The sequence below is a fragment of the Psychrobacter sp. P2G3 genome, from assembly GCF_001593285.1.
Classification (GTDB): domain Bacteria; phylum Pseudomonadota; class Gammaproteobacteria; order Pseudomonadales; family Moraxellaceae; genus Psychrobacter.
Genome location: NZ_CP012529.1, coordinates 1,612,973 through 1,843,658 on the forward strand (window position 1 = coordinate 1,612,973; position 230,686 = coordinate 1,843,658).

Consider the following 230,686-nt stretch of genomic DNA (forward strand, 5'->3'; position numbering starts at 1 on the left):
TGCCTTAATCAAATATTGGGTGACAGAAAAACAATGTATCGTGATGGATGAGTGCGTCCAGTTATTTGGTGGTTATGGCTATATGATGGAATATCCGATTGCACGTTTATACGCTGATGCGCGCGTACAGAAAATCTATGGCGGTACCAACGAGATTATGAAAGAGCTGGCGTCACGCTTTATGTAAGCGTCTCGTTTATAAATAATCAAAAATTTCACTAAGACCATTTCATTAAGACTATTTTATCAAGACTATAAGGATATAGCATGATTCAGACGGCTTACATTTACGACGCCATTCGTACCCCTCGCGGTAAAGGCAAAGCAGGCGGCAGCTTAAATCAAGCGACCCCCATTTGGCTGGTACGCACTTTACTTAATGCCATGCAACAGCGTAATGATTTAGACACTAGCTTGGTCGACGATGTCGTGCTCGGCTGTGTGACCCCAATCGGTGAACAGGGCGCAGATATTGCCCGCATTGCGGTGCTTGATGCGGGCTGGCATGAAACTGTCGCTGGCGTGACATTGTCGCGTTTTTGCGCCTCTGGCCTTGAATCAATTAACTTGGCAGCGAGTAAAATCATGTCAGGTATGGAGGATATGGTCGTTGCAGGCGGTGTGGAATCAATGAGCCGTGTAAAAATGGGCGCAGATGGTGGCGCTTGGTTTATGGATCCGCGGGTAAATTCTGTGACTGGCTTTGCCCCGCAAGGCGTTGGTGCCGATACCATTGCAACACTTGAAGGTTTTAGTCGTACAGATGTTGATGCCTTTGCTACCGAGTCGCATAACCGTGCTGCTAACGCATGGGCTGCTGGTTACTATGACAATGCGGTGATACCTGTGCATGATTTAAATGGTCGTTTGCTTTTAGATAAAGATGAGACCATTCGTCCTAATACTACCGTTGATACTTTAGCAGGGCTCAAGCCTTCGTTTGCATCGCTTGGTGCTATGGGCTTTGATAGCGTCTTGCTGGACAAATATACCAATATCGAGCGTATCAATCATGTGCATCATGCTGGTAATTCCTCTGGTATCGTTGATGGCTCTGCGCTTTGCCTTTTGGGGAGTGAGGCTGCGGGTAAAAAAGCAGGGTTGCGTCCGCGTGCGAAAGTCATTATGGCGTCGGTTATTGGCTCTGAGCCCTCTATTATGCTGACCGGTCCGACACCTGCTTGCCAAAAGGCGCTCAAAAAAGCCGGTATGACGGCAGCTGATATTGATTTATGGGAAATCAACGAAGCGTTCGCCGCGATACCGATGAAGACAGCGAAAGATTTGGGTGTCTCATTGGATAAAGTCAACGTCAATGGTGGCGCTATTGCGATGGGACATCCATTAGGAGCTACTGGAGCCATGCTGCTCACCACTGTGCTTGAGGAGTTAGAGCGTCGTGACCTAAAAACGGCCATGATTACGCTTTGTATCGGTGGCGGTATGGGCATCGCGACTATCATTGAGCGTGTATAAGCTATCTGTAAGACGATGGTTAAATAATAAGTTTGAATTTAAAAAAAGGAATAATAATGAGCATGGATTGCACCCAAACGATTAATGAGTTGGCAGATTTTTCTGCTGAGCGTGACGATGGCAATATCGTAATAGTCACTATTAACCAAACCGCGCGTAAGATGAATGTGATTGATGATACTTTTAATCACTCATTTGCGGTATTGGTCGATGCTTTCACAAACGATGAGACGGCTAAAGGGCTTATCTTAACGTCAGGTAAAGAGTCTTTTATCGTTGGCGCTGATATTGACCAGCTTGCGAGTATTCAAACCCACGAGCAAGCGTTTAAATTGGTTGAGTCGCTCAAGGCAAGCCTACGTAAACTTGAAAAATCTGGCAAACCTGTCGTTGCAGCGATGACAGGTTCGGCGCTTGGTGGCGGGCTAGAAGTTGCGTTGGGCTGTCATTATCGACTCGCCATCGATTCAGCTAGAACTAAAATTGGATTGCCCGAGGTGAAGTTAGGCTTGCTACCCGGTGGCGGTGGTACTCAGCGTCTCATGCGCCTACTCGGTATGCAAAAGTCGCTTGAGATGATGACCCAAGGTAAAATTGTCAGTGCTATCGCTGCTAAAGAGATTGGGTTTATTGATGCGATAGCTAGTGACAAAGACGATATGTTAAACAAAGCTAAAGCGTGGATTAAGGCCAATCCTGATGCACAGCAACCGTGGGACAAAAAAGGCTTTAGCATTCCTGGTGGCAATGCGAATCATCCAAAGAATGCGCAAATGCTATCTGTTGCGCCAGCTATGGCGTATCAGAAATCTCACGGCAATTATCCTGCTATTATCCATATCATGTCTTGCGTATTTGAAGGTAGCTTACTTGATATCGATGCTGCGCTTGAGGTCGAATCGAGCTACTTTGCTGCTTGTGTACTCTCGCCTGAATCCAACAATTTAATCACTTCTATGTGGACGCAATTAAACCAGATTAAAAAAGGACAATCGCGTCCTAACGGCTTTGATCGACAAAAAGTAAATAAGGTTGCGGTACTTGGCGCAGGCATGATGGGTGCTGGGATTGCATATGTTGCCGCCAAAGCGGGCATCAATGTGGTGCTATTAGACACCAGTATTGAAAATGCCAATAGAGGTAAACAATATTCAGAAAAGCTACTTGATAAAGCCATTAATCGCGGACGCTCAAACGATACCAAAAAAGAAGCGTTATTAAGTAAAATTCAAACCACCACTTCCTATGATGATATTGCAAGTTGTGATTTGGTCATCGAAGCGGTATTTGAAAATCGCGATATCAAAGCCAAGTGTACCGAACAAGCAGAAGCCGTCATTGCTGAAACGGTCGTTTATGCTTCTAATACGTCGACCATTCCTATTACGAGCTTAGCCACTGCAAGTAAACGTCCTTCTCAATTCATCGGGCTGCACTTTTTCTCACCAGTCGATAAGATGCCTTTGGTTGAGATTATCATGGGCGCGCAGACTGATGATGAAACCTTAGCAAAAGCCTTTGATTTCGTTTTACAAATTGGCAAAACGCCTATCGTCGTCAACGACAGTCGCGGCTTTTATACCTCGCGCGTATTTGGTACGTATGTCTCAGAAGGTATTGCGATGTTAGGTGAGGGCGTGCATCCACGTCGAATTGAAGTGGCAGGTCTCAAAGCTGGTATGCCAATGCCGCCGCTCGCGCTGCAAGATGAAGTGTCGCTTGATTTATCTATGCATATCATGGAGCAATCCAAAAAAGATACGCTCAGCGAGGGCAAAGAATGGGTCAGTCATCCATCTGCTGCAGTGCTTAATGTGATTGCAAAAGACCACGAACGCTTAGGTAAAAAGGTCGACAAAGGCTTTTATGATTATTCGCAAAATGATGAAGGTAAAGGCGATAAGAGATTATGGCCAAAACTTACTGAACTGTTTCCACCCATTGATGAGCAGCCAGACATGCAAGAGCTGATAGATCGACTGCTCTATATCCAAGCCAACGAATCGGCTCGTTGTTACGAAGAAAATGTCTTGCGGGCTGTTGCTGAAGGTAATGTAGGGTCAATCTTTGGTTGGGGTTTCGCCCCACATCAAGGGGGTACGCTCCAGTTTATCAATGCGACAGGTGTAGAAAAGTTTGTTAAGCGTAGTCATGAGCTGGCAGCTAAGTTTGGCACGCGTTTTGAGCCTGCACAGATTCTGATTGAGATGGCAAAAAAAGGCGAGGTATTTTCAGATGACTGATGATTCAAGACCGAACAGTTCGATATCAAATATTGCGAAAGACATGATGGCTGACTGTCTAAACGGGCTCAAGGTTGTCGATCTCACGCGTAATCTCCCTGGTCCATTCGCGACGCGCTTACTCGCCGATCTTGGTGCAGAAATTATCAAGATTGAACCAGAGAATGGCGACCCAGGACGTGCGTTTGGTGAGTTGTTTAAGGCTTTAAACCATGGCAAATATTGTGAAAAGGTGGGTTTTCGTAGTGAAGCAGGCATCGAAGCAATAAAAGCACACATCAAAGATGCGGACGTGATGCTTGATAGCTTTCGCCCTGAGGTCCTTGTTGGAATGGGTTTAGATGCCGCTACTTTACATGCTATCAATCCAAAACTGGTGATGGTTTCTATCACAGGCTATGGTATTCCAGAGGCGCTTGATGCATCAGCTAAAGCTTGGGCAGCAAAGGCTGGTCATGATATCAACTTTATGGCAATGAGCGGCACCCTTGATCAACTCAAAACAGCCTCAGGTGACCAAGCCATGCCCAATATGCAATTTGCAGATTTGGCTGGCGGTAGTGATACCGCAGTGATTGCCTTACTGGCAGCGGTATTTGCTGCTAAGAATACAGGGCGAGGTCGACACATTGCCGTGAGTATGACGCACAGCTTGTATCATCATCTGGTCATGCCAAAAGCAACGGCTGATATGATGGAAAACATAAATGGACAACGCCCAGAGCCACATCAGGACTTTTTAGGTGGCATGTTGCCATGCTATCGCTTGTATAAAACGCAAGACGGTCGCCATATGGCAGTCGGTTCATTAGAGTTTAAGTTCTGGCGATTATTATGCGAGACCTTAGACTTATCTGAATACGTTGATGCTCATTGGCAGCGTGGATCAATGCCTAATACAGTTGAAAGTAAAAAAGCTGAGCAGGCAATGACAGAGAAATTTGCCAGTCAATCAATTGCGCATTGGCAAAAAGTATTCGCAGAGGTTGATGCTTGCGTAACCCCTGTACTTAATCTAGCAGAAGCTCAAAGCCATCCTCTGTTTGCGCATCAAGATAAGCATCAAGCAATAGCAGCATGGCAGGTTATTGCTAGTGTATAGACTCAATTAAACGTCATTTACATCCTGTAGCAAAGAGTTAACCATAAAAAGGCCCCGATAAGGGGCTTTTTCGCATCTTTAATAAACTTTTATGTCATCTCTTTAATTTCTAGTAAGCACAATTAGCTCTTGATAGTCCAAATATAAATAGTGTTATTTAAACTTTCAGAATATCTCTGTTTTTTTCCGTATAGTCTTATATTTATAACAATATATCTATGGGTATTAGCTGTACTTATACATAGTATTATTTTATATCGTTTGACTGCAATTATGTAGCGCCATATATTGAATGACTGCCGGAGATGACTGGTCTAAGAATAGATAGTTGATATTTTTTCAACTGTCTATTTATTTATCATTAGTATTTTTAATATAAAAACACCTATTAGCTGGTATTAATGGGCCGATAACTATTATTTATATAGAAATTATTTATAACAAGGGACTGTTTAGAATGAAAATATATAGCCATGAAAACCAAATGCTCCATCATCCAAAAACATATTTTTCTCGTGGACAAATGCGTGAACCACAAGAAAAGCCTGAGCGTTTAACGGAGTTACTAAAAGCGCCAGAAGCGATGGGATTAGAAGTTATCACTGCCAAAGATATAGGTATTGATCCAATATTGGCTGTACATGCCTTTGATTACGTCGAGTTTTTGAAGCATGGACATGATGAATGGATGGCGGTAGATGAGGAGATGGGAGAGGAGGTTCAAACGACCGTTTATATCCCAAATAATCCTGGTCTTGGAATCTTAGCTAAAGCAGCTAAATATCAAGCTGATGGCAGCGCACCTATTGGTAAGCATTCATGGACATCAATCTACTGGTCTGCCCAAACGGCGCTTAATGCTGCAGATTCATTATTGGACGATGCGACAAGTCAAAACGCTATCCAAGTCTGTATCACTAGACCTGCAGGTCATCATGCGCGCAAAAGTGCCGCTGGTGGCTTTTGCTATCTAAACAATGCGGCAATTATCGCTGAGCACCTCCGTCAAAAATACCAAAAAATAGCCATCATAGATACTGACATGCATCATGGTCAGGGTATTCAAGAAATATTTTATAACCGTAAAGATGTGCTCTATACCTCAGTACACGGCAGTCCTATTAATTTCTATCCAGTAGTTGCAGGTCATGAGCATGAAAGAGGTGAAGGAGAGGGATATGGGTATAACATTAATTTTCCCATGCCTCATGGTACGGATGAAGATGGGTTTTTTGATCAAGTCGATAAATCAATAGCATCTTTAAAATTGTTCAATCCTGACGTGATCGTCCATGTCTTAGGATTCGATGTTTATAAAGATGACCCTCAAGCTAAATGTGAAGTCAGTACGCAGGGTTTTAAAACTTTGGCGCAAAAGCTCAAAGCATTAAGCAAACCAGTCATTGTCTTAGTAGAAGGCGGTTACTGTATAGAAAAGCTTAATGAGAACCTACAGGCATTTTTATCTGGATTCACTGAATAAGAAAGTAGCGATTAATAAGTAAATAAGAAACCTCTGTTGAAAGGACTTCAACAAGCAAGATGTATGAAAATACAGGGAGAGTTAACTATGTATGATTCGCAGGAACGTTTAATTTTAGGCTTTTTAATTGTTATATATTTCTTTTTCTTATTTGGTGTATCACTTTATATCAATAAAAAGAGCATTAAAACCTACGATGATTTTAACGTTGCAGGAAGGTCGGTATCCCTATTCCCACTTATACTAACCTTCGTAGGTACTGCGGTTGGTGGTGCTACTCTTTTAGGATTTATGGAAAATGGTTTTTTATTTGGAATGGGTCAGCAGTGGTTAAATTTTTCGATTTTCCTTGCCGGTGTGGTAATGCTTGGGTTCTTCTTAAAGAGAATTCGTGCGCTTGGTGAAAAGTATGAAATGGTCACTATTGCGGATTTTACGGTCTTAAGATTTGGCGAAGGTGCTAGAATTCCTACGGTAGCCAGTACCATGGTTGCTTATAGCGCAATAACAGGATTACAGTTCGTAGCTATTGCTACTATCATCAATTTAACTATGGGTCTTGATATAACCACGGGTATTTTAATCAGTTGGGTGATGCTGACATTGAAGACCTATTTTGGTGGTATGAAATCAGTCATTTGGCAAGATGCATTTCATGGCACGATACAGACAATCGGCATCTTTATTCTATTTGTCATCGTTATTATAGCTTCTGGTGGTTTAGAGGCAGTGCAACTTAATGTAGCAGCGTCTGATCAACCTGATTTTTTGAATATCATGGGTATTCCACCTTCTGAGGTGTTCGTTTATCTGTTGACTATTGGTGCTTACCAAATGGTTAGACAGGATTTATGGCAAAGGTTCTGGGCTGCTGGAAGCGCTAAAACAGCTAGAACTGGGTATTGGATTGCTATTATCTTAGGTGCTGTAACCGCTTTTATGATTATTGCCATTGGCGTTATGGCTCGCTTTGGACTCAATTTGGGAGAAATTGATTCAAACTTGACTTACTACGCAGTAATTAGTGATGTATTTAGTTTCCCAATGGTTGTAGTAATGATTATTGCCCTGCTCGCAACGGTTATTTCAACAGCAGATTCGTTCTTTATGGCAGGCGCTTCTTCAATTGCAAACGATATTATTAGACCAAGGCTAAAAGAGACACCTGATCTTGATAAGCGGTTATTAAAATACAGTCGTGTATCTGTCATAGCAGTTTCTGTCCTCTCACTTCTACTTGCCCTTTATATCCCTCAATTGGTTAGTTTATTTGTGACAGGTGCTGCTATGTTAGTGTCAAGCTTATTAGCACCAGTTGTTGCTGGTTTATTCTGGAAAAAAGCCACTCGATTGGGCGGTACAACCGCAATGTGGGTCGGTTTAATTGTAGCTGTCATTTGGCAAGTGCTTGGTCATCCATTTGGTTTACATCCTGTATTTGTAGGTCTGCCAGTTTCGATGCTACTAGTTGTTTTTGTGTCATTAGCAACAAGCGATTCAAGTAGTGAGATTTAGATCTTTTAATTGAGTGGAGTTGGCTAAGTTTTGTTCAATTAAAAACAACAAGGATGTTTGGTATGAGGATTTCGATTCTAAAAGTGCTCGTGCTCGCTTATGGCGACATTTATTCCAAAGTAATGAGTGCGACTAATAGTCAGATTAAATTTTCTATTATTAATGTGAGGTTTCTATGTCTAAACAATTAACTTCTATTCTAAATAATAGCGATGTGCAGAAAAATTTTAGCTGGCGTACGCTTGGTCCTGGTATTTTATTGGCATCGGCAGCTATTGGCGGCTCGCATTTAATATCCTCTACTCAAGCTGGAGCAACTTATGGTTGGCAGCTTGCAGGTCTCATAATCATAACTAACCTATTAAAATATCCATTTTTTCGCTTTGGTACCGATTATGTCTATGGTACCGGTGAGTCTTTAATTGCTGGTTACTATAAAAAATCAAAAGTTTACTTGGGTGTTTATCTATTTTTATCTATGTTTGCATCAGTAGTAGGCACGGGTGCTGTTGCCTTGCTTTGTGCTGCTATTTTAGGATTTATGTTGCCTGACAGCCTTGGGCTATCGACTATTACGCTATCTGTCATTGTCATGGGCATCTCTTGGGTATTTCTGGTCGCAGGACATTACAAGCTGCTAGATAGCGTCAATAAGTGGATTATCATTGCGCTAACGTTTGGATCTTTAATAGCCGTTATTGTCGCTGCTGGAAAACCTACCGTGATGACAGCAGATTTTGTAGCAACGTCACCTTGGGATTTAGCGACTTTAGGATTTCTTGTTGCACTGATGGGTTGGATGCCTGCGCCAATGGAGTTTTCTGCTATTAACTCGATGTGGATATCGGCAAAAATTAAAGCCGAAAATACGACGCATCGCCAAGGGCTTATTGATTTCAACGTAGGTTATAGCGTCTCTACTATTCTAGCACTGGTATTTTTGGCATTGGGTGTATTTGTTCAATACGGCTCTGGTCAAGAGATTCAAACGGCAGGTAGTGATTACATTGGTCAATTAATCAATATGTACACAGCTACTATCGGTGAATGGTCAAGATTCCTCGTCGCTTTCGTGGCATTCATGTGTATGTTCGGTACTACACTCACCAGCGCAGATGGAACAGCGCGCGCAAATTCTGAATGTTTACGACTTTTTAAAGGTAATAAAGAGATTACCAATAAACAGATATTTTTTTGGACAACCTACGCTATTGTTGGAGGATTGATCATCATCATCTTCTTTACTGGTCAACTGGGCTCAATGCTTAAATTTGCAATGATAGCTGCCTTTATTGCAGCACCCATTGTCGGCGGATTGAACTATGTATTGATTAAAGATCATAAAAAATTATCCACGCTAATGAACGTATGGGCAATCTTGGGATTAATATTCTTAACAGGAATTGCTTTGCTATTTATCGCTAATTTATTAGGACTTTTTACTATTTGATATTTGAGCAAATAAATAGTGTTCTTACCTGATTCTCAAAGAAAATAATATTAAGGAGATTAAAATGAGTAACATCATTCATGGTGGTCAAGCAATCGTAGATAGCCTGCAATTGCACGGAGTCAGTCGAACGTATGTTGTTCCAGGTGAGAGTTACCTTTCAGTATTAGATGGATTATATGATGCTGATATCCAGACGGTCGTCTGTCGTCACGAAGCTGCCTGTACCTATATGGCAGATGCTCATGGCAAGTTTACCGGTCAGCCAGGTATTGCTATGGTGACACGTGGGCCGGGTGCGGCGCAAGCCTATACCGGTATTCATACTGCATGGCAGGATGGCGTTCCTCTTATATTATTCGTTGGTCTCATCCCTGTAGCTGATAGGGGTCGGGAGTCTTTCCAAGAATTTGACCCTAATCAGTGGTTCTCCAGTCAATGCAAGCGTGTCTTTATATTAGACGAAGTATCAAGGGCGTCTGAAATTGTGGCTAAGGCTTTTCATGCAGCATTAGAAGGACGGCCTGGTCCTGTTGTCGTGGGATTACCTGAAGATATTATCCAGCAGGAGTTCCATGGTCAGATGCATCCGGTGATACCGGTAGCTGAGGGCTGTATCGCTGCTGACAAGCTTGATATTATTAGAGATGCTTTGTCAAAGGCTTCGCAGCCATTGATTTTTGCTGGAGGTCAGAATTGGTCTTCTGATGCATCCAAGCAACTAACCAAGTTTGCAGAAGATAATCATCTGCCTGTTATTCATGATTGGCGCGCCTCAGACCGAGTTGCTTTTGACTCTCCAGCACATGCAGGCTACCTAGGTTATGGACGTTCCGATGACTGTGCAGCATTAATTGAAAATGCTGATATATTGCTCACGATAGGTACAGTGTTGGGCGATGTTGCAAGTGATGGGTATCGTCTACGACAGTCTTTTGATAAGCCTAATTATATTGTCAATCTAGATACCAGTTTACGCGGTCATAGTGGGTCAGTTACTGAACATATTGTCGCTAGTCCCATTAGCTTCGTTGAAGCTATTAGTAAGTTGGAGATAGGAGGATCAGATTCTCGTAAAGACTGGTTTAATTATTGCCATGAGCAGCAAAGAAAAGATTGTGCATTTCCAGAGGTAAAAGCTGAGCAAGATGATACTTCTCAGTCTTATGCCAATATGACAGAAGTTATCCGAGAGCTTACTAAGCTCTTACCGAAGGATGCTGTGTATAGTTTTGGGGCAGGCAATCATTGTTTATGGGCTCAGCGTTATTTACCCACTCATACCTTTCCAAGTCAGCTTAGTACTAGAAACGGTGCGATGGGTTATAGCTTGCCAGCAGGTATTGTCGCGGCGTTAGAGTCACCAGATCGTCTGTCAGTCGTAGTAACTGGAGATGGTGAATTCATGATGAATGAAGCAGAGTTATCAACCTCCATACGCTATAACGCACCTGTTTTAATTATCCTCATGGACAATCAGCAGTTTGGCACTATTCGCCAGCATCAAGAAGCACATTACCCTGATAGAGTATCGGGTACGCAGCTACAAAACCCTGACTTTGCTGCATTAGCAAATGCCTTTGGTGCACATGGTATACGAATTGATAATAATAGAAATATTAAGTCCAGTGTAGATGAAGCAATGCGAGTAGTCCTAAAGGATAAAAAAACAGTGTTACTGCATGTGCTTACTGATCCTGAGGAGCTTATGCCCTAAGTTTAATGTAGGGTGTTTCTAGTAAAAAAACGGGAGTTTTTTAGAACATACTGGGATTATCCTCACTATCTATTAGCTTATATTGTATTATGATTTAGACGTCATAATTAAAAGCTGGCTATCTAGATATAGATAGCCAGCTTTTAAATCATTCGATTACTCATATAGGCTTCAAAAGGTCATGATGCAGAAAAAATTAGCAGATAGTCTAAATTGGGCGCTACTTCACGTGTTGATTATCATATATGAAGAGGGAAGTATTAGTGCTGCTGCTGATCGATTAAACATTACCCAGTCAGCTGTTAGTCAAAATCTCAAAAAACTTGAAGAACAGCTTGAAAGCCAGCTTGTTATTCGCAATACAAAGCCTCTAGAGTTGACACCTATTGGTCGTTACTGCCTCCAAATTGCTCAGACGATGTTTACAGAGATTACCTCTATTGAGGCAATGAGAGGCAGTAACTCCCATCTTTTAGAAGGTGTGGTCAAACTATTGGTAGTCAGTCGCATACACAATCCAAAATATAATCAGTTTTTAGTGTATTTCAAAAAAAAGTATCCCAATATTACGTTAGATTTAACTGTCAAATCTAGTATGGATATATTGAATAACTTAAACCAGAAAACTCCTGCTATTGGTATTTGTTTGGCTAGACGTATTCCTGAGAACCTCAATAAAGAACTACTATTCAATCAACGCTATTATTTATACTGTGGCTACCATCATCCTTTTTTTTTAGAAAAAGAATTGAGCTTTGATAGTTTATTAAAAGAAGATTTTATTGCTTTTAATAGTGAAGATATCGGTGATGTTCTCTCACCAATCACTGTGTTTAAAGAGAGTCATGATCTAACAGGACGTATTAGTGCCTATACTAATAATCTAGATGAGGCAGTGCGTCTGATTTATACAGGATATGGTATTGGCGCTTTGCCTGATCAATTTATTGCGGCTACTCATCTGGAGTCTAAACTTAGACGTTTGCCACCTAAGGAAGGTATTGCCGATGTTCCTGTATATATTTTCTGGCATGAACATCGTCCTTTATCCCTTCTTGAAGCAAAATTTATTGAAGAAATCGTAGCGTTTGATATCTCTCTTTAGACGTAGCTTTAAGCTAATTGCTATTCTTAAATACATCAATCATGTTTAAAAAAATGGTCGAGGTTTTGATAAGACGTTGAAAGTAAGAAGATTTATACTTCATACTAATGATATTCCAGCGTATTTTCAGTGAGAGTTGTTTTCTAAATCAGGATGATATTATGAAAGATTTTCATTACCAAGCTTTACCGCTCGACGTTCATTTTGGGAACGGTAAATCAGCTGAAGCCAAAGATATTTTGATACAGCATGGTTATCATAAAGTTTTGGTAATTACGACACCTGGTCAAAAAGAAGCGGGTCAGAAGTTATCGCAGCAATTACAAGAGATTTCAGTAGGCGTGTATCCGCACGCTGTGATGCATGTTCTGGTAGAAGTCGCGGACAAGGCGGTAGCATTCGTCCAATCAAACGATATTGATTGTTGTCTGGCTTTGGGCGGTGGCTCTACGATTGGGCTTGCCAAAGCCATTGCTCTAAAGACGCATTTGCCGATAGTCGCCATACCAACTACCTATGCAGGTAGCGAGATGACGACTATTTATGGCATCACTGAAAACAATCTAAAGACCACTGGTAAGGACATTCACATCCTACCCAAAGTAGTGATTTATGATCCAGAGCTAAATCTAACCTTGCCTGCGCAAATCTCAGCTTGTTCAGGTATGAACGCCATGGCACATGCGGTAGAAGCGCTATATGCTGACGATAAAAACCCAATCGTCAGTCTCATGGCGATTGAATCTATCAAAGCATTAAAGTCTGCTTTGCCTGTAATTGTAAAGGACTTGACGAATATTTCAGCACGTCAGAGGGCAACCTATGGCGCTTGGTTGGCAGGGGTTTGTCTAGGTTCGGTTGGTATGGCCATTCATCATAAGATTTGCCATACCTTGGGTGGCACATACAATCTTCCACATGCTGAAGCCCATGCTATTACGCTTGCGTATTCGGTGCATTACAACCGTAATGCTGATATTGAAGCCATGGATCGATTGGCAGAGGCTTTAAGTGTTAGTAGCCGTGAAGAGGTCGGTTTAGAAATCTATCGTTTAAATCAATCTTTAGGGATTCCGTTGGCATTAAAAGACATTGGCTTACCCGAAGAGGGGCCAGCTGAAGTAGCGCAAATTATTTGTGATAGTCCTTACTATAATCCTCGTGATTATGACTATGAGGAATTAAAAGATTTGTTAAATAAAGCGTATCAAGGACTGTCTCCTGCTTAGGAGTTGCGTAAGAGTTGTCATTTAAAAGCGCTGTTCTAATGCTGTCAATATCCATGCAAAAGCATTGAATGATTTCTCAAAATTATATTGACTTAACTGGCTGTTGCATTTTATGGAGATAGTCCGTTAGGTTAGTCCTGCTAGCCTAGAGCCTTTTGTATATCATTAAGGTTCGATAGTTTTGCTATGATTAATGTGGTAAATTGCTTGAGCTGCTAAAATAATGAAAGTAGTTGATTTATGACAGTAAATAACAATAGGTTAAGAAATTAAAATTGTGATTTTTAACGACGATAAACTGTTATGACAGAAAACTGCAGAAAGATTACCCTCAAAGCAGTGTGACTATTTTGCCAATTAATTCTATGAGAAGGTTAAGGATGATGATAGATAACAACGTATTACGTGAGCGCATGAGCTTATTGGGCTCATTCTTAGGGGCTGCGATTTCTCGCCAATCTGGTGAACAGACGGTACATACCATTGAAACACTGCGTAAAGGTTTTATCCAACAACGCCGCGAGCCTAATGAAGCACAAAAGCAGGAGCTTATTGACTTCATTGCCTCTTTAGATAATCAAACCTTAAAAAACGTCATACGTGGCTTTTCTATCTATTTTTTCTTAGCAAATCTAAGTGAAGAAAATTACTTACGTGAGCAACGTCATACCCTGCGTGTCCAGTCTGAACAAAGCTGGGAAGGGTCGTTTCGTCGTACCCTGCTTGAGTGTCGTGAACGCAATATTGAACCTGCTCAGATGCAAGAGCTGATTGATCAACTCAAATTTATTCCTGTATTTACCGCACACCCTACTGAAGCTCGCCGCCGTACGACGATGAATATCTTGCAAAGTCTATTTACTCATAGCGATGCTTTAAATAATCTTAATGAAGACAGTTTCGCCTACGAGCAAGCGAAAGAACAAACGGCGCAAACGATTGATTTGTTATGGTCATCTGATGAAGTACGTACACGTAAGCCTTTGGTTTATGACGAGATAAATAATGGACTGCATTATTTTAACGCCAGTTTATTTAATGCCATTCCAAAGGTTTATCGTAATATTAAAAGAGCCATTATCGATATCTATCCAGAGCTAGCAGACTACCCATTACCAGCATTTATGAGCTTTGGCTCTTGGATCGGTGGTGACAGAGATGGCAATCCATTCGTGACTTTTGAGACCACAGAGCTTGCCGTACTAATGCATGCTGATACCGTGTTGCGTCACTATCAAGTACTACTCAAAAAACTGCGCCGCCAGCTCATTCATAGCGATACCACTGTAACAGTCTCAGCTGAGGTCTATACCAAAATCAAAAGTTACGATGAGCTCGACAGACGAGTCTTTGATTATAATCTCGATGATTATGGCAATGAGCCTTATCGTAGATTGCTTTCTTTAATCCTTACTAAAGTCAACGCTACTAATCGCCTTATTCAAAGTAAAGGTAGTGATAGTGACGCTAAAAAAGATGCCTACGCCGACCCAGAAGAGCTGTTAGAAGACCTGCGTATCATTCGTCAGAGTGTGAATGGCCATGATACTGCTCATGCAGAAGGATTATTGCTCGATATGATTCGTCTGGTAAAAACCTGTGGCTTTCATTTAGCCGCGCTCGATATCCGTCAAGAGTCTTCTTATCATAGTGAAGTGATTGCCGATATTTTTGCCAGTGCCTCTAATTTGCCAGACTATCAAACCCTGAGTGAAAGCGAGCGCCAAGAGTGGCTAACCCGCTTGCTTGCAAAGCCTGGTACACCGCTCATCTATACCGATAACTTGACTGATAAAACACGTGAACAATTGGCATTGATGAACTCAGTGGCGACATTACGTAAGCTGGTAGGGCAAGAGACTTTTGGCAGTTATGTTATTTCAATGACTAATAACGCTAGTCAATTATTAGAAGTACTACTATTAATGCGGTTTGCAGGCTTGTGCAGGGTTGATGATGCAGGTCAACTGTCTGCTGACTTACCAGTTGCGCCGTTGTTTGAGACGATCGAAGACCTTAAAAATATTGACAAGATATTACCTGCCGTGTTGGATAATCCACTCTATCGAGGACTGCTCCAACACTCAGATAACACCCAAGAAATCATGCTAGGCTATTCAGATTCATCAAAAGATGGCGGCATCATTACCTCTGCATGGCAGCTTTATAGTGCGCAGCAAACCATCAACCGTATCGCTGAGGAATACGGTATCAAAACGCGCTTGTTCCATGGGCGTGGTGGGTCAGTGAGTCGTGGTGGCGGATCAACACATAACGCGATCGCAGCGCAACCAGCAGGTACACTACATGGTCAGATTAAAGTAACTGAACAAGGCGAAGTACTCTATGCCAAATACGCCAATACCGATACCGCTGTATTCGAGCTGACCATGGGTATTACGGGTACCCTGAAAGCCTGCTCTACCAGATTCGTTGTGCAGCCCGCTGAGCTGCCAGATTATGAAGCGCTCTTTGCACGTTTGGCAGATGCAGGTGAGCAGCGTTATCGTGAACTGACTGATAATACTGAAGGGTTCTATCAGTTCTACTCACAGGTGACCCCTGTGCAAGAAATCTCTTTATTAAATATTGGCTCACGTCCAGCGCATCGCAAAAAAGGCTTGCCAAGCAAAACGACTTTACGGGCCATTCCTTGGGTATTTGGTTGGTCATTGGCGCGTTTTACCTTACCTGCTTGGTATGGCGTTGGCAGTGCTCTACACAGCGTCAAAGAAGACGAAGAATTAATGAGGGAGATGAATAAGCATTGGCCATTTTTTAGCGTATTTATCAGCAATATCGAGATGGCTTTTACCAAGTCTGAGATGAATATCGCTCATGCCTATAGTCAGTTATGTGAAGATGAGGCTTTGCGTGAACAGATTATGAAAGCGGTCATCGATGAGCACGATTTGACCTATTCAGGTCTAAATTCTTTGCTTAATCAAACGTCTTTGTTATCTAATCAGCAAAACCTTGCCGCCTCACTACAGTGGCGAAACGCTTATTTAGATCCGATTAACTATATACAAATCGAGCTGTTAAAACGTGCCAGACAAAAAGACGTTACAGGCGTCGTCGATCATGATGAGCTTGACGTTGAAGATCCATTAATCCGTAGTATCAATGCCTTGGCCGCAGGTCTACGCAACACGGGTTAATGGCTAGAGCAGCATATTCGTTGATTAAACATAGTAAAGCGATACAGGAATAATCAAAAAACCCTTCAAGCTATAATATATTAAGGCTTGAAGGGCTTTTTTATGTTTTAAAATTTTGTTCAATAAATTCGTAAGCGGTTTTTCTGAATTTTTAAGATTGTTTGAGCTAATTAGAAAACGCTTTAGCTTATATAAATGTTGCCCTCGATATTATTCTTCATATGCAGCAACCGAGGAGCGATGTCTTCTTCTAATTTAGTACGGCTAAGAACAAAACTTGGCGCGCCACAATTAAAAGTCAGTAAGCCCTCAGTAGGGTGCATCATTGCAGTGGCGACGGCATTGACGTCTTTTTGCCATTCGCTAATCGAAAAACAATATCCATAATCCTCATAATCTTTAAAGGCTTTATCCAGTCCTCGCCTAATCTTTAACCAATCATCTTTGTACTTACTACGAATGGCATCAAGGATGAATTCTTGCTCAGCAGGTGGCATACTGGCTAAGCAAGCTCGTCCCATGGAACTTAAATGAATGGGTAGGTATGAGCCTACATTGCGTCGCATGGTAGTCGTTCCAGACCCTTGCACTACATTTAGATACACCATCATCAGACGATCACGGGTTGCCATAGCAACTGCACTATTAGCATAATCCGCTAACTCCTCCATGTACGGTGTGACTAAATTGTTGATAGAGATATTCGCCATCATAGTATAACCAAACCCTAACACACCTGCAGAAAGCTGATATTTACTACTGTTGGTCGATTGCTTTAAATATCCTAATTTGACTAAGGTATAAGTAAGACGCGTAATCGTCCCTTTAGGGAGCCCCGTCAATTGACTTAGGTCTTGATTGCCGAGATAAGGACGTTGCGGGGTAAAACAACGCAGCAGCTCTAATCCTCGGGCCAAAGCCGTGACAAACTGCCTGTCGTTTTTATCTCTCATGTCACTAATCGGCTCTAATAGCTCAATATGTGTTGATTCATTAGAGTTTTCGTCAGCAAGGGTATTAGTAGTCATACAAGGTTTATTAGTCTCGATTAAGTTAATGTGAACATTATAAAGAATACACTACTTAGGGTGTTTTATAAAAAAACAAAGAAAAGGTTGTACGCTAATAGTAGTCTGCACCTTTAATAAGACTATCTTAAAGGTACAGTTAAAAGTGTAGTTAAATTCTTAATACAGCTATTATAAGCTATTTCGCTGTGCGGTATATATATTGAATAATATTACGCCTTTTGTGGGTCATACTGTTGCTCTTTGATGAACAAAGTTGGAATAAGGCCACATAAGAAGTACGCGCCTGCCATAAGTAATAAACCCGCCCCGATAGAGTTTTGCATGGCCATATAACCAATAGCGACAGGTGCAATAACTGAACCAAGGCGTCCGATATTGAATGCGCCGCCAATAGCAGTACCTCGAATAGCGGTAGGGAAGCTTTCGGTTAAATAGGTGGCATTGATTGCATAAGGGATACCATATAAGAAACCAAAGGTTATCATTAACCAACCGATGTTTTCTGGAGTATGCATATAGACCAATATTGGAATAAACAGTGCGGTGCCCATCGTACCGAAGGCAAATACTATTTTACGACCAATTCTATCAGCCACTAGACCTGCCACTACTTTAGCAAACATCATGGTCAAATAGGTACCCGCCATATATAGAGCCATCTCTTTAAACTTAATACCCAGTTCAGTTTCTAGATAAGAAGGTAGCCAGTTGCTTACCCCGAAATAACCAAACAGTAAAAGTCCTGAACTCATTGACCATAAAATGAACATGATGCGATGTTTTGGATTTTCAAATATTGCTTTATAAGGATTTTCAGGTTTTTGCAGCGAGTTTTTCGCGCCACTGAGTTTCAGTGCACGTGCCTCTTTCCAAGAATTTGGTTCAGGTATAAGAAAGTACATTGCTATCGATAGAATAATAGGTAAAAACGTCAACAGGTATAGTGTGCGCCAACCATAACTAGGAATAATCCAAGCAGAAACGCTAGTGATCACTAAAGACCCTAAAGTAAAACCTGTCATCAACATCGCAAGCACAGTCGTTCTATGTTTGGTAGGTACCATTTCAGACATTAAAGTATTAGTGGCAATATATAAACTACCAAGACCCAAACAAGCGGTAAACCGTAATGCTATAAACTGCTCATAGCTCTGCACAAATCCACTAAAACCAGATAGCACGGAGAAGAGCGCTGTCGCAATCACGATAACACGTACTCGTCCAAAACGATCACAGGCCCAACCGCCGAAAAATCCACCGATTGCCATGCCAAACAATGACCAACTGCCTAAAGCACCAGCTTGTACATTGGTCAACCCAAACTCTAGCTTTAGACTTGAGAGTGTAAAGGCGAGAATACCAATATCAGCTCCATCACATAATAGAACTAAAAAACAAAAAAAGAAGGCCAATTTCCAAGGTTGCTTCTGGACAGAGCTTAAGCTTGAATCTGAAGTTATAGCGGCACTTTTCACAATTTATATCCTTATTGTTGTGAGAATGAAAGACTATAGTCATGGTGACGTGACTCAGGCATCTGCGTCCTAGCAAATACCTCAATACGCTTTGAGAATGTAAATATTCTTTAGTAATCAAATAACCAGTAAGCGAATAAACGACAACTACTCGCTAACTTCTTTGATCATATTGCGGGCGATAATAATTTGCTGGATTTGAGTAGTGCCTTCATACAAACGATATAAGCGCACATCACGATAAAAACGTTCAATGCCATAATCCGCAATATAGCCCGCACCGCCATGAATTTGCACGGCTCTATCAGCAACTCGGCCGCACATTTCGGTCGCAAACATCTTGGCACATGATGATTCAGTAACGACATTTTTACCTTCATCGCGCAGACGTGAGGCATCTAGCACCATAGATTTAGCCGCATAAATCTCTGCTTTTGAATCAGCGAGCATGGCTTGAATAAGTTGAAAATTGGCTATCGGTTGACCAAACTGCTTACGCTCAACGGCATAGTGTAAGGCATCATCTAACATTCGACTTGCTGCGCCTGTACTCGCTGCAGCAATATGTAGACGTCCTTTATCTAGTACTTTCATAGCGGTTTTAAAACCTACACCTTCTACACCACCAATCAACGCATCAGCAGGCACTACGCAATTATCAAAGATAACATCACAGGTATGCGCGCCTTTTTGGCCCATTTTTTTATCAATTTTACCCAAAGTAATACCAGGGGTATCGCTCTCAACGATGAAGGCTGAAATACCACCCGATCTTTTATTTTGTGGATCAGTACGTGCCATCACAGTAAATATGCCGGCTTCAGGGGCATTGGTAATATAGCGTTTAGTACCGTTGATAACATAAGTATCGCCATCTTTAATAGCAGTGGTTCTTAATGAGGCAGCATCTGAACCTGATTCTGGTTCGGTCAAACAAAATGAGCCGATAATTTCACCACTGGCGAGCCTTGGTAGGTATTTTTGTTTTTGCTCTTCGGTACCATCAATGACTAGACCAGATGAGCCAATACCATTATTTGTCCCGATTAGTGAGCGAAACGCAGGAGATGTGCGCCCTAATTCAAATGCCAGTGTGACCTCTTCTTCCATAGTAACGCCAAGCCCGCCGTAAGCTTCAGGAATAGTAAGTCCAAACAGCCCTAACTCACGCATCTGGCTAATAATGTCTTCTGGAAGACGATCGTTTTCTGCTACCCAATGTTCCATTGGTATTAATTGGTTGCTAACAAATTGGCGGATAGTTTCGGTGATTTGGTTAAGAGTTTCCCTATCTCTGATCATGTGATTCTTCCTTGTTTGATTAATACTTAGATTGATAGCGGCTTCATAATTGCCTTGAACAAATAGCATAATTGATAGTTTATTAAATTACAACACTTTTGGTTTAAATAACCGCAATGCGGTATTTATTAAGAAATCATAGTTCAATAAGTTCGTTTATTTTTAAATTTAACTGAATTTCACCCTTCACAAAGGAAAATAAACAGTATATATTGGTCTTAAATATCGCTATGCGGTATTAATTATTAATATATTTTAAAGATTGCGCTATTTTATCTAACGACATTATTTAAAGGACAGCATCATGGAAGATCAAATCATTATTTGTGAAACATTAGAAAATGGCGTTAGTGTAATAAGACTGAATCGTCCCAAAGTTCGCAATGCTTTAAACACTGAACTACGCGAAAAAATGGCAGAGATTTTCATTAAATTAAACGATGACCCAAAGACCAAGGCTATTGTGTTGACTGGTGGCGATAAGGTGTTTGCGGCTGGTGCTGATATCAATGATTTCTTAACCGCAAAAACGGTTGATATCTATCTACGCAATAGCGAACGTTATTGGGATGCCATCACCAATTGTCGCAAGCCGATTATTGCAGCGGTCAATGGCTATGCGCTTGGCGGCGGCTGTGAGCTCGCTATGCATGCCGACATCATCGTCGCTGGCAAGTCTGCTAAGTTTGGACAACCAGAAATCAAAATCGGACTGATGCCAGGAGCAGGGGGCACGCAGCGGCTGTTTCGTGTGATTGGTAAACATAAAGCCATGAAGCTGATATTGACGGGCGACATGATAAGTGCAGAGGCAGCGGATCAAATGGGGCTGGTCTCTGAAGTGGTCGAAGATGAGGCGACTATTAAGCGTGCTATTGAAATCGCTGAACAACTAGCAGGTTACTCGCCTATTGCTTTAACCCAAATAAAAGAAGTCGCTAATCTCGGGGTAGATATGCCATTGCAAGGCGCATTGGCTTTGGAGCGTAAAGCCTTTCAGATTTTGTTTGATACCGAAGATCAAAAAGAAGGCGCGAAAGCCTTTTTGGAAAAACGTGACGCAAATTATAAAGGTCAGTAGCTTGTCAAAGCATAGACTTCTCAAAGCATAGAGAGAAAAAGCAACTATAGTTTGAAAACGAGACTATTCAACAAAAGCATATAAATTAACAAGACCATATAAAGGATTATTATGACTGTTAACTCATTGGCCATTATTGGCACCGGTATTATGGGCATGGGTATTGCCCAAATCGCTGCTCAAGCGGGCATTCAAGTGCTGTTATTTGATGCCAAAGCAGGAGCTGCTGAGCAGGGTCGTCAATCCCTTCAAGCGACACTCGAAAAACTATCGGCTAAAGGCAAATTTACCGATGAGCAGCTACAGTCTACTTTATCGAATCTAACCGTGATTGAAGATATAGCCAAAATTGCCAATGTAGATGTCGTTGTTGAAGCCATTATTGAGAATTTAGAAATAAAACAACAGCTCTTTAAACAGTTAGAAAGCATCGTGACAGCCGAGACAATTTTAGCAACTAACACTTCATCGCTAGCGGTGACCGCGATTGCCTCCGATTGTGAGCACCCAGAGCGCGTGGCAGGATTTCATTTTTTTAACCCCGTGCCATTAATGAAAATCGTTGAAGTGATTCCGGGTATCTCTACTAAATCTTCAGTGGTTGAGACGCTTACGGATTTAGCCAAACGCATGGGGCATTTAGGGGTCGTTGCAAAAGATACCCCAGGGTTTATTGTCAATCATGGTGGCAGAGCTTATGGCACAGAAGCCTTAAAAATACTAGGCGAGGGGATCGCTAGTTTTGAGGATATCGATCGTATTTTACGGGAAGGGGCTGGCTTTCGGATGGGACCATTTGAGCTGCTTGATCTCACTGGCATCGATGTGTCGCATCCAGTTATGGAATCGATTTATAACCAATATTACTTTGAGCCTCGCTATCGTCCCCATCCTTTAACCCGTCAAATGCTAACGGGTAAAAAGCTTGGTCGTAAAGTGGGTGAAGGATTTTATCACTATAAAGACGGTCAAAAATCAACAGTGGGTACGTCGCAACAATCATCGCCTGAAGCATCAGGTTCTAAAGCTAAATTTTCTAAAACAGGGTCTGATACCTCAAACCTAACAGTTTGGATTGGGGCAGATTTGGCAGAAGATAAACAACAGCTGGTTGAGTATCTAAACGCTAACGACATTACTATCGACGATAACGATAAGCCAAACTCTGACAGCTTAATATTGCTGGCAATCTATGGTGACGATACAACCAATGCGGCTATTCGCTATCAGGTTAATCCTAAACAAGCGGTTGCCATCGATATGCTGACTGACTTATCCAAGCATCGTACGTTGATGCCAAGTATCGTCACCCAAGATAACTTTGTAGCGCAAGCTTATGCCATATTTGGTAGAAATAATAAGTTCGGTAAAAGCTCGGATGAGGGTTCAAATGTTGCTGTCGATGCCACGCTAATTGCCGAAAGCACTGGTTTCGTGGCGCAGCGAGTCGTTGCGATGGTCATTAATTTAGGTTGCGATATTGCGATGCAAGGTATTGCCACACCAAAGGATATCGACAATGCCGTCAAGCTTGGATTGGGTTATCCGTATGGTCCTATCTCATGGGGGGACGAGCTTGGTGCCGAGCGTATTTTACTTATCTTAGAGCGTATTTATGGATTAACAGGTGACCCACGCTATCGTCCGAGCCCATGGTTACAGCGCCGTGCCAAGTTAGGCATCTCATTATTTACTCAACAGAGCAATTTTCAACGCTAAGAGCTAGACCAATTTAATAAACTCTATATTTCAATAATGCAAATTCTCAAACACAACAAGGAACAGTTATGTTAGACGCCTATATTTATGATGGATTAAGAAGCCCTTTTGGTCGCCATGGTGGAGCATTAGCAACCGTGCGTCCTGATGACTTAATCGCCACAGTGATGAAAACTCTGGTCGAAAAGCACCAATTACCTAACGATATCTTTGATGAAGTACTGATCGGTAACACCAATCAGGCCGGTGAGGACTCACGCAATATTGCTCGTAATGCTGCATTGCTAGCGGGACTAGATGTCACAACGCCCGGTCAAACCGTCAACCGTCTATGTGCCTCGGGATTATCTACAATTATTGATGCTGCTCGTAGCATTACTTGTAATGAGGGTGACGTGATTTTAGCGGGTGGCGTTGAGTCAATGACCCGTGCACCCTTTGTCTTTGCTAAGACCGAGCAGCCTTTTAGTCGTGAATTTAAAGTATTTGATACCACTATTGGCAGCCGGTTTCCCAATCCTCTTTTGACTAAAGAGTTTGGCAGCGATAGCATGCCGCAGACGGGCGATAATGTCGCTCGCAAATACGGTATCACTCGTGAAGAGGCGGATAAATTCGCAGCAGCCTCGCAAGCTAAATATCAAACCGCCAAGCAAGCTGGGTTCTTCGATGATGAAATAACGCCAATTATGGTATCGCAAGGTAAAAAATTACCTGAAAAAGCGATAACAGAAGATGAGCATCCTCGCGCCACATCTACTGTGGAAGCACTGCAAAAACTGAAACCTTTAAATGAGAATGGCGTAGTTACAGCAGGGAACGCATCGGGCATTAACGATGGGGCGGCTGCGCTGATTATTGGCTCAAAGCAAGCAGAAGAAAAGTTAGGCTTTAAACCTATCGCCAAAATTCTATCTTCAGGTGCCATGGGTGTTGAGCCCAGTATTATGGGCGTAGGCCCTGTTGAAGCCATTAAACTGGCATTGAAACGTGCCAATTTGACTCTTGATGATATGTCCATCATTGAGATTAATGAAGCATTTGCCTCGCAAGTTCTGGGTTGCCTTAAGGGTTTGGATATAGATTTTGATGACAAGCGCGTCAACCCCAATGGCGGGGCGATTGCCGTCGGGCATCCGCTGGGTGCATCAGGCGCAAGACTTGCGTTGAGTACAGCGCGCGAGCTACAGCGCACGGGCGAAAAATACGCGGTAGTTAGTTTGTGCATTGGTATCGGGCAAGGGCTTGCCATGGTGATTGAACGAGTCTAACTCTATTAATACTCTCGCCATAATATTTTATTATCAAGGACGACAATAATGACTACCATACTCAACCAACATGAAGATTACCAACAAGCCGAAGAAGCGTACGGTTTTCCTTTGATTATCAAACAGCTGCTAAACCGTGCAAAAGTTGCCTCTACTCAGCAAACCATTAGTTATGCCGATAAGGTCACTTATACGTATGCTGAATTTTTTAAGCGTGTTAACCGCTTGGCAAACGTACTTAAAAACATGGGTTTGCAAGCAGGTGATGTGGTTGCGGTTATGGACTGGGACAGTCATCGTTACCTTGAAGCGTATTTTGCCGTGCCTATGTCTGGCATGATTTTGCAAACCGTCAATGTACGCTTGGCTGAAGATAAAGTGCTGTATACCATCAATCATGCTAAGCCTAAAGCCTTGTTATTAAATGCTGAATTTGAGCCAATGGCGAAAAATTACCGTCATGAAGCCCCTTCTATTGAGAAAATTATCTGGCTTGATGATGCTGGTTTCGAAGGTACTGGTTTTGATGATGCTGAGTATAGTGAAGACAATATAAAAGCTAAGCAAGTTAGCATGCCAGATTATGTCGAAGGTGAATATGAAGCCATGCTAGCTGCGGCCAGTGATGAGTTTGATTTTCCAGATTTCGATGAAAATACCATCGCTACCACATTTTATACCAGTGGCACGACGGGAGACCCAAAAGGCGTCTTTTTTACCCATCGACAGATCGTATTACAGACGCTATCGAGTACCCTTGCATCTGCACTCAGTGCCGAAGGTCAAGGTGCTCGCTACAATGATGTCTACATGCCGATGACGCCATTATTCCATGTGCATGCATGGTGTTGGCCGTATGGGGCAACCATGATAGGGCTAAAACAAGTGTATCCAGGCCGATATGTATCCGAAGTATTGGTTGATTTAATTGAACGCCATAAAGTCACGCTGTCACATGGTGTCCCAACCATTTTACAAATGTTAATTAAAGAGATGGCCACCCGAGGTCGCAAGTTTAAAGGCCTTAAGTTATCAGTAGGGGGTTCCAAATTAAACGAAGGCCTAGCTGAAGCCGCTCTTGAAAGTGGAATAGAGTTTATCTCGGGGTTTGGGATGTCAGAGTCATGTCCTGTACTCGCCAGAATGGCATTCGGTGATCAGACAAATGCGATGACAACGACAGAAGAGATCAATTATCGTTGTCTTTCTGGCTCACCAATTATGCTGGTATCGATGGAGATTTGGGATGCAAACGGCAAAGCTTTACCAATGGATGGTGAGTCGACAGGGGAGCTGGTTGTGCGAGCGCCTTGGCTGACCCAAAGCTATTTTAAGAATTTAGATGCTGGCAATGAGTTATGGCGCGGTGGTTGGATGCATACCCAAGACATTGCCTGTATTGCCCCTGATGGCACGCTAAAGATTACCGATAGACTCAAAGACGTCATCAAGTCAGGTGGCGAATGGGTATCCTCACTTGAAGTCGAAAATATTTTATCCTTTCATCCGAGCGTTGCTGAAGTGGCCGTCATTGGAGTAGCGGATGAAAAATGGGGCGAGCGTCCTTTAGCATTGGTAGTCTTGAAACCTGAGCATGTCGATATCAAAGCGGACGCTATTTTAGCGTTAGGTCATCAAGCGGTTGAAAAAGGCTATTTACCAAAGTATGGCGTGCCAAGTGAGATAAAGTTCTTAATAGAAATGCCAAAAACCAGTGTGGGTAAGCTCGATAAGAAAAAGATGCGCATGATGTACGCAGAAAAATTAATTTAATCCAAAAAATTCTATTGATGATTGCAAAAAACAATTATTTGAGCTTACTGATGATTTTAACGTTTATTAATAATACCTGTGTTAATTGGCATTACTAGAGGAGAAAACTATGAAGGCTTTAGCTATATTACCGGAAATGCAAGAGACGCTGAATAAAGACAAACACCATCCCATGCATGGTTTTGCGGTTATCTATTCTCAACAAGTAGAATGGGGCGATATGGATTCTTTTGGTCATGTCAATAATGTGGTCTATTACACTTATGCCCAAAACGCTCGTATTTACTATAACAGTCAATTAAATCTATTCAATGAAAAGACTTTTTCAGTCATGGCAGCGTCATCCTGTCAATATTTCAAACCAGTGACTTATCCCGATACCTTATGGATTGGGGTTCGAGTTAAGAAAATTGGTAATGCCAGCGTGATTCATGAATATACCTATTATAGTACGGCTATGAATACTATCGTCGCTAGCGGTGAATCAGTACTGGTATATCTTGATAAAGCCAGTGGACAAAAGAAAAATATCGATGAAACAAAAAAAGCCGCGATTACTGCTTTTGAAAGTTTCAACTAAATTAGGAGGCAAGTTTCTTTATATAAGGAGATGGTGCTGGTATTTATAAGATTAAAAAATACGGTAGCAATAGAAATTCAAAGGGATTTAAATGGATTTTAAATTAACACAAGGAATGTATAGATCATGCTTTATATAAAAAAGTTGTCTTTTGGTTTGGCGGTTCTGGGGGCATGTGTACAGGCACAAGCAATAGATCTTGTCACCAATGGAGATACTACTTTAAGTATCGGTGGGTATGTTAAAGCGGAGGGTATCTTTTATTCTCCAGATGAAGGGGAGTCTGAGTTCAAAGGAAGTGGACGACAATCTCGGATTAATCTTAAAACCACGAAGAACGTAAATGATAAAAAATTAACGGGTTTTATTGAAGGGGATTTTTATGGCAATGCCGCGAATGGCGGTTCAGACTTGCGGCTTCGTCATGCTTATGCTCAAGTCGATGATTTGACCGTAGGTAAGACATGGAATGGTCAGTTCTTAGCGGTCTATCCACTTTTGACTGATCAGCTTGACTTTCGGGGCACGGGTTTGGGCACCATCTCTGGTGGTGGCGCTTATATTCGTCCAGATTTGACTGTGCATTACGTTCATAAAGGGCTTCGTTTTACGGCTCAAGAACCTGTTGATGAAGAAGCTAATTTGCCGGATATGGTTGTTAGCTACAAGGATAATATATCTGATCTTAGCTATAACTTGGCTGTTACTGCTCGTGAGGCTAAAAATGGAGAAGATTCGGATATAGGCGTCGGTGTCTCTTTGGCTGGTAAACTAAAGCTGGGTAATGATTCGCTACATGCGAGCGTATATAACGGTAAAGGGATGGGCGTTTATTCCACAGTATGTGTTGGAAGAGTCCTTGGTGCGACTAGCGATTTAGATTGTGATGCCGAAGACGGTAAGCTTGTGTCGCAAACTGGCTTCACTGTAGGGTATAGGCATAAGTTTACAGAGAAACTGATGAGTAACATGCGTTATGGTGAGATTAACGTAGATGATGAGGTAGATACCTCTGTGAACGTAAAAAGCATCAACCTTGTCTATGAGTATTTACCAGATCTGGATATTGGTATTGAGTGGAGAGATCGAAGCGATAAGACCACTTTAGAAGTGAGAAAAGGTCAGCAAGTTGAAATAATGGCCAAATACGAATTCTAAGCTGAATAGTTAAGTTTAGAATTGACAGTATAATTTATGAAGCTATTCTAGATAGGTAAAATAATCTAGGATAGCTCTTAACTGATTCTATTTGGTTGGTAAGTTGTGAAAGTAAATTAAAGGCTTTTATTGAATTACGGCTCATATAGTTCAGTACTGGTAAATTGCAATTAAATAGACTTACATTTATCAATGCGCTTTAGTACTAGCCCGCTGTTTAAACACTAATAAACAGACAATGATAAAGCCTAATAGTGCTGCGGAAGCGCCAAAGCGACTCAATGCAAGACCACCATGATCAATAGGCTTATCTAAGAAGTCACCTAATACCGCTCCTAAAGGGCGAGTCAAAACGAAGGCACTCCAAAATAAAAGCGTTTTTGATATTCTAGTGCCAAAATGCATCAAAGCAATAAGCACCAATAAAGAGCCAAAGATGATAGCACTCGTTGTGTAGCCCATGCCTTTGGTATCTGCGACCCAGTCGCCTAATGCGGTACCAAGCGTCTGCGAAAACATAATAGTCGTCCAGTAAAACACCTCCGCTTTGGGTTTACTAATACTGTCGACGGCAATGCTCCCCATCGTTTTTTGCCATATAACTAAACACATCACAAGTAGAGCGACTAGTAACGCTGAGCCGCCAGCGTAGCCAATTCCTAATGATCTCGTCACATAATCTGCTATCGTTGTTCCTAAAGTCGTTGTCGCGATAATCGTCGTCCAATATAACCATTTATTAAACGAGTTCGCTTTAATTTGGGTGGCAACCGCTATGCCAAATAGGACAGCGAATATACCAGTACTGACGATGTAGCCTAGGTTGAGCGACATTGATAAGGCGTCGCCTGCTGTCTCACCAAGTGTCGTAGCAGCAACTTTGATTATCCAAAAAAGTAAGGTAACCTCTGGAACTTTGGATAAAGCATTTAATACTGGATCGTTATCTGAAACGCTGGATGAGTATTGAGCTTTTAAGGTTGTATTCATGGATGGATTCACTCTATCGATAAGCAAATTTAGTGTCCTGTTGTAGACATTACTAAACTATCAATAGAGGTGTTAAGAAAGTGTCAAGATACAGCTATTTAGATCTAGAAAGCTTCCATGAAAAGTTCAATTTATTGATTTAGAAAACCAGCGTCATACAAAGCCCTCGATTACTATTCTGACTTGAAGTTGCCGAAGTGGAGTCGTTCATAAAGACATCTATACCTGCCTGCTCGCAAATTGACTTGACGATAGAGAGGCCTAGTCCAGTGCCTGTTATTTCTTGTGATTTCTTGCTGGCACTATCTGATCTTGATGCGCTTATATTATCGCTGAATTGATCAGCTGTACTTGGTACTTGATTAAGCCTTACAAAGGGCTCAAAAACATTCTCATAATCACTAGGATGAATACCTGCGCCTGAATCTATTATCTGCAACACCAATCTGCCACTTAAGGTTTTGGATAAATTATTTAATTTTCCAGAGTGAATCACATGTGAGCCAAAATTGTACTGAGCATTTAAAGCCGATTTATCCAAACTGCCTGAGTTTTGCTTAAGTTGATAGAGTTTAACCATGACTTGACCATTATCTGGTGTATAAATAATGGCGTTTTGAATCAGGTTTTTGATGAGCATTAATAACGAAGTCTCATCTATATCTACTTTGCTATTAGGTTGCAAGTCAACGGTCAGCTCGATGCTTTTATTATCAGCAATGGGAATGAGTAAGCCAATGACTTGTTCGATAATGAAGTTAACGCTGGTTGGTGTTTCTTCAGGATCGAGCGCTGTATTGATATTGCCAGCTCTAGCGAGCGTTAATAACTGCTCAACCAAACTTTGATTGCGTTTCAAGCGAATAGCCAGTTTATCAAGACCTTCTGACATAACGGTGTCATTACTAATACGCTGTAGTCGTTGTAGCTGTAATGAGATAGCAGTGAGCGGCGAGCGCAGTTCATGGGCAGCATCAGCGATAAAGCGTTGCTGACGTTCAATACTAATTTTTACTAAAGCCAATAGTCTATTTAAAGATGCTGCTAGTGGCAGCAATTCAGAGGGCAGTCTACCAATCGATAAAGGACTTAGGTCATTCTCATTACGTGCGCTTATCTCATAGTGTAATTGGCGCACAGGTTTCATCATTCGCCACATGATAAAAGGGAGTAAAAGCAGTAATAATGCTATACCGATAATAAGGGGTAAAAAAGACTGTAAGGCACTGGCTTTGGCTAAATCGTCTTGTAGATCCGTTTGTTGGCGTAAGATTAGGGCTACTTTTTCATTAGTATTCAAAGGCTCAATCTTGACATTACTTCTATAAGTTCGCCAAGTATGGTCATCAATGTCTTGATCACTTATTCCTATTGGAATATTAGTTAATAATGCCATCGGTATAGGTTCTGAGTAATCATGCTCGTCATCACTTTGATCGTTCTGATAATCTTCTACCCCGTTACCGTTACCGTTATCGAGTGAGGCAGAGAGTATGACTATATCAACGGTGATAGCACCATCATCGTCATCGGTATCAAAGTGAATGTTGCTGCGGGCATGCTCGTCACTGTATGAATAAGCAGCATTATTATTTAAACCACTAATATTAAGCGACTGCTCTAACAATGCCGCAGTATTTTTTAAGTTATCATCTTGAAAGTCATTTATCTCGTTATAGCTGTACCAAAATCCATAACCACCAGCGACTATTGCCAATAGCAATAATGACAAAACAGACCAAAAGATAAGTTGGAACTGTAGTGAGTTAAAGAGTTTACGGAATTTAGGCATAGCATTTAACTTTTATAGGTGATAGCTAGGGTTTTTGAGTTATTCATTTAAAGTTAGGCATTGCTGATGTACCACCCAAGCCCACGAACATTCTTGATTCTATCTTGCCCGACCTTTTTGCGTAAGCTATGAATCAAAAACTCAATGGCGTTACTCTCAACTTCACCGCCCCAACCATATAACGAATCCTCAAGTTCACTTTTGGACATGACTTTTTCAGGTGACAACATAAAGGTAATGATGAGCATATACTCTTTTGCGGTTAAATCGATAGGATTGCCATCCATCATGACTCGTTTGTGCGCGGTATCTAGACTGAGATTACCAACCGTCACTTGATTGTCAGCCTTGCCTTGAGCTCGGCGAATAAGCACTCTCATGCGTGCAAAGACTTCTCCTAACTCAAAAGGCTTGACGACATAATCATCAGCCCCTGAGTCTAATCCTGCAATTCTGTCTTTTAATTGATCACGCGCGGTGAGTATCAACACTGGTGTTTCAATCTTGGCATCGCGAATAGCAGTCAACACGCCCATGCCATCAACCTCTGGTAAGCCTAAATCTAATAAGATGATGTCATAAGGTTGCACCCTTAATGTCAGTATGGCTTGACGACCGTCTTTGACCCAATCAACCGTATAAGCCTCATCTTGCAAGGCTTCACTCAGACTCTCGCCAATCATCAAGTCATCTTCGACTACCAATACTCGCATGGGATATCCTTATAGATGTGGTTCAATGCCGCTATTTTAGTCATCGTCGTCTAACTGACTACTGATAACTTGACCTGTCATGCTATCTATAATTAAACCATAGTTCTGTGTGCCCTTGGCAATTTCAATTTCGCAAAAACGGTTGTCAGCCGTTTCGATATGAGTCCATCATACAAAATAAGATATAGGAGAAGCTTAGCGCAGATTAAGCATTTGATTAGAAGTTCAAATTCACTGGCAAAAAAAGACCCTATAATTTATAGGGCAGAAGCATTAGGTAGGTTAGTGCTAATAGCTATTTAACTGAGTCTACTGTACTGTTTAAAATAAGATTACGTTCTTTGATAATAGCTGCGCTTTTAAAAAATACGCTGGCAAGCGCACAAGCTATCGTTAGTGAGAGTAACATCGATACTAGTGTATGACTAAAGAAATGATCCCCAAACAGCATCTTGTACATTCCCATTGTCCATCCTAAGGCAGTAACTATTGCAAGTGTTTTATAGCGATACTTATGCAAAGTGGGTAAAAATGCTAATCCATATAAGGAAAAACCTGCGCTAGCATGTGCCGCTGGGAAGCATTTGGCTGGCGTTTGGGCAACTATATTTTGCCAGAGATTAAGATAAGGAAGATCACCATTAAATAATGTTAAGTGATTGGGGCAACTAACATGGGTGACACCTTTTAATAGTGCAATAGAGCTTGGCACTGCAATCAAAATAATAAGTAAGTAACCTATTTCACGAACTGATAAAGGAATAATAAATCTATCGAGCTTACTACGGTTAATGGTAGAAGCAGTATTCGAAGGTTGTCTGTATTTGATAATTAACACGATTATCAAATACATTGCCACTAGGATCAAAAGTGCTTTAGGTCCATCATAAAAGATAAAAGCGTAAGGCTGAGCGCCTTTTTCTAGAAACCATTGCCCATTGGTATAAAAAAGCTCACTAATACCAACATCAAACTGACTATGCTCAAAAGTTAGACTCGCAATGACAGTTAAGCACAAAAGCTTAAGCCACGTCCAATTAGCTGAGTTATTTTCTAAAGTCATCAAGACACCCTACTCAATTTATTAGGTTGTAAAAGCTTAAGTGTTGTTCAATGTAAAAGGCTTAATAACGCCATTATCCATAAAACAAATAACAGTAATAACGCCAAAAACTGCGCAGCAGAGCCGACATCTTTCGCTATTTTAGCTAATGGATGTTGCTCCATCGAAGTATGATCGACACTCGCTTCAATACCAGTATTAATGAGCTCAACGATAAGGGATAAGAAGGAAGCGATCACAAGCATCATTTTGATACTGATGCCAAAAGGCATAAATATAATGACCATGAACAATATTAGATTGAGCCAAAAAATCTGCCTGAATGCCGCCTCGAACTGATAAGCCGCTTTAAAACCATCTATAGAATACCCCGTAGCTTTTAAAATACGAGCCAGACCTTTTTTACCCTTAACATTATTTGCAAAGTTATCCGCTACCATTAAAGTATCAGGTGTTTTTTGGTTGTCAGAATGGGAGTTTGTGTGGTCGTTGTCGAGAGTAATGGGTTCGATATGATTCATATTGATTGCTTAATAGTCATTAATATTCGGGTATGTAGCAGGTTTTAAGAAGCGTGTTAAATACTTAGTAAAATCAGCAGACTTTGAGTATATGACAGAGAAGATTAAGAAAGCGTTAAGGTAAAACTAATATCTGTTTTTATACATAGCAAAAAGCAGTAGCTGACACCTTGTTCTATTATAGTATCAGCTACTGCTACCTACTAACGTTGAAGTTAAAATATAATGTAAGTGCAATCATCGATCTAATTATTTTTTTAATGATCCCAGCTAGGAGAAGGTCACTGGTTAGCACTTAAATCTTAGTATGGGCTTGGCGCTGTTAAGAAAACGTTAAGATAGGATAATAGCTAAATTTAAAACTCATTCTTTTGGCTCGTTCTTTAGTCATCATCCTCCACGTCAACTTGACTACTTAACACCTTACCAGTATTGGCATCTATGCTCACATCATATATCTGATTGCCTTTGACGACTTCAATGTCGTAAACAGATTGACCTTTTTCTAGCTCGAACTCAGCACTAATTATTTTACCATTCACACTTTGTGCTGCTTTTTGCATGGCCCTAGTTAGCGTAACTTTGGCCTGCTTCATAGCACTGTATTCAGCCATGTCCTCTTTATCTAGTTTTTCTTGCTCAGTCTTGAGAACTTTACCCGTATTGGTATCAATCTTGACTTCATAAGCCGTACCGTTTGATACAAACTCAACTTCATATTCGCCCGTTACGGCACCCTTGCCATTATCATCATCGTCGTCATAATCGAATTCTGCGCTGACCAGATCACCTTTAGCATTCTGTTTAGCTATCTCAATTGCCTGCGTTAAGCTGATTTTACTTTGCATGGCGCTAACGGCTTCACTTGAACCAGTTACCGCTTTGATATTGGCGGCAGGGGCTGCTATAGCGGTTGCACCTACACCTGCAATAGTAAGGGCGACAATCATTGATTTGGTTAACACTGATAAGTTTTTCATAAGATTCATCCTTTTTATTAAGTCAATTTCTGACACACCGTTAACGGTTTTGTCAGCTACCTTGTGGGTATGAATCTATATTACGAAATAAGACATAGGAGAAACTTAGCGGGAATTAAGGGTTTAATTAGCGAGTGAATATAATAAACATTGCTTACTTATCGGAGTTAAATCACTATCTAAATAGTATTAGCTACACTCGAAAGGGCATCTATCTGTTAACTTAATCGTTGTTGTAGCGTATTTTGGAATAAAGAAGTCATTGAATATCAAATATCAAATATCAAATATCAAATATTTAACCACTCTCATTTTTGGCTTGAATAGCAACCTTGTTAAGCTTTTGATCAAAGGTGTTTCTATAGGGGGAAGTGATGTCAGAAAAATTCTTACAAAACACGACACTCATCGCGTATTCATCCTCACGAGTATCAAAACTACCTTGTGATGACATTACCAAGTTGAACTTTGAGACACAGGGTGACGAGGTTTTTTGGCTCAATACATATGGGCTGAGCGAATTAGACGAGATGAGACAAATTGTCATCCAAAATCAATTTGATGACTTCTTAATTAAATTACTCCAAGATGATGACCATGCCAACAAGGTTATCGAACTGGATAACGTATTGTTCATCGCTTTAAAAGTATTGAAAACTGATGATAAAAATTTAGACAGTGAACAACTGATTTTTGTTGTATCGGCAAATATGTTATGGAGTTTGCAAGAGAATATTGGCGACCATTTTCAGTGGATTCGTGATCGCTTGATTCAAGGTAAAGGGCAAGTACGAAGCAAAAGAGTCGATTACTTAATCTTTCTTTTGATTGAATCACTGATAGCAAACTATGAGGAGACGTTTGAAAAATTATTGAATGCTGACAGTGACTCTATAAAGGTGACGAATATTAATCCAACTCCTTATTTTACTGAAAAGGTTGAGGAGCAAAAACGTCGCATGTTAAATTTTAAGAAAGCGACGCTAAGCTTGCGTAATACGATTGTAAAACTAGAGACAATTAACATTATCGCTATGGAAAGCAAATATTTCATAGAGCTCAAAGAGCAAGCAAACAATTTAATTGATGAAATTGATTTTGAGTTGTTTGAGCTTGACAGTAAAATCAACCTAATATTCTCAATTCAGGGACATCGTTTGAATGAAATCATGCGTACCTTGACTTTGGTGTCAGTGGTATTTATACCATTAACATTTTTGGTAGGCGTTTACGGCATGAATTTTGAGTACATACCTGAGCTAAAGTGGCACTATGGTTATTTTATTTTACTTAGTTTGATGGTAACGATAACAGTGAGCATTATTATGTATTTTAAGAATAAAAAATGGTTTTGAAACATTCCTATTGATGATGTAAGTTAATACCACTCAGTATAGTTGTATAATCTGAATCCTCATTGATAAGGTATGATTAAAATTATGGCACTATCATCAGATACGTTTCTTAGTCATTGGCGTTTGCTAGGTAGTCTGTTGATGGGGCTTATCGTTGGGATATCAGCAACCAGTATTTGGTCGTTGTCTTTTAGTACCAGCTTTATTATAGGATGGGACTGCGCCATTCTTGTTTTTCTGAGCACTATCATAATCATGCTACGAAAAGATACGATGCACGAGCACTTAAATAGTGCTAAGCAAAGCAAGTTTTCGATTTTAAGCTTGATTATAGTTTCAAGTTTCATTTGCGTTTATGCCATCGCTAAACAAACTCAAATTGGTAAGAACTATCAAGACCTTATGTTTGCTCTAAGTATTAGTCTGACTATTGGGACGATATTCATTACTTGGCTGATGATTCAAATTATTTTTGCCATGCAGTATGCCTATTTATATTTTTCTGAGGCGCAAAAAGGTCATATTTTACCCTTAGCTTTCCCTGAAACAATGATGGAGACTAACGCTGATCGGAGGACACCAATTGACGTCAGTTTTGAAGATTTTTTTTATTGTGCAGTTGCTATCGGTACTTCAGGTCAGACCGCTGATATTGTCTTTACCTCTAAAATAGGTCGGAATCTGGCTACTCTTCACAGTATCATCGCCTTTGTCTTTAATTTAGTCATTATTGCCTTACTGATTAACATCATTGCCACTTACTTGTAATACATTAGGACTTTTAAAGGCAGTCTCTTAGTAGAAGTTATGTATAATAAATACTAAAGGTACTGCCGCCTGAATCATTGGCTTGATGGGTAAGTTGCCAGCCCATATGCGCCATGATGCGCTGCACGATGCTAAGACCCAATCCTGTGCCTTCAACCTTATAACTAGAATATCCTGTTGACAATACCTCTGTATCCAACTGCGTATCATTATGCGGTTGCTCTAGACGTTCAAATCTCTCATAAAGCAGGGGCATCAAAGCTTCAGGAATGCCCAGACCTGTATCAGTAACGGTGATTTTTTTATCATCAATAGTAATAACTACTTCACCCTCATCCGTGTATTGAAAGGCATTTTTTATTAGATTCCCCAGTGCCATTTTTAGCAGTTCAGGTCGTACATAGGCGAAATACTCTTGTTCAGCCACGACTGTGCAAGTCACCGTCTTATAGCGCAGCAAGTACTTTAAGCGCTCTACTTCATTTGAAGCAATATTGTTGATAGAGGTTTGCGGCGTGTCTAGTTTTTCAGGCGCACGAGAGAGCAATAATAAAGCGCTGATAATCTCAGAGGTTTCTTTGGCAGTATTGCTAATGCGATTGGTAAATTCGTTCAAATGGCTGTCGCTTACTAATTGTGAGGCCAACACTTCTGACGCACCCATGATGATAGTTAATGGCGTGCGCAGCTCATGGCTAACATCACCGGTAAACAACTGCTCGCGCTTTAGATACTGCTCAAGCTTATGGTTTTTCTCATCAATGGCTCGCGCTAATACGCCAACCTCCGATGGCAAATGAGTCAATTCGGTTAAATTTTGATGATCGGTTTCTACTGCTTTTTTTAAGTCTAATAAAGGTTTAGTAATTTGCCTAGAGGACAACTGAGAGAATATTGCGGCAATTAATAAACTTAGAATAACGGCGACTCTTAAGGCATTGGCAAATATATCTTCTAAGTGTTCAAATATCGCCAAAACAGGGTAGTTACCCATCACCATCTCGGTGCCTTCTAAGTAAGTCAAAATATATTTCTGTTTATCTTGTTGATGGATAAAGAAATGAAGGTTACTTGCATGTGAACCCGATTCCGTATTTATCGTGATAGAAGTTTCCTGCACCGTTTCGGTCGCTATAGCTTTCAAACTTTCAGGCGCACTGCCATAGCGATAAATTTTTATGCCTGGATCTGCGACATAGACAGTTTGCTCACCCTCTTTTTCTCGACTAAGCTCTAACTGTTGTAGCAAGCGAGCTTTGACCAAATCTTGCTCTATTCTGACTTCAGCATACATAAAAATACTGACGAAAGTTGCGCAAAGCAATATTGCGAATAAGAAATATGATATTCGAAACTTGTTAACGATAGAGTCAAGACTAAACATGGCATTTACTTCGTAGGGAAAGACAGTAAGAAGAGTGATAATAATTACGAAAAATACTACTTATAATAAGAATAAGCAGCTAAAGCCTATTATCGGATTTTATACCTTGTCTGGGTCAATAATCTGATAACCAACACCGGGTACGGTGATTAGCATGGTTTTAGCAAACGGTTTATCGACTTGTGCACGCACACTATGCATATGGGTACGCAATGCATCGCTACTTGGAATATCCTCACCCCATACCTTTTCCTCTAATTCATTCTTGCTGACGACTCTAGGTGCAGCGCACATCAATGTATTTAATATTTTAAACCCTGTTGGTGTGAGCTTTAATGATTGGCCTTCTCGGCTAATCGTATGCTCCTCAGTATTCAAAGACAGTTTGCCAATCTCTATACTGTGCCCAAAGTGGTCATCTTGATGTCGACGTATGAGGGCTTTGATACGTGATTCTAATTCAACGAGTGAGAAGGGCTTAACTAGATAATCATCGGCACCACTATCGAAGCCTGCAACTTTATCCAAAATCGTATCGCGAGCTGTCAGCATCAATACTGGGGTTTTATTATGCAGTTCTTCTCTCAGCTTTTTACACAGTTTTGTACCATCCATACCAGGTAGCATCACATCTAGTAGAATAACGTCATAATAATTATTTGAGGCCAGCGTTAAGCCACTAATCCCGTTATGAGCGTTATCCAGCTCAAAGCCCTTTGGCTCAAAAAAAGCATAAATATTGGCCACGATATCGGGATTGTCTTCAATAATAAGTATCTTATACATAGGTGTCTCGTGCATAAATGCTAGCATTGCTTGGGTTAAAAAGATTAATTAACAGTTTTAAAAAAGGTTGGTGCTGCTTTTACTTCATCGGTAGTAATACCGAAGAAGCCTAGTAAAGTAGGGGTAATAAAGTCGTGTGATACGGGCTGGTCAATCATGCTGGCGAGACTGCTTTTATCCATACTGTTGCCATCAATACCATTGCCAGTAGGCGACCAGACAATCACAGGCACCTGTTTTTGGGCGTCTGGCGCAATACTATATGGTAGACCATGCAGGTAGATATTATTTTCGCCCAAACTTTCTCCATGATCGCTGATGTATACCATCACCACATCATAATCCTGCTCATAAGCTTTTAGCGTATTGATAACGTTATTCAAGAAGTAATCAGTATAGCGAATGGCATTATCGTAGCCGTTGATGACGGACTGATCGTCGCACTTAGATAGCTCATTGGTCATACATACCGGCTGATACTCTTCAAACTCTTTAGGGTAACGTTGGTAGTAAGCAGGGCCATGATTGCCCATTTGATGCAATAAAATAAGCGTATCTTTAGCAGGTACGTCTGATTTTACCAGTTTATCAAAGCCATTGAGCATGCCGATATCACGACATTCGCCGTCACAACTAGGATTAACATCTGACGTTTTATAATCCTCAAAAGTGACTCTATCCGCAACCCCTTTAGAGCTTGAGTTGTTGTCTCGCCAAACGACGTTGACGCCTTGTTTATGAAGAGTATCAAGCACGTTTTCATTATAGTCCGCACTACTGGCATCATAATCCTTTCTATCAGCATAGCTGAACATGCAAGGAACGGAATAAGCGGTAGAGGTGCCGCAAGAGGTTGCATTATTGAAGCTATAAATATCTGGCTGGCTGGCCAGTAGTGGCATAGTCTCGCGCTGATAACCGTTTAAACTAATATGGTCAGCGCGAACCGTTTCACCGACGACAAATACCATCAATTTGGGTTTTACTTTACTAGTGCTAGTGACGGGTGTTATACGTTTGGCATCTGTCGCATGAAGTATTAGGGTATCAGGACGGCGCAATTCATCGACGTAATCGGTACCCAGTTTGATGACAGAGTAGATAGGAGTAATGGGGTTGGTATAACTACGAACCACTTTATGCTGGCGAAAAAAAGTGGCGTATTGATCACCAAAGGGTAATAGACAAACTGCTATTAAGGCAATAGAAAGAATTAAAGTAACTGCTCGTTGCCATAATGCTCGACGTAAAGGAAGTCGCTTTATACGAATTTTAGCAATAATAATAGCAGGTATAACGCCTAATAAAACGACACGAATAAAAAAACTTGGCGCCATTAGTCCCATCGCTTCTGCTTGGTCGGTTTGCAAGCTATTGATCAGCATACTACTATCGAATATTGTCCCATACCCATCGGTAAAATAACTACACACGGCAGCTATCATTACCATAGCAATTAGGACTGGTTTGGCGATTGGTCGATAACACAATAACTGAAAGAGTAGCCACATCAAGCCGAACAGTAAGCCTGTGATAGAAACTATAAAGCCAATATTTGTGCTAAAAGGATAAATACTTAGCACTTGCGCAAAAAAACCAATATTCGCGGTGGCTACTAAATAGAGGGTAACAATGATAATCAGATAATTAAGATTAATCTCGTAATTAAAGATTTTACTTATATGGCCTTTTTTAGTATTAGCTTTAGTATCATCAGTGTTAAGTGCTTGAGATATCGACATAACTAGGCTTCTCAAAAGAATTATAAGGAACGTAATTCTTTACGATAGCAATTAGCCTGTTAAGAAGACGTTAAGGTAGCTAAGCTAACAATATGACGAGTATTAGATTAAAACTATCTCGTGCTGTGCTGATAGTTAGCAAAAAGCCTTTGTATCGCTTGGCATACAAGGGCTTTTTTATATGTGAGGGGATCTGAACTTACGTTGATCTGACTTCGTATTGTCATATTTTTTTCATCGAAATGTCATAACTGACAGATACACTGCTGACCTATCCAAGATGGATAATTAGATTGTTAATTATAAGCGATTAGGGAAGTTGATATGTTAGAGCTAAGACAGGTTACGAAGAGATATGATGACAAGGTTATATTTGAGGATCTTTCACTTAAAATTAACAAAGGTGAGATAGTTTCAATCTTAGGGCCATCCGGCTGTGGCAAGACTACTTTACTGCATATGATTTTGGGCTTAACTGACATTAGCGGCGGCCGCATCGCCTATAACGGCGAAGATATTACCCGCGTCTCTATGAGACAAAGAGGGTTTAATATTGTCTTTCAGGATTATGCGTTATTCCCCAATCTTAATGTCAAACAAAACATCGAATACGGTCTGCGTAACAATCCTAGTGTCAGTACACAACAAGAAGTCGATGAATTGATCGATTTACTCGATATTAAGGCGCACCTAAGTAAGCGTATTCATCAGCTATCAGGCGGTCAAAAGCAACGTGTCGCGCTGGCACGTACGCTGGTCATGAAACCCAAAATACTACTGTTAGATGAGCCTTTGTCGGCATTAGATGGGGTGATTAAGGAAACCGTCAAAGAGCGCATTCGTGAAATCGCCGTGCGCTATCAGCTGACTACTCTAATTGTCACCCATGACCCAGAAGAGGCGATGACGTTATCGGATCGCATCCTACTGCTATCGGATGGCAAAGTGGCGCAATTCGCTGAACCCGCTGAAATCATACACAATCCTGCAAATGATTTTGTCACCAACTTCATTCTAAATCAGCTCAATATTAAGCGTCGCAATATCTTAAGCTTATTTGCCGATGGTATATCTGAAGCTGATCCACTAAGTAAATACACTCAAACCCAAAACTATGGACAGTATGAGGCTGATATTAGCCCCCGTCTTACTGATTCTAAAGCTATCGCTGTCCATGATAAGCAAAAGTCAAAAGATACGGTAAAAGGCTAATTTTGTAGAAGCTGACAGTGACTGAATCGGCAACTGACATACTGACTATAGATGTCATAAATTAAAAACCTGACCATTTGATTGTTTTGGATGTTTATGAAGCTTAGTAATCCACCCCAAGTAAAAGCCATTTGGCTCTTCGTGACGATTTTATTCATCGCTTTTCTGTTTGTACCCTTAGGTAAAATGCTGGCGTTATCATTAAATGTCGGCGATGGCATGGGCTTAGATAACTATAAAAGTATCGCAAGTAGTGATAGCTTTAAGCAAGTCATGCTCAATAGTTTTTTTGTGGCGACGGTGAGTGCGCTGAGCGCCACGCTACTTGCCTTTATCTTAGCTTATACCGTGCACTGGACCAATTTACCGAAGGGCTTTAAAAAGGTCATTAAAGTTGCTGCCTTATTGCCCATGTTATTGCCAACGGTGACCTATGGCTTTGCCATTATTTATACCTTTGGCAAGCAAGGTTTATTGACCCAAATACTCGGCTTTCAGCTGTTTGAAAATATATACGGCTTTCAAGGAATGTGGCTTGGCTATACCATTTATACCTTACCCATCGCCTTTTTATTACTCAATAATACCTTTCAGTATTTAGACAAAAAATTCGTTATCGTCTCAGAATTAATGGGCGACTCGTCTCTGCGCCAGTTTGACATGACGGTCATTCGCCCGTTGATTGGTACTTTTGCGGCGGCAATGATTCAATGTTTCTTTTTAGCCTTTACGGATTTTGGTATCCCAGCTTCTATTGGTGGGCAATATAAAGTCATCGCTATTGAGCTTTATACACAAATATTAGGGGCATCTCCTTCGTTTGAAAAAGGGGCGGTGGTCGCACTGTTTATGCTCATTCCATCGATATTGAGTATTGCCATACTCTGGTATGTCGCGCGCTTTAATATCCGCTACGATTCGGTTGAAAATATCGACTTGCCTTCTTCGAAAATCAAAGACCGAGTATTAGCCGTATTATCGAGCGTTATCTTGTTCTGCTTACTGATGGTCTTTGCGGTGATATTTATCATTCCGTGGATAAAGACATGGCCTTATCAAATGCAATTCAGCACGGAAACCGTCAGCAAGGTTTTAGAATCTGCCAATCTCATGCGGGTCTATAAAAACTCACTCATCGTAGCGGTATTGACGGCTGTCTTCGGTACCTTAATCACTTACTTTTCAGCACTGTTGTGCGAGCGCTCAGGTTTATTCAGAATTGGTAAATTCAGTATCCAGAGTTCAGCTTTGGTCACCAACACGGTACCAGGAATGGTCGTGGGTATTGCCTATCTTATGATTTTTTCAGGCTCAGCAATTGCCAATACTATTTTTATTATCGTGATAAGCAACATCATTCACTACTTCGCCACCCCTTATCTGATGAGTAAAAACGCACTGGCTAAAATGAACTTAGGCTGGGAGACGACGGCGAGTTTATTGGGCGATTCATGGTTTACGACACTGCGGCGCATTGTGATTCCCAATTCATTCTTTACCTTAATTGAAGTCGCGTCCTTCTACTTTATCAGTGCCATGGTAACGATTAGCGCGGTTATCTTTATCTCTGGTGCCAAAACCATGGTGCTCACCACCAAAATCGTAGAGTTACAGCACTTTGCGCGCTTTGATGAGATTTTTATCTTATCGCTGATGATATTGCTGACCAATATCTGCGCCTTGATACTGTTTGCCATCATGCGTCATATACATAGCAGACGGCTCTACAGGACACCGAAAGCAACGGACGAAACGCTTATTGCACCAACGACGACTTAAGTATGGTTATCGAATATACAAATCAAGCTTTAACAATTAAAACTCAACAAAATCTATAGGATAAAAAATGTTTTCATTTAAAACGTTAATGATAGGTCTCACGTGCGGAATTATTTTGACAGGCTGTAGCTCAGCTTCTTCAGAGGGAAATAGCGCAGAGGAGGTCATCATCTATAGCAATGCCGACGAAGAAGCGGTAGAAGTCATCCAAGAAGTGTTAAATGAAGCAGGGTATGAAGGGCAATATATATTTCAGTCTTTTGGTACGGGTGAGCTTGGCGGGCGTTTATTGGCCGAAGGTAAAAATATAGAAGCAGATTTAGTCACCATGAGCTCATTTTATTTAGAGAGCGCGCAGGCAAAACATTCGATGTTTAAGGATGTCAGCTTTGAGGTTAATCCCCAAGTAGCGGTTCCTAGTTACTATGCACCCATTCTAAGCTTTACTGGGGCGATTATTTTAAATACCAAAGAGATGGCTGCGCAAAATTTGCCTAGACCAACCAGTGCCAAAGATTTGGCAAAACCCATCTATAAAAACAAAATTGCGATGGTTGATCCCAATGGCTCATCGACCGGTTGGTTGTTTGTGCAGAATATTACTGCTACGTATGGCATGGATGCCGAGGGGCAAACCATCATGAATCGTATTCGTGAAAACGCCGGACCAAATTTAGAATTATCAGGTTCAGGTCCATTAAAGAAAGTAATGGCAGGTGAAGTGCCTATTGGCTTTGGCATGCGTCATCAAGCAGTTGTTAATAAAGCAGAAGGATTGCCTATTGATTACATCGATCCTAGCGAAGGTAACTATACGCTGAGTGAGTCGGTGGCTGTCATCGATAAAAGAGATAAAACCAATCCGAATGCAATGAAAATGGCCGAAATCATCGTCAAAAATGCGCGACCACAGCTGTTAGAAATATACCCAAATATCATCTATGACGGTGAAACTGTTGCATCTGAGAACCAAATCAAAAATGTAAAAACCTATGCTGAGCCGCTTACCGCTGAGTTATTAGATAAGCACAGGGCATTTTTCCACGGTCAAAAGCTATAAGCGTTACAACCAGCGCGAGCTAAATTTGAGATATAAGTTCTAATTTTATATTCAAAGAATAAGGAACATCAAAGTGCAGTTAACAAGCAAATTGTCTGAAAAAAAATACGATGTAGTGATAGTTGGTGGTGGCATTGTCGGTCTTGCCAGCGCTTATGCTGCGGTTAAAAAAGGTCTGAGTGTGGCGTTGGTCGAGCGTGAGTCACAAAATAAAGATGCGTCAGTACGTAATTTTGGTTTTGTCACCGTGAGTGGGCAGCAAAGTGGCGCGCATTGGCAGCGAGCCATGCATACGCGTAATATCTGGGCAGATATTGCTCCCAAAGCAGGTATCGAGGTGGAGCATAGCGGTCTGCATATGCTCATTCAACGCCCGGAAGCGATGGATATCGCTGAAGCATTTTTACAAACAGAGATGGGCGCGTCTTGTCGATTGCTGACGCAAGCTGAAATAGCAGAAAATACGCCTTATCTTAAAGACGGTTTGGGGGTGTTATATAGTCCTCATGAGCTCAGAGTCGAATCAAAAACCGCCATTGGCAAACTGGCGAATTGGCTAAGTCGAGCGCATGGCGTAGATTTTTATAATAAAACCACTGTGCATTCCATCGAGCTACCTATCGTTCATACCAGTCGTGGTACGCTGCAAGCAGAGCATTGTGTGGTCTGTCCCGGTACAGACTTGCATAGCCTATATCCAGAGACTTTAGCGCAGGCTAAGGCCAAACTTTGCACCCTGAACATGATGCGTGTCATGCCAAAAAAAGCATTTAAGCTAAATGCAGCGGTGATGTCGGATTTAAGCTTTGCGCGCTATGATGGGTTTGCCCAATTACCTGAAGCCCAAAAGTTAATCTCATTGCTGGATAATATTCAGTCAGCTGAGCGCAAAGCAGGCGTCCATCTGATTGTAGTGCAATCTGCTGACGGTTCTCTCATCATTGGTGATAGCCATGATTATAACGATAGAGAGCTGCCATTTAGAGATGTGCGAGTTGATGATTTAATCATTAACGAGTTTCATCAAGTGATGGATATTGGCGAGATTGATATCGTGCAGCATTGGTTAGGTGTTTATCCCAGCGGTGATAACGTAGTTTTTAAAGCCTCACCAGAAAAAGGCGTGGTTGTCGGCTCTGTCACTAGCGGCACTGGCGCATCGACAGGCTTTGCATTTGGTGAAGAGTTAATTCATTTAGTATTGGAGTCAAAATAATGAGTACAGATATTAATAGTATTAAAGAACAATTCAATCATATCAAACTATGTGTTTTTGATATGGCAGGCACGACTGTCAATGAAGACAATCTCGTTTATAAAACGGTACGTGATGCGATCAATCAAGCGCTTAGCGATGACGATAAAGTGGATAAAGAAGTTGATTTAGATATCTGCTTAGAATTTGGCGCTGGCAAGGAAAAACGCCAAGCTATCAGCGATATACTAAATGAATTGGATATCGCTGAGGATGAGGTTGAACCACTTACCGATACAGCATTTACGATTTTTAAAACCAGTTTAGCGAAGGCTTATACAGCAGATACCTTGACTACCTTTGATGGCATGCTGGAGCTGTTTAATAAGCTAAAAGCCAGTGGTAGAACAGTGGTTTTAAATACGGGCTATGACGCAAAGACTACCAATAAGATATTAACTATTTTAGGGTGGTCAGTGGGTCGCGAGATTGATGCACTAATTACAGCTGATGATGTGGTGAATGGTCGCCCTGCGCCAGATATGATTACGCTTGCCATGGACAAATTTGGTATTGAAAATGCACAGCAGGTGTTAAAAGCGGGGGATAGTGGCATCGATATTGAAGAAGGGAAAAATGCCAATTGTGGCTTATGTATAGGCGTGTTGACCGGCGCGCAAACCAAAGCACAGCTTGAAAAGTCTTCTCCAGATATAGTATTGGATAAATTAACTGATATGGCTCAGTTGATTTAAAAATCAATCTATAAGGCAAGTCTATAAAGTAATACTCTGCTGAAAGCCTTCTATGTTATGTAAAAATAGCGAAGAGGGCTTTTTATGGTTTTGACGAATGAATAATTAATAGGGTATCAGCCCTTGATTGATAGCTATAAAGAAAGGCTCTTATGCCTGTTGGTCTAAGGTAATAACCGCCTGCTTTAACCACGTGCCAGCCTTACCTAACGGCTTTTCTTTATGCCAAATCAGCTCAACCGCAACGGGCCAACTGTGCTTATCAAAATCCAGCTTTGGTGATACCAAAGAGCCATCCTTTAACGCATCAACGATAATATGCTCAGGCACCAACGCCCAACCAAGGTTACGTTGCACCAGCTCAATAATCACCCACTGACTCTCAACCCACCATACATCGGCGGCAACCCGTAGGCGTGATTTTTCTTTACTCTCGTTGCGCGTTGCAACAATGAGCTGACGGTATCTTTTTAAGTCCTCCCAGCTGACCACTCGGTTCGCTATTTCATGCTCAGGCGCACAAACCATTTTAAGTGGAATCCAGCCTAAGGTATGAAAACTAATAGCCGATGGCAAATCCTCTTGGCTCCACATAATGCCTAGATCCGCGCGCTTTTCTAAAATCAAACGACTAACATCTTCCATGATGGGCAGCAGCAATTCTAACTCCACCGTAGGAAACAAGTTATCAAACTCATCGAGCAATCGCGCCAGCCACTCTGATGGATAGAGATCATCGACTGCCAGCACCAAACGGCTTTCGACACCTTCACTTAAGCTTTTGGCCACCCCGAAGAAATGCTCGCAGCGCTCCAGTATTAAATACGCTTCAGCTAGTAGCCGTTTACCTTCCTCCGTCAATTCAGGATAGCGACTATTTCGAGTAAATAACACGTTGTCCAAGTCGATTTCTAAATTTGCCACCGCCGCACTAACCGATGACTGTGCTTTGCCAAGCCGCCGTCCTGCTGCTGAAAACGAGCCCGTCTCTACCGTTGCCACAAATGCTTGTAGTTGCTCTAAAGAAAAGTTCATGTATCGGTTTTTCCTATAGACAGTAACTTTGATCTATTAGTTTAACAGATACAATAGAGTCAACTAAGTAATATGAATGTATATTCTATAAGGATTAATCATGCGAACTCATAGAGATCGTATACGTCACGCTGTTGGATTTGAAATAATTGCATTAATACTATCCATTCCCATTATGAGCTTCTTTTTTGATTTTGATATCAAAGATATCGGTGTTATTGCCATTGTAGGTTCTATCATAGCAACTATATGGAACTACGGTTTCAATATTGTCTTTGATAAAAGCATGGTAAAGTTTAAACGCAGCACATTTAAGACCCCAGCGATTCGAGTGCTTCATGTACTGCTATTTGAGGGTGGTCTGCTGCTTCTATATCTGCCCATGGTCTCATGGTATCTTGGTATTAGTTTATGGCAAGCATTTATTATGGACGCGTCATTGGTTGGATTTTATCTGGCTTATACATTCTCTTATAACTGGGCTTATGACAAGATTTTCCCGATACAATATTTTAAATATATAAAAAATAGAGCGGTTTCTATATAAGTCGAGCTAACAATACTTTAAGTTATATCTGATGTTGATGGGTGCTAGAATAGACTCTAAATTTAAATTTTTCACCTAGATAAAATCGGTGATTAAGCCTTTTAGACTATAAAATATATAGTTTAAAAGGCTTTACTGTATTTTAAAGCCGATGAAACACTTCTGTATTTAGAATTAATTTTGAGATTCTTAGAAACTTATTAAGGAAAGGTTATGCATATCACTGCCAATTTCGATGCAGGTAATATTGACGTTATTAATTTAGACGATAAAAAGGATATCCAGTTGGCTATTCGTCCAGACGTTGGTGGCGAGTTTTTCCAATGGTTTAACTTTCGTTTATCAGGTCAGGTTGGTGAGCAATATGTCCTCAATATTGTCAATGCAGGGGAGGCGTCCTACGTTAAAGGGTGGCAGGATTACCAAGCCGTTGCTTCGTACGATCGGGAATATTGGTTCCGTCTGCCAACCACTTATAAAGATGGTAAGTTAACCATCGTGGCAGATTTAGAATGTGACACCATTCAAATTGCTTATTTTGCCCCTTACAGTTATGAGCGTCATCAAGATTTATTAGCCGCCGTACAAACGCATCCGTTAGTGACGTTAGAGCATTTGGGTGAAACCATTGATAAGCGTGACTTAACTTTAGTGAAAATCGGTAATGGCGATAGCAATAGTGAGGTGAATAAACGCAACATTTGGATTACTGCGCGTCAGCACCCCGGTGAGACGATGGCTGAATGGTTGGTTGAGGGTCTGATGCATAGCTTGTTAGATAGTGATAATGCCACCGCTAGGTTGTTGTTAGAGAAAGCGAACTTCTATATTGTGCCGAATATGAACCCCGACGGTGGTGTGCGCGGACATCTGCGTACCAATGCTGTCGGTACTAACTTGAACCGTGAATGGTCAAATCCAAGCTTAGAAAAAAGCCCTGAAGTGTTCCATGTGATTAACAAAATGGAGGCGACAGGCGTTGACCTGTTTTATGATGTGCACGGCGATGAAGCGCTGCCTTATGTGTTTCTTGCTGGCTCTCAAGGGACGCCAAGTTATAACGATCGCCTCGCACGTCTGCGTGATAAATTTTCAGACGTGTTGAAATTAGCCAGCGCTGATTTTCAGTCACAATTTGGTTATGACGTTGATGCGCCAGGTACAGCAAACATGACTGTCGCAACTAACTGGGTGGCAGAACGTTTTGATTGCCTTGCCAATACCTTAGAGATGCCTTTTAAAGATAACGATAATCTACCTGATGCAGACATGGGCTGGTCACCAGAGCGTTCTATCAAACTAGGAGAGGCATCGTTGATTGCGATGTTGGCGGTGGTGGATGATTTGCGTTAGTGAATGATTCAGACCAACGTGTAAAGCTAATAACCAGTTTATGTTGGTTTTATGGTGAATATGTAGCACTTTCCTGCTTACACATTCGCAAAATAAATACTTTCTTTCAATGTTCTTATCGATAGTAATCGGCAAGCACAATTTTTTCGTTCTAATCTAATGAGCACTATAACCATAGGAATGAGATTTAAATATCTAAAACCACAAAGTTTTATTATCCTCAAAGGAGGAGCTGCTATCAATAATTGACGTTAATGCTTACGATGTCGGAGTAGTTATCAGGTTTAAAATCGGCACTGGGGACAGTAACATAGACAGTCTTTAGTTGAGAGGTTCCATCGCCAGTACCTACTACGCCGTTCCCTACGTTATTCGAGGTAGCGGTGTTTCCCCATATATTTCCACTTGCACCATCAGTTGAATGCAGTTGATAAGGTATCTTATCGGTATTGCTGCCAGTACCGCTCATGACACCAGCACCATCTATACTGTTATTGGAGGGCATCAAGCCAATATTATAGGGTGCACCATTTGTACAGGTCACGCCAATCGCGCTAGAATTATTGCCCATGATATTGTTTCTATTTGCAGAATGAGAACCTAAATTGACATCAGTGGTAGAGGTAACTGAGCAGCTTGGAATTACGGTCGCTTGAACGGTAAATGGGAATCGAATACTATTCTGACTTTCCGTCGCGCAATTGGATGAGTTTAAGTCTTCATCGGCTTTATATGTCAATGCGGTATGGTTGCTATTAAAGTTATTGGTATAAGTGCCTGGTGTAGCAAGAGCGTTATTTGCGAGTAAAGATACATCGATAAAAACACTTCCTCTGATAGTAGATTCGGTACCTGCGAGGCCTGGTCTTCTTGGCATGATAAGCGGTCCCGTATTGTATTCTGAACCATCATTCCGTGCGCCCCAAGGCTTATTATCTATTGTCATGGCGAATGCTAAGGAGGAGTTAGTGTCAGACTTATTCCTCATGTACCGAGGGTTAGTGATAATGGGAATATAATCGCCATCACCAACTGCAAGGCAAACTGACACATAGCCGTCCCTGAAACCTCCGTTGGTACAGGTATAGTCCAATCTAGTAGTAATCGTGGCATTATTAATATTAGCGAGAGTAATCTTATCACCAATGTTTACAAGGCTTGGAGTCATACTTGCTGTGCACTCAGTACGAAGTAAAGATCCGGCCCATACATGATCCATAGGTAACCACCATGCACCTACTATCAAAAATAGGCTATATTTCCATCTTAACAATTTCATTATTCTTCTACCTTTTGACAGATGAGAGGACCGATTAGTGGAATATCGTCGCCCTGTTTATAATAAACAAAACTGACCGTACAACTATCCTTAGAGGGCATGATTACTTTTAGTACATTGTGCTCATCTAAGGTATCCAAATAGACTTCGCCATCAAATCCAATAACTGCTGAAGGTGCATTTTTGTTCGTAAGTAACTGTACTTGACTGCCTAACGGTAGTGGCTGGTTATCGCTGTCTGTGAGGATAACAGAGGCAGAGCGCACCGGTGTGATGCCAAAGCTTACTAATACTCCTGCGCGGTCAGTCGGTGTGGCTTCAATATTCACCTTGTCAATACGCAGGTCAGCAGGCAAATCCATGGGGTCAATCGCAATCTTATTGTCTTGGTAAGCGTTCAATGGCGTCACCAATAACAGCCCCCGCTTATTTGTTGTACCAATGGGACTGTTTTGCAGCAGTACTGGTACATCAGCGATACCATCAGTGGAGACCACGGCAAAACCATTATTGATTTGGCGGGCGGCAAATAAGCCTCCGCCCATCATTACCAGCGCGCCTGTACCACTGGCATAAGTAGAGTAGCTATCGTTGTTACTACTGATACCAGCCTGTAATCGACCGTATGGACCAAGATAATTCAATTCGGCTAGGCCATCGGTACTGCTGTTATTAACCGTACTGTTATTACCTGTACTGTGCCTTGCTTGTGCGCGCCAGCCTATGCCGCCCACACCTGGTGTTGATTGCGACACATCTGTTACCAAGTCATGACGATCGTTGGTGCTCTGCAGACTACTGTTCAGCGAGATATTACGGTCTAAGGATAGCGAGGCGCCAAAAGAGACACTATTATTATCAGAGTTATGGATATCATGATTGTAATTGGCGTTCAGGCTCAGGCGTCGCCCAAAGGATTTTCGCCAAGAGGCGCTGGCAAACTGTGAGGTCTCTTGCTGCGCAAAAGCGATCTGGTTATAACTGAGACCAAAACTGCCTAGAGATTGGGTGTTATAACCTGTTGAGAGTTGTTCACTTCGGCGGTTGGGAGCATCCCCGTAGCGTGTGGCGACGTCACGGTAGTCACCTTGAGTACCGGTAGCATTGAGACCAATATGGAAGCGACTGTTATTCCAAGAGTAATTTGCACTGTATTGCGAGCCACTTTCACCTTGGCTGTCGCTACCCGCTAGTGAGGCAAATAAGACGCCGCCTTTACTGCCCAATAACCAAGTGCCACCGACACCCGCATTACTAAGACCGTCAGTCACTTCAGCATGGGTTTCGGCGGTAAAGCGATCACTGACCCCATAGCGCCAAGTGCCAAAGCCAGCAATATCGCTGCCGTAATCAAAAGATTTGAGCCCATAGTTTTGGCGTACGGCACCAAGCTCTACTGACCAATCAGACAGCCCTGGCTGTAGTAAACGATGGGCATCATAAAGTGAGAAATTAAGCGTGGTGTTTTGTCCTAACGCATCAGTCAAGACGAGCTGGGCATTGCCCGCACCGCTAAAGCTGGGCGCTGTATGCAGCTCAAAAGGACCGGCGGGTACGTCACCGCTGTATTGCTTGAGACCATTAATATACAGCTCGACCGCTGAGGGCAGGGTGGCAGAACCAAAAAACGACGGCAAAGGCGTGGTGGTCATATAGGGCTGCAGGTCAAAATTAGTGCCAAATTGCAGTCCGCCTAAGCGCGTCGACCTGGTCCATGACAGTGCCCCTGTGAGGATGTCGCCAGCGCTGACGGTGAGCAGCTTATCAGGGAATGATTTGCTCCAACTGCTATCCAAACGCACCGTGCGGCTGTCCCAATCATTGCGATTAGTATCGCTACCGGCAAAGCGATTGCCAGTCGTCAGGGCAGTAGAGCTTAATACACCGAGGTCATTAAACGCGCGCAGTTCTGTATAAGCACTTAGGCTGGTCGCGTTGTTTTCGGTTTGGGTACCATAGAGGTTGTAATTTAACAGAAAACCAGGCGAGGCGGTCGGTTGTGGACGCCTGCTATTGCGGGTATTAACGACGGTGGTGGCAAGGTTGAGCATGTTTAGCGGTGCAATGAGGTTGAGCGTTTGCTGACGTGCATCATAATCAATCTTGATATCGGGTAGGGTGTTTAGCGGTATTGGTTCGAAGTTGTCAGGCGGCACTATAAAGCCGAGTTGCTGCAATACGTTGGTACTGGCCCATAATTGCTCATTATAGTATTCGAAGGACGCTAAGCCCTTATCAGCGCCGTTAAGCTTAACCTCCAAATAGAGATCAAGCTTGTCTGTATGGTCATTTTCGTCACGATTATCACGGTCTAAATCAAGCTGTGCGAGACTGTCGTTGGGAAGGTCTGTAGAGGTAGCTATGATATCGTTTGGTTCGATAGCATGGCTGATAGGTATCATTAAGGTTTGCAATAAGGCTATTTTAGCGATCGGAAGTGTCCAGCGTAACGTCTTGTATCGTCTCAGTTCCATTGATCATTGCCTTGAATTTACCACCTGTCGTTAGTGCTGAGGGCGGTGTTTTCAGTGTCCAGTACATGGTAGCGCCTGGTAAAACATAACCCAGCAAACCTTTATGGACATCAATGCTAGTACCAGTCGTATCTACAAAGCTTAGGCTTGCCAGTTGGGCATGACCATTACCGCTATTGTGGACCCGTAACTTTATCTGCTTACCCTCTGGCTGCACGTGCGTGCTCCATTGCAGTTTTGGGGCGGTCTTGACAACACCAACAGGCTGTACAAATACGGGTAGGGAATAGCTCAATGCAAACTGTAAGCCACTTTTTTGGTCAGGGGATTTAATCGGTAACTCATTAACCAAAACTCGGTAGCTATCTTCTACAGCGCCACTGCCGTGCGGCGGTGCTTTGGCACGGATAATTCGAATTAATTGCTTGTCGTTAGGGTTGAGCTCAATCATTGGCGGACTGGCCAATAATCCTCGTGATAGTGTGAGCTGATCGCCTGTTTCATCCTGCGACCAGTGGTACACACGCACTTGCGCATGCACCACATTGTCACCGGTATTACTTAGGGTCAGACCACTGGCATTTTCTCGAGCTTGTATGCTTAAGGAGATGGGAGAGACCTGTAGGCCACTCGCCATCGCCCAATTGCTACACAGTAGAAAGCTTGAGATCACACTATATTTTGCAACACGGTGTAACCAGAGATTTAACATGGATATTAGTAAGCTACAGAAACGGTAATGGTTTCTGTATAAGTGTCTGGTTTAACAACGTTGAGGTTGGTGGCTGTGACGTTTGCATATACTTCATGTGGTATGTTAGTTCCCATACCTGTTCCTGTTCCACCCTGACTACCATCAGTCCAAGGAATAATGCCTGCTGAGTCAGAAGTCATTTGATACTCGATAGTATCTACGTTATCTGACGTACCCTTCATTGTGCCAAGACCAGCAGAGTTTACAGCGCTTGGTAACATCGAAATAGTATAAGGCGTACCTGTGGAGCAGGCTACATTAAGGGTACTAGTTCCAATTGCTGGAGTTACGCCTGCATCAACAGTTCCTAGGCTAATATCATTGCCTGCTACTACTTTACAGTTAGATTCAACTGTCATAGTTACATCAAATGTGTCACTAGTCGGACTAGCAGCATTAGCACTAGACATAGCAACGAAACCACCAAGAGTAACTAATGTAGCGGTCATTAAGGATTTTTTAAATTGCATGGTAAATCTCCAGAGGTTTAGATCTTTTAGGGTTTCAGTAATGGAATGCACCGTAATCAGTTGAATACGATGTGCTTGCCGAGCTAGATAGCAGAAATCACGTCTTTTTGGCAATCTAGAACCCACTGGCATAAGATAGTTACCTGAGGCGAACTGACTCTTTTGGTTACGGTAACTACGACTATCGTCAATATTTGTTACTAAAGCATGACAGGGTTGCTATAGAAGTTTGTGACTAACATGTATCCACGCTAATATCCAATTTTCCACATATATTGTTGACCGATTAGTCACTGCAAAAAATCTAATTTAACATGCCAAAATCCTATCGGATAAAGCTTCACAAATTAATATACCTAGCACCATCTGAACGGGTAGCTATGTCCGCAATAGACTCACCTTTATATGTAACAAAACTTAGTGGTGTTAGATGCAATTCAACAAGCATCGGTTGAATGTAATAAGTTCAAAAATGAGAGTCATTGTAGTGATAAAGGAGTTCAATGCTTGTCTATTCACTACGCGGAGAGAATGACAGAATCGGAGGTTAAAGGTTCTTTAGTTTAATAAGATCCTTTTAAATAGTGCGGTTGGTTATGTTTAATGTTTTGAATATGAAAGACGAAATGGTCATAATTTAAAAATATCAGTTTTGGCTGGCTGACTCAAGCAAGTCAACCTCCGATAAAACGGGGCAGTTCAAACAGAGTTATGAGTATATAACACACCCTAATACCTCCTAATTTTTTTAAAGATTTTAAAGCACTCATCGCATAAAAAAATTGAATAACCTAGAGAAAATTTTGGTAGTTTATACTCAAGTATCTGTTTTTATTTTAGATTTATAGTGTTTTGACAGGTGTTGAAAAATAGTGCTCAATATCCGACTCAGTTAGATCTTCTAGTTCGCTCGGAGCCCATTTTGGAGAACCGTCTTTATCAACTAAAACGGCACGAATACCTTCATAAAAGTCAGCTGTATCCATGAAGTGAATGGCCATGTCCTTTTCCATCTCAAGGCATTCGTTAAGCGATTTATATTTTCCATTTATTAATTGCTGAAATGTAACTTTTAATGAGGTAGGCGACTTTGAAAGAATGTTATTTAATTCTTGTGTGACCCACTCATCACCATTAATTGACTCACTTCGTAAAGACGCTACTATTTCTTCTACTGTATCATATTGAAAATGTTGGTTTATTAATTCTTGATGTACCTTCAGTTCTGAAATATCTAATGCACTTGTACCGGTTGCGGTAAGTAATTCCCCTAGATCTTTAAGAACTGATGCAGATGACCAATCTTTAGTTAGTAATTTTTCTTGTATAGTTTCCCACTCACTGCTTTCCATATAGTAATCAGCTGTACCAATATAGATAGCATCATTTGCTTTTATAACCTTTGCGGTCAATGCAAGATAACGACCTATATATCCCGGTAGTTGATTGAGAAAAAAGCTTGCTCCAACATCTGGAAAAAATCCAATGTTCATTTCAGGCATCGCCCATTTTGTTTTTTCTGTTACGATTCGGTGAGATGCTCCGACGGAAAGTCCGACTCCACCTCCCATAACAATGCCATTCATATAGGCCAAAATAGGTTTTGAATAGTTATGTATAAGTGCATCTAGGCGGTATTCTGTTGAAAAGAACTTCTCTGCATAAGGTATGACATCTTCAGCTTCCAAATCATAGAATTTTCGCATGTCTCCTCCTGCACAAAATCCTTTTTGACCCTCACCGTACAAACAAACAAACACTACGTTAGAGTCTTTTTCCCATTTTTCTAAAGCATTCGTTAACAGTTCAACTACTTCAGTATTAATAGCGTTTAGGACTTCAGGTCGATTTATTTTTAGCCAGCCAATACCGTTTTTTACTTCTGACGTAACAACCATTGATACGAACTCCTAAATTTTGTAATTTAAAATTATATAAGTTTATGGGTTTTTTATAAAAATATGAGTGATTGCGGTTAACTATCATAAATAACAGCTTGATAGTAAGTTCCAAAAAATAAATTTAATAAAATTATCAGAGGATAGTATAAGCATGAATATAGTCGTTTAATAAAAAATATGACTATATTCATGCTGTTCTCATGTATTATGCTATGAAAGTTAATCTTTAAAAGTAGGTTTGCGTTTTTCCATAAAAGCATTAACGCCTTCGATCATGTTTTCTGTCTTAAATAATTGAGCCCATTGTTCTGATTCTATTTCTAAACCTTTTTCTAAGGTTGTTGCCATACCTTCATTAACAGCTGTAATAGTTGCTTTGATAGATTCTGAGCTTTTATTGAGAGCAATTGATTCAGCCAGTTTTTTCGTTTCATCCATTAATTCTGAAAGTGGCACTGATTTATTAACGAGACCTATTTTTTCTGCCTCTTCTCCACTTAAAAATTGTCCAGTTAGTATGAGTTCTAATGCTTTTGCTTTATTTGTTATACGCGGAAGTCTTTGAGTCCCGCCGAACCCAGGTATCAAACCTAAATTTAACTCTGGTTGACCCAATTTAGCTTCATTGGCTGCAATCCGTAAATGACAGCTCATGGCAAGCTCTAACCCTCCACCTAAACAAGCGCCATTAATTGATGCAATAACGAGTTTTTTAGAAGACTCAATTGTATTCATAACGGCTTGTGCATCTTGGGATAACTTCTTTCCTTTTTCTTCATCATGAAAAGCGTCAGTAAACTCTTTTATATCTGCCCCAGCAACGAACATTTTCCCTTTACCGGTTATAACAATTACCTTGATACTTTGATCTGCTTCCACATAGTTAAAACACTCAGATAATCCGTTGATTGTTGTAGTACTTAATGTATTAGCAGGCGGGCTATCAATAGTTATGTAGCCAATTCCGTTTTCTGTACTTAAATTTATGTTAGAAAATTCTTTAGTTTCCATTGCTCTTTCTACTCCGTTCAGATTATTTTTAATAGCGTGTCTATTGACAAGTATCAATTATGAATATAACTCAAATTATCGTATCTTAATAAAATTAAAGCTTTAGCTAAATTAGATATTCTAATTACTGTAATTAAAATATTTGTTTACAGTATGAGTGTAATGTCTTTAGTTCTCAGCGTCAATAAAAATCTGACCGGATAGAATAATTTTTTCGTTTGTCATGATATACGAGTTGCAGAAATGATGTTTTTCATCATGTGGTAGCTGATTTAGCTAAGATGTATGGTGTAAGATACGATGATATTGATAATTCAACGAAATAGCTGAAATACCTATGGAAGTTACTGATATTTTTATACTTTTAAGAAAGGAGTAGATACTTTCCATATAGTATTAGTCGGTTTCCATCCAATCTTTCATTACTAATTAACGTGTTTTAATGCTATGATTTTAAGAAGGATTGAATGGTTTCGATAGCATAGTGACCGTTCAAAGAGGACCTTTTTAGCATTTTACTTAACTATCTTGCTTTCAGTGAGAAATAGTAAGCAGCTATTAAGCAATATTTTGGAGTGGAACAACTGGTAGGTGGATTTAGTGACTAAGAGAGCAGAAGAAAGAAGAAAACAGGTGTTACGTGCAACACTTAGAGCAATCAATGATAAAGGGTTTAGCGAAGTTACGCTTCAAGATATTGCAGATTACACTGACTTTAGTAAAGGTGTTATCAGCTATTATTTCAAAAACAAGGAAGATGTCTTCTATCATTTACTTGAATGGATGACCGATCGCATTTTCCAAAATGAGTATGTCGCTATCCAAAAAGAAACGACGGCTATCGATATGATGCGCGCGTATGTTGATACTGTGTTTAAGAGTCCTAAAGATAACAAAATATTTTATAGTGTTTATCTCGAATTTTTGGCTCAAACGAAAAAAAATGAGAGCTTTCGTGAAGTGAACAATAACTTCTATAAGAATTGTTGGTTCTTAGGTAGTGAAATTATTGAAAAAGGAAAATCAGAAGGGATTTTTAAAAATGTAGATACGGTAGCTGGAAGCCATATGATTCGTGCTTTGATTGATGGTTGTCTTTTACAGTGGTTGATGCGCGATGACGAAACGCTGCACGCTTATTACCGTGAAACTTGTTATGAGACGATTATTACTTATCTAAACCATAAAGCTCCCTAGAAGATATAATTTCTCCTTTTTAACAATTTTTTCTACTCAATGTAAATTTCAATCGTAAAGAATCCACTAAGATTTTGTGAACTAATCGCTCTCCTATATGTTTATCCAAATGGTTCGATAGGGGTCAGTTGTTATGCGACCTAGACGTAAAAGATAACAGTTATTACCTGTTATCTTTTACATATAAAACTACCTATTATTATATTTTGGTCGTTAGATACTTATTTCCCTTTTAAAAAAGCGCTTAATCCTTCTTCACGAATGATTCGTCCTGCCTCTGCAAACTCTTGTTCCTGACTTAAGAAAAACATAGAAATCGCCGTTTCAATATTATAGTCAAGTGACTGTTTCAAGTTCATCATCTCGTACGTTTTATTGATTGTCATCTTTGTTATTTTAAGTGCTGAAGCAGGCACACTGACCATTTTTTCAGCCATCTTTATCGCTTCTTCCATCAATTGCTCTTGTGGCACCACTTTATTAAAAATACCTAGACGATAAGCTTCTTCTGCATCAACAGAATCACCGGTATAAAGCAGTTCTTTCGCTTTTCTCAAACCTACAATCCACGGCATCATCAAGGTGGCTGGAGCAGCACCAAAGCGGATCTCTGGTTCCCCAATACTTGCTTTATCAGATGCGATAGCAAGATCGGCAGAAAACACCCAATCTGCTGCTACGCCATAAGCGTAACCATCCACTGCTGCAATTACGGGTTTTTTTAGATCCCATAATTTTAATCCTACCCGTAAAAAGGTTTCTAATTGTGCACGGTATACTTCTGATGGCTCATCGCCAATGGGGGAAGGCAGATCCATAGACTCTTTTAAATCTGCACCTGCAGAGAAATTCCCCCCAGATCCTGTAAGTATCACTACTCTTACATTTGAGTCCTTTTCAGCTTGATCCAATGCTTCCCATATATCTGCGGTCATTTGTTCTGTTACTGCATTTAATTTTTTGGGACGATTGAGAGAAATCGTAGCAATATTATTAGTAACTTCATATATAACTGTCTGATATTCTTGCATATTTTCCATCCTTTCAAAACTTGAGTGTAGTATTAATTGCTATAGCTCATATACTTCTTCTTTAATCTCAACAGCTGTTTTTTGCTTTTCTTTGTGCAAACTCATACTAGCTAAGTCAATAGGCCCTTCTTGCCATTGAGGATCGAGATGTGCTTCTGTTTTTAACATCTTCATTAATGAGATGACCAGTAATAGGATTACGAATATAAAAGGTATCGCTGTCAATATTGAAGCTGTTTGTAAAGTCTTCAAATCCCCACCTAAGACCATTAAAGTGCCAGGCAAGATAAATAAGGTTAATGCCCAAAATAGTCTATTCCATTTAGCAGGCTCTTCATTAATACCAATATTTGGTGTTGTTGCTGAAGCCATCATGTAAGCTGCTGAGTCAAAGGTAGTGGCTAAGAATATTAAGGCGATGAAACTAAATACAGCGACTACTAAGGTCCCAAAGGGAAGGGTGCCAATGACTTGAATAATGGTTGCAGGGGCACCGACTTCTTCTAGTAATCCAGTAACTGACAATACATTAGTTAATTCCAAATGCATTGCATAATTTCCTAATATTGAAAAATAAGCGGTGCAACCTAACGTACCCCAAGCTACTCCTCCTAAAATTACTTGCCTAATAGTTCTTCCTCTAGAGATTTTAGCAATGAATAAGCCCATGAATGGCGTATAAACAATCCACCATGCCCAGTAGAAGACAGTCCAACTTTCTACAAATCCTGAACCACTTACTGGGTCTGTATATGTATTCCAGCGCACGAAATTACTGAATAACATGCCAATACTATTGGTGCCCATTTTTAAAATAAACTCGCTTGGCCCGACCAATAAAATGTAGCTCAAAAGTATAATAGAGCAGATAATTGCTAAATCGCTTAACAATTTTAGACCGCGTTTTAGGCCCGAGTAGGCACTCCATGTAAATAAAGCGGTACATAGTACGAGTACAAATATGGTCATTGACATTGAAGCTTCTATTCCTGTTAGGCTGCTTAGTCCCGCTGCTACTAGCGGTGTACCAAGTCCCAAGGAAGTACCTGCAGCTCCCAAGATCCCAAACATAAATATAACATCAATCGCTTTTCCTAGTGCTCCGTCTGCATGTTTTCCTATCACAATACGGCAAATCTCACTTAATCTCAAAATAGGTACTTTTAAAATATAATAGGAGTAAGCAATAGGTATAGCGGGTAAGACAAAGAATCCCCAAGCTGAGGGACCCCAGTGAAAAATACCATATGCGGCCGCTATTTCAGCAGCTGCTATCGATTTTGGTTCAATTCCGTAAGGTGGCGCCATATAATAATAAGCCCACTCAATTGTTCCCCAGTAAACCAATCCTGAAGCCACACCCGCACAAAAAACCATGGCACCCCAACTGAAGTTTGAAAACTCAGGCTTTTCATCTTTGGTGCCGAATTTAATTTTTCCATGTTTACTAAAAAATAGATAGATTAAAAAGGCGAATCCTCCGGTCCCAGCCCACAAAAACATCATTCCAAAGTTTGAAGTCACAAATCCATTTGCTTGACTGACAATCTCACTACCTCTTTCTGGATATAGAACCAAAGGAAGACAGATAGCCACAATCAAAACAAATGTGGATACGAATATGAACCAATCAATTTTATTCTCTTTCAATTTAATACTCCTTCCTTAGAGTTAAATATCCTATGTGTCTTTTACCTTTTATCAGTGAAACGAACTAATTAGCAGGCTATAGACGGTGTACAAATAGTTAGTTCACTAGCTCAGCATATTTTTTAACAGATGGATTCTCAACATTGATATTTTTTGCTGATGCAAGTACATCTAGGGCAACAACACCTTCAACGCGTACAGATAAAGGGTTTATCTCGAACTCGACAATTTCCTCATAGTTTTCCATCGCAGTCTTACCCATCTGTACAATAGAACCAGTGAGTGCTTCTAAATCTAGTGGTGTACTACCTCTAAAACCTTGTACACTTTTCCAAAGCATAGGTATACTTCGAACCATTTGCTCAGCTTTCTTATGGGAGATAGGTGGTACTGCTAAAACAACTTCATTGAACAGTTCGGTATAAATACCTCCTAAGCCAAATATAACTACTGGACCATAGTTTACGTCTGTTCTGTAAGCAAGAATGGTTTCAAAACCATCTGTGACCATCTCTTGAATCAGATAAAACGGAGAGTTAAGGTGCTCCATTTTTGCCCAAGCTTTCTTCAATTTCGCGTCATTTTTAATATTTAATGCAACGCCTCCCACATCGGTTTTATGAGCCAATCCTTGTGCTTTTAGAACGATTGGATACCCAATCTCATTTGCATATTCAATCCCTTCTTGAAGAGACATCACTACTTTCTCTCTTGGAGATAAGAATCCATTTTTTTCTAATAATTCTCGCCCTTCATCATCATGAAGAAGATATAGCTCTTGAAGGGCTGAAGACTCTTCTACCGGATATATTGGTGTATGATTCGTTTTTTCTAAAAAATCTTTGTACTGAAACATTGCTCGACAAGCAACCAGTGCGTTGCGACTACCTTGTATGACAGGAATGCCAGCATCTTCTAAGATAGACAGAACTCTAGGATCAAACTCTGTTTGAATATGGCTAAAATATAAAAATGGTTTGTTAGAGTTTTCTCTTAATGCAGCAAGATCCTTAGCAGGTGTACTGGTGAAATCGAATTCATGGTTACCTTGGCCAATTGGTGCATCTATTGCTACGGTTACAATCCCAATATTAGTATCGTTTACTAAAGTGGATAGACAAACATTTGATACTTCAGAAAAATCTTTACTACTCTTATCCCAAATATCTAAAGGATTAGATATTTCACCTAATTCAGTAAACTCACTCTTTAGCTTTTGATTGGTAGCATCTGAAAAATCAGGAAAATCAACACTATAGTCTTCAGCTAAATCGAGCAATATTCCTGCTTGTCCTCCTGATACCGTTACTGCAGATACTGTGTTTTGAGTGGGTAGGTATGGATATGATAATAATTGCGCTACTGCTACTGCTTGATCAATATCTTCCACAAAAAGCACACCATGTTCTTCGAGAACAAGTTTCTCAATCACATAGTCTCCAGCTAATGCTCCTGAGTGTGCATTAGCAGCCGCTGCTGATTTTACGGTTCTGCCAACTTTAATCGCAACAACAGGCTTTTTGTTGACGCCACATAAGTCCAATGCTTCTAAAAAACCTTTGTAATTGCGTATCGCTTCTATATATAAAATAATGACAGAGGTGTCAGTATCTTCCGCTAGTAAACTCAAATAATCATGCATTTGAACATCTGCTTCATTACCTGTTGAATAAATCTTGCTGATTCCAAGTTTAGAGGCAATAAAGGCGTCGTTGACTGAACCGCTTTGAGAGATAATAGAAACAGGTCCTTTTTTTATGGGACGCAGCGGTCTATGTAAAGTACCAATGTATGGGGTGAACTGATTATGCATGTTAAAATAACCCATACAATTGGGTCCAACTATTCGCATGCCTGAACTTGAAGCATGTTCAAGAATAGCTTTCTGTATTTTTTGCCCCTCTAAGCCGCTTTCCCCATAGCCACCTCCAGGAATTACCAGAGCTTTAGCATTTATTTGGCTAGCGTTACTAGCGACTTGAATCATTAGTTTCGGATTGACAAGTCCGATCACCACATCAATCGACTCTCCAATATCTAAAAGAGTTGGGTAGCATTTTGTCCCATCAATATCTTCATATCTTGGATTTACCAGATAAACGCTTCCTTTGAATCCCATCTGGCTTAAGTTTTCTAAAAGTACACGTGTTGCAAAGCGATGATTAGCGCCAACTATAGCTACAGTGTGAGCTTCATTAGTTAATATCTGCAGATTGTCCTTTTTCATGCATATACCTCTCTCAATAATTACTTAAAAACAGCTTATTTTTTACTAAAATTATCAGTATCAGAATAGCCTATATTTTCATCGTATACTTAATTATCTGACCAGTCAATATAAAAAAATATTAGCAAGGATTTGTATTCCTACATTATCATTAAACTATCTATAACGTCATAAAATAACAAATATATCAATAGTTTAGGTGATAGGTCTTTTAAATAGTGATCACATCTAAAACTGTTAGCCAAACCTATAAGCAATATCTTAAATAATTACTTGCTCTATATAATAAAGAAGATATTGCTTACATAGGATTAACAATTAATCTTATTTAAATTTGATTGTTAGGTGGGCATAGAAAACTGCTTTTCTTCTCGTAGCACTGCACTAGGCCAACGTTGAGTAATCGTTTTACGTCGAGTAAAAAATCTTACGCCATCTGGTCCATACATAGCTAAGTCACCGAATAATGAACGTTTCCAACCTCCAAAGCTTTGAGATGCTACGGGTACTGGTAACGGAATATTTACGCCAACCATGCCTACTTGGATATTATCAATAAAATGACGAGCAGCTTCACCATCTCGGGTATAAATGCAGGTGCCATTACCATATTCATGATCATTTATAAGCTGTACGGCCTCGCTCATGGTTTGCACACGCATAACTTGTAAGACAGGACCAAAGATTTCTGCTTCATAACTGTGCATCTCTTTAGTGACGCGATCAATCAAAGTAGGACCAACGAAAAACCCTTTTTCATGGCCTTCTGGTGCAGCATTAGAGCCATCAATGACTAAGTCTGCACCTTGATCAGCCGCACTCTTAATATAATCTAAAATCTTAGATTTATGAGCTTGAGTAATGACAGGGCCAAAGTCGTTACTCTTATCTGAGTGAACGCCAAGTTTTAGCTCTCGTATTGCAGGCTGCAATGCAGCAATCATTTTGTCAGCAGTATCATCACCGACTGCAACTGCAACAGATAAAGCCATACAGCGTTCACCCGATGAGCCAAAAGCTGCGCCTAATAATGAAGTGACTACATTGTCTAAGTCAGCATCTGGCATTACAATCGCATGATTTTTTGCACCACCTAAAGCTTGGCAACGCTTACCTTGTGCTGCGGCTGTCGTATAGATATATTCAGCAATAGGGGTGGAGCCTACGAAGCTAACAGCTTTGACATCTGGATGATGTAAAATTGCGTCGACTGCCTCTTTACCACCGTTCACCACATTGATGACACCATCAGGTAATCCTGCTTCTTGCAAAAGCTTTGCAATAAAAAGTGTGGCACTGGGGTCACGTTCAGAGGGTTTTAAGATGAAAGTATTACCACAAACGATGGCCATAGGAAACATCCATAATGGCACCATGACAGGAAAGTTAAATGGGGTGATACCAGCGACTACTCCTAATGGATGAAACTCACTCCAAGAATCTATATCGGTACCAACATTGCGACTATGTTCACCTTTTAGCAGCTCTGGTGCTCCGCAAGCATATTCGACATTTTCAATGCCACGTTGTAACTCGCCAGCTGCATCATGGATAATTTTTCCATGCTCCTCGCCGACCAGTCTGCATATTTCATCAGCATTTTGCTCTAACAACTCTTTGAATTTGAACATGACTCGAGCGCGTTTTAATGGTGGCGTTTTGCTCCACGCTGGAAAAGCAGCTTTAGCAGCAGCCACTGCCTCACCGATAGTTTTTTCACCACCCAAAGCTACCTGCTTGCTAACCTCACCAGTAGAGGGATTGTAAATAGGTTGAGTTTGGTTCTCATCATTAACCATATTGCCATTAATAAAATGTCCGATAGTTTGCATGATATTGTTTCCTTTAAACGTTTGAATTATAAGTAGGTTAAAATTAAATGACGACTGTCTCAGTTGGGTGAACCGTCAGCTGCGTTATTGTCATTCCATAGCAAGGTATAAAGCTGAATCATTTCTTCTAGGCTGGGTATTCGAGGATTGTTATTAGGCGAACCTGATGCGAATGCTTGTTCACACATAGTGTTTATTAGCTCATCAAAATCAGCTTTTTGAACACCAAATTGTGCCAATGTAGGGACTTGAAGCTCATTATTTAGGCTTTTTAGGTAGTCAACCAAACTGACATTAGCTTGATCATCCGTTTCACTATGCTTAGCAATGCCTAATGCACGGGCGCAATCTGCATAACGATCGGGCGCGCTCGATATGCCAAACTCTGTAATAGTTGGTAGCAACATCGCATTTGATAAACCATGAGGTACATGAAAAAAAGCACCAATCGGTCGGCTCATACCATGCACCAAGGCTACTGAGGAGTTGCAAAATGCAATACCTGCTAAGGTAGAACCTAGCATCATTGCCTCACGTGCCGTCTCATCTTTGCCATTATGATAAGCTTTTTGTATGTTTGGCCCGATTAAGCGTAAGGCTGCTAATGCTTGCTGATCGCTATAGGCATTACGTTTAGGACTGATATACGCTTCAATAGCATGAGTCATGGCATCGATACCTGTGTCCGCTGTCGTACGAGGCGGTACGCTTATAGTCAGACTGTAATCAATAATTGCCGCTACGGGCATAAACCCCATACCAACACATAACAGCTTTTCGTTATTAGCTTCATCGGTAATGATTGTAAAGCGTGTGACCTCTGACCCTGTGCCTGCCGTAGTAGGTATGGCAACAATAGGTAAGCCTGCTTCATTCACTTGACGAGGAAACTTATAATCGCGAATCACCCCACCAAATTTTCCTAGAATCGAAATTGCTTTTGCACTATCGATAGGGCTACCGCCGCCTAAGGCAATCAGTCCATCATAGTCTTTCGCTTTTACCTGAGAAACACCTGCCTCGATAGAGCTTTCAGTAGGTTCTGGCACGGTATCTGAGAATACATCAGCAGTAATATTCACATCTTTTAAAATTGCTTGCACATTATCTACATAGCCTAGTTTGACCATCATATCGTCAGTAATGATAAGTGGATTTTTTATACCTAAGCTATCTAATATTGCTGGTAGATTTTGACAAGCATCACGGCCAATTTCCATTGTTCTTGGTAGAAGAATACTGTGTGACATATTTACTCATCCTTGTATTAATAACTATAAATAGAAGCTAAATAGGTAATAAATTTATAGTACGCACTACTTACGCTATATTAACTATGTCTGATTGGTATTTTGCATAACGATAAAAATCTTATCGATATGTAAATGTATCAGAATGTTTTTATAATAACAAGACGCAATGACATAAATATTATCGTTATAATGAATGAATTTATTCGCAGCTACATAGCTAGAGATATAAGGTAAGAGATGAGTAATACGAAAAAAAAGGGTTCAAGCGTTGAGCGCGTTTTACAGATAGTAGAAGTTTTAGCAAGCTCACAAAGACCGATGAGTGTTAGCGATCTAGCAGAAACGCTAGAGGTGCCTATACCAAGTATGTACCGATTATTAGATCAATTGCAGAGCCTTGGGTTTGTTCAATTAGATTTACCAGGGAAAGTAATGTGTGGGAAACGGACGTATAAGCTGGCCATGGACTTATGGCAGAACAGTCATTTTAAGACAGAAAGGTTGGCAATATTGCAGCAGCTTTCGGCGCAAATAGGGGAGACCGTAGGTATTGCAATCTTGCAAGATCTAGACGTGGTTTATGTGGATCGAGTATTGTCCGACTGGCCACTTCAAATATATTTACCAGTGGGAACTCATGTACCAGCTTGGGCAAGTGCCAGTGGCAAATTACTCCTTACGCAGCTATCGGACGAAAAATGTGAACGTATTATTGAGAAAATGTCTATACACGCACTCACTACCAATACTCAAACGAATAAAAAGCAGCTTATGCAAACGATTGCAAAAACACGTGATACTCAAGTTGGAATAGATAATGAAGAATTCATTCCAGGTATGGTAGCGTGCGCTGTAATGGTTCCAAACAATGAACAGCAAGCATTTGCTACCGTGTTTACTCATGGTCCGACAGTTAGAAAAACTTTAGAAGAATTATTAAGCTACGTGCCTCTTATGCGGGAAGCTGCTAATGAGCTATCAGTTATTTTCAATCAAGACTATAGATAAAGTTGTTGACGATAGAATAGGTTGATAGGGTAAGAAAAATTATAATTTACTCTTTATTAACTAAGATGAAATACGTTTCATGTGGTTTTAGCTAACGGGTAGTCTTTTTTTTCATTATGGCTTGGACTTGAAGGCGTGAAGAGGTTTTAACAAGAAAGTGCGATTTTCTTGAACATTTAACAGCCGTGTAGTGCTGCTACTAGATAGCAAAAAACCCTTGTAGCGCGTGGCATACAAAGGTTTTTGGTATATGTGATGGTGCGCCCACCACGCAACGACTATTTATCTGTATTCCTTTATTTACATAGGTCTTTTAAATTTACTTAATTATTTTAACAACATATTTAACAACTTTGTTAGACCTGTCCATTTACCATCCTATCAATATTGGCTTTTACATCATGCATAACTTGGTTTGATAATTCTTTCTCAATATCGTAGTTGTTAATAATCTTCAGAAAACCTTTGGCCACAGCTGTTACCTGCTCAATAATAGCAGTTGCTTTATTCTGCTTAATATCAGCAAGTTTGGCAAGTTTAAGTAGGTGCAGTGCAGTAGGATGCCGAGCTTCACCTGCTACATCCATTTGATGATAACCGTTCATACCTGAATTATAGGCGATATCATAAACGGGCGATAACGACCACCTGCCAGTCTCGTCCATCATAAAAGAAAAGTTCTTACTATGATCGTCTTTATTGTTAAAAATGACATTAAATGCGGCATGCCTAAAACCCTCTTCTACAGCAGCTTGTGACTGGGTTAGCATACGCACACAGCGTAAATACTGCAAATAATCCAATGATGGAATCCGAAAGTCGATATCTAATAAGCCAGCAAGTGTATGAATATGGACGCGCTGATTGCCCATGCGGTCAAAACGCTCAACCCCGAATGCAGCATATTTTTCATCAATATCACAATAATGATGCGCTGGCATGTTAAGGCCTGCTTTTTTTGCCATATCAGCGTAAAGCGCTTCTAGTAAACATACGCTTTTATGCTCCGACTGAGCAGGGAACTTAATAAGCCACGGCGTTGCGGATGGATGTTCGCTTGTTAAGTCAGTAGTAATAAACTCAGTTGCTTCATCATATAAGATAAGTGCTTTTGGTCTTGCGCCTTGGGGGGAGCCGCCAATAACGATAAGCTCGGCTAATATGTCACTGTCTTGACCTGATAAAATGGTTTGATTGGCAGCGGCTAGTTTGGCTAAAGTGAAATCAGTAATGTCGATATCGGCGCCTGATAGGTCTTGTTGTGGCTCAAAATTCAGCGCTCCCATGGCTGAATTACCAATATACGCGAGGCGATCCAAGACATTAATGGGCGTAGCATGAGACATTTTTTTTCGAAAGAACCTATCCATTAGCAACATTCCCCAACCATCAGGTAAGCTGTCTGACAATAATCCACATAGGTAATGGCTCGACGCATGAGTACCATAATAAGGTGCTGCTCGTAATGGCATCTCAATTGGTGACAGCTCCATTCCATCAGCCAGCCATGCTGCATCATAGCCAAAGGCAGGGCGTCGTCCGTCCATCGTTAATTTGCCGATAAGACGTTTGGCTCCAAATCCTTGATAGTAAATGTTAACAATTGATATCGGTTGATACATTAAAATGGCTACCTTATGTCAGCTTTTATTTGAGGCACGCAAGCGTGGATTTTGCTTAGCGATAACATCTTCTATGTTGGTAGGTGCCATATTGAACAATTCAGCAAAACTATTGACCATACCAAGGGCTAAAGCGAGCCTGATTATATTATCTAGTGTACCGCCTTGCCCTGATTCAATACGAGCTACGGTGCTGACACCGATTCCAGACCTCTCAGCTAAAGTTGCTTGAGTTAAGTTTAATGACAACCGCTGCGCTTTTAAGCGTTCACCTAAGATCTTGGCAATCTCACTTGGAGTATAAAAATCGAACCTTACATTCATAATTTAATCAATCATATAAGAGTGTTAAATCACTATTTTAACATTTAATAATTCAAATATGAATGCTTATTTTTTTAAAATAAATGATTATCAGAAAAATACTTGATTTCTTCAAGAGCGGCCATAGCGTTAGGACAATATGGTTTCTTCAGCATAGCCCAGTATTGTAGCTACGCGTATCACGTCATCAAGCAACATCATTTTAACGGCTCAATGAGCGGCAAAAACAACTGCTTTGACAATGCGCCAATAGAGAATTTCTGGGGCAGGTTGAAGAATGAGCTTATGTATCACCAAGACTATAAAAAAAGGTTTACAGCGATCAACGAGATTACACAATATATCGAGCTTGAGTACAATGAGGGGCGATTAGCAAAGCACTGCTTTGCAGCGACGCAAGACAAGAGCTATGCTCGCAGTGGGACTAGGATTCAAAAGGGTTTGGACTATAGACCGCCAAGACAGGTGTCGTCTGACTTTTACCGTCAGGCTGCGTAACTAAAATCTCCCAAGTTTGACTGTACGGATTTGACGGCAGGGGTCATTTTCAAACTACAATACAAATCTGTAAATTTACCCTGCGTAAGTAAAATATTTATTCGCTTATTTGTATCAGTACCAGTAAAATGCGAGACTGTTTTCTACACTAGTTTATGAGTAACCAATGATACGTTTAACTGAAATTAAATTGCCATTAAATCATGCACATGGAGATCTAACTACTGCTATAATGACAAAACTTAAAATTTCTGCTGAGCAAATGGCTTCATTTGTGATGTTTAAACGTGGTTATGATGCTCGTAATAAAAGAAATATCCAATTAATTTATACGCTAGACATCACACTTACCGACTCGGATTTAACCAATGATTTACTGGTTCAATTTGAGTCAGACAACCATGTTAAAGCAACACCAGACACAAGTTATAACTATGTTGGCCAAGCGCCAGAGGATTTAACTGAGCGTCCTGTTGTTATTGGTTTTGGTCCTTGTGGTTTATTGGCAGGACTCACCCTTGCCCAAATGGGTTTTAAACCTATTATCATTGAACGCGGTAATGAAGTAAGACAACGCACCAAAGACACCTTTGGCTTTTGGCGTCAGCGTAAATTAAACACAGAATCAAACGTACAATTCGGTGAAGGTGGAGCAGGTACCTTTTCCGACGGTAAATTATATAGCCAAGTGAAAGATCCAAATCATTATGGCCGTAAAGTAATGACAGAATTTGTTAAAGCCGGCGCACCAGAGGAAATTTTATTTGTTAGTAAACCGCACATAGGTACTTATAAGTTAGTCAGCATGGTAGAAAAAATGCGTGCCGAGATCATAGAACTCGGTGGTGAAGTCCGTTTTGCTACTCGCGTAGATGACTTGCATATAACTGACTCAAAAGTAACTGGTGTGACACTTAATAGTGGCGAAACCTTAAAAACTAACCATGTTGTTCTTGCTGTTGGCCATAGCGCCCGAGATACTTTTGAAATGATCCATGAAAAAGGCGTGTATGTTGAAGCAAAACCTTTCTCAATTGGCTTTAGGATTGAACATAAACAGTCAACCATAGACCAAGCACGCTTTGGTGACAATGCTGGAAACGAAATACTAGGTGCTGCGGATTACAAACTTGTTCATCACTGTAAAAATGGTCGTTCTGTTTATAGCTTTTGTATGTGTCCAGGCGGCACAGTAGTGGCAGCAACATCAGAAGAAGGCCGTGTTGTCACTAACGGCATGAGCCAATATTCAAGAAACGAACGTAACGCCAATAGTGCTATTGTTGTAGGCATCGACCCAGAGCGAGATTACCCAAACCACCCTCTTGCTGGTATCGACTTACAAAGGAAACTAGAAACCTTAGCGTTTGAATTAGGCGGCAAAGACTACAATGCACCAGCACAAACCATTGGCGACTTCTTAAAAGGTAAACCAAATTCAGAATTAGGTGATGTTAACCCGTCTTACACACCGGGCATTACCTTAACCGACTTAAGCAAAGCACTACCCGATTTTGCCGTAGATGCCATACGTGAAGCCATTCCAGCGTTTAATAAAAAAATCCAAGGATTTTCATCTGACGACGGTTTACTAACTGGCGTAGAAACCAGAACATCGTCACCAATAAGTATTAAACGCAATAAAGAATTCCAAAGCATTAATACCAAAGGCTTATTCCCTGCAGGCGAAGGCGCTGGCTACGCAGGTGGAATATTATCAGCAGGGATTGATGGCATTAAAGTGGCCGAAGCTGTGGCGAAATCGATGTTGAAGATAGATTAAGAGCGGCTTTAGGCAAACCACAATATTAAACCTCTTACCTAGATAAAAATATGCGATCGAAAAAGCCTTTCAAGCTATGAAGTATAAAGCTTGAAAGGCTTTTTTGTGTTTTTAGGGTGGTGGACTACTCTTGTTGACCTATGCTGTCAAACCTGTAGACATTCACTTGGTAGATTTTAGTTATGCAGCCTGATGCTGAAAGCTAAACCACATCTTTCTTGGCAATAGATAACCTAAACCCTTTTGAATTCTAGTCTCACTGCGAGCACAGCTCTTGCCTTGCGTCGCTGCAAAGCAGTGCTTTGCTAATCGCTCCTCATATAGTACAGCTCAAACCCCGATTTTCACAAAGACACCTGACAAATCTTATTATTAGCAATTTGTGGTGTAAGACTTATATAAATAGGCTTAGATAAATTATCAATATAGTGTGTTCATATCTTGGTTAGTGATTAGGGACACGCCCTAGTAATTCTTTTTATGTAGCTGTAACCCGTATTAGTGCCAACCAATGATATGAAAGTAAAGATATTAAATAGTTCTGACCGAATTACTAACTTATTAATACAAGAAGCTTTATATCCTTATCTACTACAGCCCCTATTTTAAAGTGCGGCCTGTCAGAATTCAAAATATGACCTTAAGTCGTCAATAAATAAAGGTTTTATTGATTTGATCAATGAAAATGCTGCAAGTAGAAAAATTCATGAATTGTATTTCACCTTTTGAAACCTTTGCAAAAACTCTGTAAATGTAACTATTTCCTAAAATAATACAATGAGCGATAAATTAGATAACAACATCTGGTTCTGAGTCTTTAAGGTGGTTGATGACTATAACCACGAGGTGTTAGGTATTAATATTAGTATGAATATACTGTTGTTAAGAGTGATTCGTTACCTTAATCAATTAGCCGAGTGGCGTTGCTATCCACAACAAATTCGCTTAGATAATGTCAGTGCTTTTATGTTACATATCTTTAGTAACTGGACAGCTAAGATAGCTAAAGGACATAAGGAATAAGTAGTTATGCTAAATTCTTACATAAGTAACAGTACATAGGGTATATTGGACATATAAGATAGATTAATCTCTGATTTAGTGGGGAGTTAATAATGTCTGATATAAGTTCAAACATATCGTTGCCAAAAGGTGGAGGCGCTATAGCTGGCTTGGGGGAGACCTTCTCACCAGATCTTTTTACCGGAACGGGTAACTTTTCAGTACCCATCGACATTCCTCCAGGTCGGAATGGCTTTCAACCTCAACTAAGCCTTGTTTACAGCACTGGTAATGGTATCAGTCCCTTTGGCTTAGGGTGGCAGCTCACTATTCCAGGTGTTAGCATAAAAACGAGCAAAGGTATTCCTCGTTATTTGGGTGAAGATACTTTCATTCTCTCAGGTGCTGAAGACCTTGTTCCCATTCAAAAAGATAAGGGCGTTACTCAATATAGACCTCGTACTGAAGGGCTATTCGCCAAAATATTTAGACATTTGGATGCTAATAATGATTACTGGCAAGTACGAAGTAAAGAAGGGTTAACCAGTTATTACGGAAATGAAAAATCTAGAAAATCTGATACTGCAACTATTGCAGACCCACAAAATAATGATAATGTTTTTGTATGGAAGTTAACCAAAACTGAAGACACATTTGGTAATCAAATACGCTATAAGTATTTTGATGACTCTGATGAAGACTATACTCAAAGCTACTTGCATGAGATTCTTTACCTAAATTATGGGGAAGACCTTAATGATAACAATCCAGCATTTCTCATAACCATTCGTTTCAGTTATGAAGATTTGCCAGAACAAAAAAGTATTTATCCCTCATCAGATCATCGGGCAGGCTTTGAGGTTCGCACCGCTAAACGCTGCTCTTCGATAGAAATTTACAGCAATCCCGATGCACTACCTCAAGATAAGCTCACAACAAGCCAACTCACCCGAAGTTACCATCTCAAGTACATAGATCAATTAAGTCTAGATAAACAACAAGCCCAAAAAGTAAAACCTCCGCAAAACGGTCTTTCTTATTTGTATCAAATCGAAGTCATAGGACATGACAACGATCAAACAGAAATCTTGCCTGCCCCTCAATTTAGTTACAGCACTTTTGAGCCAGAACAGCGCAAGTTTACAGCGTTAGATAACCAAAACCTGCCTACACAGTCTCTGACTGATGCTGATTTAGAGCTGGTCGATTTATTTGGTAATGGATTACCCGACTTATTAGAGACAAAAGGCGTAATCCGCTACTGGCGTAACCTCGGTAATGGTAAGTTTGATATACCACGCATAATGAAAAAAGAAGCGCCAACAGGCCTTGAGCTTTCCTCTGCTGGTGTACAATTGCTAGATGCCAATGGTGATGGCAGGCCTGATTTAATGGTCAGTAATGCGCAAATGAATGGCTATTTCTCTAGTGAAGCGGGCGCATTGTGGGATCGTCATTCGTTTCAACCCTATCGCTCAGCACCTTCTTTTAGCTTACAAGATTTGCAAGTAAAATTCATTGACCTTAATGGTAATGGTGTTACCGATGCCCTTCGAAGCGGCAGTCGTTTTGAGCTGTTCTATAACGATTCTGATAAAGGCTGGTCAAGCACTCAGCAAGTTTCGCGCAAAGCGCTAAAATATTTCCCGAATGTCAGTTTCACAGACCCACGCGTTAAGTGGGCTGATATGTCTGGTGATGGATTAACCGATATTGTGATGGTTCATGATGGCAATATCGAATACTGGCCATACCAAGGTTATGGAAAATGGGGGAGGCGTGTGCATATGCATAACAGCCCTCGGTTGCCCTATGGTTACGACTTGCAACGACTCTATCTTGACGACATCGACGGTAGTGGCAATGCAGATATGATTTATGTAGACGATTACAAAGTAACACTTTGGCTTAATCAGGCAGGAAAAGGTTGGAGTGATCCAATAATTATTAATGGAACGCCACCTGTCACTAGTCCTACAGCAATTAGATTGGTTGATTTATATGGGAGCGGTGTGAGTGGCTTATTGTGGACAGATAATAAGAATGGAACAGGTCACCATTATTATTTTCTTGATTTTACGGGTGGCGTAAAGCCTTATTTACTCAATGAGATGGATAATCAGCTTGGTGCATTAACTCGTGTGTACTATGAGTCCTCTATTCGTTTTTATCTTGAGGATGAAAAGCGGGTCGATACCCGTTGGCAGAGCACCTTACCATTCCCTGTTCAGGTGGTGAGCCGGGTAGAATCAATTGATCTTATCTCCCAAAGCAAACTGACCACTGAATACAGCTATCACCACGGCTATTGGGATGGCAAAGAGAGAGAGTTCCGTGGTTTTGGCCGCGTTGACCAATGGGATACGGAAAGTTTTGACAATTACCACCAATATACTACCGACAGCCAACTATCCTTTCTTGATATTGATTATACCTACTTTTCAGCGCCCACAGAAACGCGTAACTGGTTTCATCAAGGCCCTGTGCGTAAAAAAGAGGGACACTGGAGTAGCTCTGATTTTAGACACGAATATTGGGCAGGGGATCCTGGGCAACTAGACGGACTATACGATCAAGAAAGCTTTCTAAAAACGTTACAACCACAAGACAGACGTGATGCTATACGTACCCTGAGAGGGACTTTACTGCGCTCAGAGACTTATGCGCTGGATGGCAGCGTAAGAGAAGGCATTCCCTACACCGTTTCAGAATCTGCCTTTGAGCTTAAAGAAATAGCGGTTCCTACCCAAGTTAAGTCCAATAGACAACGCATATACTTTCCTTTCTCTGTAGCCAGTCGAATCACACAGTGGGAGCGCGGTGATGAGCCGATGACCCAATTTAGCTTCACTAGCCATTACGATGACTATGGTCAACCGCAAAGAAGCTGGCAAGTTGCCTGTCCAAAAGGCTGGATAGATAAGTTCAGTCAGACAGAAAATTACCTTGCTACCTTTGTTCAAAGCTCTTTTGCACAACGTGATGACGAGCAAATTTATATCGTAGACCGACTCGCTGAATCTAAGCGTTATGAGTTATTAATACCAACGCCGCAGACCCTTCTCCAAATTAAACAGGCCGTTGAGAACAAACAGATTAATAAACAGCTAATCGGTCATTCTCTTAACTTTTATGATGGTAATAAATATACTGGCTTGGCATTGGGGAAAATTGGTGAACATGGCGTCCTTTCACGTAGTGAATCCTTGGTATTAACGCAAGAGACTCTTAATCATATTTATGATAATCAGATACCCGATGTTTTTGCTAAAAATGGACAGCCTAATTGGTCTAGTGAATATCCGCAACAATTTGTCGATAGCCTGCCTGTGAATAGCTCTCATGATGCGACACGTCCAGACCTAGCTATTACACCGCTTGCATATGGCTTTGCCGATGGATTAACGCCACCCTATACCCATGGTTACTACGCAGCTGGGCAGCGTCAGGAAATAAACGCCCGTGGCATGGTGACCACTAGTGTCAATCCTTTCGGGAGTGAATCGCATATTGAATATGATCAATATGACTTTTTTCCTATCAAGGCAACTAACCCTAGAGGGCTTACTATTCAGGCAGAGTATGATTACCGTACTTTGCAAATTGCCTTAATGATTGATGCCAATGGTAATCAAAGCCAAGCAAGCTATTCACCGTTGGGAATGTTACAAAGCATACAAGTTAACGCTAAAGCAGGGGAAAATATCGGCGACCGAGTAGAACAACCTAGCATACGGTATCGATATGATTTTAATGCTTTTGTTGATAGTCAAAAACAGGGGCAAAACCCACAACCAGTGTATGTGCACACCCTGCAGCGGACTGAACATGCATGGCAGTTAATTGATGAAGAGAACGACAAAAGAGCGGCAGCAAATCTAGCAGAAATGACAGAATCAGAAATCACTGATTTTTTCGATAACGAAGAAGATAAATACCCCGAACGCTTTATACAAATGCGTGAGTATAGTGATGGTTTTGGTAGACAGATACAAACACGTGTACAAGCGGCCGAAACTCGTTTTGGCGATAATAATTTCGGTCATAGCGGATTACCTGCCAATCAATCCGATGAACAAATAACAAAGCAGATAGTAACGGGCACAGTAAATAGAGCCAAATCACAACCTAATGTCATTGTTAGTGGCTGGCAAACCTTTAATAATAAAGGCAGTGTAGTAGAGCAATACGAACCTTTTTATCATGTAGGTTGGGATTATTTAAATAGAAACGAGCATCAAGCTCAAAATGACAAACACGGCAAAGCCGCCAAAATGTTCTATGACCCTAGAGGTCAAGTGATTCGCACCCTTAATCCAGATGGCTCAGAACAGAGAGTGATTTACGGTATTCCTAAACGATTAGACAGTCCGGAAGACTTCATTCCCAGCCCTTGGCAAGCTTATACTTATGATGCCAATGATAATGCAGGGCGAACCCATTTTAACGAAAGTCAGAACTATCAAAACCACTGGGATACGCCAGCACATATTGAACTAGATGCCTTAGGCAGAACCATCAAAGTAGTAGAACGATTAAAAAGTAGTAATGACCCAGTTGATTGGATAGTTACAAAATCGCGTTACGATATTCTGGGCAATCTACTGGAAGTGACCGATGCATTGGGTCGTATTGCATTCAAATACAGCTATTCACTTATACCAGAATCGTCGCCGCTGCGTATCGACAGTATCGATGCTGGAATACGTCAAATAATAACCGACGCTGTAGGGCAAGAAGTTGAACGTAGAGATAGCAAAGGCGCACTGGTCTTACAAAGTTACGATTCGCTGCTGCGTCCGAAATACTTCTGGGCGCGTAATACCGAGCAAGGAGATATTACCCTGCGCCAGCGTAATCACTATGGGGATGATAACGTAGCTGATTTTGATGTCGCTAAGATAAGTAACACTTTAGGGCAATTAACCAAACACTATGATGAAGCCGGTAGCGTGAGTACGTCAGGTTTTGACTTTAAAGGTAATCCGCTAGATAGCACCCGACAAGTCATTGCTGAACAGCATCTTCTAAGCCCTTATGATAGCGCTGCCAATAATAACTGGGACATAAAGCCCTTCCAGGTAAATTGGCAAGCACCAGCTGGCACTAGTGAACAAGACTACGCAACCAGTCTATTAAACCCCTTTCAATACACCAGTAGCTCACGTTTTGATGCGCTCAACCGTGCAACAGAGATTGTCTATCCAGAAGATGTGACAGGCAAACGCGCCAAACTAATCCCATATTACAATCGCTCAGGCGCCCTAGAAAGTGTGGCGCTGGATAATGAGACTTATGTAGAACGCATTGTCTATAATGCCAAAGGGCAGAGAATTTTGATTACCTATGGTAATGGCGCTCTAACCCGTTATAGCTATGATGATAATACTTTTCGCTTGAATCGTTTACGCACAGAGCACTTCGATGTAAATATTCATGCATCAAATTCCTCGGCCTATAAATCAACAGGTAAAGTGCTACAAGACTTTGCTTACCAATATGACCTCAATGGCAATATTCTAAAAATAGCAGATCGCTCACCTGAATGTGGCGTGCATAATCCAGCCCTAAACATCGACAAGCTCGATAGACTCTTTCAATATGATCCCTTATCAAGACTAACCTCTGCAACGGGTAGAGAAAGTGATAGGTCATTATCTACCCCAGACGGCCCTGAATTACCCCACCATAATGACGTTACAAAAACGCGTGCTTATATCCAAACCTACCAGTATGACAAAATGGGCAATATGCAATTATTGAAGCATACCCATGTCACTAATAGAGGAAATGTAGTTAGTAACAGAGACTTTACTGTTGAAGCGAATAATAACCGACTTGAGCAAGTCAGTTTTAGCGGAACGGAATTTTCTTATGCTTATGATGTCAATGGCAATATGATAAGCGAAGGATTAGCTCGTCATTTTGAATGGAATCATAGTGATCAGCTGACAGTGTTTAGAACCCAAACAGGCAATAGTAAGCCCAGCATCCATGCCCAGTATCTATATGATGCTTCAGGGCTGCGTGTGATGAAACTGGTACGCAAACAAGGTGGTGGCTGGGAAAGCCGAGTTTATATCGGTGAGCTGTTTGAGCATTTTCGCTGGGATAATTCAGGCGCTAGCCCAAAAGAGAATAATGTCTTGCATATCATGGATAATCAACAGCGGATTGCATTAGTGAGAAAAGGAGACGCTCATCAAAACGATGCTGGGCCAGCCGTACAATTTCATCTAAGCGATCATTTGGGAAGCAGTAATCTGGTACTGGATGATGCTGGGGAAATGATAAATCGGGAAGAGCATTATCCCTACGGTGAAACCAGCTTTGGTAGTTTTGCTCGCAAGCGCTATCGGTTTACTGGTAAAGAGCGGGATGAGGAGAGTGGTTTAAATTATCATAGGGCAAGGTATTATTCAGTTTCAACAGTTAGGTGGATTTCTTGTGATCCTATTGGGCTTGCGGGTGGGATTAATTTGTTTTCGTATGCAAGTTCTAACCCAAATAATCGTGTTGATCTTAATGGGATGGATGATAAAGAAAAGGTATATATTGATTTGTTAGAAGTAACAGCAGGAGATATTTTAGAAAAAGCAATAGATACAGTAGCTAATGGCACTCCATTACGTTTTCAGGATGGTGTTATTGCACATTACATAATTGGATCAATAATGGAGTACTCGCACGGGGCTACTGCAGATAAAGGACTTAAACATATATACGAAAATATCACACCATCACATTCTATAGAACCTTCTTATGATGCTGATGACCCACACACATCTTTTAATCAGGATTTTCGTTTGCGTCCAGATATTTATATAGGACCTAAAAAAAACGGTAGTGATACCTTAGGCGAGGAGGGAGAAGTCTTTGAAATTAAGCCAGCGAATGATATCGAGGGTGCAAGAAATCAAGCAAATGAATATGTTACTGCTTTGGACAAGATTGGGTTTCCAGCAAAGTTGGGTGAAAGCTTGCCTAGCAATCATATATATCAGATAACACTGCCAAAAAGAATGCTGTCTTTTTGGTCTCCCGAACCTGGGGTTATTTTATACAAATGGAGTAAAATAAAAGTTAATACACAGAAAGCTCCTGTAAAACAACCACAAGAAGTCCCTGAGGCTGTTAAAAAAATTGGAATAGTAACTGCTTTCACTGCTGCTGCAGCAAAAGCCCTTGATTTAATAAAAAATGCTCCTAAGTTAACTTTTCCTGTGCCGTCAATGCCGTCAATGCCGTCAATGCCGTTAATTTTTAATCCAAGAATTCTAGAAAATATGATAAATAACGGGAGAGATCCAGATATTACATAAGCGTATAAAGAAACAAAAGTTTAAAAAAATGTATAAGAGAACTAAGTTTAAAGAATTTATCCAGCTATAAATGAAGTGAACATTAGGGAAGCTAATATAGGCAGTTAAACATAACCAAAGGATTGGGATTATGGCTAATTTATTTGATGTATCTATCAATCGCGTGCCATTATCGGCACAAAAATCTGTCACCGACGTTCTAAAGGTAATGCTAGGACCAGACGCTGCTAATAAAATCAATACACTACTAGATATTGGTGGCTTTGTATTAGGTGGTTTAAATGAACAGGCGGCCGATGTATTTGCCACTAAGTTACGTGAAGCAGGAGCAACTGTTTCTATAGAGCTTAGCAATACAACCCTAGATTTATTCAGAGTTCGTTTGCTCTCCTTTGGTGAGCAAAAAATACAAGTCATAAAACAGGTCAGAGATATTACTGGACTGGGCTTAAAAGAGGTCAAAGCACTGGTTGAGAACAATGGCGTCGTCAAAGACAACTTAGATAAACCATCTGCTATAAAAGTTCATCAGAGATTATCTAGTGCTGGCGCTACCGTGGTTATTGAAGCTATGTCAGGCTCTGACAATGGTGAAGACCCTAAGAAACCTAAACCCGCCAAAGATGATAATTACTTGGTAACAGGTAAAGTCAGTCTTGCTAATGGAGAGCCTGCCAGCGGCGTGCTGGTTCGAGCCTACGATAAGGACTTACGCAGCGAGCAATACCTAGGGGAAGCCTCAATATCATCAACGGGCGACTACGCTATCTCATATAAACAAGAGCAGTTTTCTCGCAGTGAAAAAAACAGTGCCGATCTGTTATTGCGAGTGTTTAACGAAGTCGGTGTAGAGCTAGCTCTAAAAACAAAAACAAAAGATGAACCAGATATCTTCTTTAATAGTCCTAAAAAGATGGATATTGACCTACAGATAGAAGAATCGGCAGCCGTTAAAGCCTCAGAATATGAGCGTCTCGAAGTATTTTTAAGCCCTGCCTTAGATAGTGCATTACTCGCAGATCTATCTTTGCAAGATATTAACTTCCTGATTAATGAAACTGAAATAAATGAATTCTCCGATGAATTCCCTGGTAGTGCTAACAGCATTCACTTTATAGCCCAAAGCGAAAAAAATTCCCACGAAACAAATATACCAGTAGCAGCCTTCTATGGTTGGGCGCGTATGGGGTTTGGGCTGGTGCGTGATCATTCTACTGAACAGCCAACTTTAAATTTAGATACCTTACTGGAACAATCTGATAAATATCTAAAAGATGCATTAGAACAAGCAATAGCAAAAACTATTATCCCAGCATGGTTAGCAGAGCAAATTGATTCAATATTAAGTCAACTGCAAGGTTTACGTGACGACAAAACACAACAAGAAAAAGACCTTTGGGTTCAGCATAATGTAAAAGTATTATTAATAGACGCAGCAAGCACTGAACCATTGGCAGGATTTTTAGTAGATGTAGAGTTTTCTGCCGAAGACAGCTCGTTGGATTTACAAGGAGGTATTACCAATAGGCAGGGCGAGCTTGTTATCACTTATTCACTGCCTGCAGAGTCAATCCTTTCAATGCTGTTATTAGTTTTGAATATCAAAACTCCCAATGGTGATGACCTTAATCAACAGGAAGTAAGCTTTGCTGTAGGCCAGACGCAAGCTGTCACAGTAAAAATAACACTACCTGCTCCAGTATTGCCAGGAGAAGCGTTACAGATAAATGCATTACCCATGTCTTTCTCCGATGGTTTAAGTGCGTTTTTGGAACAAAATAGCCTGACCAATATCGCTGAACTTCGTAAGCTCGGGAGTCTTGAAAGTTTAAAAGAATTACCAGAAACACTGCGTGCAAGTGACGAGGTCAAACAACTACAAGCACAGGTTGATTTGTCTTTACTCTCTACTGACTTAAAGCCTGCAGAACAGATCAAACAAAATCAGTTTTTAATAGACAAAGGTTTTATTAGTTTTTCTGCGATTGCTGATATGCCTGTAGAACAGTTTGTATCAGTCATTGGTAATGATGGGATTGTTTCACCAGCGATACAGCATGCACAAGCACGCTATCTAGATTTTCAATTGGCAAATGCCTATCTTGATATTAAAACAGGTGGTACGAATAACCCAGAAGAGCTTCAACAAGACTCAGCATTAAGCTGCCAATGTGAAGACTGTGTATCGGCACTAAGTCCAGGTGCATATCTAACAGATTTGATAGGCTATGTAACTTCGAACGTCACGCAAGCAAGCGGCACTGCCATTACGCTTGACTTTTTGGTGGATAACTTTCATCAACCTTTATCCAAACTGCCAATTAATTGTGCAGCAACAAAAACCCAGTTAAGACAAGTTAGAATTGCTTGCGAAGTACTCCTTGCTGCTATAGATACCTCTCAATTGAATTTTGTGATTACAGACGAGCACGTCGCTAGATATCGTCAAGCAGCCTACCAGTCGCTGCTTAGAGCTATAGGTACTTCCCAGTTTGACCTTGATAGAGCATCATCAGATGCCGATATCGAAGCCATTGCCAATCGTCTAGGCATTGACCCTAACTATGTAAAAGAATTACAGCTGCAATCGGGTGCTCACCAAATTTTAGCTAATGCGTTATCAGAGCATAATTTAGAGCGGATTTTTGGTTTGCCAGCTTATATGGAAACGTATATCGACATAGATATTCCACGGGTACGTTTACTTGATCCATTAAGGTTTTTAAAAGCAGAGCAAAAACGCCCCGAGCTCTATGACTGGCGATTAGAGCATCTAAAAAAACAATGGAAAGAAATGGATTTTCCTGAAAGTCCGTTGTCACAAAACACACCGATTATTGATCCTGATGTGATTGGGCCTGATGATTTTCGTCATCCTGACGAGCTGAATACTGCTTTTGAGCTTTGGAAAACGAGGCGTGAATGGGTTGATGAACAGATTGCCCGTATTCATAGCAAGGTTATTTCCGATTCCAATAAACCCAATGGTCTAGCGGCTGCTATTGCAGAAATTACTGTGCCCACGACGCTCGATGATTTGATTGCTCAGCAAGCGCTATTGGCAAACGATGCAAAGATTATCGAGGATGCAACATTTACTCAATGGCTCAGCGAAAGACAGTTAAGCGTTGAGGCGTTAAATGAGCTGGCAAGATTCGCAACCGATGTAAAAGCAGGTAAAGAATACAATGAGGAGGAATGGCAAACCTATTCAACCAGTGCTACCAATATAATTGTCAATAGTGTAAAAAGAGTTGCTTATAACAGCTGGGTATTAGAAGAGGCTAATATTGGCTTGAATATGACGACATTTTGGCCGTCTTTGACGGAACCGCAAGAAGGAGCATGGTCGCTATTTTTGGAAAGTGAAAAACCACTGCTTGACCCTGAAAACATTGAACCAAAACAGCTGCCAGACGGTAAGTTTGCGCTCAGGGCACGCACATTATGGAATGAGCGCCGAATACAGTTGGATAACAAGCAAAAAGAATATGCTGATATTTTGAAATCAAAAACGGCAGGTGGGTTAGACGTGATTATGATAGATGCCTTTGGTACAGTACCTGATATTGAAGATATCAATACCAAGCTCAACAGTTTAGATCAGGCTGAGCAGTCAGAGGCAAAAGCGCAAATACTAGCATTAAATTTGCATCAAGAAAGCTTCATCACACTGGTAGCTGCTAGTTTGATTTTAAACGATGACCAGCAAACATTATCTGATACGGTGCAAAATAATCTATCTGTCGCTCTAGTTTCTGCATATAAATTCAATTTCTTATATGAAAATTGGCTGCTAGAAGAAGCCAGTTTGTCATATTGGCAGTCGCTTAAAGCGCGTCTACCAAAATGGCGGGCAAGTCAGTCACAAAGACAACAATGGCAACAAACATTAAAGCAGGCAAGTACGCCGCCATTAATTGACCCTGATGTGATCTCTGGTGATGTGTTACTCGAGCCTGTCATTGGGAACTTTTCTTATGATACTTGGCGCTCACGTATAAAGCTAATTGATGTAGAGCTAAATACTATCCGTGACAGCATAGAGCAAGGCGGCAATGTTACCGATGATGTGATTAAGCCAGATGCTATAGAAGATTTATTTAGTGAAGAAAAATATTTAGGTATCTCTCATCAAGACCTGATAGTACTTAGCCAGCTGGAAGAAGTGGGAATAGCAATTACGAGCCGGCTACAGCAAATATCGCTGGCAAGAGAGGCCTATTTGTTTTTGCTGGATGTTGCTAAACGTATAGAAAAAGGATTTAAAGTATTAGCTGGTACACGCGAAAATATGTATGCCATTCTGCTACAAATATGGAAAGTAAAACTGTTTGCCACATGGAGAGAAGAAGAGAGCAATAAATTGTCACTTAGTCCTGAGTTTTTTAAATATCCTACACAGCGTCCTACATTCACAATGCAACAAGAGGCACAAAAATGGCGTATTGATGCACGTAGACAACGCGAGTGGTATAGAACGCTAAAAGCAAGAATCGATCAACAACAAGTGCTTGCATCTAGTCTTAAATCAATGGTTTCTGAGGTAGAAGAACAAACGCTTCCTGAATTAAGAGATGCCTTAATTGAGATTGTCGATGATAACAATGATGCATTTAATATTAAAGCAGAAAGGCTCACTAAGCGCTTTCTTATAGATCTGCAACAAAGTGGCTGCCAGATGACCACACGTGTAAGTATGGCACTGGAGGTCTTGCAGACCTTAGTATTCTCAATTAGGTCAGGCAAAATTGATATTGCGGATGTTGAACTGAAACTAAGATCAAAGCAGTTTGAACAAGAATGGAGATGGATGGGTTCTTATGCCACTTGGAAAGCAGCGATGGGCGTATTTCTTTATCCTGAGCAGATTTTGTATCCTTCTTTACGAAAAGAGCAAACATCTGAATTTAGACGATTAACGAGTAATACCTCGAATCAGCTTTCTCCTAAAGATGCTTGTAAAATAAGTGAAGCTTATTATGAGTATCTTAAAGACATTAGTGCTTTAGAAGTTAAGGCAACCTGTTGGGGAAGTACTTCGATTAAAAGCAAACAAGAATGTTTTACAGAAAATATTTCGAAACAAAAAGATAAAGACCTACTTTATCTTTTTGGAATTAATAATGAGACCAAACGATGTTACTGGTCGGCATTCGACTTGAAGGCGCAAGCGGGTGCTGCTTTAGCTGCTGCACTTTTATTGGATGTAAAAAAACAAACATTTCAGTCTTCTTGGCAGCCCTTACCTATTGGTGATGCCAATGTGACTGATATAGTAGGTTCAACTACCTTTAAGAATAAAATGTATGTGGTTTTAAGAATTATTGTTAAAGAAAAAGATAAACTAGGTTCTCTACTGTATGACCTCGAAACAAACACATGGAGTGAGTTGGTTGAGTTGGAAATTCCTAGTAGCCCCAGAGGCGCTTCGTTTACCATGGTGCAACAGGACCTTACGCATAATGAGCCCCAACCGCCTACTATATGCTGCTTGGCTTTAACTGACCCAAAAAAGTTTTTTTCTTATAAGTTTTCTGGAAGCGCTGGCTATATTTACTATAAGGAAAATATCGATAACCAATATTCATCTATATTATATTCAAATACCTTAACTAAAGAAAATACTTGGGTAAATAATAAATGGACAATTATTACTTATCTCGATCATCCTGTTTATCGGACAAATTACATTGTTGGAGAAAAGTCAAAGATTACTTCTGCTGTCCAATATAAAAATGGTTTATTGGTTTCGGTAAATATTGAAAATATTTATCAATCAAGTATAGGTTCTAACTCTAGTTTTCAAGGATATATATATGGCGTAAAAGGGTCAAGTTTAACTATAGGTTTGAACTTGTTTTCTAATCAAAGTAGTGGTTTAGATAATTACCTAACAATAAAGTCTTTAATTAAATCTAAGAGCTCATACCTTAATGATGTCACAGGACATTCTGAAAAATCTATTAATGAATTAAAAAATGAAATAGTTTCACTTGAGAAAAAGAAAGACAATATTATTTCAGAAGATGATTATACTAAATGGTTATCAGGAAGAAATGGGCCCGGTTTGTATCCCATTAGTGCGTTACGCGTTGATTCTAGCAAAAAAAATGTAACTAGGCTTCATGTGTTTAGTACGTATAGTCTATCTTATGATGTTAAAGACCTACCAGATTCAGATGAAAAGTTAAATAATTTTGCTTCAAGTTTCAATGTGTTTCTTCCAGAGAAAAAACTTTTGACAAGCTCTCAAAACAATAAAAAAATCTCACTAGCTACACATAATGGTAAACCACTACTCAATTATAGTTATGACATCGTGTACAATATTGAAGTAGATACAAATTACTTTAGGCCAGTATATTCCATTATAAGTAGTAGGACTAATACTGGGCTACTAAATGTAGTTTTCAAACTTAATATAGCTCCTAGCCTACAATCAAACCCCATTCAAATCAGTACCAAAACAAATATTGAGAGCCAGGAATATAGACGAAATTGGATACACGAAAATAGCGTCTCGAACGACTATGCAAATAGAAGGTATTTGGATGAGGCGTATTATTATTTACCTGTTTGGATCGCTGAACAACTCTCTCGCTCTGGTCACTATAAAGAAGCATTAGAGTGGTACAGGCTGGTATTTGACTATACGTCTACTATTAATCGTAGAATCTCATGGGTTCTTCAGCAGGAAGACCAGCTTGATTATAATTATGATAGGAAAAATGAATGGCCAGTGCAATTAAATCCTCATGCATTTGCCCAAAACAGAAAAAATACATATACCCACTTTACAGTACAATCAATTATCCGTTGCTTGCTTGATTATGCAGACGCTGAGTTTACCTATGATACAAGCGAAAGCGTAGCGCGAGCTAGAAACCTCTATAATACTGCATTAGAATTAATCGAGTCAGAACTGCCTGTTCAACCTGAAAATAAGTGCTTAGCACTAATTGAGTCGCTCAAATATACGGTCGAAGATATAACTTTACAGCCTTATTACGATTATCTTAAATCAAGGCTGGGCCAGCTTGATTCAACAGAGGTATTAAAAAACACACTGGTAGAAGTGCGTAATAAGCTGAACAACAACTTCTCTGAAGAGAAAAGATTATCTAATGCTTTAGATGTCATACAAATGGCGTTGGGCGAGCGAAAAGCATCCTTAACTGCCACAGAGATTATAACTAAATCTTTGCTAACCAAGCAAAATTTTAGCCGAACACTGTTTGCCGATTTAAATATATCTACTAACTTCTCTAAAACTGGTCGCTTATTGTCAAGATTAGCCAGTTCAAACCCAAATATAACGGATAACAATAGTGGTGGAGATGAAACGGTTGAGATAGCTGATTTTAGCGAAATAGTAATAGGGTATTCCCCGCGCTTATCCTATGAGTTCTGCATCCCCAATAACCCAACAGTTAAATTTCTCTTGCTAAGAGCCAAGCTTAATTTATTTAAAATCCGTAATTGTATGAATATTGCGGGAATGCATCGGGAGCTTGACCCATACTCAGCGCCAATAGACGTAGAAAGTGCATTGCCAAGTGTGGGAGCTGGAGGGCAGATAAATCTGGCAGGCGTGACGAGAATTAGACCCACACAATACCGTTATCCAGTATTGGTTGATCGGGCGAAGCAATTGACTCACTTGGCACAGCAAACGGAAGCTTCATTCTTTAGTACTCTGCAATCGTTAGACCAAGAAAAATACACCTTATTTAAGGCGCGGCAGGACGTCGAGTTATCAAAAGAAGGCGTAAAATTACAAAAATTACGTGTGCGTGAGTCGGAGAATGGTCTTGGCTTAGCTGAGTTGCAGCTAGAGCGAACTTCTATTTTAGCTGAGACCTATGCTGAATGGTTGAGCGAAGATATGCTTGATTTGGAAAAGCAACTACTCGATCAGTATAAGTTTCATCAGGATGCGCAAATCCTTTCTGCCTTTGCAAATTATGCATCACATATAGCTGGTCTTGCTGTTACCGCTGCTGCGGGTGGTGCAACAGGAGGCGCCCCTGCCTCAGCAGCAGCTGCTGCGGCTATCATTCCAATATATGCTGAAACGGTTAGCCAAAGCGTGCTAGCAACAAGCCAATTTAAAATAAACACACTTTCACAATCAATCAGTATTGCACTACGCAATCGCGAATACCAACTACAGCATCAACTGGCAGAACAAGATTTAGAGATAGGTAATCAACAAATTAAACTAGCTAATGACCGTGTTCAGATTACTGAACAAGAGCAAGCTATAGCCGAAATTCAGTCAGAACAAGCCAGCGATAATGTTATTTTTTTACAAGAGAAGTTTACTAATGTAGAGCTCTATGACTGGATGAGCGGTGTGCTAGAAAGTATCTTCCGTTATTATCTGCAACAGGCGGCTGCTATGTCAAAACTGGCTGAAATACAGCTAGCGTTTGAGAGGCAAGAGCCTTTATTCGGTGTCATTAAAGACGACTATTATGAATTGCCCAATTTCGATGGTAATAATTCGGCAAGTAGTGATTCTATTACGGTTGATAGACTAGGGCTGACAGGTTCAGCGAGATTATTAAGAGATATTACCAAGCTTGATCAATATGCTTTCACCACAGACCAGCGCAAACAACAACTTAGTGTTAATTTCTTATTATCGCAACTTGACCCCTTTGCCTTCCAGCAGTTTAAACAAACGGGTATCTTAAATTTTGATACGTCAGGTAAAGTGTTTGACCGACGTTTTCCAGGGCAATACCTACGTCTGATTAAACAAGTTAGAGTATCAGTAGTTGCGCTTGTTCCTCCTGTGCAAGGTATCAGTGCTACCTTGACTTCTAGTGGTATATCTCGCGTAGTGATAGCCGGTGATGTATTCCAAACTGTTGTTATTCGCCGAGATCCAGAGTCGATTGCCTTCTCCAATCCTATTGGCGCATCAGGTGTATTTGAATTGAGTCCTAATCCTGAAATGTTGTTGCCCTTTGAAGGCAATGGGGTGGATACTAGATGGGAATTTCGTTTACCAAAAGCTTCCAATCCAATGGATTTCAATACCATTGCTGATGTGTTATTAACTATTGAATATACGGCTTTGCATGATAGAACTTATCAGCAACAAGTACAGAAAGAGCTGGACACGTATACTAGCTTCGATAGAGCTTTCAGCTTCCGCCAAGAATTCTCTGATGCATGGTATGACCTACATAACCCAGAGCAAACTGACACTCCTATGAGCGTGAGTTTTGAGACGACATTAGCTGACTTTCCCTCCAACATTAATGAGCTAATCATTAGCAATGTATTAATGTATTTTATCGCTGACGGTGACTTGCCTAGTGTCTTCGCAGCTAAGCTGTTCTTTGCACAACATCAAGATAGCAATACATCAGGAGGCGAAGCATTACCGATTGATGGGGTAATCCGCTCAAATACGAACGGAACAAACTGGGCTTCAATAGGCGGGAGCGTACCAAAAGGGAAGTGGCAGTTGGAGCTGCCTAATATCCCCGTTATTAAACAACTATTTGAAGATGAAAAAATTAGTGATATTTTGCTGGTTTTAACTTGTGAGGGTGAGCTACCTGACTACCCCGTGTAAGTGGCTTCGGAAATTTTAATGCTATACAGGTATTTATAAAGTTACCTTCTATGAGGTATTAAAATTTATGATGAAGCTTGAAAAGAACATAATTAAGTCTGGTGGTTCAAATGTATTCAATATACTCAACGTATAAGAGTTGCTCTTACTGGCTCTGATGTATTAACGTGAATACCGAACACCGTCCTATGTTGTCAATCCCGTACACATTAACTTGGGAGGTTTTAGTTACGCAGCCTGACGATAATAATCAAACCATATCTGTCTGGCGTCTTATAGCCTAAATCCTTCTGAATCCTAGTCTCACTGCGAGCATAGCTCTTGTCTTGCGTCGCTGCAAAGCAGTGCTTTGCTAATCGCTCCTCATTGTACTCAAGCTCGATATATTGTGTAATCTCGTTGATCGCTGTAAACCTTTTTTTATAGTCTTGGTGATACATCAGCTCATTCTTTAAGACGCCCCAGAAGCTCTCTATGGGGTTGTTATCAAAGCAGTTGCCACGCCTAGACATTGAGCCTTTGAACTTATGCTGCTTAATGATCTTGTGATACTCATTGCTACAATACTGACTGCCTCTGTCAGAATGTAAAATCAACCCTTGGCTGGGCCGCCTGCTCTTGATGGCCATATTGAGTGCATGGCATACTAAATCTGCTGTCATGTGTTTATTGATAGCGTAGGCGACCAGCTCTTTGGTGTAGAGGTCTTTAACGCCTGCTAAATACAGCCAGCCCTCGCAAGTCCAAATATATGTGATGTCACTAACCCACGACTCATTAGGTAGACTGTCGTCAAACTTCTGATCAAGCAGGTTTGGATAAATCAGCTTATTATGATTGGAGTTGATGGTGACTTTAAAGCGTTTGTGACGATGACATTTGATGTTATTTCTTCTTCGATACTTCTAACCATATATGGACTGATATCATGGCCTTGCTCTGTCAGCTTTGCCTGCAGTCGATCAACACCATAACGTTCTTTACTTTCACTGTAAGCGGCTCTAACCAATAGCTCGCAATGGTTGCGATGTATCTGTTGTTCGCTGATGTCACGACTGATCCAGTCATAGTAGCTTGATTGCTTAACAGCTAAGACCTTGCACATGCTTGCGATAGTAAAGACCTGTCTATTAGTTTTTATAAAAGCGTACTTCATGAGCTGTGTCTGGCAAAGTATGTGGTGGCCTCATTCGAGCATAGCTCTCATCTTGCGTCGGGGCGAAGCAGTGCTTCGCTTTATCCCTTCTCATTTAATATCTCTTGTTCTTCTTCGGCCACTGTAAGTTGACGTTTAAGAAGTTTATTCTCTTCTAATACAGCTATTAGCTCAGGATCATACTGCACAGTTCATGCAAGCTTGCCTTGATTGGCTTTATTATGCCAGTTAGATAATGTTTGTATGGCGATGCCTAGCTGCCGAGCAGTTGCACTCAAATTACCATTGTTGTCTGCAATTTTTTTAACCGCTTCTGCTTTGAATTCCGTGCTATAGCTTTGCTTTTTCTTAGTCATGGTAAACTCCTCATCGAGTCGTTAGTTTACCAAGTTTACTTATACGGTTTCTTCAGCATAGCTCAAAGCTTAAAAAACCCCCATTATTACCATAAACGAACTTTATAGTAAAGAAGACCGGAGCTAAACGCTTACGCCAAACAACCCGCCAATAAATGAGGTTGCGAGCATTGCCAATACACCCCATATTACCACCCGAGCAGTAGCAGGAATAATAGGAGCGCCGCCCAAGCGTGCTGATACTACACCAAGCAAAATTAAGCCCACAATGGTCAACGAGGCCAACGACCATACTAATGTCTCTGCTGGCAATAGTAGAATACCAATAACGGGTACTATGGCGCCTACTATGAATGAGATGGCAGAGGCAACGGAGGCTTGAAGCGGCTTTGCTGCACTTATGTCAGTCAAACCTATCTCATCACGCGCATGTGCCTCAAGGGCATCGTGCTCAGTTAAAGCCACGGCAACTTGATGGGCTAAGTTTTGCTCAAGTCCACGCTGCTCATAAATTTTTGTTAGCTCAAGAAGCTCTCGCTCAGAATTATGCGTCAATTCATGTTGCTCTTTTTCCAAGTCAGCTTTTTCAATGTCTGCCTGCGATGATACTGAAATGTACTCACCCGCTGCCATTGACAAGGCACCCGCAGTCAACGACGCAAGTCCTGTCAGTAGTAAAGTTTGGCTATTTGCGTTTGCAGCAGCAATACCAACCAGTAAGCTGGCGGTAGAAATTAATCCATCATTTGCACCTAACACTGCTGCTCTGAGCCATTGGCTACGGTTGCTTAAATGCACTTCATCATGAATAGAAAGAGACATAAATAACCTCAAAAATAACTAAGCAAGAATAATGAACCAAAAATACTATAGTATAGTTTACCTTGTAAATTGCTCAGAGATTAGCTAACTTGCCTTAAGGCATATAATTGATAGGCAATCAGTAAAAACACCACTGTCTGACTACCCGCATAAAACAATAATAGCGCTAGCAGTCGGCTATCAGAGCCCACCATAAACACATGAATACAAATGCCCATATAAGCTAAAAAGGTTAAAAAATGCAACCATCGCCATGCTGATTGACCCATGTATTTTTTAAGGTAGAAGCTAAACGCGCTGATGAATAAAAACCAAAATCCCAATTGTTCTAATGCGACACCGATACGGTCAGTCTGAAACCCAAGGGGTAATAATACCTGCCAAATATTAAGATTTATATAATTATCAGTCAATAGAATAACCGCATGAAAAGTAGAAAAGCCTACTGCGAGCAAGCTTAAATATTAATGTAATGCAAATACTTTTGCAGCATTAAAATACCGACATAGGCGCGTACTGAGCAACAAACCAAAAACAACTGCCAACCAAAATAAAGCATAGGCAATCACACCACTTGCGTGTGATGAGTACCAAAAATGCTTATCTGTGGTCATAAGGATTTGCGATAGGCTTTCTCCCCACAACGAAAGAGCATAGACACCACCGACTATGCCAGCACTTAAAATAAATACTGTCCATAGCGCCTGCACAATGGGTGATTCTGACAAGGATATCTCAAACCCTTACTTGCTTCGTTTTAGACGGTTGTAAAAGGGTACACTTGCGTCGTTGGTTATATCATTATGATTGTTTTGGCCCATCATTACACCTCGCTTAATAGTCAGTTTATTTACTGACAATAACATGCTCTTAAGCTGAGCTTAGAGGGCAATAAAAATTTGAGTAATAAAAGACAATATTTGATGGAGGGTATAAAGAGTCAGAGTTTGCGTCGCCAAAATTTGTCAATTTGAAGTGAATGAGATCATTTTATTACTATTAAACTTTGAGTAAAATAGATGATAGTCTATCAACCATGATGGCAAGAATTATCGGCAAGCGCATGTAATATCCCGCATGATTCAGCTGGGGCTTCGCTTGCACATTTTTGCCGCAAAACAAGCAGATGCTGTTTTAATTGCGCCAATTCTTCCATACGTATTTTGACTGCCTTAATATGCTCATCTAATAGCACATTGACCTCACCGCAGTTCTCATCAGGTTTATCCCTATACTGAAGCAGGGTTCGTACTTCATCCAAAGTCATATCGAGCGTACGACAGTGTAGGATAAATTGCAGACGTTCAATATGCCCCTCATTATATAAACGATAGTTGCCTTGGCTGCGTAAAGGCTCTGGTAATAACTTTTCTTTCTCATAATAGCGAATAGTTTCGACCGTCGCACCTGTACGTGTGGCAAGCTCGCCAATTTTGATAAGCACTTTTATCTCCTCAAATAATGGTCTCTATCATCTAAAACAATAAAGTAACTATAAGGTTAGATGACAAAAGAATCAAACTGATTTTTTGTCAAAACCCTTGACCCTGAAGCCACTACAGGGTTCATAATACCTTTAATAAGAGGATAAATGATTATGCAATATCATATTGAAGGTATGGACTGTGCCAGTTGTGTTGGCAAAATTGAGCGGGCGCTAATACGTATGCCCGGTGTCTCTGACGTTCAGCTGAACTTTGCAACCCAAAAACTAGAGCTAATCCTAGCGCCTGATACGAATACTGAGATCAAAGATATCGAAAAAACCATTAAGCGCCTAGGGTTTGGGGTGTCAGCTTTAACTGATCAAGAAAATGAGGTAGGCATTGAGGGTAGTCAAGCAGCGGTAGACGATCTGCGCTGGTGGCAAACCATAAAGGGCAGGCAGGTCATTGGTACTGGGCTTTTAATGAGCGCAGCATATGTGTTGTCTTTGATCTTCCCTGAATATGGTGCATGGGCTTTTATTGCCGCTGTGGCTATCGGTGTCCTACCATTTGCTCGCAAAGCTTTTGCACTGGCGTCAGCAGGTTCGCCTTTTTCAATTGAAATGCTCATGTCTATCGCTGCTATTGGCGCCCTTATCATTGGTGAAGCTGAAGAAGCGGCTGCCGTGGTCTTTTTATTCTCAGTTGGTGAGCTGTTAGAGAGCGTCGCCGCTGATCGTGCTCGCGCAGGCATCAAAGCTTTATCATCGCTAGTACCAAAGACTGCCATCTTATTGGATGCGCAAGGACAACAACGTCAGGTGGCAGCGACTTCACTACAGGTTAACGATAAAGTTCTCGTGCGTCCTGGTGATAGAGTCTCTGCTGATGGTGTGATTATTCAAGGTATATCTAGCCTTGATGAGTCACCTGTGACTGGAGAATCTGTTCCTGTTGCCAAGACAATAGACGATGACGTCTTTGCTGGATCCATCAACGTTGATGGCGTACTACAAGTACGCGTGGAAAAAACGGCTGCGGATAATACGATTGCACGTATTATTGAGCTGGTGGAGCAGGCGCAAGCGTCCAAAGCACCGACCGCCCGTTTTATTGAAACCTTTAGCCACTACTATACGCCTATAGTGATGGTACTTGCTGCTCTGGTTATTATCATTCCACCGCTGCTGATGGGAGGAGAGTGGGCGACATGGCTGTATCGTGGTTTGGCGCTATTACTGATTGCCTGTCCTTGTGCCCTAGTACTATCAACACCCGCCGCTATTGCCTCAGGTTTGGCTGTTGGCGCGCGTCATAGACTGCTTATCAAAGGTGGTAATGTTATGGAGTTGGTGGGTCAAGTGAGTACCGTTGCTTTTGATAAAACGGGCACCTTGACCGAAGGCAAACCACGGGTAACCGATGTTATTGGCTTTACAATAGCGCATACAGATGCTGAGGGTGAAGACAAGTTATTGGCCCTATTTGCGAGTGTAGATTCCGCTTCTAGTCATCCTCTTGCTCAAGCTATTGTGGATCATGCCAAAGCAGCTAAGGTGAATATACCTGATGCCTCTAATGCTTCTGCTACTGCGGGTAAAGCAGTTTATGCAACTGTCGCTGGACGTACTTTATCCATTGGCTCATCAGTCTACGTCGCTGAGAAAGTTGTGTTGTCACCTGAGCAACAGGTTCAAATTGAGACGCTACAAAATGATGGTAAGACGGTTTCTATTTTGTTCGATGAGCAAACGGGTGAGGCACTAGGATTGGTGGCTCTACGTGATGAGCTGCGAGAGGATGCACAGCAAGCCATTGCACAGCTTAACAATATGAACGTGCGCTCTGTCATGCTCACAGGTGATAATAGCCGTACGGCAAAAGCGCTTGCCAGTCAGTTAGATATAGAATGGAAGGCTGAGCTGTTACCTGAGGACAAGCTGCGTCTACTCAGCGAGATGCAAGAGAACAGTAAAATAGCGATGATTGGTGATGGTATCAATGACGCACCCGCTTTGGCAACGGCAGATGTTGGCGTTGCGATGGGCAGTGGCACGGATGTGGCTATCGAAACGGCTGATATTGCACTATTAAAAAGCCGCGTGATGGACGTTGCTAACCTTATTGCTTTATCTCGCGCCACAATGAGAAATATTCATCAAAACGTCATATTTGCATTGGGCTTAAAAGGTATATTTCTGATAACGACTGTGCTCGGCATTACAGGACTTTGGATTGCCGTATTGGCTGATACCGGCGCTACTGTGCTAGTAACGCTAAATGCCTTGCGTTTACTGCGTTTTAAAGGAGTTAGCTGATTGGTAACTTGCCCTAAAAATAAGTAAATAACTCTAAATGTATATCGAGTATAGACAAGGTTAAGCTTATCTTTGCTCGATATACCTTAAAAATTTACTTTCTAGCCGAACACTCTAGTTCTACACTTGCCCCAAGTATGAGTGGTTCATCGGTGCCAAGTAAAGTGCCTTCAGGATAAGGTTCACTTAACCCCGCTGCGTAAGCTTCATTAAATTCACCAAACTTACTTAAATCTGCCAGTATTGCAGTACAGTTCACAAGGTCAGTCTTTTGATAGCCATATTTGACCAACAGCGCATTCACATTATCTAAAGCTTGTTTGGTCTCAGCCTTTATACCGCCTTCAACAAGCTTGCCATCTTTTAAACCAATCTGCCCTGATAGATATAGCGTGTCGCCTAAGCGTACTGCAGAAGAAAAAGGGTATCGACTACTACGTCCATAGAAGATAGGAGTAAGCGTTGATTCTTCTTTAGTGTCAGCAGCTACTAGTATCGCTTTTTTTGTAAAGGTTCTGGTGACGGTGTCATTGATATTTGCATTTGCTTGAGTTGCGGTAAATGCAAACAGAAGTATAAGGCTTACGAGGTAATATGGGTTGTTGTATTATATTGATATGGTGCGCCCACCAAGACTCGAACTCGGATCGATCGCTTAGGAGGCAACTGCTCTATCCTGTTGAGCTATAGGCGCATTATGGAGTGCCATTGTAAAAAAAAGCATGTATAAAAGCAATCAGCAAAAGATAAATAAACACGGTTTGTAGCTACTTTCCGTTACTGAGGGCATCGGCAACCTGTATAGAGCTTTCATTTGATGCTGATTTGGAGCGTGATGTTGGGTTAAATAAGTCATGTAGATTATTTCTATAACCTTCAATATTCTCATAATCATGCTGTTTCAAAATATCTTGTCCCACACTAGATAGCAAGAAATTGCGGAAACTCGTCGCAGCAGGGTTTTCCGTTAAGATAACCCCGTCGACTGCTTTAGAGTCTCTCAGCGCATAACTAAATGATGCTAAATTACGCGCTTCCTTATTATCGTTTGGAGATGGCGCCTTAGCGTTTTCATCGTCATTATCTATAGCTTGATTAGTAGCTGTATGGTCAGCATTAATTGAGTTTTTATTACGCTCAGCTTGAGACTCTTTAAGCAAGGCTTGTAGAGGTGCTAAGCGCTCTTTAGAGATTTTATCATTAGCCATAATGATGTCAGTATTAAAAATAAGTTCTGAGCTTTTATTGACACCATTATCATCAGAAGTACTTGTATGTGGTAAAGTCAGCAGTTTATTAGCATTTACATAAAGCGTAAATATTTGCACCGTAGGATAGCGTGATTCAAAACGAGCAATGACATCATCCAAAGGTGATTGCAGTTTATCTTCTGCTTGTACGTACAAGATAGCAGTATTGACTGTTTCTGGATCATCCTCATTAACAGTAGATGTTTCCCCATTTGTACTTGCCATTATCGGGAGAGGGTCCATATTTTTCCGATTACTACTCCATAGCCAAGCAAAAATACCAATTATAATAACGAGTAGTAATAAAATTAGCCCAGCTAATAGTAGCTTGTAGTCTTTCATAGGTTACAGCTCATCTTTTGTTTTGAGATATTGTTTGAATTGTTTTAGTGTTTTTTCTTTTTTAATGTTGTCTCGATTTTTTACTTAATGCCGATGATGCAATACCTCATTGGTTAAATCCGCTAGCATATCGTCAAAAATATCATCTTCGGCAACAGGTGGCGTTATAGGCTCTGTCTTTTCTGCGTTATTTACAGTGTTGGTGGCCTCATTGTCATTGCTCAAAGACTGAACCGCTGAGATTGGCTCTTCTGTGTTTGATTGATGAGCAGCTAGCGGTGATTTACCATCATGAAGCAAAGCTCTTAACCATTCAAAGCCATGAACTTCCCACCAATCCTCAAATCGATGCAATGTACTTCCACGTACAGCCTCAGGTAGATTTAGGGTGCGTAGTTTTTGTGCCAATATAGGATCAGTAATGGCTTGATGACGACTGAGATAAAGCGATTTGACGTCGCCATTGTAAGGCTGCCGACGTTGCCAAGCGGCATGGTCAATTTTCATACGTGGTAATTGCCACAGTTCACCGCGAAAATAAACGACATAAAGACGTTTTTCGGGATGAACAAAGATAGCATCAATGGGACGCATTGGCATAATACGTAATTATCTCGTTTTTGAGGTTAAAAGTTTTTAGATGTTGGATGAAGATGTTATCTCAATCATCAATCATCATTAGTTATAGTAGAATCGCAATTTTCTAGTTTCAGATGATCAAGCTAGTTATCAATATTAACAAAACACGCGACATCATTTGTCGCAAGCTATTATGCATTTGAGTAATAAACTAGTAAATAGCGAGTATCAATGGCACACTATTCGCAATATATTAGCTCGAAACTTACAACTACAGGTGTTGACGTTTGATAAGTCATATTACATTAAAGTCAGCAGTAGTTCACAATCAAACGCAGCTATCTTAGCAGAAATATATAACTGGCACGACAGCTAAACATAGATTAATAGGTATTGCTCTTTGTACTTATGATTGCTTTATGTTCTAAGAGCCGTGATGTTAAGACAGCGTTTGTTTTATCTGTTTAAACTTTATTACTTTATATGGTATTAAATTGTCTACATCTATGTCCTTTTAAATCTTTTCTAACCAACTAAAACTTCTTATAACGTCATTGTTGTATCGCTGTTATCATTGCGAGCAGTTTTTATTATTTGTCTTATTTTAATTAGATTATTGTCTATGTTTACGATTATTCAGTCCCACCGTACCGAGCTTTTGGTTGAACAGTTATTAACAGCTTATAAGTCCAAAAACCAACCTGTTTTTGAGAAGTTTGTGGTCATTGTGCCGTCCATGGTACTTGGTGATTGGCTAGATAAGTCTATTGCAAGCCAAGCGGGTATCAGCACCTTAGTGACGACGACATTTTGGGGACAGTATCAGTGGACATTGATGCAGGATGTGTTGAGCCGTCACAATGCCTATTTGTTAGAGCAAGACCCTGATGCGGCAACCCTAAATGTGCCTGAGGTGGCAGTGTTGTCACCAACGGTAATGCAGTGGCGATTGTTTGGTTATTTGACTTATTACCAAGAGGCGATTGTCGCTGATGAAAAACACCCCGTTCATCCGTTGCTGGCGTCTTTGATTGATGAGCCGCAAGAAGAAGTTCAGCAGGATAAAGCGCAACAAGATGCGCGTATTTGGCAGCTGGCAAGTGATTTGGCGAGGGTGTTTAACCGCTATTTAACCCATCGTGAGGACTGGTTAGACCTGTGGTCACATAATAAGCCGCTTAATGTGGATGCGCTGATAGCGGATAAGGATGCACTATCCCTGCGCTTCGATAAGTATGCGCGCGGCACCCCTGAGTGGTTAGTGGCGCATTATATAGAATTAGAGATCGCGCAGCGTTTCTTATGGTCGCATTTGTTTGCCGATGTGCATCAGCACCGTGTGGCACTTGAAGATACCTTTTGGTCAGCGCTAGAAAGCAACAAGGCGAATGAGCGTGCTCAACTGCCCAAAGTACTGCGTATTTTTACCATTCAGCAGTTGCCACAAACAGAGCTCGACTTTTTACAGCGCTTGTCACAATACATGGATATCACACTGCTGCACTACAACCCATCCAAGCTGTTTTGGGCGGATATTGTTGATAAGTCGTGGCTACAGCGTCAGCAGATTGTTAACCCTGAAAGCGTGTTCTTACGTGAGTATGGGCATAGTTTGCTGTCGCGTTTAGGCAAACAGTCGCGTGATACCTTTGCTATGCTCGCAAATTTATCGGGTAATGAGCAATACCAAGATGCACTCGTCGAGTGGCAGGACATCTTTAATGAGGGCAATGATGGCTTGAGCGACGAGTTCGGTATTGATTTTGATGACAGTGCGCAACAGGTGCAAGAGAGCCCAAGCTTATTAAGGCGTTTGCAAAATGATGTGTTGATGCTAGATGAGCAGTCTACCCAGCAAGCGACCGCGGCCAAAGTCTCGCAAGCAGTCAGTAAACAACTAGAGACGGGCTCTAATCAAGACGAGCAAGAAACGCCGTGGTATGACGATGAAGCGTTAGAGAATAAACGCTTTGAGAAGGAGCGTTTTTGGGCAATGTCTTCGCAAGATAATAGCCTAAGCATTCATTCGTGTCATAGTTTGCAGCGTCAACTTGAAGTACTGCGTATCATGATTGGGCGCTGGTTGAATGAGCCATTAAAACTTGGTGAGAAAAAACGCCATATATCCGATATTGTCGTGTTGCTGCCCGATGTTGAGCGTCACCATGCGCTGATCAGCTCTATTTTCGTCAGCGGTAAAGGTCAAGACGGTTTGACCCTGCCAGCAAAAGTGACGGGTGTGGTCGATGCAGATATTCGTCAGCTATGGGAAGCCATCATTGGTTTTTATAAGCTGTTAGGCAGTCATAGTGCCCGCTTTGAAGCCGCTGAGGTGCTTGATTGGCTAATGCTGCCACCGCTGTATGAAAGTTTTGGCTTAACCCATGATCAGATGAGCCGTGGCTGTGATTTACTGGTAGAGGCAGGCTTTATTCGCGGCTTTGATGAATGGCATCTTAAACAAACCCTAGATAGTAACGACTATGACTACCGATTTACCTTTGCTCAAGCGTTAGATAGATTAACCTTAGGTCTAGTGATGCCAGAGGCCAGTTTAAGCGATTGCCTATATCCTTTGGCACAGGAAGATTGGCCAAGCACTGCATTGCCGGAGATGAGTTTGCCGCTACCGCAAGTGAGCCTAAATGATGCGATGATTATTGAAGCGCTTTGTCGTATTTATGCCGGTTTGACCGCGCGCCGTGATGATCATACACAAAAACTAAAAGCGGAGGATTGGCTTGATCAGATTGAGACACAAGTGATTCATCGCTATTTTGGTGATGTTGATCAAACGCGTACGATGCGCGCCATCTATAATGCTATGAATGGCTTTAAGTCAAGCCTGAGGGCCAATCGTCACTATAGACAGTACGCCAGTAGCGATAGTGTCAGTAATGCTAACAAAAAAGAAGTAGAGCAAAGGCTGGCAGGCGTTGAGCAGTTGCCGCTAAAGCTGAGCTTTATGCTGGACAGTATTGAGGCGGAGCTTGAGAGTCAGCAGGTCAGTGCCGAGCCGACTGGGGTGATTACCTTTGGTCGATTTGGTGCGTTAAGAAACGTACCTTTTGATTTGGTGGTGATGCTCAATATGGATCTCTCTGAATTCCCTGGGCGTGATCTTGATAATCGATATGATTTGATGAAAGCCACCAATTCCCGCCGCGGTGATAGAGTCAGTGAAGATGATGATAATGGTGCATTTTTAGACGCATTGCTGTGCGCGCGCAGTGCTTGCTGGATATTTTATAACGGTCAAAGTCTGACAGACACCCACGAGCACCTGCCAGCCAACCCAGTCAGTGAGCTATTACAGTTTTTGCAAGGTGAGGTGCAATGGCAGGTAAACTCGCTTGAAGCATTAGACACATTGCCTGAGAGTGTTGACTCTACCACCGAGAGCCTTAAACGTTATTTACCTAAATTGATTAAGCAGTGGCTGGTGACTGAGCATCCAGCACTGCCGTTTCATGAGAGTTTGTTTGAAACAGACATTGAAGACGCAGATGTTTCTGAGCAAGCGTCTGACACTGCTAAGCCTAATTTGAATGAAAGCGCAGCCATCCACACTGAAAATAATATTCAAGACAACAGACTTATTGATAATGCAGATGAGTTAGATGTTCTTTTAAATACAGCCATGCGCAAAACCAAGCTTGCGCAAAAACGTCAGTTTCCGCCTGCGCCGCTTTGGCAAGCTGTGTTTCATACCTTAAAGGGCAGAGCATTTAGTGAGCATGCAGAACTGGTTGGCTTGCCTACCAAAGCACAGTACGAATCAATCGCTCAGCTGCTTGGTCAATCTCTAGGTCAGTTAGGACAAATAGAAAATCAAACCTTAGATGCATTGGCTGAGATGTTGTCACTAGAAGCGACAGCTGTCTCCAGTGATTCTGGTGAGATTAATGACCTTACTAAAAAGGCACTTTCCGAAACTGTATTTAATATTGGAGAGATAGACGTTGAAGGGGTATTGGCGTATCAAGTGCGCCATCCGGCCAAGGCATTTTTACGTACTCAGAAGGTGCATGTGGTGCTGGGCGAGGAAGCGATGGCTCATCAAGAGCCGCTATTCCTAGACAATCTGACGACCTATCAGATTAAAGAGTATTTGATTAACGAGCTGGCGAGCGATGCCGCCAATAATAATTCTGATAGCGCAGCTAAGCAAGACAGCCCAATCTTGATGTATCAAAAAATCATGCCAGCAGGTGTGGCGCGCCAAACGACATTGCCCAATCAACAACAAAAACTGCAACAGCAATGTCAGGAATTTAAAGAGCAGCTAATTGCTAATGGCTTGGATGATACCCAGATATTGGAGGAGAGTGATATAGGCGGTTTGCAGCTACTGACCCCAACCACCGAGCACCCCGTTCAGCTAGCGCTAGCATCCGTGCTAAGTCATGCTGATAGTGAAATATGGCACAAGCTATTACCTAAAATGGTTAAGATAAAAGGCTCAGTACCAACATCAGTGCTAATAGGTGCTAATAACAATCGCTCTAATCTACAGGCTGGCATGTCCTATGCCGAGCAATCCCCCAAGCAGTGGTTAAACATACTACCCAATTCTGCTAGCCCTAAGCATTTAATCAAGTTTTGGTTGTCGCATCTGTATTGGCAAGTGGCCAGACACACAACTGCCGAGCAGGTAGCACTAAATGATGGCGTAAGTATTTGGCGTTTTAATAAGCCCAGCTCACAAGTCAAAAAGTATGAAAAAACAACCGCCTTTAAGCTAAGCCCTATTGTGTATGAAGATGCCGTAGCCGAGCTAATAAAATGGGCGATGTTTGGCAAGCTAGTCGGTCAAGTGCCGATTACCTTATTGCCAGAATATGCGCTCAGTTATCTTGATAAGTGTGCAAAAGCGGCAGAGAGTGAAGATGAGAGCGGCAGCTATTGGCCAAAACGCGCAGATTTCTCAGATTGGCTACGACCTAACTATCATGTAGACACGGTATACGATACCTGCTCGCAGCATACTATTTGGCAATACGTACTGCGTGATCAAGACGCCTTTAAAGCTCTATCAGCAGCGTTAACGACGTTAGCACAGCCGCTGTATGAGCCGATGTTTACTGCCCTACAAGGTCTAGATAGTTAGCTGGCTAGCTGGTTATTTAAAACGGTTCGTTTTTTGCCCTTTGGCTTAATTGATATTAAAAAGTGTACGCTCATATGACAGAATTTACCGCCACCACTAACATGATGGACATTTCTACCCAGCCACACTCATCTGATACATATCAGGGTATGACTGACAGTGAGGTTGCGAATGACGACATGATTAAGCCTAAGAATAAGGCGGATGTGATACCAGCGGTTGATGTTGCATTGACGGGTCGGCATCTTATCGAAGCGTCAGCCGGTACTGGTAAAACTTGGACACTAACTGGCATTGTACTGCGTCTGTTGATTGAAGCACGGCGTGCGCCAGAGCAAATCATTGCGACCACCTTTACTAGAGCCGCGGCTGCAGAGATGCGTCAGCGCATCCATGATCGTTTGGTGGATTTTTATCAGCTGCTGCAATGGGTGAGTAGCCTGAGCGCTGACCCCGCTAATAAAGAGAGTTTGTATCCGCATATACTACAGGTGACACCTGATAGTGATAAGGATAAGGAGGACAAGCAAGCAGTCAATAGCTCATATACTGATTCAAACGCTGAAACAGATGCTGATGAACTAAATCAAGACATTGTTTATGACAGGGTTCATGACAAAAAAGCCGATGCTGAAAAGCGCACCCAAGCAAAAAAAGTTCGTGAGGACTGGTTAGTCGCTCAGGCTAAATATGCGCGCTTAGATGACATCATGCAAGACCCTATTAATCTGCATCTGGTCGGCTACTTGCTTGATCATGTTTACAGCTATCCTATGACAGAAGCCATTCGCCGTACGGCGCTGGTATTAACCACCTTGGACAAGCTGTTTGTCGGTACCCTCGATAGCTTGGCGCAAAAATGGTTGAAGGAGTACAGTAGCGAGACCGGTCATCAGCAAGGCATGGCTATTATTGAAGACAGCAGTATTGAGCAAGTGACTGACAGTATTGTTCATGATGAGCTGCGTCAGTTTCAAAGTAGGCTGTATCATGAGCAGCCTAAATTGTATGCATTGATGGATCAGCAAGGTAAGCTGACGGCGGTTGGCGATCATAAAAGTTATGTGACTCGTTCGCTGAATTTTATTTCTGCGCCGATTAACGAGGTAAAGCTAACCCAAGGTTTTGACTTTAGCTTGTATGAACAGCTATTGCATGAGTTTGCGACATTGGATTTGGCAGATATTCAGCCGTATTTAAATCCTGATTATCGAAAGTCTCAAGGGTTTAATGGGCGTTCTAATTTAACGACGCAGTTTGATGCCATTATTGAGGTGCATCAAAAAATAGCGGAGCATCAGCTGGCGTTTACCAATTATCTAAATGAACGTGAAAATAAGATTCTCACCTCATTGCAGGATTCTAGATATCCCAATGAAGAGGGTAAAATTAAGAATTTTAATAAGAATAGAGAAAAAGAGCACGAGGCGTTTTTCGCGTTAGAAACCATCAGTAAGTTAATAGCGGTTTTGGATATGGTTGACGGTTTAAATCAGCACATTGTGTTGTTATTAGCCAATCTAAATCGCCATATCGTGCTTGCGGTACGTGACAGGCTGCCGGTTATATTAGAAGAGCGCGGTGAAACCACCTTTAGCTTGCAAATGGTACGTTTGAACCAAGCATTAACCGGTCGGCAAGGAGAGAAGCTGGCGCGTTATATTCGTCATCACTATCCAGTGGCATTGATTGATGAGTCGCAGGACATCAATGGCGAGCAAGCCATTATGATTGAAAGCATCTATCTGCCAAAGCGTAAACGTAAACCGTCGTCCAATGACAAGCAGGCTACTACTAATAAAGCCAACCATGAGTTTTTGTTGTTGGTTGGTGATCCTAAACAGGCCATTTATGGGTTTCGAGGCGGTGATGTCGCCAACTACAATTATATGAAAGCCCAGTTTGACAAAAGTAGCCTTTGGACGCTCGATATTAACCGTCGTTCAAACGCCAGTGTGATTAATGCTCTAAACTGCTGGTTTGGTATGCCTGCGCCAGTGACTAATGAGAATAGGCTCGCACAGTTAGGTAGTGGTATTTATTACCAGCACATCAAAGCACATAAAGAAGAAAATCAGCTGTCTTGGTTTAATGAGCCAGACATACTAACCAGCGACCTAAATAGCAATTTAGTGAGTGAATTGGTGAGTGACGTACTCTCTGCTCAGCCTGTGAGTGTGTTGCACCTGCCTTATAATAAGGACAAAGAGCTTGAGTACGATGAGCATGAAATCACAGCGCGTCATATTGCGACCTTACTCAGCAGTGGTCAGACATTAAAAGGCAAACCGATTCAGCCGAGCGATATCGGCGTGCTGGCACGTGCCAAAAAAGACTTAAAACGGGTGGAAGACGAGCTAGTAAAGCTCAATGTGCCGACCTTGACCACCAGTGATGTCAGTATCTTTGAAACCGTCATGGCAGAAGATGTGGCAGCACTGCTGAGTGCTATGCTATATCCGTATCGTCATGACATGATTAATCGGGTGCTGACCAGTCACTTGTATGGCCTGAGTATAAAAGATATCAAAGCCATGATGACTGACCATGAGTCAGGGGCTTACGAGGGTAGCGATAGCTCGAGTAGCACTTCTTTAAATAGTAATAGTATAAAAGCTATTGATAATAAGAAAAGCTATCAAGACTTTATTAGCTATTTAAAAGAAGGCACACAGCGTTGGCAGCACTTTGGCATATTATCGGCCATGCATTACTTGTTAGATGAAAGCCCTGTGCAGCCGCAAGGCGTTTGGCAAGCCTTAGCCGCGCATCCAGAAGGCGATCGTCATATTATGGATTTGCGTCATGTGATGGATATATTAGCGCAGTATGGTATCGGCATGGGAGAATACGAGCTACTAGCCTGGTTTAGACAAAATATAGATACCGCGCCTAGCAGTGATTGGGCCAAGCAGTATCCGCTACCGACAGAGTCTGGCGTGCAGCTGATGACCATTCATAAATCAAAAGGGTTAGAATTTCCCATTGTTTATGTGCTGGGTATGGGAGATGCCAGTAGGAAGTCAGGTAATAAAGAAGAATATGGATTGTATCTCTATAATGCGCAACAAAACCCTACTCAACAAGATCAGTCAGAACTAAATCAGCAATCGACAGGCAATCAGCGCCGATTCTCTCCTGTACAAGGCTCTGCGACCACAGAGGGCTACTATACCGATATTGAGACGCAAGAGGGCTTTGATGAGATGCGCCGGCTTGGTTATGTGGCATTTACTCGCGCCAGTGAGCAGCTTTATGTGGTGCTGCGAGATCCCCATAACAAAACAGGGTTTGAATTAAAACCGGTGTTCTATTGGTTTGATGCCCAAGAAGCAACTTTTGAGTTGCCAGATAGACTCAAAGGCACCATAGGCATGATTAGAGGGCATAAGGTTAATGAGTTCTATAACGATAACTGTGCTGCCGCTAAAGCAGGCGTATTAACGGAAAATGGAACGCCTGATTCTATTACGCCCAAAACCGAACCTATTAAGTATGATGATTTTTCAGAGGTCATGAAAATCAATTACTTTTACGGTTGGGCTAAGACCAGTTTTACCGCCTTAGCCCGTCAGCTAGATCAATCAACGCAGACAATGGCTATCATGGATGAGCGTATTGATGATGCGATAGATATTGATATGACCGAAACTTCGGTTTCAGTTGTGCCATCACTGAATAATAATGAGTCTGTTGAGCAAGTCGATGAGTTAAGTCTCAAGCTAGAGGATGATATTCGTTTTACTTTTGTGAAAGGTGCCAATGCGGGTACATTTTTGCATGAGATATTTGAAAAAATTGATTTTAACAATAAATCACAGTGGTCTCAGGTTATCGATAGAGCCATCAGTAGCTATCAGCTGCCACTGGTGTATAGCAGTGCCGAAACCCAAAGTCGTCGATTACAAGCGAAGAAGCAAGAGCAAGGCGATAGTGCTTCATTAAATACTGATTCATTGAATTCGGACTCGATAGATGCTACCAAGCATGCAGCTCTCATTGGCTGGATTGAGGAGGTGCTAGATGCGCCGCTATTAGCGTCCAATCAACCGTTATGCTCTATCGATGCAAGTCAGAGGTTCGCTGAATTAGAGTTCAATATGGGGCTGTCAGAGCGTTTTAAAGCACAAGATATTAATAGACTCTTTCAACAGTACCTGCCTAATGAAACCGACAAACATGTCAATCTTGTTCCGCAAAACAAAGCGCATTTGTATCGTTATTTACGTGGTGAGATCGATTTGGTGTATGAGCATGCTGGCAAGTATTACGTCGTCGACTATAAGAGTAATTTTTTAGGAAATAGCCTAAGCGATTATAATGAAAACACCCTCAAGCAAGCAATGTCCAAAGCAGGATATTGGTTGCAAGCAGCGATTTATCAGGTGGCGTTGCATCGATTCTTATCGATGAGGATTAATGACTATGCAGGCAATGAAGATAAGTATTTGGGCGCGGTGGAGTATGTTTTTTTACGGGGCGTATATGATCCAGCTGCCTCGTTAGCTATTGAAGCAGAAGATGCTAATACGCTTGACGGTAGCAACTTAATGCACAGTAATTCAATAAAGCATAAATCAATAAGCAGTGCCCGCTATGGATTGGTGACTTGGGACATTCCTATTGATTTTATTAAAGCCCTAGATGCATTGTTTGGCATGCCAAGTTAGCAGGCTATACAAAATGAATTAGATAATAAATTTGATGCATAGAAATTACTATAGCGATCAATCATATAAATATAGAGAAACACATACCATGAATAATAATAAGAGCAGGGCTGCTATTAGCCTACAAGAAAGCTGGGCCAGCAATATCAGTGATTATATTTTGCTGCGTCGTCAGCAAACGCATTTCGCGTATAGCGTGACCGATGCCAAGCCTAATACTGATACTGATACTGATACTGAGAGCGTAAAAATAGATAAAACACCAGATAGTGGCTTATTTACGGCTTTATTCACTATGTTGGCGACGCATTTAGAAGAGGGACATACTGTACTCACCATTGAGGAAACTGAGCATGAGGTGCCGCTGAGCGGTCAAATCAATGGCGAGCTGGTGACACTATATGCTTGGCAACAGCAGCTGTTAGAGATGCTAGCAATGCCGATTATTGCCTCGATTGACACTCAAATAGAGGTTCAATCAGAGGCCGATATTACAGCTGAGGTATCGATATTTTTATTGCTAGAGACTTTGTTTGCTAAGCAAGACCAGCTATGGGCGCAGCTGGCACTTAGTAATCATGAAAAAGAGATGTTGGTTAAGCGGCTGGATACAGTTGAATTGTTATGTAAGTTATTAAGAGCTAACGACTTATCGACTTTTACTAAGTTAATCGATGAGCACACTTTGTTCGCTAGCGTTAACGATAACGTCAGTAATAATGAGAATAAAAATAGCCTAAGCAAAAATAATCAACCTATCATTTATCAGCTTATCAATAACAAAGAGGCTGATAAACAACATACGACCATCACGTTTTGGTTACACCGGGCTTGGCAAGCAGAGTTTAACTTAGCAGAGCGCATCAACACTATTTTAGACCAGCAGGTAACACCGCTAGAGATAGCAATACCCAAAAACCTTCACGAACATCAGATAAAGGCAATTAATGTCGCTAATAACAATGCCTTTAGCATTATTACTGGTGGTCCAGGCACGGGGAAGACCTACACCGTTGCTCAACTAGTGATTGCGCTGCAACAGGCGACGAAGAGTGGGGGAGATGCGTCTGAAAGCATTAGGTTCAGCACTGACAGTGCCAGTTTGGCATTAGCAGCACCAACTGGTAAAGCTGCACAGCGTATGCAAGAGTCTCTGCAGGCAGCGTTAGACGCAGCGAATGTTGAATTACAGTTGCAAGAAGCAAAAACTATTCATCGCTTGTTAGGTATTGGTCGGACGGGCAGACCGCGTTACGATGCTAACAATCCACTTGGCGAAGAGATTATCATCGTCGATGAGGCATCGATGCTAGGGGTTGAGCTGGCGAACTATCTTGTGAGTGCGGTAAAGCCTGGCGCAAGGCTTATATTGTTAGGAGATGCGAACCAGTTAGCCGCAGTAGATGCAGGGGCTGTATTGGCTGACTTGTGCCGCATACCGCAGTTACGACCCATTCATGCAGAGCTAACAGAGAGTCGTCGATTTACAGCAGACTCGGGTATCGGTAAGCTTGCTTATCAAATCAACAAGGCAGAGACAGATACTCACGCTATTTGGCAGTTGTTAAAACATGATAAGGCACTGAGCTTTCAATATGTAAGTAACATCAATACCTTGCAAACAGAAGCTTCTCTAGATAATAAGATAGAAAATAGCCTAAGTAAAAAAACGAGTATTTCAAACCTCACTTTGAATTACCATCCCTACCTGAATGAAATTAAGTCATTACTAACAAATCAAATAGAAAAATCCATGCCAGAATCAGTTAAAAACACCATTACTTCATTAATGGAAACCTTTAATCAGTTTAGAGTATTAACTGCAGGTCATAATGGGGAGTGGGGCGACCACTACATTAATAACTATCTTACTCAATGGCACCTTACTGAGCTTAAGCTACCACTGGGTCAAAACACATGGTTTCATGGTCGTCCCGTTATGGTCTTACAAAACAATTATGAGCTAGGGTTGTTTAATGGTGATATTGGTTTTTGCTTGCAGACAAGTGATGATCGCAGTCGACTCGAAGTATTTTTTGAAAATAAGAAGCAAGGGATTGCCGTCAATCTGCTTAATGAAGAGGTGATTGCCACCGCCTATGCAATGACCATTCACAAGTCGCAAGGGTCTGAGTTTGATCATGTGACCATTACCTTTGATAATAGTCATGCAAGATTGCTGAGCAAAGAGCTTATTTATACCGCTGTGACCCGTGCCAAAAAACAGGTAACCATATATAGTACGAAATCTGCTTTGGAAAAGGCCGTCCAGACACCCACTGAGCGCCATACGGGTTTGGCATTACAGTTTTAATAATACCAAACAACTTTACCGTTGACGCATACGCGTACTTAGTAAAAATAGTCCAACGAAAAAAGCACCCAGTGGGTGCTTTTTTATTGTTCAAACTAAAGACTGACTAAATTTTGTCTTCTTTAATAGCATAGATGCCAGGCAGATGGCGCAAGTAACCATGAAAGTCCATACCACAGCCATAAACATAACGGTCGGCGACATTAATACCGACAAAATCAACATCAAAATCGGCGACTTTGCGATCATGTTCTTTATTGAGTAATACACAAGATTCAATAGTTAGCGGTTTTTCTTTACCTAACTCTTCTACGATAGCTTTTAAGGTAATACCTTCGTCAAAAATATCATCAATCAGTAATACGTGCTCGCCTTCAAGGCTAACATCAGGTTTGAATTTCCAATCAAGCTCATTGGTGCCTTCATTATCACGATAGCGTGAAGCATGAATATAATGCATACGATGATAGAAGGTTAAATGAGTCAGCAGCTGACCGGCTGGAATGAGTCCGCCATTCATAACAACCATAACGATTGGATTAAGACCAGCATAATGAAGGTTAAGTTGAGCGGCAAGACGCTCATAGGCCGCAGCTACTTCGATACTACTAATGAGGCATTCTGAGTTGCGCAGGGTTTTTTCAATTTCTTGATTACTGATTTGAGTCATGAGTTGCGCCTTCGAGGAAAAGTGCTGCTTATTTTAGCAAGTTTTGGTGAATTTGCCCAACGAGATATTACTTTAAAGCAAAAATAGTGGTTTATTTTTATCGTTATCTGATTAGTCAGCCATCTTTATAAGAAAAGGGCGGTAAAAACGAGCCAAACGATTTAATCCAGCATCAGGTAGCTGCGGCAATAGTTTGTTTAGGGCCATGCCCATACCCTTATCGATACCTACTTTAGCAACCGGAATAGATTTGCGTTTAATCATACCAAGCTTGAGTGTTTCAGTGAATTTGCTAATAAAATGATTAAGTGCTTCTTCATTCATAGTTTCAAGCGCAATTTTAAATTGACTCTTATCAACATTGTCAGGCGTAACCGCATCAAAACCTTCGATAATAGTATCAGCAGAAGCTTTAGGTAGTTCAAACCCAACACGGCGAACACCTTCATTATCAATAAACATGGTCTCGTTCTTCAAAAAATTAAAGCTTGGCATGATGTCTTCGTTTTTATCTTTACCAAGTAGTACGTTGAGTAGAGTCTCTGTCGCGCGCTCAATCGTATTTACAATCTTTCGCATGGATGCTTGGCGATCCGGATTTGGAATTACATCTATCAAGCTCACCAATAGATTCTCATTTAGCTCGCGGGCGATTTGCTGAGTGAGGTCATTGCGATAAGGATAGTAATCCACTTGTTCACCTGAAGTGATAATACGTTCAGCCTCATCAATCATATCATTCAATTTATCTGATGGTACAAATCCAAAATAGTATGTCATTTTATTCCTTATAGATACTTAATAGGATAGATAACTAATAAGTGTTTAATAAATACTTATTATCATATCCGGCGTCAGTATAGCCAAATTATCTGCGCGAGGACATCTTAAACCAATAAAATAATAGGTCGACGTCTGCATCCATTGACTATGTGCATAATTGGTGAAAATAGGGTATGGGTGTGAAAATATCAACAATGTATTTTAACAATTATTGATACCTATACAGTATTAGGGCTACGTTTACACTACTCAATAATGGACATTAGACGTTACATTTTATGTCGGATGGATTAAACTTAATGCGTTATATCCATATTTTAACATTCAATATTTCTTTATGTTTTACGTCAAAGCCGTCTTTATTTAATACAGTCTTAACGAAAAACATAATAATTACTTCCTGCCAGCATTAACTAGCTCACTAAGCCAACGATGGAATAAAAAAGGACAAGAGGAGGTGTAACTTACACCATCCTCGCCTTATCTAAGGAGAGATAAGATGAATAGCGCTATTGTATTATTATTTGGAATTGCCGCAATGCTTTGCGGATATTTGTTTTATTCAAAATTTATCGCGACCAAGATCTTGGCGTTAGATAATAGTCGTCCCACGCCAGCCCATACGATGAAAGATGGGATAGATTATGTACCTACCAATAAATATGTATTATGGGGACATCATTTCACCTCTGTAGCAGGTGCTGCGCCAATTATCGGTCCTGCCATCGCAGTCATTTGGGGCTGGGTGCCAGCTGTGCTTTGGGTGGTATTCGGAACGATCTTTATGGCTGGTGTTCATGATATGTCCGCTATATGGGCGAGTATGCGTAATCGTGGTCAGTCTATCGGCTCTATCGCTGGTACGGTCATGGGCACACGCGTACGTAGTCTGATGATGGTTGTTATATTTTTATTATTACTAATGGTCAACGCTGTATTTGGTGTCGCTATTGCTAATATGCTTATCAAAACGCCATCAGCGGTATTACCAGTATGGGGAGCATTAATTGTTGCCTTCATCATTGGTCAATGTATTTATCGCTATAATATGAGCTTGGCTTGGGTGTCAATTATTGGGGTAACGGCTTTATACGGTCTTATTTATCTTGGTCCTATGTTCCCAGTCGTATTACCTGAGACTATTTTTGGACTGCCAGATAATGCTGTCTGGATTATTATTCTATTTACCTATGCTGCAATTGCTTCGCTACTACCAGTATGGATGCTATTGCAACCACGTGACTATATCAATGGCTTGCAGCTATTCGTCGGTTTGATTCTGTTGTACGCCGCTATCTTTATCTCAACGCCTAACATTGTCGCGCCTGCAATCAATACCGACTTACCGATAGGCACACCGTCAATTATGCCATTATTGTTTGTGACTATTGCTTGTGGTGCTATTTCAGGATTCCATGGCTTGGTCGCGACAGGCACAACTTCTAAGCAAATTGACAAAGAAGAAGACGTACGTTTTGTTGGTTACTTTGGTGCGCTTGGCGAAGGAATGTTGGCATTAGGCGCTATTCTTGCTGCTACTGCAGGTTTCGCGACCCTTGGTGATTGGCAGGCAGTTTATCAAAAATTCGGTGACGGCTCGGTTGGAGCATTCATTGATGGTGGCGCGGCGATACTTAATGCCGGTGTCGGTATTGATATGGTATTGTCACAGACGATGCTTACGGTAATGGCAGCACTATTTGCCGGGACAACAATGGATACTGGTGTTCGTTTGCAACGTTACATTTTCCAAGAGTTTGGTGAGTTCTATAACCTTCCAATTCTAAGTAAAAGTGTCGTCGCTACCTTGCTAGCAGTCGGATCCTGTCTATTATTGGCATTTGGTGCGGGCGGTATTGGCGGTGAAGGCGGCATGATTATTTGGCCTCTATTTGGTACTACTAACCAATTGATGGCGGCATTAACACTGATGATCGTAACCGTTATCTTATTACGTAAAGGCAAACCGGTTTGGTATACCTTAGCGCCTTTGTCGTTCTTATTAGTTATGACGGTTTTTGCATTGTTAATCCAGCTCAAAACCTTCTATACCGATGGCAATTGGTTGCTCATTATTATGGATATCGTCATCATGATTGCAACGATTTTAGTTACTTTTGAGAGTTTCTCTGTACTGCGCCGTGAATGGTCGCAGCATAAAGGTAAAAATGAGACTTAATTGATATAAAAATCAGTATGGACAAAAAAAACGTTAGCAGCCATTGCTAGCGTTTTTATGTTTTGAGATATTGCATTGTAGGGTGTGGTTAGCGCAACGTAACCCACCACTTAATGATATTATCTAATAAGTGAGTTCTTAAAATTAAGGCAAAACTATGGACGATATAAAAAATGACAATCCTTTATGGCAAAGATTCCTAGCAGGGCTTAATGAGTTCTACCATGCTCCATATCGGCAAACAATGGCACGCGCTGCACGCGATGAAGAAGATTTATTTATGCTAATGATGTTCGCGGAGAGCCTCGGCATTGATAACCCAGCCAGCTTTTATACACTTGAGCTACAACCGCTGTTTTTAGAAAATTTCCATGAATGGCATACACGAATGGGTATGGAGAAATGCCCCTTTGATCATGTCGGCTGTTGCTAGTTGGGTGACTAATTAGATTGTTAGAAGTAACTATAAATAATAACTATAAGAAAAAACATACAAACAGAAAATGGGAAAGGATTATGGCCTTACAACCTTTAAATGCATTGGTCACCCAGCTAGCTGCTCAACCGATTATATTCGTTGGTGGTAAAGGCGGTGTTGGTAAAACAACGACAGCCGCCGCACTTGCCAGCCATTATGCTACTCAGCAAAAAAAGACACTCATTATCTCCACTGATCCAGCGCATAGTTTGGGTGATGTATTAAATGTAGCGCTCAGTAATGAGAAGACAGCAATTACCCATTACCTTGATGCGCTTGAGCTCAATCCGTATATTATCGTTGATAACCATTTTGCACAGGTCGAGCGTACCATCAAAGGTTATGCCAATCCTGACATGATGCCCAAGATTCGTGAGCATCTACGTCTGTCAAAGTCTGCGCCCGGAGCACAAGAGGCCGCCATGCTCGAGTCAATGTGCCAGCATTTGGTGGCGGCAGCGGATGCTGGTTATGAGCATATAATCTTTGATACCGCTCCAACGGGACATACCTTGCGCTTATTAGTATTGCCAGAGATGATGGGAGCGTGGACGGATGGATTATTAGCCCAGCAGCGGCGGCAAGCTAAGTTACGCTCGGCAGCGACGAGTTTGGATTTAGATAACAACAATTATAAAGACAATGATAAAAACGACGTCTCAAACCCCTTTGCTAAGCAAAAGCCAGATCGCTGGGAGCAGGCAGTATCTGTCCTAGAAAAACGCAAGCAGCTATTCCGTGAAGCAGGGTTGTTACTACATGATCGTAAGCAAACAGCCATTGTATTGGTAATGACTGCTGATGTATTGCCATTGGCCGAAACTAAGCGCGCCATCCAGCAGTTAGAGGAAACCAAACTCACGCCAGCGGCAATCGTGGTCAATCAGCTGATAACGCCTACGCAAACCGATGAGTTTTGGCGCAAACGTGCAGACAGACAACAAGGGTTGATGAAAGAGATAGAAAGTAATTTTACAAACTATCCGATATATCCCATTTATTTACAGCAGACAGACGTACGCGGTAGTGAAGCTTTGAGTGAGTTATTGAGTTAAATCTGACTCTCAACTTAGTATGGACTTTCGTAGGGTGCATTCCACAATGCACCCTCATAATTTGATAGGTGATTAGAAAGCACCCTACGCTCTAGAGAGAGTCATCAATTAAAACCGTTAACCACGGTCAAGATTATGCGCCTGCAATTTACTTGAAAGTGACCATGCCGCATCAATACGTAAGCTTTCCGCCTGCTCAGACTTACCACTACTGAGTGACGACCATTGCGGCTTGCCACGGGCTTTTTTTAGCTCACTTGGCAGTTTATGGGTAGGCCAAGGGGTAATCGGATTGCTTTCATCATCAGTAAGTTCAACATTGCCATCAGTCATTATTTGCTCTTTGGCGTACAGGAGCTGCGTCGCATCAGTAGCAGCATGACCGCGATGGCGCACAGCGACTAGTAGATCTATAGCACGGGTAGCAAGAAGGGTTAGGGTAGCGGGATCAATATACAAACGCTTCACACCGGATAACTTATCAGCGATACTACCCGTATTGGACAACAGACCGCCTGCAATACCACCTATCGCGGCACCCAATCCTAAAGTCGTACCCAACGCTGCCGCATCAATACCCAATCCCAATAACGCGCCAGCCGCCGCACCAGAAGTCGTACGAATACCATAACTTTTGAGCAATTCAGGATCAAATGGATCTTGTTGATAGGCTTGCAACTCAAGTGGAGTCGCTGCTACAGCATTATCGTAAAATTTATAAAGATTTAATAATTTATTCTGCATGCTACGCTCACTTTGGCGAACGGCTTCTTGCATCTGCTGCAACACAGGCATCGGGTCATCATCTTCATTAATTTCTTGGACGAAGGCGGCGACATTTAATAAAAAATCCGCAATGATGATATTCGCCTCATCGTACAGACGTGCCCAGTTTTCAGTCCGGCGCTGCATCAATTGCTCAAGCATTTCAGCATGAGTAAGCATAGTGGCTAAATTCTGCCAAAGTCGCATTTCATCGGCAAATTCAAAAGCGACAGAATCAAAACGGGTGGATATATGCAAATTACGGCGCGCCAGCATGGTTTGCCATTCATCGATATTGGCATCCTGACTATCAGTGAAGTTAAATACGGGCATAACCGGAATTGCTGCCCACGACAAAATGGTTAATTCGTCTTTATACTTACCGAGCACAGGCTCACGCGCATCGACCACATAAATGGCCATATCACTCGCCAGCAGCTGGCGGATAACTTTAGCTTCTTGGCTATAATCCTCACTGCTACCTAAAGTGTCACCACCCTGAGCATTGTCTGCTGCCAAAAATTGTTGTAAACGCTCAATACCATCACGGCGACTGGCAGTATTATCCTCCAGCCAATCCATCAGGCCAGACGCATCTTCCAAACCCGGCGTATCGTACAAGGTGACCAGCACTTCGCCCGTTTGGTTATCCGTTAATTGCGCACGCTCAACATGACGAGTAGTTGCAGCCTCATTTTTGACTTCACCAAAATAGACATCACGCAGCAAGGTACGCAGTATTGAAGTCTTACCCGTATTGGTATGACCAACGACTGCCAATTTTAATGGCTCGTCACTGGCAATTGTGGTTTTACTGGTTGTTTTGGTAACGTCCGTTGGTGACGTTGATAAAACCGATGAATCGATTAGGCTACTATCGGTAGTAGATTGACCAGTATTACTCGCACTCTGTTCTTTACTGATATCAATAGGTTTGGTAGATGAATTGGACGCATCATAAGCCTTGTCCGCAAAAAGGCTCTTCGGCTGACTGTCAGAATTATTATTGTTATTATTCATGATAGGGTCTTATATTAAATGTTATTGGTCGATTGCGGCTTTCAGTTGTCGGATAACGGCACTTAATAACATCTCATCAATCTCAGTTAGCTCGTTCAGTCCGTAATCATAAGTTTTTAAGATCATTGCTTTTTGATCTCGAGTAAGATGCAGTGTAATATCACCATCTTTTATCATTCCTCGATAATCTTCTAGCGTTACTTCTTTATCATTTTTCATGTCCAACCTCCTCTTGACTGTCGATCAGGCAAATACTGTATTAAAAACCACTCTTTTTCATACAGATACATCCTCATCTATAAGCCATTGTAACCAAACGCCCTTATAGGGTCTATATAAGCGATGTTATTGCTAATCAGTCAGTTTTAAGCGGCACTAGGTGGGCGAAACAACACTTTCAACTTGTTCTTTAATCCTCTGGCACGGAAGAAGCGTTGCCACATACGATAAAAGACGCCAAATATTAGGCTAATAATATTATCGTGACTGGCTTCACCTACTGCGCCATATTTCACTGGGTTATTAACCGTATCTTCTTCTACGTAAGTGCCAAACCAACGATCAAAAAGTATAATAACGCCACCATAGTTTTGGTCGATATAGTCGCCATTGGTACCATGATGCGCACGGTGGTTGGATGGAGTATCAAAAATATATTCAACCCACCTAGGGAATTTACCGACCGTTTCAGTATGAATAAAGAATTGATAAATCAGATCAAGCGCGTAGAAGAAGAAAACCCACACCGGATGGACGCCAAGTAGCATAAGCGGGACAAAGAATAACCACCAGCCTGTGATTGAGTACAATAAACTTTGGCGCATAGCCGTTGATAAGTTCATTTGATCGTCGGAGTGATGTACCACATGCGCTGACCAAAACCAGTTGACACGATGTGAGCTACGATGGAACCAGTAATAGCAGAACTCGACCGCGACAAATATAGGAATGGCCGTTAGCCATGTGACTTCAATCGTAAACAAGCGATATTGATATAACCACAAGCAAATAGGCAGCACGACAAGTGCTTGAATAATCAGCTCAAAGCCTAAATAAGAGCCACCTAAGCTAAAGTTGGTCATGGCACGACGCCAACCAAAGGCAGAACCACGCCCACGCTTAGATTGATAAAACCATTCCGCTAAAAACAGTAAGAAAAACGGTCCACCTGCCAGCGGCAATAGCCACTCTTGCCAATGTGCAGGTAAGATACTCGCCAGCATGGGCTGCCAAGACTCAGGTGCGATGGCTAAGATACTCTGATTGAGTGTCTCTTTGTAAGCATCTAAGGTCTGCCCGTACTTGCCTAAACTTATTAGACCGTTACTACTATTATCTGTCATTGCCATAACATCCTACCGCATATCTACCATTGTGGTCATCCTTGACTCTTTAATATAAGCTTGACGCCTTACAAAATCAGCATAGCTTATGAACGCATGCGTCATCTGCAGTCGGTCTTATATAAAAATGATATAGGATAGGGCTGCTGGTATGGATTTTTTGCAGCATCTGTCTACGCAGGCACAGTAAGCAAAGAAAATTTATATCAATAGCACCTCATAATGAACCACTATGAATGATTCTCTACCAAGCCAATATTACGTGCGGATAATGCCGTTTGCCATTGTTGATAACGGACATCCTGATGCGATTGAGGAGATTTTAGATCAGTAGCCACTACAGATGTTGAGATATCATTGATATCGGCGCTATCCGTTCTGTCATTATTTAACAATTGAACGATAAGGCCGTGTTTTGCATGAGTAGCAATGCGGTCAAGCTTGCGCAATGTGCCACGATCGGGCAATGCCTGGCTATGAATACCTAGCAATACTTGTACTGGATTTTTATCTAAATAAGTTGTTAGGCGATCCATATCATCACGATCGTCAACGATACCGAAATTTTCAACCTCACTATCACTATTAGTATCGTTAAGACCTACTTGCCACCAATGATCCTGCTCTGATGGATACTCAAGTAGTGCAACCAGCTTTTTGCCAGCACTAACGCTCGCCTTTGGTGCTACCGGTGCTGGCGCTTCATTGAAGTCATCGGCATCTACTACTTGACGCTGCCAAAAGTTAATAATCTTTTGATAATAGGGGAGTTTGATATCCAAGCGCATTTTTTTGCGGCGAAACATTAGCGCACAAAATGCCCAAGCGATCGCACGCGGGATGATACCATACATAATTAGGCTACCAATTAACAAGCCTGCCCATTGCCGCGCGACAGATAATGGCATAGCATCTGTTACGAGTCGGCTCTGCACAATAGCAGCATTGTCCGGCACATCAAAACCAACCATACTTGGTAGCCAGCCAAGCACTTGGGTCAAGCTAATCAGCGCCTGATCTGATAATAACGTCGACTCCCAGCTAAAACTATACTGACGTACAATCAATAGAAAAATGATCGCAAACATCATTCCTGTCAACGTTGCCAGCCACAATTGATGACTAAACCGACCTAGATACCAGCGCATCCCGCTATGCTGCAATTGACGCTCGTACAATTCCACTGCCGCCTTGGTGACATCGTCCTTACCGCGTATCAGATAACTAGGACTAACAAAGTTTGCAAACCAACTGGGAGACTGGCGACCTTGATTAATCAGCGTCATCACTAGCCAGCCACCGAGCATAAGTGTATGAAAACCCAGCAGACAAACCAACACATAGAAGAAATTAACAACATTGGTCTGCAATAAAGTAAACAAGCCCAAAAATCCTGAAACGCACCACACGACACTCATGACTATCATGATGCCTTTGATACGGCCGTCAATTTTCCCTAACACCCGTGCAAGATTGCCATTGCTGTCGATACGCGAAGCTCGACGATGTAGCTTTTGAATCGGCTTACCGTCTTCTACCTGTAGTTTTTCAGTCACCAATAAAGGATCAGTTGTGAAGACATGCTGCTGAGTCTCAAGCGTACGTACCAGCTCAGTTAATTGGTCTTGGGGTGATAGCATGGTGGGGAGATATCCGTGTCAGTAAAACAAACATTAGGTCATTTAAATGAATAGTTATTCAAGCGTATTGTAGCGTATTTGGCAAGATTATTATTTGTGATTATCCATGCTTATCTAGGCAAAAATAAATAGTATTTTTACTTTGAGGTGCGGATGGAATAGTGCAGACAATAGGACTATTTATAAAAAATTAATGATACTCATCAAGTATTTATCGCCTATTTCTTGGTAACATGTTCATTTAATTAGAAAAACGCATTTAACATTGTGCTGATTTTTAGCAAGGAGAAATAATGTCTAGAACCATCAGCAAACTAGCAAAAGAAATAGGTATCAATATAGAAACTGTCCGTTTTTATGAGCGTAAAGGACTAATTAAACAACCTATTAAACCTATGCAAGGTTATAGGCAGTATCCAATAGAGACGGTAAATAGGATTCGTTTTATTAGACGTTCTCAAGAATTAGGATTCACATTAAGAGAAATAGAGAGTCTACTTTCACTTAATGATAACCCTTGTAGACAAGTCGAAGAGCTAGCGAAAAAAAAGTTAATGGCTGTTCAAACCAAACAAGCTGATTTACTTCTTTTAGAAAAGGCGCTCTTAGAGCATATAGACCGATGCCAAAATAACAAAGATGATACTTGTTGTCCTATCATTGACTCTTTACAACCGTAGCAAATCAATGTTGTTCTGAATAAAATTCATCTCATCAAACCCATACTAAACACGGTCAACAATATATTTTATTAATTTACCAAAGAATCTATTGACTCCGTACCTAGGTACATAGAATACACTTGTGTCATAACTTAACGAGGTATTTATATGGAGCAGAAACAATCAAACCTTCTGATGACGGTTAAGCTTGACGTACCAACAATGAACTGTGTGACATGCCCGATAACAGTCACACATTCACTAAAGAATGTCGATGGTGTTAAAAAAGCCGAAGTCACTTATAGAACTAAATCGGCTGTGATTATATATGATGACACCAAAACCAACGCAGAAACCTTAATGAAAGCAACAACCAATGCGGGTTATCCGTCTACATTAAGAAGATGAATTTTAACTAGGGATAAAGATACATTATTATTCCGATTTGGAATTATAAGCACCATAATTGTCGCTTTGTGCTGTTTTACTCCTATTCTTGTCATTTTATTAGGTGCTGTAGGTCTTGCTTCTTTAACAGGATATTTGGACATTGTTTTACTTCCGGCACTAGCATTTTTTGTCGTACTTACCATTTACGCACTGTATAAAAAAAATTCAACAGATAAAAACCTCTGTAATAATGATAAAAAAAAGGATGAAAAATGATTAATGATGAAGTTTACACATCAGATGTTACTGATATAAAGGTAGCCATGCATATAGCTATCGTTGGCAGTGGCTCAGGTGCTTTTGCTAGTGCTATTAAAATGGTAGAGCTTGGAGCAAGAGTAACCATGATTGAAGGTGCTAAAGTGGTTGGTGGATCTTGTGTCAATACAGGTTGCGTGCCATCAAAAATACTTATTCGTGCTGCACAATTAGCGCATCAGCAACGAGATAATCCATTTAAAGGACTAAAAAACAGTCACCCTCAAGTAAACCGTTCTCTAATCGCTCAACAACAGACTGCACTTGTCGATGAATTACGTGATACCAAGTACATTAGTATTTTAGAGTCAAATCCAGCAATAACCTTATTAAAAGGTTACGCACGCTTCGAAAATGAAAATACGTTGCTTATAAAAAAGCCTGATGGTTCAGAAAAAGAACTTCGCGCAGACCGTATTTTAATTGCAACGGGTGCTACACCGACTATCCCACCAATTAATGGTTTAGCAGACACCCCGTATTGGACATCTACAGAAGCTTTATTTGCTGAAGAATTGCCAGAGAGCTTACTAGTAATCGGCTCATCGGTTATTGCCCTAGAAATTGCCCAAGCCTATCATCGTTTAGGGTGTAGTGTGACTATATTGGCACGCCATACGTTGTTGTATGCAGAAGAGCCTTTATTAGGCGAGAGATTAACAGAGTGTTTTGAAAGAGAGGGTATTCGAGTATTAAATAACACTCAAGCAAGCAGCGTCAGCTACGATGGAAAATCCTTTTCATTAGATACAAATGAAGGCGTTTTAAGCGCTGAGAGGTTACTTATTGCTACTGGTCGTCACGCAAATACAGCTCAGCTCGGATTAGAGAACGTAGGTGTTGCGATACAAAAAAATGGAGCTGTTATAGTCAATGATAAAATGGAAACATCAACAGCTAATATTTATGCTGTAGGTGATTGCTCTAACATGCCTCAATATGTTTATGTAGCAGCTGCAGCAGGTACTAAGGCAGGTATCAATATGATGGGTGGTGATGCAAGGCTAGATTTATCCACGATGCCTGCGGTTATCTTTACAGATCCACAAGTCGCAACAGTTGGATTAACTGAAACTCAGGCGCTAAACGCAGGATTTGAAGTGATTAGTCGAGTGTTAGATATGGAAAATGTGCCTAGAGCATTAGTTAATTTTGAAACAGATGGATTTATCAAACTGGTCGCTGACAAACCAACAGGTAAAATCCTTGGCGCACAAATACTCGCTCATGAAGGTGGGGAGTTAATTCAAAGCGCTGCACTCGCTATTCGTAACAATATGACAGTAGATGACTTCGCAGGACAGCTATTTCCATATTTAACGATGGTCGAAGGTTTAAAGCTATGTGCACAAACTTTTAGCAAGGATATTAAAGAACTATCATGCTGCGCGGGATAACCTCATACGGCTAACAGACGTTACCCCGTATCTATTTTTCACCACTATCAATACTATTAGGCCTGTTAAACGTTGTATAAAATCGAGTTTTTATTGTCTTTCTTCATAAATTGTCTCTAATTATCTGCCATACAGTATGCTATGTTAAAGATAACAATAGCGTTCATACTGAATTAAGTTAAAGAAGAATAATGAAATTGAAAAGGAAGATGCCATATGGACAATAAAACCTATCTTATCATCGGCGGGACTGGGGGCATTGGTCAAGCGATGGTCAGACAGCTGGTACAAGCGACTGCTAATGAAAAAAGCAGCATTAAAGTCTTTGCCACTTACCATAGAAGCGTTCCCGACTTTGAAGCGGATAATCTACATTGGTTACAAATGGATGTCAGCGATGAGAACAGTATCAAACAAGCTGCCGACGATATTAAGCAGCAGAGCACGCATCTTGATTGGGTGATTAACTGTGTGGGGCTGCTACATACTGAAAAATCACAGCCTGAGAAAGCACTTCGGCAAGTTGAAACGAAATTTTTCTTACAAAATATGCAAATCAATGCATTAGCAGGCTTACTGATAGCCAAGCATATTAGGCCGCTACTTGCTAAAGCGGAACGCAGTGCTGATAAACCTGCAATATTCGCGACTATATCAGCGCGTGTGGGCAGTATCAGTGACAATCAGCTGGGCGGCTGGTATAGCTATAGAATGAGTAAGGCTGCACTAAATATGGGTATGAAAAACCTAAGCATAGAATGGGGACGCTCATTAAAAGACGTGTGCATAGTGGTCATGCAACCAGGTACGGTCAACACGCAACTGTCTGCACCATTTCAGGGTAATGTCGCTGATGGGCAATTATTCTCGCCAGCCTATAGCACAGAATGTCTATTGGAAGTTCTGTCAAACATGACTGCTACCCAATCTGGGAGTTTTGTCGACTGGGCAGGGGAGTCAATTCCTTGGTAAAGTGGGATCTGAAAAATTAAATTATTAAAACAAAAAAAGAGTGTGTCATGATTCAGTCAATGACACACTCTTTTGATTTATAGAAGTCTGTTCCATAAAACCTCAATTAATCATCGTCTAGTTAATGACAAATAAGTCCATAAATTCATTAACAGGCGTTTGCTCTAATTGAGCTTGGTCATCGCACAGCTCAATGATTTCGTCACAACGACTTTCGATAAAGCGGGTAGCCAGACTGGATCGAAACTTCGCTTCTAGCACAGGGATGCCTTCTTCACGGCGTCGCTTGTGACCAATAGGATATTCAACAGCAACTTTATCGGTACTGGTGCCATCTTTAAAGAAGATTTGAATCGCATTGGCAATAGAGCGCTTGCTTGGATCGTGATAGTCTGCTGAGTAGCGCTCGTCCTCTTCTACCACCATTTTGCTACGCAGCTCATCAATTGATAGATGCTGCTCATGATAGTCATCTTCGTAGTTTTCTGCCATGAGATCGCCAGTTAATAGAGGGACGGCAACCATATACTGTAAGCAGTGGTCACGATCGGCAGGATTGGCAAGCGCACCCTCTTTTGAGATAATTCGAATCGCCGAGTCATGCGTGGTGAGAACGATTTTCTCAATATCATCGATTCTATCTTCAATGCGTGGATGCAGAATGACTGCGGCCTCACAGGCGGTTTGTGCATGGAATTCAGCAGGGAAACTTATCTTAAATAAAATATTTTCCATCACATAAGTACCAAAGTCACGCTGAAAGGTAAAACGACGCTCATCTTCAGGTTTGAGTGCTAGGTCTTTATTGGTATGGCTAAATAGCACATCATAAAACCCCCATTGCGGGGCAGTTAACGCGCCAGGTATTCCCATCTCGCCACGACGCGTGATATCTACCAAGCGTACAGCACGGCTGGTTGCGTCACCTGCCGCCCATGATTTACGGCTACCAGCATTGGGTGCATGGCGATAGGTGCGTAACGCTTGGCCATCAACAAGTGCTTGTGAAATAGCCGCCATAATACGCTCGCGTGGCAGGTCATATAATTTGGCGACGACAGCTGTTGATGCTAATTTAACTAAAAACACATGATCCAGCCCAACGCGGTTAAATGAGTTCTCAAGTGCTATTACACCCTGAATCTCATGCGCCATAATCATAGATTCAAGCACATCTCTTATGGTGAGTGCTTCGCGACCTTGGCTGACGTGTTGCTGACTGATATAGTCTGCTACTGCCAAGATACCGCCCAAGTTGTCTGAGGGATGCCCCCATTCGGCAGCAAGCCACGTATCATTATAATCAAGCCAGCGCACCATACAGCCAATATCAAAAGCGGCTTTGATGGGGTCTAATCGATGGGAAGTACCGGGGACGCGCGCGCCATTCGGCGTAATCTGATCAGCGCAATCGGGTCCTAGGTGTTTGGTACATTCAGGGAAGCGCAGTGCAAGTAAACCACAACCAAGCGTATCCATCAGACAGTAGCGTGCGGTATTCCAAGCATCAGCACTATTTGGGGAGTCATCATCAATAGAGTAGTTGAGAACATAATCGGCAATTTTTTGAATCTCGTCGTCATATTCTGGACGGACATTGCTTTCTACATTAGACATAGTCGTTACCTCTTCCTTAAGTTAGCTACTTTTTTGACCATTGACCGTTTACCACGACCACCGTTTTCACGATCATAGTCATGACTCAAAAGTAGCATACTCAATAGGTAACAACAGTGACATAGTGTAAAAGAACTTTGTAGTTTGAGCCCTTGTAATCTAAGGTTTTATTGTGAGTTTAATAACATACGACTTATCATATAAATATATCTAAGTCATCAAGTAGATTAAGCCTGCAATGAACATAAGGCTCAATATCAACAGTAAAAAACTCAAAAGTTTGGTCGCAAAACCTGATCCTTCTGAGCCACCTAACTTCAGGTTCTTTGCTTTAGATTTTTTAATAATCGGCAAAACCATATCAACATGTTCGAGACCGTCTGTAAGATAAAACTCACTTGCACGCACGAACCCTAAAGATTCATAGAAGTTGAGTAAATAGGTCTGTGCTGAGATTGCAATGGGTTTTTTACCGTATTTTTTACGGCAGTGCTTAATGGCATGCGTCATGATTTGGCGCGCCAAGCCCTCACCTCTATACTTCGGTAATACTAATACTCTGCCGATTCTAGGCATTGGCAGAGTATTAGCAGCTGAGGTACTAGATTCAGGTGCAATAATGCGACAGTAACCAACCAGTGCTTCATCTTTATGCGCGACAAGATGTAGGCAGTCAAAATCCACCTCATCCATATCTTGATAAGCGCAGTTTTGCTCGACGACGAATACCTGCGAGCGCGCTTTTAGAATATGATAAAGATCAACTGAAGTTAGCTCGTCAAAGGTTTTTATAGAAAATTGACAGGTCATAGTTAATGGTTCTTAATGATTTAGACGCTTTTGATTTACTTTTACAGTGGTGGCATAAGGACTAATACCTTTATCCATAATTTTAATGGCTTCTTCATCGATATCATTATCAAAGTTATTAAAAGCATTGTGATGTCCTAACATAAAGCTTTGACAGTTGCTTATCCACTTATTTACTAAGGTTGTTTGTGATGACATAATTTGCGAATTTATGTTACTAATAGAGTCTAAAAAAGCTTTTTGTTTTTCTTCAACCATAGTGAATATCTCTTTCTGTTGCAATTTAGCATTCATAGGAGAGGTAGCAAGCAGCCAAATTCTAGAGGCCATAATTTGTGGAATAGCGACACACATCGTCATAGTCTTTTGTTGAAGCTTTAATGCATTTGCTGAGTTAGTTAACATTTTGATCCCAATTAAAAAGTAAGGGTAAAGGTAGTAAATGAGCCAGTATCTTAGATATGGTAGTCATCAACGCTAGGTAACTAATCAAATATTTCGTTTAAAATTTATATATTTAAGAGAGATATAACTAAAAATAATCCACTATTATATATACTTAACCCTTTAGTGTTTGACTAATTTTGTCCAAGTTCAAGCTATCAGACATGGCACTAAATATCTCAAAGTACTTACCACGTTTCTCATACAGCTCTTCATGTGTGCCCGTCTCAACCACTTGACCATTTTCTATGACCACTAAATCATCGGCATCGATAATTTGGGCAATATTGTGCGAGACCATAATCACTGTGCGATCTCTTTTAATCAGGTCTAAGCTCTTTTTGACTTGTTGACTGGCAATCGCATCCAGACTGGCCGTTGGTTCGTCTAAAAACACAATTGGCGGATCTTTTAGAAACATCCTTGCCAGTGCGATACGCTGCTGCTGACCACCCGATAAGGACTTTGCCGTACTCTCATAACCGTGAGCCAGCTTTATAACTTGCTCATGGATAGAGGCTTTTTTAGCAGCGACAATAATATCCTCATCGGTCGCGTCCATATTGCCATAACGGATATTTTCACTGATGGTGCCTGAAAAAATATGATTGCTTTGTAACACCAGACCGATGCGCTGGCGTAATTCATGGGTATCACAATCGGCTAAATTATGACCATCCAAGTATATCGTGCCAGCATCTGGCTCATAAAATTTCACCAATAAATTAATAATGGTGCTTTTACCTGCACCGCTTAAACCAACTAGCGCAGTAATACGATTGGGTTTAATGGTGAAGCTGACATCTTTTAGCGCCTGCGTGCCATTAGGATAAGTAAAATCGACATTTTTGAGCTCGATATGACCTTTTAAATTTTTACTGCTCATCCCATTGACATTTTCGACTTGCTCATCATCTTCTAAGATTTCGAAAAATCCTTCGGCATAAGTCAGCGCATTGTTAATTTGGTCATAAATGCGATGTAACTGGCGAATAGGGGCAGCGACGTTTTGAAATAGCATCACATGGAATAAAATCATACCGATGGTCATCTGACCATTCAAGACAAAGTAGGCAGTAAGCAGGATGATAACCACCACCCCAATCTGTTCAATAAAGGTCTTAACCGCATCATAAATAAAACCAATGCTACGAATTCTAAGCTGATTGTCGGTCATCTCTTTTTGAATCTTTAAGTGCTTCTCAGCCTCAATAGATTCACGCACAAAAGATTTGACCACGCTGATCGAATTAATTAATGAAATAACAAGCCCGCTCTTGGCTTCTCTAAAGCCGCGCATCTGCCTGCGAAAGCCTTGCAAGCGCCGCGCTTGCTTTTGACTGATAAAAAAGTAAATGGGTATGATAATAAGACCGACCAAACCGATCCAAAAGTTGGTCGAAAACATGATAATGAGTGAAACGATGGCGCTGGCAAACAAGGGCAGCATGTCGATAAAGAAGTTTTGCACTAAACTTGTGAGACTGCTGACGCCGTAATCAATACGGGTTTGCAGTTTACCACTGTCGTTTTCACTACTGGTATAAAACGCCATACGATAGGTCAGAATGCGCTCAATGATGCGCTGGGACAAATCACGTGACAGATTGATACGAATCTTTTCACCAAAAAAACGCTGACCAAAAGAGATAAAGATAGACAATATCTCTTTAGTCAGTAAAACGACACTAATGATACCGAGCATGCGCAGACCAGCTTCCCAAGGCTCGGCAAGGGTGGCGATTTCGGTCAAGGTATCGACAGTGTAGCGCAGTACAAACGCATTGACCTGTGCGGTAAAAGAGCCAAGCACCGTCAACACCAGCGTAGCAATGATTAACATTCGATAAGGCTTAGAAAATACCGCCAGCTTTTTAAGAATATCCCATAGCAAAGCTCTCCGTTCTTTTTTTTCGACCGGAGGCTTTTTATCTAATTGTACGCGGCGTGGAGGAGTACTCATAATATGAAGGTGCTATCTAATTTCAGTTAAATCCCTACGGTTAAGGGTTTCGTTTATTCGTATTGGTTTTTGTATACCTTATAAATCGATAGCTATTATAAAGACTTTAATCAGCATCCCAAAATCTGTTAACTAAAAACTATCACTTGGTACAAAAACTTCACCAACCATAATACGACGAGCAGAGCGGCTCATTGAGACTTTTTTGGCTTGCCAGCGTCCATCGACTTGTTCAGTTTTTCCGCCAACTAACAATGTGCCAGAAGGATGCCCAAAACGCACTTCACCTAACTGTTTTTCAGATTGGCCAGCGCTCGCTGCTTGATTAACGAGTGTACCTTGCGTGGTCGCTGCGGCGGCAATAGCAACTGCTGCTGTGCCCATCATCGCATGATGTAGTTGCCCCATACTCATTGCTCTTACCACTAAATCAATATCTGCTGCGTTAACTTCTTTACCACTGGACGCGGTATAACTTTGTGCAGCGCCAACCCAAGCAATTTTAGGAATATGCTGACTTGCCTGTGCCTCAGAAACATCTTTAAATAAGCCCATCGCAACCCCGCCCTTGGCACGGATTTTCTCAAGTTTAGCTAAGGTTTCGCTATCGCTATTGATATCGCCCTGCAGCTCAGTACCAGTAAAGCCTAAATCTTCTGCTTTCATAAAGATGGTTGGGATACCTGCGCTGATAAAGGTCGCTTTGACGCTATCGCTATTTAGACCGCAGCTAGAGACATCAAAATCATCGACTAAATTGCCAGTAGGGAACATATCACTGGATGAATCTACAGGGTCAATAAATTCAATTTTTACTTCGGCGGCTGGGAAGGTGACACCGTCTAATTCAAAATCACCGGTTTCTTGCACTTGTACTTTGCCTTGTTCATCTTTGTATACAGGTACATGCGCGATAATGGTTTTGCCAATATTCTCTTGCCAAATACGCACTTCGCAGATGCCAGTACCATTTTCAGCACTTTCCGCTACTTTATTCGCATCAACCAAGCCCATATTAATCGCACAAGCACCAACTGCGGCAGTTAAATTACCGCAGTTACCTGCCCAATCAATCATAGGTTTGGCAATATTAACTTGTCCAAAGAGATAATTAACATCATGGTCTGCTTGCTTAGCCTTAGACAAAATCACCGTCTTTGACGTGCTAGAGCTACCATTACCTAAACCGTCGATTTGCTTACCATAGGGATCAGGGCTACCGATCACACGCAATAGGAAATTATCTCGCGACGCGCCAGCAACTTGGCAGCGCTCAGGTAAGTCGGATAGTTTAAAGAAGGTGCCTTTTGAAGTGCCGCCGCGCATATAGGTAGCAGGGACGGAGTGTTGTGGGGCGAATTTTGTTTTTGATTGGGTCATTGTTTATTCCTTATATCAGCTTATTAGAGTGAGGGTCGTTAATATACTATTTTTGTGGTAAAATACCACAAAGGTTAATATTTTGAATATGGAGAAAATTATGTCTACCGCAAGCATACGTCTTAATAAAGTGTTAGTTGATAAAGCCTATGCGATCTCAAAAGCACAACATCGTACCCCGCCAAAGCAAATAGAACATTGGGCAACCATAGGACAAATTATGGAAGATAATCCTGACCTATCCTATGAATTTGTTCGTCAGCTGTTGATTGCACAAGCAGAAGTCGATGCTGGTATGGTTGAACCTTACGAATTTGGATAGTTTATTTTGGACAAATAATGACTCAGTCTTTAAGTGTTATTCAATCACATAGTTTTAAAAAAGCAGTTAAGAAATTACATAAAAATCAGAAAGCCGACCTAGATGATGCTGTACGTGCCATCATCGATAATCCTAATTTGGGCGTGCAGAAGGTGGGTGACTTATCGTCCGTACGTGTCTATAAGTTTAAAATGCTAAAACAGTTAACATTATTGGCCTATCAGATTGACGATGGTCAGCTTGTTCTCACTTTATTAATGATTGGCACACATGAGAATTTTTATCGTGATGTTAAATTAGTGCTCTGATTATTATATAGTGCCAGTGTCATTATTTTCATACCCAAATATTAAAAAACCGATGCCATATAGACAGTCTATACAACATCGGTTCTTTAATTACTTAAAAGTCATAATGCTTACGCAATATCTAACGTGCCATCGATAAACTCTTTGGCAAAGCGCTGTAACATACCGCCTGCGTTATACATTTTGACTTCATCAGCCGTATCCAAACGGCAAATGATAGGGGTTTCAGTTTTGCTGCCGTCGGCACGATTAATAACCAAGGTCATTAAACCGCCAGCAGACACTTCGCCAGTCACATCAAAGGTCTCTGAACCATCGATTTTTAGCGTATGGCGAGTCGTACCTTCTTCGAACTGTAAAGGTAGCGCGCCCATACCCACTAAGTTTTGACGATGGATACGTTCAAAGTCTTCAGCGACTACGGCTTCCACGCCAGCCAAACGGACACCTTTAGCAGCCCAGTCGCGGCTTGAGCCTTGACCGTAACCATCACCAGCGATGATGATAAGTGGCTGTTCACGATTCATGTAAGTCTCAATCGCTTCCCACATACGCATAACTTGACCTTGTGGTTCAACTCTGGCGTATGAGCCTTGGATAATTTCGCCATCATCGTCACGTACCATTTCGTTCAATAGTTTAGGATTGGCAAAAGTAGCACGTTGGGCGGTTAAATGGTCACCGCGATGCGTTGCATAAGAATTATAGTCTTCCGCAGGTAAACCCATTGTATCAAGGTACTCACCAGCAGCCGAGTCACCCAAGATCGCATTAGACGGTGACATATGGTCGGTGGTGATATTATCACCCAACACAGCAAGTGGGCGCAAACCAGTTAAGGCGTTTTTCTTGGCCATTTTGCCTTCCCAATACGGCGGACGACGGATATAAGTAGTCATCTCACGCCAGTTATATAATGGACTTAACGCTTTACCGGTGTCTTTTTTGGCTTCATCAAACATCGGAATATAAACGGCGTTGAATTGCTCAGGCTTCACGGCTTTGGCAACGATGGCATCGACTTCTTCGTCATCGAACCAGATGTCTTTTAGATAAACGTCGTTACCGTCTTGATCCTTACCTAACGAATCTTTTTCGATATCAAAGCGAATATTACCCGCAATGGCATAAGCGATAACCAGCGGTGGTGACGCTAAGAAGGCTTGTTTGGCGTATGGGTGGATACGACCGTCAAAATTACGGTTACCAGATAGTACCGCTGTACTGAATAAGTCGCGGTCGATGATTTCTTTTTCGATCTCAGGGTCAAGCGCGCCGCTCATACCATTACAGGTCGTACAGGCAAAACCAACCACATCAAAGCCGATTTTTTGCAGATCAGGCATAAGACCAGCTTCTTCTAGGTACATTTTTACCGTTTTTGAGCCTGGAGCTAATGATGATTTTACCCAAGGTTTGCGTAGTAGGCCTTTGGCATTAGCATTACGGGCGACAAGGCCAGCGGCAACCATATTGCGAGGGTTAGACGTATTGGTACAGCTGGTAATGGCCGCAATAATTACTGCACCATCTGGCATCAAGCCATCTTCTGGTTCAGGAAGTTTGTCACCCTCACCGTGAGCAATACCTTTAGCAACCAAATCCGTGGTTGAAACACGAGCATGCGGACGTGAAGGGCCTGCCATATTACGTACGACTGCTGACAAGTCAAATTCAAGCACACGGTCGTAAACGGCATTTTCCATACCATCTGCCCATAGACCTGTCTGCTTAGCGTACTGCTCAACCAATTTAATTTGAGCTTCACTACGACCCGTTAGGCGTAAATAGTCGATGGTTTGTTCATCGATATAGAACATCGCCGCAGTCGCGCCATATTCAGGCGTCATATTGGAGATAGATGCACGGTCACCAACACTTAATTGACGAGCACCTTCACCGAAGAATTCAATATAAGTAGAGACCACGCCTGCATCACGCAAGAACTCGGTCATTGCCAATACCAAATCGGTACCGGTAATGCCTTTTTGCAGTTTGCCCGTTAACTTGACACCAACATAATCAGGTAGGCGCATATAAGATGGGTTACCTAGCATCACGCTTTCGGCTTCAAGGCCACCAACACCGATTGAGATAACACCTAACGCATCAACCATTGGTGTATGACTATCGGTACCGACTAAAGTATCAGCAAAGGCAACTTCTTCACCCGCTTTATTGTGTACGACTTGGACGACTGGCGACATTTTTTCTAGATTAATTTGGTGCATGATGCCGTTACCAGGTGGTACGACGTTCACGTTATCAAAGGCATACTGGCACCAGTTGATAAAGTGGAAACGGTCATCGTTACGGCGCTCTTCGATAGCACGGTTTTTCTCAAAAGCATTTTCTTCAAAGCCTGCATGTTCAACGGCCAATGAATGATCAACAATCAATTGCGTTGGTACGATAGGGTTCACTTTTGATGGGTCACCGCCTTGCTCAGCGATAGCATCACGTAGACCTGCCAAATCAACAAAAGCGGTCTGACCTAAAATATCATGACAAACGACGCGAGCAGGGTACCATGGAAAATCTAGGTCTTGCTTACCTTCGATATGTTGCTTAAGCGCATCGGTTAATTCTTCTGGCGGGCAACGGCGAACCAAGTTTTCACACAATACTTTTGAGCAGAACGGTAGCTTGTCATACGCGCCAGCTTCAATGTTCTCAATCGCTTCACGGGTATCAAAATAGTATAAATCAGTGCCAGGTAATGGCTTTTTAAATTGTTCATTCATGGGTTGTACTAGGGCATTGTCCATAAGTCACCTTTGGCTGTTAGCTGGTTGAAATTCAAAAATAATCGTTCTTTTAGCAAAATCATTAGTGTTAGAAGTAGGCTTTGCTAAAAAATCTCGTTGAGAAGGCAGGTGTTATTAAGAAAAAAAGTAGATGTAGGGTACGCAAGGCACACCCTACAAGTATTCTATATCAAGAAAAATTAACGCGCGCTCATATCTGGTACTGGACGCAAGTCTTCACCGATATATTCCGCACTTGGGCGAATGATACGGTTGTTAGCACGTTGCTCAAATACGTGTGCGGCCCAGCCAGTTAGACGTGAACACACAAAAATTGGCGTGAACAGTTTGGTTGGGATACCCATAAAGTGATAGGCAGAGGCATGGAAGAAATCAGCATTACAGAACAGTTTCTTTTCGCGCCACATTACTTCTTCACAGCGTACTGATACTGGGTATAGCACCTCATCACCAACATCGGCAGCCAATTTTTCAGCCCAGCCTTTAATGACGACGTTACGTGGATCTGATTCGCTATAGATAGCATGACCAAAGCCCATAATCTTATCTTTACGTGCCAGCATGCCCATCATCTCTTCTTCAGCTTCATCAGGTGAGCTAAAGCCTTCAATCATATCCATAGCCGCCTCATTAGCGCCGCCATGCAAATGACCGCGCAATGAGCCAATCGCGCCAGTAATACAAGAATGGATATCTGAAAGAGTAGACGCACAGACGCGCGCGGTAAAGGTTGAGGCATTAAACTCATGCTCTGCGTACAAGATTAAGGATACGTTCATAACCTTAGTATGCAACTCGTTTGGTTTTTCACCTTTAAGTAAGTGTAAGAAATGCCCACCAATCGTTTCATCATCAGTTTCAGTCTCGATGCGCACGTTATCATGCGTGAAGCGATACCAATAGTTGATAATCGATGGGAACACTGCCAGCATGCGATCTGTTTGGTCGTTTTCTTGCGAAAAGTCAGTTTCAGTCTCAAGGTTACCGAGCATAGAACAACCGGTACGCAATACATCCATCGGATGCGCATCGCTTGGAATACGCTCAAGCACATCTTTCAATGCTTGTGGTAGACCGCGTAGTTTTTTCAGTTTGGCTTGGTAGGCATCAAGCTCACTTTGGGTTGGCAAGTTGCCATAAAGTAGCAAGTAGGCCACTTCTTCAAAAATGCATTTATCAGCCAACTCCGACACGTCATAACCGCGATAGGTCAAACCTGAGCCTGATTTTCCGACCGTTGATAGAGCTGTTTTACCTGCGACTTGACCGCGTAGACCTGCGCCTGAAAGTTCTTTCTGTGCTGCCATGATTAAATTCCTTTTGTTGGTAGCTTTTTTGGGTGGGACGATAGTAAAAATGAATAAATAAAATCAAATTCTAATGATTTTATTTATATCTTAATTGACTTATGTCTTACTTGTTGTCGGCAAATAATTTATCTAGTGTTTGCTCAAACTCATGATAGTTTAAGAAATCATAGAGCTCCATACGCGTCTGCATGGTATCAACGACTTTTTCTTGCGTACCATCAGACAAGATATGCTGATAAACGTTCAGCGCGGCTTTGTTCATCGCACGGAAGGCTGATAATGGATATAACACCATGTCTACGCCAACACCATGTAATTGCTCTGTGGTGTATAGGTCAGTTTGACCAAACTCAGTCATGTTTGCTAGTACTGGAATATCTAGTACATCCGTAAACTTACGGTACATCTCGATATCTGTTAATGCTTCAGCAAAGATCATATCAGCACCAGCTTCTTGGAAGGCAACAGCACGCTCAACGGCAGCATCAAGCCCTTCAACAGATAGGGCATCGGTACGCGCCATTATTACAAAGTCACTGTCAGTTTTGGCATCAAGAGCGGCTTTTAGACGATCAACCATCTCAGAGATACTAACAATTTCTTTATTAGGGCGATGGCCACAGCGCTTTTGGGCGACTTGGTCTTCGATATGTACCGCTGCAACTCCTGCTTTTTCCATTTTTCTAACGGTTTGGCTAATGTTGAATGCGCCACCAAAGCCGGTATCAATATCGACAAGCAATGGTGTATCAACCGCATCGGTAATACGGCGTGCATCTTCTAGAACATTATCAAGGCTGGTCATACCTAAGTCTGGGAGACCAAATGAGGCGTTCGCTACACCAGCACCAGAAAGATATAATGCTTGATGACCGACTTGGGTTGCCATCATTGCTGTATAAGCATTAATAGTACCGACTATCTGTAGCGGTTGGTTATTGTCATTATTTTGTTTCATGGCACTGCGAAAACGCGCGCCAGCTGATGATGAAGTCATTCGAGAATCCTTGCGTGGAGGGTTAGTCTTACTGTAGGGATAGTTAGATACTAACTATTATTTTTTCTTTCGTTTTTATATACTTAGTTAGATGTTCAGTTCAGCATTGTTCATTCTTAACCAGAACATCCGTTGCTATAACGAATTTTTATTAACTTAGAGTATACGCAATTATCCCTAGTTTGAAAGAGGTTATTACCAGTAGTGTATTAGCTTATATTAATAAATATTGTAGAAAAATTAATAGTATTCATATTTTGAATGATGATATCCATATTTTAATGATATATTCGCTTTACTATGCATATCAATAAACATAGTTGTTTTAATGCGGGCTAGGTTGTCATATTTAGTTACATTTATAATGGCCAATAAGCAGTGATACCAATACAGAAGAAGATCGAGCATATTATTAATTTTATCTTTTTGACAATAGAAAAAGCCCTGATAGCTAGCAGCTAAGAGGGCTTTTGGTTTTTTATTGCTTAATTAGGTTTTTGATAATATTTTAGCCAAGCAGACCAGCAAGGTTAGCTAAGAATAACAGGGCGACACCACCTAAGAAAAGTAAGCTTGTAATCGAATAAGCATTCATACCTGGCGATAGTTTTTGATGGTTTTTTACTAAAGAATAGTTCAACCAACCAAAAATAGGCGCTGATACAAAGGCGGATATCATAGCGAACTTCAACATAGCACCTAACTGTCCAGTAAAGAAAGTGATAATAACCAAACCCCCACCAATCGCATAAGTCGTCCAAAAAGCAATCTGCTTTTTATTAATCTCGCTCTCACCTTTTATTAACCGCCAGCACTCAGCATTGGCACGGCCATAACCATCTGCACAGGTAATGGTAGTACCAAACATGCACATAAAGGCGACGAAAGCGACTAGCAGTCTTGACCATTCACCGATAGTGGCTGTATACATATTAATTAGCTGATCAATATAAGCAACCCCTGCGGTTTGAATTTCTTGACCAGAGCCATACTGAACAAAGACACCTAACGATAAAAAGAACAACGCTAAAACAGCAGAAACCAAAAAGCCCACATTAAAATCAAGCAAACCTTGTTTATGAGTGGTGTTATCCGCTTTTCTCTTTGCAGATGTCCACATTGAGGTAATGGCAGCAAATTCAAGCGGCGCTGGCATCCAGCCCATGAGAGCCACAATAAATCCTAGAGTCGCTAAATTCCAAGGGGAGGCGGCGACAAAGTCAGGGGTCATCACCGTTGGCTTGCCAGCAGCAATAATGACCGCTAATACGGTTGCACTGACCAGAGCAATCATAATCCATTTAGTCACCCCATCGAGCAACTTATAGTGACCGGCAATCAGAAAGAACCAGCAAACAGCAACGATGATAATAGCCAAGCCAATACTGGACAGTCCTACAGAAGCGGGCAGCATAAAGCCCAATATCACTGCCGCAAGTAGGGTCACTGCACCTGTACTAATCACTGCGGATAGGATGGATAAAACAAAGTAGATCCATAGATACGCTTTTGAGCGCTTAGCATAACCAGCAATTAAACTCTCGCCAGTATCGTAGACATAATCTGTGCCAAAGCGAAAGAAAGGATACTTAAAGACGTTGGCTAAAATAATCATGATCGCTAACTGCCAGCCGTATATAGCGCCCGCCTGCGTTGATGAAATTAAATGCGAGCCACCAATGGCAGCAGTCGCCATCAAAATTCCTGGTCCAAAGATACGCCAGCTAAAGCCTTCTTGTTGAGCGTTAGCGTTACCGTCAGCTGTACTTGGGTTATTGAGTTGTTGAGTGGTCATGAATACCTCGAAATGGTTAAAACGGCAAATTATCACTTACCTGTGTCAGCTTGCCAATGATCAGTAGAAAATCGTTCTATCTCGGGCAGGCCAAAATATAAAACGATTCATATCGTATCGACTTTAGCACACCAATGCTCTTCAGGATAATGATTATTCTAGTTATTATTACTATTTGTTTGCATCGCCATTCTTGATAGTTATCATAATAAATAACTAATATCAAGCATTAGCATTAATTATTTTTTGGCGATTCTTTATACCACAATATGCAGCCGATATCTGATAATTTCAGACTATTCTTATAATTTACAGCTTTGACACAAATTTTTGCTGCCGATAAGTAATTCCGCGCCGCTCATAGACATGATAAATTGCGGTGAGCAGATTGGGTATCTTTGGGTGTACAAAATCTTTGAGAGTGTGTAGGTAAATAGGGGAGGTAACATTCTCATGAATCAAGCGCTGATAACTGATTTGTTCAGTACGTACTGTTTTGAGGCTGGCAGGCACTAAAGTAATACCCTCACCAGCAGCTACCAGACCAAGTGCTACTTGCAAATCGCTGACCTCAGTCGTCATTAGTGGCGTGATACCGTATTGCGCAAACAAGTGTAGTAAAGGTTCGGTAACAGGCTCATTATCTGGCGTGCCGTTTTTTCTGGTTTTTAAGGTGGTAGCAGTAGTAGACATTGGCAAATGAGTTTGGTGATATAGAATCAAACGGTTATTCGCCAAATCAATCAGACGTTGTTCCTTGGTATGAGCAAGTGGGTGCGCTTTGGGCAATGCCACTAAATAGCGTTCATGGCGCAATAAAATCTGCTGTATCCACGCATCTTGATGAGCAAAGCGCCCAAAGCCGATGTCAATTTCACCTGATTTAAGCGCTTCAACTTGCTGGTAGGAGCTGATGTCTTTTAGATTAACCTCAATATCAGGACTTTGTTGTTTCAAAGACGCAATAATTTCGGGTAAATGTCCGTAGAGCACTGACGGTACAAAACCAATATTAAGTGCTGTACTTGGCGCTGATAAACGCTGGGTCATACTGGTAATAGTATTGAGTTCTGTTAATACGGCACTGACTTTGTCATAAAAGAATTGACCGGCTTCTGTTAGTTGTAGGGGACGATGATAGCGATCAACCAATATCACATCCATATCAGTCTCAAGTTGCTTGAGCTGCCGACTAAGACTAGGCTGCGATAAGCCCGTTATCTCAGCTGCCGCACTAAAGCTTTTTAGATCAGCGATAGCAATAAAGGCATTAAGCTGCTTTAAATCCATGGTTTAGAGTCCTATCACAGTCGCTTTATTTTTTGTCTTTAATTAGGTGCATAGTGTTATCTGTAAGGCTGGCATAGATTTTGCTACTTCGGCACCAAATTAATACTAGCAAACCAAATTATGCTTCAAAACTATTAATTAGCTAGCAAGACATTAATCAGATATCAGCATCATAACGTAATTCTAGCGGTCACTTAAGAATAATGACATAACTTGGTTTATTATCATATGAATGATTTAGATAACTATAATATAGAAAACAATATCTTAGACGATAACTTAAACAATAATAAATCAGATATCGAAGGAGATTTATCTAAAAGTAATTATACGAAAACCAATAATAATAAAACTAGCGATATTTATGAGCGCTTTATTAATCGAGTTCAAAGCATCAATGGCTTTGGTTCTAATGACAAAACTGACGAGAATAATCAGACCAGTCTCGATGACACATCTGTATACGAGCCTTTAAGTGATGAAGAGCTGCAGTTTGTTATCAGCCCTGAACAAACATTAGATATCAAAGAAACAAATACTATTACATCTAACAATGAAGATAATGCAATGGAGCTGTCTTTAGAAGATAGTGATACGTTTGACGATGCCATATTAGTGTCAGCCACTGAGTCTAGTATAGACTCAGATGCTAAAAAGGTAGGTGTATTAAAAGGCAGGCAAGTCGGAAGTCTAAAGCTACTGATAATTGGTATTGTCTGCGGCTTATTACTCAGCGTACTTACTGCCATACTGTTAAACGCTACTGGCATTTTTGCGACCTTGAACGATTACCTAACTTCAAACAATTCGCAAAAAACTGAAACAAGTACAAGTGTGTCAACTGCCAGTGCTGAGCCAGCAAATAATGATGAGACAGTAGTTGAAGCCAATGATGTAAGTCTTGATAGTCTAAGTACAGAGGACTTGAGTTTGGATAATCGTAATGAGATAGTCGCTGGGGAAAAATCAATAGATGGAGATGAAAACGTTAAGTCTGAGTCAATTAATGACCCAAAACAAAATACGTCATCAAAAACAATCACAAAAAGTCCAGCACCCAAAAAAAATACTGAAAGCAAAGCTGAAAATATTAAGACTGATAACGCTAAAACTGAAACGGTCATTAGTTATGAAGATTTTGCAAAAGAGGCGCAGAGCACTTTATATCGAGAAGCCAACAACTAATCATTGGAGCCTATAATTAAGTTATAAGCGCTTAAAATAGTTTATTGTAAATAATAACTTAAGATATGTAGTTAAAATATTTTCAAAAGAATAAAATTAAGGCTATTTATTTATAAAAAAAATAAGAAAGTAGATTAATAAAATACCAAATATAAACAAAAGAATTCAAATGAACTTTTGTAGTTAAATTTATATTGTAAATAAATAACTCTTTTTGTCTAAAAAACGACTTATGATTAAAAGACGGTTAGCAATAAGTTGGTAACGCCCAAAGCTGACGAGAATGCTAGTTTATTAGGATTAAACACGCCCCGATATTGAATGATAATCATTTAATATTAGGGCGTGTTTTTTTATATGCACGTTATATTTTAAATGACTGTAGAAACACCCTGTATTTAATAAGAAAATACTTTTTAGTTTATCGAATGAATAGAAAACTGTTCATGAATATGTTTATTATGTTTTTTTGTAGGAGTTAGTAATAAATAATTACGCTATATTTACATTCTGTATGCTTGCAAATACATTCGCTTTAACGAATACTAATTATTCTCTTAAGCTAAGGAGCAAGCTATGAATAAAATATTTAAAAAAGTTTGGAATAAGTCATTGGGATGTGTAGTCGTCGTATCTGAGAATGCTAGAAGTGCCGGCAAGACCAATTGCACTACTGGCAGTATTAGCCAAACGACTAGTCCATCTATTCATACATCCAACAATTCAACTAATTATCAAATGCTTACCTTAAAGACTTTAGTGCTTAGTATGGCGGCTATTAGCGCTACTGTCTGGGCAGATACTGGTTTCAATAATACAGACCCTAGTTTCAATGATTTAGATAAAAACAGTAGTGATGTGGACTTGGATGAAAATCCAATTCCTTTGTTCGGTACTGAAGTCGGTTTTGACAATGATGCATGGGGTAGATTTAGTAGTGCTGTAGGTAGTAGTAATACGGCATCAGGTGATGAAAGCAATGCTATAGGTGGTAGCAATAAAGCATGGGGTTATGACAGCAGTGCAATAGGTAGTAATAATACAGCAACGACTTATGGGACCGTTGCACTAGGTAGTGGCAATACAGCATCAGGGGAATATAGCAATGCGGTGGGTAATTATAATAAAGCAGAGGGCTTTTGGAGCAGTGCGCTAGGTCATGCTAATCGTACATCAGCTGACTATAGCAGTGCAGTGGGTAACGAGAATACTGCTTCAGGTGAAAATAGTAGTGCGGTGGGTTATACAAATGAATCATCAGGACTTAATAGTAGTGCATTAGGTAATAGTAATAGAGCAGTAGGTGAAGAAAACAGCACTGCAGTGGGTTATAACAATACTGCAAGTGGTATGTTCAATAGCAGTGCGATAGGTTTCAGTAACGAAGCACAAGAGGAAAATAGCAGTGCAGTAGGCTATAGCAATCGTGCAGCAGGTTTTTTTAGTAGTGCCGTAGGTAGTAACAACAATGCATCAGGTGATTGGAGCAGTGCCGTAGGTCATAACAATGATGCAACAGGTCCCATGAGTAGTGCTATCGGTGATAACAATACAGCAACGACTTATGGAACCAGTGCACTAGGTAGTCGCAATACCGCATCGGAGGAATATAGCAGTGCAGTGGGTAATGCTAATAGCGCAGAGGGTGGTTGGAGTAGTGCGCTAGGTCGTGCTAATCGTACATCTGGATATTATAGCAGTGCCGTGGGTAACCAGAATACTGCTTCAGGTGAAAATAGTAGTGCGATGGGTTCTGAAAATAAAGCATCAGGCGATAATAGCAGTGCACTGGGGGCTAATAATACAGCATCGGGTGAAAAAAGCAGTGCGATGGGTCGCTCTAATACGGCATCGGGTAGATTTAGCAGTGCGATAGGTTTCAATAATGAAGCATCGAATGACTTTAGCAATGCAATAGGAGCTGCTAATAAGGCATCAGCACGTAATAGCAGTGCGATAGGAGTTAGTAATATAGCACTAGGTGTTGATAGCAGTGCGCTGGGTCGCTCTAATACTGCATCAGGTATTGTTAGCAGTGCAGTAGGTGTTTCCAATAAAGCTTCAGGTATTGGTAGTAGTGCGATGGGTCGTTCTAATACTGCATCAGATAATGGAAGTAGTGCGCTAGGTTCTGAAAATAAAGCGACGAGTAATAATAGCAGTGCATTAGGTCGTCTTAATATTGCAGAAGGTGATAATAGTAGTGCAGTGGGTTTTAGCAACAGAGCATCGGGTGAAAATAGTAGTGTGTTGGGTTATGGTAATAGCGCAAGTGGCCTTTTTAGCAGTGCAGTGGGTAGTGATAATCATGCAGAAGGCAGTGAGAGTAGTGCGGTAGGTTTTGGCAATATGACCCAGGGTAATGAGAGCAATGCAATAGGTAGATATAATTATGCAGAGGGTAATTATACTACTGCTATGGGTAATAACAATAATGCATCCGCTAATAATAGCAGTGCAGTGGGTTCTGGAAATGCAGCAAGAGGTACTGATAGTAGTGCAATAGGTAATTATAATTTCATAGAGGGTGATAATAGTAGTGCGGTAGGTGTTAGCAATGTAGCAATGGGTACTGATAGTAGTGCAGTGGGTTATAACAATCACGCAGGAAGTTTTGAGACTAGTACAGTGGGTGCTAGTGCGGTAGGGGTTAATAATAAAGCGACAGGTGATAATAGCAGTGCATTAGGTCGTAGTAATACGGCATCAGGTAATGTCAGTAGTGCTGTAGGTTATAATAACACAGCATCTGGTAACTTTAGCAGTGCGATGGGTCGTGGTAATACTGCATCAAGCGGCTATAGCAGTGCGCTAGGGTTCAATAACATCGCATCAGGTGGACGTAGCAGCGCGGTAGGTTATAGTAATACTGCATCAGGAGTAAACAGCAGTGCATTAGGTCGTGGCAATACGGCATCAGGTACTGTTAGTAGTGCAGTGGGTTATAATAATAGAGCATTAGGCTATAGCAACGCTGTAGGTTTGAACAATACAGCATCAAGTGCAAACAGTAGTGCATTAGGTGTTAGTAATACTGCATCAGGTATAGGTAGCAGTGCTATAGGTGCTGTTAATACCGCATCAGCTTATCACTCTAGCGCATTAGGTCATAGCAATACGACATCGGGTGAATATAGCAGTGCAATCGGTTATAGCAATACTGCAAACGGTATAATTAATAACACTGCAGTAGGTTATAACAATATTGCAGGTGGTCTCTATAATAGCAGTGCAGTAGGTGATAGCAATGAAGCAATAGGATATTTTAGTAGTGCACTAGGTAGTAGCAATAATGCATTAGGTGACTATAGCAGTGCAGTAGGTTATAACAATACTGCACGTGGTGCTTTAAGCAGTGCGATAGGTGATAGCAATACAGCGACAACTTTTGGGACCAGTGCCGTAGGTAGCGGTAATACTGCATCGGGAGAATATAGTAGTGCAGTAGGTAATGGCAATAATGCATTAGGTGACTATAGCAGTGCAGTAGGTTCTGAAAATACAGCATCAGTTGAAGACAGCAGTGCAGTAGGTCGTTCCAATACGGCATCAGGTAATGCAAGTAGTGCGGTGGGTTATAACAACACAGCGTCCGGTATTTTTAGTGGCGTATTCGGAAGCAATAGCCAAGCTACAGCAGCACGTGCGACCGCTATTGGTCATGACTCTCTTGCAAATGAGACGAATACCATTTCAGTGGGTCGTGCAGGTGCAGAAAAACGCATTACCAACGTTGCTGATCCACAAAACGCTTATGATGCTGCAAATAAACGTTATGTTGATGATCAGATATTGGTTATACAACAGAGTTTTTCAGTGGCAGCGCAGCCAGCTACCGTACAAGCTGAATTTATTGAAAATGACATTAGTATATTTGCAGAAGGTGCCACTGCCAGTAATACAATGATGAGGTCTATAGATGCTGAATCTATTGATGATAGTTCTATAAGCGCCAATAACGCAGCATGGCAAGGTCAAGGTGAGCAATCTATTGCCATTGGCGATGGTGCAGAAGCAAGTGGCTTACAAGCAATTAGTATAGGCACAGGTAACAAGGTTACTGGAAATCATTCTGGTGCGATTGGTGATCCAAGTGTCGTCAGTGGCAATAACAGCTACAGTGTTGGTAATGATAATACGGTGTCTGGCGATAATACTTTTGTGTTGGGCAACAATGTCAATACCTCAGCTAATAATGCGGTGGTATTAGGTAATAACTCTAGTTCTGACGACCGTGCCAACACCGTATCAGTTGGTTCTGCTAATAACCAACGTCAAATCATCAACGTGGCTGATGGCACCGCTGATCATGATGCTGTAAATGTAAGTCAACTACAAACTGCGGAAACGCGCGCGATTGAAAGCTCTAACGCCTATACTGATACTGGTATAGCGACTTTGAATAACACATTCCAAAGTTATGAATACGAGAATGACAAACGTTTTCGGGAGGTTGATGAGCGTTTTGATCGTCAAGGAGCTATGAGTGCGGCTATGTTAAATATGGCCACGAGTACATCAGGTCTATCAGGTAAAAACCGTATAGGCGTAGGTGCAGGTTTTCAGGGATCTGAGCAAGCGGTTTCAGTCGGCTATCAACGTGTGATACATCCCAATGCTAGCGTTAGTGTTGGTGGTGCTTTCACTAAAGATGAAACCTCTGGTGGTGTAGGTTTGGGTTATAGCTGGTAAGGATTAATTAGGCACAAACAAGGGATATTTATTTATCCCTTGTTTTTTTATAAACATTAACTGCCATCACAGTTTAATATAAAACAGTCTATTTAACATAATATACATTATGCGAAAACAAACCAATGGTCTTAAGAGCTGAGCGCATAATGTTTTATCTAGTACTATTTGCAAATCTTGCCATTCATTTCTATAAAAAATTATTCAATACTTAAAATTCTACATTATTTATATCAGTATTTAATATCGATACCAGCTAATTAAAGATGTGCCGTCCTCATCTAAGATTACATCTGCCACTTGGCAAGCCGCTTTATTATCGATGCTATCACACGACAACTCATAATAAACATCATTGCCTTGCGCTAAGCTGACTTGAACCAATCCTGTTGTGGTCACTGAAAACTTCTTATCTTGTGCATAGTCAGGATCTTGGGAACTCCACAACACGTCATAACCAATATGACAGGACACTTGCTCTTTATCAAAGTAATCTTGCTCAAGCTGCATTGCTTCTTGTAGCTCTTGACTGCCATATTGTTGCAGCACAACCGGATAATCTTGACCTTGATTATTCACATCCTGCTGGTACATTTTGGCAATAGTATTAACTTTCATGGCAAAAACCATCTGTAACGGCTCTGTTAGATTAGCGACAGCCGTCATAGCAGAAAACCCTATTATTAACATTATTATAGAAAATATCGTTTTTTGCATGGTGTTCTCCATGAACTATGACATTTTAAGTGTTAAATTCATTAAAACACATATAAACTATCATTTGACTGCATAATTGTTTAGTATTTATATTGGTTTAATTCCACTCTAATTCCATTTTTATTCAAGCAGTAAGCTACGATAAGGATATTGTTATGATGCCGTCATCTTGTTTGCATATCTCTCAGTCTTATCTTTATAAACTATCAATCGCTGCATGTTTTACTTCAATACTGATTGCCACTGGTTGCCAATCTTCTGCCGAGTCCAGCACGACCGCTTCCAATCAACCAAACGGCAACTCATCGACACGAGTTGTCTCAGATATCAGTCAACAAACCCTTAGGCAGCAAGCATTACGTATACAACGTGCACTCGCTAATAATGATTTTGCAAGAATCACCAATGATATCCATCCAACACGTGGCATTCGCTTCTCAATGTACGCCTATGTGCGTCCTGAAGCTGATAAAGTCTTTAGTCGTGAGCAATATGAAAAGTATCTACAGCAGTCCAAAATTCGCTTCACTTGGGGCGAACTTGACGGTACTGGTGACCTATTGGTGACTCCATTACCAGAATATTTAAATACTTGGGTTGCGGCGCAAGAATATAATAATAGCGCCATCAGTATCAATGAATTCCGCCAAACAGGTGGTATGATTAATAACTTAAGAGATGTCTATCAAAACTCAGATGTGGTTGAGTTCTATTATAAAGGGTCAGATGTATACGATGGCATGGACTGGCGCATCATGCGTTTAGTGTTTGATGACTATCAAGGCAAGCGCTATCTGGTGGCCATTATTAATGATCGGTGGACAGTTTAAGTAAAACATAAGCATATGATTTAATAGTTAAATTTCATTGAAAAAGGGCGATGCGTCATATGTGATGCACTGCCCTTTTCGTTTATAATTATCCGATATCCGATGCGCTGGGCGCACCCTACAAAAATTTTTGTTTCTTGTTATGACTATATGCTCATATTTTGATATAAATCACATGGGCGTCTGGCGAAAGAATTTCACCATAATCTCATAAATTTCAGGATAAGCGTCTACCAGCTTTTGCGGGGTCTCAAAAAACACTTCACTTAGTACAGCAAAGAATTCAGCCGGATTGGTTGCACCGTAACGATCTAGACCTGATTTGCGATGTTTTTGAAAGTCTTCAAAATCTCGGCTCATAATTGTTGTCCAACGCTCAGGATCCATATCAGGTTGTAGTGGCGGAAAGCCATTTGCGCGACCATTTAGCATATCGAGCTTATGCACAAACTCGTGAATGACGACATTATGGCCATCACGTTCGCCTGAGTGCTTGGCGTCCTTCCATGACAGTATCACAGGCCCGCGCTGCCAGGCCTCACCACTACGATGTTGAGTTCCCTCATGAACGATGCCGTACTCATCCACGGTAGTAGTTTCGCTTTTATACGAACCAGGATAGATGATGACTGACGACCAGCCAGTGTACCATTCAAGGCCTAAGTTTAAGATAGGTAGACAAGCTTGCAAGGCAATAGATTTCCTAACAGCATCGGTAATCTCAAAGCCTTGAGCGCCGTTAATAGATTTGTCGTCCAAAAACAATGTCGCCAGCTCAAACAAACGAGACATCTCATCCTTGTTTAGCCTATCAAGTATGACAATACGCTCGGCAGCTTGCATCCAATCCGCATCAGTAAATTCACTGTTGTCCAATATATGCTGCTCGCGCCAGTCTTTTATCATGCTAAACATATTGGCTTTCCTTAATATTTCCAGTAATGAAACTACTATTTCTAGTCATGGTATAAGTTAATGGCTAAATGACATTAATGACTTAAATAGTATCTATCGCGTCAATCGAAACTGTTATTAGTGATAAGAGCTAAGTTACCCTCACCGTTCTTTTCCATATAGTGCTGACCATAACGAATAAACTCAATATAATTATTAGATAAAGGTTGGATATTGCTCTTATCTAACTCTTCTTTATAATCCGCTATCGAGCCTTGTATCCATTCCCCTTCATTGGTACTGCTAAATGCATATGCTAAACTACACATTACTACCGTATTGCACTTGATTGTATTGGCTTCATTTTTAAGTTCTTTCAGAGAGTTAATGACATAGGCCTGAATACGTTTGGGTTTAATCGGCTCGTAGCTCGAATCAATGAGGAGTAACTCAAGCTTTAGACGTGCCATCATATAGCTTACTATCAGTAGCTCAAAGCTATGTATGCACTGCAGTGAATATTGTTAAACTTAATCTTATATTGTTATACTCAAATCGTTCATATTTATTATATGTTACTGTACAAGAATTAAAAATATTAATATAGCTCTTTAATTGCCATAAATGTGAATGTATTCCTAGGGAGAGGTTCAATGACACTAACGATCGATCTGAATTCAGATATGGGAGAAGGGTTTGGTGCTTGGTCGGTTGGCGATGGGATCGATCCCGACATTATGCCATTTATCAGCTCCGCCAATATTGCAGCAGGCTTTCATGCTGGAGACCCTTCCATCATGATTGAGACGTTGCGTTTGGCATCGCGCCATGGAGTATGCATTGGTGTACATCCAGGATTTCGTGATTTGGTAGGATTCGGACGCCGCCATATTTCGGCGCCCGCCGATGAACTGGTGAATGACGCTCTGTACCAACTGGGTGCTCTGCGTGAACTTGCTCACCTTGAAGGCCTCAAGATGCATCATTTCAAACTGCATGGCGCGTTATTCATGCATGCAGCACGAGATAAGGAGTTTGCCGAAAAGCTAACATCTGCTCTGGCAATTGTCGCTCCTGACTTATATATTTATTGCCTAGCCGACTCAGCCATTGATAATGCGGCAAAAAGCTTTGGGTTACAGAGAATTCATGAGTTTTACGCGGATCGTGATTACGACGATGAAGGAAATATTGTATTCGTGCGCAAGGTCAATCGCCTTGATCCTGAGATGGTGGCAAAAAAAGTGTTACTTGCCTGCCAAGACAACGAGGTAGAGGCGGTTAGCGGCAAACTAATAAAGGTTAAATTCGACTCTATATGTATTCACAGCGATACTCCGGGTGCCCTTTCGTTGATTAAGGCTGTACGAATAGCTCTTGATAACGCCGGTATCAAGGTAGCGGCTCCTTAACTCAACTATTATTTCAGTTGAGCGCTTGAACGAGTGCAATAAGTGCAATAAAAACAACGATAATTTCAAGGAAGTTAATTATGAGAAATTTTGAAATTGAAGAATTGACTATCACTGATATGCAGACGCATCTCAAAAATGGATCGCTAACTGTACGTGGTTTGGTTGAAGCGTACCTTGAACGAATCGAAACAATTGATAGATCTGGTCCTACTCTAAATTCTATCATTACTATTAATCCAATCGCGCTGGATGAAGCCGATCGCCTTGACTCACATTTCGCAAAGACAGGCGAATTTGTTGGTGCATTACACGGCGTGCCGGTGCTAGTAAAAGATCAGATAGAAACCAAGGATATGATGACTACCTTTGGTTCGATAGCTCAGGACGGCTATCACCCGAAGGACGACGCAACCGTTATCAAAAAGCTGAAAGCAGCAGGCGCCATTATCCTTGCCAAGACAGTATTGCCAGATTTTGCAACATCATGGTTCGGATTCTGCTCAAAACAGGGCGAAACAAAGAATCCATATGTTTTGTCACATGATCCAGGTGGCTCCAGTAGTGGCACAGCTGCTGGGATCGCTGCGAACCTAGGACTGGTCGGAGTAGGCGAAGATACCGGTGGATCTATACGCTTGCCAGCCAGTTTTACAAATCTTGTTGGTGTCCGTGTCACACCAGGCCTGATAAGTCGTGACGGCACATCACCCCTTGTGGTGTTTCAGGACACAGCAGGACCAATGGCGCGTACTGTTACGGATGCTGCACTCCTTCTGGATGCGATGGTAGGCTATGATCCAAAAGATGAATATACTACCGCAGCGAGTATTGCCAATCATCAAGGCAGCTACGCGGATGCGATGGATGTTAACAGTCTCAAAAATGCGCGTCTGGGAGTTGTGCGCAACGCTTATGGACCAAATGACAACACTGAATCAGCAGAAGTTAATCAGATTATTGACTCAGCCCTTGAACAAGCAAAGAGCGCTGGCGCAGAACTTATTGATGTTGAAATTCCAGATATGATGGAGCACATTACTGAAACCTCCTTGTATGGTTCACACTCGCGGCATGACATTAATGAATTTTTAGCCTCACGTGAAAACATGCCAACCAAAAGCCTTGAAGAAATCAAAGAAAACGGTACGTTCCACCCAGTGCTGGATCTTTTGATTGATATCTTTGAAGGACCGGTAAATCCAGAAGATGAGCCTGACTATTTTCGAAAGCTTGCCGCTCGTGATAAGTTCCAGCGCTTAGTTGCTGGAATCGTTGCGAAAAACAACTTGGATGCGTTAGTGTTTCCCTGCATTCAAATTCTTCCGCCATCAAAACAGGATATCCGTGACGGCAAGCATCAAGTACTAACGTTCCCAACCAATACTTTGATTGCTTCGCAGACTTGGATGCCATCGATTTGCCTACCTGCTGGATTCAGTGAAAATGGCTTACCCGTGGGTATGGAGCTGGTTGTTTTACCATATCACGAGCCAGATTTGTTCCGACTAGGTTACGCATTTGAACAGGCCAATAATGTGCGTCGTACCCCTAAATACTTATGATTTTTTTAATTTCGAGATTCGCCTTAACGGCTAAAATTATAGGCGTTAAGGCGATAAAAATAGATACCTTTGGTGCGTGCCAGCACTTCCGCTAATGTATCACTGTTGACACCTGTATTGATAACACCCCAACCGTTGAACTCGCTAAGTATCACTGTATAAGCAGTCTCGGGATATAAAAACTAAGTTTTACTTTGCTAAGCTTCATTTCTTAACCCTCTAGCGACAACATATTCATAATAAGCTTAATCAACGTCTCTTTTTGATTGGGGTCAGATTCAGCGACCAGTAACGTTAATGCCGCAAGACCAGTATTATTAATGACCATGTCACCCTTGTCATTGAGCAATCAATTATTACGATGCAAAAAATCCACGAACAAAAAAGCACCGCTGCGTTTATTGCCATCGGTAAATGGATGGTTCTTGACCATAAAATACAATAAGTGCGCCGCTTTACTCTCTATAGTCGGATAAGCAGGCTCGCCGAACACCGTTTGTTGTAAATTACCTAGCACACTATCCAGACCGTCACCGCGAGGCTTGGCAAATAGCTCAGTCGCCTCTCCCCTTGCTATAAGCTGTGACTTTAGATTGTTCAAATTTGCCATAGCGTCATCGGTACTAGGCAGTACCCCGCCATCCTGCCCTGCTGGATCATCGAGCAACCCTTCATCATAGCGTTGTAGCCATAAAAATGTCGCGTATAACGGCTGATAATCTCAATCAAGCCGCGCCCTTCATCAGTATTTAGGTCAGGGCTTTTTGCTGTTTTTTCAATCAAGCGCAAAGCTTGTTGTAATTCGATTGAGTTTTTATCAAGTCGTTGTTGATTAAGAGTGTAACCTTGTACTAAATATTCGCGTAAGCGCTGGGTTGCCCAAATGCGAAACTGGGTGCCGCGCTGTGACTTTACCCGATAGCCAACTGAGATAATAACGTCAAGATTGTAGTGCTCAACCTGATAAGTTTTACCATCTGCAGCAGTTGTCGCAAATTTTGCGACAACTGCTTCTTTATCTAACTCCCTCTCTTTAAATACATTATTAATATGCTTACCTAATGTTTTTATATCACGATCAAAAAGCGATGATAGCTGCTGTCGATTAAGCCATACACTTTCATTTTCAAGATGCACTTGGATTTCAGCTTGTCCATCCGAACTCTCATATATCTCTATGGTTGAGGTGTTGGTATTCATAGTATCGATAATGTTCATTCTATTCCTTCTTTAATCTTCAATTACTATACGTATTGAACTTTTGTGTACTAATATAGATAGCATAACTGTAATGTATAACACTAGATTTATTTTAAAAATCAGCTCTATATTTGTGTCTTATCGTAGCTCTGGCAACCTTAAAATATCAAACACTTATTGTGCATTGGCTTATAGACACGGTATAGTGAATATAAGACACAGGTTATATATTGGACGTATTGCCACACTAGTCTGCCTATCATAGCCAGTCTACTTATCATAACAATGACTTTACCAAGGATGCGTGAGGTATTTATGAATAAAGAAGCGACTCAGTCCCAAGCCCAAAACCAATCTCAAAACCAAAACGACGGAAATGCTGAAAACCAAAATCAGACGCAAGCATCAACAGCTAGCAAACCTGCTACCAAGCCCAGTTCTGCAAACCCTACAAAAGATGTAACAACGAAGTCTAAAGAAAAGCCAAAATGCTTCGATGAATTAAAGAGCAGTAAAGACCAGTACCGTCCGGTAGCACAGGCAGTTGGTGACTGGCTAGATGATATCAGTATTGATGGTCTCAATCATTTAAATGAGCAAGCCGAAAATATCTTTTACCGAAAAGGCGTTACCTTCACCGTCTATAGCGATGCCAAAAACATCGAGCGGATGATTCCGTTTGATATTATCCCGCGCATCATTGCTGTAAGTGAATGGCAGCAGATTGAAGCTGGTTGTAAGCAGCGTATTACCGCTTTAAATGCTTTTTTGCACGACATTTATCACGATCAAGCCATCATGAAAGAAGGCATCGTCCCTGACACTTATGTCTATGCTAGCGGTTGTTATGAGCCATGGATGATGGGTATTGAGCTAGATAAACCTATCTACTCACACATCAGTGGTATTGACCTTATTCGTGATGAGAGCGGCCGATTTTGCGTATTGGAGGATAACCTACGTACGCCCTCTGGTGTCTCTTATATGCTTGAGAGCCGCAATATATCAGAGACACTGCTGTCCGATTTGTTTGCGCATACTCCGATTTTAGGCGTTAGCGATTACCCGCAACGCCTAAAAGCCTGTCTTGCCAGCTCAACGAGCAAATACGACCCACAAATTGTCATATTGACGCCTGGGCGCTTTAATAGTGCTTATTATGAGCATGCATTTTTGGCACATGAGATGAATGTGCCCTTAGTACATGGTTATGATTTGGTGGTTGAGGATAGCAAAGTCTATATGCAAGGCATTCGCGGTAAAGTGCAAGTTGATATCATTTATCGCCGTATCGACGACCCTTATATCGACCCATTAGCATTTCGCTCAGACTCTATCTTAGGCGTGTCAGGGCTAATGAGTGCCTACCGCGCAGGCAATGTGGTGGTCGTCAATGCCCCAGGCACTGGCGTCGCTGATGACAAGAGCTTATACCCGTTCGTACCCGATATGATTGAGTTTTACCTAGGCGAGAAGCCTCTCTTGCCTAATATCGAAACCTTTCAATGCCGCAAACCTGATGAATTAGAATATGTGCTGAGCAACTTAGACAAACTGGTCGTCAAAGAAACACAAGGTTCTGGTGGTTACGGGATGCTTATTGGACCGACCTCCACCAAGCAAGAAATTAGCGACTATCGTAAGCGTCTGCTTGACAACCCAGCAGGATTTATAGCTCAGCCGACTATCTCACTGTCTACCAACCCTACCGCTGTAAGCGATGGTATCGCACCGCGTCATATCGATTTACGCCCCTTTGTCCTTAGTCATGGTGACGGCTCTGTGGACATCGTCCCCGGCGGCTTAACCCGCGTGGCAATGGTTGAAGGCTCATTAGTCGTCAACTCATCTCAAGGCGGCGGCATTAAGGATACATGGGTCATTGACGATAGCAATTTGAAACCGTCAGCTAAGCACGAGGCCAATCAAACGATTAAAGGCGATAGCCAAGCTAATGCTTATCATGCCAATTATCATAATCCTGCGCAGCCGCTCGAAGCCGGATATGAGAGCTTCGATGATGCGCCTATGATATTGCTACTGTCTACCGCCAATCATCTGATCTGGCTCGGTAGATATAGCGAACGGCTCTATTGTTACGATAATATTATGAAGCATCTGATCAAAGGCGATCTTAAAAAGTCACAACTAAAGCATTTAATTACTTGCCTAGGCTTTGAAGCTGATCCTGATGATTCATCAAAAGCTATCACTGCGCAAATGCTACGGGACTTAGCACAAAATAAAATTCCTAACGTGGTTCAGTCTATCGAAACCAATGTACAAGAGGCCAAAGGCGTCATTGGTGAAGATGCCGCTGAGCTGTATAACTTAATCAAACGTCTATCAGGTGCAGGCACTTATCGAGCGGCCACACTGCAACTACATGCCTGCAACGCAGCAATGGCGCAAGAGCATCCAACCGTGACCTGCTTTTGGCAATTGGGACGCCTGTTTGAGCGGCTCGAACGCGCAGTATTGTTAGACGAAGATGCGACAGAAATCAGTCTTGAATTTAAATATTGGATCAGTGAGTTACCAGAGAACACACGCTGGCGTGAGCTTACGCGTTTGACCAATCAGATGATTAAATCAAAGCAACTGTGCGACTTTAAGCTCATCAGCCGAGAGTTCAGTATTATCCTTCAGCAAGGGGTCTGATACGGCAAGCTTTTGCTTAATCACTATTATTTGCTCAATCATTAGCAAATGAGCGTCCAGATAATCAAGACAGTAGATAAAACAAAGGATGACGTTATGAAACTTCAAATCAGCCATCAGACCAACTACTATTATGGCGAGCTGGCCCAGCGCAGCGTACAGTATATACGTATGACACCGATGCAACTGCCACATCAAATTATTCATCAGTGGGATGTCATGCTACCCAAAGTTGCCACCAGTCAAAAGGACGGCTTTGGCAACGACTGGCTCACGCTTAGCCGCAATGAGGCGCATAATAATTTACAGATGCAGGCGTCAGGCATCGTTGAGATTAATACCGATACTGAGCGACTAGAGGATATGGATAACGTCCCCTACCTGCTCTTTACCGTACAAAGCCCCTTGACCAAGTGCTCGGAGGCAATGCGTACATTTGCAGCGCCTTATCTAAAAAACCCGACACATGACAGTTTAAAAGCGATGGCGGCTGAGCTCTTAACGAAGATGCCCTATATAAAAGATACTACCCATGTTGGTACAACCGCAGCCGAAGCCTTTGCAATCGGCGCTGGCGTGTGCCAAGACCATACCCATGTGTTTGTAGGCTGCTGCCGTGATCAGCACATACCAGCGCGTTATGTATCGGGCTACCTTTATGACGATACTGAGAACCACATGGCAAGTCATGCTTGGGCTGAGGTATGGCTCGATGGATACTGGTATACCTTTGATATCTCAAACCAGCTGTTTCAGCCAAGCTCTCATGTATATGTCGCTATTGGTCGCGATTACTTAGACGCCGCTCCTGTGCGCGGCGTACGCATGGGTGGTGGTTATGAGAATCTATACAGTCAAGTACTAGTGACACGCTTATCGTAATGGCAGATTTTATTCAATTTATATTTATTAGGAATATCTCATGACTTATTGTGCGGCTATCCGCCTCAAAGAAGGGATGGTTTTTGCCAGTGACACCCGTACCAATGCAGGCGTGGACCACATATCAACCTTTAGAAAGCTGTATCAATATGGCGTTGAAGGTGAGCGTTTTATGGTGCTACAAACAGCTGGTAGCCTTGCGACCTCGCAGGCTGTATTCAACAAATTACAGAGCGATATTAATTTGCGCTCCGAGCACAGCTTACATACCGTCTCTTCATTATTTGACGGCGCGCAAATGGTTGGCGAGTGTATGCGTAACGTCATGACCAATGCACAAAGAGTTGCTAATGATAATAGTAGCGGTACTTTTACCAGCTCGTTTTTGTTAGGTGGTCAAATAAAAGGGCAACCGCCCGAGCTATATATGATTTATCCTGAAGGCAACTGTATTAGAGCCACTCAAGATACGCCATTTTTCCAGCTTGGTGAAAGCAAATATGGCAAACCCATCCTTGATCGATCAGTGAAATACGATACTGGGGTTAATCATGCTGCTCAAGCATTAATGCTGTCGTTTGATTCAACCATTCACTCCAACCTGTCTGTCGGTATGCCAATAGACTTTGTGATTTACCAAAATGATAGTCTCACGCTACCAAAAGGTCGCCGTATCGAGGAAGACGACGAATACTTTAAAACCATTAGTCGCCAGTGGTTAGAAGCGCTGCGTAATACGTTAGTTGAATTACCTGCCTGCCCTGATAATTATTGGGAGTAAAGGGCTTTCTCAATGTTGAGCTTGATTTGATTGAAGTTACTCTGGAAACTCTCACTACATCAATAAAAAAGGCGCAGTTCGGCTGGTCTTTGATTTTGCCACTTCATCAGGTGTGCCTTGAGCGACTATCTGTCCGCCCTCATCCCCTGCCCCTGGCCCGATATCAATAATCCAGTCGCTATTACTGGCCACTTGCATATCGTGCTCAACCATAATGACGGTATTACCTGCATTGACGAGTCCGTTTAACTGCGCCATCAACATCGATACATCTGCCGGATGCAAGCCAGTGGTCGGTTCATCCAGTATATAGAGCGTATCACCTCGTTGCGTACGCTGCAGCTCAGTTGCTAGCTTAATGCGCTGGGCTTCACCACCTGATAGCTCAGTCGCCGGCTGACCCAAACGCAGATAACCGAGCCCGACTTGGAGTAATGCAGCTAGTGCACGCAAAATAGACGCCTCATCGGCAAAGAACTCATAAGCCGCTTCCACCGTTAGATTTAGCACTTCAGCGATGTTTTTATCTCGATACGTGATTTCAAGCGTTTCATCATCGTAGCGTTGACCATGGCAGACTTGGCAAGGCGCGTAGACACTAGGCAGGAACAACAGCTCAACACTGACAAAACCTAAACCCTCACAATTTGGACAACGGCCTTTGACCGTGTTAAATGAAAAGCGACTCGCATCATAACCGCGCGCTTTGGCCTGCTCAGTTGCCGCAAATAATTTACGGACATTATCGAACAGTCCAGTATAGGTCGCAAGGTTTGAGCGCGGTGTACGACCAATGGCTTTTTGATTGATATTAATAAGACGACTGACTTTGTCCATGCCAGCAATGATTTTGCCATTCGTTACCGTCTCAAACTCTTGCTCAAGCAGATCCGCTTCGCCCGTTGGTGAATCTACGTGCGCTTTTTGTCCTAAAGCCTCATTGACCAGCTCAACCAACGCCTGACTCACAAGACTTGATTTACCCGAGCCAGATACGCCAGTGACACAAGTCATAACGCCTAGCGGAAACTCAACGCTCAACCCTTGGATGTTATTGCGTTCAATATCAGCCAGTTTTAGCCATGCTGTTGGCTGTCTTAGTGATAGTGTAGATAGCTGATTTGTCGTTGAATCCACCGAATCAGTATCAGTAAGTAGATATTGAGCCGTTTGTGAGTGAGCGACATTACGCAACCCCTCTATAGGACCGCTGTATACAATCTCACCACCATGCGTGCCAGCCTTTGGCCCCACATCTACTACCCAATCAGCATGCCGGATGACACTGACATCGTGTTCAACGACAAACACTGAATTACCAGCGGCGATGAGTTCATCCAATGCCCTCAATAGCGCCTGTGTATCAGCAGGATGCAAACCCGCGGATGGCTCATCAAGTACATATACCACGCCAAACAGCTGCGAGCGTATTTGGGTCGCCAGACGCAAGCGTTGTAGCTCACCTGGCGACAAAGTCGGTGTCGTACGTTCAAGTGATAAGTAGCCCAATCCCAGTCTCGTTAATGCCTCGACACGAGTGAGAATATCACTGGCGATACGCTGAGCAACAATGGCTTTTTCGCGGTTTGGTGTCTCATTAACGACCTTGGTGCGAGCCGTCTTTTCAAGTTTAAGCGCTAGCTCGGTTAAAGTTAGCTGCGATAACTCGCCAATATCCAGACCTGCAAACTTAACCGATAGAGACTCTTTTTTTAGCTTCTTCCCATGGCACTCAGGACACTCAGATATTTGCATAAATTGCGAAACGCGCTTTTTGGTGCGCGGGCTTTGGGTATTGGCAAATGAGTGTAAGATGAAGTTTTTTGCACTGGTAAAGGTGCCCATATAGTTTGGCTTTTCGCCTTTCTCAATCGCTATGCGAGTTTGTTCAGTATTATATTCAGGATAGACAGGCACCGTCGGCGTCTCATCAGTGAACAGAATCCAGTCGCGAGCTTTCTTCGGCAGCTTATTCCAAGGAGTGTCGATATCGTAGCCAAGTGTCGTCAATATACGACTGAGGTTTTGACCTTGCCAAGCTGGCGGCCATGCAGAAATAGCACGCTCACGAATGCTCTTAGTCGCATCAGGCACCATCAGCGCTTCGGTGACTTCAAACACACGACCAATACCCGAGCACGTTGGGCACGCCCCTTCTGGCGTATTAGGCGAAAACGCATCGGCGTATAGTATCTCTTGATCTGCTGGGTACTCGCCAGCTCGTGAGTACAGCATACGCAGGCCGTTCGATACGGTCGTGACACTACCAACGGATGAGCGTACGGACGGCGTACCTCGTTGCTGCTGTAATGCAACCGCAGGTGGCAACCCTTCTATCGCATCGACATCCGGCTCATCGACCTGATCTATCAAACGCCGCGCATAAGGCGACACAGAATCAAGATAACGGCGTTGTGACTCAGCAAATAAAGTGCCAAAGGCTAAGGATGATTTACCGGAACCTGATATCCCCGTAAAGACTACTAGCGCATTACGCGGTAAATCAACATCAACGTTTTTTAAATTATGAACACGTGCGCCTCTGACTTGAATTTGGTTGTTAGAATCGTTTAGGATGTTTTGAATTTCTAAGTTAATTTCAGCGTTGGTTTTATTCTTATTGTTTTTAGAGGTCATAAAGTCGTTTTTCCTATTGATACATGTTTTAATTTTAAATGTTTTTCGCTGTGTCTATAAGACCATTCAGCAGTTGCAAAAGAGTCTAACATGTTCAAATCGTTACTATAGCTAGGCTTACGTATTACTAGCATAGATAGACAAAACGATAACTTAAACAATCAGCAGTTGATAGTAGCTCTCGGTAGTTAATCAACAAAAAAAGACCGCCTTTAGGCGGGTCTTTTTTTCTATAAGCATCTAATATCCGAAATAGGAAATAGGAGAAAATAAAATATTCTCACCCCACCACCAGCCGCATCATCTGCGTACTAATATAACCACCAAACGTACCGACCGCATAGCCAAGAATGCCCAAAAACACCCCAACTGGCGCAAGCGATGGATGAAATGCCGTAGCGACAATCGGTGCTGAGGACGCGCCGCCAGTATTGGCATTGGAGCCGACTGCTAAAAAGAAAAATGGCGCACGAATGAGTCTAGCGACCACAAAAATAATCACTACATGAATACTCATCCATAATAAACCGATGAGCAATAAACGCCATTGTGAGACGATGCCGGCTAGATTGATTTGCATACCAATAGCAGCAATCAATACAAAGATAAATACCGTGCCGATTTTTGATGCCCCAACATGGTCGAGCCTGCGGACCTTGGTAAAAGAAAAGATGACACCTATCAAGGTAATAATGACCACCATCCAAAAGAATGAGCTGGCAAAACTATATTGTACCGCCCAGCTGTATGGTGCAAAAAACCCTGCTATCTGCCCGCCGATAAAGTGTGCCACCCCTACCATGGCAAAGCATAAGCCGAACATTACCATTAAGTCATTCAGTGTCGCTGGACGTGCATGATCGCGCTCATAGCTCTCAACCGCTGCGATGACTTTATCAATACTACTACTATCAGCCCTTAATAGACGATCTATCTTATCGCTGTGCTTGGCCATGACCAAGATAGCCAATAGCCATAATGAAGCATTGGTCGTATCAACCAAGATCATCATCCCAAATAAGTCATCGCTGACACCAAACAGCTCCTTCATTGCTGCTTGGTTAGCCGCACCGCCAATCCAGCTACCCGCCACTGCTGAAAATCCGCGCCACAGGGTATCATCGGTAAACATACTGGGCGATATCCACTTAGCCACACCTAAGCTAATCGGACCACTGATAACAATGGCAATACTGGCTGCAAAAAACATAGCAATCGCTTTCCAGCCCAGTCCTAGTATCTTAGGGACATCCATCGACAAGGTCATCAATAGCAAACTTGCTGGCAACAAGTAGGTAGCCGTAAAACCATAAATCTGCGAGCCAATACCATCAGCGAAAACGCCTAAGCTATTCAGCGTCGCCGGTATAAAGCAGCATAGTACGATACCCGGCAATACGGCATAAAAGCGTCGCCAAAATTTACCAGGCAGCCCTTGGGTATAAAATACTAAGCCGATAATTGCCATGATGATGCCAAACGCTAATGGCAGACTATCAATTGCTAAACTTGAGGTGGCGGGCATTAAAAGGCTCCGGAGTGTGCTAGTTAGTCAAAGTTCGTCAGTATAGACAAGGCGAAAAACAGGTGCAAGCTGGTATTTATTTAGGGTGTGCTGAACACTCCTTAATATCCACCTAAATATACCAGTAAGCAAACGCAAAAAAGCCAGATAAAAAGTATCTGGCTCATTAAAAAACATCAAACTATTTTAGAAGGCTATAGTTCTATCAGGTAAGTAACGATTATATTCTTTTGAACAAAGCGGAGCGACTTGATTCCTCACTGCCATCAGCCGCAGTCAAAAAGCGTTCCATATGAATATCGCGTTCGAATAGTCGTGCTTGCATCAGCGTAGTAATAGTAGAGTCTATCATTGGCGGTGGTCCACACAGATAAGCCTTGTGCCCTGAGCACTTACCATCAAAGTGCTGGTTAACCGCATCATTTACATAGCCTTTGAACCCCGTCCACTCTCCCAGTGTATCTTCAGCACTTAAAGCTGGAATATAGTGAAAATTTTCATTATCTCTTGCTAATTGTTCAAATTTATCTCTATGGTATAGCTCAGGGATATTCCTTGCTCCCTGAAACAAATAAATCTGACGCCTATCGCCCTGCTCCAAAAGATCTAAAATCATAGATTCAGGACTAGATAATCCAGACCCGCCAGCCACAAAAATTACATCTTGATTATCACTGTTTCGGACAAAAAACTGACCATAAGGACCTGATAAAGAAATTTCATCACCGACAGACAGGTCATTATGTAGCCAAGATGTACCTTTTCCATCAGGTACCAATCGTACATGTAGCTCAATTACATTCGGTTGCGATGGAGGATTGGCAATAGAAAAAGCTCGAGTACCAACATCAGGGATGTCCAGATTGATATACTGACCTGCTTGAAACTGTATATCTTCATCCAACTGCAAGCGAACGCCCAATATAGTAGGTGATAACGAATTCCTCTCAATGACCGTTGCCGTATAATCTTGCACAGGATATCCTAAAAAATCAGGATCGACATCGATATCGGCCTCAATCACCAAATCAGATTCAGGATAACAGCAACAAGCCAGCACTTTGCCCTCGTCACGCTCAACCTCCATGAGTGCAAAGGTAGACGCCTCTCCAAGGTCAACAAAACCCTCAAGCACTTGCACTTTACAAGTCCCACAAGTGCCATGACCACAAGCAAAAGGTAACCACACTCCTTGTCGCAAAGCGGCCTGTAATAATGTTTGACCGTCTTCAACTTCTATAACATCGCCAGTCGGCTCAATAGTCACTTCATAAGACATAGCGCTCTCCATTGCAGTATTTGTTAAAAACCATTATCAGGGTTATTGTTAATTGACTTTTCCTAAGCCAATTTATACACCAGTCCCTCTCCAACCATTTAAACCCGGTGTTTTAAAGCGTAACAATGACTTATGATCAAAGCCAATCTCTGCTAGTGTTTGCTCATCCGACGGTGTGACCATCTCTCCATTTAAATTCCATTGCACCTCATCCCATTTGATATGTTCAAAGTCAGGATGCTGATCAAAACCTTCAGTCAGAACACCAGCCTTGAAATCTTTAAAGGTCATGGTTGGCGGTAATGGAAAAGACTTGGCAGAACAGAACAGCAAATGCTCATCCCAACCGATAAAGACTAAAATATTACCACCAAAGTTGGCTTGTTTATCCATAACGTCACCCGTGTACTCAGGGCGGATTGCTTGAACTGCCATAAAAATCTCCTTATCAATATTTTTTAGTTAAATTAAGCCACACCTTTCCATTTTTTCCAGTTAGCTTCATCAACAGAACCTTTAAAATCCATATTGTCGGCACCGATATTCATGCGATAGTATTCAGTGAGAATATCGTCTAGCTCTGGGCCACCGCAGTTGCCTTGCAAGATTTGATGTACGGGTAGCCATGCCTGTACGTATTTTTCAGGTTCATCATTGAAAATATCTTGACAGCCGTCTGAACACATGTGGTAACGCTCGTCGTTATAGACAGTACTGCGATAACTGAACTGACCTGGATCATCATTCATCTCCGTAAAGGTCATTGGCACTTGGCAAATCTGACATAACTGCGGCAAGCCTTTGCTATAAAAGCGTTTGCCTTCTGCTTCAAGTTTTTTGGCCAGCTCCCAACGAGGGCGATAATACTTGTCAAAAGTATCTGGATATTTTTCACTGAGCCAATTAAGCTCTTCATCGGTTGGGATCCAAGTATGGAATCCAGAAGCATGACCAAAGTTATAAAATATCCACCAAGCCTGATGCGATATGTGTTCTTTTTCCTTTTCAATCACTTCGACATATTTTGGTGGGCGGATACCGTAGCGAGCTAAATCATCGAATAACGCCCCGCCAGCATCTTCAAAGTAGACCTCCCAAGCCTCTTTCCATGACATAACTTTGTTTGGCAGCATATAATCCATCATCATGCCAACGATGGACAGTAGACGCGTGCCACGCCAAAACCACTTATCAATCCACTTTTGCACGATAGGAAGGTTATCTTCGTGCTGCTCAAGTAAAAACTTGATGATTTCAAGTCCAAGCGTCATATGACGTGCTTCATCTGATTGAGCACTAAAACCAAAAGTCACCGTTGCCATGTCGCCGTTGTGCGCAGCTCCAGACATAAAAGGTACAAACAGTAAATTAGTGAGTACGTATTCAAACGAGAACGAAATCGCAAGTAAAAACTCAAAAGGCCCTGCTGAGCGCGCATCTTCAAAAAACGACTTGGGAACAGATAGATACCAGACACGGTCATGCATATGACTCCAGTCTTGGAAACCGTTAAAGTACTTATTAAAATGGCTCATGGCATGAATCTGAGTTTGGACATGACGTAGCTCATCAATAGACTGCATTTGACAGGCGATACGTGCACCAATACCACTAAACTGACGACCAACGTTAGCGTAGCCTTGGTATGCTTGATACTCTAGTGGCGTAACGGCTGTCAAAAATAGCTTGATGGCATTCAAATAGCGAGGATCTGAGATATTCATTTGACCGTTGTTTTGAGAAAAAGCATCAAAAATAGCATATAGCTTTTTTTCCTTTTCAGCTTGATACTTCCAATAAGTATCCATCGTCAAACGGAAAGGATCTTCCCATTTTGACCAGTCTGTAATTTTTATACCTTCAAAATCTTCGTGAGGAAAAGCTTCTTTTCTGTCTTCGTATGAAAAGTCCCAGTCAAGATCACGGGTTAAGAGACGGTATTTCTCTTTTAGGTTGAGCTTTTTGGTGTTTTTAGTAGTAGTCATGGTCTGCTCCTTATTAGATACGGGATTATCAATCCTTGATAATATTTTGATTTTAGGTATTACTGATGCCAACTTAAGGTCAGCGAGTCTTCTTCTTCTTCGACATTACCGCCTAATGTCACTAAGCTTAACTGTAACTCTTGAATTTCCCACTCACGACCAAGTTTTTCTTCGACTGTCGCGCGGTTAACAACTAGCTCGTTCTCACACTCCATACGAATCATAGCTGGCTGGTAAATGACAGTGACTTTCGGGTTGTCTTCTTCTACTGCTTGGACGATATAGCGTGACATATCGTTGTCTTGCAGCGCTAGATATACTTTTGACATAACAGTTCCTTAAATGATGAAATATAACTTAGTGTATTTAGATAAATTTATGCTGCTGTTACAGTACTTAACCCTACGGTCTTACAGCGTTTGGCCAATTGGGCTTGAATATCTGCTACCACAATTACCGCTTGCTCTGCACCGAACAGCTTCTCAATCAAAGGCTGATACGCTACTAATACTTTATCCAACCATTTATCCAGCCATTGCTGGCAGTGCGCCTTATTATCTTCACTCTCAGCCACGATGATTTTGATAACACTATTACTCCAGCCTGTTAGGTCTTTGAAGCAATCTTGCATAAACTCAGTAAGCATCGCGATATCGCGGCCATTATGCTCGACTAACCAATTATCCAAGTGCTGATAATGGACGACATGAATAACGGTATCCATAACAAGAGACTGCGCAATAAACAGCTCAAACCAATCTTTTACCACTAATGTATTCTCACAAAGCGCACGAACACCTTGCCACGCCGCATCGTTCATCCAATACGCTTTGCCTTGCTGCAATGAATCGCTAGAGTTGCCATCGATTAACAGCCCAATTCGCGATAAATATTGCGCCATACCTAGTCTGTCCATACCTGCATATAAACAAGCTTGGGTAATAGCAGTACCATAACCATAAGCTGCGCCGTACATAAAGTTTAGATTGGCCGTTTGCTCAACGTGGCGTAGCGGTATCAAACCAAACGTAACGGTTTCTAGCACTTCTTCACTTAGATTGTTCAAAAGATCGCGTTTTTCAAAAAATTTATAATTGCTTTCTGCTGTATCTTGCAGGCGGGCACGGTTTTGAACATAAGCCCCATAATAAAACTGGCGTGGATCTTTTAAGTCATACCAATCCGTCATTTGAATGACAGAGTAAGTTTTGTCATTCAGAGTCTTATCAGGATTCCAAAGGGGCTTATAATGAAAGTTTGTGGTCCCCTGAGCGTCATAAGTCGCTTCTTGATAACGAGTAGCAGGCTTCTCACCAAATCTCCGAGAGATATTAGCAAAGGTATGACGAATGGGTTCAAGGCTGGAGGTTTTGATTTCTAAAGACATATTCAGTTATCCTTAATAAATATAAATAGAATCATACGGGTAATTGGGGTGATGGTTATTGCCATTATGACTAGGAGCTTCTAGCTTCAGAATGGTTATTACCTACTAACGTAGACTTGGTGCCATAACGCCATTTGTCCTCCTCTTCATCATTGAAATGCATTTGTTCAACTGTCATGGTGATGACATTATTGTTGACACAAAATGCTGCAAAACTTGCGGGAGGTAGCACCAGTTCAACGAACAAACTCGAATCTCCAATCGCGAAGTCAAACATGACAAATTTGGCATCCGGTGCACTTCTGACCCGAACATACTTAGGGAGATCATTAAAAGAAGGGGGATTTGATTGAGGGGTGTGTGAATTCATCCTAAATTCCTTATTTGGCGTCCTGCCATTGTGTTCAAGTGATTTACTATTAAAGTTATTTACTACTATGATCAGTTAAAGCAATTATTTTAAAGACCTTTCATTGCTAATTTAGACACTACAAGTTGCATGCCAATCATTATTTTTATTATTTAAGTTACTGAATTCAAAGGTATTTAATTTTTATTTTCAGATATTGTCTATTTAAAAACGTTTTTCTTATCATCATTAATTCAGCATTTGCTGAAAATTTATTCTTGGTTTTCATGAAATAATGAAGTCATTTCGCTAACTACGCAGGGTTGTAATGCATCTGATTGCAGAGCAAGCAATATATTTGGATTAAGGTAATTGCGTGATTTGAGTATATGTGTGATTATAAATAGCAACGAATATTCGTCTAAGGATAGACATCACCCAGCCACTGGCAAGGATTGCGTCTGACATGTCAAAGCACTCTCATAGTAATAATTATCAAACCTCTGAAAACCCCAACATTCTCACCCCCTCGCCTATATCACATAGGTCACATAGCCATTCTCTACTTGAGCCGTTGGAGAAAAATGAACAACAAAGCGTAAAAGAACAGGATTTCTCTAAAAGCATTGAAGACTTATTAACCCATCTCGAATTCGATGTGCATGCAGGCAAAATATGGTTTGGTGGTCAACGTATGCTACTCAATCATGCCCATGCATTATGGCGTCTGCGCGAAGAGCTGAACCTGACGCTTGGCTCTGATATCACACAGCGGCTTTTTTTTCGTTATGGGTACTTTGCTGGCGTGGAAGATGCTGAAATCAGTAAAAAACTACGCCCAGATGGTAGCTGGAAAGAAGTCTTCCTCTCTGGACCACAATTGCACACCATTCGTGGCATGGTAAAAGTCGTCCCTGATGAGATGACTGTCGATTTTGATAGTGGTAAATTTTTTGCAAGCTTTGATTGGTATAACTCATTTGAAGTGGCTTATCATAAAAAGTTCAATGGTCTATCAGAGACGCCCGTATGTTTTAGCTCGCTTGGTTATGCTAGCGGTTATACCAGCTATTTTTTCGGACGGCAGATCGCTTTTAAAGAAGTGCAATGCGCAGCGATGGGGTTTGATCATTGCCGTATAGAAGGTAGACCATTAGAAGAATGGGAAGAAGATACTGATTTGCAAAAGTTTTTTAATACTGAGCGTCTAAACACTGAGTTGTTTGAGCGTCGAAGTAATTTTGATGAAGTTAAAAGACAAAACCCTAATACACGAATAAAGCCTGAAGGTTTTTTTTCTGCCATTGGTGAGTCACCCTCTTTTAAGAAAGCGACCGCGTTGACAAGAAAGGTAGCTAAGACTAAAGCGACGGTATTATTACAAGGAGAAACTGGCGTTGGTAAAGAAGTTTTTGCCCAAGCGCTCCACGAAGCCAGTGATCGCAATGAAAACCCATTTATCGCCATAAACTGTGCTAGCATTCCTACAGATCTCGTCGAATCTGAGCTCTTCGGAGTTGAAAAAGGCGCATTTACTGGCGCTGTGCAAACTCGGCAAGGTAAGATTGAAGTGGCAAGTTCAGGGACACTATTTTTAGACGAGGTGGTTGAGCTTTCTCATCGGGCGCAGGCAGCTTTATTAAGGGTGTTGCAAGAAGGTGTGCTCAATCGTGTAGGTAGTCATATTAACATCTCAGTTGATGTCCGAGTGATTGTGGCAACTAATGAAGATTTACAGACAGCGGTTACTCAAGGTAGGTTTCGCCAAGACTTATATTATCGTTTAAGTACTTTTCCCATTCATATCCCGCCCCTACGCGAGCGTAAGCAAGACATTTTGTTATTAGCCAAATTCTTTTTGCAAAAATATGCCGCAATGTACAACAAGAACATTCAAGGTTTTACCGATCAGGCGCGTGAATACCTCAATCTACACACATGGCCGGGCAACGTTCGTGAGCTCCAAAACGTCACTGAGCGTGCAGTCATTCTTAATGAAGATCACCACTTAATCGATGCAGCTGATTTATTATTATCTAATATACAAGACAGACATAAACAAAACTCACAAAAACTCAAAATATCTGCCGATAGTGGTAGCTTACAGCTCGCTGATGACAGCAGGGTTAATGAGGCGCTTGAAACCTTATTCCATGAAGGTTTCGATTTAGAAAATTTCAACGATAAGCTTATTCATGCAGCTTTGAATCAATGCGAGGGTAATGTCTCTAAAGCCGCCCGCTTGCTGAATATTAGCCGTGCCAAACTTGATTACCGACTCAGCAAGTCTGGTGATAATAGGACGCCTTAATATAATATTATAAATAAGTAAAACCAGACGAACACAAAAAAGCCAGATAACGAGTATCTGGCTTTTTGATATTCTATAAATAACGTTGTTTTACGCTGTTAAATCAAACCCAGTAGAGTTGCTATAGCAGCTAAACGCACTCTTATGATGAAGTGTTACCACGGTTGCCACTGTTCGGACGACCTTGACCACGGCTATCAGAACGACCTGCTGGGCGACCTTGGCTGCCACTTGGACGACCGCGACCAGTTGCTGCACGCTCACCGCGTGGAACACCAGTGCTATCACCACGGCTAGGACCACCAGTACGTTTACCTTGATATGGCTTGCCACCTGAACGCTCATTTGGCTTACCAGATGAATCACGTGGCTTACCTTGATAACCGCTGTCATTGCTTGCGCGTTGACCAGTCGGTGCGCTATCGCTTGAGCGACCACGGCCTTGACCACCACCGCTAGACTTACCAGCATAGCCACCACCTGAACGACCACGACCTTGGCCTTGACCACCGCCGCCGTTAGAGCGTCCGCGACCACGGCCACGACCATTACCTTTGTTTTCGCTAGGAACATAAGTTTTCTTAGGCTCCATGCCTTCGATAACTGATACTTCCATTTTACGATCTAAATAACGGTTGATAGCGTTTAGCTGTGGACGATCATCCATGCTACATAAGCTGATAGCAACACCCGTACGACCGGCACGACCACAACGACCGATACGATGCACGTAATCTTCTGTTTGACGTGGTAAGTCGTAGTTGATCACGTGTGATAGGGCTGGCACGTCAAGACCACGAGCAGCAACGTCAGTTGCTACTAAGATTTTACATTTACCATTACGTAAGTCTTGAACGATACGGTTACGTTTGCTTTGTGGCAAGTCACCATGTAAGAAGCTGGCTTTATGGCCTTGCTCTTGTAGAGATTTGGCTAATTTTTCAGTGCTACGTTTGGTTGCCGCAAAGATAATGATTTGTTCCATTTCAGGCTGGCAAACGATTTTATCAAGCAAACGATTTTTGTGATCAAAATCATCACAGTAATACACGTTTTCTTCGATATGAGCTGATTCAACTTTGATTGAAACACGCTCAGGGTTTTTAGTGAAGCTAGCAGCAATTTTACCTACTGGGCCATCCCAAGTCGCTGAACACATGATGGTTTGGCGATTGTCAGGAGCAGCTTTTAAGATATCGTTGATATCATCAGCAAAACCCATGTCTAGCATACGGTCAGCTTCATCAAGTACTAATACTTCAAGGCTTGATAAATCAACGCGACCAGCATTGATATGGTCAAGTAAACGACCAGGAGTCGCAACAATTACTTGAACGCCTTTTTTCAAAGCAGTGATCTGACCATTGTACGGTGCACCGCCTACTAATGGCACACAGAATAAGCCGCGCATGTCTTTAGAGTACGTACGGACGCTGTCATGTACTTGCTGAGCAAGTTCACGCGTTGGCGTTAGGATAAGGGCTTTAGTTAATTTGTCAAAGCTAGTCGCACGGCTTAAACGATCAAGTACTGGAATAACGAATGCCGCTGTTTTACCACTACCAGTTTGCGCTGACAATAATAAGTCGCGACCTGCTAGAGCAAAAGGAATGGCTTGTGCTTGAATAGGTGTTGGGTTGGTATAACCACTGCGATCAAGCGCGGTCAAAATCGGCTTGGCAATATTAAGGTCAGTAAAGGTTACTTGATCTTCATCAGTCGCGTCAGTAGTAGCCGCTTGATTGTTATTATCAATATTTGGGGTATCAGTGTTTTCGATGATGCCGTTTTCAGCGGCGATTGCAGATAAGATATCAGTCATGAGAATCCTTGGTAAGTATAAGTTGCTGTAAATTCAGCAAGCTTGATGCATACCACTGATAACCGTTCACCACGCTGCCTTTATTAAAGAATTACCGGACCACATAAAAGTGTCGATAATCAGAAGCCAAGTCATTAAAACTTAGAGCCTCTACAATAAATGCGTTCGTGCTGTCTGACGTATTTTGGTGGTAGTGCCGAGTGTCTTATCCTTGTTTGATATCAGCGCATTATCATTGCTTTGTCCAAAGCAGATAAAGGCGAATAACAACCAATCTAAACCATATTTATGATTCAGTAGATAAGATATGAGTCAAAAATAACTGATCTTTCTATTAAATGTTATTTAAGTACACAAAATCATCGGCAACAATTACTTACGGTCAATCCTAGACCCAAAATCGCAGGCGATGTTATCAATCTCATAATTCACGAAAGTCTAAGCTAACGTGGCGACGCAGTATAGCATAATGAATCCGCTATCAGTACTTATTTTTTAGTTTTTTATCAAAAGAACAGTATCTGTAGGTCAAAAATAAGTTTTTGAACCTATAAAACTTTGAACCTATAAAATTAAGCTATCGTGATTTATTTACTTCAGATACATAGGTTGGTAGCTGCCATGCACCGCCTATTTCAATCATGCGACACATTCCTGTGCTACTTTCATGGCTTTTTACAAAACTTTTACCTGTCCATATCCAGTCAGTTTTGTATAAACAGTCACCAATACCGCGTCCTTTTTGAACTGAACTTATTTTACCACTATCATAGTTGGTCGCCTCGGTAGTCACCAACACCGGATTATAAGGTTTGGTGTCGTTTATTACCCACATCCCAGTTCCTGCATTGTAGGCACCCATCCAGCAGTTATGCTGTACTAGCAGCTGTGATCCATTTAAACGGTTGATACGCCAAGAAGACTTATCCATCAAATTTGGGCAATCAGTATTCACGTCTGGTATCGTATCTTTCATCAACGCTGACAGCTGTGATGTTTTCATGCTAAATTTTTTCTTACTGTTTGAGGTGGCTTTTGCATTTGGCACGACTAAGCGAAGCTGCGGTGCTGCTTTAGGTGCTAATACGCTACTATTAGATTTGCTAGCACCATCGGCGCTAATAAAGGCACTTGATGTTCCCACTCGCCCTTGTGCTTCATCTGCTTTTAGCATGACAGCCGTTGCACCTTTGTCAGACAACTCCCAGCGCGAATTACGCATTACAAGCTCAATCTTACTAGACTTGGTTAATGCTTCAAGCAGAGCTGCAACCTGTGTCGAAGTTAAGTCCGCATCGCCAGCTACCGTTGAGAATGGCTTGGTTTCCCCCAAGTCTTTATCATCAATAAACAGTGACATACGATGACGACTACCCAGCTGTAGCAAGGCTTTCGTAGAGCTCTCTTTAGCACCGCCAAGTTTGATTTTCCCAACTACGTTGGCATCACTGCCAGCACGACGAACTAATAATACAGACACAGGGAAATCGCTGTTGTTTTCAGCTTGGTAGCCTGCCAGCCGACAAGTGCGCGTATTGTCACACGCCACTTGCCAATCCTGATGAGTTAGTTCAGTGGCGCTACTTATTGGACTTATTGCGATGGCGCTAGCGGCTACGAATGCCGACAATACTATTTTATTTTTAGCAAAAATACTTTTTAAAGATGTGCTGTTTATCGCTTTATCACGAGAAATATCAAGCATCCAAGCCAGTTTATTGTTGTTGTTATTAAACTTAGCACTACTATTGCCCGCAGACATAGATGACTGCCTAGGCTCATTATGTAAACCTTTCATAACTCTCACTCATCAATAGAGGAAATATAAACACTGAATCCTAATGACTACAGCGACTCGTCATCTTAACCCATCGACGTTTCTGTCTGTTGTACTAATGTATCATTATGTAAATAAACAAGCAAACAACTTTCAAACGGCTATGACATTTAGTTTGAATGATCTCCATAAAAATGGCTGCTTAGCGCAATGCTAAACAGCCTTTCAACTTTTATTATAAATAGCTATCGCAAAAAGCTATTAAGAAAATTCTAATCAAATAAAATACACGTTAAAAAATTGCCATGAATTCAAGAAATTGGTTGTAATGGTAAGTCGACAGCCCTTTTCACTGCAGGGCGTTCAGCAATTAATTTTGCCCAACGTTGCACATGTGGATAGCTATCGACTTGTAAAAACTCAGCAGCATCATAGAGTTTGCCTAATACGAGCTGGCCGTACCAAGACCAAATAAGCATGTCTGCTATGTTGTAATCTTTTTCGTCATTGCCGCACATATATACTCGGTTTTTTAAATGGCTATCAAGTACGTCAAGCTGACGTTTGGTCTCCATCGTATAACGGTTGATTGGGTACTCCATTGGTTCGGGAGCATAAGCATAAAAATGTCCAAAGCCGCCACCTAAGAAAGGCGCACTACCCATTTGCCACATTACCCAAGAAAGACATTCTGCCCGCGCTGCTCCTTGTTCCATTGGCACAAATTTGCCAAACTTTTCGGCTAAGTACATTAAAATAGCCCCGGACTCAAAAATAGCGATAGGCTCGCCAGCATCGTTATTAGAATGATCAACCAAGGCTGGTATTTTGGAGTTGGGGTTCATAGCGACAAAGTCAGAGCCAAACTGATCACCTGCAGAGATATCAATCTTATAGGCATCATATTCGGCACCCTTTATATTAAGCTCAGCCAACTCTTCTAAGATTATATTTACTTTGACACCATTTGGCGTATTTAATGAGTACAGCTGGAACGGTGCATTACCCACTGGTAGGTTTTGTTCATGACGCACGCCTGCTGTCGGGCGATTAGTGCTAGCAAACTTACCACCGTTGTCTTTATCCTGCACCCAAACTTTTGGCGGTACATATTTATCGTTTTGCTTATTAGAATGATTGCTAGATTTATTATTATCTTGACTCATAACATGTCCTTAGTTTGTATTTATCGACTCATATTTATAGCATTATCATACTTTTACTAACGTTGCTTACTTATATTTTTTGCTTAAGTAGCTAGTGAAGCTTTACTATAGCGGGAACTAGCCTCTATATTAAAGCTCTCTCTTGTAAGCAACATCTTGCTTTAAACGGCACTATTTACACGCTTATAGTCATTAGGTTTTATGAGTTGGCTAATGATAAACCGTTACCTTGAATCACTTTTATTATCATCTGCTCTTTCTTATACTACTCGGCTTGCATAGCGAACTGGTTGCAAACAAATCATTTTGCTTATTTTATACTGGGATATCTAATGAGATTGACATGGTAACGCTGACCCCGACGCAAGAGAAATACCTACCGTATGTACTGGCAGTAGCGTTATTCATGCAAATCTTAGACGCTACCATCTTAAATACTTCATTGCCGCAAATGGCCCAAGCGCTGGGTGAATCGCCTCTAAAAATGCAATGGGCCGTTATCAGTTATGCGCTTACTCTAGCTATCTTTATCCCTATCAGTGGCTTCTTAGCGGACAAATATGGGACGCGTCGAATATTCTTATCGGCCATTATCATTTTTTGTATCGGCTCGCTATTGTGTGCGGCCTCGCCTACTTTAGACGTTTTGATTGGATCTCGAATTGTACAAGGTATCGGCGGTGCAATGATGACCCCGGTTGCTCGCTTAATTTTAGTCAAATCCTATCCACGTAATAAGCTATTGACGGTAATGAACTTTGCTGTCATACCCGCGTTAGTAGCGCCCTTAGTCGGACCACTACTGGGTGGTTACATAGTACAATACGCTAGCTGGCACTGGATATTTTTGATTAACATTCCTATGGGCATGGTCGGCTTTGTATTAGCCAAAAAGCTTGTACCTGCACTCTTTGAAGATACCAAACGTCTAGATTGGACAGGTTTTTTATTGTTTGCTGCAGCAGCATGCGGGTTTACACTTGCTGTCGAGTTTGGATCACAAACCGATCGTGGGCTCTATGGTTTACTGATGGCTCTAGTCTCAACCCTACTGATAGGTGCCTATATTTGGCATGCGAAACGTAAAGAGTCACCGATATTTCCTTTGAGCTTGTTTAGCATCCGCACCTTTCGTATTGGTATTACTGGTAACTTGTTCACGCGCCTCGGTATCAGCGCTGTACCATTTTTACTACCTCTGCTGCTACAAGTAGTGTTTGAATATTCTCCTTCACAGGCAGGATGGTTGCTTGCGCCTATCGCAGTTGGTGCGATAGGTATCAAGCCATGGGTCAGTAAAATCATTCAGCGTTATAGCTACCGTACTGTATTGGTTTACAATACCTTCTTAATGGGCACGCTAATTATCATCTTGGCGCAGTTCAGCGACTCATCACAGTGGCCATGGTTTATACCGGTTTTGACACTAATGGGTGCAAGTAATTCAATGCAATTTAGTGCCATGAATACTATTACGATTGGTGATTTACAGGGTGCGCAGACTAGTAGCGGCAATAGTCTCATGGCAGTAAACCAGCAATTGGCAATCAGTTTTGGCATTGCCTTTGGGGCAGCAGTTCTCAATTTATTAAGAGAGCGGTTAGAGCTTGATATCTTGATGGCATTTCAGACGACTTACTGGGTGCTAGGGATTCTAACGATACTTTCAGGGTTGTATTTTTTACGACTCAAATTTGAAGATGGTCGAGGCTTATATTAAGAATAGACTCGTTACAGCAGAGTCAGATCAAAACGTGATAATCCTCTAAACACAAAAAAGCCAACATACTTTATAAAAAATATGCTGGCAAGTTTGATTAAACTGGCACAATCAAATGCATCTAGCTTCTTAGTTTAAAGGCAGGTTTGTTTTAATGCATTTTCTGACCCTATAGCGCTCTAAGGTGTTGCATCGTCATCCATTTGTGACTGGATATAGTTTTGCACACCAACCGCTTTAATTAAGTCTTCTTGGGTCTCGAGCCAATCCTCATATTCTTCGTTGCCCTCTTTGAGCGTTACTAATAACTGGCGTGACACGTAATCGCGATGCGTCTCGCATAGTGCAATAGCATCAGTAATGATGTCAAATTTTTGCTTTTCTAAACGTAGATTACAGTCAATAATCTCTGGTACGTCTTCGCCAATAAGGATTTTGCCCAAATCTTGTAGATTTGGTAATCCACCTAACAACAAAATTCGTGCAATCAAATCATCCGACCACTTCATCTCAGCAATTGACTGCTTATAAAATGCATCGTTTAGCGCTTCAAGCCCCCAATGACGTGCTACACGAGCATGCAAGAAATACTGATTGATCGCGATAAGTGATTGACCAAGCACCTTATTTAATGAGCGAATAACCTCTTTATCACCTTTCATAATCTCTCTCCCTTTTATATCGCTTATAGAATCAATCTTCGTTGTTGACTAACTATCAGTTTTATTATAATTAGGCAAGATTGGGTGATACTTCGGCCATTTGACTCTGGAGGTAATTTGGTAGACTAATCATATCGATGAGACGTAACTGCTGCTCTAGCCAATGCGCATGATCTTCCTCAGTATCCTTGAGTTGCTCAACCAGCATATCGCGAGTGACGTAATCACGCTCTTCTTCACACATAGCAATACCATTTTTGAGATGCTCTTGAACTTGATACTCTAAATCAAGATCAAACTGCAGCATTTCTGGCACCGTCTGACCGATGTGGATATTATCAACAGACATTTTCGGTGTCCCGCTCAGCATTAAGATACGGCGAATAATCGCTTGTGCATGCAGAGTTTCATCTTCCATCTCATGATGAATACGCTCATACAGCTTGCCATAATGCCATTCAGCATACATCTCTGAATGAATAAAATATTGGTCACGAGCGGCCAACTCACCGCCTAATAAAAAATTTAAATAATCAATAACTTTTTGGCTGCCTATCATAACATCTACTCCTATTTTTAAACTTATATAGCTTTTTACTTACCTTAAACCCACACTTTTAACACAATAATGATAGTTTTTTTGAACTACTTAGTAATATTTATATTTAAGGGGCTTCTGACAATGTCTTACAGATATAGTAGCATACACGCAAAACGTGACTTGTAACGTTGTGAACTAAGAATAAAATGCCAGTTGAGAATAATAATTAAATAGACTTATTTAATTATTAGATAAGGAAAGAAAGTTGAGTAAAAAGGTTGCTATTCATCATAGGAACTACTACAAATCATGGAAAAATCACCATTCATATACCTCTTATATTGTATAAATGCGAGATTTCTTCAATATAACTATCACTAACCAAACACATGCTATATTCATTTATGGCATGACAATTGCAATATTTAAACTGCATAAGCCAGTAATTCAAGCTTAGCATGATGCTCGTTTAGATAGTCATTGACCATAGGTTCACAGCATCCACAACAAGTAGCAACATCAAGGGAATCTTTCAAACCCTCAAGGGTATCGATTCCTGAAGCAATAGCTGCTTGAATTTGCTTCTCTTTTACATCGTTACAGATACATACGTACATTTAGTTGCTCCTATCTTTATAACTGGTTGATACTCTTTATAATAACGATAACTATTACCATTTACAATGATTGTTGCAATAATTGTCAGTCTTATGTGCTTAACTTAAAGATATTAACCTATCTATTTTTAATACAAAAAAACAAGTTCGCAAAGATCATAATATAAAAGAATATATTTATATATCCGTAAATATGCATATATTTGTGATAAACGGTGTTAAAATGGCGACAAACGGATGAATAAAGAATATTTTTATATAACTTGATGTATTTATTGTGTTATTATTGATTTCAGTTGTTATAATGTTTTTTATTGTCTACTTATTATATTATATTTGTGTAGATATGTGAACAAATAGCAGATGTTCGACAGTGGCTCAATAGGACAATTATTGGCTGAAAGCCACAAAGGTCGTCCCTACAAAATTAACGAAATAACATTAACGAAACTACGCTTTGTCTTGTTTACTGGATGAATGCTTTTTACTGAATTGATTAGATAATAAGTTATCAGGTGCTATTAGATAATGGATTATCTATTTTACTAACTACTTAACTGTTCTCTTATTAGGATGATTAAAATTCATAAGTAAGCGTGACAATATATTTGGAATATACTCTATGTCTGACAATACTTTTGCTATGCAGCCTCTTGACTTATTTAAAGTACTATCTGATCCGACTCGTTTGAAGTTGTTTCAGATTCTATTTAACAAAGAGTCACGTTGCGTATGTGAATTGGTAGATTTGCTTGACCAGCCGCAACCGACCGTATCGCGTCACCTGAATCATTTAAAGAAGCTGGGAATTCTTAGCTGTTCGCGCGAAGGTACATGGATGTGGTATGAGGTAGCAGATGACTTACCAGAATGGTGCCAAGATATTTTAGAGATTACTTACAAGACTCTGATGAACCAGCCAGAAATTAGTTAACAGCTTAGCTTTATACTATTCTTTGCGCATAAAAAGAGACCTACATTAATTTAATGCAGGTCTCTTTTTATGTTTGAGTAATACGTCTGATTACACCAAATCTAAGAAATCACTAACAAAGGCATTAGCTGGATGATGGATTAGCTCTTCTGATGTCCCTACCTGCTCTACATGACCATGATTCATTACCACAATCTCATCTGACACTGCACGTGCTTCTTCTTGATCATGAGTCACCATGATGCTAGTAATACCCAAATCGTGATGAATATCTTTTAGCCAAGTACGTAGCTCTTTACGTACCTTGGCATCAAGCGCACCAAACGGCTCGTCAAGTAATAATAATTTAGGCTTTACTGCAAGTGCCCGTGCCAGCGCAATCCTCTGACGCTGACCGCCTGATAACTGGTGCGGATAGGCATTTGCCAGTTGTGGCAATTGCACCAAGTCTAATAGCTCTGCGACGCGCTTATTGATATCGGCCTTACTAGGTCGTTCGTTCTTTGGCAATAAAGTCAGTCCAAATGCTATATTGTCAGCGATATTTTTGTGTCGAAATAGCGCATAGTGTTGAAACATAAAACCAATATGGCGTTTTTGCACAGGCGTATTAGTCACATCCAGCTCATCAAATAATATTTGTCCCGAGTCCGCATATTCAAGACCCGCGATAATACGCAGTAAGGTCGTTTTACCGCAGCCTGACGGACCAAGCAAAGTAGTCAGCTTACCAGTCGGTACAGTGATATTAATGTTGTCTAAAGCGGTAAAGTTACCAAAATTTTTATTAACGTTACGAATCTCGATGCTCATATCTGTATCTCTTTTATGATTCTTTTTATATTAGGCTTTGTTGTTGTCGACACTACTTATCACAGTCGCATTGGCACTAACCGGTAGTTCAGGCGCGCTAACCAACCTTTCGGACTTGGCAAATTTACGCTCCTGTAGCTTAGTCATCACTTGTTGTATCAGCAGCGTCACTAAAGCAAGTGCAGCAAGTAAGCTTGATAACGCAAAGGCGGCAGTGAAGTTATAATCGTTATAAGCAACCTCAACCAATAGCGGCATAGTATTGGTCTCACCGCGAATATGACCCGATACCACACTCACAGCACCAAACTCGCCCATTGCTCGGGCATTAGTCAAAATCAAACCATAAAGCAATGCCCATTTGATATTTGGTAATGTTACATGCCAAAAAGTCTGCCAGCCAGTGGCGCCCAATGTAAGCGCTGCTTGCTCCTCAGAGTCGCCTTGCGTTTGCATCAGCGGTATCAGCTCACGTGCCACGAATGGAAAAGTGACAAATAATGTCGCTAATACAATACCAGGAACAGCATAAATGACCTGAAAGCCCATACTCTCAAGCCAGCCACCAACGGTAGAATTGAGTCCGAATAGCAATACAAACATCAAACCTGCAACGACCGGTGACACTGAAAAAGGTAAATCAAGCAAAGTGGTGACCAGCTGCTTACCTTTAAATTGATAACGGGTGACTAACCATGCAATTGCGATGCCCATCACCATATTGATTGGTAATACGATACCAGCAGTAATTAGCGTGAGCTTAATAGCTTGTAAGGCTTCTGGATCGACAAGCGATGCTATATACAACTGCCAGCCATCCTTGAAAGCTTCATAAAATACAGCTAGTAGTGGCACGACCAGCATGATCACCATGAACAAGACGGCAATAGCGATAAAGGTACGTCGTATCCATGGAGTATCTTTGGTTGCAGGATTGCTTTGATAATCATAACTATTAGCTATTTGCATCTTAGCGAGCTCCTACACGGCGCGACAGTTTCCACTGTACGATATTAATGGTCAATAAAATCACAAATGAAATCAACAGCATAAATAATGCCACTGCCGAAGCGCCTTGAATATCAAATTGCTCAAGCTTACTGATAATAATAAGCGGTAAAATCTCAGATTGCATTGGAATATTACCCGCGATAAAAATCACCGAACCATACTCACCAGTAGCACGAGCAAACATCATACCTGCACCCATCAGTAGTGCCGGTAGCAGTTCTGGTAAAATAACTTTGCGAAAGGTAGTAAAGCGATTCGCGCCTAATACCGCAGCAGCCTCTTCAAATTCAACTGACAACTCTGCTAATACTGGCTGCACGGCACGGACAATAAACGGAAAACTAACCACGACTAAGGCGAGCCAAATACCTATAGGTGTAAAAGCTACCTGTATGTCGAACTTCTCAAACCATTGACCAATTAGACCATTAGGTGCATAAAGAGTAGCAAGAGAAATACCTGTCACTGCGGTCGGTAGTGCAAATGGCAAATCTACTAAGGCATTAATCATTGACTTGCCCCAAAATTCATAACGTACCAACACCCACGCAACTAGCGTACCAAATACCATATTGGTCAACATCGCCAAGAAGGACATCCATAGGCTCAGCTTAATGGCAGCAGTTACTTGTGGCTGAGTAATAGTCTCCCAAAACCCAGTCCAGCCCATTTGTGTCGTAGTATAAGCCATCATTGCAAATGGAAGTACCACCAATAGTGATAAGCTAAAGACGGTAATGCCCATGCTCAGACCAAAACCTGGCAGCACATTGCGTTGACGCAAACGTGTCAGCCAACCTTTTTTATTAAGGGGTTTACTGGCAGAAGGTGTTTTTGCACTCATATTGATGTCCTATTGTCTAACTAATAGTACTTAGCGATAGTACTTAGTGACAGTACTTAGCAATGGCACTTATCGTAACGACCACGTTATATCGAATCTATTATTAGTCTGCTTACGGTATAAAGGACATAGCGCGGGCGGCCATGTCCTTTATATGATTGAACGCTAATCGACGAATTGCTTTGTTAGAAGCTACTGTACTTTCTAAGTCATACTTTTTAGCTAAGTAGCAGTTTTTTACAATGCCGTACTAGCTAGCTACTGTGGCGCATTAATGGCTAGCTGATCGAATACCCCACCATCGCTGAAGTAAGTACCCATGATCTCATCCCATGTGCCAAATGCATCGTTAGGGCGGAAAGTTTCAACTGGTGGTAATTTGTCACCGTTTTTATCAAGGACGCTTTTCACACTAGGACGTAAATAGAGGTCTGCGGCCAATTGCTGAGCTGGCTCGCTCCATAAATAATCAAGATATGCTTTTGCCGCGTCAGTCGTGCCTTTTTTGTCAGTAACAGACTTAACGATCGCAACAGGGCTTTCTGATTTGATAGAGTATTTGGGATAAACGATATCAACTTGACCAGCACCAAAGTCAGTAGCGGCAAGGTTAGCTTCGTTTTCAAAGGTTACCAAGACATCGCCGATACCGCGCTGTACGAAAGTCGTCGTCGCTGCACGTCCGCCATTCTCGTAGACTTTGACATTCTTAAGCATGTCTTTTACGTAATTTTTGGCAGGAGTCTCTTCATTATTAAAGGCATGTAAACCATAACCATAAGCCCCTAAAAATGCATAGCGGCCATTACCGGTCACTTTTGGGTTGGCCATGACAATCTCAACGCCGTCTTTGGTTAAATCTTCCCAATCATTAATGCCTTTGGGATTGTCTTTACGTACTAAGAATACGATGGTGCTGGTAAAAGGTACGGCGTTATCAGGGAATTTGCTTTCCCAATCTGCTTCAACCAAGCCTTTTTTCTCAAGCAGCTCGATATCTGAGCCTTGGTTCATAGTAGCGACATCTGCTTGCAGACCGTTGGCAACAGACAATGCCTGTTTACTTGAGCCACCATGTGACTGCTTAATTAGGATATTACTGTTTGGATTTTCAGCTTTATAATGCTCAACGAACAACGGGTTATAGCCTTTATAAAAATCACGTGCTACATCATAAGAGACGTTTAGCAGCTCAATATCCTGACCCTCTGTGGTCGCTGCGGTGCCATCAGCATTAGTAGTAGTGTCTGCCTGCTCATTATTACTACAGCCAGCGATTCCAAGTGTGAGGGCAACGCCTGCGATACTTAAGACGCTAAGCGCTTTATTTTTATGTTGATAGCCTGCCGCGTAAGATGTCATAAATGCCTCAAAGATGTTTGTTATGTAATGCAAGTATGCTAACAGTGCCAGCTTATTATGTTTAATGACTAATATGCGTATGTTATTGCCAAAATGGAATAACATACGCATCTAGTAAATCCACAAATATTTTAATTATTAGGACTTGCTGTGATAGATAACTATAAAGCCAAAGCTATCAATTACTTAGGTTTCATATGCTAGCAGGCACGCTGCACATTTTATAAATATGGAGCGCAATAATTCTCCAGCTGGCTATTCATATGACACTTTATAACTGTTTTATAATGGTGAGGCTTACTGCTCTGCCCGTGCCAACTGATCAAAAACTCCGCCATCGACAAAGAATTTATCCATAATTTGCTCCCATGACCCAAAGACGGCTATTGGCTCAAAAGTATTGATATCAGGTAGGGTATCTTTATGCGCGGAGAGGACGGCTTTATCACTGGGACGTAGATACATCTGCGCCATTAATTCCTGTGCAGGCTTATCCCATAAACCTTTTAGGTAAGTGTTTGCTGCATCTGCATTACCATTTTTTTCAGTAACGGTATTGACCACAGCGACTGGATTATTGATGGTAATAGAGTAGCTTGGATAAATAAGCTCAGTCTGCCCTTTAGCGTATTTTTTGGTGACTAAATGCGCCTCATTTTCCGTAGTAATCAGTACATCCCCTAGCCCGCGCTGGGTAAAGCTGGTCGTTGCGGCACGTGCGCCATTGTCATAAGTAACCACGTTTGCCAGTACCTTTTTAATAAAGTCATCAGTCTTAGCTGGACTTTGTACGCTTTCTTTAAATTGATGCAGTCCATAGCCATATGCTCCTAAAAAGGCATAGCGAGCGGTACCACTTGTTTTTGGGTTTGGCATTACTACATCAACATCATTACGCGCTAGATCTTGCCAATCTTGAATATTTTTTGGATTACCATCGCGCACCAATAACACCATGGTACTGGTATAAGGGACGGCATTGTTTGGTAATGCTTGCTGCCAATTAGTGCCCACCAAGCCTTTTTCGACCAGTAAATTCATGTCAGTCGCTTGGTTTAGGGTCACCACATCCGCTTGTAAGCCATTAGCGACAGATAGCGCTTGTTTGCTGGAGCCACCGTGCGACTGGTTGATGTTCACTTTACTGTTTGGATGTTTAACCTGATAAGCACTACTAAATAGCGTATTGTATTCTTTATAAAAATCGCGTGACACATCATAAGAGACATTCAAAAGGCTAATGTTTTTCGCATCGCCTGCTGATTTTTCTGCATCGTTTTGAGTCGCCTGTGTCGGGCTACAGCCTGTCATTAATATCAGCGCTGTAAATACGCTACCTATCATTAAAGTACGCGGCAGCATATTTTTCTGAGCGCGCGTGACATTATGTTTGCTACGAGACGATAAGGTGTTGATAGTTTCGGTAATCAGTTGCATGGTAGTTCTCTGCAGAATTGGAGAATTGAATGAAGGTTTATTTTTATTAAAGTATTAAGTGGAGCAGATATAGATAAGAATTATGTGAGGATTGAAGCTATGCTAGCAGCTTGTTTGTTGAGCGCTTAGTGACAATTAGGCTTATCGAGTGATGAACTTGGCATAAGTAAGCGGTTTAACGGTTCTATAGTAGGTAAGTTTACGTAACGTTTATCCTATAAGGCAATGAGAGAGTTCTGTTATAGACTGTGGCATACTCTAATTATCAAGCGCAAACTATTAAGCGCACAGTCACGGCCTACCATATGTCGTCTACCATCTATTAATACCAAGGAGTCCCCTCTATGATTAACTACCAACGCCAGCGCTCATTATTTTCTGTTGCAGCACTGTTTTTTGCTACCACTGCCTTCGCTACCGTAACGGGTTGTAGCTACAGTAATGATGCACATGCTGAACGCGTAGCGAAGAGTGCTACCGTTATTCAAACGCCTGCTGTACAAAAGGTCGTTGGTGATTATGCTTCTTCAGGTTATGACAAACGGGCGCAAGGTAATGATTGGGTGGGAGTTATGGTACGGGCAGATGACAGCGACCAGATTAATATCAAAGTACGCGCTCGTAGCGATGTTAAAAAACCAACCTGCCATTTTGATGGTCAGGCGACTTTGATGGGTCAAGATAAAGCGCACGGCGTTATCTTTCAAACGACCGTTAATGACAGTATGGCTTTTTTTCAATTTAAAGATGGTCAGCTAACTATTGATAGTCAAGATAAGTACGCACTGAATCAATTTTGTTCTGGTGGCGGTACGCTAGTTGGCGACTATAAGAAGCTTTCGAGTAATTTAGAGCTAACCTAAACGCATTATTTTTAAATGTTTGGTCTTCAGGTATAAAAAAATCATGCATAAAAAAAGTGGTAGATTTTGGGTCTACCACCTTTTTTATACACACTCTTTTTTATATATAGTCGATACTAAATAAAATAGATACACTGCATGAATTCGCTAGACTGGTACAAATTTTTCTTGCGTGCTGTGCCTGCGCAGACAGAGGCTGCAAAAAATTTATCCCAGTCTCGCTGTATCTTTTTTATTTTGCAATTTTATCAACGATAAAAATACTACCTATACCGCAGATGCACCAGTCAATTTGACCTCAGCACGTTCCTCTTTTGCGATACCCGCATAGTAATTGCGTAAAATCTCTAGCACCTCAGGACGGCTAAAGTTCTCTGGTACTTCCTCATCTTCTGATAGCGCTTTACGCAGCTTGGTACCTGATACTTTGACATGCTCAGATGCTTCATGCGGGCACGTTTTATCTGAAGCCATGGCATTACAAGCATTACACCAAAACGTCCAGCCAATTTTTAGCGGTTGAGTAATGAGATCGTCTTTACCGACATATTCAAAGATAGTTTGCGCGTCAAACGCACCATAATAATCACCAACACCGGCATGGTCACGTCCAACAATCAGATGGCTACAACCATAATTTTGACGGAATACGGCATGCAATAGCGCCTCACGTGGTCCGGCATAACGCATATCGAGCGGATAGCCTGCCTGAATAACAGTATCTTGTCTAAAGTAATTATCAATCAAGGTTTTGATGGCTTCTTGACGCACGTCAGCTGGGATATCACCTGGCTTTAATGCCCCTAGCAATGAATGAATCAACACTCCATCGCAGATTTCAATGGCAATCTTGGCAAGGTATTCGTGTGAGCGGTGCATTGGATTACGCGTTTGGAAGGCGGCGACTGTTTTCCACCCTTTAGCGTCCAAAATCTCACGTGTCTCAGCAGGGGTTTTATAAATCTCTGGATATAAGGTTGGGAACTCGCCTTCGCTTAGCACTTCGACGCTACCTGCAATGTTTACTTCACCTTGGTTTAGTACTTGCTGTACGCCCGGATGTTCGCTATCAGTGGTGGTAAAGACTTGCTGACACTCATGTTCTTTATCGATGGTATAAGTCTCTTCTACCGTCAAGATGCCCATAATCTCACCATCTTGGGCGACTAACGCGACTTTATCACCTTGGTTTAGGCTGTCGGCAGTCGCTTTAGGCGCTGACAAAGTGATGGGAATCGGCCAAAACAAGCCAGTATTATCACCACTTTGCAGACGCATGTTATCAACGACTCCTTGCCAATCCGCTTGGTTCATAAAACCATTCAATGGGGTAAAACCGCCAATACCCAACATAATCAAATCGCCACGCTCACGTGAGCTCAGAGTAATCGTCGGTAAGGTGCTGGCAAGTTTCAACGCTTGCTTGCGAGCATCACCTGTTAATAGTAACGGCTTAAGATCGCTGCTACCGTGCGGCGGAACAAGTTTTGATGATTGTTGATTATGGGCTGTAGATGTCATATTGATTTAGAGCCTTTATAGGTAGGGATGAAATAAGTAGTAATAAATTTGATAAACATAGGCTACCTAACTTTCTTTATGAAAATTTATGCTGTGTTTGGATATGGATATGACTTAAAGGAATTTATGTTTAAAGGCGTAAACTTATATGATAGTGAAATTACATTGTTTGCACCGCGATTAGCCATAAGATTTATCACACACGCAAATCATTTTCGTTGCTGCTTTTAAGACTAAAAACAAAATTGAGATTACGTCATGTATCAATATAATTACGCTGACCAGACCTTGGTAGAGGAACGAGTCGCCCAATTTCGCGACCAAACCGAGCGGTTTTTGGCAGGCGAGCTGCCAGAAGAGCAATTTTTGCCGCTGCGTTTGCAGAACGGCCTCTATATCCAACGTTATGCGCCAATGTTGCGTATTGCCATTCCTTATGGGTTACTTGCCAGCTATCAATTGCGTAAATTGGCTGAAATTACCCGTAAATATGACAAAGGCTACGGGCACTTTACTACCCGTACCAATATTCAGCTAAATTGGCCAAAGCTAGAAGATGTGCCAGACATCTTGGCGGAGCTGGCCTCGGTACAGATGCACTCAATACAAACTTCTGGTAACTGTATTCGTAATACCACGACTGATCCTTATGCCGGTATTCATCAAAATGAGATTGCCGATCCACGTCCCTACTGCGAAATTATTCGCCAGTGGTCGACTTTTCATCCTGAGTTTGCTTTTTTACCACGTAAATTTAAGATTGCTGTGATCGGCACCGATGAGGACCGCGCAGCGACGCAAGTGCATGATGTTGGTCTGCACCTTAAGAAAAATGAAGATGGTGAGCTTGGCTTTGAAGTCTTGGTCGGCGGCGGTCTCGGTCGTATTCCAGTCCTTGGTAAAGTGATCAATAAGTTTTTGCCACGTCAGCATCTGCTTAGCTATTTAGACGCCATCTTGCGTGTCTATAATCTACATGGTCGCCGTGATAAAGGTAGCAAGTACAAATCACGAATTAAAATCTTGGTCGATACCTTAGGCGGCCCTGCGTTTGCTAAATTGGTCGATGCCGAATGGGAAGCGCATACCAAAGACGGGCCACTGACGCTGACGGATGCAAACTTTGAGACTGCTACCAGCTTCTTTAGTGAGCCTGATTATGTAGCCTTTGATGCGCTACAAGCACAGTCCGATCTACAGCAGCAATTAAGCGCTGATAAAGACTTTGCCAATTGGTATAACCAAAATACCGTGGCACATAAAGTTGCCGGTTATCGGGCGGTGGTAATTTCTCTCAAAGCAGGCTTGGTCGATGGCAAGTATGTACCATCTGGTGATGTCAGCGAATCGCAGATGGATGCGCTTGCTGACCTTTCTGACAAGTATAGCTTTGGTGAGCTGCGCGGCACGTATCAGCAAAATCTGGTATTCGCTGACGTGCAAACCAACCAGTTGTACGAGCTATGGCAACAGCTGGCTAAGCTACATTTAGCTCGCGCCAATATCAATACTTTAACCGACATGATCGTCTGCCCTGGTTGGGATTACTGCTCGCTAGCCAATGCCACCACGCACAACATCGCCGAACAAATCGAGAAGCAGTTTAGCGATCTTGATTACCTGTATGATCTTGGCGATATCCGCCTGAATATGTCCGGCTGTATCAATGCCTGCGCGCACCATCATACCGGTGATATCGGTATCTTAGGTGTCGATAAAAAGGGTGAAAACTGGTATCAAATCAGCCTCGGCGGCAACTCGAGTAATGATGCCAAGCTTGGCAAAATACTAGGCCGTTCCGTACCTACTGAAGCGGTTGCTGATACCATTCAAAAGATCGTTGACGTTTATGTCGATCTGCGTGCTACCACCGATAATGATGTTGAAAGCTTTGGCGAATTGGTCGAGCGCGTCGGCATTGATCCCTTTAAGGAGAAGGTCTATGGCTAATCACCACATTTTGGATAGTCACGGCGTCGATATTAGCCATAAAGATAGCTGGCATGCGTTAACCACTGATACGTTACCAGATGGTATTGCCTCGATAGACCTCACGTTACTTGAGCTGCTGCAAAGACAGGAAAAACCTGACGTCCTAGTACCACTCGCTGATTTATTGGACGGTTCAGGGGCGCTGGCAAGTGGTTTGGTCAAAGAGGTGTATGAGCTGATCGTTCAGCATAGTAGCCGTCTTGGATTATGGGTGACCGCTGATACGGATGCGAATGCATTGACCGCGCTCAAGGAGCTATTATTAAAGCAGGCACTCATCGTCATTCATGTCCCCAAATTCGCTGATGGACGCAACTTTAGCTTCGCTCAAACGCTACGTCAAATGGGCTATCAAGGTGAGATTCGTGTCGCTGGTGAGTTTGGTCGTGATCAAATTGCTTATCTATTACGCGTAGGTGTTGACAGCTTTGTGCTCAGTGAGCATGACATGCAACCAGACTCTAAGTTTAGTATTGACCAAGCGTTTACTGCCCTTGCTAGCAGTTATGACGGTCGCAACGCCGCTGACTTACCGATGTTTGCGGGTGCTTAGTTTTTGTTAATCATTCATTTATTAATTTTTTTCTAAATTCTTTGTTAAATCAATCCTATTTAAGGAACGTATTATGAGCCAGTTACACCCAAATCTAGATATCGACCAAGCTAACCAAGACCTGCAAGGCAAATCACCAGAAGAAATCGTGGCATGGGCACTGACACAAGCTAAAAACCCAATTATCACCACTAACTTCCGTCCTTACGAGTCAGCTATCTTGCATTTGGTCGCTAAGCAGCGCCCTGACATTACGGTACTGTGGGTAGATTCAGGCTACAACACTGACGCGACATATCAATTTGCCAATAAAGTCATCCGTGATTTAAACTTAAACGTCATCACTTATATTCCTAAGCAAACGGCTGCCTATCGTGACGCGACCATGAACGGTATCCCAGGCATTGATAATCCGCAGCATGATGAATTCACGGATCAAGTAAAACTTGAGCCATTTCGCCGTGCACTAGATGAACTAAAGCCTGACGTATGGTTTAACGCCATTCGTAAAGATCAAACGGAATTCCGCCAAGGTCTTGATGTTCTTAGCTTATCAAAAGATGGCGTGTTAAAAGTAGCGCCTTTATTTGAAAAAACAGACGCTGATTTAGATGTGTATCTTGAAGAGCATAATTTGCCAAATGAGTTTGATTACTTTGATCCGACTAAGGTAGAAGAAAGCCGTGAGTGTGGTTTGCATACGCAGCTGTAGTCAAGCGTTGCAATGACCCATGATGTTAAAACCCCTCTTACACTTACGTAAGAGGGGTTTTTTATGATAAATATTTTCCTAATTACTCTCGTCCCTATTCCCTTTCCTGTCAAAACACGCCTTTATCATGACAAAAACGAATATGCTAATGCCAATTCACTACGTGAGCGCATGCCTGTGATACCTCATAATGGTGGCATATCTTACATTGAATGAATAATTGGTGATGCTATGAACACCTTTCCGCTATTTTTTAAATTAGAAGACCGCAAAGTGCTGATCGTTGGTGGCGGTGATGTCGCGCTACGTAAAGCAGACTTGCTCAGTCGCGCTGGAGCTTGTATCACAATTCTTGCGCCTAGTATCAGCGCTGAAATACAAGCCTTGCTATCAGATAGTAAGCATGAACTTATCTATGAAAATTATAATAAAGCCTATATGTCAGGTGCACGAGTGATCATCGCCGCGACTGATGATGAAACCCTCAATCATCAAATTCACGCTGATGCTAGCGAACTCAATATTCCAGTAAACGTCGTCGATACTCCGCATTTATGTGATTTCATCTTTCCGGCAATCGTCGATCGCAATCCAATTGTGATTGGTATCTCATCCAACGGTAAAGCGCCAGTGCTGGCACGTCTACTGCGGGCACGTCTTGAAACTCTAATTCCGCAAGGTTATGGCAAACTGGCCAAGCTTGCTGGTGAGTTTCGTAGCGAGGTAAAAACCAAAATCCCAACATTGACAGCACGTCGCCAGTTTTGGGAGCGCGCCTTTGAAGGTCAAGTCAGTCAGCTGATATTTGCCGGTAATGAGAAGAAAGCGACTGCCCAATTGCAAGCGGATTTAGATAACACTGCATCCGCTATCAAGAAAAAAAATACAGTAGAGAATGAATCCACAGAATCCCAAACCGTAAAAAATATAATGGGCGAAGTTTATATCGTTGGTGCAGGACCCGGTGATCCAGAACTGCTCACCTTTAAGGCGCTGCGTCTTATGCAGCAAGCCGATATTGTCTATTATGATGCGCTAGTATCACCGCAAGTATTGGATCTATGCCGCCGCGATGCCGATAAAGTATTTGTCGGTAAAAAGCGTAGCAACCATGCGGTAGCTCAGCTTGGTATCAATGAGCTGTTGGTCAATAGTGCAAAAGAAGGTCGACGCGTCGTTCGTCTAAAAGGTGGCGATCCCTTTATCTTTGGACGTGGCGGTGAAGAAATTGAAAGCTTACGTGCGCATGGTGTACCTTATCAAGTCGTACCCGGTATTACCGCTGCTAACGCTGCCGCCAGTTATGCTGGTATTCCGCTGACTCACCGTGACCACTCACAATCAGTACGTTTCGTCACTGGATTTTTGAAGGCTGGCGCACCCAATAGCAATTTTAAAAGCTTTTTAAATACTGATGAGACCGTTGTGTTTTATATGGGTTTGCATTCGCTGGCGCGTTTGACTGAAGGCTTGATTGATGCTGGGCGTAGTAGCGACACCCCAATTGCCATCGTCTCCAATGCCAGTATGCCCAATCAGCAAGTATTAACTGGTACGCTTGAGACTATCGTTGCTCAACAAGAACAGAACCAGCTGCCCACGCCAGCTTTATTAATTATGGGAGACGTGGTCAGCCTGCATAATGATTTGGCTTGGTACAACCTACAAAATCAGCAAGACAATCAAAATACCTTAGAAACTGCTAATAACTGGTTGCGAGGCGGTACGGCTACAACACCAAAACCGGATACTCAACAGCAAGCCCATGCGCTATCTATGGTCGCTAATTTGGCTGTACAGCAAGAAGAAAGCTTGGAGCAGTTGGTGATTGGTTAGGTTTTATTGTTAATTTCTAAAAAGCTAAGCCCTACCGATAATATATTGGCAGGGCTTTTTTTATGCGCTTGCAACAGAGCAGAAGAGCAAACCGCAACGAATCTTGCTAGAATGATGGCTTTCTAATAAACATCTTTAAGCTCAACTATGTCCACACCTGCCGATACTAAGTTCATGCCTACTAAACCCTTAACCATTTTACACACCTCAGATTGGCATTTGGGGCGTAGGCTTTATGGGCGCATGCGTTATGATGAATTTGAAGCGTTTTTAAGTTGGCTACAAGATACCATTAGCGCGCAAAAAGTCGATGTCCTTATCGTCGCGGGTGATATCTTTGATACCATGACGCCGAGTAACAGAGCGCAGGCGCTATATTATGAATTTTTGGGCAAAGTTTCAAAATCATGTTGCCAGCATATCGTTATCGTCGCGGGTAACCATGACTCCCCTACTTTTTTAGATGCACCCAGCAATGTCTTAAAATTCCTAAACGTTCATGTCATTGGCACTGCTTGTGAAGACTTAAACGATGAGGTATTGGTTTTAGACGATGCAGACGGTACACCGCATTGTATTATCGCCGCAGTCCCTTATCTGCGCGACCGTGATGTCCGTAGCAGCAGCGCTGGCGAGTCCGCGGATAGTAAAGATGCCAATGTCATCAAAGGCATTCGTGCCCATTATGATAAAGTCGCCAGCATTGCTAAAACGAAGCAAGCTAAATTAGCCGAAGTGCACCAACGTCACATTCCTATCATCGCCACCGGGCATCTATTTGCAGCTGGTGGCACTACTACTGAGGACGATGGTGTGCGTGAGCTTTATGTCGGCTCACTTGGAAAAATCTCTGCTGATATGTTTGATGAAAGCTTTGACTATGTGGCACTTGGGCACTTGCACGTCCCGCAGCGTGTCGGTGGTCGTGAGAGTATTCGCTATTCAGGCTCACCTATTGCTATGGGCTTTGGTGAGGCTAAGCAACAAAAACAAGTATTACTGGTACAGTTTGGCGAAGTAGAAAATGATGTTAGTAATCAAAAATCAGCGTCAAATAGTACCGCTGAAAGCAGTATGTCTCAGCTTACTAATACAGTGACCAAGATTGAAAAGTCGGTAGAAAAAGCCGCTAAAAAAGTAGCAGTTCAGGCGACTGATTTTATGGATGACTTGTTTGGCTTCGATGACTCAGTAGAGGGCAAAGAGAGTGACGTAAAGGAAGAAAGTAGGGTTGAAGAAGGTTTAACTCAAACAGGTGCTACGCAGAATACTGATATCAACTCAAAAACAGCCCCCACTTCAACCTCTAAGTTAATCTCCAAGCTACTACATCATAACGAATCACGTCAGATGCAAGTGGTCTCCCTACCCATTCCAAAATTCCAAAAATTGGCGCAAATCTCAGGTGATTTGGAATCTATTCAGCAGACTATTGATAAAACCATCCAAGCTCTTGATGCAGCAAAGTCTGTTTGGCTTGAAATTATTTATACAGGTGACGACATGGTCAGTGAGTTGCGTGAGCATATTCAGGCGATGGTAGAAGGTTTGCCGTGTGAAGTATTAAAAATTAAAAACACGCGCACCTATAATAAAGTTTTGAACCAACAGCAAATCTCTGAGACCCTACAAGATTTAAATGAGGAAGAAGTATTTGAGCGCTGCTTAATTGCTCACAATATTCCTGATGAGCAAAAATCATCCTTACGTGACGCCTATGATCAAATCGTTTATAACCTGCGTCATGAAGATACTCAGGCCGAATAACAGCAGCGCATTTTAGATGCTAGTCAAGAACTTCTGGTCACCACTCTCTTTATAACTACTCTATATAAAAATAAGACCTGCCCATGCGACTGATAGAACTACGACTTAAAAATTTGAACTCCTTAAAAGGCGAATGGCACATTGATTTTAGTGACCCCGCTTTTCTGAATGAAGGGATTTTTGCCATTACTGGGCAGACGGGCGCTGGCAAGACCACCATCTTGGATGCGATTTGCTTAGCACTTTATAGTCAGACGCCAAGATTGGGTGATATTACCGGCTCAACGAACGAAATCATGACCCAAGGTACGGGTGAATGCTCGGCAGAAGTTATCATCGAGATTGATGCCAAACGTTATCAATGCTATTGGTACCAACATCGCGCTCACAAAAAAGCCAAAGGTAACTTATTACCGATTAAGCATGAGATTAGTGAGGTCAAAACCGGCAAGATTTTAGAAGAGAAAAAATCTAAGACTTCCGCCTATATTCAAGACCTTATCGGCATGGATTTCAATCAATTTACCCGCTCCATCATGCTCGCACAGGGCAGTTTTGCCGCGTTTTTAAAGTCTGATATTGGCGATAGAGCCGCCATTTTAGAGAAAATAACCGGTACTGCTATCTATGCCAAGATATCGTTAAACGTCCATGAGAAAAAACGCTTTGAGGAAGATTTGCTTGGCAAGCTACAAGCAGGCGTTAATAGCTTATCGTTATTAAATCTTGAAGATGAAAAGTTACTGGCAGCAGATTTAGAAATCCTTAATCAACAACAAAGCAAGCAGCGGCAAACCTTTAAAACCCTAAGCGAGCAGCTGCAGTGGCTGGATAGTGTCGAGCAGCTACAACAAAATCTATCGACCTATCAGACCGATTTTGCAGCAGCACAGCAGACACAGACAGACTTTAATCCAGAAGCACAGCGCCTAGATGTTGCTAATAAAGCCCTAGAGATTGACAGCCACTTCCGAGAGCTTAGCTATAGCCGAGAGTTGGTCAATCGACTTAGCACTGAACAACAGGATTTGCTCAGCAAGATTCCAACACAGCAAGAAGCGCTTGCACAAGCCTCTACCCATGTAAACGATGTCAATAAAATTGAAAAGCAAGCCACGGATAATCTGCAAGCCACTCTGCCTATTATTGCAAAGACACGCGAGTTGGATGCTGAGATAAAACAGCAATCCCATTCTTTAGCAGATGACAATCAACGTAAAGACATATTAGTCAATAATACGCAAAGACTACTCCAGGAAATAGCCAGCCATGGACAAACAGAGCAAGAGACGAAGGTTCAACTTAATAGTATAGAAAAGTATTTTAGCGATTACCAAGAGCTAAACGACCTCGATACAGATATGGCGACCTTTGATAGCAGCTGTAGCCGATTAAAGGCGCTGCTAGAAGATAATGTCAGCTTAGCGGCGGATAAGCTTGCGCATGACAATCAATCCAGCCAGCTACAAGCTCATTTCGATAAGCTCTCTAAGCAGCAAGATGCTGATAAAGTATTGATAACTCAACAGCGCGAGCAACTTGCCAGCTTACAACAGCAGCAAGCCGCACTTATTAAAAAACAATCGCTTGTTAGTATGCGCGGCGAGCAAGAGCAAGTGGATCAGATCAGCGGTCAGATTGCGCAAGCAAGCTTTAAGTTACAGCAGCTGTCTGAACTTGCTAACCAAATCAAAAAGACCAACCTCTCGCTACCTACGCTAAACAAGGAGTTAATATCTTTAGAAGGACTGATTGCCAATCAGCAGTCAGATATTCAAGATGCTAAGATTAAAAAACAAGAAAAGCAAGAGCATCTGAATTTACTACAAAAGGTCGCTAAGCTTGAAGACTACATAGCAGAACTAGAAGATGGATCGCCCTGCCCGTTATGCGGCGCGCATGAGCATCCTTATGGCAAGCATCATCCGTTATTAGACAGTAATAATATCGATGACAATGTCGAGCAAAAACAGTCGTCCACAATAAAACAGACTAAGACGCAACAAACTCAGCAGCAAATAGCTGAACTAGAAACCATTATTGATAACCTTGAGCAGGCTTTATCAACATACAATATCGAATACGCCACAAAGAAAGAGACGCTTAACAACCAGCAACAACAGCTAGTGCCACTACATCAGCAATCCGAAATATTACATGGTGATATTCAGGAGTACATAGCCTCACTATTTGAGTCTAAAAACAATTACTCTGAATCGATTGTGGCGATTATCAATACTCTTAATAATATAAGCGATGATATTAATGCGACCATCACGAATATAGATCATAGCTTATCCTTATTGGACACCGCCAAACACGATCTGAGTGGACATAAACAATCTCTTAAAACCATAGTGGTCGAATATGAGCATTTAACTGAAAGTGCGGCAAAGCTCAGTACTGCTATCGAAGCTGATGAAAAACAGCAACAGGCAGTTAGTCGCGATATTAATAATCTAACAACTGACATCAAGCTTAACTCACAAAAAATTGATGGAATAAAAGATAAGATCACTGCTAATTTCTCAGAATTAACGCCTCTGATGACCACCGTTTCATCTCTAACGCATAAATATCCAGCGGATAAATATAAAGGACACTTAAACTCAACTACAGCGCTCAATGCGGCAGACTTATCTGACGCACTTATGCAGCTGCATCATAGTTTTGATAAGCAAGCGGTAATAGGCAGCGCAGATTATGACCGTCATATTGAAAAGTTGCGTCAACAGCGCAGTGCTTTAAACCAGCTAAAACGCCAGTTTAATGAGCAGAAAGACCGCCAGCAGCAGCTAACCAATACCTTAAGCAGCTTGACTGCGCAGATTGAAACCAAGCAAGCACAGCTGAACAATGATGACACAGCACTCAAAGAGCTAGAATGCTTAATTGCTCATAAAACCAAGGCCATCAAACAATTAAAGCAAGATAGAAACGAGATTTTTGCAGATAAAAATACAGACAATGAAGAGACTCAATTACGCAGTGCGGTTGATGCAGCTAAAACCAAGCAAGTAGTAGCACAAAGACATTTAGATACCATACAGCAGGCTCTAGAGCAATTAAAACTTAGAGAGGAGCAGCTAGCAACAGAGCTACAGTCGGCGACTACCACACTGAATACGCAGCAAAGCACCTTTACGGATTTACTCGCAGAGTCACAGTTCGTTAATGAAGCTGCTTTTGTGAGTGCTCGCTTGCCTAAAGAAGAGCGCGAAGCACTACACGCACGTAGATTGGCTATTGATAATGCATTGCATCAAGCTAAGTTGCAGTTGGACAGCACTCAGCAAGCGTTAGAACAAAAACTTGCTGCGCCTATGACTGATGCAAGCCGAGAAATAATTGCTGGCCAGCATCAGCAAATACAAATAGATACTGATGAGTTAAGTCAAAAAATCGGTGCGATTGACCAAAAGCTCAAGGATAATGATAGCCAAAAAGGGCAACAAGCGGCACAGCTTATAGCCATTGATGAGCAAAAGCAGAAACTACAAGTTTGGCAGCAGCTACATACGTTAATCGGTTCGGCTGATGGTAAAAAATATCGTACCTTTGCCCAAGGATTAACGTTTGAGGTCATGATTAGTCATGCCAATACGCAACTGCAAAAAATGAGTGACCGCTATTTGCTCATTCATGATGACAGCAATCCGCTTGAGCTCAATGTCATCGACAACTATCAAGGCGGCGATATTCGCAGTACCAAAAACCTCTCCGGCGGTGAAGGATTTATTATCAGTCTGGCCTTAGCGCTTGGGCTATCACAAATGGCGAGTCACAACATCCGCGTCGATTCACTATTTTTGGACGAAGGCTTTGGTACGCTTGATGAAGAGTCGCTTGATATTGCACTCGATACCTTAACCAGCTTACAACAAGAAGGTAAATTGATCGGTATCATCTCGCACGTACAGGCGTTAAAAGATCGTATCCTAACCCAAATAAAGGTCGAAAAACTGTCTGGCGGCTTTAGCCAAATCAGTGGTCGAGGCTGTCGCCGAGTTGTCAATGCTACCGATGAAAAAGCCTCGTAAGTTATGGCAGTAGTTAAAGCAATATAGTCAATACTAAATAAAATGGATACGTTATTTAATAACGCGAAACTGGTATAAATTTTTCTAGCTTGCTGTACCTACGCTGACAGAGGCTGCAAAAAATTCATCCCAGTTCCGCTGTATCTTTTTCATATTGGACTGGCTATAAGTAAAAAGTGTGATAATAAGGAAATAGCGATGACTAACAAATTAGCACTCTTAACATGGGTATCTATTTTATCTGTTGGTGCGGTTAGTGCTATCACCCCTGCCCACGCTACCATCAGCTGTGCCGGTTACTTACCCAATCGCTATTTTGAGCGTATCGAAAATAATGATGAATTCGCTGGCAAGCTGACTGAGCAAACCGATGGGTCGCAGCAACTACAAGACCTAAAAGGTAATGTCATCATAGACAATCTGACCGATGCTTATATATTGATGGATAAGTATCTATTAGCGCAGCGTCAGATTAATAATGGTAAAGAACACGGTAGTAAATATGGTGTCGTCAATGCCGCTGGCAAGACTATCGTGCCTTTTAAGTATGATGAGATTCAAACGGAGCCTGATATTGCGACCAGCTTTATCGTCAGTATTGACACCTCAGACAATGCTAGCAATGCTACCAAACAAGGCATCATCAATCGTCATGGTGACTGGGTTTACCCGCTAGCAGATGTTCGTATTCAGCACGCACACTACGATTCTGATTATGAACAAGATTATCTTATAGTAGCTAAAAATAGCGGACTAACAGGACTGCTCGATGATAGAGGTTACTGGGCAATTATGCCGCAGGCTTGAAAAAAATGGAGAGATGGTACGTTTAAGTACATTGCTTGAATTGGACTAAGCGTTTACTTTATCAGCTTTACTGTTTTTTGATTTTAATAAGTATATGCCCTACACAATAAAAAACCCCACCGCTAATTAATAACGGTGGGGTTTTATTTTAAAAATATCTGCTGATTCAAGCAATTTCATTAAGCAGCCTACACTTTACTTTATAGTCTGCATTTAGATCGCTACTTAGTAGCCAAGCCGCTAAGCTCACTCATCAGCACTGACAATGTTGATAAACCAACTTGCCCATCTTCATCTTCACTATAGAGCTCATCGAGCTTGTGCATCTCTGTCTCAACAGATGCTAGCTGATCGAGATGACGTGAACGCCACTCGCTAAAGGCTTGCTTGGCATCTGGCTTCGATAATACTGCATCCATTAATAGACGCAAACTACGTGATAGCTCATTTACTAAGGCATGACGCGCACGGCGATCCCAGTAGTCATGCTGCGGTAAAGTGGCGATATTATCCATCATCCAATCTAACTGCAAGACGTGATACGCCTCGAAGTATAATGTTGCAATTTCATCGACAGGACGTTCATATTGCTCAGCCAGTAAAGCCGCATCAAGCGCATCAACGTGATAAGGCAGCATAGCAAACATTGTCGCATCACTCTCCGACAGATCCTCTTGCATCAAGCTAGTGGCATCTTCTTGCAAGTACTCTGCAAATTGCTGCTCAATGAACCCGCCAGATTTAGTCAATTTCTCAACACTTTCTCTAAAGCGGCTAATCATATCAGCGACTTGCAAATCTTGCCCAAAGGCATTGATAAACCAGACAACACCTTGCTCAAGCGCATCGCGTAGACGTAGCTCAAGGTTTAACAATAGCGTTGCATCGACCTGATTATCTAACGCTTCAAGCGTTTTCCATGCTATTGACACATTAAAGACATCACGGCTAATCGCATAACCACGAACAATGGTTGCCAGCGACTGGTCTGTTTCCTCATAAAGACGGAATAGAGCCTCAATACCTAAGCGGTTAACCACACTATTAGTCAGATAAGTACTGATAATCTCGCGATGCAAGCGGTGCTCAGTCATCTCATCAAAGAAACGTGAGGCCAGCTCATCAGGGAAGTACTTACGTAACTCATTAACGAAGTACGGATCATCTGGCAAATCGGACAACAACAAGTTGTCATACACCCACATTTTGCCATAAGCCATGACGACTGCTAGCTCAGGATTGGTCAGGCCAGTAGTTGCTTTTTGACGTTTGGCAATTTCTTCGTCCGATGGTAAATACTCAATCGCGCGATCCAGACGCCCTTCACCCTCTAACATCTGAATGAAACGCTGATGATCACTTAAGTTAGCTGCTGCACGAATGTGACTAAGCTCAATCGCTTGTGGTTGTAGATAGTTTTGGCGCAATACTAATTCTGCAACGGTATCGGTCATGCTCTCAAGCAATTCATTGCGCTGTTTTAAGGTCATATCACCTTGTTCAACGACTTTACCAAGTAAGATTTTGATATTGACTTCATGATCTGAGCAGTTAACGCCACCTGAGTTGTCAATAGCATCGGTATAAATACGCCCGCCCGTTTGTGCATATTCGATACGACCTTGTTGAGTAAAGCCTAAGTTACCACCTTCACCAACGACCGCTGCACGTAGCTCATTACCATTGATACGTAACGCATCGGTAGCACGGTCACCGACATCAGCATGACTTTCATTTTCGCTTTTCACATAAGTACCGATACCACCATTCCAAATAAGATCAACAGGCGATTTCATTAGGGCAGTGATTAACTCATTAGGCGCTAGATTATCTTCACTAATATCGAACAGCTCTTTCATCTCAGCACTGATAGCGATGCTCTTATCTTGGCGTGAGTACACACCGCCACCTTGACTGATGAGCGACTTTTCATAGTCATCCCACGTCGAACGAGGCATTTCAAACAAACGCTCGCGCTCTGCATAAGAAGCAGCGGTATCCGGATTAGGATCAATAAAGATATGTAGATGGTTAAAGGCAGCGACTAGCTTGGTATGAGTAGATCTCAGCATACCATTACCAAATACATCACCGCTCATGTCACCGATACCGACTACGGTAAAGTCATCACGGTTTTGAATGTCCATACCGCGCATACGGAAGTGACGCTTGACCGATTCCCAACCACCGCGTGCCGTAATGCCCATCGCTTTATGGTCATAGCCAACAGAGCCACCTGAAGCAAAGGCATCGTCAAGCCAGAAGTTATATTCAGCAGACAAAGCATTAGCAATATCAGAAAAACTTGCCGTGCCTTTATCGGCGGCAACTACTAAGTACGGATCATCTTCATCATGACGCACGGTATTGGCTGGCGGGACAATTTTTCCATCAACAATGTTATCAGTGACATCTAACATACCGCGTAAGAATGTCTGATAACAGGCGATACCTTCGGCTTGGAACGCTTCACGGCCATCTGCCATAGTTTTGGTTTTGACAATAAAGCCGCCTTTTGAACCAACAGGGACAATTACTGCGTTTTTGACCATCTGTGCTTTGACTAAGCCCAATACTTCAGTACGGAAATCTTCCATGCGATCTGACCAGCGCAGACCACCACGGGCAACTTTACCGCCTCGCAGATGCACTGCTTCAACGCGCGGTGAATAAACAAATATCTCAAACATGGGCTTAGGCTTGGGCAGATTTGGAATATCTGCTGCCAAAAACTTAAACGATAGGCGATCTTTACGCTGACCATCGGTATCAGTTTGATAGAAGTTGGTACGCACCATGGCATTAATCAAATCTAAGTACCAACGCAAGATACGATCTTCATCTAGACTATCTACATCTGCCAATGCCGCTATAATTTTTTGTTGAATCTGAGTGGTTTTTTCACTACGTTCATCTTCATTATACTTAGGATTCATGCGTGCATCGAACAGACTGCCTAAAGCCACACTGATAGCACTATTTTTTACCACAGTTTGCTGTATATAAGCACTAGAGAAAGGCGCTTTTGCTTGTATCATATAGCGTGATAATGCACGCAGCACGACCACATCATAAGTATCTAACTTAGTAATTAATACCAGCTCATTAAAGGAGTCGCTCTCAACGCGTCCAGCCCAAATTTGCTTTAGACTGTCTTCAAACTGACCACGAACCACTTGCATATTGACCGTATTGACGTTTTCTAAGATTAGCTCGTATTCTTGCATCCAAATCGGCTGATCTGGCAAATCAAACTCGTAAGTTTGTGCTGAAATAACCGACACCCCAAAGTTCTCAAGAATCGGCAATACCTTAGACAAAATAACTGGTTGCTCACGTCCATACAGTTTCAAGTGCAACTGATTGCCCGCGTCTCCTGTTGACTGATATAAATGCCAAATCATTGGCTGCTCATTGGTCAAGCTAGCCAGACGTTTGGTATCTTCAACCGCTGTACGTGCGTCAAAACGCTCTTCATAAGCAGCTGGGATATAGTTTAAGAAGCGACGTGTTAAGGAGTTAGCTTGTTGCTCACCAACATTATCAAGCAGCATTTGCTGGTAATGATCAGTCCATGACTCCATAAGTGCTGATAATTCAGCTTCAAGCGCAGCATTATCTACATCGTTAACTTGACCTGGTACTGTGCGCACATGCACATGCACGCGAGCATGTTCAGACTCATTGAATTCCGTAGTAAAGCCAGATGATGTACCGCCATAAGCATCTTTTAGTACTTGCTGTACTTCAATGCGCAATTCGGTATTGAATTTGTCACGGGGAATATAAACCAAGCACGACACAAAACGTTGATAATGGTCAATACGACTAAATAAGCGTAGACTCTTCTTATCTTGTAATTGGCTAATACCAGAGACGATAGGATATAACTCTTCGACGCTGGCTTGAAATAAGTCATCGCGTGGTAAAGTATTGATGACATGCATCATTTTATAATAAGCATGGCCTGCACGTGGCAAGTCAGCCATTGCCATGATTTTATTAGCTTTTTCACGTAATAGCGGGATTTGTTGAACTGTAAGCTGATACGCTTGTGAGGTAAGTAGACCGATAAAACGATACTCACCTACCAATCTACCATTGTCATCAAATTTATGAATACCCAAAAAGTCCATATATACTGGACGATGAATAGGTGACACTCGACTTGACTTAGAAAGCATTAGTACACGCGGCTCAGTCAAAAGTTGCTTAAGCTCTTTAGGCAGTCTATCAAAGCTTTCAGATAGCTTATCTTCTTCGGCGCCGCGTAATAGACCAAGACCACTATTACCGATTGCAAACAAGTCTAGGTCCGCGTTTTTATTGATACCACCTTGTTTACTATCGTCAGTTGTATCAGTGACGTCAATATAGTTGCCACCTTCAAGGCGATATTCACGATAGCCTAAAAAGATAAAATGATCGTCTAATATCCAGTCTAAGAACGCTTGAATTTCTTGCTGAGAGTAAAAGACCTCAGGTAGTGGTTTTTGCGCCAGCTCAGCCTTAATATCAGTCAGACGCGAGCGCATCTCTTTCCAATCACCAACTACAGTATCAAGCGTATCAACCTTGTCTAAAAGTATTTGATGTAGCGCCTCTAACTCATCATTATCTTGGTAGGCAATCTCACAGTGAATTAGTGACATATGAGAAGTTGCGCTTTCATGGGCGCTATCGACGTGGGTAAGATTACCGTCTTCGTCACGCTTAACACTAATAATTGTATTATAAGTACGATGGACATCAATCCCTTGTGCTTCAAGGCTCATGAGCATCGTATCTACCAAAAACGGACGGTCATACGCCACCATTTGGATAATAGTATGTGAGCTATGAAAATGCTGCTCTTCAGCAATTGGGTTAAAGACAGCCAATTGTGGCTTACTACCCTCATAGGCTTTTAGTAGCGTAAAATGGTGTAGTGCCATACCTGCCAAATCTGTATCATCGATGACATCTGCAGTCTCATGATGGAGCGGTCGATAATAGCTGTTAATAAAATGATCAAGTAGTGATTTATCCTTTTGCACATAACTGGTGGCAATATCACTTATCTGGCCAATACGCTCTTTTGTGATACCAAGAGAGTTGGGCATAGTATCCGTCCTTTTTATAAATTTGATTTTTTAGATTAATATTAATTACTTTTAATGGTATCTATTAGCGAATATTTACGATGGTATGTTAGCTTGAGATCGATTTGAGCTAAAAATACTGAATCGATCAAACCACTGACGTTTTTACCTTAGAACCCATTTCTTACGACAAGCTAGGTCTTAAAGATCCTTGGCTCAGCTATCTATCGCTAATCTATTGGATTGTAACGCACCTATCAACATAGCTAAAGTGTAAAAAAATATTTCATGAATATTTATTGTCTTAATAACCTTTATTCATAAGATAATTGTCTATTATATCGTCAATTCAACCCTAATAACCTTTAAATATTCATTTATCCAAATAGTCTACGCCATTGATAAGCAATTGTTCAACAAATTTTCGTTATATTATTTTTATAATGTATTGAGTGTGGCTGGCAAGTGGATACTCATGGCAATAGGTACGACTTTTTTGTTAGAATACGGCAGTATGTTTGACAGTGCTTTACTGATTCGCTATTAACGCTTAATTAAGGGCAAGACGTATGATGAATATTTTGGTGATTGGCTCAGGTGGTCGCGAACACGCATTGGCTTGGCAGTGTGCCAAAGATGAGAATGTGCAGCACATCTATGTCGCACCTGGTAATGCAGGCTCTGCTTTAGAACCTAAATGCCAAAATGTTATCTTAGAAGCGACTAACAATGACGCTAGTGAACACAGTGCTGTCATAGAGTTTTGCCAGAATAATGCTATTGATATGGTCATCGTTGGTCCTGAAGCCCCATTAGTTGCTGGTATTGTTGATTCTTGCCGTGAGGCTGGTATTCAAGCATGGGGGCCGACTGCATATTGTGCACAACTAGAAGGTTCAAAAACCTTCGCCAAAGAATTTATGGCACAAAACAGTATTCCTACGGCTGCCTACCAAGGCTTTACGGATGCCGCAGCTGCCAAAGCCTATATTGATGAACAAGGTGCACCAATTGTCATCAAAGCCGATGGACTTGCCGCTGGTAAAGGCGTTATCGTTGCTGAAACTATTGAACAAGCACATGAAGCCATCGATGATATGCTGGCGGACAATAAATTTGGAGACGCCGGTAGCCGTGTGGTAATCGAGCAATTTTTGCAAGGTGAAGAAGCCAGTTTTATCTGTATGATTGATGGTAATAACATTTTACCAATGGCAACTAGCCAAGATCATAAGCGTGCGTTTGAAGGTGATACAGGTCCAAACACGGGCGGTATGGGAGCATATTCTCCAGCACCAGTCGTTACTCAAGATGTCCACGATAAAGTCATGGCGCAAGTCATTCAGCCAGTGGTCGACGCAATGAATGCTGCCGGTCACCCTTATACTGGATTCTTGTATGCAGGCCTCATGATCGATGAAGCAGGAGATCCTTATGTCATTGAATTTAACTGCCGTTTTGGTGATCCAGAGACGCAGCCTATTTTGATGCGTTTGCAGTCGTCGATGGTAGATCTAGTTGCACAAGGACTAGCAGGTCAACTACCTAGTGATGCTAAATGGGATACCCGCCCTGCTCTTGGTATCGTGGTTGCTTCAAAAGGCTATCCTGAAAGCTCGTCAAAGGGTGACGTGATCGCTGGCTTGCCAGAATTAGATGCTAATAATAATAATCCGGTAAAAGCATTCCATGCTGGCACAGCGTTTTCTCATGATAGCAATACAGATGCTGCACATAGCGACAATACTGGAAACACCAAAGAAGTTATCACTAACGGTGGACGTGTATTGTGTGTGACTGCTTTAGCAGATAGCATTTTGGACGCTCAGCAAGCTGCATTAGCAGTGACGGCTGCGATCAGTTTTGATGGTGCGCATTATCGCCGTGATATTGGTCATCATGCTATTGCACGTGAACAGTCTTAATATAAATCATGCTTTAGACAATGTTTTTGATGCTCTGTTAAGCTGTAGAGTTCCAACCCCAGTCTAAGTACAAGCTGGGGTGATTTTAGTGCTTCTAATGAGTTAAACTCTCAATAATGGCATTTTCAATTCAGTACTAATTTCTTAGTATTCAGCTTGCTGTAATAGTACGAAAAAATAATATTACAGCAAGTACGACACCTTTAATTCGTGAGCACTAGTTTTATAAAATCACTTTTATTAGCATTATTAATGTAACACCATCATTCGTGCTATGACCTACGGGTCAGTACGATTTTGTATGCTAACCTTGCATCTCACTTGTATTGTTAGTCTTAAACCCGCAAATCAGTACAACCTGATGAATGGTTATATTTATGGCACATGATCCGTCTAGACCTTCTAATAATAAGCAATCAATCGATAGCCTAAAAACTTCTGGGTTTGAACGTCGATTATCGATTGCCAAGACTTCCCTAAATATTGGTCGCCGCTGGGCAGGCAATAGTATGTCTGGTATGTTTTTGGATAAGCAGGCACGCTCGAAGCGTAATCAAGTATTTATGGAGGCGCAGGCAAATTATGTCGCAGAGGAGCTAGGTAAACTTAAAGGCTCAGTAGTTAAAATTGGCCAGATGCTAGCAATGTATGGTGAGCATATATTACCGCCTGAGATTACTCGGGCGCTACAAACACTTAACGACGATACCGCTACTCTTACTTGGCCAAAAATAGAACAAACTTTACAGCATATCTTAGGAGATAAGCTCAGCGAACTTGAGGTTGACTCCGTTCCTATTGGCACAGCTTCCCTCGCCCAAGTCCACCGTGCAACGGTACTAGAAACGGGTGAGCAAGTGGTGCTGAAAATTCAGTACCCAGGGGTGGCCGACGCTATCAACTCCGATCTTGCACTATTTAAGCGTTTATTGAAAGTAAGCAATATCGTTCCGCAAACACGGGCACTTGATACATGGTTTGAAGAGATACGTGACCTGCTCCATCATGAAGTTGACTATGATGCAGAGGCGGCAACGACAGAACGCTTTTATGAGCGCTTAGTCGATGATCCTCGTTATGTGGTACCTAAGATTAATCGTAAATACTCAAGTAAGCGTTTACTCTGCATGACTTATGAGCCTGGGGTTTCCGTTACCTCTGAAACCCTGCAACTAGTGCCGCATGAACGACGTAATGCTATTGGTCAAGCAGCAATAGAGATCATGATGCAGGAGATTTTTGTCTGGGGTGAGATGCAGACGGATCCAAATTTTGGCAACTATTTAGTACGTATCAGCGATAATGTTGATGAGCCAGATAAACTGATATTATTGGATTTTGGCGCTATCCGTCAGTTTGATAATACCCTACTTACCATTGCTCGTAGCCTATTACGCGCAGGCTATCATCATGACCATCAAGCAATGATGGAAGGTATGACAGGCTATGAATTTTTTAATACGATGAGCGATAAAGTGCGAGCAGATATTGCATCGTTATTCCTACTTGCTACAGAGCCCTTTAGTCATCCTGATGCTAATCCTGATATCCCTGCAGATTGTTTAGATGAGCAAAAGCGTTATATTTGGGCTAATAGCAAATTACATTCGCGTATCTCAGCGAGTGCTACTCGTGCCATTCAATCATTTGAATTTAACCTACCTCCTAAAGAGTTTATGTTTATTAGCCGTAAGTTTATCGGTGCTTATACGTTTTTGACAGTAATAAACGCTTATACTGACTCTGAAAAGCTAGTAAAACCTTTTTTATAGATAGCTAGGTAGATGCTAAATTTTGGAAACCGCTTCCTTTGGAGCGGTTTTTTTAATATTTAATTTTGTTTGCTTAGGCTATTTCATATGGCTTATATTTTAGGGTTGTTGAGTAACTTTTATCGTTTATGTTTTAATCATTTCCACTTAGGCTATTTTTTATCGTTAACGCTATCTTCCTCTGCAAACCAATTATCAAACCTAGTTTTATAACCTTCAGGCTTGGTCATTGTTAACTGCCAGCATGTCTCTCCACGAGCCAAGTACTTTACCTCAAAGTGCGTACGCTGGTTATCAGATGGCACCTTATGACGCCTGTTTGGCAATTGCCAAATACTCAATGCTTGCTGTTCTGCATTATCCATATAAGATTCTATATTAGTCGCTAAAATGACTTCACCACCTACTTGCAAGCGTGATAATAAAAATTCAAAAAATGGCATATTCAGCCATTGCTGATTAGGATTGTGTTGTTCAGGGTTTGGATATAGCAGATAGATACTTGCAAGACTATCAGGAGGGATAGCGTGTACAGTCCATGCAATAGCATCAGCATGTATTGGAGTTAGGTTGTCCAGCAGCTGTTGATTAAATAGTTTGGTAAAAGCTTCAAACTTATTACGTGTGCGCTCAATAGCAATCAAATGCTTCTTAGGATGTACTGCTGCGAAACTTAACGCATGCTTGCCCTTCCCTGCGCCAATCTCCAATATTAATGGCAACTTATCGCTATCATCTTTAGTAGCTGTATTTTGGACAACCTCTGGAATAAAAAAGTCGCGCGGGGCTGAGAGCTTTTCTGGTTGGAATGCACGTACTTTCTTGTGTGAAAGCGGTTGCTCACGATTCATCAGTTATCCTTGCTTTGTTCGTTGTAATTTTTGATAAAGTGTCAATTTAAATAAAGGTCTAATTATACTGCAGAATAAATAGAGGTGTTATTGCTATAACCTATACAATGCTACAGAAATATCACCAAAGTTAGTTTGATATACCCTGCTCTATATTTGTCTTTTTTTGACCGCGTGCTATTATAACGGCTCTTGTTCACTGATCATACTTTCCTTCATAACCATGAGGCTAACCTCACTTCATTATGACGCAATCTACCCCCAACTCCACACCCAAAACTTACCCATGTCCATGTTGCGGCACTAAAACTGCTTGGCAAGACAATAAGTTTAAGCCCTTTTGTAGTGAGCGCTGTAAGCTTATTGACCTTGGCGCTTGGGCGAATGAAGATTATAGCTTGCCTGCTGAGTCTACGCCATTTTCTGATGAATTTTAACTTGTTGTGATCCGTATATAGTGCCATATTATATGGCTCGTTTTGCGTAACTCATTACCTTAATAATCCAAGGATGTCTGCATGTCAGCTACTTATCTGATGCCTACCTATAATCGTCAGCCGATCAGCTTTACCCGTGGTTCAGGGAGCTGGCTATATACCAAAGATGATACTCCGTATTTAGATGCGCTCACTGGCATCGCAGTATGCGGTTTAGGGCATTGCCATCCACAAGTGACTAATGCTATTCAACAGCAAGCAGCTACCTTAGTTCATACCAGTAATTTATTTGGTATTGACTGGCAAGAGCGCGCGGGAGAAGCGCTTTGTGTTGCTGCGCAAATGGATAGTGTGTTTTTTGCCAATAGTGGTGCCGAAGCTAACGAAGCTGCACTAAAACTTGCAAGGTTATATGCTCACCAGCAAGGCTTCAAGCGTCCAAAGGTCATCGTCATGGAGCAATCATTCCACGGTCGTACTTTATTATCATTATCAGCGACCGCCAATCCTAAAGCGCGTGAAGGTTTTTTTACCTTAGATGATGACTTTATCCGTGTGCCGTTTGGTGACATTGCAGCTATCAAGCAAGCCGCTCAAGTTCACGATGATATTTGTGCAATATTCGTAGAGCCTATTCAAGGTGAAGGCGGCCTTAATACTGCAGCTAATGGCTTTACCTATCTGGAAGAGCTACAAGCGGAATGTGACGCACACAACTGGCTCTTTATGATCGATGAAGTACAGACCGGTAACGGCCGCACGGGCAAATACTTTGCTTATCAACATAGCAACGCCCGCCCTGATGTATTGACTACCGCTAAAGGCCTTGGTAATGGTTTTCCAGTCGGGGCGTGTATGGTACGCGGACGTGCTAATGGCTTGTTTGGTGCAGGTAGTCATGGCTCTACCTATGGCGGTACACCGCTTGCAAGTCGCGTAGTACACAGCGTCTATGATGTGTTAACAAATAGCGGCATAATGAAAAACGCGGTAACCGAAGGTCAGTTTATTCGTAAAAGCATAACAGACGAATTGCAACAGTATGGCGTCAGTAGCCGCGGTGCTGGAATGATGATAGGTATTGCCTTGCCTGATACCATGGACTGTAGTCAGCTGGTTGACCATGCACGCGATGAGCAAAAACTAATCATCAATGTCACTGGTGGTCATGTTGTGCGCTTATTACCGCCATTAAATATAAGCCGTATTGAAAGCCGGCAAGTCGTTGAGCGTTTGATTAATCTATTCAAACCGTTATTTTAAACAATACTTTTTGCAGTTGTAACTCAATTTTAGATACGAAAGAGCCCTTAAATCAATATTAATTTAAGGGCTCTTTTTACGTTTTTTTAACTTAGACTACATTAACCATTAACAAGCATGAAAATATTTTTTCAACACTTCTAAACAGCGAGTAATCTTTGCAGGTTGCTGTTCACGGTTTAAGGTGACTGCATATAATACAAAGCTCGGTAATTGATAGCCGGTTAATACTTCGACCAAATCACCGCTTTCTAACTCTTTTCTAACATCCATCTCCATCATCCTAACCAAACCATGACCCTCTTTAGCCAAGGTAGTAGCCATAAAGACATTGTTAGTATGGATACGGGAGTTCATCTTTGTACGTGTTTTCTTACCTGTTTCAGTCTGGGTAAGATCGACTTGATTAGAATCTTTCATGATATCAATACAAATCAGCTGATGTTCAGCGAGATCTTTGGGGCTCGTAAGCTTTTTATGCTGACGCAGATACTGGGGTGAAGCAATAAGCACTTGTCGCACATCTGTCAGCGGATGGCTACTCAACGTAGAGTCATTAATCGTTGGACTCATACGTATCGCAATATCAATACGCTCATCAATCATATCGATATAATGATTGTCTGCCAGATAAGTAATACTTAAGTCATCGTGCGCAGCCATCCATGTAGATAAAGCTGGCAAAATATGATTTACGCCAAGTTCTGGTGTAGTAGCAATACGCAAACTACCCGCTAACTCATCGCGCAACTGATTGACTTTAATTCTACCTTGCTCTGCAGCACTAACCACATCTCTTGCTGCTTCATAAAAACTTTCACCAGCTTCGGTCAAGCTTAGCTTACGAGTAGAGCGATGCAATAACACCACACCTAACTCATTTTCTAATGACCGAATTTGCTGACTAACTGCGCTAGTTGTGATACCAAGCTCACGAGCTGATCCACTAAAAGAGCCATGTCCGACCACACTGGCAAACACGGCCATACCGCGTAAATTATCTAACATACTCTCACCTGATAAATTTTCTAATTTTTAATATAACTTAATCAGTATAGCTGATTTTATATATTTTTCATATTACCATACGTCAGTATGATTAATTATTGGTATATAAAAATATCAACAACATCAATATCTTGGTGTTTGACTATGATAATTTGTTGTTAGACAATATTACTCAACTGTTGCTTTAATCATTGAAATTTTCAAAAAAAATTTTAGTTGACTGTTTAATATAAATTAACATTCTACTCGATAGATAATTTAAGCATATATATGAAAGTTAAACATGAACATCGAGTATGTTTAAAATATTAATGTCTAATAATTGGGTAAAAAATAACATATCAAATCAGCATATCATGCTGATAAAATTATTTACTGAAAAATATATGTTGGATGTTAGATCAGCTTAACTTTACCCATTTTTCCTTCACCACGAGACAATAAATACTGCATGACAGGCGACTCAAGTAGCATGGTTTCCGCAACTGAGGTCGCTTGCTCAACCCGTTGGCGCTGACGACGTTCAGGCGTTTTATTCTCATCCTGCATCACACTATTGTCTACCTGTAAGCTGATATCCGCCTCTGGGAATTGTTGCTGGAGCTTGGTAGCCAGCTCTTGAAAGGTTGCTTGTAAATGCTTGCTATCGACACCGGTCACAAATATTGCTTCGCCATTGCAACTACCTGTCATCATACCTTGACGAGCAAGTGCCAGCTCATCTTGAGCAAGATTGCCATCCTCACGAGCTTCTTGTAACCAATAGTCCCACTTCTCTGGCGTCCATTCTCCCATGAGCTCTTGCACTGGACAACGTAGTAAAGTACGTGGGTCATCAGATTGTGAGATTAACTGAGAATCATTTCGACTCGGCTCAGCAATTGGTTCAGGCTCAGCAATTGGTTCAGGCTCAGCAATTGGTTCAGGCTCAGCAATTGGTTCAGGCTCAGCAATTGGTTCAGGCTCAGCAATTGGTTCAGGCTCAGCAATTGGTTCAGGCTCAGCAATTGGTTCAGGCTCAGCAATTGGTTCAGGCTCAGCAATTGGTTCAGGCTCTACGCTATCGTTAATTGATGACTCATAAGATTGAGGCAAGTTAGAAAAATTATCTATAACAATATTAGTATCAGCCATTTTGATAGACTGATTAATATTGGCTGTATCTGTTGCAAATGCACTTTCTGAGAAGTGAGCTTCATTGCCCGTCATCTTATTAGCACTTTGCTCAACGCTATTAACTTCCTCACTAATAATAGCTTGCTCATGAACATTACTGACATTATCAAGATTATAAGGTTGCGGTTCGTGCAATGATGCAACATGACCTACAGGAGCTATAGGTTCTGATATATCTGTTGAGCTAGTTGACTCAATAGAATGAGACTTTAAGACTTCATCAATAGGTAATGGGCGAAACGCTAATAGACGTAAGATACACATTTCAAGTGCTTGCATTGGCGTACTAGCAAGCTTGATACCTTCGCGTGCTTGTACTACGATTTCATAATACAACTGCAAAACATCAGGACTAATATGTTGGGCAAGTGCATTAATATCTTGTGCTTGCGCTTCATTTACATTTAAAGCGACTTCCGGTAATAGCTGCGTCAAGGCTAATTGATGCAGTAGTTCAGCGAGTCCATCAAACATGCTAGTGGCATCGACCATTTGCGCGCGCATCTGCTCAATATGAGCGGCAACTGCAGACTTATCATGGTTGTAAATATCAGTAATCAAGCTTACCAAATCAGCGGCATCGATTAAGCCAAGCATGGCATTAACTGTCACATCATCAAGCGCACCTTGACCAAAGGCAATCGCCTGATCGGTAAGAGACAGCGCATCACGTACGGAGCCTTTTGCAGCACTTGCCAGCTGCCAAAGTGCAGGCTGCGTATAGGCAACTTGTTCTTGAGTCAAAACGTTTGCTAAATGCTCACTAAGCAATGTCTGCGGCAAAGGACGCAGCACAAACTGTAAACAGCGCGAGATAATAGTAATCGGCAGTTTTTGCGGATCGGTGGTCGCAAGTAGAAACTTAACGTGCTCTGGTGGCTCTTCTAAGGTTTTGAGTAGCGCATTAAAGCTGTGCGTAGACAGCATATGCACCTCATCAATAAGGTACACTTTATAGCGGCCTTGGCTTGGCGCATAAGGAACATTATCAAGTAGCTCACGTGTGTCTTCAACTTTGGTACGCGAGGCTGCATCAATCTCAATTAGATCGATAAAACGACCTTGATCGATGGCGACACAATTATCACAAACACCGCAAGGCGTACTGGTCACGCCAGTATCACAGTTCAAACACTTAGACAAAATACGAGCAATCGTGGTTTTACCAACGCCACGTGTCCCAGTAAACAGATAAGCATGATGCAGACGATTATAATCAATCGCGTTAATCAACGCTTGAGAGACGTGCGTTTGCCCAATTAACTCATGGAAGTTTTTGGGGCGGTATTTACGCGCTAGAACTTGATATTGCTGCGACATAGCTATCCATTGTGCCAAGTGGTTAGAATTCTTATTTTGAGTATGCTTTTTTGAGTGCTTATTATAGCAAAAAGCCAGCGCATTCGTCTGGCTTCTTGCTGGTTCAAAAATGACTTAACGTCCGCTCAATAATCAATTCTAATTAAAGATTAATTAAAGACCGATTAACCACTAATCATTTTTGCGGCGCATATGTGGAAATAAAATCACATCACGGATGCTGGCAGAGTCAGTAAATAGCATGACCAAACGATCAATACCGATACCCTCACCTGCTGTCGGTGGTAAACCGTAAGATAAGGCTTCAATATACTCTTCATCAAAATGCATAGCTTCCACATCGCCAGCGTCTTTTTCAGCGACTTGACCACGGAAACGTTCTGCCTGATCAGCCGGATCATTAAGCTCACTAAAGCCATTAGCCAATTCACGACCACCAATGAATAGCTCAAAACGATCGGTAATTTCAGGATTATCATCGTTGCGACGTGCTAACGGTGAAGTCTCAGCAGGATATTCTGTAATGAACGTTGGCTGACGTAATTGATGCTCCGCTGTCTCTTCGAAGATGATAGTAATTAGTTTACCGATACCAAAGACGTCTTTTACTGGTTGCTTAAGCGTGTTCGCTACATAATCCGCTAAGTAATCACGGTCATTGATACGCGACATATCAAAGTCTTCAGCATATTGCGCAATAGCATCTGACATTGATAGACGTGCAAATGGCGCTTGTAGGCTGATACTTTCTTCTTGATAAGTAATTTCAGTAGTGCCTAAAATGTCCATCGCCAGCTTATTAAATAGACGCTCGGTTAAATCCATCAAATCATGATAATCAGCATAGGCCTGATAAAACTCAATCATGGTGAATTCAGGATTATGGCGCGTGGATACACCTTCGTTACGGAAGCTGCGGTTAATCTCAAATACTTTTTCAAAACCACCAACGACCAAGCGTTTTAGGTAAAGCTCAGGAGCGATACGTAGATACAACGGCATATCTAGCGCATTGTGATGCGTCACAAATGGACGCGCAACGGCACCACCTGGGATAGGATGCATCATCGGCGTCTCGACTTCCATGAAGCGCTCATTCAACATAAACTGACGAATGCCGCTGATCACTTGACTGCGAATCACAAACGTATCACGAGTCGTCTCATTGGTCATCAAATCAAGATGACGATTGCGATAACGCGCTTCTATGTCAGCTAAGCCATGAAACTTATTTGGCATTGGGCGTAGTGATTTGGTCAGTAAATTAAACTTTTCAATATGCACATATAAATCGCCTTTACCTGAGCGACCAATATAGCCTGATACGCCAACGATATCGCCTAAGTCTAACGACTTGATGCTCGCGAGCGTCTCTGGATCCAACTCTTTACGTGCTACATATAACTGAATACGACCAGTCATATCTTGAATGACAATAAATGCCCCGCGGTTCAGCATGACGCGCCCAGCCACATTGACCTGTGTTTTTTCACCTTTAGCAGCGTTATCTTCAATCTCTTGCTTTGATACGCCTTCAAAGGCTGCTTGCAAGTCTTGCGCATAATCAGTGCGTTTAAACTGATTTGGATAAGGCTGTTTGCCCGAAGCGCTAATATCATCTAGCTTAGCTTGTAGTTGGAGGATAAGCTCATTCGCTTCTTCTAAAGTTGGGGCTTGGTCTTGGTTTGGGTTGTTGGGCTTTGACATAACACTCTCAAAATTGTTGGATAATTAAATGCACACATTAAAATAATAAATTTATCTTGATGACGAGCTGCTGATTATCATGATAATGGCTGGTAGATTTATTTTACTAGCTACTTATTTTCTTACTCACCGCCGATACTGGCCATCAAGTCCGCTTGATGCTCACGTAATAGTGAGTCTAGAATCTCATCCAAATCACCTTCCATAATTGAATCAAGCTTATATAAAGTCAGATTGATACGATGGTCAGTCATACGCCCTTGCGGAAAGTTATAGGTACGGATACGCTCTGAGCGATCACCACTACCGACTAAGTCACGACGGATAGAATCTGCTACATCGACTTGCGCTTGAACTTTAGCTTGTTGAATTTTAGAAATCAGCATTTTCATAGCATGAGCACGGTTTTTATGCTGACTGCGTTCTTGCTGACACTCTACCACGGTACCGGTAGGAATGTGAGTTAAGCGTACGGCTGAGTCAGTAGTGTTAACGTGCTGACCACCTGCGCCACTGGAGCGAAACGTATCCATTTTTAGATCTGCAGGATTGATATCAACGCTGTCATCGATTTCAACTTCTGGCATTACTGCAACGGTACAAGCTGAGGTATGTACACGGCCTTGACTTTCAGTCTCGGGTACACGCTGCACACGGTGAGCGCCTGATTCAAACTTTAGACGACCATATACACTGTTGCCTGACACACGACTGATAATTTCTTTATAGCCGCCATGCTCACCTTCATTAGCTGACAGCACTTCCACCGTCCAGCCTTGAGTTTGCGCGTACTTTTGGTACATGCGGAACAAATCACCAGAGAATATTGCCGCTTCATCACCGCCTGTACCCGCTCGAATCTCTAGAAATGCTGGTACTTTATCATTGGGATCTTTTGGCAGCATCATGACGTTGAGCGCCTCTTCCATCTCTACGATGGTATTTCGGGCGTTATCAATCTCATCCTGCATCATCTCTTTCATTTCAGGGTCTGAGGCGTCCGCTAGCATACTTTCAGCATCAGCTTGATCGGCTTCTGCACGGCCATAATTCAACCACAAAGTAGTGATTTCCATCAAGTCACTGTGTTCAACCGACAGCTCACGGAATTTATTATTATCGCTGATAACACTAGGATCGGACAATAAAGCGGTAACCTCTTCATAGCGGTCTACCATCTGGTCTAAGCGCAAGCGCAAGGATTCTTTCATAAAAGGGCTTTTTCAAATGAGGGAAATAAGATGGCGATTATAGCAAATTTTTGCAGTGAAATTAAAACCACTGCGTAAACTTAAGCTTTATACCGATAAATAGCGCTAAATTTGCCCAAAATATAAATTTTTAACCATAAAAAATAGCCAAGATTGCTCTTGGCTATTTTATTTAATATAAGACTGGGCAGTCAAATAAGGCTAATTTTAAACCTTACGTACTATTACTGAACCAATAGAGTAACCTGCACCGAATGAGCAAATCACGCCCAAATCGCCAGATTTCAAATCATCTTTATGACGGTGAAAGACCACCATCGGGCTTGATGAGCTAGTATTAGCAAATTCAGCGATAACGCTTGGTACGATAGCTTTATCCGCCTCTTTGCCCATTACCGTACGCAAAATAAGATCGAGCATATTGGCATTGGCTTGGTGTAGCCACATCATTTTGACTTCACTTGGCTCAAAATCATTCTCTTGTAGATGCTGGAGTATAATTTCCGAGACTTTCGGGCAGACTTCACGGAATACCTTGCGACCATTTTGTAAGAACAACTTATCCGTTACTGGCTCTTTGATATCAGGATACATTTGCGTTTCAGCCGCCAAGAACTCTGAGCGATCCATAAAGCCGTATTCGTTTTTGATATTAGTTGAGAATTCAGTAAATAGTTTACTGCTTAAAATCTCATAGCCTTTAGGCGTGTCCAACTCTTCTACAATACAAGCAGTTGCGACATCACCAAAAATAAAGTGACTGTCACGATTACGCCAGTTTAAATGTGCGGAGGTAATCTCAACGTTCACTACAGCGACACGTTTAGCGAGACCAGATGCAATAGAACCATGTGCTTGTGATAGTCCGAAAGTCGCGGCACTACAAGCAACGTTCATGTCATAAGCATAGCCGCCAACCATCCCAATTTCTTTTTGAATCTCAATAGCGACTGCAGGATAAGTGCGCTGAAAGTTTGAGCAGGCAAGTATAATACCGTCTAAATCATTGGCTTCGAGTCCTGCATCAGCAAGCGCGTCTTTGAGGGCTGCTGCACCCATTTCGGCCATAATAGACAGCTCTTCGCCCAGATTACGATAAGCGATGACTGGTGCCATAATTTCAGGATTTAAAATACCGGCTTTTTCCATCACATAACGTGATTTAATGCCCGATACTTTTTCAATGAATTCGGCTGATGAATGTTGAAGTGCAGGAATAGTGTCATTGGCTATCTCGTCAGCATGTTGCTCGTTATAATTGTCAACATACTGGTTAAATGACTCTACTAGCTCTTCATTACTGATGCTAAAGGGTGGTATATACAGGCCAGTGCCGGTGATACAAGTCGTCATGATAAGCTTCCTTGTCTACTACTATTTGGCTTATGAATAAGCGTAAAAAAAGAGAAAATAGCGCAAGTCTAATTTCGGTGAATAACTGTAAACTTAAAATCGATGTCTTTATTATGCCTGAATATTATTATTTTTCTAATACTTTGTTACAAATAATCAATTTCACGTCAATAATTGGCAAAGGCTGACGTCATCGCTGCCTAGCTACTATATAATTAACCTCAATAAAAATTATTTAATTTTGTCAAAATAATAGCTAGGGAACATAATGGAAGATCTTCTTAATTGGTTATTCGGACAGTACGCCGACTATCCTACACTCTTTATTATACTCGAAATCATTGGCGTTATATTTGGCGTTGCTAGTGTGTTACTTGCCCGCAAGCTCAATGTGCTGGTCTTCCCTATTGGTCTGGTTAGTACTGCTATTTTTGTGTATTTGTTATGGGAATGGCAACTGTTCGGGGACATGTTTATCAATGCTTATTACACAGTGATGGGCTTATACGGCTGGTTTAATTGGTCAAAAAACAAAGAGGCAGTTAAAGAGAACGATAAAGGTGCTAGTCAAGACGAAATCAGTATTGAGCATATCCAATCAAGTGATTTGCCAATCATGGCATTATTAGCGACTGCTACGGTTGCCTTTGTGGCATTGGTTTATTATTTCCGTCCCGTGATCAACAATGGCTTTAGCTTCGATGGCGCAGTACTAGGGATGCATTTATTTACTTGGGTTGATTATACCGATATGCTGACCACCGCGCTGTTCTTGATAGCTATGTGGCTGATGGCAAGTCGTAAAATCGAGCATTGGCTGCTATGGATAGTCGCTGATGCTATTTCAGTTCCGTTATATTTCTATAAAGGCCTTACCTTTACCGCACTACAATACGTAGTGTTCACTCTCATCGCAGTTTGGGCATATTATGAATGGCAACGACGCTACCGCATTCAATCTCACGCAGCATACGTATAAATCGGTCATCAAGGTTGCCATCTTAGGTGCAGAAAGCACTGGTAAGACTACTTTATCTCGTGATTTGGCAGCATATTTTGGTAGCCCTTGGGTGCCAGAGTATATGCGTATTTATTTGCAGGAAAAATGGGATAACGAGCAAGTGACATGCACTTGGGACGATTTGTTACCAATTGCCCAAGGTCAAATTGATCTGGAAAATAAACTCACCCAGCAAGCGGCTCAGAACCTGCAACCTAGCCGAAACCCCAATCCCAACCCTGAAACTCAAAAATATCTATTCTGTGATACCAGTTTGTTTGAGCTAATGGTTTACTCTAATTGGTATTATGGTGACTGTCCTGATGCACTCACACAGGCAGCACTGTCACATCATTACGATTTAATACTGCTAACAGCAGTAGATATTCCTTGGGTCGCTGATGACTTGCGAGACAGTCCGTATCAACGTGAAGAGATAAGCGCTTATTTCGAAAGTCAGTTAAATTGTCATGAGAAAAACTTTAAGCGAGTTGGCGGTGATAGAGGAGAACGAGTTCGACAAGTTGTAGAATGTTTAAAAAAATTAGATAGTTGAAATCTTTATGCTTAGGCTATTTTATTAACAATTAATTTATGTTGATAGTCATCAGTCCTGCTATCACCACACTCAAACTATCGTTTATTAGGAATTTTTTTGAAAGCTACGTTATACACGATTATTGCTCTAATAGCCTTTGCCGCAAACTCTCTGCTTTGTAGGATGGCGTTAGCTGAAGGCTATATTGATCCTTGGAATTTTACTATTATTCGCCTATTAGGTGGTGCTGTTTGCCTTGCAATAATCATGAGCGTGCATACACGCAAGCTAAAACATAAACACACTGTTAATAGTAATAATACCAATACCGCAGCTATCGCAATTTTAGAAGATCCTATTTTGCAAGACAAGGGCAGCTGGTTCAGCAGTATAAGCTTGGTGGTTTACGCGCTTTGCTTTTCGCTCGCCTATGTGGAGCTTGATACTGGCACTGGCGCGCTTATTTTATTTGCAGCGGTCCAGTTCACGATGATTGGCTGGGGCATCTACCAAAAAGAGCAATTAAGTACAGTGCAATGGGCGGCTCTTTTTATAGCCTTTACAGGTTTTGTTTACTTGATGCTGCCTTCAGCGGCAGTGCCTTCGCTTTTTGGGGCAGTGATTATGGCAATGAGCGGCATTGCATGGGGAATTTACAGTATACGCGGCAAAGCCTGTATATCCCCTCTTCGCGCTACTGGTTTTAACTTTATCAGAAGCCTTGTCGCGCTTCCCCTATTGTTATTGATAGGAATGAGTTATCTAGCAGATGTTAGTACAGAGGGTGTCATATTAGCGGGCGTATCAGGAGCAATCACCTCTGGCGTTGGCTACAGTCTTTGGTATGTAGCGATGCCGTTGTTAAAAAGTACCCAAGCAGCTGTTGTGCAGTTCTGTGTGCCAGTACTGGCAGCAATACTAGGTGTGGTGTTTTTGTCTGAACAATTAACCCTGCAATTTATTATTGCCAGTGTGGTTATTCTAGGTGCTGTCTCGGTGTTTGTTTTAAACAAGAAAAAACCTAAACTCTCTATTCAAATAAAAACCAGTGAATAGTCGCTCGCATTAATGAAAAAAACCGTTTAGGCAATACCTTGAAACACTTTGAATACCATATTAATGGTAAACAACAACGCGAAAAAAAACGCTATATTGTAATATACTGCTTTACATCTCAAACGATAAATTTACCAACATTATTGAGGATTATTATGAAAAAATTATTAGCCGTAGCACCTTTCGCAGTATTATTGTCAGCCTGTGCAACTAACGCACCAACTGTTACAACACCGACTACCAATGCTCAACAAGTCGTTCAATCATTTACATGTGAAGACGAGGGTGTCATTACTGCTACTTACGCAGCGAATGGTCAAGCTGCAGACTTAAATGTTACTTTGCCTAAAGTTGGCTTGAGCAATGCAAAAATCACAATGAAACAAGCTGTATCGGGTTCTGGCGCTCGTTATGTCAACGATGTTAATCCTAAAACGACTTACGATTGGCAGACTAAAGCTGATTTTGGCATCATGACTGTAAAATCTGATAACGGTCAACAATATCAAGTTAATTGTAATATCTAATTAATAATAACAATCGTAGTTATTACAAATAGCCATTAGGAAAAGCCCGCGTAATGTATTACGCGGGCTTTTTGCGCATTACTTATAACGTTTTGATGACACTTTTTCAACAGCGCTTTATAGCAGCTCTGTTTAATAAAGGAACGAATCCCGACGTTAAAAATATGGCGAAATTTCCTTTATTAAAAGCTGTCTTTTTATTTCAAACAATGATGACGTGCAACCATGTATGAACAAAGCTTATATTTCCATAAACTTTCCATCTAATCTACATATGTTCTCTCTATACCCTCTCTATGATGTTATCTAATCCATTGACAATATTAGTAGCCGTCGATTCAAACATCATTTAGAGGAATGCGCATGCAAAAAACACTGCTTAATAAACTGTATATCATCGTTGGCCTTTGCATAATCTTCGCTGTTGGTCTGACTATGTTTCGCACTGTGATCTCCGAACGACAACATTATGCAGATATCGTCGTAGCAGAGATTGCCGAGCAGCACGTCAATCCGCAAGAGGTTATTACCCCATTTATCGCTATTCCAACCACTGTAACGCCAGAATGCTTAATAGATTCAGAAAACGCTACTAAATGTAAGCCGTCCTATTCAGCCATTGAAACTATCTTTGCGACTCAAACGCAGGCCATAGAAAATCTTAAGGTCAGTACCGACACCTATCAGCGCGGGGTTTATCATGCTACCAGCTACGATGGTAATATAAAATTTGACCAAAACTATGCGTTAGGCCAATACGTTAAGGATTTAAACTATACACCTAGTATCGACCTTAATGCTAATGAAACCCAAGCATCGTTAAATACAGAATTGAATACTGATAAATTACAACCAAAACAGACGGTTTTTCATTGGGACGAAGCCAAGCTAATTATTCCAGTGTCAGACTTACGCGGCGTTGCCATAACACCAACGGTAACCATTAATAACAAGCAAATCAAAGCGACTTACCCGAAAACACCTATGATAAAAGGCTTAACGTACGTTGAAGTTCCTGTTCCTCAAGACATTTTAAATTCTCAAGATATGATAAAGCCATCAAATAACGGTAATTTGGTTGGGCGAAATGGAACAGGTGACATTGGTGATAACTTAGCCAGTCAAAGCTTATCCATTAGCCCTGATAACTCGCAAACTTCTAATCTAAGTAACGATGCTGCTAATGCTGTAGTTAGTAGTACTGAAACTGTCATTAGTGAAGCTGACAAAGCTAGCAAAACTGATGCGCTTAAAACTGGAATGATTAAAATTATAATCGACCTGCCTTTATCCGGCATTAGCAGCCTAAATACGGTACCGACTGGGCAAAGCTTTACGTTAGCCATGCAAAGCAACTGGCATGCACCAAATTTCATTGGAAAAGAGCTGCCAAATATGAAAAACTTTACCTCCAATGGCTTTGAAGCCAACTGGCAAAATGAATATTTGACTGTTGCCAACAATCAACGCCTATCACAATGTTTAAGCACACCTAACAATCAATGTAGCGTCATAAGTAAAGCGGGTAATCCTTTAGGTATTGATGATGTAGTATTGGTAGAAGAAGGCGCAGCAACTTCTAGGAGTGCCAATAGTACCCATCTAAACAGCTTTGGCGTAAGTTTTGCTGAGCCTAATGATGTCTATCTGCAAACTGAGCGTACCTTAAAGTATGCATTGCTATTGATATTGGTCTCGTTCGGTACATTCTTCTTATTTGAAGTGATTAAATCTAGCCGCATCCATCCTATACAGTACTTATTGGTCGGCTGCGCCCTATTAGTCTTTTATGTCTTATTACTGCCGTTAGCTGAGCAAATCTCCTTTTGGAAGGCCTATGCGACTGCAGCGACTGCTTGTGTCGGCCTGATCGGTTGGTACACCTACTATGTGCTCAATGGGGTAAAACGAGCCCTTATTTTTACTGCGATACTAGCAGGACTATACGCTGTCTTTTACGGCATTTTAACAGTAGAAGATTTAAACTTGCTGCTTGGTGCAGTATTCTGCTTCGTTGTACTCGCCAGCGTGATGGTCTTGACTCGTAAAATTGACTGGTATCAAGTCACTTAACTGTCATCAAAAAATGACCAATAAATAACGATCAAAAACATTTATAAAAAACGAATAAAAAAGAGCAAAGGTAGCCTTATGTTACCTTTGCTCTTTTTCTGATATAGCAGTTTCTCTAGCAATTTTACTTTCTTCTACCAACATATTGTACGACAGCACTTAAACCTTGATGATGCTTGCCTTCTGAAATCATACGCTGTTTTTCAACGCCAATAATTTCTTCTAGCTCAGCCAATTCTGTCTGCAAATTTTCTAGTGAATTAAAACGTTCTTTTTGCGCAGCAGGTGGTCCGCCGACGGCTTCCATATCAAGTTGCTGCTCGGTATAAGCCTCGACAATAAACACGCCATTTGGTTTCAATGCTGGTGCAATCTGCGCATGAACGTACTGACTAACAGTTTTAGGCATATGCGCCCAAATAGAGACAATCCCATCCCACTCTCCTACACCAAATTGATAATCGGCCAAATCAGCTATTTGAGTGATGATTTCAACGCCCCGCTCACTAGCCAGTTTCAAGGCTTTATTTAAACCCACATCGGATAAATCCATGGCAGTCACTTGATAGCCTTGCTCAGCTAAAAATACCGCGTTCCTACCTTCGCCTTCTGCCAAACACAGTACTCGTCCACCTGCTGGTATGTGCTGGAACTGCTCTTCCAAAAAATCATTTGGTTCTGTACCAAAAGCAAAGCCTGGTTCGCTGTAGCGTTCGTTCCACATATCGTTTTCCTTTTCTATTTTATTTTATTTAGCATTCTAATTATTATAGTTATATTACCGTGGGTACAACTTCATGGAAACTGTAATTTCGAAGATAAAAATACTAACATTTATAACGGTCATAATTAATCTAGAAATAATTATGCATTGATTAACCTACGCTTGCTAAGCGTAATAGCAATGTAAGAAAAATATAACTAAAATCATATTATAACAATCGAAATAAAACTTTAAATTAAGTTTTTCTTAATATAACCTATCGTACTATTAGAATAACTACATTGATATCAACTCATACTGGTTAAACGTGAGCTATTGAGTACGTAGTTTAACGTGAAAGAAAAACACCTGATTTCAGAGGCATTTTTACAACCTTTCAGAATATTTATAAATTTTAGAGGAATTTATGAGTTTAAAAAATACCAGTTATAACTACGGTACTATAGCAAAATGCTTGCATTGGGGAACGGCTTTATTATTCTTAGGTGCTTATGCGAGCGTTTATTTTCGCCATTGGTTTACGGTAGATGATACGCCTATTAACTGGACGGCACTTCAGCTACATTTATCTTTCGGTGTGAGTATTGCCGTTTTAGTGGTGCTGCGTATTATCTGGCGTATGATGAACCGCACCCCAGACGAAGAACCTGGCACTAAGATGGAACATCTCGCAGCCCATGCTGGACATTTCGCTTTATATGCGGTCTTGATCATTATGCCAGTTACAGGCTATTTAGGTTCTAAAGTGAATACGGAATTTTATTTCTTGTTTGATATTCCGATGTTTGAGAGCACTTCATTGTTCCGATCTGTCATCCGTGATGGGATGGGTATCAGCTATGAGGCATTTGAAGCACCGTTAGATTTCCTTCATAAACAAGTATTCGGTAAATGGTTGGCTTGGATGCTCGTCGTAGGACACATTTTGGCAGCTTTATATCATCACTATGTGAAAAAAGATCGGACGCTTATTAAGATGACGAGTGGGAAGTGAAAGATGGTGTTCTGATAATATTTAATCCTTATCTACTACAGCCCCAAATCTTTTAAACTTATAGCTTACGTAGGCTGAGATTAATGCACCTTTAAAAATAATTATACTCAATAAATCCTGTCTATATTGGTAATAAATACTTTTGTCTAGAACTATAAACAAAAAAAGGGGCTCATAATTGAGCCTCTTTTTTAATTAATAAATTTAATACTAGTTAGTAGATCCGTTTGCTGCATATGAGAAAGTCTGCCCAGTTTCCTTAATTGTAAAAGAGTAATTTAAATTAACTTTATTATTTCTGGTGTGCATTACCTTTAATGCAAAATTAAGTTTCTCGCCTTTTTGAATTACTTTGTTGTTACTTAAATTATCGAAGAAGGCTGAATATTGTGGGTTACTTGAAGTAGCATTTAGGTTAATGATAGTAAAGTTTGACCCTTTAGCTTCTAATACAAATTTGTCTAAAGAAACTCCAACTCCACAACCGTTGCCTACACATGTAGAGGATATATTGAATGATGATGTATTGCTATAAGGTAGTTTTTGAATAGAATCACCAAAGAACCCAGTAGTACTCAAAACAATCTCTGGAGCACTTTGAACAGTAATATTTACATTACTACTTGAGCTTAGGGAGCCGTCTGAGACTTTTAAAGTAAAAACATAATTTCCAGGCTTATCTAGAGTTACATCAGGATTAGCAATAGCACTTTGTAAAGTAACTTTACTTCCTGACGGAACAGAGCTTACAGACCACTGATAACTTAGTTTATCGCTATCAGGATCTATACTTTTACTTCCATCTAATGTAACTGTCTCACCTATTTTTATAGTTTGTGGTGATCCAGCGTTAGATAGTGGAGCAGAATTACCTCGTACTACTTTCACTTTTATAGTTGTCTTTTCGCTAGATAATATTCCATCTGATACAGTTAAACCAACCGTATAAGTACCTACTTTATCAAAAACAACGCTTGGGTTTTGAGATGCTGACATAGATAGCTGTGCTGTACTATCTGATGGTTTTGATTCAATAGTCCAGTTATAGTTTATTGGATCATTATCACTATCAGCACTTGAAGAACCATCTAGAATAACCTTTTTTCCTACCTGTATTTCTTCAGACACATTTGCAATAACAGCTACAGGAGCAGCATTACCTCTTACTACATCAAGTTTAACAATGCTTTCTTGGCTATCTAATTTTCCATCATTAACTATAAGACTTACAATATACTGTCCTTGTAAGTCTGGTTTAAATGTTGGGTTTACGATTGAATCATCAGATAATACAGCCTTACTTCCTTCTGGTTTTTCTTTTATTTTCCATACATAAGTCAACAAGTCTTGGTCTTTATCTATACTCTCAGAGCCATCTAGAGTTACTAAGTCACCTAACGTAATATTTTGATTAATACCTGCTACCGCAACAGGTATATTATTAGATGGCTTAAGAGGAGTTAGAGGAGTAGTTAAATCTGGTGTCGTTACAGATGGAGTTACGGAGGAGGAACTAGAGTCATTACCACAGGCTGTTAAAAATGCTATAGAGGTAGTAAGTAGGCAGAGTTTCATAATTTTCATAACTGTTACATTCCATTTGTTTATTTAATACTAACTCTATACATAAAAAACAAATTTGCAAGAATTTGTTGGCTATATAGAGTTAATTTTGACAAACAAATGTAACTAAGTCGTTCATTATCTAATAATGAACGAATTTAAAAATATTTATTTATTATTTCTATAAGTTAAAGTGTATCAACCATCCCTCATACGACATAAACATAGACTTAATAAGACTTTTTAGCCTCAATAGTAGCGACTATCATGGTTTGAACATTGGACTACGATGACTTGGCTGGGAGGGTTATCAATATAACAGGAACACTCACAATCAGCGATCCAATGGACAAGCAAGGTACAAGCGGATAGCGGGATTGATTGGCTACAACAATTTCAAGAATATCTATAATAACCTTTTAGATGAGGTTGTATTAATAATTCATTGCCTTTGCATAATCTTCAGGTGCAAACTTCATAGTGACCATCAGCATGCTCACCAATATAATAATTAGTATTACCCAAACTGCCTAAAAACTACCGGACCACTCACGCAAAAGCCCAGCGAAGTACAGAATAATCGCAGTAATAATAAAATCAATACCTTGCAAAAATGCCGTCAATGCTCTAGCCAGTCTAGGGGCTGTTAAGTGATCAAGTGCCACTGCAAATGTCAGTGAAAAACAGGCACCAAGACCACAACCAATCATAGCGACCCACAGTACAAACACTGATGCTGGCATTAATATTAAACCTGCAAACCTTACAACTTGGATGCCTACTGCAAAAAGCAACCACAGACTTCTATCTAAACGCGTGGATGAAAGTACGGGCATGCCAAGCACACCTATCATTTGAAAAATAGTCATAATACCGATCAGTTTGCCACTACTTCCTGCGTTCCAGCCTAAACCACGTGTATAAATGGGCAGAAAAGCAATCATAAAAGCATAACCGGCATTGGCCTGTCCAAAGCAGACGGCTAATAACCATACACGGGGATTACTAAAAAAAATTGACTTGTGTCTTTTTCAGAGAAAGCTTCCTTGTGATGTTATGAGCTAGTTCATGTAGGGTGCGCTGAGCGCACTCTACGCGCATTTAGTTTTTTAGTTGAAAGCACTCTAACCACGATTGATATTTGCAAAATCATAGCCTTGACGCTAACCGTGATTGAAGCGGTAGCTTGGTGAACTGTGGGGCATACAGCGCCTTGCACGTCAGAAAATCACAGATTTTCTCTTGCGTTGGGGCAAAGCGGTGCTTTGCTTTATCCCGCCTCAGGTCGCTCAAATGTTGGAACGCTACTGTGTTTAGGCGCTGTGCCCCATACATCATCAACTACAAGCAAAAAGCGCGATTGGCTCCAAAGACTTATAAAATATCAAAATCGGCGGGTTAAGCTTCCACTAACCCACTTCAAAATCCACTTTAAGGCCAACTCTAACGAAAGCTTCCTAGCGCAAGAGAAAATCTATGATTTTCTAGCAATGCAATTTTTTAACGCATCTCATTCCACATCTTACTTAGACGCTTCGGCGATACCGCCATACGAGTTTTCATTGGTTGGGCAAATAGCTGAATGCGATACTCCTCGACCATCCAGCGGTACTCACTGATGGCCGTATCACTAGCACGATTGCTCAATCGCTCCATGTGTAAGTCCAGTGCATAAACGCCATCGAGATCAACTTCAAGATTGTGCTCAAGGCGTTCGATACGAATTTCCAGCGCCTCTAGATAGCGCGGATACTGCTGCCAATGGCTATAATCCATCCGGTAGACAAAGTTGGCTAGATGCAAATCCTCTAACTGGTCTTCGATATCATCGATAGATTCGCCAAATACTTCACGGTCGAGCATCAGCAGACTCTGACGAATACGTTGCCAGCGGGTATAGACGTTTTTGAGGGTTTTGATGACACTTTGACCGGTTAATAAGAAGTTGCTTAATACCACATCGAGCGTTTGGCTATATTCCTCAGGGGTAAACGGCAGCTCTTCGCTCAGTCCAACCGCGATATCATCCGCGCTCTCAGGTAGATCGGCGCTATGATCGAATAAGACATAATGCTCTTCAAGTGCCGCATCTAGTGTGGCATCGATGACGATGGTTTTTAACTTTTCCATATCACCCAGCGGTGCAAATGCCAATTTAAATATCTTATCGACTTGACTGGTCAGCTGTTTTTTCTTGGCGCCAAGCTTACCTTTGATTAATGTCAAGACCCCGATACGGTGTGCCTGCAATGCGGCATTCACATCGGTGTATTGATGAATTGACACCGCCTCACCGGCTTCATCAGCTACGAGTGCAGCAAACTGCTTCATCACCACGCCTGCGCTATGATGGTTTTTGCTAAAGGCAAAATGCTCAGGGAAATCCGTATGCGCGCCTTGCTGCTCATTCACGGCTTGTCTGGTCTCAGAAGCATGACGAATTTGTAGCGTTTGCAGATCACGACCCTTTTCGATAATGCGGTTCTTGTCATCGACTACGCAGATTTGCGGCTGCAAATAACGATCAATGCTAGAAGGATCAAACTTATCAGGCGTGACTGACATAATGCCGCGACGATTTAGCGCTTGGCAAAGCTGCTTAAGCAATCCTTGTCCGCCCTCTGGCTGTAGCTCATCAAATAAGCTATCGGCAGTGTCGGGAATCGGTACGATTTGGCGGCGGATATCCTTGGGCAGAGATTTAAGCAGCTGTAATACCAGCTCATAGCGCCAACCGGGTACGCCCCACAATAGCTCAATCGCATCTAGCTGCGGTAACGCAACGAGTGGCACACGAATGGTCACGCCATCATCATCGCTGGCAGGGTCAAAGATATAACGTAGCGGCAGTTTTAAATCGCCCAACTGCCAGACTTCTGGGAAATCACCTGTGGTCGGTGCTTGGCTGTTAAGGACGTCATCATCGGTAAAGAATAGATATTTGCTATCATTCTTCTCTACCTCTGCGCGCCAATCTTCAAAAGCTTTACGACTGGCAACATGCTCAGGAATCTTTTTATCATAGAACTGGTATAGCGTCTCTTCATCAACGAGCAAATCACGGCGACGCAATTTATCTTCAATGCGTTCAATGTCCGCAATTTTGTCCATATTGTGCTGTAAAAACGGCGCTTGGCGACCAAAGTTACCCGTGACCAGACCATCACGTATAAAGATTTCTCGTGACTCAATCAGATTGACTTGCTCATAGTTGGTCAGCTGCTTACTGATAATAATCAGCCCAAACAGACTAATCTGCGCGTAAGCTTTGACACGTCCCGTCTTCTTCGACCAATGCGGCTCAAAGTAGTGATACTTTAATAAGTTACCTGCCGCTGAAATAATCCATTCTGGTTCAATTTTGGCAACAGTACGCATAAATACTTGCGAGGTTTCGACCACTTCAAAGGCCATGACCCAAGGCGGTACTTGTTTGAACACGGTACTGGCTGGGAAGATTTTGGCCTTTTGCTGGCGAGCAGCAAGATATTCACCGCGATTTTCGGTCTTATGAGCAATCGTAGATAATAAACCTGTTAATAACGCGCGATGCAAATTGGCATATTTAACCGCTTTAAGTTCTTCATCTTCAATCGCGGTAGGGTCGCTAGTCGTATTTTCCAAAAAAGCCTTTTTATCACTCCCTTTATCTGCCTCTTTCACATCAGTCAGCTTAAGCTCAGTGACCATTTGCACCAATTGACGATGGGTTTGACTCCATTCACGTACACGCGGGAAGCTCAAATAGTTTTTCTTCGTAAACTGCTTACGCTGATTACCAGACAGCTTATTGCCATCCTCGTCTTTTTCAAACAGTGCTTTCCACAGACTTAAATAGAATAAAAAGTCAGAGTCATCTTGACGAAATTCTGCATGCTTTTGATCCGCTTGCTGACGTTTATTGGCTGGACGTTCACGTGGGTCTTGCACGGCAAGCGCTGCCACAACGATAAGCATTTCTCGAATACAGTCAAAGTCAGAACCGGCAACCAGCATACGTGCCAGCCTTGGATCAATTGGCATACGTGCCATCTTTTGACCAGTAGGTGTCAGACGTAGATGATCGAGACCTTTTTTTGGTTTTGGCTTGTTGGTTTGCTTAGTAGAAGTTGCTTCATCTTTAGACGTAATCGCCCCTAACTCATCGAGCAATTTATGCCCATCAGTGACCAAGCGGCTATCAGGTGGCTCAATAAAGGCAAAATCATCCACACTACCTAAGCGCAGGTTTGCCATCTGTAAAATAACTGACGCCAAGTTAGTACGCAGAATTTCAGGTTCCGTAAATTCAGGACGACCTGTGAAATCTTCTTCACTATACAGACGAATACAAACACCTGGCGCGACACGACCGCAACGCCCTTTACGCTGATTGGCAGCGGCTTGCGAGATGGCTTCAATCGGCAGACGCTGTACGCGTGAGCGATAAGAATAACGCGAAATCCGCGCAAAGCCTAAGTCAATGACATAGCGAATGCCGGGTACAGTCAATGCAGTCTCAGCAACGTTGGTGGCAATAACGATACGCCGACCGCGACCTGAGGGTTGAAAAATACGCTGCTGCTCTTCATAAGTCTGCCTTGCAAATAGTGGCAGTACTTCGGTATGCTTGGGTCCATGACGTTCAAGCACGTCTTGGAGCTCACGAATCTCTGCTTCAGTGGCGGCAAATATTAAGATATCTGCTTGGTCAGCATGACCTTTATTTTGCGCATCGCTGAAGCATTCTTCAACTGCGGCAACCACCGCACGCGGTAGATTCTCTTCAAAGTCGTCGTAGCTGTCATCATCCGAGCTATTCACCGGCTCATCAGTGAGCGGACGGTAACGAACTTCCACTGGAAAACTACGGCCTTCAACATTAAAAATCGGCGCAGGGACGTTGCGCTTGAGCTTATTATCATAACGGCTAAAGTATTCACTAAAGCGCTTGGTATCAAGCGTTGCTGAGGTAATAATGACTTTTAAATCTGGGCGTTTTGGTAGCAACTTTTTCAGATAACCCATAATAAAGTCAATGTTTAAGCTACGCTCATGCGCTTCATCAATAATAATAGTATCGTATTTACTTAAAAATCGATCATGACCCAATTCCGCCAATAAGATACCATCAGTCATAAGTTTAACGACTGACTGCGGGGTACCTTGTTCATTAAAGCGAATTTTAAAACTGACCGTATTACCAAGCTGCTCGCCCAATTCTTCGGCGATACGGTTTGCCACACTTCTAGCCGCTAGTCGCCTTGGTTGGGTATGCCCTATTTGCCCAGTAATACCGCGTCCTGCCAACATTGCCAATTTCGGCAATTGCGTTGTTTTACCAGAGCCAGTCTCTCCTGCGACGATAATGACTTGGTTATCGATAATAGCCTGAATTAAGTCATCACCACGTTGACTAACGGGTAGATCGAGATTTAACTTAGCAGGTAAATTTTCAGGAATACTATCCATACGTGCTTGCACCGCTTGCTGTGAGCGGGTTTTAATTTTGTCATACTGCGCACGTTTTTTAGCTAGCTCATCAACTGCTTTATTATCAGAATCGCTACTAGCTTTCTTATTCTTAGCAACAGCAGCACGCGCCAGCTCACGCTCTAAGCGACTTAAATAGTAGCTGTCTTTAGCGAGTACTGGTAAATCAGCAGAAATATCAGCTTGAAAAGACGCTTTATCACTGTTTACTGTAATATTTGAATTTTCGTTATTTAAGCTTATAGAGTTATTTGTTTCGCTAGCTGTGTTTTCAATAAGGATTTCTGAGACACTCTTAGAAGTATTGGGCATATTTGCTTAGGCTATTTATTATTTGAAAGTAATTAGATTATGGAGGTAGTCTGGGTATGATTCAAGTTGGTTATAGTGTTTGCTTGGCAACTGCAAAGTCTTTTACCTATTTTCAAAACGCTTATTCAGAAATTCTTCAAGCTCATCAGTCATATCATTAAATTTAATCAGCAATGCCTGTTTGAGAATCATCCAATACGGCTTAAAACTATAAAAACAGCTAGATAGCCAACTCAATCACTACTAGTATAAACAGTCTGTTGACTAGTAGCAGCTCCCGTAAAGAAAGTCTGCAATTTTTGCAGTGGCACTCTAGGAAAAGGTAGGTGTAGCGACAGTATTAACCTCTCAAACGCTACTATCTCATCAGCCAATGCCTTCGCAATGTCAGGTTGAATCTGTGAATTTTCATAAAGATTATCAATCAACCAAGTTAATTGCGGAAAATTGGCATTATTATGAACCTGATAAAGGGTGGGCAATAGATCATCAGAAATTTGGCCACGCGTTTTGCGAATCATGCCGTTTTTGTAGTACATATTTAGAGCCATACTAGGGTAACTTCCTTAAGTTTTTAACACTGAGATAACCAACGTACTCTTTATCATCTTCAGCATTTGCAAGCTCATGGTTATAAAACTGCCCTGCTGATAGCCACCTAAATTGATAAAAAACAATTTTAAACCGTTAGCACTCTCTACTTGATTGTTTGACTCAACCAATTTGATACTATAATTATCGACTTTGCTAATGGCTCGGTACGAATCAATATGCCATTTATTTTTTACTTCTGGCCAATGGCTGTTGATGTCTGCTACCAGCTCGCTAACTTGGTTAGCCACTCCAAAGAAAATATCATGCTGCTCAATTAACCGACCCTTAGGGCGACCGCCTAGTTGAACCATGAATAATGTTAGCATAGAGAATTGCCTTATAGATGAACAACTTTGTAGGTAAAATAATTTTTGAAAAGAATAAACGTTAAGTTGCTTTAAATCTAAGATGATCCCGACTTATAACGACTCACCCCAGCAATAACTGTCTCATCAATTACCCTATCATCACCGAGCATCATCAATACAAATAATTGTTCTTCAAGTGTTTTAGTCTGCGCCATACGTCTTTCTAATAAAGGCGTTGCTGCCATATCTATTAATACAAAATCGGCTTCCTTATTAGGCATAAAGTTACCGATTTTATCGTCTAGCATTAACGACTGCGCATTGCCCAAAGTAATCTGATATAGCCCTTGATGAGCGGACAATTGATTGTTTTGTAGCTGCTGAACTTTATAAGCCTCTGACAAGGTGACGAGCATCGATAAACTGGTTCCCGCCCCTACATCAGTAGCGATACTTACGCCGGTATAGCCTAATGTTTTAGGCAAATCAAATAGGCCACTACCCAAAAATAGGTTGGACGTTGGACAATGTGCTATTTGAGTACCAGTCTCGCGTAGCCTTTCGTATTCTGGAATTTCAAGATATATACCATGTGCTAAAGTAGTGTATCGACCGAGCAGACCCATATCCTCATAGACATCTAGATAACCTTTATGATTGGGATAGAGCTTACGTACAAAAGCCACTTCATCACGGTTTTCTGCCAGATGTGTTTGCAGATAAACAGTGTCGTAGCTGGCATATAGCTCGCCTGCTAATTGAAGCTGTTTTGGCGTTGAGGTAATCGCAAACCGTGGAGTAATAGCCACATGTTGGCGTCCACACCCATGCCAATTATCAATAATATCTTGCGTGTCTCGAATGCTCTGTTCAGCAGGCACACACAGGTGCTCAGGGGCGTTTTGATCCATTAATACATTACCAGTAATCATACGGGTATTAAGCCTGTGACTTTCAGTAAAAAAAGCTTCTGCGGACTGAGGATGGCTAGTAGAAAACACCATAGCGCTAGTTGTGCCATTAACCAGTAACTGATTTAAAAAGAACTGCGCGGTATCATGCGCAACCTTTGGATCACCAAAGGTTGCTTCAGTGACAAAAGTATAGTTATTAAGCCAATCAAGTAGCTGCTCACCGTAAGCTGCAATCATATCTATCTGCGGATAGTGCACATGGGT

Annotated in this window: 163 protein-coding genes, 1 tRNA gene and 2 pseudogenes (2 of these 166 cut by a window edge); 76 read left to right on the forward strand and 90 right to left on the reverse strand. The window is 41.6% G+C overall.

Features of this window, described 5'->3' with window-relative positions; translation table 11 throughout:
- The 11 genes from AK823_RS06745 to ppc all read left to right on the forward strand — a co-directional run.
- Nucleotides 1–187, forward strand: the 3' portion of a protein-coding gene (locus AK823_RS06745; RefSeq protein ID WP_068327588.1) for an acyl-CoA dehydrogenase family protein. The gene continues 965 nt to the left of window position 1, outside the view; only the last 187 of its 1,152 coding nucleotides appear in the window; its start codon lies beyond the left edge, outside the window; the stop codon is at nucleotides 185–187.
- 83 nt (nucleotides 188–270) lie between these two features.
- The gene (locus AK823_RS06750; protein WP_203226604.1) at nucleotides 271–1,476 is read left to right on the forward strand and encodes an acetyl-CoA C-acetyltransferase; all 1,206 of its coding nucleotides are present in this window, start codon (nucleotides 271–273) and stop codon (nucleotides 1,474–1,476) included.
- Between the two features lie 56 nt (nucleotides 1,477–1,532).
- Nucleotides 1,533–3,719: a 3-hydroxyacyl-CoA dehydrogenase NAD-binding domain-containing protein gene (locus AK823_RS06755; RefSeq protein WP_068327602.1), complete on the forward strand. Its 2,187-nt coding sequence runs from the start codon at nucleotides 1,533–1,535 to the stop codon at nucleotides 3,717–3,719.
- A 22-nt stretch (nucleotides 3,720–3,741) separates the two neighbouring features.
- Nucleotides 3,742–4,821, forward strand: a complete 1,080-nt coding sequence (locus AK823_RS06760) for a CaiB/BaiF CoA-transferase family protein (protein WP_068330199.1) — start codon at nucleotides 3,742–3,744, stop codon at nucleotides 4,819–4,821.
- A gap of 457 nt (nucleotides 4,822–5,278) precedes the next feature.
- Nucleotides 5,279–6,304 carry a histone deacetylase family protein gene (locus AK823_RS06765; protein ID WP_068327609.1) on the forward strand — a complete coding sequence of 342 codons (1,026 nt, stop codon included), beginning with the start codon at nucleotides 5,279–5,281 and terminating at the stop codon, nucleotides 6,302–6,304.
- Between the two features lie 87 nt (nucleotides 6,305–6,391).
- Nucleotides 6,392–7,819: a sodium:solute symporter family protein gene (locus AK823_RS06770; RefSeq protein WP_068327612.1), complete on the forward strand. Its 1,428-nt coding sequence runs from the start codon at nucleotides 6,392–6,394 to the stop codon at nucleotides 7,817–7,819.
- Nucleotides 7,820–7,994: 175 nt separating this feature from the next.
- Nucleotides 7,995–9,269, forward strand: coding sequence for a divalent metal cation transporter (locus tag AK823_RS06775; protein ID WP_068327615.1), 1,275 nt, complete (start codon nucleotides 7,995–7,997; stop codon nucleotides 9,267–9,269).
- 64 nt (nucleotides 9,270–9,333) lie between these two features.
- Nucleotides 9,334–10,986, forward strand: coding sequence for a thiamine pyrophosphate-dependent enzyme (locus AK823_RS06780; RefSeq protein ID WP_203226582.1), 1,653 nt, complete (start codon nucleotides 9,334–9,336; stop codon nucleotides 10,984–10,986).
- A gap of 181 nt (nucleotides 10,987–11,167) precedes the next feature.
- Nucleotides 11,168–12,091: a LysR family transcriptional regulator gene (locus AK823_RS06785; RefSeq protein ID WP_068327621.1), complete on the forward strand. Its 924-nt coding sequence runs from the start codon at nucleotides 11,168–11,170 to the stop codon at nucleotides 12,089–12,091.
- Nucleotides 12,092–12,252: 161 nt separating this feature from the next.
- Nucleotides 12,253–13,320, forward strand: coding sequence for a maleylacetate reductase (locus AK823_RS06790; RefSeq protein WP_068327623.1), 1,068 nt, complete (start codon nucleotides 12,253–12,255; stop codon nucleotides 13,318–13,320).
- 380 nt (nucleotides 13,321–13,700) lie between these two features.
- Complete coding sequence (gene ppc / locus AK823_RS06795; protein ID WP_068327627.1) at nucleotides 13,701–16,481, forward strand: phosphoenolpyruvate carboxylase; 2,781 nt, start codon at nucleotides 13,701–13,703, stop codon at nucleotides 16,479–16,481.
- Between the two features lie 182 nt (nucleotides 16,482–16,663).
- Here the strand turns inward: ppc and AK823_RS06800 are convergent, their stop codons facing one another.
- The 3 genes from AK823_RS06800 to AK823_RS06810 all read right to left on the reverse strand — a co-directional run bounded on the left by AK823_RS06800 (nucleotide 16,664) and on the right by AK823_RS06810 (nucleotide 20,289).
- Nucleotides 16,664–17,509, reverse strand: a complete 846-nt coding sequence (locus AK823_RS06800) for an IclR family transcriptional regulator (RefSeq protein ID WP_068327630.1) — start codon at nucleotides 17,507–17,509, stop codon at nucleotides 16,664–16,666.
- 212 nt (nucleotides 17,510–17,721) lie between these two features.
- The gene (locus AK823_RS06805) at nucleotides 17,722–18,987 is read right to left on the reverse strand and encodes an MFS transporter (protein ID WP_068035728.1); all 1,266 of its coding nucleotides are present in this window, start codon (nucleotides 18,985–18,987) and stop codon (nucleotides 17,722–17,724) included.
- A gap of 147 nt (nucleotides 18,988–19,134) precedes the next feature.
- On the reverse strand, nucleotides 19,135–20,289 hold the full coding sequence (locus tag AK823_RS06810) for an acyl-CoA dehydrogenase family protein (RefSeq protein WP_068327631.1): 1,155 nt from the start codon (nucleotides 20,287–20,289) through the stop codon (nucleotides 19,135–19,137).
- Nucleotides 20,290–20,593: 304 nt separating this feature from the next.
- Between AK823_RS06810 and AK823_RS06815 the strand changes: the two genes are divergently transcribed.
- From AK823_RS06815 to AK823_RS06840, 6 genes are all read left to right on the forward strand, one after another.
- Entirely contained in the window at nucleotides 20,594–21,370 is a 777-nt protein-coding gene (locus AK823_RS06815) for an enoyl-CoA hydratase (RefSeq protein WP_068327632.1), read from the forward strand.
- Between the two features lie 105 nt (nucleotides 21,371–21,475).
- On the forward strand, nucleotides 21,476–23,089 hold the full coding sequence (locus tag AK823_RS06820; protein WP_149031849.1) for a 3-hydroxyacyl-CoA dehydrogenase: 1,614 nt from the start codon (nucleotides 21,476–21,478) through the stop codon (nucleotides 23,087–23,089).
- A 68-nt stretch (nucleotides 23,090–23,157) separates the two neighbouring features.
- Nucleotides 23,158–24,360 (forward strand): 3-oxoadipyl-CoA thiolase, encoded by a 1,203-nt coding sequence (locus AK823_RS06825; RefSeq protein ID WP_068327634.1) that lies wholly within the window; start codon nucleotides 23,158–23,160, stop codon nucleotides 24,358–24,360.
- 48 nt (nucleotides 24,361–24,408) lie between these two features.
- Nucleotides 24,409–26,133, forward strand: a complete 1,725-nt coding sequence (locus AK823_RS06830) for a fatty acid--CoA ligase (protein WP_068327635.1) — start codon at nucleotides 24,409–24,411, stop codon at nucleotides 26,131–26,133.
- A 109-nt stretch (nucleotides 26,134–26,242) separates the two neighbouring features.
- Nucleotides 26,243–26,713 carry a thioesterase family protein gene (locus tag AK823_RS06835; protein WP_068327638.1) on the forward strand — a complete coding sequence of 157 codons (471 nt, stop codon included), beginning with the start codon at nucleotides 26,243–26,245 and terminating at the stop codon, nucleotides 26,711–26,713.
- 156 nt (nucleotides 26,714–26,869) lie between these two features.
- On the forward strand, nucleotides 26,870–27,871 hold the full coding sequence (locus AK823_RS06840) for a hypothetical protein (protein ID WP_228138929.1): 1,002 nt from the start codon (nucleotides 26,870–26,872) through the stop codon (nucleotides 27,869–27,871).
- A 189-nt stretch (nucleotides 27,872–28,060) separates the two neighbouring features.
- On the opposite strand, the gene AK823_RS06845 is transcribed toward AK823_RS06840, so the two are convergent.
- The 6 genes from AK823_RS06845 to AK823_RS06870 form a co-directional block, all read right to left on the reverse strand.
- Nucleotides 28,061–28,861: a hypothetical protein gene (locus tag AK823_RS06845; RefSeq protein ID WP_068035740.1), complete on the reverse strand. Its 801-nt coding sequence runs from the start codon at nucleotides 28,859–28,861 to the stop codon at nucleotides 28,061–28,063.
- A gap of 139 nt (nucleotides 28,862–29,000) precedes the next feature.
- Nucleotides 29,001–30,653 carry a HAMP domain-containing sensor histidine kinase gene (locus AK823_RS06850; protein ID WP_068327644.1) on the reverse strand — a complete coding sequence of 551 codons (1,653 nt, stop codon included), beginning with the start codon at nucleotides 30,651–30,653 and terminating at the stop codon, nucleotides 29,001–29,003.
- A 53-nt stretch (nucleotides 30,654–30,706) separates the two neighbouring features.
- Entirely contained in the window at nucleotides 30,707–31,366 is a 660-nt protein-coding gene (locus AK823_RS06855) for a response regulator (RefSeq protein WP_068327648.1), read from the reverse strand.
- A gap of 295 nt (nucleotides 31,367–31,661) precedes the next feature.
- Nucleotides 31,662–32,429, reverse strand: a complete 768-nt coding sequence (locus tag AK823_RS06860; protein WP_068327651.1) for a PAP2 family lipid A phosphatase — start codon at nucleotides 32,427–32,429, stop codon at nucleotides 31,662–31,664.
- A gap of 47 nt (nucleotides 32,430–32,476) precedes the next feature.
- Complete coding sequence (locus AK823_RS06865) at nucleotides 32,477–32,869, reverse strand: diacylglycerol kinase (RefSeq protein ID WP_228138936.1); 393 nt, start codon at nucleotides 32,867–32,869, stop codon at nucleotides 32,477–32,479.
- Between the two features lie 464 nt (nucleotides 32,870–33,333).
- Nucleotides 33,334–33,930 (reverse strand): PepSY domain-containing protein, encoded by a 597-nt coding sequence (locus AK823_RS06870; RefSeq protein ID WP_068327657.1) that lies wholly within the window; start codon nucleotides 33,928–33,930, stop codon nucleotides 33,334–33,336.
- Nucleotides 33,931–34,304: 374 nt separating this feature from the next.
- Between AK823_RS06870 and AK823_RS06875 the strand changes: the two genes are divergently transcribed.
- The gene (locus tag AK823_RS06875) at nucleotides 34,305–35,285 is read left to right on the forward strand and encodes a CorA family divalent cation transporter (RefSeq protein WP_068327660.1); all 981 of its coding nucleotides are present in this window, start codon (nucleotides 34,305–34,307) and stop codon (nucleotides 35,283–35,285) included.
- An 84-nt stretch (nucleotides 35,286–35,369) separates the two neighbouring features.
- Nucleotides 35,370–36,053, forward strand: a complete 684-nt coding sequence (locus AK823_RS06880) for a DUF1345 domain-containing protein (protein WP_158510473.1) — start codon at nucleotides 35,370–35,372, stop codon at nucleotides 36,051–36,053.
- A gap of 37 nt (nucleotides 36,054–36,090) precedes the next feature.
- On the opposite strand, the gene AK823_RS06885 is transcribed toward AK823_RS06880, so the two are convergent.
- The 3 genes from AK823_RS06885 to AK823_RS06895 form a co-directional block, all read right to left on the reverse strand.
- A complete protein-coding gene (locus tag AK823_RS06885) occupies nucleotides 36,091–37,437 on the reverse strand; it encodes a HAMP domain-containing sensor histidine kinase (RefSeq protein ID WP_068327666.1) in 1,347 nt (448 codons plus the stop codon).
- Nucleotides 37,438–37,536: 99 nt separating this feature from the next.
- Nucleotides 37,537–38,223 carry a response regulator transcription factor gene (locus AK823_RS06890; RefSeq protein WP_068035754.1) on the reverse strand — a complete coding sequence of 229 codons (687 nt, stop codon included), beginning with the start codon at nucleotides 38,221–38,223 and terminating at the stop codon, nucleotides 37,537–37,539.
- A gap of 44 nt (nucleotides 38,224–38,267) precedes the next feature.
- Nucleotides 38,268–39,965 carry a phosphoethanolamine--lipid A transferase gene (locus AK823_RS06895; RefSeq protein ID WP_068327669.1) on the reverse strand — a complete coding sequence of 566 codons (1,698 nt, stop codon included), beginning with the start codon at nucleotides 39,963–39,965 and terminating at the stop codon, nucleotides 38,268–38,270.
- Between the two features lie 324 nt (nucleotides 39,966–40,289).
- Here AK823_RS06895 and AK823_RS06900 point away from each other — a divergent pair, with 324 nt between their 5' ends.
- The 5 genes from AK823_RS06900 (at nucleotide 40,290) to AK823_RS06920 (ending at nucleotide 45,966) form a co-directional block, all read left to right on the forward strand.
- Complete coding sequence (locus AK823_RS06900; protein ID WP_082785658.1) at nucleotides 40,290–41,177, forward strand: ABC transporter ATP-binding protein; 888 nt, start codon at nucleotides 40,290–40,292, stop codon at nucleotides 41,175–41,177.
- A 96-nt stretch (nucleotides 41,178–41,273) separates the two neighbouring features.
- A complete protein-coding gene (locus AK823_RS06905; protein ID WP_068327672.1) occupies nucleotides 41,274–42,956 on the forward strand; it encodes an ABC transporter permease subunit in 1,683 nt (560 codons plus the stop codon).
- A gap of 67 nt (nucleotides 42,957–43,023) precedes the next feature.
- Entirely contained in the window at nucleotides 43,024–44,016 is a 993-nt protein-coding gene (locus AK823_RS06910; protein ID WP_068327674.1) for an ABC transporter substrate-binding protein, read from the forward strand.
- A gap of 73 nt (nucleotides 44,017–44,089) precedes the next feature.
- The gene (locus tag AK823_RS06915; protein WP_068327677.1) at nucleotides 44,090–45,232 is read left to right on the forward strand and encodes a TIGR03364 family FAD-dependent oxidoreductase; all 1,143 of its coding nucleotides are present in this window, start codon (nucleotides 44,090–44,092) and stop codon (nucleotides 45,230–45,232) included.
- Nucleotides 45,232–45,966, forward strand: coding sequence for an HAD family hydrolase (locus AK823_RS06920; RefSeq protein ID WP_068327680.1), 735 nt, complete (start codon nucleotides 45,232–45,234; stop codon nucleotides 45,964–45,966). The genes AK823_RS06915 and AK823_RS06920 overlap by 1 nt, the downstream gene beginning before the upstream one ends.
- Before the next feature lie 150 nt (nucleotides 45,967–46,116).
- Here AK823_RS06920 and AK823_RS06925 read toward each other — a convergent pair whose 3' ends face one another.
- On the reverse strand, nucleotides 46,117–47,001 hold the full coding sequence (locus AK823_RS06925; RefSeq protein ID WP_068035765.1) for a LysR family transcriptional regulator: 885 nt from the start codon (nucleotides 46,999–47,001) through the stop codon (nucleotides 46,117–46,119).
- 100 nt (nucleotides 47,002–47,101) lie between these two features.
- On the opposite strand from AK823_RS06925, the gene AK823_RS06930 reads away from it, so the two are divergent.
- Nucleotides 47,102–47,548, forward strand: a complete 447-nt coding sequence (locus AK823_RS06930) for a PACE efflux transporter (protein WP_068327692.1) — start codon at nucleotides 47,102–47,104, stop codon at nucleotides 47,546–47,548.
- A gap of 213 nt (nucleotides 47,549–47,761) precedes the next feature.
- On the forward strand, nucleotides 47,762–48,901 hold the full coding sequence (locus AK823_RS06935) for a M14-type cytosolic carboxypeptidase (RefSeq protein ID WP_068327695.1): 1,140 nt from the start codon (nucleotides 47,762–47,764) through the stop codon (nucleotides 48,899–48,901).
- A 238-nt stretch (nucleotides 48,902–49,139) separates the two neighbouring features.
- Here the strand turns inward: AK823_RS06935 and AK823_RS06940 are convergent, their stop codons facing one another.
- The 6 genes from AK823_RS06940 to AK823_RS06965 form a co-directional block, all read right to left on the reverse strand.
- Entirely contained in the window at nucleotides 49,140–50,180 is a 1,041-nt protein-coding gene (locus tag AK823_RS06940; protein ID WP_068327697.1) for a spore coat protein U domain-containing protein, read from the reverse strand.
- Nucleotides 50,180–52,654: a fimbria/pilus outer membrane usher protein gene (locus AK823_RS06945; protein WP_068327700.1), complete on the reverse strand. Its 2,475-nt coding sequence runs from the start codon at nucleotides 52,652–52,654 to the stop codon at nucleotides 50,180–50,182. The genes AK823_RS06940 and AK823_RS06945 overlap by 1 nt, the downstream gene beginning before the upstream one ends.
- On the reverse strand, nucleotides 52,605–53,366 hold the full coding sequence (locus tag AK823_RS06950) for a fimbria/pilus periplasmic chaperone (protein ID WP_068327703.1): 762 nt from the start codon (nucleotides 53,364–53,366) through the stop codon (nucleotides 52,605–52,607). The genes AK823_RS06945 and AK823_RS06950 overlap by 50 nt, the downstream gene beginning before the upstream one ends.
- A 5-nt stretch (nucleotides 53,367–53,371) precedes the next feature.
- Nucleotides 53,372–54,010 (reverse strand): spore coat protein U domain-containing protein, encoded by a 639-nt coding sequence (locus AK823_RS06955; RefSeq protein WP_082785660.1) that lies wholly within the window; start codon nucleotides 54,008–54,010, stop codon nucleotides 53,372–53,374.
- A 710-nt stretch (nucleotides 54,011–54,720) separates the two neighbouring features.
- On the reverse strand, nucleotides 54,721–55,776 hold the full coding sequence (locus AK823_RS06960; protein WP_068327714.1) for an enoyl-CoA hydratase/isomerase family protein: 1,056 nt from the start codon (nucleotides 55,774–55,776) through the stop codon (nucleotides 54,721–54,723).
- Between the two features lie 222 nt (nucleotides 55,777–55,998).
- Nucleotides 55,999–56,790: an enoyl-CoA hydratase-related protein gene (locus tag AK823_RS06965; protein ID WP_068327716.1), complete on the reverse strand. Its 792-nt coding sequence runs from the start codon at nucleotides 56,788–56,790 to the stop codon at nucleotides 55,999–56,001.
- 600 nt (nucleotides 56,791–57,390) lie between these two features.
- Here AK823_RS06965 and AK823_RS06970 point away from each other — a divergent pair.
- A complete protein-coding gene (locus tag AK823_RS06970; RefSeq protein WP_068035777.1) occupies nucleotides 57,391–57,987 on the forward strand; it encodes a TetR/AcrR family transcriptional regulator in 597 nt (198 codons plus the stop codon).
- Between the two features lie 221 nt (nucleotides 57,988–58,208).
- Here the strand turns inward: AK823_RS06970 and AK823_RS06975 are convergent, their stop codons facing one another.
- The 5 genes from AK823_RS06975 to AK823_RS06995 form a co-directional block, all read right to left on the reverse strand.
- Entirely contained in the window at nucleotides 58,209–59,018 is an 810-nt protein-coding gene (locus AK823_RS06975) for an enoyl-CoA hydratase/isomerase family protein (RefSeq protein WP_068035779.1), read from the reverse strand.
- A gap of 39 nt (nucleotides 59,019–59,057) precedes the next feature.
- A complete protein-coding gene (locus AK823_RS06980) occupies nucleotides 59,058–60,668 on the reverse strand; it encodes a BCCT family transporter (RefSeq protein WP_068327719.1) in 1,611 nt (536 codons plus the stop codon).
- A 97-nt stretch (nucleotides 60,669–60,765) separates the two neighbouring features.
- Nucleotides 60,766–62,895, reverse strand: coding sequence for an acetate--CoA ligase family protein (locus tag AK823_RS06985; RefSeq protein ID WP_068327722.1), 2,130 nt, complete (start codon nucleotides 62,893–62,895; stop codon nucleotides 60,766–60,768).
- Nucleotides 62,896–63,236: 341 nt separating this feature from the next.
- Complete coding sequence (locus tag AK823_RS06990) at nucleotides 63,237–64,727, reverse strand: CoA-acylating methylmalonate-semialdehyde dehydrogenase (RefSeq protein ID WP_068327725.1); 1,491 nt, start codon at nucleotides 64,725–64,727, stop codon at nucleotides 63,237–63,239.
- Between the two features lie 59 nt (nucleotides 64,728–64,786).
- Nucleotides 64,787–65,977: an iron-containing alcohol dehydrogenase gene (locus AK823_RS06995; RefSeq protein ID WP_068327727.1), complete on the reverse strand. Its 1,191-nt coding sequence runs from the start codon at nucleotides 65,975–65,977 to the stop codon at nucleotides 64,787–64,789.
- A gap of 240 nt (nucleotides 65,978–66,217) precedes the next feature.
- On the opposite strand from AK823_RS06995, the gene AK823_RS07000 reads away from it, so the two are divergent.
- A complete protein-coding gene (locus AK823_RS07000; RefSeq protein ID WP_068327730.1) occupies nucleotides 66,218–66,988 on the forward strand; it encodes an IclR family transcriptional regulator in 771 nt (256 codons plus the stop codon).
- Nucleotides 66,989–67,344: 356 nt separating this feature from the next.
- On the opposite strand, the gene AK823_RS07005 is transcribed toward AK823_RS07000, so the two are convergent.
- On the reverse strand, nucleotides 67,345–68,610 hold the full coding sequence (locus AK823_RS07005; protein WP_068327733.1) for a type II toxin-antitoxin system HipA family toxin: 1,266 nt from the start codon (nucleotides 68,608–68,610) through the stop codon (nucleotides 67,345–67,347).
- 18 nt (nucleotides 68,611–68,628) lie between these two features.
- Nucleotides 68,629–68,934, reverse strand: coding sequence for a helix-turn-helix transcriptional regulator (locus AK823_RS07010; protein ID WP_068327735.1), 306 nt, complete (start codon nucleotides 68,932–68,934; stop codon nucleotides 68,629–68,631).
- Nucleotides 68,935–69,090: 156 nt separating this feature from the next.
- Here AK823_RS07010 and AK823_RS07015 point away from each other — a divergent pair.
- From AK823_RS07015 to AK823_RS07030, 4 genes and pseudogenes are all read left to right on the forward strand, one after another.
- Nucleotides 69,091–69,432: pseudogene (locus AK823_RS07015) on the forward strand (IS3 family transposase); the annotation flags it as partial.
- 166 nt (nucleotides 69,433–69,598) lie between these two features.
- Nucleotides 69,599–71,215, forward strand: a complete 1,617-nt coding sequence (locus AK823_RS07020) for an NAD(P)/FAD-dependent oxidoreductase (RefSeq protein WP_068327738.1) — start codon at nucleotides 69,599–69,601, stop codon at nucleotides 71,213–71,215.
- Nucleotides 71,216–72,330: 1,115 nt separating this feature from the next.
- The gene (locus AK823_RS07025; RefSeq protein ID WP_068327741.1) at nucleotides 72,331–79,539 is read left to right on the forward strand and encodes a SpvB/TcaC N-terminal domain-containing protein; all 7,209 of its coding nucleotides are present in this window, start codon (nucleotides 72,331–72,333) and stop codon (nucleotides 79,537–79,539) included.
- A 130-nt stretch (nucleotides 79,540–79,669) separates the two neighbouring features.
- Entirely contained in the window at nucleotides 79,670–89,134 is a 9,465-nt protein-coding gene (locus AK823_RS07030) for a ribosomal protein L7/L12 (protein WP_068327744.1), read from the forward strand.
- A gap of 228 nt (nucleotides 89,135–89,362) precedes the next feature.
- Here the strand turns inward: AK823_RS07030 and AK823_RS07035 are convergent.
- The 5 genes and pseudogenes from AK823_RS07035 to cadR form a co-directional block, all read right to left on the reverse strand.
- Nucleotides 89,363–90,646: pseudogene (locus AK823_RS07035) on the reverse strand (IS3 family transposase).
- 123 nt (nucleotides 90,647–90,769) lie between these two features.
- A complete protein-coding gene (locus tag AK823_RS07045) occupies nucleotides 90,770–91,468 on the reverse strand; it encodes a VIT family protein (protein WP_068035813.1) in 699 nt (232 codons plus the stop codon).
- An 80-nt stretch (nucleotides 91,469–91,548) separates the two neighbouring features.
- The gene (locus AK823_RS14245) at nucleotides 91,549–91,881 is read right to left on the reverse strand and encodes a hypothetical protein (RefSeq protein WP_228138818.1); all 333 of its coding nucleotides are present in this window, start codon (nucleotides 91,879–91,881) and stop codon (nucleotides 91,549–91,551) included.
- 51 nt (nucleotides 91,882–91,932) lie between these two features.
- A complete protein-coding gene (locus AK823_RS14250) occupies nucleotides 91,933–92,196 on the reverse strand; it encodes a hypothetical protein (RefSeq protein WP_228138819.1) in 264 nt (87 codons plus the stop codon).
- 302 nt (nucleotides 92,197–92,498) lie between these two features.
- Nucleotides 92,499–92,906, reverse strand: coding sequence for a Cd(II)/Pb(II)-responsive transcriptional regulator (gene cadR / locus AK823_RS07055; RefSeq protein WP_203226531.1), 408 nt, complete (start codon nucleotides 92,904–92,906; stop codon nucleotides 92,499–92,501).
- Nucleotides 92,907–93,065: 159 nt separating this feature from the next.
- Between cadR and AK823_RS07060 the strand changes: the two genes are divergently transcribed.
- On the forward strand, nucleotides 93,066–95,213 hold the full coding sequence (locus AK823_RS07060) for a heavy metal translocating P-type ATPase (RefSeq protein ID WP_068330203.1): 2,148 nt from the start codon (nucleotides 93,066–93,068) through the stop codon (nucleotides 95,211–95,213).
- Between the two features lie 94 nt (nucleotides 95,214–95,307).
- Here AK823_RS07060 and AK823_RS13945 read toward each other — a convergent pair whose 3' ends face one another.
- From AK823_RS13945 to AK823_RS07080, 4 genes are all read right to left on the reverse strand, one after another.
- Nucleotides 95,308–95,790: a RidA family protein gene (locus AK823_RS13945; protein WP_082785663.1), complete on the reverse strand. Its 483-nt coding sequence runs from the start codon at nucleotides 95,788–95,790 to the stop codon at nucleotides 95,308–95,310.
- Between the two features lie 41 nt (nucleotides 95,791–95,831).
- A tRNA-Arg gene (locus tag AK823_RS07070) sits at nucleotides 95,832–95,907 on the reverse strand.
- A gap of 73 nt (nucleotides 95,908–95,980) precedes the next feature.
- Nucleotides 95,981–96,688, reverse strand: coding sequence for a hypothetical protein (locus AK823_RS07075; RefSeq protein ID WP_228138820.1), 708 nt, complete (start codon nucleotides 96,686–96,688; stop codon nucleotides 95,981–95,983).
- A 201-nt stretch (nucleotides 96,689–96,889) separates the two neighbouring features.
- The gene (locus AK823_RS07080; RefSeq protein ID WP_068327756.1) at nucleotides 96,890–97,405 is read right to left on the reverse strand and encodes a hypothetical protein; all 516 of its coding nucleotides are present in this window, start codon (nucleotides 97,403–97,405) and stop codon (nucleotides 96,890–96,892) included.
- A 601-nt stretch (nucleotides 97,406–98,006) separates the two neighbouring features.
- On the opposite strand from AK823_RS07080, the gene AK823_RS07085 reads away from it, so the two are divergent.
- The 3 genes from AK823_RS07085 to recD all read left to right on the forward strand — a co-directional run bounded on the left by AK823_RS07085 (nucleotide 98,007) and on the right by recD (nucleotide 109,478).
- Nucleotides 98,007–102,494 (forward strand): exodeoxyribonuclease V subunit gamma, encoded by a 4,488-nt coding sequence (locus AK823_RS07085; RefSeq protein WP_068327759.1) that lies wholly within the window; start codon nucleotides 98,007–98,009, stop codon nucleotides 102,492–102,494.
- Between the two features lie 74 nt (nucleotides 102,495–102,568).
- Nucleotides 102,569–107,164: a UvrD-helicase domain-containing protein gene (locus AK823_RS07090; RefSeq protein WP_068327761.1), complete on the forward strand. Its 4,596-nt coding sequence runs from the start codon at nucleotides 102,569–102,571 to the stop codon at nucleotides 107,162–107,164.
- 88 nt (nucleotides 107,165–107,252) lie between these two features.
- Complete coding sequence (gene recD, locus AK823_RS07095; RefSeq protein WP_203226551.1) at nucleotides 107,253–109,478, forward strand: exodeoxyribonuclease V subunit alpha; 2,226 nt, start codon at nucleotides 107,253–107,255, stop codon at nucleotides 109,476–109,478.
- 106 nt (nucleotides 109,479–109,584) lie between these two features.
- Here recD and AK823_RS07100 read toward each other — a convergent pair whose 3' ends face one another.
- Nucleotides 109,585–110,148, reverse strand: coding sequence for a hypoxanthine-guanine phosphoribosyltransferase (locus AK823_RS07100; RefSeq protein WP_068035828.1), 564 nt, complete (start codon nucleotides 110,146–110,148; stop codon nucleotides 109,585–109,587).
- Between the two features lie 111 nt (nucleotides 110,149–110,259).
- Nucleotides 110,260–110,928, reverse strand: a complete 669-nt coding sequence (locus tag AK823_RS07105) for a hypothetical protein (RefSeq protein ID WP_068327767.1) — start codon at nucleotides 110,926–110,928, stop codon at nucleotides 110,260–110,262.
- Nucleotides 110,929–111,430: 502 nt separating this feature from the next.
- Here AK823_RS07105 and AK823_RS07110 point away from each other — a divergent pair.
- The 3 genes from AK823_RS07110 (at nucleotide 111,431) to AK823_RS07120 (ending at nucleotide 114,643) form a co-directional block, all read left to right on the forward strand.
- Nucleotides 111,431–113,110 carry a carbon starvation protein A gene (locus AK823_RS07110; protein WP_068327770.1) on the forward strand — a complete coding sequence of 560 codons (1,680 nt, stop codon included), beginning with the start codon at nucleotides 111,431–111,433 and terminating at the stop codon, nucleotides 113,108–113,110.
- 157 nt (nucleotides 113,111–113,267) lie between these two features.
- Nucleotides 113,268–113,543, forward strand: coding sequence for a cory-CC-star protein (locus AK823_RS07115; protein ID WP_068035834.1), 276 nt, complete (start codon nucleotides 113,268–113,270; stop codon nucleotides 113,541–113,543).
- A gap of 83 nt (nucleotides 113,544–113,626) precedes the next feature.
- Nucleotides 113,627–114,643 carry an ArsA family ATPase gene (locus tag AK823_RS07120; protein ID WP_068327773.1) on the forward strand — a complete coding sequence of 339 codons (1,017 nt, stop codon included), beginning with the start codon at nucleotides 113,627–113,629 and terminating at the stop codon, nucleotides 114,641–114,643.
- A 117-nt stretch (nucleotides 114,644–114,760) separates the two neighbouring features.
- Here the strand turns inward: AK823_RS07120 and AK823_RS07125 are convergent, their stop codons facing one another.
- The 4 genes from AK823_RS07125 to AK823_RS07140 all read right to left on the reverse strand — a co-directional run bounded on the left by AK823_RS07125 (nucleotide 114,761) and on the right by AK823_RS07140 (nucleotide 119,411).
- Nucleotides 114,761–116,428: a DUF3482 domain-containing protein gene (locus AK823_RS07125; RefSeq protein WP_068327776.1), complete on the reverse strand. Its 1,668-nt coding sequence runs from the start codon at nucleotides 116,426–116,428 to the stop codon at nucleotides 114,761–114,763.
- A 21-nt stretch (nucleotides 116,429–116,449) separates the two neighbouring features.
- A complete protein-coding gene (locus AK823_RS07130) occupies nucleotides 116,450–116,647 on the reverse strand; it encodes a hypothetical protein (protein WP_068327779.1) in 198 nt (65 codons plus the stop codon).
- Nucleotides 116,648–116,793: 146 nt separating this feature from the next.
- A complete protein-coding gene (locus tag AK823_RS07135; protein WP_082785664.1) occupies nucleotides 116,794–117,777 on the reverse strand; it encodes a sterol desaturase family protein in 984 nt (327 codons plus the stop codon).
- 224 nt (nucleotides 117,778–118,001) lie between these two features.
- Nucleotides 118,002–119,411, reverse strand: coding sequence for a DUF2868 domain-containing protein (locus AK823_RS07140; RefSeq protein WP_068327781.1), 1,410 nt, complete (start codon nucleotides 119,409–119,411; stop codon nucleotides 118,002–118,004).
- 293 nt (nucleotides 119,412–119,704) lie between these two features.
- Between AK823_RS07140 and merR the strand changes: the two genes are divergently transcribed.
- The 5 genes from merR to AK823_RS07160 all read left to right on the forward strand — a co-directional run bounded on the left by merR (nucleotide 119,705) and on the right by AK823_RS07160 (nucleotide 123,150).
- Nucleotides 119,705–120,091, forward strand: coding sequence for an Hg(II)-responsive transcriptional regulator (gene merR, locus AK823_RS07145; protein WP_068327784.1), 387 nt, complete (start codon nucleotides 119,705–119,707; stop codon nucleotides 120,089–120,091).
- Between the two features lie 150 nt (nucleotides 120,092–120,241).
- Entirely contained in the window at nucleotides 120,242–120,481 is a 240-nt protein-coding gene (gene merP, locus AK823_RS07150) for a mercury resistance system periplasmic binding protein MerP (protein ID WP_068327787.1), read from the forward strand.
- Entirely contained in the window at nucleotides 120,482–120,739 is a 258-nt protein-coding gene (merF, locus tag AK823_RS13950; RefSeq protein ID WP_082785665.1) for a mercury resistance system transport protein MerF, read from the forward strand. It begins immediately after the preceding gene.
- Nucleotides 120,736–122,178: a mercury(II) reductase gene (gene merA / locus AK823_RS07155; protein ID WP_068327790.1), complete on the forward strand. Its 1,443-nt coding sequence runs from the start codon at nucleotides 120,736–120,738 to the stop codon at nucleotides 122,176–122,178. Before merF ends, merA begins: the two co-directional genes overlap by 4 nt.
- A gap of 216 nt (nucleotides 122,179–122,394) precedes the next feature.
- A complete protein-coding gene (locus AK823_RS07160) occupies nucleotides 122,395–123,150 on the forward strand; it encodes an SDR family oxidoreductase (protein WP_068327791.1) in 756 nt (251 codons plus the stop codon).
- Between the two features lie 117 nt (nucleotides 123,151–123,267).
- Here the strand turns inward: AK823_RS07160 and AK823_RS07165 are convergent, their stop codons facing one another.
- The 5 genes from AK823_RS07165 to prpF form a co-directional block, all read right to left on the reverse strand.
- Nucleotides 123,268–124,767 carry a bifunctional 2-methylcitrate dehydratase/aconitate hydratase gene (locus AK823_RS07165; protein ID WP_068327792.1) on the reverse strand — a complete coding sequence of 500 codons (1,500 nt, stop codon included), beginning with the start codon at nucleotides 124,765–124,767 and terminating at the stop codon, nucleotides 123,268–123,270.
- A 210-nt stretch (nucleotides 124,768–124,977) separates the two neighbouring features.
- Nucleotides 124,978–125,577 (reverse strand): GNAT family N-acetyltransferase, encoded by a 600-nt coding sequence (locus AK823_RS07170; RefSeq protein ID WP_068327794.1) that lies wholly within the window; start codon nucleotides 125,575–125,577, stop codon nucleotides 124,978–124,980.
- Nucleotides 125,578–125,589: 12 nt separating this feature from the next.
- The gene (locus AK823_RS07175; protein WP_068327796.1) at nucleotides 125,590–125,982 is read right to left on the reverse strand and encodes a hypothetical protein; all 393 of its coding nucleotides are present in this window, start codon (nucleotides 125,980–125,982) and stop codon (nucleotides 125,590–125,592) included.
- 154 nt (nucleotides 125,983–126,136) lie between these two features.
- Nucleotides 126,137–127,864, reverse strand: coding sequence for an ABC transporter ATP-binding protein (locus AK823_RS07180; RefSeq protein WP_203226605.1), 1,728 nt, complete (start codon nucleotides 127,862–127,864; stop codon nucleotides 126,137–126,139).
- Nucleotides 127,865–128,116: 252 nt separating this feature from the next.
- Complete coding sequence (prpF, locus tag AK823_RS07185; RefSeq protein ID WP_068327799.1) at nucleotides 128,117–129,364, reverse strand: 2-methylaconitate cis-trans isomerase PrpF; 1,248 nt, start codon at nucleotides 129,362–129,364, stop codon at nucleotides 128,117–128,119.
- A gap of 100 nt (nucleotides 129,365–129,464) precedes the next feature.
- On the opposite strand from prpF, the gene AK823_RS07190 reads away from it, so the two are divergent.
- Complete coding sequence (locus AK823_RS07190) at nucleotides 129,465–129,686, forward strand: hypothetical protein (RefSeq protein ID WP_068035855.1); 222 nt, start codon at nucleotides 129,465–129,467, stop codon at nucleotides 129,684–129,686.
- Nucleotides 129,687–129,703: 17 nt separating this feature from the next.
- Nucleotides 129,704–129,994, forward strand: coding sequence for a type II toxin-antitoxin system RelE/ParE family toxin (locus AK823_RS07195; protein ID WP_068035857.1), 291 nt, complete (start codon nucleotides 129,704–129,706; stop codon nucleotides 129,992–129,994).
- Between the two features lie 110 nt (nucleotides 129,995–130,104).
- On the opposite strand, the gene acnD is transcribed toward AK823_RS07195, so the two are convergent.
- From acnD to AK823_RS07220, 5 genes are all read right to left on the reverse strand, one after another.
- On the reverse strand, nucleotides 130,105–132,738 hold the full coding sequence (gene acnD, locus AK823_RS07200) for a Fe/S-dependent 2-methylisocitrate dehydratase AcnD (RefSeq protein WP_068330207.1): 2,634 nt from the start codon (nucleotides 132,736–132,738) through the stop codon (nucleotides 130,105–130,107).
- A gap of 203 nt (nucleotides 132,739–132,941) precedes the next feature.
- On the reverse strand, nucleotides 132,942–134,069 hold the full coding sequence (gene prpC / locus AK823_RS07205) for a 2-methylcitrate synthase (protein WP_068327801.1): 1,128 nt from the start codon (nucleotides 134,067–134,069) through the stop codon (nucleotides 132,942–132,944).
- A gap of 106 nt (nucleotides 134,070–134,175) precedes the next feature.
- Complete coding sequence (prpB, locus tag AK823_RS07210) at nucleotides 134,176–135,069, reverse strand: methylisocitrate lyase (RefSeq protein ID WP_068327803.1); 894 nt, start codon at nucleotides 135,067–135,069, stop codon at nucleotides 134,176–134,178.
- Nucleotides 135,070–135,577: 508 nt separating this feature from the next.
- Nucleotides 135,578–136,765, reverse strand: coding sequence for a divalent metal cation transporter (locus AK823_RS07215; protein WP_228138939.1), 1,188 nt, complete (start codon nucleotides 136,763–136,765; stop codon nucleotides 135,578–135,580).
- A 408-nt stretch (nucleotides 136,766–137,173) separates the two neighbouring features.
- The gene (locus AK823_RS07220) at nucleotides 137,174–138,154 is read right to left on the reverse strand and encodes a LysR family transcriptional regulator (protein ID WP_068035866.1); all 981 of its coding nucleotides are present in this window, start codon (nucleotides 138,152–138,154) and stop codon (nucleotides 137,174–137,176) included.
- A gap of 228 nt (nucleotides 138,155–138,382) precedes the next feature.
- Between AK823_RS07220 and AK823_RS07225 the strand changes: the two genes are divergently transcribed.
- Both AK823_RS07225 and AK823_RS14120 read left to right on the forward strand, forming a co-directional pair.
- Nucleotides 138,383–139,339 carry a hypothetical protein gene (locus AK823_RS07225; RefSeq protein ID WP_068327807.1) on the forward strand — a complete coding sequence of 319 codons (957 nt, stop codon included), beginning with the start codon at nucleotides 138,383–138,385 and terminating at the stop codon, nucleotides 139,337–139,339.
- Nucleotides 139,340–139,915: 576 nt separating this feature from the next.
- A complete protein-coding gene (locus AK823_RS14120; RefSeq protein WP_068327808.1) occupies nucleotides 139,916–144,031 on the forward strand; it encodes an ESPR-type extended signal peptide-containing protein in 4,116 nt (1,371 codons plus the stop codon).
- Nucleotides 144,032–144,271: 240 nt separating this feature from the next.
- Here AK823_RS14120 and AK823_RS07235 read toward each other — a convergent pair whose 3' ends face one another.
- Nucleotides 144,272–144,697: a hypothetical protein gene (locus AK823_RS07235; RefSeq protein ID WP_228138821.1), complete on the reverse strand. Its 426-nt coding sequence runs from the start codon at nucleotides 144,695–144,697 to the stop codon at nucleotides 144,272–144,274.
- 206 nt (nucleotides 144,698–144,903) lie between these two features.
- Here AK823_RS07235 and AK823_RS07240 point away from each other — a divergent pair, with 206 nt between their 5' ends.
- Nucleotides 144,904–145,578 (forward strand): hypothetical protein, encoded by a 675-nt coding sequence (locus tag AK823_RS07240; RefSeq protein WP_068327815.1) that lies wholly within the window; start codon nucleotides 144,904–144,906, stop codon nucleotides 145,576–145,578.
- Nucleotides 145,579–145,749: 171 nt separating this feature from the next.
- Here the strand turns inward: AK823_RS07240 and AK823_RS07245 are convergent, their stop codons facing one another.
- Nucleotides 145,750–146,493 (reverse strand): M90 family metallopeptidase, encoded by a 744-nt coding sequence (locus AK823_RS07245; RefSeq protein ID WP_068327818.1) that lies wholly within the window; start codon nucleotides 146,491–146,493, stop codon nucleotides 145,750–145,752.
- 101 nt (nucleotides 146,494–146,594) lie between these two features.
- Nucleotides 146,595–146,945 (reverse strand): hypothetical protein, encoded by a 351-nt coding sequence (locus AK823_RS07250; protein WP_149031850.1) that lies wholly within the window; start codon nucleotides 146,943–146,945, stop codon nucleotides 146,595–146,597.
- 180 nt (nucleotides 146,946–147,125) lie between these two features.
- Here AK823_RS07250 and AK823_RS07255 point away from each other — a divergent pair, with 180 nt between their 5' ends.
- Nucleotides 147,126–147,884: a 5-oxoprolinase subunit PxpA gene (locus AK823_RS07255; protein ID WP_068327825.1), complete on the forward strand. Its 759-nt coding sequence runs from the start codon at nucleotides 147,126–147,128 to the stop codon at nucleotides 147,882–147,884.
- Nucleotides 147,885–147,964: 80 nt separating this feature from the next.
- Complete coding sequence (locus AK823_RS07260) at nucleotides 147,965–149,449, forward strand: amidase family protein (protein ID WP_203226552.1); 1,485 nt, start codon at nucleotides 147,965–147,967, stop codon at nucleotides 149,447–149,449.
- Between the two features lie 349 nt (nucleotides 149,450–149,798).
- Here AK823_RS07260 and AK823_RS14255 read toward each other — a convergent pair whose 3' ends face one another.
- Together AK823_RS14255 and rhuM are read right to left on the reverse strand one after the other, a co-directional pair.
- Nucleotides 149,799–150,059 carry a Fic family protein gene (locus tag AK823_RS14255; RefSeq protein ID WP_228138822.1) on the reverse strand — a complete coding sequence of 87 codons (261 nt, stop codon included), beginning with the start codon at nucleotides 150,057–150,059 and terminating at the stop codon, nucleotides 149,799–149,801.
- Nucleotides 150,047–150,667, reverse strand: a complete 621-nt coding sequence (rhuM, locus tag AK823_RS14260) for a RhuM family protein (RefSeq protein ID WP_228138823.1) — start codon at nucleotides 150,665–150,667, stop codon at nucleotides 150,047–150,049. The genes AK823_RS14255 and rhuM overlap by 13 nt, the downstream gene beginning before the upstream one ends.
- A gap of 282 nt (nucleotides 150,668–150,949) precedes the next feature.
- Between rhuM and AK823_RS07270 the strand changes: the two genes are divergently transcribed.
- The 3 genes from AK823_RS07270 to AK823_RS07280 all read left to right on the forward strand — a co-directional run bounded on the left by AK823_RS07270 (nucleotide 150,950) and on the right by AK823_RS07280 (nucleotide 154,973).
- A complete protein-coding gene (locus tag AK823_RS07270; protein ID WP_228138824.1) occupies nucleotides 150,950–153,310 on the forward strand; it encodes a circularly permuted type 2 ATP-grasp protein in 2,361 nt (786 codons plus the stop codon).
- Between the two features lie 96 nt (nucleotides 153,311–153,406).
- Nucleotides 153,407–154,192 (forward strand): transglutaminase family protein, encoded by a 786-nt coding sequence (locus tag AK823_RS07275; protein ID WP_068327831.1) that lies wholly within the window; start codon nucleotides 153,407–153,409, stop codon nucleotides 154,190–154,192.
- Nucleotides 154,193–154,232: 40 nt separating this feature from the next.
- The gene (locus AK823_RS07280) at nucleotides 154,233–154,973 is read left to right on the forward strand and encodes a peptidase (protein WP_068327837.1); all 741 of its coding nucleotides are present in this window, start codon (nucleotides 154,233–154,235) and stop codon (nucleotides 154,971–154,973) included.
- A 54-nt stretch (nucleotides 154,974–155,027) separates the two neighbouring features.
- Here the strand turns inward: AK823_RS07280 and uvrA are convergent, their stop codons facing one another.
- The 8 genes from uvrA to AK823_RS07320 all read right to left on the reverse strand — a co-directional run bounded on the left by uvrA (nucleotide 155,028) and on the right by AK823_RS07320 (nucleotide 164,156).
- Nucleotides 155,028–157,610 (reverse strand): excinuclease ABC subunit UvrA, encoded by a 2,583-nt coding sequence (uvrA, locus tag AK823_RS07285; protein WP_068327839.1) that lies wholly within the window; start codon nucleotides 157,608–157,610, stop codon nucleotides 155,028–155,030.
- 280 nt (nucleotides 157,611–157,890) lie between these two features.
- The gene (locus AK823_RS07290; RefSeq protein ID WP_068327841.1) at nucleotides 157,891–159,135 is read right to left on the reverse strand and encodes a DUF819 family protein; all 1,245 of its coding nucleotides are present in this window, start codon (nucleotides 159,133–159,135) and stop codon (nucleotides 157,891–157,893) included.
- A 220-nt stretch (nucleotides 159,136–159,355) separates the two neighbouring features.
- Nucleotides 159,356–160,414, reverse strand: a complete 1,059-nt coding sequence (locus AK823_RS07295) for a 2Fe-2S iron-sulfur cluster binding domain-containing protein (RefSeq protein ID WP_068327842.1) — start codon at nucleotides 160,412–160,414, stop codon at nucleotides 159,356–159,358.
- Nucleotides 160,415–160,486: 72 nt separating this feature from the next.
- Complete coding sequence (locus AK823_RS07300) at nucleotides 160,487–160,849, reverse strand: phenol hydroxylase subunit P4 (protein WP_068035895.1); 363 nt, start codon at nucleotides 160,847–160,849, stop codon at nucleotides 160,487–160,489.
- A 32-nt stretch (nucleotides 160,850–160,881) separates the two neighbouring features.
- A complete protein-coding gene (locus AK823_RS07305) occupies nucleotides 160,882–162,399 on the reverse strand; it encodes an aromatic/alkene/methane monooxygenase hydroxylase/oxygenase subunit alpha (RefSeq protein ID WP_068327845.1) in 1,518 nt (505 codons plus the stop codon).
- Nucleotides 162,400–162,458: 59 nt separating this feature from the next.
- Nucleotides 162,459–162,728 carry an MmoB/DmpM family protein gene (locus AK823_RS07310; RefSeq protein WP_068035900.1) on the reverse strand — a complete coding sequence of 90 codons (270 nt, stop codon included), beginning with the start codon at nucleotides 162,726–162,728 and terminating at the stop codon, nucleotides 162,459–162,461.
- A gap of 47 nt (nucleotides 162,729–162,775) precedes the next feature.
- Nucleotides 162,776–163,786: an aromatic/alkene monooxygenase hydroxylase subunit beta gene (locus AK823_RS07315; RefSeq protein WP_068327847.1), complete on the reverse strand. Its 1,011-nt coding sequence runs from the start codon at nucleotides 163,784–163,786 to the stop codon at nucleotides 162,776–162,778.
- Between the two features lie 70 nt (nucleotides 163,787–163,856).
- The gene (locus AK823_RS07320; protein ID WP_068327849.1) at nucleotides 163,857–164,156 is read right to left on the reverse strand and encodes a phenol hydroxylase subunit; all 300 of its coding nucleotides are present in this window, start codon (nucleotides 164,154–164,156) and stop codon (nucleotides 163,857–163,859) included.
- Nucleotides 164,157–164,601: 445 nt separating this feature from the next.
- On the opposite strand from AK823_RS07320, the gene AK823_RS07325 reads away from it, so the two are divergent.
- Nucleotides 164,602–166,446, forward strand: coding sequence for a sigma-54-dependent Fis family transcriptional regulator (locus tag AK823_RS07325; protein WP_082785667.1), 1,845 nt, complete (start codon nucleotides 164,602–164,604; stop codon nucleotides 166,444–166,446).
- Between the two features lie 142 nt (nucleotides 166,447–166,588).
- Here AK823_RS07325 and AK823_RS07330 read toward each other — a convergent pair whose 3' ends face one another.
- From AK823_RS07330 to yghU, 3 genes are all read right to left on the reverse strand, one after another.
- Nucleotides 166,589–168,268 carry a DEAD/DEAH box helicase gene (locus tag AK823_RS07330; protein WP_068035907.1) on the reverse strand — a complete coding sequence of 560 codons (1,680 nt, stop codon included), beginning with the start codon at nucleotides 168,266–168,268 and terminating at the stop codon, nucleotides 166,589–166,591.
- 577 nt (nucleotides 168,269–168,845) lie between these two features.
- The gene (locus AK823_RS07335; protein WP_068327851.1) at nucleotides 168,846–170,066 is read right to left on the reverse strand and encodes a DUF1176 domain-containing protein; all 1,221 of its coding nucleotides are present in this window, start codon (nucleotides 170,064–170,066) and stop codon (nucleotides 168,846–168,848) included.
- 290 nt (nucleotides 170,067–170,356) lie between these two features.
- Nucleotides 170,357–171,211: a glutathione-dependent disulfide-bond oxidoreductase gene (gene yghU, locus AK823_RS07340; RefSeq protein ID WP_068327854.1), complete on the reverse strand. Its 855-nt coding sequence runs from the start codon at nucleotides 171,209–171,211 to the stop codon at nucleotides 170,357–170,359.
- Nucleotides 171,212–171,554: 343 nt separating this feature from the next.
- On the opposite strand from yghU, the gene AK823_RS07345 reads away from it, so the two are divergent.
- Nucleotides 171,555–172,931 (forward strand): DHA2 family efflux MFS transporter permease subunit, encoded by a 1,377-nt coding sequence (locus AK823_RS07345; protein WP_068327856.1) that lies wholly within the window; start codon nucleotides 171,555–171,557, stop codon nucleotides 172,929–172,931.
- 179 nt (nucleotides 172,932–173,110) lie between these two features.
- On the opposite strand, the gene bfr (AK823_RS07350) is transcribed toward AK823_RS07345, so the two are convergent.
- From bfr (AK823_RS07350) to AK823_RS07360, 3 genes are all read right to left on the reverse strand, one after another.
- The gene (bfr, locus tag AK823_RS07350) at nucleotides 173,111–173,593 is read right to left on the reverse strand and encodes a bacterioferritin (RefSeq protein WP_068327858.1); all 483 of its coding nucleotides are present in this window, start codon (nucleotides 173,591–173,593) and stop codon (nucleotides 173,111–173,113) included.
- A 70-nt stretch (nucleotides 173,594–173,663) separates the two neighbouring features.
- A complete protein-coding gene (gene bfr, locus AK823_RS07355) occupies nucleotides 173,664–174,152 on the reverse strand; it encodes a bacterioferritin (RefSeq protein ID WP_068327861.1) in 489 nt (162 codons plus the stop codon).
- 407 nt (nucleotides 174,153–174,559) lie between these two features.
- Nucleotides 174,560–174,751 (reverse strand): (2Fe-2S)-binding protein, encoded by a 192-nt coding sequence (locus AK823_RS07360; protein WP_068035918.1) that lies wholly within the window; start codon nucleotides 174,749–174,751, stop codon nucleotides 174,560–174,562.
- Between the two features lie 622 nt (nucleotides 174,752–175,373).
- On the opposite strand from AK823_RS07360, the gene AK823_RS07365 reads away from it, so the two are divergent.
- Entirely contained in the window at nucleotides 175,374–175,685 is a 312-nt protein-coding gene (locus AK823_RS07365) for a metalloregulator ArsR/SmtB family transcription factor (protein ID WP_068035920.1), read from the forward strand.
- Nucleotides 175,686–175,775: 90 nt separating this feature from the next.
- Here AK823_RS07365 and cysA read toward each other — a convergent pair whose 3' ends face one another.
- The 5 genes from cysA to AK823_RS07390 form a co-directional block, all read right to left on the reverse strand.
- Nucleotides 175,776–176,498, reverse strand: coding sequence for a sulfate ABC transporter ATP-binding protein (cysA, locus tag AK823_RS07370; RefSeq protein WP_082785668.1), 723 nt, complete (start codon nucleotides 176,496–176,498; stop codon nucleotides 175,776–175,778).
- Between the two features lie 30 nt (nucleotides 176,499–176,528).
- Nucleotides 176,529–177,467: a sulfate ABC transporter permease subunit CysW gene (gene cysW / locus AK823_RS07375; RefSeq protein ID WP_068327864.1), complete on the reverse strand. Its 939-nt coding sequence runs from the start codon at nucleotides 177,465–177,467 to the stop codon at nucleotides 176,529–176,531.
- Nucleotide 177,468: 1 nt separating this feature from the next.
- The gene (cysT, locus tag AK823_RS07380; RefSeq protein ID WP_068035926.1) at nucleotides 177,469–178,353 is read right to left on the reverse strand and encodes a sulfate ABC transporter permease subunit CysT; all 885 of its coding nucleotides are present in this window, start codon (nucleotides 178,351–178,353) and stop codon (nucleotides 177,469–177,471) included.
- 258 nt (nucleotides 178,354–178,611) lie between these two features.
- Entirely contained in the window at nucleotides 178,612–179,715 is a 1,104-nt protein-coding gene (locus AK823_RS07385; RefSeq protein WP_068039166.1) for a sulfate ABC transporter substrate-binding protein, read from the reverse strand.
- Nucleotides 179,716–180,012: 297 nt separating this feature from the next.
- The gene (locus tag AK823_RS07390; protein WP_082785669.1) at nucleotides 180,013–181,152 is read right to left on the reverse strand and encodes a sulfate ABC transporter substrate-binding protein; all 1,140 of its coding nucleotides are present in this window, start codon (nucleotides 181,150–181,152) and stop codon (nucleotides 180,013–180,015) included.
- Between the two features lie 344 nt (nucleotides 181,153–181,496).
- Here AK823_RS07390 and AK823_RS07395 point away from each other — a divergent pair, with 344 nt between their 5' ends.
- Nucleotides 181,497–182,015 (forward strand): hypothetical protein, encoded by a 519-nt coding sequence (locus AK823_RS07395; protein WP_068035927.1) that lies wholly within the window; start codon nucleotides 181,497–181,499, stop codon nucleotides 182,013–182,015.
- Nucleotides 182,016–182,282: 267 nt separating this feature from the next.
- Here the strand turns inward: AK823_RS07395 and sat are convergent, their stop codons facing one another.
- Nucleotides 182,283–183,536: a sulfate adenylyltransferase gene (gene sat, locus AK823_RS07400; protein WP_068327866.1), complete on the reverse strand. Its 1,254-nt coding sequence runs from the start codon at nucleotides 183,534–183,536 to the stop codon at nucleotides 182,283–182,285.
- A 258-nt stretch (nucleotides 183,537–183,794) separates the two neighbouring features.
- On the opposite strand from sat, the gene AK823_RS07405 reads away from it, so the two are divergent.
- The 8 genes from AK823_RS07405 (at nucleotide 183,795) to AK823_RS07435 (ending at nucleotide 195,243) form a co-directional block, all read left to right on the forward strand.
- Nucleotides 183,795–185,486, forward strand: coding sequence for a nitrite/sulfite reductase (locus AK823_RS07405; RefSeq protein ID WP_068035931.1), 1,692 nt, complete (start codon nucleotides 183,795–183,797; stop codon nucleotides 185,484–185,486).
- Nucleotides 185,479–186,081 carry a DUF934 domain-containing protein gene (locus tag AK823_RS07410; RefSeq protein ID WP_068327868.1) on the forward strand — a complete coding sequence of 201 codons (603 nt, stop codon included), beginning with the start codon at nucleotides 185,479–185,481 and terminating at the stop codon, nucleotides 186,079–186,081. The genes AK823_RS07405 and AK823_RS07410 overlap by 8 nt, the downstream gene beginning before the upstream one ends.
- Before the next feature lie 73 nt (nucleotides 186,082–186,154).
- Nucleotides 186,155–186,793 carry a phosphoadenosine phosphosulfate reductase family protein gene (locus AK823_RS07415; RefSeq protein ID WP_068035935.1) on the forward strand — a complete coding sequence of 213 codons (639 nt, stop codon included), beginning with the start codon at nucleotides 186,155–186,157 and terminating at the stop codon, nucleotides 186,791–186,793.
- Nucleotides 186,794–186,856: 63 nt separating this feature from the next.
- Nucleotides 186,857–187,009 (forward strand): hypothetical protein, encoded by a 153-nt coding sequence (locus AK823_RS14125; RefSeq protein ID WP_158510474.1) that lies wholly within the window; start codon nucleotides 186,857–186,859, stop codon nucleotides 187,007–187,009.
- Between the two features lie 15 nt (nucleotides 187,010–187,024).
- On the forward strand, nucleotides 187,025–188,629 hold the full coding sequence (cysG, locus tag AK823_RS07420) for a siroheme synthase CysG (RefSeq protein ID WP_068327871.1): 1,605 nt from the start codon (nucleotides 187,025–187,027) through the stop codon (nucleotides 188,627–188,629).
- A 147-nt stretch (nucleotides 188,630–188,776) separates the two neighbouring features.
- Nucleotides 188,777–190,396 carry an exonuclease SbcCD subunit D C-terminal domain-containing protein gene (locus AK823_RS07425; protein ID WP_228138825.1) on the forward strand — a complete coding sequence of 540 codons (1,620 nt, stop codon included), beginning with the start codon at nucleotides 188,777–188,779 and terminating at the stop codon, nucleotides 190,394–190,396.
- Between the two features lie 83 nt (nucleotides 190,397–190,479).
- Entirely contained in the window at nucleotides 190,480–194,436 is a 3,957-nt protein-coding gene (locus AK823_RS07430; protein ID WP_068327873.1) for an AAA family ATPase, read from the forward strand.
- A gap of 198 nt (nucleotides 194,437–194,634) precedes the next feature.
- A complete protein-coding gene (locus AK823_RS07435; protein ID WP_068327875.1) occupies nucleotides 194,635–195,243 on the forward strand; it encodes a WG repeat-containing protein in 609 nt (202 codons plus the stop codon).
- A gap of 221 nt (nucleotides 195,244–195,464) precedes the next feature.
- Here the strand turns inward: AK823_RS07435 and AK823_RS07440 are convergent, their stop codons facing one another.
- Nucleotides 195,465–200,345, reverse strand: a complete 4,881-nt coding sequence (locus tag AK823_RS07440; RefSeq protein WP_068327883.1) for an NAD-glutamate dehydrogenase — start codon at nucleotides 200,343–200,345, stop codon at nucleotides 195,465–195,467.
- A gap of 551 nt (nucleotides 200,346–200,896) precedes the next feature.
- On the opposite strand from AK823_RS07440, the gene purD reads away from it, so the two are divergent.
- Together purD and AK823_RS07450 are read left to right on the forward strand one after the other, a co-directional pair.
- Nucleotides 200,897–202,249 (forward strand): phosphoribosylamine--glycine ligase, encoded by a 1,353-nt coding sequence (gene purD, locus AK823_RS07445; protein ID WP_068330215.1) that lies wholly within the window; start codon nucleotides 200,897–200,899, stop codon nucleotides 202,247–202,249.
- Nucleotides 202,250–202,626: 377 nt separating this feature from the next.
- Nucleotides 202,627–204,021, forward strand: a complete 1,395-nt coding sequence (locus tag AK823_RS07450) for an AarF/ABC1/UbiB kinase family protein (protein WP_068035950.1) — start codon at nucleotides 202,627–202,629, stop codon at nucleotides 204,019–204,021.
- Nucleotides 204,022–204,173: 152 nt separating this feature from the next.
- On the opposite strand, the gene AK823_RS07455 is transcribed toward AK823_RS07450, so the two are convergent.
- Nucleotides 204,174–204,872 (reverse strand): DUF938 domain-containing protein, encoded by a 699-nt coding sequence (locus AK823_RS07455; protein ID WP_068327885.1) that lies wholly within the window; start codon nucleotides 204,870–204,872, stop codon nucleotides 204,174–204,176.
- Between the two features lie 245 nt (nucleotides 204,873–205,117).
- On the opposite strand from AK823_RS07455, the gene AK823_RS07460 reads away from it, so the two are divergent.
- Both AK823_RS07460 and AK823_RS07465 read left to right on the forward strand, forming a co-directional pair.
- A complete protein-coding gene (locus AK823_RS07460) occupies nucleotides 205,118–205,309 on the forward strand; it encodes a DNA gyrase inhibitor YacG (RefSeq protein WP_068035953.1) in 192 nt (63 codons plus the stop codon).
- A gap of 81 nt (nucleotides 205,310–205,390) precedes the next feature.
- Nucleotides 205,391–206,572 (forward strand): aspartate aminotransferase family protein, encoded by a 1,182-nt coding sequence (locus AK823_RS07465; protein WP_068327887.1) that lies wholly within the window; start codon nucleotides 205,391–205,393, stop codon nucleotides 206,570–206,572.
- A gap of 108 nt (nucleotides 206,573–206,680) precedes the next feature.
- Here AK823_RS07465 and AK823_RS07470 read toward each other — a convergent pair whose 3' ends face one another.
- The 5 genes from AK823_RS07470 to AK823_RS07490 all read right to left on the reverse strand — a co-directional run bounded on the left by AK823_RS07470 (nucleotide 206,681) and on the right by AK823_RS07490 (nucleotide 214,347).
- Nucleotides 206,681–207,580, reverse strand: coding sequence for a LysR family transcriptional regulator (locus AK823_RS07470; protein ID WP_068327889.1), 900 nt, complete (start codon nucleotides 207,578–207,580; stop codon nucleotides 206,681–206,683).
- A gap of 396 nt (nucleotides 207,581–207,976) precedes the next feature.
- Complete coding sequence (gene dnaX, locus AK823_RS07475; protein WP_068327892.1) at nucleotides 207,977–210,076, reverse strand: DNA polymerase III subunit gamma/tau; 2,100 nt, start codon at nucleotides 210,074–210,076, stop codon at nucleotides 207,977–207,979.
- A 171-nt stretch (nucleotides 210,077–210,247) separates the two neighbouring features.
- Entirely contained in the window at nucleotides 210,248–211,783 is a 1,536-nt protein-coding gene (lysS, locus tag AK823_RS07480) for a lysine--tRNA ligase (RefSeq protein WP_068327894.1), read from the reverse strand.
- Nucleotides 211,784–211,905: 122 nt separating this feature from the next.
- On the reverse strand, nucleotides 211,906–212,994 hold the full coding sequence (gene prfA, locus AK823_RS07485) for a peptide chain release factor 1 (protein WP_068327897.1): 1,089 nt from the start codon (nucleotides 212,992–212,994) through the stop codon (nucleotides 211,906–211,908).
- Nucleotides 212,995–213,201: 207 nt separating this feature from the next.
- Complete coding sequence (locus AK823_RS07490) at nucleotides 213,202–214,347, reverse strand: beta-ketoacyl-ACP synthase III (protein WP_068327899.1); 1,146 nt, start codon at nucleotides 214,345–214,347, stop codon at nucleotides 213,202–213,204.
- Nucleotides 214,348–214,615: 268 nt separating this feature from the next.
- Here AK823_RS07490 and pnuC point away from each other — a divergent pair, with 268 nt between their 5' ends.
- The 5 genes from pnuC (at nucleotide 214,616) to creD (ending at nucleotide 219,541) form a co-directional block, all read left to right on the forward strand.
- On the forward strand, nucleotides 214,616–215,326 hold the full coding sequence (gene pnuC, locus AK823_RS07495; RefSeq protein WP_068327903.1) for a nicotinamide riboside transporter PnuC: 711 nt from the start codon (nucleotides 214,616–214,618) through the stop codon (nucleotides 215,324–215,326).
- Entirely contained in the window at nucleotides 215,277–215,903 is a 627-nt protein-coding gene (locus AK823_RS07500; protein WP_068327905.1) for an ATP-binding protein, read from the forward strand. The genes pnuC and AK823_RS07500 overlap by 50 nt, the downstream gene beginning before the upstream one ends.
- 99 nt (nucleotides 215,904–216,002) lie before the next feature.
- Nucleotides 216,003–216,941: a DMT family transporter gene (locus AK823_RS07505; protein ID WP_068327907.1), complete on the forward strand. Its 939-nt coding sequence runs from the start codon at nucleotides 216,003–216,005 to the stop codon at nucleotides 216,939–216,941.
- Nucleotides 216,942–217,096: 155 nt separating this feature from the next.
- On the forward strand, nucleotides 217,097–217,468 hold the full coding sequence (locus AK823_RS07510) for an MliC family protein (protein ID WP_068327910.1): 372 nt from the start codon (nucleotides 217,097–217,099) through the stop codon (nucleotides 217,466–217,468).
- A 363-nt stretch (nucleotides 217,469–217,831) separates the two neighbouring features.
- Nucleotides 217,832–219,541 carry a cell envelope integrity protein CreD gene (gene creD / locus AK823_RS07520; RefSeq protein WP_068327914.1) on the forward strand — a complete coding sequence of 570 codons (1,710 nt, stop codon included), beginning with the start codon at nucleotides 217,832–217,834 and terminating at the stop codon, nucleotides 219,539–219,541.
- A gap of 124 nt (nucleotides 219,542–219,665) precedes the next feature.
- On the opposite strand, the gene AK823_RS07525 is transcribed toward creD, so the two are convergent.
- A complete protein-coding gene (locus AK823_RS07525) occupies nucleotides 219,666–220,265 on the reverse strand; it encodes a class I SAM-dependent methyltransferase (protein WP_068327915.1) in 600 nt (199 codons plus the stop codon).
- 406 nt (nucleotides 220,266–220,671) lie between these two features.
- Here AK823_RS07525 and AK823_RS07530 point away from each other — a divergent pair, with 406 nt between their 5' ends.
- Nucleotides 220,672–221,259: a cytochrome b gene (locus AK823_RS07530; protein ID WP_068327916.1), complete on the forward strand. Its 588-nt coding sequence runs from the start codon at nucleotides 220,672–220,674 to the stop codon at nucleotides 221,257–221,259.
- A 210-nt stretch (nucleotides 221,260–221,469) separates the two neighbouring features.
- On the opposite strand, the gene AK823_RS07535 is transcribed toward AK823_RS07530, so the two are convergent.
- From AK823_RS07535 to guaD, 6 genes are all read right to left on the reverse strand, one after another.
- Nucleotides 221,470–222,843, reverse strand: a complete 1,374-nt coding sequence (locus tag AK823_RS07535; RefSeq protein WP_068327918.1) for a PKD domain-containing protein — start codon at nucleotides 222,841–222,843, stop codon at nucleotides 221,470–221,472.
- Nucleotides 222,844–223,352: 509 nt separating this feature from the next.
- Entirely contained in the window at nucleotides 223,353–223,838 is a 486-nt protein-coding gene (locus AK823_RS07540; RefSeq protein ID WP_203226607.1) for an MFS transporter, read from the reverse strand.
- 484 nt (nucleotides 223,839–224,322) lie between these two features.
- Nucleotides 224,323–228,606 (reverse strand): ATP-dependent RNA helicase HrpA, encoded by a 4,284-nt coding sequence (gene hrpA, locus AK823_RS07545; RefSeq protein ID WP_228138826.1) that lies wholly within the window; start codon nucleotides 228,604–228,606, stop codon nucleotides 224,323–224,325.
- A 233-nt stretch (nucleotides 228,607–228,839) separates the two neighbouring features.
- Nucleotides 228,840–229,157: a hypothetical protein gene (locus tag AK823_RS07550; protein ID WP_068327921.1), complete on the reverse strand. Its 318-nt coding sequence runs from the start codon at nucleotides 229,155–229,157 to the stop codon at nucleotides 228,840–228,842.
- Between the two features lie 15 nt (nucleotides 229,158–229,172).
- Nucleotides 229,173–229,526 carry a DUF1543 domain-containing protein gene (locus AK823_RS07555; RefSeq protein ID WP_228138827.1) on the reverse strand — a complete coding sequence of 118 codons (354 nt, stop codon included), beginning with the start codon at nucleotides 229,524–229,526 and terminating at the stop codon, nucleotides 229,173–229,175.
- 77 nt (nucleotides 229,527–229,603) lie between these two features.
- Nucleotides 229,604–230,686, reverse strand: the 3' portion of a protein-coding gene (gene guaD / locus AK823_RS07560) for a guanine deaminase (protein ID WP_068327922.1). The gene runs 348 nt beyond the window's last position; the window shows 1,083 of its 1,431 coding nt (coding positions 349–1,431); the start codon falls outside the window, past its right edge — the gene reads right to left on this strand; its stop codon occupies nucleotides 229,604–229,606.

Bases quoted from the DNA above. Each gene is read 5' to 3' on its own strand.
- AK823_RS06755 (WP_068327602.1), top strand. From the start codon at position 1,533: ATGAGCATGGATTGCACCCAAACGATTAATGAGTTGGCAGATTTTTCT.
- AK823_RS06765 (WP_068327609.1), top strand. From the start codon at position 5,279: ATGAAAATATATAGCCATGAAAACCAAATGCTCCATCATCCAAAAACA.
- AK823_RS06770 (WP_068327612.1), top strand. From the start codon at position 6,392: ATGTATGATTCGCAGGAACGTTTAATTTTAGGCTTTTTAATTGTTATA.
- AK823_RS06775 (WP_068327615.1), top strand. From the start codon at position 7,995: ATGTCTAAACAATTAACTTCTATTCTAAATAATAGCGATGTGCAGAAA.
- AK823_RS06780 (WP_203226582.1), top strand. From the start codon at position 9,334: ATGAGTAACATCATTCATGGTGGTCAAGCAATCGTAGATAGCCTGCAA.
- AK823_RS06785 (WP_068327621.1), top strand. From the start codon at position 11,168: ATGATGCAGAAAAAATTAGCAGATAGTCTAAATTGGGCGCTACTTCAC.
- AK823_RS06790 (WP_068327623.1), top strand. From the start codon at position 12,253: ATGAAAGATTTTCATTACCAAGCTTTACCGCTCGACGTTCATTTTGGG.
- ppc (WP_068327627.1), top strand. From the start codon at position 13,701: ATGATGATAGATAACAACGTATTACGTGAGCGCATGAGCTTATTGGGC.
- AK823_RS06800 (WP_068327630.1), bottom strand. From the start codon at position 17,509: ATGACTACTAATACCCTTGCTGACGAAAACTCTAATGAATCAACACAT.
- AK823_RS06810 (WP_068327631.1), bottom strand. From the start codon at position 20,289: ATGATCAGAGATAGGGAAACTCTTAACCAAATCACCGAAACTATCCGC.
- AK823_RS06815 (WP_068327632.1), top strand. From the start codon at position 20,594: ATGGAAGATCAAATCATTATTTGTGAAACATTAGAAAATGGCGTTAGT.
- AK823_RS06825 (WP_068327634.1), top strand. From the start codon at position 23,158: ATGTTAGACGCCTATATTTATGATGGATTAAGAAGCCCTTTTGGTCGC.
- AK823_RS06830 (WP_068327635.1), top strand. From the start codon at position 24,409: ATGACTACCATACTCAACCAACATGAAGATTACCAACAAGCCGAAGAA.
- AK823_RS06835 (WP_068327638.1), top strand. From the start codon at position 26,243: ATGAAGGCTTTAGCTATATTACCGGAAATGCAAGAGACGCTGAATAAA.
- AK823_RS06845 (WP_068035740.1), bottom strand. From the start codon at position 28,861: ATGAATACAACCTTAAAAGCTCAATACTCATCCAGCGTTTCAGATAAC.
- AK823_RS06850 (WP_068327644.1), bottom strand. From the start codon at position 30,653: ATGCCTAAATTCCGTAAACTCTTTAACTCACTACAGTTCCAACTTATC.
- AK823_RS06855 (WP_068327648.1), bottom strand. From the start codon at position 31,366: ATGCGAGTATTGGTAGTCGAAGATGACTTGATGATTGGCGAGAGTCTG.
- AK823_RS06860 (WP_068327651.1), bottom strand. From the start codon at position 32,429: ATGACTTTAGAAAATAACTCAGCTAATTGGACGTGGCTTAAGCTTTTG.
- AK823_RS06865 (WP_228138936.1), bottom strand. From the start codon at position 32,869: ATGGTAGCGGATAACTTTGCAAATAATGTTAAGGGTAAAAAAGGTCTG.
- AK823_RS06870 (WP_068327657.1), bottom strand. From the start codon at position 33,930: ATGAAAAACTTATCAGTGTTAACCAAATCAATGATTGTCGCCCTTACT.
- AK823_RS06875 (WP_068327660.1), top strand. From the start codon at position 34,305: ATGTCAGAAAAATTCTTACAAAACACGACACTCATCGCGTATTCATCC.
- AK823_RS06880 (WP_158510473.1), top strand. From the start codon at position 35,370: ATGGCACTATCATCAGATACGTTTCTTAGTCATTGGCGTTTGCTAGGT.
- AK823_RS06885 (WP_068327666.1), bottom strand. From the start codon at position 37,437: ATGTTTAGTCTTGACTCTATCGTTAACAAGTTTCGAATATCATATTTC.
- AK823_RS06890 (WP_068035754.1), bottom strand. From the start codon at position 38,223: ATGTATAAGATACTTATTATTGAAGACAATCCCGATATCGTGGCCAAT.
- AK823_RS06895 (WP_068327669.1), bottom strand. From the start codon at position 39,965: ATGTCGATATCTCAAGCACTTAACACTGATGATACTAAAGCTAATACT.
- AK823_RS06900 (WP_082785658.1), top strand. From the start codon at position 40,290: ATGTTAGAGCTAAGACAGGTTACGAAGAGATATGATGACAAGGTTATA.
- AK823_RS06905 (WP_068327672.1), top strand. From the start codon at position 41,274: ATGAAGCTTAGTAATCCACCCCAAGTAAAAGCCATTTGGCTCTTCGTG.
- AK823_RS06910 (WP_068327674.1), top strand. From the start codon at position 43,024: ATGTTTTCATTTAAAACGTTAATGATAGGTCTCACGTGCGGAATTATT.
- AK823_RS06920 (WP_068327680.1), top strand. From the start codon at position 45,232: ATGAGTACAGATATTAATAGTATTAAAGAACAATTCAATCATATCAAA.
- AK823_RS06925 (WP_068035765.1), bottom strand. From the start codon at position 47,001: ATGAACTTTTCTTTAGAGCAACTACAAGCATTTGTGGCAACGGTAGAG.
- AK823_RS06930 (WP_068327692.1), top strand. From the start codon at position 47,102: ATGCGAACTCATAGAGATCGTATACGTCACGCTGTTGGATTTGAAATA.
- AK823_RS06935 (WP_068327695.1), top strand. From the start codon at position 47,762: ATGCATATCACTGCCAATTTCGATGCAGGTAATATTGACGTTATTAAT.
- AK823_RS06940 (WP_068327697.1), bottom strand. From the start codon at position 50,180: ATGAAATTGTTAAGATGGAAATATAGCCTATTTTTGATAGTAGGTGCA.
- AK823_RS06945 (WP_068327700.1), bottom strand. From the start codon at position 52,654: ATGGAACTGAGACGATACAAGACGTTACGCTGGACACTTCCGATCGCT.
- AK823_RS06950 (WP_068327703.1), bottom strand. From the start codon at position 53,366: ATGTTAAATCTCTGGTTACACCGTGTTGCAAAATATAGTGTGATCTCA.
- AK823_RS06955 (WP_082785660.1), bottom strand. From the start codon at position 54,010: ATGCCAGTGGGTTCTAGATTGCCAAAAAGACGTGATTTCTGCTATCTA.
- AK823_RS06960 (WP_068327714.1), bottom strand. From the start codon at position 55,776: ATGGTTGTTACGTCAGAAGTAAAAAACGGTATTGGCTGGCTAAAAATA.
- AK823_RS06965 (WP_068327716.1), bottom strand. From the start codon at position 56,790: ATGGAAACTAAAGAATTTTCTAACATAAATTTAAGTACAGAAAACGGA.
- AK823_RS06975 (WP_068035779.1), bottom strand. From the start codon at position 59,018: ATGCAAGAATATCAGACAGTTATATATGAAGTTACTAATAATATTGCT.
- AK823_RS06985 (WP_068327722.1), bottom strand. From the start codon at position 62,895: ATGAAAAAGGACAATCTGCAGATATTAACTAATGAAGCTCACACTGTA.
- AK823_RS06990 (WP_068327725.1), bottom strand. From the start codon at position 64,727: ATGCAAACTATCGGACATTTTATTAATGGCAATATGGTTAATGATGAG.
- AK823_RS06995 (WP_068327727.1), bottom strand. From the start codon at position 65,977: ATGTCACACAGTATTCTTCTACCAAGAACAATGGAAATTGGCCGTGAT.
- AK823_RS07000 (WP_068327730.1), top strand. From the start codon at position 66,218: ATGAGTAATACGAAAAAAAAGGGTTCAAGCGTTGAGCGCGTTTTACAG.
- AK823_RS07005 (WP_068327733.1), bottom strand. From the start codon at position 68,610: ATGTATCAACCGATATCAATTGTTAACATTTACTATCAAGGATTTGGA.
- AK823_RS07010 (WP_068327735.1), bottom strand. From the start codon at position 68,934: ATGAATGTAAGGTTCGATTTTTATACTCCAAGTGAGATTGCCAAGATC.
- AK823_RS07020 (WP_068327738.1), top strand. From the start codon at position 69,599: ATGATACGTTTAACTGAAATTAAATTGCCATTAAATCATGCACATGGA.
- AK823_RS07025 (WP_068327741.1), top strand. From the start codon at position 72,331: ATGTCTGATATAAGTTCAAACATATCGTTGCCAAAAGGTGGAGGCGCT.
- AK823_RS07030 (WP_068327744.1), top strand. From the start codon at position 79,670: ATGGCTAATTTATTTGATGTATCTATCAATCGCGTGCCATTATCGGCA.
- AK823_RS07045 (WP_068035813.1), bottom strand. From the start codon at position 91,468: ATGTCTCTTTCTATTCATGATGAAGTGCATTTAAGCAACCGTAGCCAA.
- AK823_RS07060 (WP_068330203.1), top strand. From the start codon at position 93,066: ATGCAATATCATATTGAAGGTATGGACTGTGCCAGTTGTGTTGGCAAA.
- AK823_RS07075 (WP_228138820.1), bottom strand. From the start codon at position 96,688: ATGGCAAGTACAAATGGGGAAACATCTACTGTTAATGAGGATGATCCA.
- AK823_RS07080 (WP_068327756.1), bottom strand. From the start codon at position 97,405: ATGCCAATGCGTCCCATTGATGCTATCTTTGTTCATCCCGAAAAACGT.
- AK823_RS07085 (WP_068327759.1), top strand. From the start codon at position 98,007: ATGTTTACGATTATTCAGTCCCACCGTACCGAGCTTTTGGTTGAACAG.
- AK823_RS07090 (WP_068327761.1), top strand. From the start codon at position 102,569: ATGACAGAATTTACCGCCACCACTAACATGATGGACATTTCTACCCAG.
- recD (WP_203226551.1), top strand. From the start codon at position 107,253: ATGAATAATAATAAGAGCAGGGCTGCTATTAGCCTACAAGAAAGCTGG.
- AK823_RS07100 (WP_068035828.1), bottom strand. From the start codon at position 110,148: ATGACTCAAATCAGTAATCAAGAAATTGAAAAAACCCTGCGCAACTCA.
- AK823_RS07105 (WP_068327767.1), bottom strand. From the start codon at position 110,928: ATGACATACTATTTTGGATTTGTACCATCAGATAAATTGAATGATATG.
- AK823_RS07110 (WP_068327770.1), top strand. From the start codon at position 111,431: ATGAATAGCGCTATTGTATTATTATTTGGAATTGCCGCAATGCTTTGC.
- AK823_RS07115 (WP_068035834.1), top strand. From the start codon at position 113,268: ATGGACGATATAAAAAATGACAATCCTTTATGGCAAAGATTCCTAGCA.
- AK823_RS07120 (WP_068327773.1), top strand. From the start codon at position 113,627: ATGGCCTTACAACCTTTAAATGCATTGGTCACCCAGCTAGCTGCTCAA.
- AK823_RS07125 (WP_068327776.1), bottom strand. From the start codon at position 116,428: ATGAATAATAACAATAATAATTCTGACAGTCAGCCGAAGAGCCTTTTT.
- AK823_RS07130 (WP_068327779.1), bottom strand. From the start codon at position 116,647: ATGAAAAATGATAAAGAAGTAACGCTAGAAGATTATCGAGGAATGATA.
- AK823_RS07135 (WP_082785664.1), bottom strand. From the start codon at position 117,777: ATGGCAATGACAGATAATAGTAGTAACGGTCTAATAAGTTTAGGCAAG.
- AK823_RS07140 (WP_068327781.1), bottom strand. From the start codon at position 119,411: ATGCTATCACCCCAAGACCAATTAACTGAGCTGGTACGTACGCTTGAG.
- merR (WP_068327784.1), top strand. From the start codon at position 119,705: ATGTCTAGAACCATCAGCAAACTAGCAAAAGAAATAGGTATCAATATA.
- merP (WP_068327787.1), top strand. From the start codon at position 120,242: ATGGAGCAGAAACAATCAAACCTTCTGATGACGGTTAAGCTTGACGTA.
- merA (WP_068327790.1), top strand. From the start codon at position 120,736: ATGATTAATGATGAAGTTTACACATCAGATGTTACTGATATAAAGGTA.
- AK823_RS07160 (WP_068327791.1), top strand. From the start codon at position 122,395: ATGGACAATAAAACCTATCTTATCATCGGCGGGACTGGGGGCATTGGT.
- AK823_RS07165 (WP_068327792.1), bottom strand. From the start codon at position 124,767: ATGTCTAATGTAGAAAGCAATGTCCGTCCAGAATATGACGACGAGATT.
- AK823_RS07170 (WP_068327794.1), bottom strand. From the start codon at position 125,577: ATGACCTGTCAATTTTCTATAAAAACCTTTGACGAGCTAACTTCAGTT.
- AK823_RS07175 (WP_068327796.1), bottom strand. From the start codon at position 125,982: ATGTTAACTAACTCAGCAAATGCATTAAAGCTTCAACAAAAGACTATG.
- AK823_RS07180 (WP_203226605.1), bottom strand. From the start codon at position 127,864: ATGTTAATCATTGCTACGCTGGTGTTGACGGTGCTTGGCTCTTTTACC.
- prpF (WP_068327799.1), bottom strand. From the start codon at position 129,364: ATGACCCAATCAAAAACAAAATTCGCCCCACAACACTCCGTCCCTGCT.
- AK823_RS07190 (WP_068035855.1), top strand. From the start codon at position 129,465: ATGTCTACCGCAAGCATACGTCTTAATAAAGTGTTAGTTGATAAAGCC.
- AK823_RS07195 (WP_068035857.1), top strand. From the start codon at position 129,704: ATGACTCAGTCTTTAAGTGTTATTCAATCACATAGTTTTAAAAAAGCA.
- acnD (WP_068330207.1), bottom strand. From the start codon at position 132,738: ATGAATGAACAATTTAAAAAGCCATTACCTGGCACTGATTTATACTAT.
- prpC (WP_068327801.1), bottom strand. From the start codon at position 134,069: ATGGCAGCACAGAAAGAACTTTCAGGCGCAGGTCTACGCGGTCAAGTC.
- prpB (WP_068327803.1), bottom strand. From the start codon at position 135,069: ATGACTTCATCATCAGCTGGCGCGCGTTTTCGCAGTGCCATGAAACAA.
- AK823_RS07215 (WP_228138939.1), bottom strand. From the start codon at position 136,765: ATGGCGACTGCTGCCATTGGTGGCTCGCATTTAATTTCATCAACGCAG.
- AK823_RS07220 (WP_068035866.1), bottom strand. From the start codon at position 138,154: ATGGATTTAAAGCAGCTTAATGCCTTTATTGCTATCGCTGATCTAAAA.
- AK823_RS07225 (WP_068327807.1), top strand. From the start codon at position 138,383: ATGAATGATTTAGATAACTATAATATAGAAAACAATATCTTAGACGAT.
- AK823_RS14120 (WP_068327808.1), top strand. From the start codon at position 139,916: ATGAATAAAATATTTAAAAAAGTTTGGAATAAGTCATTGGGATGTGTA.
- AK823_RS07235 (WP_228138821.1), bottom strand. From the start codon at position 144,697: ATGACGGCTGTCGCTAATCTAACAGAGCCGTTACAGATGGTTTTTGCC.
- AK823_RS07240 (WP_068327815.1), top strand. From the start codon at position 144,904: ATGATGCCGTCATCTTGTTTGCATATCTCTCAGTCTTATCTTTATAAA.
- AK823_RS07245 (WP_068327818.1), bottom strand. From the start codon at position 146,493: ATGTTTAGCATGATAAAAGACTGGCGCGAGCAGCATATATTGGACAAC.
- AK823_RS07250 (WP_149031850.1), bottom strand. From the start codon at position 146,945: ATGATGGCACGTCTAAAGCTTGAGTTACTCCTCATTGATTCGAGCTAC.
- AK823_RS07255 (WP_068327825.1), top strand. From the start codon at position 147,126: ATGACACTAACGATCGATCTGAATTCAGATATGGGAGAAGGGTTTGGT.
- AK823_RS07260 (WP_203226552.1), top strand. From the start codon at position 147,965: ATGAGAAATTTTGAAATTGAAGAATTGACTATCACTGATATGCAGACG.
- AK823_RS14255 (WP_228138822.1), bottom strand. From the start codon at position 150,059: ATGGCAAATTTGAACAATCTAAAGTCACAGCTTATAGCAAGGGGAGAG.
- rhuM (WP_228138823.1), bottom strand. From the start codon at position 150,667: ATGAACATTATCGATACTATGAATACCAACACCTCAACCATAGAGATA.
- AK823_RS07270 (WP_228138824.1), top strand. From the start codon at position 150,950: ATGCGTGAGGTATTTATGAATAAAGAAGCGACTCAGTCCCAAGCCCAA.
- AK823_RS07275 (WP_068327831.1), top strand. From the start codon at position 153,407: ATGAAACTTCAAATCAGCCATCAGACCAACTACTATTATGGCGAGCTG.
- AK823_RS07280 (WP_068327837.1), top strand. From the start codon at position 154,233: ATGACTTATTGTGCGGCTATCCGCCTCAAAGAAGGGATGGTTTTTGCC.
- uvrA (WP_068327839.1), bottom strand. From the start codon at position 157,610: ATGACCTCTAAAAACAATAAGAATAAAACCAACGCTGAAATTAACTTA.
- AK823_RS07290 (WP_068327841.1), bottom strand. From the start codon at position 159,135: ATGCCCGCCACCTCAAGTTTAGCAATTGATAGTCTGCCATTAGCGTTT.
- AK823_RS07295 (WP_068327842.1), bottom strand. From the start codon at position 160,414: ATGTCTTATGAAGTGACTATTGAGCCGACTGGCGATGTTATAGAAGTT.
- AK823_RS07300 (WP_068035895.1), bottom strand. From the start codon at position 160,849: ATGGCAGTTCAAGCAATCCGCCCTGAGTACACGGGTGACGTTATGGAT.
- AK823_RS07305 (WP_068327845.1), bottom strand. From the start codon at position 162,399: ATGACTACTACTAAAAACACCAAAAAGCTCAACCTAAAAGAGAAATAC.
- AK823_RS07310 (WP_068035900.1), bottom strand. From the start codon at position 162,728: ATGTCAAAAGTATATCTAGCGCTGCAAGACAACGATATGTCACGCTAT.
- AK823_RS07315 (WP_068327847.1), bottom strand. From the start codon at position 163,786: ATGTCTTTAGAAATCAAAACCTCCAGCCTTGAACCCATTCGTCATACC.
- AK823_RS07320 (WP_068327849.1), bottom strand. From the start codon at position 164,156: ATGAATTCACACACCCCTCAATCAAATCCCCCTTCTTTTAATGATCTC.
- AK823_RS07325 (WP_082785667.1), top strand. From the start codon at position 164,602: ATGTCAAAGCACTCTCATAGTAATAATTATCAAACCTCTGAAAACCCC.
- AK823_RS07330 (WP_068035907.1), bottom strand. From the start codon at position 168,268: ATGACTGATATCTTATCTGCAATCGCCGCTGAAAACGGCATCATCGAA.
- AK823_RS07335 (WP_068327851.1), bottom strand. From the start codon at position 170,066: ATGAAAGGTTTACATAATGAGCCTAGGCAGTCATCTATGTCTGCGGGC.
- yghU (WP_068327854.1), bottom strand. From the start codon at position 171,211: ATGAGTCAAGATAATAATAAATCTAGCAATCATTCTAATAAGCAAAAC.
- AK823_RS07345 (WP_068327856.1), top strand. From the start codon at position 171,555: ATGGTAACGCTGACCCCGACGCAAGAGAAATACCTACCGTATGTACTG.
- bfr (WP_068327858.1), bottom strand. From the start codon at position 173,593: ATGAAAGGTGATAAAGAGGTTATTCGCTCATTAAATAAGGTGCTTGGT.
- bfr (WP_068327861.1), bottom strand. From the start codon at position 174,152: ATGATAGGCAGCCAAAAAGTTATTGATTATTTAAATTTTTTATTAGGC.
- AK823_RS07360 (WP_068035918.1), bottom strand. From the start codon at position 174,751: ATGTACGTATGTATCTGTAACGATGTAAAAGAGAAGCAAATTCAAGCA.
- AK823_RS07365 (WP_068035920.1), top strand. From the start codon at position 175,374: ATGTCTGACAATACTTTTGCTATGCAGCCTCTTGACTTATTTAAAGTA.
- cysA (WP_082785668.1), bottom strand. From the start codon at position 176,498: ATGAGCATCGAGATTCGTAACGTTAATAAAAATTTTGGTAACTTTACC.
- cysW (WP_068327864.1), bottom strand. From the start codon at position 177,467: ATGCAAATAGCTAATAGTTATGATTATCAAAGCAATCCTGCAACCAAA.
- cysT (WP_068035926.1), bottom strand. From the start codon at position 178,353: ATGAGTGCAAAAACACCTTCTGCCAGTAAACCCCTTAATAAAAAAGGT.
- AK823_RS07385 (WP_068039166.1), bottom strand. From the start codon at position 179,715: ATGACATCTTACGCGGCAGGCTATCAACATAAAAATAAAGCGCTTAGC.
- AK823_RS07390 (WP_082785669.1), bottom strand. From the start codon at position 181,152: ATGCAACTGATTACCGAAACTATCAACACCTTATCGTCTCGTAGCAAA.
- AK823_RS07395 (WP_068035927.1), top strand. From the start codon at position 181,497: ATGATTAACTACCAACGCCAGCGCTCATTATTTTCTGTTGCAGCACTG.
- sat (WP_068327866.1), bottom strand. From the start codon at position 183,536: ATGACATCTACAGCCCATAATCAACAATCATCAAAACTTGTTCCGCCG.
- AK823_RS07405 (WP_068035931.1), top strand. From the start codon at position 183,795: ATGTATCAATATAATTACGCTGACCAGACCTTGGTAGAGGAACGAGTC.
- AK823_RS07410 (WP_068327868.1), top strand. From the start codon at position 185,479: ATGGCTAATCACCACATTTTGGATAGTCACGGCGTCGATATTAGCCAT.
- AK823_RS07415 (WP_068035935.1), top strand. From the start codon at position 186,155: ATGAGCCAGTTACACCCAAATCTAGATATCGACCAAGCTAACCAAGAC.
- AK823_RS14125 (WP_158510474.1), top strand. From the start codon at position 186,857: ATGATAAATATTTTCCTAATTACTCTCGTCCCTATTCCCTTTCCTGTC.
- cysG (WP_068327871.1), top strand. From the start codon at position 187,025: ATGAACACCTTTCCGCTATTTTTTAAATTAGAAGACCGCAAAGTGCTG.
- AK823_RS07425 (WP_228138825.1), top strand. From the start codon at position 188,777: ATGTCCACACCTGCCGATACTAAGTTCATGCCTACTAAACCCTTAACC.
- AK823_RS07430 (WP_068327873.1), top strand. From the start codon at position 190,480: ATGCGACTGATAGAACTACGACTTAAAAATTTGAACTCCTTAAAAGGC.
- AK823_RS07435 (WP_068327875.1), top strand. From the start codon at position 194,635: ATGACTAACAAATTAGCACTCTTAACATGGGTATCTATTTTATCTGTT.
- AK823_RS07440 (WP_068327883.1), bottom strand. From the start codon at position 200,345: ATGCCCAACTCTCTTGGTATCACAAAAGAGCGTATTGGCCAGATAAGT.
- purD (WP_068330215.1), top strand. From the start codon at position 200,897: ATGAATATTTTGGTGATTGGCTCAGGTGGTCGCGAACACGCATTGGCT.
- AK823_RS07450 (WP_068035950.1), top strand. From the start codon at position 202,627: ATGGCACATGATCCGTCTAGACCTTCTAATAATAAGCAATCAATCGAT.
- AK823_RS07455 (WP_068327885.1), bottom strand. From the start codon at position 204,872: ATGAATCGTGAGCAACCGCTTTCACACAAGAAAGTACGTGCATTCCAA.
- AK823_RS07460 (WP_068035953.1), top strand. From the start codon at position 205,118: ATGACGCAATCTACCCCCAACTCCACACCCAAAACTTACCCATGTCCA.
- AK823_RS07465 (WP_068327887.1), top strand. From the start codon at position 205,391: ATGTCAGCTACTTATCTGATGCCTACCTATAATCGTCAGCCGATCAGC.
- AK823_RS07470 (WP_068327889.1), bottom strand. From the start codon at position 207,580: ATGTTAGATAATTTACGCGGTATGGCCGTGTTTGCCAGTGTGGTCGGA.
- dnaX (WP_068327892.1), bottom strand. From the start codon at position 210,076: ATGTCGCAGCAATATCAAGTTCTAGCGCGTAAATACCGCCCCAAAAAC.
- lysS (WP_068327894.1), bottom strand. From the start codon at position 211,783: ATGTCAAAGCCCAACAACCCAAACCAAGACCAAGCCCCAACTTTAGAA.
- prfA (WP_068327897.1), bottom strand. From the start codon at position 212,994: ATGAAAGAATCCTTGCGCTTGCGCTTAGACCAGATGGTAGACCGCTAT.
- AK823_RS07490 (WP_068327899.1), bottom strand. From the start codon at position 214,347: ATGACGACTTGTATCACCGGCACTGGCCTGTATATACCACCCTTTAGC.
- pnuC (WP_068327903.1), top strand. From the start codon at position 214,616: ATGGAAGATCTTCTTAATTGGTTATTCGGACAGTACGCCGACTATCCT.
- AK823_RS07500 (WP_068327905.1), top strand. From the start codon at position 215,277: ATGAATGGCAACGACGCTACCGCATTCAATCTCACGCAGCATACGTAT.
- AK823_RS07510 (WP_068327910.1), top strand. From the start codon at position 217,097: ATGAAAAAATTATTAGCCGTAGCACCTTTCGCAGTATTATTGTCAGCC.
- creD (WP_068327914.1), top strand. From the start codon at position 217,832: ATGCAAAAAACACTGCTTAATAAACTGTATATCATCGTTGGCCTTTGC.
- AK823_RS07525 (WP_068327915.1), bottom strand. From the start codon at position 220,265: ATGTGGAACGAACGCTACAGCGAACCAGGCTTTGCTTTTGGTACAGAA.
- AK823_RS07530 (WP_068327916.1), top strand. From the start codon at position 220,672: ATGAGTTTAAAAAATACCAGTTATAACTACGGTACTATAGCAAAATGC.
- AK823_RS07535 (WP_068327918.1), bottom strand. From the start codon at position 222,843: ATGAAAATTATGAAACTCTGCCTACTTACTACCTCTATAGCATTTTTA.
- hrpA (WP_228138826.1), bottom strand. From the start codon at position 228,606: ATGCCCAATACTTCTAAGAGTGTCTCAGAAATCCTTATTGAAAACACA.
- AK823_RS07550 (WP_068327921.1), bottom strand. From the start codon at position 229,157: ATGGCTCTAAATATGTACTACAAAAACGGCATGATTCGCAAAACGCGT.
- AK823_RS07555 (WP_228138827.1), bottom strand. From the start codon at position 229,526: ATGCTAACATTATTCATGGTTCAACTAGGCGGTCGCCCTAAGGGTCGG.